This is a genomic window from Virgibacillus halotolerans, from assembly GCF_016908515.1.
Taxonomy (GTDB): domain Bacteria; phylum Bacillota; class Bacilli; order Bacillales; family Amphibacillaceae; genus Virgibacillus_M; species Virgibacillus_M halotolerans.
This window is the reverse complement of sequence record NZ_JAFBEA010000005.1, coordinates 57,672-285,601: the sequence shown is the minus strand read 5'-3', so window position 1 is coordinate 285,601 and position 227,930 is coordinate 57,672. Positions and strand designations below refer to the sequence as shown.

Sequence of the window (227,930 nt, the reverse complement as noted above, 5' to 3'; positions counted from 1 at the left end):
CATCCTGAAGGTCTGGTAACGATAGCGATGAGGTCACACCTGTTCCCATACCGAACACAGCAGTTAAGCTCTTCAGCGCCGATGGTAGTTGGGGCCTTGCCCCTGCAAGAGTAGGACGTCGCCAGGCGAAAACATTTTAACATAGCTTGAGACAGATAAGCTTTTACTTAATGAATTAGATTATGTTACATATAAATCTAATGTAATAAAAGTATTGGTGTAGGATTATTCCACAGTAGCTCAGTGGTAGAGCAATCGGCTGTTAACCGATCGGTCGTAGGTTCGAATCCTACCTGTGGAGCCATGGAGAGCTGTCCGAGTGGCCGAAGGAGCACGATTGGAAATCGTGTAGGCCGTTTGCGCGGCCTCGAGGGTTCAAATCCCTCGCTCTCCGCCACATATTTCAATATAAGATTGGCCCGTTGGTCAAGCGGTTAAGACACCGCCCTTTCACGGCGGTATCACGGGTTCGAATCCCGTACGGGTCACCAACTTTTATTATGATATAAGACATGTTGCAACACATGTACTTGTATATCCAGTGATTTGGAGGATTAGCTCAGCTGGGAGAGCACCTGCCTTACAAGCAGGGGGTCGCAGGTTCGAGCCCTGCATCCTCCACCATTTAGTTCAAACATGTACCAGTTAATACTTTCTCATATCGCGGGGTGGAGCAGTCTGGCAGCTCGTTGGGCTCATAACCCAAAGGTCGTAGGTTCGAATCCTACCCCCGCAACCAATTTTTTTCAACGATCTATGTTGAAAGATAAGTAGTACTTGAAGAGTGCAACCAAATTATTTCAACGATCTTTGTTGAAAAATAAGTAGTGCTTGAAGAGTGCAACCAATGGTCTGGTAGTTCAGTTGGTTAGAATGCCTGCCTGTCACGCAGGAGGTCGCGGGTTCGAGTCCCGTCCAGACCGCCACTTTTTTAAAAGTAGCAAATGCAATACATATCTTCAGCGGCTCGGTAGCTCAGTCGGTAGAGCAAAGGACTGAAAATCCTTGTGTCGGCGGTTCGATTCCGTCCCGAGCCACCATTTTTCATGTAAACATGATAATATATATGGAGGGGTAGCGAAGTGGCTAAACGCGGCGGACTGTAAATCCGCTCCCTCAGGGTTCGGCAGTTCGAATCTGCCCCCCTCCATTTAATCTTTTTATAGGGGTATAGTTTAAGGGCAAAACTACGGTCTCCAAAACCGTCGCTGTGGGTTCGAATCCTACTACCCCTGTCTTACTTATTACTATGGCGGTCGTGGCGAAGTGGTTAACGCACCGGATTGTGGCTCCGGCACACGTGGGTTCGATCCCCACCGGTCGCCCTTGAATTTTTAATTGGGCTGTAGCCAAGCGGTAAGGCATCGGGTTTTGATCCCGTGTATCCTAGGTTCGAATCCTAGCAGCCCAGCCACTTGCGGAAGTAGTTCAGTGGTAGAACACCACCTTGCCAAGGTGGGGGTCGCGGGTTCGAATCCCGTCTTCCGCTCCATTATTTTCATATGGCGGTATAGCCAAGTGGTAAGGCAGAGGTCTGCAAAACCTTTACCACCGGTTCAAATCCGGTTACCGCCTTTAGACAAATGCCAGTGTGGCGGAATTGGCAGACGCGCGGGACTCAAAATCGACGGTCGAGTTTCGCACAGTCAAACGTTACATTGGCGGGCTTTTCGGCGGTTTAACTTCGTTAGACGATCCGAACTTCGCGGGATCAAATTATGGCGCGTAGAAGGCGGATAATATTGCAGAATACACGAAGTAGAAGACGTACTTTTATCGCAGAATCAAACGAGTCAGACGGAATAAATATAGGGTCTCCCGGGTTTATCGATGATGATTTCGAAACCTGCTCGGAGGCTTTTTTACGTTATGTCCGTTCGAATAATCGAAGTAAGGATACGATCGCATATTACCGGAAGTCCTTGCGGATATTCGAAAAGGCGCTCGCTGATCAAGGAATGTCGACGCGTCTACAGCGAATCACAGAGGACGTTATTAGCGAGGGATTTATCCGTTACTCACTAGACGTTAAGCAGGTTAAATACGTATCAGTCGCGACAAGCCTGCGGGCAGTGAGGGCGTTCCTTAATTGGGCGGTTAGTAAGTCGATTATAACCGTGTCGCCTATGCGGGGAATTAAGATTGGCGCAGCTAAGACGAAGGATATAGAAACGTTTACTCGCGAACAGTTACGGGATATCTTCCGTCAACCTGACCTCGAAACCTTCGTAGGATTCCGTGACTATACGATGCTGACGGTATTCCTCGAGACTGGCATAAGGCTGCGAGAGATTACGGATATTCTCGTAAAGGATGTGCGGTTCGCTGATTCGCAGATACTCGTTCACGGAAAGAACGGAGACGTTCGCCTCGTCCCGTTTCAAGCGAAGACAGGGCGCATCATTAAACGCTATTTAAAGGCGCGTGGTAAGGCGGATGTAGATTACCTGTTTATCACGCATGATGATGCGCAGATGTCTCGTAAGGCCGTCCAGGATCGCGTTAGTAAGTACGGTCGAATGGCCGGCATAGATAACGTTAGATGCTCGCCTCACACATTCCGCCACACGTTCGCCAAGATGTCCGTTAAGAATGGCGCTGATATATTTGCGCTGCAAAAGATACTCGGACATCAGACGTTGGAAATGGTACGTGTATACGTGAACTTATTTAGTTCGGAAGTTACCGAGGCTCATCGGAAGTTTAGTCCGGTGGAAAATCTATTTTAATACGAGGAAATAAAAAGACCCTGCGCTTAATTGCGTGGGGTCTTTCGTTGTTTACCGTATTTTCTTACCGTGCTTATCCGTCCATACTAGCGGAATGTTTACCTTACATCGCGGACATTCCTTTGAGTCGTGATATCCGATCATCTTAATCTTCTTATCGCATTCCGGACATCGTATATCCGTCTTCTGTGCAAATACTCCTAGCGACATAAATCCGCCAGTGAAAACCATTCCGACGCCTATCGGGATTCCGATAATAGTGACGCACAATAGAGCGCCTAGTAATACGAGTGGGACTCCGAATATAAAGCCGAGTGTTTTAACGACTATCCGTTCGTACCACTTTTCTTTCGTCAATGCTACCGCTTTGTTCCCGTTAAGTACCTCGCCATTAACCGTCTCTATTGTTACGTCCATTATTATCGCTCCCTTTTCTGTCTATTTTAAATCGAGTTCGACTTCCACCGTATTCCATGCGTTATCGTAATCCTCGGCTTCTTCCAGTTCGACGTCTGTTTCCGACCATTCCAGCTTAATCCATTCGACTGACTCCGCCTCACCGCGTTCTAAGTAAAACAATACATCGCCTTCCTTAATGACTCCTTCGTGAATGTCTCCGCCTAAGTCATCGGAGATAAGCATATCAGCTTCGACTTGTTCGCCGGTACTCGTAACTAGCGTCGCCTGATCCGGGTATGTCGTAAATTTGTGATCCGACGTATTCTCTATCGTAAACTTAACGCCTATTGCCGATTCCTCGGCTTTTTCATCCTCGACAGTTGGCGCCTTTTCCGTAACGACGACCTTCTCTATTTTCGTTTTAAGTCCGTTGAAATCGCCTTCCCACGTGGCATCTTCGTAGTAAGTCCACGGATCAGCTTCCTTTTCTTTAGCAGCTTGTTTCTCTGCTTTCTTATCCGACTTCTTCGCGGCGTTATCGCCGGTCTTGGCTTCCGCCTTATCTCCTTCGATTTCCGGTGCGTCGCTACAAGCGACCAATCCTCCGAGTATTGCGAACATTAATACTGATAATAGCGTAAATATCCTTAACATTCTAACGACCCCCCTCTTCGTTTTATTCCGCCGTATGTGGCGCCTGATTAAATTATAGCACCGTCGGAAAATTATGTCAAGCGTTTATAGGACGAAGTATTGACGTTTGATTGACGAAATGGATTCGGAGGTTTATTTTATTCGGCTTTATATAGGAAGAGACCGGATTGGTACGAGGTAAGTCCGTAAGTTTTTAAAATAATTATGTAGAAAATGCCTAACTCCGGATTGGGGTTGCGTATATAGAAGTATAAGGCAACGAAATGACGAGGAGGTGATTGCGGAAATGGCGGAAGACAAGTTACTCAGCGTAGAAAGTCAAACGGAACACTCGATGACTTCCGGTAAATCGGAAACGAAGATATTCGTCAAGATGTATGTGGACGCTGTTAAGGCGGGATTGATCGCAGACTTAGGCGCGGACAACTGGCAGACACTTTGCGTTATTGCCTCGCACATGGACAAGGACAGTGAATGTTTCCCGACACATGCGCAAATAGCAAAGGGATTAGGGGTCCGCAGGGAGACGGCGACTAGACGAGTTAAGAAGTTAGCGGATTACCGATGGAACGGAAGACCGCTGATAGTCTCCGAGAAGGGGAGGACAGAAAAAGGTACGTGGGATAATACGAGATATACGATTCTTCCGATAAGTCAGCTTAGGATATTCGAGAATGAGCCAGAGGATATAACGACTACGTGACGCATAGCGCACTTGGACGCAACTCACATGGTTATACGTCACACTAACTAGAACCATCTTTTAACTAGAGCCATTAAGAACTAGATAAGTAATACCGATTTAAGGAAATGCACCTTAAATTCGGGGAAAATACCTTCTAAAAGATTATCGCAATTACCTTAGTGATATCGCCAGTAATATAAAGAAGGTACAGGCGAATGAAATAAAACATATGAAAGTAGGCGATCAATATGTCAAACGAAAAAGTAACGGTAACTAAGGAAGTGGCGGAGGCAATCTTACAACTGAGGCGTGAGTGTGTTGGTAACTACCGCATTATTAACAGGGTGCAATGCGCAGCGGAAACGGGACCGGCCTTAACCTTAAAGGCGTGGGCGTTTTATAGTTCCAGCAAAGGAACTCCGGATAAACTAATGCAAGCACTCGTAAACGGTTACGAAGTCGAACGGACGCCGCACGATCAACTACGGGAATATTACGAAAGTAATTCCGCATGGGTAGAAGACCCGGGATCATACGTACCTACCGAGAGGCAACGATTTATAGGACGAAATCAAGGCGTTTTAAAAACGTTAAAAATTCTCGGAATTACGGTCGAGGGGGTAAACGATTTATTTCCGAAGGAGGCGCCACTATGAAAACCAAGGGCATGACGGACACCCAATATGGAATATTCCACGTTGTACTCTTCGTCGCAGTCTACGCAATCCTGCTGACGGTAATTGTAAACTAAGCGGACATTAATACGAAAAGGAGGACGAACATATGACGAAGGAATGTGGAGAAGTAATCGAGGACGCATCACGTAAGTTATCGACAGTCATCGCAATTATGAAGGAAATGGAAATACGCGGAGAGCATAACGTAAGTACGGAATTAGTAAAGGCGTTACTTAAACCAGCGGAGGAGGCGTTACGGAATGACTAGAGGAAATGGTCTAACTAACGAAGAATTAGAGGAAATACGCGAACGTGCCGATAAGGCTACGGAGGGTCCGTGGGTATGTGATGACCTAGATACGACGGTTGTAGCCCTTCTGTATACGGATGTGACCGATATAGCGACCCCATATAAAGAGGTTGACGCAGACTTTATTTCTAACGCTAGGCAAGACATCCCGAAGTTGTTGGCGGAGATTGATCGATTAAAACAGGAAAACGAAAGGTCGGTAGATTCCATATTCGGGCATGCTATCCGCAATAACGCAAGGAGACTGGCGGATCAGGCTCGTGATAAGGACGGAGGCGATGCGGATTGACTAACGGAAACAGCGATCACAACTTCGGAGAAATGCGCCCAATAGCGAAAGTAGGCGACCTCGTTCGCTGCCTTGGCTACGGAAACCGCGTATTCATAATCGACGCATATACGCACGAACTATCGTACGACGCCGAGAATGCCTTCGAGGACATCTACTACGACATGACGGACGCCTTGACGAAGGAATATACGCTAGGCGGTCAGGAGGACATATTCGTCGTATGTAAGGCGGACAAGGCTGACGACTATCTGGCGCAGTATTTGCGGAACGGACATGACGTAGGACTAGGCGCAGGCAAGGAAATGCCATCGGAAATATTACGTAATATATTAGCGGACATTAATCCGCAACAGGAGGCGAGTGAAATGTCGAAGGAAAGGCGGTTAACACCGCGCGAGGAGTCGTCACAGGAAGCCACTAGACGCAAGCAGGAACGCGAAGAAATGTCGGAGAAGGCTGACGTATTACTTGATGAGATGCGCGATTATATGACGCTTAAAACGATGTTTGGCGATATGGATGGCGAGTATCAAGCGAAGATTGACGACGTTAAAGCGGAGTTGGCGGAATTGACGAAGAGTAAAACTGAGGAGGGCAATTAAATGAAAGAGGAAATTTACGGACAAGCGTCGCAGTATATAGATGCAATAGCGAGTAATCTCGGGGTCGCTGCCGAACACGTTTACGGAATGTTAGTACGTCAGCAAGTAATTTCCGGATGGGTCTGGATGGGCGTGGGCTTGATCGTAGTAATAGTCTGTTTAGCGTTAATCACCTTTACGATTGTAGCTAATGTTAAGGCAAAATGGGATAAGTCATTCTGGTCAAGGGCTCCGAAAAACGGTTACGCCAAGTATTTGACCTACGGGGATGAAGTTTTCTCCTTAGTTATGGTAGCTGTTGCAGTAGTTTTATTAGTAATATTCTCAATTATATCAGTAGAATCCGCCTTGAAGGTAGCCAACCCAGAATACTACGCGATCAAAGAGATTATGGACGTAATCAAAGGAGGGAAATAAATGGCGAAACTACCGCACGCAAAGGATTGGCGTAATCGGAATATCGACGACTGGAATACGCTAACCTTTACGGAATACCTAAAGGACGAACACAAGCGTATATTCGGAATCGACTACGCTCCTATGCGATCATGGCGCATCGAACAAGGAATGATCGGAGACTTAATCGGTACTAAAACGAAGGAGCGTACCGTCAGCAATGCGCTTGTAAAGGAGTTCATCGACGAAGCCTTTGCGACATATACCCCTAACACAAATTACCCGGGAACGTCATTCGGATTCAGTTATTCGTACAGGCGGAACATATTGCAACGACTACAGGCGGGGGAAATGAAGCAGGAACAGCGTAAGGTTAGCGAGGATAATGCGGACAGCCTCGAGGATTTGGCGGATTGGTTTTAATAATAATAATACGAAAAAGGAGCGGATAATATGAAGGAATTACACGAAATGTATTACGCGGAACTTAGCGAACGTGTCGAGGAGACTATCCAAGCGATTCGACGAAGGGCTTACGAGGAGGGGTATCAACACGGAAAGGATGACGCAAAACTACGCGAGATATCCGAGACTATATTAACCCCGGAAAAGTTGGCGAAGTTGGATCAGAAGAAGCGCGACGAGATTGTTGCGAAGGCTAAGTCGGATGTTTACGATTTATTGAAAGAACGCCAGATATCCGCGGACGAAATGGAGTTCATTACGGATCAAAAGCGTCGGGTAGTAGTCGCTAAAATAAAGCACCTATTTAGTGGGTTTACTTTGACCGAAGGTATTGCAAAATGTAATCCGGATGACTGCTTCAACGTACACATCGGAAAGGCAATCGCATTGCGACGCGCACTAGGACTAGCTATACCTTCTTATTACCTTAACGCACCGAATCCGACGGAAGTTCGTAATTACGACAGTGTCGATTATAAAGGGGTTATTTATACTATAACGCCAACGTCGGAGAAGGATATGAGGTACGGGAATAACCAGGCGCAAGTTACTTCTATTGTAGCACTCGACGGAGAAGTAATCGACGACTCACGCGAATAACTACGCCTTATAACGAAAGGAGGAACGCAATTTGACGGAATGTATTTTATCGGAATACCGGAATGACAAATGCGCCAACTGTACGCCATACTGCCCGCATCGAATCGCTATGATGGGACTGGACGGAAATGGCGGACGAGTATCCAGCGCAGGACTGCCGAAGGATTACCGCGACGTAACGCTCGCCAATTCGCCAGTCCGCGCTAGTCAGCCGGACATATACGCACTACTCGATGAATACGTGAAAACGTTTGGAAGGGAAGGACGGATAAAAAGCTTATACATGTGGTCGGATTCACCTGGAACCGGAAAAACAACGTCAGCTAGTGCGGTCTTGAACAATTGGATCGCACACGACTACTTAAGTTCGTTAAAGGCAGGCAAACATCCTCGACAACAACCGGCATATTTCCTAGATGTGAACGCTTGGCAGGAATTATATACCGGATTCACGCGGCCAAATATTCCGCAGGATATCGCAGAAAAGAATAGTCGACCATACTACGATCAAATGGAAAAGGCAAAGCGAGCGCCGTTCGCAGTTCTCGATGATATTGGCGTAAGAGGGAAGGCCAGTGACGGATTTAGAGGAGACTTGCATACGGTCATAAATCACCGCACATCCAACGGAATGCCTACTATATTCACAAGTAACTTGACGATAAAGGAAATGGCGAAAGTGTTCGACGATAGACTGTACGACAGAATCCGTGATCAAGCGGGTGTAATTCACTTCAAGGGCGGAAGCAAACGAGGGAGGAGGTAACGTATGCAATACGGAAAACTACTGCTAAATAAGGTAATCGACGATAACGACGTAATGGCATTAACGCGCCACAATATAACGGAATCGGACATGCCTTCGGATGTTGACCGGAACACACTTCGTTTCATTACGGAATATGCGGAGGATAACGGAGGCAAGGCGCCATCATATGCGACAGTGGCTGCGGAGGTCGAGGGATTCGAGTATGTGCCGGAAGTGTCCGACAGCTTTAAGTGGCTTACGGCGCAGATAAAGGATCATGCAGCGAAACTAGCAGTTGTGGAATGGTTCGAGTCGGGAGACTTTAGCCGAAAACTTAACGAAATGGGCGGGAGGGAATTCGTAGAAAACGAGTTGCCAAAAATGCTGGAATCGGTTAAACTAAGAACAAGCGTTCGTGATAAAGTAGGAACAGACGTCAAAACTGACGGAGAAAAGTTCCTCGAGGAGTATGATCGACGCAAGGAAGGCAAGTCATTCCGCCTATGGAAATCGAGATTCTCGTCAATCGGCGAGTATATATCGTCAAACCTTTACGTTGTTTACGGAAAGAGTGGGCGGGGTAAGTCCGTAATTAGTCTCGAGGAGGGCGTATACGCGGCGCAGCAGGGCGCTAATGTGTTGCTCTGGGCCATGGAAATGGGCGCATACGAGGTGATGGTGCGTATCTACGTATCGCTATCCGGAAAGACCGGTGTCACCACGGCCGAGATTCACGGGGAACATATGACGGCCGGATTCGACTCGACCGACATGAGACTCGGACGACTTTCGGAGGAATTCGAGAAGGCATTCCGAATATTTGTCGCCACTATTAACGAGCACATGGAAGGGAATATAACGGTACGGGCGGTAGATGACGAGGACTTTGCTGATCGCAGTATTCGAGCGCTAGAGGCGGACATGGACGAGGTAGACGCGGACTTCGTAATAATTGATCCGTTCTATTACATGACGTACGAAAAGAACACGTCTAAAACTGCGGGTGGTGACGCTAGTAATACGTCGATGAAGTTAAGGGCGCTGGCTGGGCGGTCATCAGCGGTAATAATAGCGATTACACAGGCGGATGAGACGAAGGAAGATAAGGACGAAGACGGAGGACGTGAGTTGGCGCTACCAAATAGGGAAGACGTCAAAAAAACGAAATCACTTCTTGAAGATGCGTACATGCTAATCGGGGTTGATACGGACTATAAGCAGGGACGCGGACTTGTTGGCGTAAATAAAGGACGGTCAGGTGGAGAAGGTAATGAGTCGGAAATCCTGTACATACCGCAAGTTGGAATCGTGAAGGAAATCGACGTCGGTAGCGCAGCGTTATCCGGATTTAACTTTTAAAGGAGGAATATTATGAGTAGGTTGAATGAAATAAAAACACTGGTGTTAGAGGGTAATTGGGCTGGAAGGGTTTTTCAAAGTGATTGGTTAGATATTATTGAGAAGGCAGAACGTGTGGAGGAATTGGAGAAGGAAAACTTCCAGTTAAATGGTGAAATGGATAGCCTGATGCAGAAATTGGAAGACAATGAGCCTTATTATTCTATGAAGTGTTTAAAGATGGAAGATGAAATCAAACGCTACAAACAGATCATGGCATCCGCATCCGAGGAACTTTATTATGTTATAAATTCCAATAAAAGCAACGGCGTTAAAAAACATTATGTTACCAATGCCAAAAGATTCCTAGATGAGACGATCGAGGAGGCGGACTAATTGGCGATAATCAAAGTACGCGGACACGACGTAGATGTCGATATCGAGGCGGAACTACGTGAATATGATTTCGGACACCGAGCGCGCTGGTCATCGGACAAGCTAGTCGCATCCAGTCCGTTCCGTGTCGACAAAGCTCCGTCATTCTGGATATCCTTGGACGGTGATTACGCCGGTGTATGGGGAGATTCCGGAGCGTTGGACGATGAATATGCCGGAGGTAACTTCGCCAAGCTGCTCGGACATCTACGAAATGAGTCGCAGGAAGCGGCGGAGGAATATCTGCTCGAAGAATACGGAGCGTTGTACGTCGTTGAGCAAGGCGAGGATATCGTATTACCTACACCAACGCTGCGGACTAAGACGCAGGATAAAGAACTTCCGTCATCAATCGTTACACAGGCGGTCAGTCCGTACCTTATAACGCGAGGCATTTCGGCGGACGTCCAGGAAGAGCACGGCATCGGATACAGCGAACAGTATCGAGGATTTACGGCGATACCGTGGAGGTTTCCGGACGGACGATTAGGTAACGTCAAGTATCGTTCGACACGGGATAAGCGTTTTTTCTACGTCAAAGGGGCCACGCAGATTAGGCGACTGGTGTTCGGAATGGACGTTGTAAACCGGGAACAGTCGGAAGAAGTCGTGCTGTGCGAAGGTGAGATCGATGCGATGTCGTGGCAGGTGGCGGGTGTTCCGGCGATTGCGATTGGTGGGGCGCACATATCCCGCCAGCAGATCGACATTATACGAAGGAGTCCGATTAAGCGACTGTTGTTAGGCGGAGATAATGACGAGATGGGGCGGAGATTAAACGAGCAGGTTGCGGATGTGCTGCGTGGATATGTCGAGTTGGTTGACGTTGATTACGAGGACGAAAAAGACGCCAATGACGTATTGCTCGTCAAGGGCGCCGATCTATTGGTAAAACTTACCAACGTAGAAAGTCGTAGGTACTATTTACCATTTAGTCATAATACTGTAATATAAACGTAATGCAGTAGAAATTATTCCGAATCTTTCACAATCTCGACCACATCCTCGATTGGTACTTCGAGGTGCGAGCATAACTTCTCGATTGTCGAAAGCGATACTGATTCGTTTTTATTTAACTTAGTCCTTGTCGCAGACGAAAGTTTTAAATCCTTACATACGTTAGTTACTTTTAAATCCTTATTTAGTAGCGTGTGGTGAAGCGGTTTATAACTTATCATAATAATATTTCCTCCTTGTTGTTAATTTAATTATAAACTATTAGTGCGTAATAATCAACTTTTAGTTTACAAATTTAAACTAAAAGGTTTACATATCTAAACCTTCGTGGTATTCTACATTTAGTAGTTTAATAGATTTTAAAAATAAATTACTAAATAATGCCTAACACACTTAATACTTTGCGTATATAGGAGTATAAGGCAAACAAATAGGAGGAAACAAATTGAATAAACAACAACTTAATAATTTAGTAGTCATGTACCAGGAAACTAAAAGTGATGAAATCTTTAGCGAGATTTTCGAAAGCTTAGGAGGGTTCATCGCGAAGACAGTCCAGAACATATCGACAAGGTATAGGATGGACAAGCTGGAAGTAGAGAGCGAGGTACACTTTAAGATTTACGACGTCGCCAAGGACTACAAAGCAGAGTTAGGAGACTTCGAGAATATCTTGAGGGTTTCGATAAGTAACTCGTGCAAGTCGATACTAAGGAAACCGAAAGTAGAAAGTGTCAACTTAGAATATGGAGACGATGAAGGAAACACGGTGAGTATCTTCGAAGAGTTAGAAGGGGAAAACTTATCAAGTGATTTAGAAGAAGAATTAATCGAACACATAACGAAAAAAAGAGACCAGCGTCAACTGATCTCCGACTTACTGGAAAAAGCAGACAATAAAAGCCGCCAAGCCTTAACTGCTTATTCCGATTCAACTTCCTACCTAGACGCCGCCAAGCGCCTCGGTACATGCAATAAAACGATTGAGAGACGTATCCGTAAGATAGCCAACCTTTTCGACGCCAATCAAAAAGGAGATAAGTCCGACTATTTTACTGTATTAACAGAATCTATAGCTTAAAACATTACATGTCTATTTCAACGTCTCTATTTCATTATATCACGTACAACACGAAATTATACGCAAATTGAGGAAATTAATCAAGTCTTAATATACGTTAATATAATCCAACTAAAATACACGGAGGTTTTTACGATGTCAAACGAACATTCAACGCTATTAAACGAAATACAAACGCAGGAAAGACGCGCTATCCTTACCAACGCAGAAGCAATCGAGGCAACGTACTATGAATACAACGGACAACCAGAGGATGTAACGGATTTCTATGGTAACACATACGAATACTTTTCTCTGAAAGGAGTGCTTGTCGGATGAGTACGTCAACTAACGAAGAATATATCATTACTACACACGCTAGACAACGGATTAAAGAACGCTTAGGCATCGAATCAATCGAAGTAGCCAGCGCATGGGTAGCTGAGCAATTACGCAAGGCTTCCCGTTCATATAAGGACGAGCATCGCACGAACTACGTTACGGAATCCTACGAAATTGTAACGGACGGCATTAAGATAGTCACCGTTAAGCCGAAGGGCATTGCCGCGGATTATATGACGAAGCTGACCGGTATGTTATCGAGGGAAATAGAGAAGGAATTGACGAAGGTTAATCGCGAGTTACGTAAGATCGAAATTACAGTCGCGGAGCATACGCTGAATCAGCTTAAGGCACGTAATCCTCGGACTAAGGACGTAATACAGACGAAACTTCTTGCGGCGCTTGAGGAAAAGGCGCGTATTGAGAACGAAGTTAAATCGGTACAGCGTGCGGCGGAGAAATTCGGATTAACGGCGATATCATAATCGCCCGCCGGTTGCGGTGCATGAACGCGGAAGTCCACGGCATCCGAACACCGTTCATGCATCGCCACGGGCGACAAGCTGCGCAGCTATACCCGACATTATATAAGAAGAAGGAGACGATTGAATGACGAAGTATCAAGCAGGTACAGACGCATTGGACGCATTAAACCAGGAGGACGGCGGAGGAGATAAGCAGGAATTTACCTCATTCAAAAGTGGAACGACGTTAACCGTCAAGGTACTAGGAACAGCCGATCTTATCCAGTTTTATAGCTACGGAATTTTTAAACAAGTCAATTCGTTCGTAGCCGCCAATCCAAGTAAGAAGTCCGCAAAAGGATACCCGGTCGAAAACTATACGCCGTGGGACGCTGCATGGAAATACCACAAGGATTTATCGCAAGACTTCAACGACGAACACGGACAAGAGGCGGGCAAGTATCGTCCGAAGCAACGTTTTGCGATGGGATTCATTGACTTGGACTCCGGAGAACCAATCGTCATCGACGTATCGAAGAATCAGGCGCAAGCAATTCACGCCTCCATTAAGAAGTACGAGAAGAAACTAGGCAAGCTGGCGTTCGAATTAGCGAAGACTGGACAGTCTACTTCAACTACCGTCAGCTTGTCGCCTGTACTAGACTTCGACGAAGACTTGACGGACAAGCAGAAGGAAAACTTCGGTAAGGCTCCGGAAGAGTTCGACATGACGCTGTTTGACGGCCTTCTTTACGAAGCTGACGAGGCGGAACAGCTCGAACTACTTACGCAGGCCGGCTTCGACATAACGCTGATTGGTTACGGTAAGGATGAAGCGAAGACTGACGTAGGACAGGCGGTCAGCGGCGTAGGAAGCGGTGAAAATGGCGACATTACAGACGACGATCTTCCGTTCTAATGCGGAAGTAGTCACGCTAATACGATGTAAACTAAACGATAAAGGGGACGGTCGAATGGCTCACATAAGCGAAACTACGGGGAAGTATTCACAAGTAATCGCCAAAGCCGCGCTAATTGCAGGCGGATATCAAGTGGCGGAAACTGAAACGGAGGAACCTTACGACTTTGTCGCAAAGGATCGCCTCACTGGCGAGTGGCAGACGTTCCAATGTAAGACGATTCGCCTTCGTGGCGATCGGAAGAACGAAATGGTCGTATATTGTAAGAGCGGAAACGGAAAGCCTTATCCGAAATCCGACGTTGATCTAATTATTGGCGTCTTGGCGGAAGATGGCGAAGTGCCACGCGTATTCTACTTCGAGAATGAGGAGAAAGGCGAAGTGTGGGCGTCTGAAATATCGGCAGCCAAGCGGTGGGTCGAACTTCCAATATCGCTGGATCGTGGGATGTTAGTCGAAGATATCACGGCATTAGATGGACCGGAGGTATCCGGGATAACTGGCGCGATTACGGAGGTGTACCAATGACGGATGCACAATACGAACGTAACTACGACGCAATGTTAGCGAACCCTCCCGAGGACACTCGCCAGGAAGTCGGACACTGCGACTACTGTATGGACGATATCCTCGAAGGTGACGAAGTATGGCGAGATGCAGGCGGACAACTCGACTTATGCGTATGTTCAATCGGATGTCTGGCGATGTTTACAGCAAAGTACGACGTCGATATTGACGAATTTGAGAAGGCGGAGGCGGTTATATAATGGCGAAACTTAACGGAGTTCATACGGTGAATATGGTTGACGGGGATATTACAAAGATTTCGTACCTCGGGGATACGTACGAGATGGTTGAGGGCGGAAGGGGCGATGTAAAGCTAGGTGATGTCGTATTAAATAATGACTACGCCGAAGACGCCCCGGCGGGAGAATATTTCGAGGTTGTATCCGGTGGATTTAGCGGATTTACGGTTATAGATAACGCCGGGGACATTCATGGAAACATTCTCCACCAATGTACAATATTCCGCAAAGTGGGGCCACCTGAGTCGCATGCGACAATCGGAGGTGATCCGCAAGTGGGCGATAAAATCCGGATTACTCGGACAGTAATGGCGGGTAGTGATTACGAGATAGGCGATGTGCTTACCGTCCAATACATCTATCCCGATAATGACGTCCGAGTAGAGGAGAACAGGCGGTTAATTCTACGTAGTGAGTTCGAAATTATCGGACGTAACTCCGACTCCCCGTCGACAGACGAACGTATTGACTCGCTAGAAACGCGTGTGACTGCGCTGGAGGAAGGCGCGGAGGATTCGGGTGAGGACGAAGTAATCGTGGACATCTCGGAAAGCAAGTACTCACCCAGAGATGTCGTCCGAGGAGATTCCGGTGCCTTGTACGTGCTATACCAACGATGCCCGGAGAATGATTATGCAGGCGAAGGAATTGCGTGGAGGGCGAACGAATCATATTTCGGATGGATTGGCGAGGATCAAATCGAAAAGGTGTCCGATGAAATTACGTCAGCCACACCGAAAATTGGCGACAAGGTTATCGTAGTTAGAGAGATTGCCTCCAGTGGAGAGTACGCAGTTGGCGACGTCCTAACGGTCGAAGAGGTAGTTGGAGACAGTGGCATTCACGTAAAGGACTTAGGCGTTGGATTACTGTCTAGCGAATTCAAAGTCGTAGAGATTGCGCCAGATGCACCGACATTCGAAGTCGGGGAGTACGCTAAGTTTACCCGCGATGAACACGAACATAGCGAAGGAGATGTCGTATTAATTATGGACGATGACGGGGCAGACAGTCTTCCGTTGCGTATTGAGAAGGTAAACGGCGAATCTTACGGATACGCGAATAGAAGTGCGCTAGTTACTGCTACGGACGCAGAAGTGGCGGAAGCTAAACAGGAATTTAGTCCGAAGTTTTCCGTAGGAGATTACGCTAAAGTTATCGGAGATACGTACCATGACGATATTGACGAAGGGACAATCGTTAAAATAGTAGCAGGAACTGACGATGACGGCGACTATGAAATCCAATTACTAGACAAATCCGACTACGATTTCGCACCAGCGTCATCACTCGAAAAGTTATCGGAAAAGGAAGCCAAGTTTGCGAAGATTGGGCGCAAGGTGGACGAGTATAAGGTCGGGGATATCGTCATCGTCGAGGTTACCGTAGACCATTACGGATCGCCTGTCGGAAGTATCATCGAATTGATCGATACACGAGATGATAGAGACGGTATATTTAAATACCGCAAAGAGTCCGGTTCGGTAAGGTTAGTTGACTATAAGTATATCGAATTAGTAACGCCAGTCGAACATCGCTTCGACAAGTAACTACGGAAACATACGTCAAACAACGGAAAGGAGGACGATACATTGACGGAAATCAAACTAACGTTAAACAACGTCAGCCAGTCGGACACCAACGATGCAGCCGAGCGGATTAACAAAGCCGCCAAGCTAAAGTCGGACGCCACCGAGACAATGGACGAAGCCTGGACGAGGATATTCGCGATGAAGAATAGTGACCGCGATAACGGGAGGCTGCACGAAGTTAGGCGGGCGATGGCTGCTGGTGAAATTGGGCGCGAGGTGCCTGCGGAAGGTGAACGTCAGGGTAAGTTTAATAAGGCGGAGGCTATGCGGTTATGGAAAGTGCTAGCGGAACGCGGCAAGGCGGATAAATTACGAAAGATGGTCGAGGATACTCCGGATAACTACGAACTGATCACGACAGAATCCCAGATGGTTGAGTTAATTGATGCGCTAATGGACGAGACGATCGTAGCGATTGATACGGAAACAACGGGAGTTGATGTGTATACCGACGTTATCGTAGGTATGTCATTTACGCTCCCTGTAGCGAACAGGCACGTATATATCCCGGTCGACCACGTTGATTGCGTTCAATTATCGAGAGACTATGTAATAGACGCTGTTGATCCGATACTTAGGAACGAAAGCATCGGAAAGGTTTTCCATAACGCGATATTTGATATAGCGATGTTTCGCCGGCATGGGTCGGACGTAAAAGGAGTAGCGTGGGACACGATGACCGCAATGCACTTGCTAAACGAAAATGAACCGTCGTTTAAGTTGAAGGACTTGGCGCCTCTATATCTAGGCGTTGAGTCTGATACTTATGCGGAATTATTCGGAAATAACGCTCAATTTAAGGAAGTTCCGCTAGATATTGCGTTGGTTTATGGGGCGAAGGACACTGAAATAACGTGGAAACTATACGAGTTTCAGCGAAGACATATGGAGAAGATGCCGACGATATTAGACTACTATGAGGCGGTTGAAGTGCCATTACTGACGGTGATCGTGGACTTGGAGGCAAACGGATACGTACTCGATTTAGATTTCGCTGAGAGGTACGGAAAGGAATTGCGGGATAAGGCGGAATCACTTCGGGGGGAATTAGTTCGGACTCTGGCGCCGTACCACACCGGAGATGGCGATATAAACTTAAATTCCTCGCAGCAAATGAAGCCGGCAGTATCTAAAGCGATAGGACGAGAATTGCCGAATATGGACGCGAAGAAGACGCTCAATCCTTTGAAAGATAAGCATGAAGTTATAGCAAATCTAATCGAATATAAGGACGTTACTAAATTGAGTGGGACGTACATCGACGCATTGCCTAAGAAACAGAACCCAACAACAAGGCGGTGGCACTCGCGTTTTAATCCGATGGGTACGGTGACGGGAAGATTCAGTTCAGGTAAGGACGAGGAGGATAAATCTGGACAGGGGTTTAATGTGCAGAATCAACCTGAGAATGCGCGGAAGATGTTCGTTGCTCCCGAGGGTAAGGTACTCATAGGAGCCGACTTTAAAGCGCAGGAAATAAGATGCGTCGCGTATATGTCAGGAGAACCTGTATTAATTAACGCATTCCTAGAAGAACGCGATCCTTATGCAAACATGGCGTCAAACTTCTTCAAGCGACCTTATGAAGAAGTATACAAGAACGATGACGGAAGTGATACGGATGAACGTAAGCAGATGAAAGTCGTATGGCTTGCGACATTGTACGGAATGAGCGACTTTTCCTTGGCAAATACGTTGGGCGTGGATAAGAAGGAAGCGACGGAATTTAAGGAAGAATTGTTCGGTAGTATGCCGAAATTGAATGCGTGGCTCGAAGCGAATAAGGCAACGGTACAAAAGCAGGGATTCGTATGGGCGGATCACGGATACCGTAAACGAAGACTTCCGGAGGCGACTTGGCGACGTAAAAATATTCCTTACGGACAATATTTCAACGATAAATACAAGAAGGAACGCATCCACAACGCTAAGATAGGGACTGCGTTTCGTCAGGCCGCAAATGCCCGGGTGCAAGGTTCGTCATCCATTCAGACGAAGGTTACGATGATTAGGGCGCATGAGTATTGCGCTAATAAGCCCGGCTGGGCGCTGTGGGGGTCCATTCACGACGAGATTCTGTTCGAAGTTCCGCGGGATTTCACGAAGGAAGATGCGGAGGATATTCGCCAACTTATGCTCGAGTCCTATCCGTGGGGAGACGTAGTACCAAATGGTACGGATATTGAGGTAATGGAACGGTGGGGCGAGGGTGTTCCGGTGGAAGAATGGTTTAATCAATAGAAAGGTGGACGATTATTTGACGAAAACTAAACGAGGTAACGCACAACTAGCGCAACAAATAGCGGACGATTTGGTCGATCAAATGGACGAGTTTCATAGTCTTCCGGAGGTTTGGGATAATGCGCTAGACACGCAGATTGCGAAATGGTATGCCAACGCACCGAACGTATTTCCGAAACGGCCTTACTTCTCTCCATCATCGGCGAACGCTTGCCCGAAGGAGTTGTATTACAAGGCGAAACGGGCGCCAAAGGATGTAATGCGGAAGCAGCCGCACCAATCACGGTGGCAGAAAATCGGAACGTCGATCGGCGATATGATTCAACGGGAGATATTGTCGATGGAGCGCAATTACGAGAAACATGTCGGACAGCCTTGCCGGTTTAAATTCGAACGGACGGACAAAGGCGAGCCACTTTTCGAGGAATTTGCGAAGCGCAACGTACTCGTCGAGCATAACGGAAAGTCGTTTTACCTTTACGGAACTGGCGACGGCGTCATGCAGTACGTAGCAGACGACGGCGAAGTATTCCGCGTAGGTCTCGAGGTAAAGTCGAAGCAGACTACGGCAGCCAGGACGTCATTGTTCTCGATGCGCAAACCGGAAGAATCACACGTCAAGCAGTGCGTCAGTTATGCCCACATGTATAATCTTGACATGTTCGTAATACTTTACGTGAATGCGTCCAAGAAGACGTGGGTATATGCGGAGGGTGATTATGAAAAGAATCCGGATATTAGGGCGTTTGGAGTCCACGTAACCGACGAAGATAAAACGGAGTTATTCGATAGATTTACCGAAATACTAGATTCGATTGATGAAGGTAAGCCGTTACCTCTAAAGGTGGACGGATGGCTTTTTAACCCTTACAAAACGCTGATTGCGAAGGAAATGCCGGAAGAGGAGTTCGGGGATTTAAAACGTATGAATAAGCAGATGTCGAGGTCAAGTCTACCGGAGTTCAAGAAGCGTAACTTTGCAGAAGTAGTCGACTTTATATCGGAAGTAAGGGAGGCGGAATAATATGCGGTTCATATTTACGTTAATTACAATCGCAGTTCTGACGGCACTGGCTTACGGACTCGCGGCACTGTTCGGAAGTACGTACGAAGAGGCTATGCTTCCGTTGCTCGTCGGGTTTGTGTCAGCAATGTTTGCGAACAGTGTAACGGAAGGAGGCGAATAGATGACGTTTTCTAACGTAACTTTTTGCTTGGACTTATCGTTATCATCGCCAGGATTCGCAATACTCGCAGTTACCGAAACCGGTGCACCGATCGTCCTCGAAACATCGCACGTCAAAACGAAGGCGTCGAAGTCTCACGGATACCGACTAGGCGAGATTAGCGAGGAGATTGACCGTTATATTACGACGTACCAACCGGAGCATATCGTCCGAGAAAAAGGATTCTCGCGGTTTGCTGCGACGACACAGGCCATCTTCAAAACGGTGGGAATATCCGACCTGTACGCCCACATGCGGATGGACAAGGTAATCGCGGAGATTCCGGTGACTACCGTTAAGAAGGCGGTCACAGGTTCGGGCAAGGCGACTAAGGACGAAGTGGCTGACGCTGTTATGGAGATATTACGGATAGATAAGCCGTACTTCTTTGCGACAGATGACGAAAGTGACGCCTGCGCGGTTGGATTGGCGTATATGTACGAGCATAAATTAATCGAAAAGGGGTGGTAATATGAAGGATGATAACCAGATATCCTACTTGATAACAGACGTTATCTTACTAACTTTCACGCTTCTAGTGGCGTTACCATTTACGTATATGGTTGCATGGAACGTGTTAGCCGTCGGATTGTTCGGTACTTTTAAAATAGGATACGGCGGCGCATATGCGCTAATGGTACTGCGATCCTTATTTTTTGGTAAGGTGGCAGGTAAAAATGATGAAACTTACAAAGAAAGTCTAGGCGATACAGTTAAAGGGATTTTAAAGTATGTTTTCGTATTAGTTTTGACGGTAATTATAGGACTTTCATTAGGATATTTATAGGAGGAGATATTATGAAACCACTTAGACGTAATCTAGACGGGTATACAACGGGTGAACTTGAGGAAGAAGTAAAACGGCGAAAAAGGTACGATTATACCCACAAGCGCGCATTAGCTATCGTCAACAATCCGGACAATCATGTAATTGTTACCGAAATAGCGGAAGCATATCACGGGGGTAAGGAGATAACATTCGTAATTAACGGAGGTGCGGAGATATGAAGAAATTCTCGGAGATAGCGGCAATGGTTCTCGTAACAGTCGGACTACTAGCGATACTCGCCGCAGCACTAGGAGGAGTCATTGCGATATGGAGCCTTATATTATGACGAAGTTATCTAAGGTACTTGACGCAATAGCCGAGGTGCTACTCGTCTTATTTATAGCCGCAATGATGGTGGTCGTCATAGTCGGAATGTGGAAGGGGCTGTGTATATGAGCGCAGTATTCTCGGAACAAATACGCAGGGTACTCGAAGATCAGCGCCAGGAATTGCGTGACATCCGCCAGAAAAGGCGGGAGCTACTCGCAAGGATGTCCGAATTAGATGACGAAGAGATAACGGCGATTGTCGGGATACGGAAGACACGGGCGATATTAGAGGAGATGCAAGCGGACGAATACTAAAACAACGAAAAGGGAGCGATTATTTGACGGAAACTAAGATTAAGAAACGTAATGGATCGTCAGTGGATTTTGATGCGAGCAAGATTACGCAAGCTATCCGCAATGCCGGTGTAGAGACGGGCGAGTTTGGCGATAAAGAGGCGAAAGTACTAACGCAAGATGTTATGACGTTGGTCCGTGGTAGAACGGAGGGAACGGACGAGCCTATTACGGTAGAGGACGTCCAGGACTTAGTTGAGACCATATTGCTTGCGTCTGAATATAAAGAAACGGCTAAAGCTTACATTATCTACCGAGAATTACGTAATCGAGATAGAAGTCCCGACATATTCAAGCGAAGGGTTAACTTGAAGCCGTATGAGTATCCGCAGATGTCGGAGTACAAGGACGCTATAAGGCATTCATACTGGATTCATACGGAATTTAATTATACATCGGATATACAGGACTTTAAGGTTAACGTAACAGACGCGGAAAGGAACGCAATTAAGAACGCTATGCTCGCGATAGCACAAGTAGAGGTAGCGGTTAAGACGTTCTGGGGCGACCTTTACCACCGTATGCCTAAGCCGGAAATAGGCTCGGTCGGATATACGTTTGCGGAGTCGGAAGTCCGCCACCATGACGCATATTCGCATCTACTAGAAATACTCGGATTAAATAACGAGTTTGAAAAGATCGAGGATATTCCCGAATTGTCGCAGAGGGTAGATTATTTAACGGATAGCGTAGCGTTAGCGCGAACAGGTAGCGATAAGGACTACGCATTGTCGATTCTACTATTCTCGCTATTCATCGAACATGTATCGCTGTTCTCGCAATTCCTTATTATTATGTCGTTCAACAAACACCGGAATCTATTTAAAGGCGTATCCAACGTAATAGAAGCGACGTCGAAAGAGGAGCAGATTCACGGTCTATTTGGAATAGAATTGATTAACATTATCCGCAAAGAAAAGCCGGAATGGTTTGACGATAAGATGGAGCGCCAAGTTATGGACGCCTGCCGCGAAGCTTATCGTTCCGAGGAAATCGTTATTGACTGGATTTACGAAGAGGGCGATTTAGACTTCCTTCCGAAAGAGACCGTTAAGGAATTCGTTAAGAATCGTTTGAATAACTCGTTGAAGAGTATCGGGTATAAGGAAGTATTCGACGTAGATGAGACGATCGTAGAACAAACGGACTGGTTTGATGATGAAATCTCAACCACCAAACATGTAGATTTTTTCGTGAAGAGGAGCGTTAATTACACGAAGCGCAGCCGAAGTATAGGAGCGGATGACTTATTTTAGGGGGCAGTTAATTATGGAGAAATATTTAATCGAACAATACGACGTAATCGAGGATAATAGATGGCTAAAGGACGTTAGAGATATCGAGGTTTATTTCGAAGATATTGCACGCGATTACATGGAGTGCGGACAAGGGTATTACCAAGACTACGCAGACTTTACTTGCAAGATCGGAGACAAGTTTTACGATGTCAACGTATTCGCTGAGATAGGTAGCGCTAAACAGGATGTAGGCGATAGGCTTTATTGGATTGATAATATCGAAAGAATCACGTATCACGAAATAGAAAAGCCAAACCCAAAGCCAATAACTTCTGTTACGTATACATTCAAAGTTACATCATCTGAATTGGCAGGGATTAACGATTACCTAGAGTCTAACAGTATTGAATATGAAAAGGAGACGGATAAATAGATGACGGAAAAACAACGAAAGCCATTCGATTGGCTAAATAAAAACAGCCGAGATTTCCTAAACGGAGGTTACTTAACGGAGGGTACCTCGCCAGAACAACGTATTAAAGAGATAGCAGAAAACGCACAGATTATCCTCGGTATCGATGGATTTTCCTCCAAGTTTTACGACTATATGTCGAAAGGATATTACTCGTTATCATCGCCAGTATGGGCGAACTTCGGTAAAGATCGAGGGTTGCCGATAAGCTGTTATTCAATCGATATACAAGATAATATGGGCGACATTATGCGAGCAACGGGCGAAATTGGGATGATGAGTAAACTAGGCGGAGGTACAGGAGGATACTTCGGAAAGCTCCGACCACGTGGCTCTAATATTACGGATAATGGCGAATCATCAGGCGCAGTACACTTTATGGAGTTGTTCGAGGCTCTTATGGACGTTGCTAGTCAAGGTAAAGTACGTAGAGGCTCGTTCTCGCCTTATCTTCCAGTAGAACACCCGGACATTGATGAATTTCTAAAGATTGGTACAGAAGGTAACGCAATACAAGGACTGACGCATGCTGTTACGGTAACAGATAAGTGGATGCAAGAGATGGTTGACGGAGATGTAGAGAAGCGTGCGACATGGGCGAAGGTAATTCAGTCTCGCGTAGAAATGGGCTATCCTTATATATTTTTTAAGGATACGGTAAATAACGAAGCTGCTGACGTATATCGCGATAAAGGACTGACGATTAATCACAGTAATTTATGCAGCGAAATAACGTTACCAACTAACGAAGATTACTCGTTCGTATGCTGTCTATCGTCAATGAACTTACTACATTATGACGAATGGAAGGATACAGACGCAGTAGAGACAATGGTGTACTTCCTTGACGCGGTAATGACGGAGTTTATCACGAAGTTAGAGGACATGCGAGATTCAGACGAACAAGAAAAGAGACAGGCGTTCTACTTCATGGAGAAGGCGTACAACTTTGCTAAGGAGCATCGAGCGGTCGGATTAGGGACGTTAGGATGGCATTCGTACTTACAGTCGAACATGATTCCGTTCGAAAGTATGGAAGCGACGAAGCGTAACGCATGGATTCACCAACGTATACACGATAAAGCATATAAGGCATCGGAAGAACTAGCGGAAATGTTTGGGGAGCCGGAGTTGCTGAAAGGTTATGGACGTAGAAACGCCACACTAATGGCGATTGCACCGACGACTAGTTCCGCATTCATTCTCGGACAGGTATCGCAATCGATTGAGCCTTTATTTTCGAACACTTACGTAAAGGATTTAGCGAAAACTAAGGCGACTATCCGTAATCCTTATCTAAAGGAGGTACTCGCCAAATACGGCAAAGATGATCGCGAAACGTGGAACGATATTCGAGATCATGACGGAAGCGTGCAACATCTCGGATATTTGACGGATAATGAGCGTGACGTATTCAAGACGTTCAGCGAAATCGACCAGTACGTAATCCTCGACCAAGCAGCGATTAGGCAGCAGTTCATCGACCAGAGCCAATCGTTAAATATTATGATTAATCCGGACGTATCAGCGAAAGAGATTAACGACTTGTACTTATTCGCATGGAAGAACGGAGTTAAGACGTTGTACTATCAGCATAGTACAAACGCAGCGCAGCAGTTTAGTAAAGATAAATTGTGTGTCGTATGTGAAGCGTAATGACGAGGATTTTATTTTCGATTAAAACGCCTAACTCCTCGGACAATCTGCGTATATAGAAGTATAAGGCGGTGATAACATGTTACGTAAATTACGGAACCTGTTCGTAAGAAAGGCGGAGTCCAAATCAGCCTCACTCGCAGATAAGATAGAGGCGGAATTAAAACGCCTAGCAGACGAAGCAGTGTACGCGGCTTATTTGGAAGAAATGTCGAAGAAACTGGCGGATAAGAAGAACATGAAACTACGTGATTTAGTCGAATTCGAGCGCGAGGTTACGAAACGTTATCGGAAGTATCACTAAAACAAACGGAGGCGGTAAAATGGGTATTTTAGAAGTATTGACGATTGTATTCGTAGTATTGAAGCTAATAGGCGTTATTGCGTGGAGTTGGTGGCTCGTATTCCTGCCGCTAATTATAAGCGCAGTGATATACGTTATCGTATTAACGCTGTATGTCATCGGAATAGTAAAGTTGAAGCGCAGTATTGACCGGGATTTCGACCACGACTTTTTCAAATAATTAAAACGGAGGCGATTCGATGGGAAACAAATACGGAGATATTCGCTGGAAATGGTTGAACGAACGAGGTTTCAACGTACTATCCGACCGACACCAGTATGCATATATGCAGTCGCTGTGGACGTCACCCGATCTCGTACAAGGCGTATTCTGCGAAAGTCCTGCGGGGACAGGTAAGACTGTCCTTGCGGTACTCGCCGGAGCCTACGCGGTACTAAACGAGGAATACGACCGCATCATCTATATCCGAAATGCCGTACCTGTCCGCGATCAAGGATTCCTACCGGGAGACAACGGAGAGAAGGATGCACCGTACATGTCACCGCTGGCTGAGGCGTTGGAATACGTCAATCCCGGAACATTCGAGGAATGGTCGTCAACAGATAACGGAAATATACCGAAAGTTGTTCCGTTAACATCGTCATATGCACGAGGTATTACGTGGGACAGGTCGTTCATCATTATCGACGAGGCGCAGAATTTCGACTTGCACGAATTAAGAACGGTATACACGCGTCCAACGGATACTTCGAAGATTGTCACGACAGGATCAAATAAGCAGGTCGATAATCAGCGGTTAAGACGGTATGCCGGAATGACTCCGTTCGATATCTATATGAAGCATTTCGAAGGTGAGCGGGCTGTCCGTCATAAGCTAGAGACGAATTACCGTGGTTGGTTCAGTAATCATGCCGATAATGTTGACGAGACTATTCGGGAGATTACCAGAAAGGAGTCGGTGTAATGGAAAACTTGCCAAAATCACTTCGAATAGGAGCGAACGATTACGCCGTAAACTCCGTAAGTGGATTGGCGTCTGGTCAAGGAAATTGGGGCGAAATTGATTACGGAAACACTGCAATAAGCCTTGAGGAATCCCTTAGCGAAAGCAAGACGCTAGATACGTTGATTCACGAAATGACACACGGAATATTGTTCGAAGCAGGTTTCGATGATCACACGGAAGAACAGGCGAACCGCATAGCGAAGGTACTGGCGTCAACATTGCGGGACAATGATTTCGGATTTATGCGGAAGGAGTCGAAGTCATGCGAATAGCAAACGGAATACTAGCGTTACTGTGGATCGGAATATTCATTGCTTTTACGGGTGGCTTCGAGATTAGCCGGTTTGGAGTCGGATGTCTAATACTAGCCGTAATATTATCCGCCGTAAAGGACATGCTGGCGGACAGCGAATCGGCTACCAAATCCTACGAAATATCCGTATACACTGCGAAGGTAGACGGTGAATCGGTATATGTCGCAGAGGTGAGGAATCCAGACGGAGGTACGGAAGTATTCGGAGGAGATACGTTAGAAGAGGCGCGGAGTAACGCGATGAAATATATCGAGAAGGAGTCGAAGTAATATGGCGAAATTTACAACGGGCAAGGAATTAATCGAGGAAACTATACGGGATAACCACGAGGTACTGAGGAGATTGGCGGACGATAAGCCTGTTGTCGGATTTAAACGACTAACAAGTGACGCGATTATCCCGACGAAAGCCCACGCAACAGACTCCGGATTTGATTTGTACGCAGCAGAGGACGTTGTTATACATCCCGGAGAGACTGCGGTTGTATCTACGGGGGTTGCCGTACAGTTGCCGGAGGGTATGGAAGCGCAGGTTAGACCGAGAAGTGGTATCACATCAAGGGGATTTGTTCAAGTTCATCTCGGTACTGTTGATAACGAGTATATTGGAAACATTGGGGTTATTGTAGAGAATAAAGCGGACTTCATTCCAATGTATGAGAAGGCTAATAGCAGGGTACTTCTTGGCCCTAAAGGTAACATCATTACCAACGAAGACGGTACCATATACAAGTCTGATGATCTTGTATTTTCCCACTCCTGCCTTATCCGCAAAAGCGACCGCATCGCCCAACTAGTCGTCCAATACTTACCGCAAGTATCCGCCGTTGAGATTGACGGGGATTTGACGGAGACTAAGCGCGGTACCGGTGGATTCGGGAGCAGTGGCGTAAGGGAGGACGATTAGATGTTCAGTGCTATCGTATCTTTCGTAGCTTATACGATTATCTTATCCGGAACAATATGCGTATTAGCGATTGCGTGCCTAGGGATAACTTGGGGAATCGGTAAGGTGCTTAAGTCGCTTGATATATACGGATTATTTATAAAATTTTTAATCGATCATTACCGGAATAAGGAGGACGAATAATTGACGAATAAAATCAACGTGTTAGACGATACAGGTTACGTAATCCTCCATGACGTAATGGGTACGGACTTATCCGTAGTAAACGCAGCGCGCGTCAGCTACGACAAAAAGTCGGAAGAATTAACGGATGGTGACCGTAGATTAATCGCCTTCTTGGCGAGAGAAGGGCATTCGAGTCCTTTCCGCCATGCATTCCTGCAATTCGAAATATACGCGCCTTTAATGATCGCCAGGCAGTGGCATAAGCACGTCATAGGTAGCGACCATTCGTTCAATGCGCACAACGAGTCAAGTAGACGGTATGTCACGGAGGAACCGACATTTCACGTCCCTTATGCTGACGAATGGCGAAGTAAGCCGGAGAACTCGAAGCAAGGCAGTGGCGTTCCCATTGACGAGTCGGAAGGAACGTATTTAACCGAGGAACTATTCGACTATATACTACGTGGCGAGCAGTTATACGGGGAGGCAATGGCTCGTGGAGTAGCTCCAGAGCAAGCGCGACTATTCTTACCGGCATATGCGATGTATATTCGATGGTATTGGTCGGCATCATTACAGGCGGTATGCCATCTGTTAAATCAGCGACTGGCATCTGATAGTCAATACGAATTTCAGCAGTATGCGAAGGCTGTACTCGAATTAGCGCGCCCACACTTCCCGGAATCAATCGACGCACTTGTCGGAAAGGACGGATAATATCGCACTAATCACAGAACTAGCGGTAGCCTGTACGTTATTTGCGCCCTGCCTCGAAGAACCTCCGGACTACCCGGCGTACATCGACGATAAAACTGGCGCAAAGGCAGAGGCGGACAGGTTGGTGGAGGATAACGAATCTTTAGAGGCGGAAGTCGAAGTTACCGAGGACTTGTACGATGCACTAGCGGACGATATAGAGAAATTACAGCGTGAAAACGACGAACTACGGACGGAATTAGACAAACGTAAGGAGGCGGAATCTGATGGCGGAGAAACTCGATATAGCGATACAAGTAATCGGAAGAATGGTCGCACTGACATCGATGTTAGCCGTAGCAGTGATCGTGATACTGGCGCTGATAGGTCTGGCGTTGTTCCTTTGGGACATACGGAAGCTATGACGATGGAGGCTACGGCTTATACGGCGCATTGTGATACCGGATGTACAGGCGTCACTGCTACGGGAATTGACGTAACTGGCGGGATATATCACGAAGGTAAGCGAGTAATTGCGGTAGATCCTACGCAGATTCCACTCGGTTCTACAGTAAGCGTTAGTACCGGAGGACAGTCGTTTGAGGCGGTGGCGGAAGATACGGGAGGAAATATCGGACATGGGCGTATAGACATTCTAGTGGAATCTACGGATGAAGCGGTAGAGTTCGGCAGGCAAGACGCGGAGGTGACGGTAATTGATTAGACACGATAGAATCGGCGACGATATAGGACTATTTGACCGTGCTATGAAAATACTTGCGGGAGCATCGACAATGGAACCTGATTATTCGAAAGGGAGCGATAATATGGGTACGAGCATTAGCGAATCAAATCGACACTACATCGCAGACGAGGAATTAGGCGGGATCGAGCGGGAATATGCGGTGATTGGCGCGAGAGGCGGGAGAGCCCGCGTTGGTGATTACGTAGTAAGCAGTACTGGACGTATCTGCAAGGTTACTAAAACACACGACGATGGGGACGTAAATGTAGATACATTGGCGGGAGAATATAACGGAGAATATACTCGATCCTTTTACAAAACGCTATCCCCAACGGGAATCATCCGGCACAATGGCGAGCGTTATCGCTTAGTCGAAGATATTGAGGTGGAGATTGGCGGGAATATTCTTATTATCGGTGCGGTAATGACGGGTGGGAAATATTCAGTCGGTGACGTACTTACAGTCGATGAGGTAGGTAATTCGGGGGTCTACGTTAATTCCGCAAAGACAGAAAACGGCCCGAATAATATCGGATATATTAGTTACGACGAGTATATCGTACTCGAGCCGGTAATCGACGAACCAACGGCGGACGCACCGACGGAATCCCAGCCGGACTTAGTAGACCTCGTAATCCGCCTAACGCGCAAGGTTGCGGAACTAGAGAAGCGCGTGAACGACGCTGACTACAAGGCGGGGCAGGCGCTGACTTCTACGTCACAATTTGCGGAAAAGCTAACGGACAGTGAAATATCGGTTAAATTAGATGGACGCACGGTCGCGCGTGTTATTACGGGTAGTGCCGATGAGTAGTCACGGCGAACACGGTCCGCAAGCATCGTTCACATTACCGCCATTCAACTACGAATACAAGGCGGACTACCTCCGGGACTTCATCGCAATTGACCCGGACGACACCGCAGGCATAGACGCGGTATTTGCGGGATTGGTCGAGAGTGGTTCGCAATGTTCCGACGTAATGGCAGCAGACGAGATGGAGTCGTTAAGGCGGTTGGTTGCGGTATATAAGGCGCATATGGGACGTAAATGACGAAAGGGGACGTTAAAATGACGAATATATATGGATTTAGCGTAGGGGATGTCATTAAGATTACGAGATATAACGGGGATGAAGTCGAGGCTACGGCGGAAGTAATAAATACTTGCGATACGGGATTATTACGCGCTAACCAGTTGACTGGAAAACGTCTAATGACGTACCTAAGCGGGTATATCGTATTAGATTTGGAGGACGCATTCGAGCGGATTTCATCGGCTGCCGTTGAAGTAACCGACGTAGTTTCACACCCTCCGCATTACAATTCCGGACGCTTCGAAACTATCGAAATTATCGAGGAGATAACGCAAGGGTACGACGATGGGTTCGTTGCACACTGCGCGGGTACAGCGATCAAATATATCTCGCGCGCACCGCATAAGCACGACACACCGACGGAGGACTTACGCAAGGCAGCGAAATACTTGGAATTTGCGATTGAGCGGCTAGAGGCGGAGGAATCCAAACGCTAACCTTCCGCCTTATCGGCGCCACGCAACCGGAACACGAACACCTTTCCGTCACTGCTCCCGCGGTCATATTCGAAGCTGTACGGAGCCTTATCGGAGTCATATCCGTACATCGCCGCAAACTTGCGCGCACTCATATAGTAGCGCTTGTCCACGTTGTAATTAGACGTAGCGGCATCGGACATATCGGCGACAGCCTCCGGTCGAGCGATCGCCAGGCAGCGGCCCCTCGGATCATATAGGATGGCTAGGCGTTGATATGGACGGATGCCGAGCAGCTTCTGGGCGGACGAGTTGACATAGAAACGGCGTTGCTTGTCGAGATTGATTGCGGGAACGCCGTCGGATGGGACGAACTCGAATCCGTCGAGTATTGACGATGTTGTGGCGTTTGTTGGCGTAATGTCTTCGGTACTATTGTCGTTATTCATAAGGAAACCTCCGTAATATTGCGATTTTAGTCAGTATATCACGAAGTATTGGCGAAAGACAAGCGTTTTATACAAGATTAGGCGAAGTTATCACGAAAGGCGGCGATTATATGGGAGAAAATACAGGCGCAAATACAAGTACAAAACAACCACGCTCACAAGCCCGAAGCATCCTCCGCCAATACTACGAAATATCCTCCCGACGATATGCCGGTGATTACGGAGCATGTGACGTGTTACTAGACTTCGATAGAGCCGTAAGTATCGCCAGGCTGACACGTCGTCAGACGGAGGCTCTAACGCTCATATACGGCGAAGGATTGACGCAGGCAGAGGCGGCTGGGCGACTTGGTGTGCGGCAGAATACGCTTTCCGAGGTATTGGCGAATGGGGAGCGTAGGATTGACGCGGTTTACGATAGATGGCAGTTACTAGACGAGGAGATGGCGAAATGACATTAACGTACAAAGAGCGACTACAAGTGGACTACGAGCGCATACGCACCGCCACCAAAGCCGGAGCGCTTCCGTTACCGCAACGGATGGACGAGATTCGTCAGGCTACGGACAGGTATGCGTTGGCTCACGCGGAGGAATATGACGAGGCGGTGGCGCAAGCGATGGCGGAGGGACGTTCGCCGGGAACCGTGCCGATTCCGTTTAAAGATACGGGGTTGCTTCACAACCTTGCGGACTTATGTATGGACGAATACCTACGGTGGAGCCATCCGGATAAAATGACGATCGTGGAGTATCCGGTTATGAGCGCAAGTCAGCAAGATAGACGGAAAGGTACGGAGGCTCCGTTTGTGTGGTCGGAGAGTTACGACGCTAATGACGTAGATCATGCGCCAAGGACACGGGATTACATGCGAAAGGTGCGCCAGAATCAGCGGAGTTTGCGGTAGTATGAGGATTGGTATAGATGTTGTATAAAAATAACGCATCTATACCTTTGTTACACTGTTTAGTATATCGAACATCTCCCGATCCCTATCAGTTATTACATTCCCCTTTGAGCATAAATCCGTAAATGCCTCCGCAAAATCTTCTTTAAAGTTAACGTGGGCATATTCCGTCTTGCCATCTAGGGGCAAAGGGAACTCCTTGCAACCTAATACTTGGTAATGAATGCAGTGCCCTATTTCGTGGATGCAGTCGTTAACTGTCGCCTTAGCGCTTATATACAAGGTATTTGTTTTATGGTCATACGCACCTGCGACGTTGTGGGTTTCTGTATCGTGTTGCTTCAAAAAGGCATAAGGTAAACCGGTTTTTATATCATAACTTATTAGCTTTAATAACTTCGGGAACATCTCCTTGATGACATCTTCTGCTTGAGTTACCAGGGAGCTTTCCTTAGTCAATGAGAACAAATCCATAAATACATCCTCCTTATATCCGTTTGTCTTATTGTATATAAATATTCGGCGTTTGTCAAACGAAATTATAACGTAAGGATTAATCTACACTAATTTACCGATATTACCGTTATTTAGACGGTTACCCTTTCGGAAAACGTGAACGATTCACATATTCTCGGGATAATACCTGCGATATTCGCGGGCAAACTCAGCGAAGTGATCGACTGAAAGGCTCGCGGATATAATATCGGACGGTCGGCTCCGATAGCCTTGCCGGTAAGGCGTATAATGTTCCGGAAACTGTGTACCATCGCCGACCATGATGCCGTAAAGGTGTAGCAACAACGGGGAGGGCGGAAAGGTTCCCGACACGCCGTGTCAACGTAAGTCTTTTGCGCGGGTGCGTAGTACAGCCGTTGATCGGTTACAAGAGATACAGGATACGCCGACCTGCCTCCGTAAATAGGCGCTTGTCACATCGAGCAATAAAACGCTCCTATACCGTGGCAGGCGTCTTTATTTTTGCGTTAAAACCGCCCGAAAGGCGTGACTCGGACGTTAAATATAAACGGCACGCACACAATACGAGGAGGATGATCGAAGATGAACGAACAGACGAATGAATTTAACGGGGAAAGATCGAGTTTACTGCTTAATTATTTACGGGAGTTGCGGACACTGAAGGAGTGCGGAATTAACTGCGCTAGAGAAATAAACGAGGTTATGTCCGAGATTAATGGCGAGTTAGATGTCGGTAGAGGTGAAGACGATGAGTAATCGAATAGCAGCAAAACCAACGTTAAATGGCGTAAGATTTCCGAATAACTTGGACTTCATCTACGACGATGGTAAGGCGAAAATGACGTTTATTCTGGAAAATGAGGACGTACTCGAGTTTTTCGATATGATACGTGAACCCGTTAAACTGGGCGTTGCATTTTCGGCTGACGACCGACCTAGAACGATATGTCCTCGCATGTTCCTCGAGATAACCGGAATAGACAGTAATATTGACGACTGGACGGCGATTGAGTTATCAGGTGAGAGTCGTGAGGGAACGGATTTGGCTGCGTTACGCAAGCTATAAACTACTTATAATTTAACGGAGGTCGATTATGTGAACGAGTTTTTCTGCTACTCTACGACATTAATGCATTTCTTAAAGGCGAACGGGCTCCGCTACAAATACGCCACTACGCACAGCCGCACAGGCAACCGTATGTGGGTGTTTGAGCGTGATGACGGATTACGTAGCCTATTGGACGAATATGACGCTAGGAAGGCGCAGGCACGCGCTGAGGGACGATTGGACGTCGGTAAAGGTCGCATACAGGCGAATAGTTAACGGGAAGTAACTTAGTGAACGGAGGAATAGTATATGATCGAAAAGGGCGGTAAATTAACGAATCATACTCCGATTGATAACGGAATAAAGCGAGTATTTTTCGATAAGGACAACGATCTAGGGTACGGAGACTTTGCGGTGTTTATCTACATCGTAATGTACATCCAGTATTCGGACGATGCCGGAAAAGGTGCGGATAACGGCAAGAAGGGTTACGCATATACGACAAAGACTCGCATGATGGCGGAGCTATCCATCGGCAAGGACGGACTTAATTCGTGCATAGATCGGCTCGTAAAGTACGGATTTATTGAGACGCGTGATGTCCCGAACAGGTACGGAGGCAAGCCGTTGCAGGAATATAAGCTATCGGACAAATGGCGTAGTGGCGCGGGCTAGCGAGGTCGAATGCGGATTCAGCCCTTTGCAATGGCGGATTCAGCCCTTCGCAAATGCGGATTCAGTCCGTATTAAGTATATAGATAGTTAAGTATATCGATAAGTAAGTATATAGAAGTAATAGCGAAAGAGAGAACAAGGTCAAGTAATACCGAGATTAACCAAAGTACGGTTAACTCGGGAGAGTGATTTCAAAAGATAGATCGCTTACGCTAAAAGATTATCGCCAATAGATAAGAGATATAGTGCGATAGGTCAAGTGCGTCAGATCTTAAAGAAAAGAGAAAGGTCAAGACCGTCTACTTGTGGCGCCCAACGTTCGCAGGTCAGGCGGTTATTGGCGTTATAACAAGCGGAGGTGTTCCGATGTTAAGACGATTACCAGGACGCACATATAGGCGTATAAAGTACGCAATATTATCCGTATACGTACGAGGAGTACTCGCATATTATGGATATAGGAAATAATACGGAACAGCAACGGAGGGGAGGGGCGATAACATGGCGAAGTTAAACGAGAAGCAGATCGCTGCTGTGACGATACTGGCGTTACCTAAACGTGGAGGACTAACGTACCAACAAGTCGCTGATAAGGTCGGAGTAAGCCGTCAGGCACTCGTAGATTGGCGTAAGAGGGACGACTTTAATAAGGCGCTAAAGGACGAGATTGTACGTAATACTCTCGACACTATGCCGGAGATTATGGAGTCGATTCCGAATCATATTATAAACGATGGAAATGCGGCCTTATTTCGTACATTGCTACAGGCACACGGAATGTTGACGGAGAAGCACGAGATAGAAACGGCATCCAAGGCGGAAGATACTGACGCAATGAAGGCGGAGATCGAGAAGTTCCGCAGTAGGTTAGAAAATGGTAGTAATGTAAAGCCGGACTAGTTGGCGGACATTATATAGAAGGAACCGGATTAAGTACGGTTTACAGTCGGCTACAGGTGACGTACTACAGGCGTTGTTTATAGCGCCGTACAGCGACGTAGTGCCGGATAGGGTAACGTACATATAGCGTACTGTATAGAGAGGCGTATACAGCGTTGTAGTGGCGTATATGTGACGTACCTGATAGCGTGGTATCTAGCGCTGTACCGAATATAGTGACGTACACACTGGCGCTGTAGTGACGTATATGGTATCGTAGGGTAATACAGGTAGCGTAGTATAGGGACGGAATGCAGGCGAGGTACTGCCGTGTGGTGGCGTATAGGGATGCCGGTAGGGTAGCGTATGTAGTGACGGATAGGCTCCGTACACCAGGCACGAGGCTCTGGCGCGTGAGGGTCGGAATGCTTTGACGTACTACCGGTTCCTGTGCGCCGTACTGTCGGGCTGGTGGCGACAGACTGCAGCGATGTAGCACCGTAATTATGTAACGCAAGGCGTCAGTTATGCACGATTTTATGCAGCGGAAGTGTTCGGTTACTTAACGTAACTGTAGTGTATGGCGTACAGTATAGCGTATGTATGTCGATGCATAACAGCGGAAGTAGTTGGCGACAACAGTGGAGGCTGACCAACCGTTGATGCGTAAGGGTTACGACCATTGACGGAATATTCGGCAGTTAACATATTAAAGATTATCGGAAGCTATAATGTATAACGATGAATACGATATACATGCGGAATAGGGAAACCGGCGAAACAGGAAATCCGAGAATTCCGGAAAGCGGGCGGAGAAACAAAGAGGGGCGGGGCGGTTTATTCCGTGGCGCCGTCGCCAGGCACACCTTAACCGCGGATATCAAATTTTCACTTCGTCTTTTTACGTACACCTTCGCCACCCGACGCACCCTATTCGGACGCACCCCGCAAACAACGTAATACATAAACGCACACAGACGCCATTGAGCGTCTTTTTGTCGATGTCGTAGGCGAATACACCAAAGAACGCACAGTCACGCTGTAACACGCCTTAAAACGATGATTAGACGTATGTCAACGTAATAGTAACGCAATACAATCGAAGGTACACGAGAAGGGAGACGATAACTATCGCATTTGTTAACGGTAAATGGATTTCCGGCGCCGAACGGCGGGAACTAATCGATGTATATGTACAGTATATCGATATGCTCGACGAAAAGTATCCGGACATGAACGATCTATTAAGTGACCCGGACGTTGCATCTGATTACATCGAGAAGGCGGAAGAACTCGAACGTCTACGGCGGATTGAACGTTGTGAGATGGATACTTTACAGTTTGCGATCGAATATTTTAGCGAAGCAGGTAACCCGGGAAACGACGGTAACTGGGACGGATTTGATGTCGCAGATAAATCGGAGTCTCCGGAATTCCATAAGGAAATTAACGAGATTATGTCGGAAGTATCCTCGGAGAAAGTAAACGCGCAGGTAGCGGTAGCTGCTCCCAGGTCCCATGCGAAGAGTTCGTATCTATCGAAGGCATTCCCGATTCATCAGATCGTATATCGCCTCCGTAAGTACGTAATGATTATCTCAGAGACTCCGACAGTTTCGAAGGGTAACATGGAATGGGTACGTAATCAGATGAAGTATAACGATAAGCTACGGAATGACTTCGGCGCCCTGTTATCGCCAAAGGATCAGGCGAACGCACAGGATAACTCGGAGTCATTTATCGCGTGGTATCAAGACGGAGATAGAAAGCGCCAAGTTGCATTAGTCGAGGCGGCATCTACTGGACAGGCATTGCGTGGACGTAACTGGAACGGATCGCGACCGGATTTAATCGTATGTGACGATTTGGAGGACGCTAGACCAGGCGGTAACGCTTCTACGCCAGAACAGCGCGCTAACTTACGTAATTGGTTCAGTCAGACGGTTGTTCCGTTAGGCGACCCTAAAGGCGAACGTACTGCGATTGTCTATATGGGAACGACGGTACACTTTGACGCGTTACTTATACAGGTATTGTATCACCGGTCGGACTTTGAGACGCGGATTTATCGCGCCATTATTGACGAACCAACTAACGCTGACTTGTGGGAACAATGTCGGCTTATTTACGTTGATCGTGATAATCCGGACAGGAAAGCGGATGCTGACGCATTCTATAAGGATCATGAGGCGGAATTACTGGCGGGATCGCGCGTCTTATGGAACGACGTACAGCCGTTGTATAAGCTGATGAAATGGAAATGGGATAACGGAAGTAAGGCGTTTAACACGGAGTACATGAACAATCCGGTCGATGAAGAGTCGATGATATTTAATCCGGAAACATTTACGTATTGGGACGACCTTCATCCGGACAAGACATTCAATCACGCGGAACACACGATATCGATGGGCGTTGACTTTGCGATGGGTAAGAAAGAACGCGGAGACTACTCGGCTATATCCGTTGTCGCTCGTAATAAGGAAAGCGGAATAGTTTACGTTGTGGATTCGTACGGCGAGAGAGTTAAGCCTGACGCATTTATCGAGAAGATAGTCGAGATGACGCTTCATTGGGAGCCGGATGTAGTAGCGGTTGAGGCGCAGGCGGCACAGGAATTCTTTGCGGATATGTTAAAGGTCGAACTAGCAAACGCCGGTTATCCGTCATACACACGACTAAAGAAGATATTCCAGCGGACAAGGAAAGAGTTGCGAATCGAGGCGATGCTTCCTTCGGTCGAAAACAAGACGATCCAATTCAGCAGAAAGCATTCGCTACTACTCGAACAATTCGAGAGGTACGGACAGGGCGGTCACGACGATTTGCCGGACTCGTTAACAATGTCGGTAGATGCTTCGGCGGAAAGTGACGCGGTAGTTCGGACAGTTAAGCGTATGAATCGATGGTAGTGCGACATGAATCGATGGTAATACGAAAGATACCAGGAAAGGAGGCGGACAGATGGCGAAAAGATACCGAGGAATTATAGGCGATTATAATTTATTGTCGCCCGACGATATGAACGATATTTTATTTTCACCGTTTCAACAGGCGTTGGGAGTCGAAACATTCGAACGTATTCAGAAGCAGCTATCCAATTACGATTATTATTCCGGAAAACAGCACATCGATCCTCGCACGGGACAACTCGTCAAGGCGAAGGAACTCGAGCGCCCACCGGGATTCGACTATAAGCCTACGCGTTACGCCACGAACTATTTTAAGGCGATCGTTGACCGTAAGGCACGGTGGCAGATGGGCGGGACACACGGAATCAGCGTTCCACGTAAGCAGATTGACGATATCGCCGATGTGATAGCGGAAGGATATACGCCAAGCGATGCACAACGCAAGGAGAACCGCCGAGCGGAGGATTACGAACAACTTCTGTACAAGCTATGGGACGAAAATAAGATGCGCGCAAGATTGACGCAAGCTGCGCGGGATCGTCTTATTGCGGATAGGGTCGTATGTAAGATCGTATTCAATCAGCAGACGGGTAAGTTGCGGTGGATATTCCGACCGGATAGCGAATTTATTCCGGTTTATTCCGATGATGACTTCGAGGATTTAATCGGAGCGCATTTCGTTAAGGCGCGCAAGTGGGAAGTTAAAGGTAACGAGGTAGACGCGATACAGCTACAGTCATTTCGTTTAATTGACGGTCAGGCATGGCTCGAGGAAACGATACTACGCGAATCCGATTTGAAGCTTCTTAAAACAGTCGTCAAGCTATCGCCGATGGGACTAGATTTCCTTCCTGTTCAAACGTTCCCTGTGGACGAACTATTGGCGGAATCACTAGGGGAATCCGAGATCAGCGACCTACGCGAGCAGAATGATCGACTTAACCAGCTTAATGAGGACGCAATTGATTCGCTTAAATTCGAAATGTTCCCAATGACTGCGGTATTAAACGCGACAGTCGGAACAGCGGAACAAATGGAAGTATCTCCGGGCGCAGTCGTAGAGGCACGCGGTCATACCGACGGACAGACTCCGGATATTAAGAAAGTCGAAAGTGGATTCCGTTGGCGCGAAGCATTTAAGGATCAGTATGCGCGAGTTAAGGCGGCAATGCACGAGATTAGCGGATTACCGCAAATAGTTCCGCAAGAACTTAACTTCGGAGGACTTAACGGTGAGGCGTTACAGATACTGTTTCACGATATTATCACGGACACCGAAGAGCATTGGTTGTCGTGGGGATATAATTTATCGGAGTTACACGAGAAGTCAATCCGATACTTACAGGCGCGTACAGATTCGGACAAGTTTGCGTATGATAAGCCAGTCATCCGAGAAATTGGCGACGAATATACGAATGAGATGCGTTTCGTATTACCGTTACCGGATAACCGTAAGGAACTAGTCGAACTACTCGACCTAGAATCTGCGGCAGGTTTCGAATCAACGAAAGGCGCAATCGAGCGTCTAGGCGTAGAGAACGTACAAGCGAAGGTACAGGAAATCGAAAGCGAACGCAGTCGACAACGATCAGACAGCGATCCATACAGAGAAGAAGCGATCGGAGGTGATGACGATGGCAGAACCGATGTACAGTAACAAAACCGGAGGAATCCCCGGAGAGAAGGGAGATCCTGGCGAACCAGGTCCGGTTGGTCCGAAAGGTGATCCGGGAAATGACGGACAAGATGGCGCAAGAGGTCCGGATGGTCCTAAAGGAGATACCGGACCGCCCGGTAAAGACGCGGAACCACAATTCACGCAGGAACAGGTTGACGCATTATTAGCGTTAATCAACGAACCAGAAGCGTAATACCTCGACCGAAAAGTCGCTAAACTATCCGGAACAAAACTTCGCCGTCGGGCGTTAAGCGAGAGGAGACGATATTTATGCCAGAGGAAACAAACGAACAACAAACGCAATTACCAGTTACGGATCCAGTTAACGGCGAACAAGCGTCTGCGGAGACGGAAACTACCGAACAACCAGCCGAGACTACTCCGGAACAAAAGATACCGTATGACCGTTTTAAGGCGAAAGTCGACGAAGCAAATGCGCTAAAAGAACGGTTAGACAATATCGAGAAGCAACAGGCGGAGGACGAGCGGAAACGTTTGGAGGAAGCGCAGGACTACAAGAAACTGGCGGAGCAATATAAGGCCGATTTAGAAGCGCAGAAAGCAGACGTGCTTAACGCGAAGAAAGATACGTTATTGACACAGGCGGGATATACAGCGGAACAGATCGGATTACTCCGTAATACGGTTGTCGGAGAAACTGACGAAGATATTGCGAAGTCTATCGAAGATTTGAAGGCGGTTATTGCTCCAAAGCCGACATACGTCGATCCTAGTGCCGGAAATGGTGCGAGGGATAAAGCGGAGTCAGCCGACCCGTCAAGTTACGGGAGAGAGTTGTACGAAAGAGTATTTAATAAGAAAAAATAAAACTAGGAGGAATTTTAATGCCATTTTACACACCGAAATTCGAGGTAACTGATTTCAGCGGAGGAAAAGGGATTTTAGCGTCAGACCATTTACAATATTTAGAAGCGGGAGCTACTTTGGATGCTACTGCGTTCCCTACGGGAGATATCGGGGCAGGGAAGTTAATTGCACGTAATACGAGTACAGGCAAGTTTGAACCTGTGGCTGACATTACTGGTGACGAAGAAGAAGGAACCACGGGCTTAGAAGGATTCGACGAGTTCAGCGTACTAGAATACGGTTTTACAAATGACGGTAAAAACGATTTAATCGCAGGTTCCGTTATTGTTAGAGGTAGTGTTTATGAAGCTAAATTAGCCGACGAAGTATCAAATGAGTTCAAAGCACTTACACCGATGATTCGTTATGTATCACACAAATAATAAAAACACAAACTATTAGGAGGAATTTAATATGGCTAACGGTATTACGCAATTAGAAGAGTTTCAACAACCTGTATTGAAAGGATTGGTAGACGCAACGGTAGAGAACGTCATCCCTTCATTTGCAGATGAGTATTTACAAGATGAACAAATTTTCTCCCCTAACTTTACTTATGACATCTTTAAGGCGAATCCGTCGATCGCAGGATTTGTAGGGTATGGGTCAGAACCACCGGTAATGGATCGCGATGAAGTTGCAAAAGGTGTTGGAGAGGTAGCGAAAATGGGTCACAAATACATTATGACTTACGAGGAATTGATGGCTCTTCACCAGGCTAAAACAAACGATGAAACTAGAGCAATAGTGGATCGATTAGTAATGAAGAACTCTAAGCTAGTGGAGAACGTTAAAAAGTTAGCGAGTGTATCTAAGTTACAAGCAATCGCGCAAGGTACGTTTAGTTATGACCGCAACAAGGTCAAAATCAACGTGGACTACAAGGTTCCAGAAGACCATAAAATTGCGCTAACATCTGGTAATGATTGGGCGGAAGCGGATCATGATGTCATTGGTGACTTGCTAGAGTGGAATGAAAAGTATATCGAATCTAATGGTAAGCAAGCGGATTTAATTCTAATGACGCGTGAAACGCAAGCGTTATTATTAAAAAATGCCGTAATCGTAGCTGAGTCAGGCCGCCCAGAAAACGCTACCAGGGTAAATGCGGATGAGTTATCCTCAGTGCTAGGGGCGTACGGACTGCCAGCAATCAAAGTAATCACTGAGAGATTTAACGTGTTCGTTGACGACCACACAGGAGAAACTGTTCGACAAGAGTTGTTCCCAGTAAACCGTGTCGTATTCGTCTCTAAGGAAGTTGGTAAATTCTACTATGGCCCTACTTTGGAAAATAATATGAAGCCAGGTATTGTTCTACTTGCGGAAGACCTTCGCCAACCGATTCGATCTGTTGTAGAGGCACACGCAGCAGGATTCCCGGTAATTACTACGCCTAGCCTACTACTACATGCTGACGTATTTACACCGTAAGGAGACGATTAAATGGCGAAAATTAAAGTCGAAGTAACCGGAGCGATCGTCGATGGACACGCTCCCGGATCGACTATAAGCGTAGAAGGGAAAAGCGCGGAATATTTGGAGGGTATTGGGTACGTACGAATATTACCTAAACCCAAGCCGGCTAATAAGGAGTCAGCGCCTAAAGCGCCAGCTAAGAAGAAACCCGCGAAGGCTAAGGAGCCTACGACTAAATCATAAGGAGGGATGCCAACGATGGCGGACGAAGGTGTACGAGTAACTAAGGCGGATTTAGAAAAGCGCCTATATAGACGTTTTAAAGGTGTCCCCGGATTTACGGAGGATGACGCTACTGATCTAATTGACGAATCACTAATCGCCCACGGAGTGTCGCCGTCATCATCGGATGACATCCCGGATAGAAAGGTAACCCTCGTTATGCTGTACGCACAATCCGAAGGGGCTTGGACGATCGCTATATCAGTCGCACATTATTTTAAATATACGGACGGAGAAGAATCGGTCGACAAGTCAATGTTAGCGGACAGCTACCGCAAACTAGCGAGAGAATTACGTAGGGACTACGAGCGCGAAGAGAAGAAGGATATCGTCTCGTACTTCAAGGTCATGCGTAGATTGGATCGAGATTAATGCGTAGTCAGACGGAACTTGACCGTATGCTTGCGAAGATGACGAAGGATTATGCCACATTAAATAAAAAACAACAGGCGGATGCAATCCGGAACATTGGACGAGTAAAGGGCGAGATGTCGTACTTACTAGCGGATTATGCGGACAATGACGGGATTATCGATCGTAGGCGAATTAGCAGGGTTATGCGGGATATGGACGGAATCGAGCGGATTATACGCGAAGACAGTTCGGAATCTTTCGATAAGATTATCGAGGATACAGCGGAATGGACGACAGCCAAGATCGTAACAGCGCTTGGTGTTGCGTGGACGGCCGGCTTCATTATGCGGACGAATGAACGAATCGCCACTAGCGTAAAGAATCGTAGAGGTTCCGACTTACTACAGCTATCCGATCGCGTGTGGGACTTATCCGGCGGAATGAGGGACGAGTTAACGCAAGTTGTTCGATCCTCCATTATTCGCGGGGAAAGTGTTTCGCAGATGATTCCGAAGATACGAAAAGTCCACGATAACGAGACGTGGAAGATTCGTAGACTAGCGGTTACCGAAGGAAACACGGCTTACCGTAAAGGGACGGCCTATAACGCGTCGCAGAGCGGTAGTGTCAAGTGGGTACAGTTTCACGATGGTACGTGCGGTCATCGAGACCACTTTCGGCATAAATGTTACGAGTTGGTTAACGAGGATTGGTACGGACAGGGAGCGGGGATATTTAAGCCGTCAGATGACGAAATATTGTCGCCACATCCGAATTGTACAAGCTACATCTCATACGTTCTTGACGAGCGTTATCTGTAAAGGAGGCGGAGGTTAATGCTTACAAACGAAGATATCGAATTTATGAAACAAACACGTAAGGAAGTCGTCAAAAATCGTCGGCACGATATTACGATTTATTGGGAAATAGACGGAGAAAAAGACCCGTGGACTGGCGAACCTCTTGAACCTACTACGGATGACAAAGTAGTCAAGAGCGTTGTTACCGAGATAACAGCGATCAATAAGGGAGCTAACCGACTTATCATTAACGGAATAGAAGTCGAAGAAGGCGATATTCAGTTTAGTATCAGCATCGAGGATATCGTAAGTATCCCGTATTTTATGCGGGTGGACTTCGCTGATGACGAATACGACATTTTTGGTGACGTAAAGAACATAACGTACGACGAACGAGAATATACGGTCTTAGCGCAATCCAAGAAAGGTATCGGCGAACGAAACCGCGTCGAGTTTTTAGGGAGGCGGACGATATAGCTTATTTAAACGTAAAAGTCACGGGGATAGACGCAGCGCTTAAGAAGTTGAGCGACCGGACGCTCCGAAAAGACGTAGACGAAATAACGGGAACATACGCTAAGAAGATGGCGAACGAAAGCGCTCAAAAGGCGCCTGTGGATACGGGAGCGTTACGTAACTCGATTACGGCAAGCGTCAAAAAGCACGGAGACGCCGAGTGGTCGTATGGATCGAATCTTCCGTATGCTCGACGACAAGAGTACGAACACTCCACGAAAAAGGCGTTCTTCCGGGAATCCGTGTGGAATAATCGTGATCCGTATAAGAACGCGCTAGTAGCCCGTATTAAGAAGACGGGGCGGTGATTAGATGCAGCACGAAATAACGTCGTCTATTATGGCGCACTTGCAGTCTGCGGGGCATTCTGTCGTGTGGATATATCAAGGCGTAAAACTTCCGGGAACATTGCCGGTGGTAACCATCGAGCAGATGCAGAATAATAACGCGTTTATATCGAAAGGACGCGAGGCTGTCGAGACGACATACCGGCATCAAGTCGGACTAAGGGCGCGGACAGAAAGCGAAAAGACACGAATACAGAGCGAATTAAATCGGATATTTTTATTCGATAAATTCGATCTACTAGATACAACGGAGACACCTGCGCCAGTCGTAGGGTCTTTTTACGTTAGACCGGTAAGTATTGTCCCGATTATGGACGACACGGTTAACGACGAATCCGGAAAGCACCGGGTTTACTTCGACATTGAAGTCGAACAAATAACAAGGAGGTTTTATTAATGGCAGTAGAGTACAGAGGAGACGAAATTATTTTCGCGGTGTCAATTCCGAAGGGTGGAAGCGATAACGTATTACGCTTTTTTAACCAGACAGGTGGATCAAGTACGAAATCAGCGGACGAGATCGAGTTAGACACGAAGGATAAAACGGGATCGGATTATGGTAAGGTAACGCAGTCAGTCAGCTTGGAGGGTATTATTACCGAAGGTGACGAGACTGTCGATTATATTGACGAGGCAATGGACGATAAGAAGTTCGTTAAAATTTACGAAATTAATACGCGTACATTGGAAGCTAAGTCCGGTCTATATATGATTACTAACTTCGAGCGTACATTCAGTAATGGCGAGTATGCGACGTACACATTAGACGGATCATTAAACGGTAAGCGTTCCGAAGAAACATTGACGGAAGTACCAGAAGGAGCTCCGGAAAGTGACATCGAAGACCCGTCGGATGGCGGAGATGAATCCGAAGGGCAAAGCATTGGCGAGGCATCTATCGGAGACACCTTTAAAGTAGACTAATAGGAGGGTTATATTTGGCGACAAAAGAAGAACTAAAACAAACGTTTGTAACGGGAGCAGTCCCGACGGAGAGCGACTTTCATGATCTTATTGACGTTGCAGGTTCGCAAGGTCCTAAAGGGGAACCCGGTTCTGACGGAGATCAGGGTCCGACGGGTGAAACCGGCGCAAGCGGTTCGAACGGCGTTAGCGTAGTTGGCGCTACTTCTGACGGAGATAATATCGTTTTTGAAATGTCCGATGACGCTACTATCGAAGTTCCTTGGCCAACGCAAGAATAACGTAATAATAATAAATAACGGAAATCAAGGCGTCCTACATGGGCGCTTTTCTAATTATCTTATAAAAAGGCGGAGATTATATTATGGCTACATTCGAAATTGACGGTAAAGAGTACGATTTAAAGTTGACGTTTCCGAGCGTTAAATATCTTAATGGACAGCTTCAAGGCGGTCAAATGGAGGTAATTGGAAAAGCGCTCATGGCGGACTTGGAGTTCTTCCCCCACGTAGTACACGCGGGATTGTTCCATACTGACGAAAAATTCACGTATAAGAAAGTGGAGAAAGCGATCGAAAAGGCGTTCGACGACGAGAAACTTGATGCGTCGGATATGATGCGTATTTCGAACGAGGTAGTTACGGACAGTTTTTTCTACAGGAAGCTGACGGAGAAACTTCTAGCGGAGAGTCCGGAAGCAGCGGAAGCGTTGAAGAAACTAGCGAATTAAGTTTCGTAGATCAGGCTGTTTTCGACGGTTGGCGTTACTTACGTATACAGCCCGGCGACATTATGCGGATGACACCGAAAGAGTTCGGTCTAATAATGAAGGCGGAGACGGAAAGTACGTACGACCGTTACCAATTCGCCGCCGATACCGCCATGATGCAAGAGAAGGCGAGTCGTGCGAAGCGACCTAAGATTACGGACCTATTTAAGCGTCCAGTTGACGAAGAATTGGCGAGAAAGAAAACGGAAAGTATGGTCGAGCAAACGGAACATACGCAAGAGTGGTTATCTCAGTTCGAAATTACGTAGAAAGGAGGTAAGCCATATATGAACGATATATTAATCAAGATAGGCGGGGATATATCCGGTCTATCGCAATCCCTTTCGCAAGCGGGAAGTCAGCTAAAAGGATTTACGCAGGACGCGCAGAAGGGGTTTAACGCTATCGGGAAAGTCGGGAAAGTAGTTACTGCCGCAGGTGTCGGACTGTCAGTCGGACTTGGTGCGGCAGTAAAGACAGCGGCTAACTTCGATAGAGAGATGTCGCGAGTTGGGGCGCTAAGTGGTGCGACGGATAAGGAATTTAAGCAACTGACGGATACTGCGAAGCATCTCGGCGAGACGACAGTTTATTCGGCTAAAATAAATTGGCCAGTTGCGGGGTAACTCGCAGCCAAAAACAGTGGGTGAATTCGGGGAAGCCTCAGCGCTTAGTGGCGGTGGTAATCCCGAGCCAAGACGGACGAGAAATCGACGTAAGGTGTAGAGACTAACGCACACGACCTTAGCGCCTTGTGGCGTAGGTTATGAAGCGACACGAGCGCCCACAACCCTTCCCTAATAGGAGGGTTATGATATAGTCCCATCCTCCGTGGAAATGCGGAGTAGTAGGATAAAGAACCTACTTATAAGATCATGACAGAGGCAGCAGACGGTAGAATCCTGCCGTCTTTAAATCGGGCAATATCGGTGGAGGCTGGAGTATCTTAATAGATATTACGTTAATACCGAGATAACTGCGACACCACGCAGTATCGTAGAGCATAGGCGGTGAGCGTTAAGGAAGCAATAACCCGCCCAAGAGTGTCCGACGTAATGAAGCCTTCTGCGGGTGGAGCGAAAATGTATGCCGAACCGTGTACGAATAGACGTACAATCATGCGGAGAAATCCCCGGAGGTAGCGGATAAAAAGCCGTTACGATAACAATTTGATGGCATTCTTAGCAATGGCAGGATATAAATCCAATGAAATTATAAAAGCGATGCCGGGCCTTCTCGATATGGCAGCGGCAGGTCAACTGGACCTCGGAACCACCGCCGACATCGCGTCAAACATTCTTCAAGGTTTCGGACTGCAAGCGGAAGACACCGGACGAGTCGCCGACGTACTGACGAAGGCGTTCACGAGTTCGAATACCACGCTAGATATGATCGGAGATACGATGAAATACGTTGCTCCACAAGCGGCGGCTGCGGGGTATTCTCTCGAAGAAATGGCGGCGGCGTCCGGACTATTGGGTAAGCAATCGCATTGCCCGGCTGTTGAGAAATTGGCAGCATAAACTATTGTGTGAAAACGGTGGAGGCTAAATTAATGGGGAAAAAGGATTGCGTATACTGTGGGGACAGATACGAAAGCAAAGTAAAGACACAAATGTATTGTTCTAGGGATTGTCGAATGGAAACTATGAAGGTAAGCAAGGACTGCGAGTATTGCGGTAATACATTCAGAACACGCCATAAATCTATCTACTGTTCCCGGTCTTGTTCCGTGAGAGGCAGCAGAGGTGCTAAATTAATAGACTTAGAGTGCCGAAATTGCGGAGATGTTTTTAGACGCAAGGAACATGAAATAAAGGGGTCTAAAGTAGGTAACTTCTGTAATAGATCCTGTTGGAATGAGTTCAATAGTAAGTCTAAGGGAAAGGATCACCACAGATATTCTAGTAAAGATGTGACTTGCTTTTATTGTGGAACCACCTTTATAAGAGAAACTAATCAGGTGAAAAGAAACGAAAACCAATTCTGCTCATCTGAATGTTACATGAGCCATATCCACAACCCGACACTAACAGATGAAGAAAGACGCGAAAATAGAGATTACCCTGAGTATCGGGCGTGGAGAAGTAGTGTGTATGAACGAGACGGATACACTTGTCGTAAATGTAACAAGGTCGGGTCGCGGATTGAGGCACATCATATATTTAATTTTCATTCACATCCTGAGTTAAGGACGGAACTTGGTAATGGAATAACATTTTGCGTTGACTGCCACAAGGAGTTTCATAAAACGTATGGTAATAGATTTAACAATAAGGATCAGATTAAAGAGTTTATTTAGAATCCCACCCATTAGTAAGTTAATACCGTGCCAAGCCGGAAGGAAACGACCGGAAGGTGTAGAGACTATGCGGAGTAAGCTAAGGCTAATCTAAGCAGAAACGCGCACGAGCGCACAACACCTTAACGAGGGATGTCGAAGGTGAAGATATAGTCCCATCCTCACTGAAAGGTGAGTAACCGTTTAAACGGCGGTTTATAAGGAGAAAGAATGCGGGCATTCAAGCGTCCATGGCGGGAACCTCGTTACGGTCGATGATCGAACGATTCGCCGGACCTGTTCCGAAAGCAGCGGATTTAATGAAGCAACTCGGAATCGAGGTAACGGATGCCGACGGTAATATGAAGTCCCTTGCGGATATAGTCGAGGAGGTTACGAAAGGTACGGAAGGTATGGGTAACGCGCAGAAGATAGCGGCAATCAAGACGCTAGTGGGCTCGAGGGCAGCGGCGTCATTTATTGCGCTAATGGAAGCCGGACCGGATACCATGCGCGAGTTTACGAAGGAACTAGAAAATAGCGGAGGTACTGCCGCGGAGATAGCTGCGAAGCAACTCGATAACTTATACGGAGCCTTAATCCTACTTAAGTCAGCGATAGAAGGCGCAGCTATCTCGATCGGACGTGCGTTAATGCCGGCAATATTGGCGATAACTAAGGTTCTGACGAAAGTAGTCGGATGGTTTAACTCGTTATCAGACGCTACTAAGTCGTATATGGCGATTACTACAGCGGTAATAGCGGTACTATTGCTATTCCTTGGACCTCTACTCATGCTAGTCGCTATTATACCGGCAGTAGTCGCAGGGTTCTCGGCAATAGCGGCAGCCCTCGGAGTAACAGCCGGAGCATTGGCGGCGACACTCGGAATAATATCGGCAGTAGCGTTAGCGGTGCTTGCGTTAGTCACGGCGGTCGTATTCGCATATAACGAATTTGACTGGTTCAACAAGGCGGTCAAGGCGGTATTTTCCGGAATAGCAACGGGAGTAACTGTAGCGGCAGTAGCCGTCAAGGACTTCGCAGTATTTATCGGAAAAGCATTAGCGGCGGCATTTGTGGCGTTATGGAACGCAATAGGTCCGGCAACAAAAGCAATCGGCGAGTTTATCAAGTATCTCGTCGTCAGCTATGTTAACGGGTATATAGCGGTAATGAAAGTACTATGGACGGTGTTTTCGACTGTCGCGGTGTTTATCGGAAAAGCAGCGGTAGCAGTCGGTAAATTCGTCGGGGCAATAGCGGTGGGCTACGTTAAAGCGTATGTTTCTGTAATAAAATCGCTAGCCACGTTTTTCACCGAATTAGCGTCGTCTATATGGGACGCTTATGTAAGTATGGCGGAATTCGTCGGTTCTCTAGCGACGTCAGCAATCGAATCGGCTGCGGAATGGCTTGGTAAGATGGCGATTAAAGCGACGGAATTAGCTTCGGCGTTAAAGACGAAAGCCATCGAGTTATTCACGACAACTATGGAAAAACTAGCGGGAATTGGCGATACTGTCGTAGGATTCTTCGACGGATTAGCCGACAAAGGATTTACGTTGGGCGAGGCGTTTAAGTGGTTGGCGGGGCCAGTTGCGTCGGTTGCGATGATAATTGCCGGACTTAGCGGTTGGGTCGGCGTACTAATTAGCGTACTTATATTCCTAACGACCAAGACGAATATTATTACGGATATGATTAAGGTATTCAAAGGCGAGTTAGAGTTCAGCGAAGCTATATCGAATATGGGCGACATGGCGTCCGCCTTTATAACAAATCTAGCGGACATGCTTACGTCTGCAATAACTACGGGAGCGGAAATAATCGTAAGCCTTATCGAGGGCATGGCGGACGCACTTCCGGGGTTAGTCGAGACAGGTACGCAAGCTATGACGGACTTTATAGAATCGTTAACGGAAAAGCTTCCCGGGATTATTGAAACGGGAACAGAAGCGGTCGAGTCGTTCGTCGAAGGTATATCTACGGCGCTACCTAAAGTAATAGAATCGGCGGTCGGAATTATCGAAAAATACGTCGAAACTATTACGAGTAATCTTCCGAAAGTTATCGAGTTAGGCATGTCGATTGTGACGACGTTGATTGAGGCGGTCACTAGCGCATTACCGATGGTCATTGATACAGCGATATTACTACTAACAACGTGGATAGATACGCTATCAACGCTGCTTCCTATGATCATAGAAGTCGGGATATCGATAGTCACTACGCTGGTAGGCGCGCTCGTTGATGCGTTACCTATGATTATCGAGATTGCGGTATTATTGCTAACTACAATAGTCGAGACAATTATTAAATTAATTCCGTTAATTATAGATACGGCGTTAACGATTGTTACCACATTATTCGATACGCTAGTCGCAGCTCTTCCTATGCTTATAGAGGCTGGGATTATGATTATCACTACGTTAATTGACGCAATGATCGAATTACTGCCGATGATTATAGATTTGGCGATAACGCTGATCTCAACGATCATAGAGACGATAGTCGACTTGCTACCGACGATAATTGACGCAGGAATAACGATAGTGACTTCATTAGTTGACGGAATTGTCGAGGCACTTCCTGCGATTATAGACGCGATCATTTTACTTGTAACATCTATCATTGAGATAATTGTCGATAATCTTCCGGTCCTTATTGACGCGGGAATCCAGATTCTCATGGCGTTAATCGAAGGAATAGTTTCTGTACTACCGGTGTTAATCGACGCTGCTATTCAAATTGTTGTCGCTTTGTTAGGCGTTCTAGTAGACGCACTTCCGGCGCTGATTGACGCAGGAATCCAGATACTATTGGCGTTGATTGACGGTTTAATCCAGGTAATCCCGACACTTCTTGATGCGGTATTACAAATTATAGTGGCGCTGGTCGGGGCGATTATAGATGCACTCCCGAAGATAATAGCGGCTGGGGGTAAAATCTTAATGGCGTTGATAGAAGGAATTATTGAGATATCCCCGCAATTATGGAAAGCCGGAATAAACTTAATCATCGAGTTAGCTGATGCAATTGTTGGCATGGGCGGAGAATTATTCGATGCCGGTGTAGACATTCTCGGAAAGCTTGTTTCCGGAATATTAGAAGTATCCGGAGACGTAATTAGCGCTGGATGGGATTCGGTTAAGTCATTCCTCTCAGGAATAACAGATAAACTAGGCGACGTTACGAAATCTGGCGGAGAGATAATTGTTAAGATGGTCGCGGGTATTACGGAGAAACGCAATAACATGATCTCATCAGCGCGGGAGTCCGTAGCTAATTTTATAAACGGTATCATCGAGAAATTCGGGGAACTTCTTCTTGTCGGCGGAAAAATTGTCGGTAAGTTAGTCGAAGGAATTAAAGAAAAAATCAGCGACATGGTTACCGCAGGTGGAGACCTTATTAACGGACTTAAAGAAGGAATAAATAGTAAGGCGAAGGACGTAGCATCGGCGGCTAAATCAGCAGCATCCAGCGCAGTAACAGGCGTTACGAAATTCCTGAAAATATTCTCGCCATCACGCGTATTTATGAAGTTGGGTGAGTATACTGGCGAAGGATTGGCGTTAGGTATCGCAGGCATGTCGAAGAGAGTCGCGGATTCATCACGCAAACTCGCGGAAGCAGCGATGATTGATCCTCCGCAAATAGATGTCGGATATGTTACGCCACAAGGTGCGATGTCAGCGGGCGGATTTAACGCGTCTGTGCGTCACGAACTAGATCGCGGAGACAATAACGACTCTGCGGTACTGTCGGAAATTCGCGACGAACTGCGCAAGCAGAAGCAGATGATCGTCGAGATGGACGGACAGCGCGTCGGTGAGGCGGTAACTCCGCACGTTAACGGAAAGAACGCGATAGACTCGACGGTACGACGGTACTTCTAACGAAGCGCCGTCCGAGAGGAGGAATAACGTCTAATGGACGTACAAATAACGAAAATGAACGGAGACTCCTTCCGACTGTCCGAATATGACGTAACGGTGCGCGACTTTATTGTCGGCAGTATTCCGGTAACGGGCTTATATGGGACGGTGGAAGGACGAGCAGGAACGGTAGATTATGGCGCTGATTTCGGTCAGCGTCCGATCACCGTTCCTTTTTATATGGAAGCGAACGACATGGCGGATTATCCGCTGTTAAGGGACGAGTTGTTTGCGTTAGTTATATCGCAAGAGCCGTTTTATATACGCGAGATTAGGCGCGCGGAATATCAGACGGGCGATAACCGACTGATTAGCGGCAAGAGGTATAAGGTGCGGATAGCTGGCGAATTTAATATCGAGCAACAATTCCGATATGGATTCGGAGAGTTGGCGTTTGAGACGGTGGATTTACCTTATGCGGAGAGCGTCGGGACTACGCAGGATATTCAACGCGATGGCATATCGTCAGAATCGGAGTTATGGGGATTCGGGATAGGTTTACAGTCCGATGACAAAACGCTGGATTACACGTTTAGTGGGACAGATTTTCCCGTATTCAATGCCGGTAATGTCGGAATACACCCGTTCATGCAGGAAATGAAGATTACAATTAAAAATACCGAGGAGTCTACCGGTTATATCGAATTGAAGAACAAGACAAACGGAACAAGTATTCGTATAAACGAAGGGATTAAAGATGATCAAATAATTTCAATAAATGGCGCGAATGTAACAATTAATAACTTAGTTATCGATCCCCGCAAAACCAATCGAGGAGTATTACAAATAAGCCCCGGATGGAACGAATTTACAATTTTAGGGGCGGCTGGTATTAATATAGATTTTGATTTTAGGTTTTATTACTTCTGAGAAAGGGGAGATTATTTGGAACGATTTATCGTTGACTCATTGTGGGACAGAGTAACAAGAAATGACATAAATAACAACTTTGAGTATCTATTCCGAGGAGTAGATGATATAGCCGGTCTAATTACAGAAAGAGTTTATAGTGAGATAGTAGACGGGGCAAAGCTAGAATGGAAAGAGCCTGTCAACTCGTTGGACGAATTACCTGACGAATCCCTTGAGGGGGAAGTTCGAATGGTACGTGATACAGGAAAAGTATATAGGTTCAATGGAAAGGGCTGGCTAGAGATACAGGAAATCAATACAGGCCCAGTTAATGAAATTGATGATCGTTTGAATGAGAAAATAGACACTAATTTTAAGGACGTTACAAGTAAGTTGGAAGATTTAACAACCAACGTAAAATCGCATGGCGCAGTAGGTGATGGAGAGGTTAATGACACTGATGCTGTATTGAGTGCGGATTCAATAGGAAGAGTTTTGTATTTCCCTCCTGGGGTCTACATTTTAGACGTTTCTCCAAGTCAGAAGTCATACGGGGATGGGGCTACGTTAATAGTGGAAGGGTATAGAATGACTTTAGATGATAAAGCCCTAGAAGTTAATAGTATGTGGCAGGATTATATAAGGTTAAATAATACGGACTTAGGGATAAACGCAGGGAAGAGATTAGACGATAGGAATTACGGTAATGTTGCTGTCGGAAATAACGCGCTAAAAGACGCCCAAGATCGCACAGTAAAGAATATCGCTATCGGACACAACGCAATGCAGAGAGCGTATTGGAGTTACCAAAATGTAGTGCTAGGTACTGATGCTGGAAGGGACTCCGCAATGCTCGAGCGAAATACTATTATAGGAAGCAACGCAGGGCTGACGATGGGTGATGACAATGTCACGGATACTCATTCCTACTTTAGCGAATGGCGCCCGACTGACGATTTAGATGATGTATGGCCAGAGTGGAGGTCGTACGCAGGTACAATTGAGGACCCTAATTTTAAGGCGGTTAATCGCGCAGACGCCAAGGGTAACACGGCATTAGGAAGAAACGCGATGGGGTGGACGATTACCCCAACATACTGTACGGCTGTCGGTTATAATGCGTTAGAGAAGGCTTTCAATGGAATTAACACCGTTGCAATAGGCGAAGGGGCCTTATATAATGGTGTTAAGTCAGAAGATTCTGTTGTGATTGGCAATAGGGCGAATGAGAATAACGCTGACAATCAAGGCGACACTTCTGTAGGTTATAACGCTATGCAAAAAGTCGTCCACAGTTCTTTTAATGTTGTGATGGGATACCAGGCCTTAAGCGGTTTCGATATGACTGATACAAGCAAGAAGTTATCGGATAACGTAGCGATTGGTAGATTTTCTATGGGTAACACAAGTGGAGCGGTAACTTCCAATGTGGCCGTAGGAGCGAGCGCTATGCGTTATGGACAAGGTAATTTTAATGTCGCTATCGGACAGCAGTCCCTCCAAGATAATTCAGGTGGATCTAATAACGTTGCAGTTGGTTATAACTCCGCAAAGTCGCTTAAGAGCGCGACTAGTATAACGGCGCTAGGCTACAACGCTCTAAATAATTCTTCTATGGATGGTCTTTCAAATATCACCGGAGTTGGCCAGAATTCATCTGTAACAGCGAGTAACCAAATTCAACTAGGTAACAGTTCCGCGACACCTACGGCATTTAATCCTCTGCAAGTTAGAAGTGATAGGAGGGATAAACTTGACATAGAGGACACCCAACTAGGTTTGAATTTCATTAATAAATTAAGACCCGTACAATATCGAACTAACTTTCGAGAGGCTTATATTGACTACGATAAGGACGGCAACCCCGTAAATCTAAAAAATGACGGAAGCCGCGCTGGAACACGTAAACATCAAGGGTTAATAGCGCAAGAGGTTAAACAAGTAATAGATGATATAGGTATCGACTTCGCGGGGTATCAAGACCATAAAATAGGTGGCGGTCAGGACGTCCACTCTTTAGGGTATGAGGAATTAATCGCACCTTTAATAAAATCAATACAAGAGTTATCTGAACAGGTCAATTTTTTAGAATACAAGATATTAAATCAGTAGATTAGTAGTATTATTTGGAGAAGAGGTGAGAAATTATCGAGAATAACTTTATAACCCCAGTATTCCAGGTAGGAGGTCAGTCGGAACCACCGATACAAGTGGACAATGTCTCGTACGTCCGTAACTTAAACGGTGAAGAGTTTCCGGTGCAAGCGACCATCACGCACGATCTCGAACTTAATGGAAACCAGTCAATATCTTTCAGCGTACTCCCGACGAAAGTCAACGCAACTTTCATAAATGACATCGCGGAGATGTGGGAGGTAATTGACGGTAATGACGTCGTACACAAAATAATCTACGCGAAGAAGAAAGGCGAGGGGTCGCTATTAAACGTCGACATCAAAGCGGTACCGTTATTCTTCGATACGATGGATAATGAACGTATCTACGAAGAATACAACGAACACATGACGGCGATTTCGGCGTTCACTAAGATATTCGAAGGCATGCCGTTCGGTTTCGTCCTATCCGACGTATTTGATGCGGTCGAGTGGGAAGGATTTGGCGCCGGGGAGTCGCGGTTAGAAACGTTTAAGCGGGCTTTAGATAGGTATAAGGCGGAGTTCCGCATCGTCGGAAACACCGTTTACATCGAGCGCCAGATTGGACGGGATACATCTTTCGTGTACCGATATAAGCTTAACGCGTCAAACATCGTCAAGGAGATCGACGCTAATGAGTATTGGACGTACGCCAAGGGATACGGTAATTACGGAAATGAGGGCGAAGGTGACGGGGAGTCTAGCGACTGGCAGGACGCCAAACTAATACGGGAATATACGTCTCCTCTAGCGAAGATACTAGGAATACGCCACGCGCCTCCGATCAAAGACGGACGTATCTCGACCGCCTCCCGTATGGACAGCGGACTAAAGGCGTTAGTTGACGAATCACTAAAGATAAGCATTACAACGGACATACACGATTTACGACGTCAGGGCTACGCATTAGCGCAGCCGGAACTCGGGGATCGTGTTTTTGTTATCGATGAAAGGATCGGACTAGACGAAGAAGTCCGCGTTATTGACGTTTCAGTGACGAAGGATTGGCGAGGTAATGTCGTCGATATGAAACTGACAATCGGTTCGGAATCGTTGACTAAACGCCATCAGTCGAATATGAGTACGGCGGTTGACCGGATTAACGAATTAGTCGAGGGGCGCCGCAAGTTACCATTTAGCGTACTTGACGATGCCGTAAGGAACGCGACTAGAGCATTACAGAACGCGCAGACGGAATTGTCATTCGGTATAAACGGCATACTTGCGGTCGATAAACGTAACCCGAATTTACTGACGTTGCTTAATTCGGCAGGAATTGGGATTAGTAACGACGGAGGAAATACGTTTAGGACTGCGATGACGGGGGATGGCATAGTTGCCGATGTTATTACGGCTGGAATATTGAACGCAGATCAAGTAGCGATACAAGGCGGGTCAGGCAGAAATTTCATCTATATGAGTGGTGACCACTTTGAGGCGCACGGTACGTATACTAGGACATGGTGGGGTCAGACGAAAGAGCACGAAGTTGGAATACAGATGCGTAACGGTTACTTATTAGCGGAAAACTATAACGAAGATAAGAGACTTTACTACTCGGATCACGGGATATCAACGTTTATTCGGGGATATGATGACGAAAGTAGTAATCAGGAGTACAGTGGTTCTGGTGTTATCGAATTCTTTTCGCACATGTACGACAGTACCGTGAGAGGTATGTCGCTGTTTTCTAACCGGGGTACTATAGGAATACGGACAAACTATCGTGATATTATATTAGATGCTGACAAAGACGTCGACATAAGGACCGGTAGAGGCGTTATCAACTTACGCCCGACTGAGACAGGGAGAGTAGGTAATAACGTATTTCAATTTTACGTAAAGGATCACACTAGTCCCAGCGATACTGACGGTGTAATCCGTTATGGATCGCCTAGTTCCGGGTTTGGTAGTGGCGTGAGATTTAAGAAATCAGCGTCCGGGAGGTCAACCGTATATGCAACGGACGGAGACGGGACACCTAACGCTGGTGACTTCTCCGCAGGGTATATGAACGCTACCTATGACATATCTGCGCGTAATCTTATAGGAGATTTACAAACCAGGTCTACTAACTTATATCTTATGACTTCCGGCGGTGAAGGCGAGGTCCGAGTAACCAATTTGAACGGTAATAATAATGGGAGTCCGTCGTTCAGAGATTTTCGAGCAAGGCATATTCGCGGAAACTCTATAAGAGTCAATGATAGCGGGGCGAACTTCTATATTGGAACCTCAACTGGTGAGGTACGCATTACCACTAACGAAATGGGCGGCGGAGATGCAGTAAGTTATCGCCCTATTAAAGCGTATAGATTCTTATTACCTAACGGAAATGAAGCGATTGCGTCCGGAACATTTTCACTGCTTTCTCTACGCCCTACTGAGAACGAAGGAACTGAGTTAGTAAGAGAAATAGACTTATTAAGAACAACGAACGAGGGTAGGCCCGCATACAGGATTAATGGGCTTGACGTTGCTGTGGACGACGTGGTAGCAAGTCTTGTGAAAAGTAACCAGGAGCTGACGAACAGAATTGAATTATTGGAGGATAAATAATGAATAATAACGAACAACCGACGTACGAACAATTAACCACGCAACTACGCCGCCAGAACACGCTAATCCAAGCGTTACAAAACGAAGTGGGCGCACTTACAGGCGAAAAACTCGCGGTATCTATCGCGTATCAAGAATCGCAGAAGGAACTCGAGAAGGTACAGGCGGACAAGGTTGCGGAACTTGACGCGCAAGCAGACGAAGAGTCCGCGAAGTAAATAGCGGAGGAGTTTACGGCTCCTCCTAGCCGAACCGCACGGGGTCGTCCTTTGCGGTCGGTTGCTACACTATACGGAAGACGGCGGAGATAGTAGGGGGTCGAACGATGCCAAACGGAAACACCGGAGGGGTGAGCGAAATGGACGAGTGGCAAAACCGCGTACAGCAGGACATCACGGAATTAAAGCAGGATATGTCGCAGGTAAAGGCGAATCAGACTACGTTTAAAGCGGACATTACGAAGCTAGAATTCAGCGATCAGATGCAGGCGCAGGAAATAAGCGCGCTCAAGGAGTCACTAGGCGAGATTAAGGAAGATACGAATTGGATTCGGCGGAAGATAACCGGAGCAATTATAACGGCGGTGATTACCGCTGTTGTCGCAGGAATAATCGGAATAGCAATCACGTCTATCTTCGGAGGTTAGGCGAATTTTTCATAGGGGGGAGGACGATAACATGGCGAACAAATTACGGAGTATGAGTAAAGGCGCAATCATCCGTACGGCAGTCCTAGTATTGGCGTTAGTTAACACGTCATTACAACTAGCGGGATTTGACGTACTGCCGTTCGCAGAGGCTGACGTAGAGATGTCGGTAACAGTCGTACTTAACGCAGGGGCAGCGCTGGTGGCGTGGTGGAAGAATAACAGCGTCACGAAGGAAGCGCAGAAGGCAGACGCACATATGCGTAATATGAAAGAGCGGAAGAAAACGGATAAATAGCGGTATGGAGGCGATAAGATGGCGGATATAAACGCAAGACTAAAGCGGGCGTTGGACGGACCGGCTCCGCAGCATAAGGTAGCAGGTCGGAGTGAGTTCGAGGTTACGGAAGGGTCGAACGGGGCGCTTCACGTTAATGTCGTAAATCAACCGGAACAAGGCGACGTGACTGTCGGTAATTTTCCGGAGGTGCAGAACGTAAAGGATGCGGATGTTAGTGCGGAATTGGCGGAGATTAAGCGGACGCAGGCGGACATATTGGAACGGTTGGATGGTACGTTTGATACTCAAGTAATTGGGAGTAATGTTGAGGATGGTATTCTTGTTAATCCAAACAAGAACTTTATTGAAGTTGAAGTTGCGGGAAACGATGTTGAACCTGGAAAAGATCAAGTCTTTGATGTTTATTCCAAACCCGGAGAAATTTGGACTTTAAAAAGGTTTGGTTACTTTGCTTACAGAAACACAGATTCAACAGGTAAACATCTTATTTGGATATATCACGGAGAAAGTCAATCAGATAGTAACTTTATAATGAGCATCGAGGGGGAAAGTAAGCAGTTTATGAGGGGAACCATACCTGGTAGAAGGCAACAGGCATATACAGGAGATGTAACCCCGTCTGACATCTATGAGATGGTAGAGACTATCAGAGACACATCGGTTTTAAGCAACAGCTTGCCGATTAAAATTAGATATCGAAATCAAGGCGACCAAACTGTCAGAACCCCTATATTCAAGTTATTTTTTATGGTGGAGAAGGTGGGTAATAATGTTGGGTGATATCGAAGTTGGAGACAAATGGGTTGATGATAACGGAAATGAATATGTGGTAAAAGATATTCAAGGGACAGTCGTAATATCTGAATCAATAGAGCCAATCATTGACGATGAAGAAGAATAACCCATACTCAACTAACTGGTTATCTAAAGTTGAATAAGAGATAAACGCAAGGCGCCCTAACCGGCGTCTTTTTTATTTGCGAAATTTTAACGAAGGGGAGACGATATTATGAGTTGGACGGCAAATAAGGTATTTAACAACGGTAAAGATTTCGTCGATTGGCTCGATAAGAATTACGGATCATACGTATCGAGCAGCATCAGTCGAGTACACGTTCACCACACGTATAAGCCTGACCATAGTAATAATCAGCCGACAGTAGACTTACACCGTAACATGCGGAATTACCACGTTAACACCAACGGATGGCAGGATGTTGCGCAGCATATAACGATTGGCAAGGACGGTAAAATCGTACTTGGACGTAATATTACGATGATGCCTGCGTCAGCTACCGGTTATAACGGAACAAGCGCAAGCCATCCGTTTATGTTCGAGACGATCGGTAACTTCGACAAAGGCAACGATATATTAGGCGGAAGTCAATTAGACTCCGTTTTAGCGGTATGTCATTACATCCACGTAACCAAAGGAAAGCCGTGCGTATTCCACCGTGAATGTTTAATTAACGGAAAAGCGCCTAAGACGTGCCCCGGAAGCGGCCTAGATAAGTCGAAGTTTATGACGCAGGTTAAGGCGTACAAGGGTAAAGCTCCATCTAGCGGAACAGTTTCCGCACCTAATACGGAGACAAAGCCGGCGACTGTATCGAAGCCTAAACGGACGTGGACGAAGGTAACCGGAAACTGGACGGGACAGACGCTAGGTATCGGAGAATACGGCGCCCCCGTAAAGCAGCTACAGACGATGTTGGCGAACAACAAACCTCCGTACTACCCGAACAAGGGCGCTAAGAATAACGGCGTAGACTCGTATTATGGTGATGATACGGAAGATGCGGTACGTCGGTTTCAGTCAATGAACGGCTTGACTGCGGACGGAATGGCGGGCAAAGCGACCTACGCCAAGCTAAATGGTAAGTCGACATCTGCGCCGGCTAAATCGACGCCTAAGAAGGCAAGCATTAAAGTCGACGGTTATTGGGGCGCGGCTACGACGAAAGCATTACAGCGCTATTTCGGCACTCCGGTCGACGGTAAGATATCGAAACCTTCCCCGATGGTTAAGGCATTGCAGGCGCTAGTTGGCGTCACGGCTGACGGCTATCTCGGTCCGGATACGTACAAAGCGATGCAACGACGATTTAAAACGCCAGTTGACGGAAAAGTATCGAATCCTTCCGTAATGGTGAAGGAATTACAGCGCAGGTTGAACGCAGGTAAATTATAATAGTACGGAATACTCCTCGCCTTCGGGCGGGGATTTTTTATTTATTTTATGTATACCGTGCGACGCAAACGGACATACTATAAGTATAGTAATAAAACATAATAAGAAGTACAGAGTTACATCCTCCACACCACTCCTCAAAAAATCCGCCCCATAGAAAATAAAAGAGTAATAAAGAACATTCCCAGCTTATATACATATAGTGTAAGAGCCAGACGGAATACCAACGTGGAATAGACGAAACATTGTCGTTCCAGCTTCAATCGCAAGTTTGGCATATTCCAACTAACTATACCCGCATGGTCGTCGACCTGGAATAGTCGTCGGAATACACGTTGGAACATCCATAAGTATAGGAGGTGGTACGTTTGTTTTCGATAATTGCATACTCGTCAGCTATATTAATAGCCTCGTCCGTTTTCCTTCCTGACCGCAAGATGACGTACAAAAAGCGCCTGTCCGTTATATTCCGACGTAACAACTTCCTTCGGGAATATCGCGACATCTACGGAAACCTAAAACCGCAGCAGCCGAAATATCACGGGTACATCGACGGAGATAATTACGTAGAACACGTCTACTCATTGCCGTTAGGTAAGACGCTATCAGAGTCGATCACCAACGCCATTACAAGCGCTTTTAGCGTGCCTGTGGCGGTCAAACTAGACGGGGGTATGTTACGTATTAAACTGTATAATGAGACGCTCACAGACCGTGTATTGTACGATGAAGTGCCGATACGTGCCGGTTATCTAGCGCCAGTAGGACGTACACTTGACGGTTGGTTATTTCACGACTTCGATAAGACTCCGCATATGACGGTGGCCGGATCGACGCGTCAAGGTAAGACGATATTCCTAAAGAATATTATGACGTACCTTTGCGAACATCAGGCGGACGATGTTTCGTTTTATATGATCGACTTAAAGGGCGGATTAGAATTCGGTAAATACGAATCGCTGCGCCAAGTTAAGGCGGTCGCGTCTGACGCCGAAGATGCAGCGGAAATATTTACGAGGTTAAAGGACGAAATGAAACGTACGATGGCGGAGTTTAAGCGTAACGGCTACACGAATATCGTTGACACTCCGATTAGGCATCGGACGTTTATCGTTATTGATGAAGCCGCGCAACTTACGCCTGAGCCATTTATGTCGAAGGAAGAAAAGAATCTTATGCGTTTCTGTCAATCGGCTATGGCGGAGATCACTCGCGTAGCAGGAGCGTTAGGGTGGCGATTAATTCACGCGACACAATATCCGACTGGCGATTCGTTGCCCCGCGCAGTTAAGCAGAATGCCGACGCGAAAGTAGCTTTCCGGTTGCCGTCAGAACTCGCCAGTCGCGTAGCTATTGACGAAAATGGAGCGGAGTATTTACCGCATCCAGGTCGAGGTATATACCGCACGATTGATCGCCAGGAAGTACAAGTACCGTACATTTCCGACGGAGAAATGGCGGAGAGGTTAAGTAAATATCGAGTAGATACGGAAAGGGTGTTCGGAAATGACGGTGTACTTTCAGCAGAAGTTCCACGTAAGGACGATGATGATATTATCACGCTTGAATCGGATGACTTACGCAACTAGGTCGCAGTTACAGGAAGCATGCGGACTTGGTGCGGTGAGGAACGCGAATCGTATATTGGCGCGGCTAGAGGACGATGGATTACTAAAGTCCGTGAGATGGCATCAGAAGATATACGGATTAACGAAGGAAGGGAGGTACCTATTAGACGACGATTACAGCCCAACCTCCGCCCGTGATTACATCGAGCATACATTGCTGACGAATGAAGCGTATCTGTCGCTAGAGATGCCGGAGGTCTGGCGTACAGAACAGAAGATGTCGTACCGAAGTAAGAAAGGAAAAGTCGTATTTACTCCGGATGCTAATTGCGTATATGAAGGAAGGAAGACGTTTATTGAAGTTGATCGTTACCAGCGGATGTCCGTTAACCGGGAAAAGGTCGCCACATATTCCGAGTTACAATCGCTATATCGGAAGAACGGAAAGCTGCCCCCAGTCGTTAAATTCTACGGAATAAATCCGACTCGTGTCGATCGAATTAGGCGGATGATGTCGGACGCAAATGTCGAAGGTACTGCGGAATTGATCTCTTAATACGATTTATTGTTGACACCGAACAGTCACCGTGATATTATACATTTACGCGCTTTTCCCGGATAAACGTCGGATCACACGAAGTTAGATCGGATAAAGCGAACTGCCTAACGGATTTAAGCCGTGTCACTATGCCAGTGTGGCGGAATTGGCAGACGCGCGGGACTCAAAATCCCGTTCCTTCACGGGAGTGCCGGTTCGATCCCGGCCACTGGTACTTATTGTAATACAGAGTACGCTATCTATTCACTTAGATAGCGTATTTTTTTTGCGTGAAAATTTGAGTTTTACATGAATGAAGTACTATGTCACAGTCTTTTAAAAAAATACTGATACGGATATTACTGTAGCTTCCTAAGATATCTATTTGTAAAATGCAACATAGCAGGCGCAAACTGAAATTTTTAGTACTGAGACAATAGAAATATCATTAAGTATAATAACGGGGGGGGGACCTTGGTTCCCTGCTTTTTTATGCAGATAGGAAAGTTTATACTTTCCTATCTGCATAAGTGCAACGAAGGCACTGTCATTAAAAGTTTGACGAACGCCAAGTTTTCTAATATAGAAAATCATAACAATAAGTTTAGAATAAAATGGATAAGAAAAGAACGTTTGATTAGGAATGTTGCAAACATGTTAGATGAATAAACAAAGTCTGTTAGTATTAAAGATACAGTGAATACGCTTTATTATAGGAAAGATGAAAGAGGGTTGATGAAACTGAGGAAGGTTTTACGGTGGTCTGTTTACACATTAGGTCTTATTCTTTTCAGCTTTGGCATTAGTCTCACCATAAGGGTACAGCATCTTGGCATACACCCATGGGATGTTTTAAATGTAGCGTTTCATAACATGATTGGTCTATCCATTGGATCATGGGCAATTATTATTTCAATCCTATTAATTGTTGTGTCATGGATACTTGATAAAAGGTATATAAAACTAGGTACATTTCTAAATGCCATATTTATTGGGGTATTTGTTGATTTGTTCCTATGGCTGGATGTTTTACCAATGGCAAATTACACATGGACAGATGTGATTGTGATAATTTCAGGTATTGTATTCATGGGATTTGGTGGGGGCATGTATAATGCGGCTGGTGTTGGTTCAGGGCCTCGCGATGGCTTTATGCTATCGATTGCACAAAAGTTGAATGCGCCAATTCGCAGGGTTAGAATAATTACAGAGACTTCAGTCTTAGTCATTGGCTTTTTTCTTGGTGGTCCTGTGTTTTTATTTACCATTATATTTACATTTATTCAAAGCCCCATATTTCAGTTTTCATATATAAAGTTAACAGAATTGATTGCCTATACAGAATCTAGATATTTAAGTGGTGACGATATGCGTGGATCGTTATAAACAGGAAACTTTGTTTTTCATAGAAATTGCATATTTAGTAATGAATTCGTATTGAAAATACTATTTTCCCCTGAAGAAAATAGTATTTTCAATAGCTCCTTTATATTTGAAATGAATTTATGGCTTCTGCAGATAATTTTATTCCGTGGTAGAATGATAAAAATGAAAAAGGAGGAAAAACGAATGGTATCACAATCAGATTTCATGCATGATCTACGTAAAGAATTATTTGCTGTGCTTGATGAGCTATTTTTCTTTTTGGTTAATGACTATAATGAGGAAATCCTGGAATTAATTGAAGTATTAATTGCTGAGATGAACATTTCAAAGGAAGAGGAAGAAGCTATTTTCCCACAACTGGTTTGGTGGGGGACATTTTGTTCACCTATAGGGATTGAACAGAAAACGATTTATCAAATTTATTTACAGAAAAATAAACACAAATTGAAAAAGAAGCGTAGACAAGTGCAAGAAGTGTTAGTAAGCTGGCTTCAGCTTAATGCTGGGTTCTACTATGTGATAGAACCTGAAGACGAAGAAGCCTGTGTTTACTATCTGTGTGATGTATTTGAGGGGAAAATAAGGAGGTTATCTATACAGCGTGAGCTATTGCAATTACCAAAGTCTGGTGAGGTGTTAACGGGTCTCTTACTGCCTATGGGGGATGACAGTTATGCAACGCTAAGTGGCTTCTATCATATACCCCAGCAATTAACACAGAAGATAGTTCAAGAGATTATTCCATACTTTGAACGACATGCTGTATCTCCGAATTATAAGTTTAACCCACATTTATATCCTTCTTTGATTAAATATACACTCCAAATGATAACTGAAAGTGCTAGGTGATCCCAACTATGAAAGTTAATCATCCGGTTCAAAGTGAATTATCCAAGGTTGAAGCGATTATCAAAGCGTTATCTGTTAAAAAGATAAGAATTGTATTTATTCATGCAATATACACGATAAGCGAACAAAGACCAGAAGAACAAAAGAATAGAAGTTATGAACCACCCCATTTTTTGCATCACTAAAAAATGTCTTCGATAGTAGTTGATATTGAACGCTCGATATCATAGTCATCAATAATATTTTGCAACCATAACCAAGAAAAAGCTAGAACAATAATTGTAAGTAGTACAATAATCCCAACAGCCAGTTTGCCTTTCATAGTGGTAACCTCCCTCATCATTAGTACAAGCGTACCAAAATGTATTTTATCTGTAAATATATTATACAATTTTTTATTGGTAAATAGATAGAAAGGAGTGAAAAGCTAAGAAAATAGCACAGACCAGACAAGATCTGTACTATTTCAGTGCATTGGCAACATCATAATCCGTAATATCGATATCAGGTTCTTCTCCAAGAGCGATCTTGGTCAATTGACTACCAATATAAGGTCCCATTGTTAATCCAGAGGCACCAAGACCATTGGCGATCAATAGGCCATCAAAACCTGGAAGTGGACCAAGTACAGGAAGGAAATTGGGAGTAAAGGGGCGGAAACCTACCCTTGTTTCTAGAACAGTACTTGAAGCGAGTCCAGGAGCTACTTGGAGCGCTTTTGTTAAAATTTCATTTATACCACCTGCAGTCACCCGGTGATCAAAGCCAGCTTCATTTTCATGTGTTGCGCCAATGACGATTCGTTGGTCTTGAAAGCTAAGCATATATTGATCATTCGGTGGCATGATCACTGGCCATTTTGCTGTATTATAATCAGTTACCTGCAAATGCATGATTTGCGCACGTTGTGGGACTACATTAAATGAAACACCCAATGGCTGCAGCAGTTCATCCATCCATGCTCCAGAAGTGGCAATAACAGTATCTGCTTCAATTAGACTGTCATGAACAACCGCACCGGTTATCTGGTTGCCATGATAGATTAACTTTGCATCACCATGAATGATTGTAGCTCCACGTTTTTTTGCACCTTGCACTAATGCATGTCGCAGTGCACGTCCATCGACTCTGGCAGCGCCACTAACATGGACAGAACCGTAACCATCCGCTAAGGGTGGAAACATTTCCTTTGTTTGTGTTGTGTTGAGTAGCGTAACTTCACCAATTTCAGGGGCCTGGTCACGTCGCTTGATTGCACGTTCCTTCATGGCGATCAGCTTTTTTTCATCCGTATGGATACTGATTGCGCCTACACGGTTATAACCTGTCTCGGTCTCTCCATCATTTGCGAGCGCCTCGATCAAATCTGGATAAATGGCGGCGCCACCTTTTGCTAAACGATACCATGCCTTATTTCGACGCTGGGACAGCCAAGGACAAACGATTCCGGCCGCTGCATCCGTTGCTTGACCTTGATCATTTCGATCGATGAGCACGACGCTAGCACCTTTTCCTGCTAGTTGATAAGCGGTGGCAGCGCCTAGAACGCCACCACCAATGACAATAATGTTTTTCATCGGCTTACTTTTCCGAAACGATTCGATGCATTGCTTTCATTTGTCCCAGATGCTCCGCTTCATGTTGCAGGATCATTGCAAAAATATCGTCATATGTTTTGAAGTTTCCAAATGGTAATGTATATGGAAGCGTTTCTGCAAAAAATGCATCTGACAGTCCATTAACCCGTTCGTGTTGTTCCTCTAAATATTTTACGAGATCCGTAAGACTTGGTGCTTCTACTTCCCAATCGGCAGGCTTTGTCCCCGTTGCAAAAAGGGAATGGTAAGCTTCCGGGATATTCTCAGATTGCTTTGGAAAACCAAATAATAGTGATTCTGTTGTGACAAGAACATGTCCCGTGTGCCAGCGCAGTGTGTTATTGAAATGATCGGGCTGAATATCAACGATTTTTTCATCCAGTTTATTTACAAAACCAAGTAACCCATTACGTGCTAAATCAAATTGTTTTGACATTTTATAACCTCCATTAAATATAAAGTACATACCAATCATAGGAATAAATCGGTCAATTGTAAAATGACATGTTCTTAAGGGGGATGAAAAATACGAATGTGGATGGATCATTGCGTAGTATTTTTATTTTTTTATATAATATGGTAATCTAATAAAAGGACTAGCTATACTTGCATGAGAGGGAGAATAACATGGGTAAAACATTAATTTTTGGACATAAGAGTCCTGATACAGATACGATTTGTTCTGCATTAGCTTATGCGGACTTAAAGAACAAACTAGGCGTTAATGCGGAAGCAGCAAGATTGGGAATGGTTAATAAAGAAACACAGTTTGCACTTGACTATTTTGGTGTCGATGCACCAGAAATGATTGCAGAGGTTGGCAGTGACATAACGGATGTTATTTTAGTTGATCATAATGAATTTCAACAAAGCGTTGATAATATAAAAGATGTTCGCATTTCAGAAGTTATTGACCATCATCGTGTTTCCAATTTCGAAACAAAGGAACCATTATATTTCCGTGCTGAACCGGTAGGCTGTACTGCAACGATATTGAACAAAATGTATAAAGAAAATGGTATAGAAGTTTCCAAAACGATCGCAGGATTATTAGTATCGGCAATTGTTTCTGATTCATTGTTGTTAAAATCACCAACATGTACGAAGGAAGATGTAGATGCTGCATATGAATTAGCTGAGATTGCTGGTGTTAATTTGGAAACATATGGAATGGAAATGCTGCAGGCTGGTGCAGATTTAAGCGATAAGTCTGTTGCTGAATTACTTTCTATGGATGCTAAAGTATTTGCTATGGGTGAAGCAAATGTACAAATTGCTCAAGTAAATACAGTGGATACAAATAAGATCTATGAAAAACAAGCTGAAATAGAAGCAGAAATGAACAAGGTAATTGAAGAAAAAGGCTTGGAGCTATTCTTGTTGGCTGCTACAGATATTCTAAACAATGATTCAGAGATTTTGGCACAGGGTAATGCAAAGGAAAATGTTGAAAAGGCCTTTGATATTAAACTGGTTAATAACAAAGCATTGCTTAAAGGTGTTGTATCAAGAAAAAAACAAATCGTTCCTGATTTGACCAATGCGTTTAATCATTAAAAAGTAGTAAAGTTCCCCGAATAATGGACAGTGAAAAAACCCGTTATTCGGGTTTTTTTATTCGCATGTCTTTACATATATTAAAAGTTCGGTTACGATTTCTATTAAGCTATTTCCTAATGCGAGCTAAACGCATATTTTAAAAGCTTAAAAATTTGAAAATTGTGTGTTTTTTGTGTAGAAGCGCTAAATAAGTGGCAGGGGGATAGGAAGTGAATCTTACATATTTTCTGTTTTTTATATGTATCGTAATATGTACATTAATTATTACGCATTGGGCAGCACAACATACGAAAACTACCTATCAATATTATACTGCCGCTGGTAGTTTGACAGGTATACAAAATGGCATGGCAATCGCGGGAGATTTCATCAGTGCCGCATCCTTTTTGGGCATTGTCGGGACGATTGCGCTTAATGGATATGATGGATTTTTTTATTCGATCGGTTTTCTAGTATCTTATTTGATTGTATTATTTTTTATTGCTGAGCCTGTGCATCATTTAGGCAAATATTCACTTGGTGATGTGATTTGTGCACGATTTCCGAGCGATAAGATACGGATGATGATGGCTGTTGGTGCATTTGTTATCTCTATCCTTTATATGATTCCACAGCTGGTTGCCTCAGGTCTGCTAATCCGTTTGTTATTAGATATTGATTATTCTACTTCGGTCGTTATTATTGGAAGCTTAATGACGATATATGTAGTCTTTGGTGGTATGTACGCTACTTCATGGGTACAAATCGTTAAAACGGTACTGCTTATGTCTGGTACATTTCTACTTGCGTTAATTGTATTATCCCGTTTTAATTGGAGCATTTCTGCGTTGGTTGGCCAAGTAAAGATTGGAACACCTTTAGCGGATCAATTTTTCCTACCTGGTAATATGCTTAGCAATCCAGTCGAAGCGATTTCACTTCATCTTGCATTATTATTTGGAACAGCAGGATTACCACATATTCTTATTCGTTTTTATACCGTTAAAAATGTTAAAGAAGTACGACGCTCGCTTGTTACAGCCAGTTGGATTATTGGTCTGTTTTATGTCATTACGTTGGTGCTTGGTATGGGAACGGTTGCATTTATTGGATGGGATCAATTGGTTGTGGCCGATCCTACAGGAAATTTAGCAGCACCACTGTTAGCTGAAGCGTTAGGGGGAGATTTTCTTCTTGCTTGTATTTCAGCGATCGCATTTACTACGATTGTAGCGGTTGTAGCAGGATTAGTCATTTCAGCTACAACTGCTTTCTCACATGATATATACCATCATATTATTAAAAAGGGACGTGCTACAGAAAAAGAACAACTACGGGCGGCACAGTGGACGGCACTTGGAGTTGGCATCACTGCAACATTGTTCGCGTTGGGCTTGAAAAATATTAATGTTACCTTCTTAGTTTCATTAACTTTTATAGTGGCGGCATCCAGTAATTTGCCAGTATTGCTCTTCACCATCTATTGGAAGCGTTTTAATCAAACGGGGGTGATAGTTGGAATGGCCAGCGGTTTGATTGCTTCTATGATGTTATTGCTGTTTGGTCCACATATGATGAACCTTGATGGAGGATGGATTCACGGAGAAGCTCTTTTTCCATTGTCCAATCCAGGGATTATTGCGATACCAATTGGATTTTTAGGTGCATTTGCAGGTACAATGCTGTCTCGTGAGAAATCCCAAAGCAATAATACGTATGCAGCATTTTTTATCAAAGCTCAAACAGGGATTGATACGAGGAGAGATGGCGCTTGATGGATTTGACGCTGATTTTATTTGAACGGTTGGGATTATTATTAGTGCTTGCATTTGTTCTTACACGTATTCCTGGATTCAGATCATTACTTTACCGTGAATATAGTATGAAAATGGCGATTATACATGCATGTATGTTTGGCATTTTTGGCATCGCAGGCACGATGACAGGAGTGGTCATGGAAGGTAATGTTGTGGTTAACCATGATCTTGTCTGGGGAGTAGAAGAGGGGCAAATGGCTGTAAGCTCAAGCCTTGTCGCGATTGTAATTGCGGGCTTATTAGGAGGACCTGTTGTTGGATTCGGAGCAGGCCTCATTGCCGGGGCACATCTTTTTGGAATCGGTGGAATTGGCTTTCTTGCAAACAGTCTTGTGAATCCAATAACTGGCTTACTTGCGGGGCTAACTGCCCGCTTCTTTTCGCACGAACGGGTTATTTCACCATTTAAAGCCTTATTTATTGGTATATTTCCACCTGTTTTACATATGCAGTTTTTGCTAATTTTTGATACACAGCCACCAGGAATGATTGCTACGATTAATACGATTGGGATACCAATCGTATTATCCAACAGTATCGCCATTGCTATTTTTACTGCAATGATCGGTATTGTATTACGTGAACAGGAAAGTGAGGCTGCGCTAGCTACGAGACAGGCACTAACGATTGCTGAAGAAGCATTGCCTTTTTTGAAAAAGGATGATGTGCGTGATATGGCTAAAGGGATTGCAGGTTTGTTATATGACCGATTAAAATTAGCCGCTGTTTCTGTCACCAATGATCAGCAAGTTCTGGCCCATATCGGGTTAGGCGATGATCACCACCATGAAGGAGATCAAATCGCGACATTTGTGGCGCAACAAGCGATTTATACGAAAAAAATGCAAATTGCCCATTCCCATTCGGAAATTCAATGTGGAAATAAAAACTGCCCATTAGAAGCTGCAATTATTATTCCGATTATAGGTGAAAATGACGTAATCCAACTGATTAAGTTTTATTTCAAGAAATCACAGCATATTCGACCAGTTGAGGTTACATTAGCGAAAGGGTTAGGACAATTGATATCCAATCAACAGCGTACAATTGCAGCCGAAAAACTGAAATTGCATATTCGGGATGCAGAATTGAGAAACCTTCAAGCGCAGATTAATCCCCATTTTTTATTTAATACGCTTCATTTAATTGCGGCATTGTTTAGAAGAGATGCCGATAAAGCGCGTCATATCACGGTACAGCTGGCACAATATATGCGGTTCAATCTAAGCTTGGTTTCGGTATCACTTGTCCCTCTGGAAAAGGAATGTGCACATGTAAAGGCATATATGGAAATTATCCAAGCTCGATTTTCCAATCGTTTACAAGTCCATTTCTCGTATTCAGAAGCGCTGTCGGACGTCTTAATCCCACCATCCACGATCCAACCACTTGTTGAAAATTGTGTTCAGCATGGCTTGGGACAAGTGGCCGAGGGAGGGCAGGTGGAAGTCATCATCCAAAAGCAGGGATCTTATGTTGAAATTATTGTCCGTGATAATGGTTGTGGTTTTTCTGAAACAATGCTAGATCGTGCAGGTCGTATGCCTCTCTCTACTTCTAATGAGGGGGGAACAGGCTTATACAATGTTAATCAGCGGCTCGTTCGGTTATTAGGAGAAGAAGCTTCACTACATATACGCAATTTACCTACTCATGGAAGTGAAGTAGTTTTTACGATTCCATTCGGGTAGGTGCACTAGAAAAGGGAGGTACTTTTAATGAAAATGCATGTAATGGTCGCAGAAGATGAGCAATTGGCAATGGAAGAGTTGATTTATTTACTGGAAAAGGAGCCGGATGTCACGCTTTGCCCTAGCGCCGAGACAGGGGATCAGTTGGTGTCGCTATATCTGAAACATGAACCGGATGTCATATTTCTTGATGTGCACATGCCAGGAATGTCAGGTATAGAGGCAGCGAAGCAGATTACGCAACTGGCCTATATCCAACCGCCGTTATTTATATTTACGACCGCATTTGATGCGTATGCGGTGGAAGCATTTGAAATAGAAGCTGTCGATTTTCTATTAAAACCATATGATGATCTACAATTTAAACGAGCAATGACACGGGTTAATAAACGAATGGAGTCTGACGAAACAAAGGTAGAGCGTCATTTAAAACAGCAAAAGTCACCTACCACAACGAAGTTACTCATTGATGATGGTGATAAAATGGTTGTATTATCACCAGATTCTATCTATTATGCAGTTCCATTTAAAAGGATGCTGGAAATTCATACCGATAATAAAGTGATCGAAAGTCGTATGACACTGCAAGAACTGGAAAAAAAGCTGCAAGGATCTACCTTTTTTAGAACACATCGGAGTTACTTGGTCAACCTTAATCATATACAGGAAATTACGCCATGGTTCAATGGAACAAGTAATGTGACCTTAAGAGATAAGAAGCAGACGACTATTCCAGTAAGTCGAGCGGCACGAAAATTGCTCTTCTCCCTATTTGAGATAAACCATTAAAGGTTAATTTTCGGCTACTCAAACATTAATTGCTACCATTTAACCAAAAAAGCCCATGCGAATGAGTAATCAACTATACTTTTAGTAAGCGCTTTCAAAAAAGCTTGTCTAAAAGGGGGAAAATGCAAGTGAATAAAATGATCGCTCCAATCAGGGAGCAGGCGAATATGCCGGATTATGACACAGCATACGCCGGTTTTTCATGGGAAGATGTGGAGAGAAATTTTTCATGGCATGAGACTGGGAAGGTAAACATGGCGCATGAAGCGATTGATCGTCACGCAAATACATGGAGGAAAAATAAAGTTGCACTTTATTATAGTGATCTGGAACGTGATGAAAAATATACGTTTCAGGATATGAAATTGTTATCTAATCAGTTCGGAAATGTATTACGTACGATTGGGATTGAAAAGGGAGAGCGGGTGTTTTTATTTATGCCAAGATCACCTGAACTTTATATAAGTATGATGGGGATATTGAAAATCGGGGCAGTATCCGGCCCACTATTTGAAGCTTTTATGGAGCAAGCAGTTAGGGATCGCCTGGAAAATAGCGATGCGTCCGCATTGATTACGACACCGGCCTTACTATCACGCGTACCTTACAACGAACTTCCCAATTTAAAGCATATCATTGTAGTTGGTGATGGAGATGTACCGAATAAGGATGGACATACGAATTTTTACAACTATGAACAAGTAATGAAAGAAGCATCCAATGATTTGGAGATAGCGTGGGTTGACCGGGAAGATGGGATGATCCTGCATTATACGTCGGGTTCTACGGGAAAGCCTAAAGGTGTCCTGCATGTCCACAATGCGATGATTCAGCAATATCAAACAGCTAAGTGGGTTTTTGATTTAAAAGAAGAGGATGTATATTGGTGTACGGCAGACCCGGGTTGGGTAACGGGGACTTCATATGGCATTTTCGGTCCGTGGCTGAATGGTACATCTAACCTAATTCGTGGTGGTCGATTTAGCCCTGAGGATTGGTATGGAACAATCGAGAAGTACGGGGTCACCGTCTGGCTAAGTGCACCAACAGCATTTCGTAGATTGATGTCAGTTGGAGAGTCGTCTGTGAATGACTTCGATCTCGGTTCATTGAGGCATGTTTTAAGTGTCGGTGAACCATTAAATGCGGAAGTGGTTCATTGGGGAACGAAGGTTTATGGGTTACGAATTCATGATCATTGGTGGATGACGGAAACTGGTGGCATTATTATTTCTAATTATCCATCCATGCCAATTAAACCAGGTTCCATGGGGAAACCCTTTCCAGGGATTGAGGCAGCCATTTTGGATGAACAAGGAAATGAACTTCCACCGGGACAAATGGGACCACTATGTATTAAAGCAGGCTGGCCATCTATGTTGCGTAAAGTATGGAAAAATGAGCAGCGATTTAAAGCATATTTTCCAATAGAAGGTTGGTTCGAATCCGGTGATCTTGCATCAAAAGATGAAGATGGTTATTTCTGGTTTCAAGGAAGAGATGATGATGTAATTACTACTTCTGGCGAACGGGTTGGCCCATTTGAGGTGGAAAGCAAACTCGTGGAACATCCTGCGGTTGCAGAAGCAGCAGTTATCGGAAAGCCGGATCCTGTTCGTGGCGAGATTATAAAAGCATTTGTCGCATTAAGGGATGGCTATTCTAAAACAGTTGCACTAGAGGAGGAGCTTCGCTTGTTTGTAAAAGAGGGGCTTGCAGCACATGCAGCACCAAGGGAAATCGAAGTACGTGACTTTTTACCAAAAACGCGAAGTGGAAAAATCATGCGTCGTGTACTAAAGGCATGGGATCTCGATTTGCCAACAGGTGATCTATCGACAATGGAAAAATAGGTTAGATGCAAATGAAATCATGCGTGATATTAACTGGGATCTATCTGCTTACGGGAGAAAACGGGATAGATCCACAGTACAGGAGGGATTACTTTGCGTAATGAAAATCAGCAGATGGAAGGCCATGATGAAAAGAAGCCTGATTATGTAAAAGTGGTAAACAGCAACCAGTTTAAAAAATTAATGCATAACAAGAAAAAATTCATTGTACCTTTGACAGTGTTTTTTATGATTTTTTACTTTTTGCTACCCATACTAACATCTTACACCACTTTTCTTAACAAACCGGCATTTGGCGACATATCTTGGGTATGGCTATTTGCCTTTGCTCAATTTATTATGACATGGGTGCTCTGTACCATTTATGTAAAAAAAGCTGCTACCTTTGATAAGCAGGCAGATCAAATCATTGAAGATCAGCTTAAGAAAGGGGGCACTACCAAATGAATGTGACTGTTGTTGTTCTTTTTCTTGCAATTGTTTTATTAACACTTGTTATTACTTACTTTGCTGCCAAACGCACGCAAACTACTGGTGACTTTTATACGGCTGGAGGCGAGTTAACAGGCTGGCAAAATGGAATAGCTATTGCAGGTGATTATTTGTCGGCTGCTTCCTTTCTTGGTATTGCTGGATCGATTGCATTATTTGGATTTGATGGCTTCTTTTATAGTATCGGATTTTTAATTGCTTACTTGGTTGTGTTATTTCTAGTTGCAGAGCCGTTAAGAAATTTAGGGAAATATACACTGGCAGATATGATTAATTCCCGCTTTGATGCGAAAAAGGTAAGAGGAGCGGCTGCACTCAGTACCATTACAATTGTTACTTTCTATATGATCGCGCAACTTGTTGGGGCAGGAGCACTTATTCAATTGTTATTCGGCATTGATTATTGGATTGCGGTACTTATCGTTGGTGTCATGATGACAGTCTATGTATTATTCGGTGGAATGATTGCGACAAGCTGGGTTCAGATTACTAAAGCAATCCTGCTTATGGCTGGAATGGTTATTATTTCTTTTCTCGTTTTGTTAAAGTTTAATTTCAATCTATCGACGATGTTTACTGAAGTTAAAACAGTTACAAGTCATGGTGCCGATTATCTGAAGCCGGGGTTACAGTATACACAGCCATTAGGTACGATTTCATTAATGCTTGCATTGGTACTCGGAACTTCAGGCTTACCACATATTCTCATGCGTTTCTTCACCGTTAATAACGCTAAGACAGCAAGGAGCTCTGTTATTACTGCTACATGGACGATTGGTATTTTCTACGTTTTAACATTGTTTCTTGGGTTTGGAGCAGCTGCATTTGTTGGCGATGAAAAAATTCTTGCAGCAAATCCTGGCGGGAATATGGCCGCACCATTATTAGCGCAGGCACTTGGCGGTGACATTTTATTTGCCTTCATATCAGCTGTTGCCTTCGCTACCATTCTGGCAGTTGTTGCAGGGCTCGTATTATCAGGCGCATCAGCATTCGCACACGATTTATATGGGCAAATCATAAAAAAAGGAAAAGCCTCTGATAAACAGCAAATGTTGGCGGCACGCTATGCATCTTTAGCGGTATCTGTATTTGCTATTTTATTGGCGCTCTTTGCACAATCATTGAATGTGGCATTTCTTGTTTCCCTTGCATTCTGTATTGCGGCAAGTGCTAATTTGCCAGTGATTCTTTATACGGTTTATTGGAAACGATTTAATACGGCTGGAGCAGTTACGGCCATGCTAACTGGTCTATTTTCAGCATTAATCCTAGTGTCCCTTAGTCCGAGCGTTTTCTCACCTATTGAGGGGGCGGCATTGTTTGTCGGGGATCCCATTTTTCCACTGGACAATCCCGCGTTGATTTCTGTGCCTTTAGGATTTCTCGGAGGGTATATAGGTACTAAGTTTTCTAAAGAAGCGGACATGGAACGTTATGCAGAAGTGAAAGTAAGAGCGAATACCGGATATTCCGAATGATTTAAAGCGACCGCCAAGCTGGGGTCGCTTTATTACTTATTGAAAGCAATAAAAAGAGGCAATCCTCACAAAGTGAGAATTGCCTCTTTTATTTACTACTTACTATTGTTTAACAACGTTAGTAGCTTGCGGTCCACGGTTGCCTTCTTCAATTTCGAAAGTTACTGCTTGACCTTCGTCTAAAGTTTTGAAACCTTCGCCTTGAATTGCTGAGAAGTGTACGAATACGTCGTCTCCACCTTCAACTTCGATGAAACCGAAACCTTTGTCTGCGTTAAACCATTTTACTGTACCATTATTCATGATATATTTGCCTCCATGTGCTTATTGCACGTTTATTACTATTTTTGTTCTCATAATTCAAGACGATAACCACTAACAGCTGTTACAACGATCTTGTATATTGCAAACGAACATCAATAATTAATCTTAGTATACCACATAGAATCAAAAATATAAACCTTTTCTTAAAAAAACTTTTTTTTATTACGCAAGGAACGTTTTTATCGCGTCAAATCAACCTTTTTTCACCTAAAAAAAATGCCTTACCAAAAAAGCAATTTTGTTTAAGTTGTAAACATCAGGGAAAATAGTAAATAGAAGAGGAAGGTGTTAAGTAATGTCTGAGAAATTTGATGTGATTGTAATTGGTACCGGTCCAAGTGGGGGAGCGATAGCAAATAAATGTCGTAATGATGGTCTGAATGTAGCAGTTATTGATTCTCGCGGATATGGCGGTACATGTCCAATACGTGGTTGTATACCTAAGAAAGTATTGACAAGTGCGACAGAATTGATTGATCAAAATATGCGAATGCGGCATAAAGGTATTGATTCAAAGAGTGGCGTAAACTGGAAAACGTTAATTGATTTTAAACGAACATTTACGGACCCGGTTCCGGATGCAACGGAAAAAGGTTTAAAAGAATCTGGTATCGCAACATTTCATGGACAGGCAGCATTTGTAGGTGCGCATGAAATACAAATTAATGATGGTCAGATTCTTAAAGCGGAGAAAATCGTGATCGCGACTGGTGCCGATCCAGTCTCATTACCAATCGAAGGGAAACAATATCTTACCTATAGTGATGAATTTCTTGAAATGGAGTCATTACCTGAACGGATTATTTTTGTTGGTGGTGGTTATGTTTCTTTTGAATTTGCCCACATTGCTGCAAGAGCGGGAAGTGAGGTTCATATTATTCAACGGGGAGAATCCCCGCTCAAGGCATTTGACCCTGATTTAGTAAAACGACTTGTGGATAAATCAGAGGAAATTGGAATTAACGTACATTTGAACACATCTGTGAAAGCAATTGAAAAAAGTACGCAGGGCTTTACGGTGAAGGCGGAAAAAAATAAGGAAACAGTAACCTTTGCTGGTGATATTGTCGTACATGGTGGGGGGCGTGCACCAAACGTAGATCGATTAAATCTAGAACAGGGAAATGTGAATTATGAGAAGGCAGGTATCACTGTAAATGAATGCTTACAAAGTGTAAGTAACCCTGATGTCTACGCGGCAGGAGATGTTGCGGACACACCGGGTGCACCATTAACACCTGTCGCACAGTTGGAAGCGGAAGCTGTAAGCAATAACATTTTAAAGGGAAACAAACACCAAGCAGATTACACGGGAGTGCCATCTGTCGTATTTACAACGCCTAAGCTTGCAATGGCAGGTATGTCAGAACAACAGGCTGAAGATGCCGGATACAATACCAGAGTGAACAACATGGATATAGCGGAGTGGTTCACGTATAAACATACGAATGACGACACCGCAGCAGTAAAAATAATCATAGATAAAGATTCGGATCATATTTTAGGTGCCCACTTACTTGGTGGGGAAGCCGGAGAACTAATCAATTATTTTGCCATGGCTATTCAACTGAATTTGACAACAGCTGATTTGAAAAAAGTGACCTATGTATTTCCGACAGCCGTTTCGGATATCCCATCTATGCTTTAATTAGAAAGGGCCAGCATCTGGTAAGTGGATGCTGGCTTTTGCAATTTTATTTATCTAATGTAGTACTTTCCTGAAAAACTTTACAAGTTGTACGCCCGGAGTGCGAACAAATCGGGCATTTTTTTACGTTAATGATTTTTAACCCATAATCAATGGCATCTGTGGAATCATTGAAAAAGTGCTCGCTGCCGATAGTTTCATACAATCCACTAGTTTGAAGCACTTTAATGACAGCTTCATTTGCTTCAGCAATTAAAACCGTTCCACCTATTTTATTAAAATCTTTCACCAAGGAACCTAAGTTTGCTTCAGCCGTTGCATCAATCATTGGGACATGCCTTATTTTTAATATGAGTACTGTCGGACGTTTGTTGATGGAGCGCGTGATGATGGTTTCAAATTTATCTGCCGCTCCAAAAAATAAAGCCCCGGTTACGGTATAAAAGGCTAGCTGCGGACACTTCGATTCAATCTCGCTTGTTTCTCTATTTTCATCCTTTGCCAATGCAGGTATGACTTTCTCTATTTCAAATACTTCACTCATTCGTTTAATAAATGAGACCATTGCCAGTAAAAGCCCAATTTGCACTGCAACAGTAAGATTGACGAAGACGGTCAAAAGAAATGTCGCTGCCAAAACAAGTGAATCACTCGATTTGAATCTTAATATATGCCAGAATGATTTATATTCACTCATGTTAAATGCAACAATCATTAAGATAGGAGCCATACTTGCCAATGGAATGTTGGATGCATATGGCGCAAATAATAATAAAGTAACTAACACGAATATCCCTTGGAAAATCCCGGAAAAAGGGCTGACTGCGCCACTTTTAATGTTGGTAGCTGTACGAGCGATCGCACCCGTAGCAGGAATGCCGCCAAACATCGGTGTGACCACATTGGCAATCCCTTGTCCAACAAGCTCACGGTTGGAGTTATGTCGTTTTCCTGTCATGCCATCCGACACAACTGCGGATAGCAGAGATTCAATTCCACCGAGCATCGCAATAACGAAAGCAGGTTGCCATAACATAAGAATTTTATCCCACGTAATGGCCGGAAATTTAAAGGAAGGCAGTGATTGCGAAATCCCACCAAATGCTGTACCAATTGTTGCTAATTTTCCCGGGTAGAAGATGACGGCAATAATGGTTGGGAGAATAAGTGCCACTAAAAGAACGGGTACCCGTGGGAAGAACTTGGGGAGGAAAACAATAATGAGTATCCCCATCACTGCTGTTAAGACGCTAAATCCATTGATCGTTGATACATTTTTAAATAGCTGTATCATATTTTCATGGAAATATTCTTTTTTTTCCAGCCCTTCCAAACCTAGGAAGTCACCAATTTGTCCACTGAAAATAATGACAGCAATTCCGGATGTGAATCCAATTGTTACGGAACGGGGAATATAGGTGATTAAGTTCCCTAATTTAAATACACCCATAATCATCAGCATAATACCTGCTAGAAATCCGGCAATTAATAAATTTTCATAGCCGTATTGTAAAACGATGGCAAGCAATATTGGTATAAATGCACCGGTTGGTCCAGCTATCTGAAATCTGGATCCACCAAGTAAAGCGACTAATATCCCCGCAATAATAGTTGTATAAAGCCCATATTCAGGATTTACTCCAGACGCGATAGCAAAGGCCATCCCAAGTGGCATTGCAACAATACCTACCGTTACACCAGCAATTAAATCACGCTTTAAATCATTAGCAGAAAGCCCTTTAAAGCGTTCATCTTTGAACAATACAAATCTCTCCTAAATTATAGTTGTAAGCATTGCTTAAAAAGCGTTCAGATCAATTATACCATATAAAGGCAGAAGATTTAGATTGATATTCGAAATGAAACTTTTTCTTGTCTCATTCGTATGGTTGTTTGTAGACGTACTAGGAAGGAGTAATGGAATGGGAACCAAATTGATTATGCTGCTCGGACTTTTTATTATGTACTTAGGTTATTTGGTTTTGACGAAAAGAGCATTATTCCTAGTGACTATTTTCTTGTGGGCAAATATGTACGGGGATGAAAAACGATTTGCAAGGATTTTTGGCGTTCTTTACATAGCTGTGGGGGTATTGGTGATTATATCACCCTTTATATTCGGTCCTGCCCATATTTAATAGGAGAAGGGTTACTAGCGGTCACAACTTTTTCTCATTATTAATCGAAAAAATAATAAAACCGGGCAGATTCAGATTTAATCTGCCCGGTTTTATCTTTTACATTAAGAAGGCATACCCATAACTGCCTTTGGTTCAAGGTATTCTTCGATTCCGAAGTCGCCCCATTCTCTGCCAATTCCGGATTGCTTGAACCCACCGAATGGCGCGGAATAATCGGTTTTCGCGTTATTCACCGTAATTTGTCCGGCTTGAATACTGGCTGCAACTTTTTGCAGTGTTTCGGGGTCTTCACCGACTACATACCCAGCTAAACCGTAAACTGTGTCATTAGCGATTTCAATCGCTTCATCAATCGTGTCATAGGTGATGATCGACATGACTGGACCAAATATTTCCTCTTGTGCAATTACCATGTCGTTTTTAACATCGGTAAAAACAGTTTGCTTGGTAAAATAACCTTTGTCGAGGCCATCGGGTTTACCTGTACCCCCGACGAGCAATGTTGCTTCATTCATGCCTTTTTCAATATATCCTTGCACGGTATCCCATTGCTTCTGGGAAACAAGTGGACCGGAAACATTTTCTTTTTGTGGATCGCCGACAGGGAAATCTGCTAAATTCTCTTTAACAGCCTCCTCAAATTGTTTTTTTATGGCGTTTGGAACAAGAATACGTGTAGCTGCTGTACAAACCTGTCCCGTGTTCATCGAGATGTGGGAGACAGCGGTTTTTGCTGCTTTGTTAATGTCCGCATCTTCTAAAACAACTAGCGGTGATTTACCACCAAGCTCAAGTGCGACTTTCTTAATTGTTTTCGCAGCATTTTCCATCACTTTCTGTCCTACTGCACCGGAACCAGTGAAGGAAACGAAATCAATGTCCGGATGTGAGCTAATGGCATTGCCTACTACCTCGCCAGAACCATTCACAAGGTTAAAGGCTCCTTTAGGAAGACCAGCCGCTTCGAAAATGTCAGCGAGCATCATTGCCGCATATGGCGTTACTTCTGCTGGTTTTAAGACAACTGGACTACCTGCTGCAAACGCACTGGCAATTTTGGTAGAAGTTTGATTGGTTGGGAAGTTCCAAGGTGTAATTAGCCCGCTAACACCAATGGTTTGTTTCATAATTGTAGATTTATCACGTTTTTCAATAAAGGAAAAGTTTTTAAGTTCTTCCGCAGCTTGTTTAAAATGATGATACCCCATGGAATAATGCACTTTCTCAGATAAAGAAAGGGGTGCACCTAGTTCTTCCGTAATCACCTTTATGAGATCATCTTTTCGTTTTGCATATTCATCTGCAATTTTTTCTAGTAATTCGATTCGATATTGTTTTGTTGTTTGTGAGAAGGAGGGAAATGCTGCGCGTGCTGCTTGTACAGCTTTATCCAAATCCGCTTCTGTACCTAAACTAATCCGACCAATAATTTCTTCAGTTGCTGGGTTGATAACTTCGGTTGTTTCAGAACCAGTTGATTCAATCCATTCTCCATTTATATAATGTTTTAAATCGCTTCGCATATGATTAAAACTCCTTTGTTTTGTTACAATTGGATGAGCAATCAACTCATCTATTAGTATGTACCCTAAAATTTAGCCGTCAAAACGAAAGTTTGCCATTAAGTCTGTTTATGATTATAATTTTAAGATCATGAAAAGTTATTAACAGTTAGATAGGAGTTGCTTGTATGTGGAAGGATTTTAAAGAATTTGCTTTTGAAGGAAATGTGATGGATCTAGCAGTTGCCGTTGTCATTGGCGCAGCTTTTGGGAAAATTGTTTCATCACTTGTCGAAAATATTATCACACCATTAGTAGGAATGCTATTTCGTGGGGTAGATTTTACCGGATTAAAATATACATTTGGCAGCGCAGAAATATTATATGGTGAATTTATCCAATCTATATTTGACTTCTTTGTCATCGCAGCTGCGATCTTCTTATTTATCCGCTTGGTCATGAAATTAAAACGGAATAAGGATGAGGAAGAAGCAGAGGAACTGGAACCACAAGAAGCATTACTAACAGAAATTCGCGATTTATTAAAAGAACAGCATGAGCGTGAAAATGAAAGCATGTAATGTAACAGGCCAATATTAATTATCAAAAAAACGTCATGGAACTCATTCTATGATGTTTTTTTGAATAGACTACACTTAAATATTGGAATATAATGAAAACTATATAAGGAAGGAGAACGTTATGCAAATCAAAGATGCTTGGTTTACTGTCGAAAAAATAGATGATATCACGTTTGCGATTAGCGAATATGGACATTGGGAGCAGGTACATTCCTATTTGCTGATCGGAGCAGAAAGCGCTGCATTAATTGATACAGGACTTGGGATTGATCATATAAAAAGAATAACAGATCAGTTGACCAAATTACCGATAATCGTTATTACCACACATGTTCATGCTGATCATATCGGAAGTCACGATGCATTCGAAACGATATATGTACATGAAGCGGATGCGGACTGGCTGAAGCATGGAATCAAAGGACTTCCGCTTGAACAAATCAGAAAGGATATGGCGCGTAATATAACGATACCTGTACCGGATACATTTAATCCGAATATATACAAACCATATCAAGGAGAGCCGACGGGATTGTTGGGAGATGGAGACATAGTTGAATTAGGGGAAAGAAGTTTAATTATCTATCATACACCAGGACATTCCCCAGGGCATATTTGTATTTTTGATACAAAAAAGAGATATTTATTTACGGGAGATTTACTGTATACTGGAACACCGATCTATGCATTTTACCCATCAACTAACCCTATCGATCTCGTAAACTCCTTGGAGAAAATAGCTGGAATGAAAGCGGTAGCTAAAATCTATGGTGGGCATAATGATTTGGAAATGGATGCTAGCTTGTTAGATGAAGTACAAGAAGCGGTTATAGAATTGCGGAAACAGGATGTTGTACGGCATGGTACTGGGATTCATAGATTTCATCGTTTTAGTGTACAGTTTTAGAATGGATGGTAACGTGGAGGTGTTTAGCTTGAATAAACTGTTATTGCATGCAGAAGGTTTTATGGTACTTGTTATAAGTATTTATTTTTATGCTGGGAATGGGTTTAGCTGGTTGTTATTTTTTCTGCTTTTGTTTATTCCAGATCTATGGATGATTGGGTATGCATTTAACCGAAAAGTGGGTGCAATTATTTACAACATGGTACACACATACGTATTTTCAATTTTGCTTATTCTAATTGGATTAACATTTTCAAATGACATGTTTTTAGCCATTGGTTTAATATCTGTTGCCCATATAGGAATGGATCGAACGTTTGGATATGGATTAAAATATCCGACAGATTTTAAGGATACCCATTTACAGCGGATATGAGTTTGAAAGGGGGGAGAACATGACTAGAAGGGTAACGTTATCGTTTAGCGGTGGAAAGGATAGTTGTTTAGCACTGTATTATTTGCAGCAGAAGGGTATAAAAGTTGTTTGTTTGCTTACAACGGTATGGCAAGAAAGCATGGAGACTGTTGCACATAACGAGGAATTAGATCGGATTGAAGTACAGGCTCAACGCCTAAATATTCCAGTGCATTTTATTGAGACGGATTTTAGTACATACCAGAGCGACTTCGTGAATGCTTTAAAAGAGATCAAAGAAAAGTTTAGTGTAGATGGCATTGCATTCGGTGATATTTATTTACAAGGGCATCGTGACTGGGGAGAACAAGTTGCTACTTTGGCAGGATTAGAGCCTTTATACCCGCTTTGGCGTCCTCAAGAAAATGTGGTTGACCTGTTACGTGAATTTGTTTCGCTTGGTTTTAAAGCAAAAGTCATTAAGGTGGATCCGTTGAAGCTACCGGAAAGCTGGTGCGGACGTCTTATAGATGCTTCGTTTATAGCGGATATATTAGAAAAAGATGTGTGTCCAATGGGAGAATCGGGAGAATACCATACCTATGTTGATGATGGACCTATATATGGGGACAGTCCCCAATTCTCCATCTGAAGGCTGAGATGAATTCGTTCTTTAGATTGTAGAAGAGGTGGTATTTTTCATGTAGCATTTAGTATAGAACTTGAGTTCACAATATTTGAACGGAAGGGAAGAAGGATATGGACACGATTATTGAAGTAGAAGGCCTTAAAAAGTCATACAAAAAAAGAAGGTCAAAGGAATTTGTGCATGCAGTAGACGACGTTTCTTTTACTGTAAATCGGGGAGAAATTCTTGGTTTACTTGGACCGAATGGGGCGGGCAAGACAACGACAATAAAAATGATTTGTGGTCTGCTGATACCGGATTCCGGATCGATCGTGATCAACGGTATCAATAGTCGGAGGAAACGGTTAGATGCGTTGCGCCACATTAGCGCAGTTCTTGAAGGGAACCGCAATCTTTATTGGCGGCTAACCGTAAAGGAAAATCTTGATTATTTCGCAGGTAATCGGGGCTTGTCGCGAAAAGAAGTTAGGGTGCAGATAGAAGATTTGCTGAAAAAGTTTAGCCTAAAGGAAAAACAACATGAACTTGTAAATCGACTATCCCGGGGCATGCAACAAAAGTTAGCAATTGCGGTAGCTATGCTAGCGGACAGTGAAGTAATTTTATTGGATGAACCGACACTTGGTTTAGATGTTGAGACAGGCTATGAAGTACGTGACCTGTTACGAAGTATTGTGAAAGATGACAATCGGACAATTATTATCAGTTCCCACGATATGGATGTGGTACAGGATTTATGCAATCGAACCGTCATTATCGACAAAGGAAAAATCGTTACGAATGATAAAGTAGAAAATTTATTGCGCTTATTTCAAGTTCGTGCATATACAATAACACTTGGCGGATTATTAAGTGATCAACAGCATCAATGCTTACTTCAGAAATTCCCTCAACTTGAATACACAACAGACACCATACAATCCACATTAGAAATTGATTTAGTGAAAAGTGAAGAAATATATGATTTATTTGATGTGCTAAAAATGGAAAATACATTTATTGAATCTATAGATCGCAGCACGATTAACTTTGAGCAAATTTTTATGAAAATCGTAAAGGAGGGGGCAGAGGGATGCACTGGCTGAATCTTCTTAAAGCAAACACAAAAAAAGAGTATATCGAATTAAAACGTTATTTGCCAAATACACTTGCAATGATTGTCACCTTTTATGCTATTTTTCTTGGGATGTTTGCTGGCATTCAGTTAATTGGGGATCCCAGTACACAGGATATTAATATACAATACGCGATTGTGAATTATATTTTTTGGTTTTTAGCAATGATGGTGATGAACAATATTGGCTGGGAGATAACCAATGAAGCAATGCGGGGTACGTTGGAACAGTTATGTATGTCCCCAATGGGGGTTTGGCGGATTATGGTAACGCGTCTTATTTCATCCACAGTACTTAACTTTATTGTTATTGTTGCTTTGTTATATGTTTCGATGCTTACAACTGGGCAATGGTTGAACATTGATGTGCTTACTATATTGCCAATCCTTATGCTGACTTTGATTAGCATGTTTGGTGTTGGTTTTATGATTGCTGGAATATCTATTGTGCTTAAGCAGGTGCAGGCTTTTCTGCAGATATTACAATTTATATTGGCAGGATTAACGTTTATACCGCTATCAGTTGCTCCAATGTTTGCTTATCTCCCTTTTGTTAAAGGGGTGGATCTTGTAAGAAACGTAATGATTGATGGGGTGACAATCAGCCATATTGGCTGGGAAAGTTTCTTGATTTTAGGATTCAATGCCATCTTTTACTTTGCACTGGGGCTCATCATATTTTTCTTTTGTGAACGAATTGCAATGAATAAAGGGTTGTTGGCCCATTATTAACCTGAAGGAAATAGATAAATATAATTAAAATAGGTACTTAGCTTATACATTCCTTACCTCTTTATCATAGGTTAGTAGTGAACCTATACAAGAAAGGGGATTTCAAATGAGACATCATCATGGATCAAATTGCGGATGTGGTTGCCAACAGTCACCGGTGATACATCCGACAAAGTACGATTGTGTGCACAAATGCACAGAAAGTGTTGTGGAGCATATTCATCCGTCCCACACTACAGTCATGAATCATCACTTAGTGAAGAATAAGCACGTCTTCCCGCACTCAACTTCTGTTAAGAATACTTGTGACAGTGTAGATGTATACGGAGGCTCACCTAATGGACCAGGTAATCAAGTGGGTGGCCAAATGGACCCTGGCATGGGACATGGAAACCATCATCACCACAATCATAACAACAACTGTAATTGCAACAATAACCAAGGTCCAAAACATTGGAACAAACCGAATAGATGGTGGTAACATGAAGAAGGCTGGCATATATTTGCCAGCCTTCATCTTTTTGCATAAGTGATAGGAGTGACGGATACATATGAAAATTTTAACTGTAACAGGCTATAAACCAATGGAATTAGGTATTTTTAAAGAAGATGATCCACGTATAGCGTTTATAAAAGCTGCGATTGAAAAGCGGTTAATTGGCTTTATTGAAGAAGGATTAGAATGGATTTTAGTGTCCGGTCAAATGGGTGTGGAGTTATGGACAGTAGAAGTGGTAATGGATTTGAAGGAAAACTATGATATCCAGATCGCTATTATGCCACCATTTGAAAACCAGCAAAGCCGCTGGCCTGAACCGTTGCAGGAAAAGTATCAGGAACTAACGATGATTGCTGACTTTTATAAGCCCATTTATCAGGGGGACTATAAAGGGGCGTTCCAGTTTAAGGCGAAAAATATGTGGCTGGTGGATAAAAGTGAGGCAAGTCTACTGCTAATGGACGATGAACATCCAGGAAGCAACCGATTTTTTCATGAAGCAGCCCAGGCCGCCAAAGACTATCCCATTTATGTGATTACACCTGATGATCTGGATGATGCAGTGGAAGAGCTCCGGATGTCAGATCCGGATTATTGGGATTGAGGAGGAAGCTAGTTTAGAAGTTTATCATTCTGTGCAGGAAGTTCTCGGAAAGGGCGCCGGAGTTCACAACTAAAGTGCTCGAAGTTCACAAAATGGCCAAAAAGTTGTCCGATATTCGGCAGGATTTTTATACAACAAAGTAGAAGAAGAAACGTTAAGGAATGGATAGATATGTCAGGTGTTAATCTGTAGTACGGTTTTATATTCCATTAAATACAGAAGGATGCGATTTCATGAAACAATTTCCAATACTTGAAACCAAACGTCTTCAGCTTGTTCAGATAGATCATCAATATGACCAGAGCTACTTTGATATTATGTCACAGGTAGGGGTGACGAAATATTATGGAATTGAAAGCCTGAAAAACAGAGAGGAAGCAGCAGAAATCATTGATTCATTCCAAACATTATTTGAGAAGAATCAAGGTTTACGTTGGGGGATTGTTTTAAAAGAAACAAAGGAATTCATTGGTACAGTTGGCTTAAATAATCTTAAATTACGAGACAAAAGGGCAGAAATCGGATTTGATCTACATCCAGCAAAATGGCGACAAGGATATACAACAGAAGCAGTGAAAGCAGTTTTAACATACGCATTTGAAACGTTGGATCTATTTCGTATGGGCGCCATAACCTATCCTGCGAACACGGCGTCAAATCAATTATTGAAAAAGGCAGGTTTCACGCTTGAAGGGAAACTGAGAGGCTATTTGTATCAAAATAATCAGTCGCACGATGCACTTGTATATTCCTTATTACAAACGGAGTGGAAACAGCCAATAAGAGAAGCTGTATTTGAGATCGAAGAAAGGTTGCAGTATAAGGACCATATGTCTGAAATTATTAAGAAAGCTGAAAGAGAGGGGCATTTTGATGATCTTCCGGGTAAAGGGAAGCCGCTTGACCTTGGACAGGATTATATGAATCCCGCTGAAAAGCAACTTTATAAAACGATGAAAGATAATCATATACTGCCAAGATGGATTGAGCTGGGAAATGAAATCGATGGATTGAAAGAAAATCTCAGTACGTTAGACACAAAAGAGAAACGTAAGGTAATCAAGGAGATTAATAAAAAGACCAAGGAATATAATTTGGCATGTCCGCCCTCATTGCAACGGAATAGGGTAAGTGAATAATGACCAAAGCACTGCAAGTTTTATTAATGTTTACTATTTGTTACGGTGTGTGATCCCTCTGTGAATATTCCAATCCAATTATTGGATTTTTCACAATTAGAGATATAAAATAAATAAAAAATGCTCCTATAAGAAATAAAAATATGTGTTGTAGAATAAGCTCGGTATAAGCGGGAAGGTGTTTCAAAATGGATTATGAGCTTTTAATTCGTATTGTATTAGCGGGAGTCTTGGGATCAGCTATTGGACTGGAAAGAGAGAAACGATTTAAAGAGGCAGGACTCAGAACCCACTTCCTAGTTGCTGTAGGCAGTGCCATCATCATGATTATTTCCAAATATGCGTTTAGTGATGTGCTCTCTGAAAACGATATTGTATTGGATCCAAGTCGTATTGCCGCACAAGTCGTAAGTGGTGTGGGTTTCCTTGGTGCAGGAATGATTTTGGTACAGCGTCAATCCATTCATGGCCTAACTACAGCTGCAGGAATCTGGGCAACAGCAGGCATTGGCCTCGCGGTAGGAAGTGGCATGTATGAGGTTGCTATCTTTGGGACATTGTTGGTTTTAATCGGTTTAGAGTTTTTAAAAAGAGTATTTAAGTTTGCGATACCAGAAATGTATAATCTAACTATCGAATCAGTATCTGAGGAGAATGTACAAATATTGATTGACCAATTATCAAAGAAAAAAATAACCGTCACACAATATGAAGTGAAAGTGAAACAATCAAAGAAAGCGCAACGATATGTTATCGCATTAAAATTGGATCGGAATAAAAATATCGATAAAAATGAAGTAACTAAACTGCTTCAAGGCGTCTCCGGTGTCATTGCGATTAAATGGCATTAACTTGATATCTAAATAAATGTAAAAGGTGATGACATGGACTTTATTATACGTAAAATGAAGAAAAAAGATATCAACCAAGTACAGGATGTTGCTTGGAGAACCTGGCATGCAACATATAAAGACATAATTCCACTACAAATACAAGATAATTTTTTAAAGGCAGCTTACAGTCATAAGATGTTGAAAAGCCGGTTGAAAAACACGCATATCTTTGTTTCGGAAGTGGGAGGAAAAGTGATAGGGTTTGCTAACTATTCTCCTGTTTCCGATGAGGGAAGGCTAGAATTAGCAGCCCTTTATTTATATCCCGAATATCAGGGAAATGGTGTTGGAAGTGCATTATTGAATGCTGGTATCGAACAGTTAACAGGCGTCAAGGAAGTCACTTTGAGTGTGGAAAAGAACAATGTAATTGGCACAACCTTTTATGAAGCAAAAGGTTTTGAAGTGACAGAAGAACTTGATGATGACTTTGAAGGACATATGTTGAAGACTGTGAGAATGGCTTTGAAGGTGGGGTGAGGGGACAGTCCCCCACTACACTAAAGTGGTAAAGCAATGGGGGACTGTCCCCATAAGCAAAGAGATGGAGGATTTACCAATGACATACGAACTGAAAACAAAAGAAAATGACAATAGTGTTATAACGTTTATTGAAGCAGTAGAAAATGTTAAAAAAAGAGAAGATGCATATCAATTATTGGACATTTTTACTGAAACAACAGGTTATCAAGCGAAAATGTGGGGGACAAGTATTATCGGATTTGGTGCCTACCATTATAAATACGCATCTGGTCATGAAGGAGATGCACCGCTCGTTGGATTTTCACCAAGGAAGGCCAAAATCAGTTTGTACTTTGCAACAGGTGAACCCACAAGGGAGGAATTATTAAAGGATTTCGGGAAACATACATCGGGAAAAGCGTGTGTGTACATCAACAAAATAGCTGATATTGATATTGAAATATTAAAAGCTTTAATAAACGAATCCATGCGCTTTCTTCAAGAAATGTATCCAAATAAATAAGCCATTTTATATAAAAGAGATATAGAATGGCTTATTGTCAATAATGCTGTCAAGCAAAAAACTTAGATTTTATTTAAAATAACGTGTTATTTCCCTCGAAATAAAGGTTTACGTTTTTCTAAAAATGCTTGAACGCCTTCTTTTACATCGTCCGTTCCAAAACAAGTCTTTATAGAAGCGTACTCTTGTTTTAAAATGGTTGGTAAATCGGCTTCCGAGCTTGTTACAAGCAATCGCTTTGCAAGTGTAAGCGCAACGGGGGGACCTTGTGCTAATCCCTCGGCAAAATCTAGAGTACTTTCACGAAATGTTTCATCAGAAAACACATTACAAACTAGCCCAATCTGTTCTGCTTCTTCCGCATTGACATCGCGACCAGTAAAGATCATTTCTGTTGCCCGTGCATGCCCCACTAACCGTGGCAAAAAGTAACTCATACCTGCATCAGGACTTAGTCCACGATGGATGTAGCCAGTCTTCACAATGGCGCTCTCCGACATGAAGCATAAATCACAAGCAAGTGCTAAAGAAAATCCAGCACCTGCTGCAACACCATTTATCGCCGCGATAACGGGTTTATCACAGTGAACGATTCCAAGTGCTTGACGTCCGACCCAGCCCAGATCATCTAATTGCTCATGGCGGGTATCAAATGAAGGTACTGCTGTCAGGTCAAGTCCGGTACAAAAAGCCCGTCCGTTCCCAGTGATAACGACAACGCGAACGGTATCATCCTGTGATGCCTGTGCTAATGCATCTTCTAACTGTTTACTAAGTGCATCATTGATAGCATTCAGACGTTCAGGACGATTTAGTGTGAGTGTGCGAATTCCGTCTTGTGTATCGATTATCAGTTCATTCATTTTTTCCATCCTCTCTTTACATAAATCGGTTATTTGCTATCCACTGACCACCATCAACGGTCATACAATCGCCGTTTACGTAGCGGGATTGATCAGATACAAGAAAAGTGGCAGCATCAGCAATATCGTCCAACTGACCTACACTTCCGAGCGGATTTATTTCTTTCACCTGTTGGACAGCTTCTTCCGATGAAAACAATATTTCAGAACCACCGGTATTTTCAATTACACCCGGTGCAATTGCATTCAAACGAATACCGTATTTACCCCACTCGATTGCAAGTGATCTTGTCATTGCTAAAATGCCACCTTTAGCGGTAGCAGAATGAACAACAGCTGCTTGTCCGGTCCAAGCATATGTTGCTACCATATTGAGCATAACGCCACCTGTTTTTTGTTCAATCATTTCCTGGCCAACAAGTTGTGTACAGTTCCATGTACCGTTTAAGCAAATATCGATCACAGACTTCCAGCCATTTGGCGATAACTCTTCTGCAGGACAAATAAAGTTTCCAGCTGCATTGTTTACTAAAATGTCAATGCTACCATAGGCTTTCTTAGTTTCCTCGATCGTTTGTTTTACATCCTCGCGGTTTCGGACATCCATTTGTACGGTTAAGATATCTGCATTGGCTTCTTTTGTAATCTCTTTTTTTGTGTCAGCAAGTCGTTCTTCATTTCGCCCAGTAATGACTACGTTTGCCCCTTCGGTAGCAAAACGAGTTGCCATGGCTTTCCCCATTCCGTTACTGCCGCCTGTTACGATTGCAGTTTTCCCCTTTAGTGACATGATCTTCTCCCCTTTGTAAAATCTAATGATACATCGAAATGTTAGCTTGTTGTGTGCTCACACTGAATGAATGCCCATTCATTATGAAGCTGCTTTCATACTAACATAGATAATTCGGAAAATCTACTGTATATTTATTTACGATCAATGAAATGGGTTTAGTCACAATGTCAGTGTGCATCAGCCGAAAGAAGTTAAACGAATTTGTAAAAGTTTATTCGAACCATTGCTAAACATATCACTGCATTTAGCATACGATAAGACAAATGACCAATTAAAAAGGCGGAATGATCATGTATTATCCAATGACGAATCAGTATAGACAAGATATGAAACGCATGATGACTGTAACAGGGGAGGCAAGTCTCTCTTTTGAACCAGATAAAGTGACTATCCAGTTAGGTACTGTGACAGAGAATGAACAACTAAGTCAGGCACAACAGGAAAATGCCCGCAAAATGAATCAGGTTATCCAATCACTATTGCAATTAGGCATACCCAAAGAAAATATCCAAACGACTGCATACAATATCAATCCCATGTACGATTACATCGATGGGAAACAACAATTTAGGGGGTATCAAGTATCGAATGCCATCACGGTACAAATGACAAACATCGATCAAGCAGGTAAGGTGATAGATATAGCTGTTCAAAACGACGTGAATCGGGTCTCGGATATCCATTTTTCTATGGAAGATAACCAAATTCCCTACCAACAAGCCTTAAGTGCAGCATTAAAGAATGCGATTGCAAAAGCGCAAACGATCGCTGAAACATTAGAAGTGAATTATGATCCCATCCCAACGAAAATCATGGAAATAATCAATGATTCCCCAACGGCTTATAAAACTTTTGCTGTGATGGAAAACAGTAATTCAACACCAATTGAACCAGGGGAAATTACGGTTAATGCTATGGTCGAGGCCCAGTTCCAGTATTAAATGGACTGTATTCTTTCCCCATACAAAATAGGCCACCCGATACGGGTTCACAATGGAACATTGTATCGGATGGCTAAGTGACAGCATTTAGGATTAGGCGATAATTTCAATTCCTACTGATTCTTCATCTAATTCTACATATTTCATATTATCTTTTTGACTAAATAAGATATCTTTCACCAATAAGTTTCTCTCTAAAATTTCTTTATGCTGATCAACTATTTCTTTCATTGAATCACTCACATCAAATATTAGGGTTACACGTTTTTCAACTGGTAAATCTAATTCTTTCCGGTGTTGTTGGACAGCACGAATGATTTCACGGGCTACTCCTTCTTTACGTAAATCTTCACTGATCGTGGTATCTAAGAAGACAGCAAAGGATGCATTGGAGGCCATTTCCATTCCTTTTTGGGTCGTCTGACTAATAAGAAGGTCTTCTTTTTCGATCCGTAAAGTTTCCCTTGATGGCGATTTTGTTTCAAAATAACCTTGCGCTACAACATCTTTTGCTGCCTCAACAGACAGCTGTTTTAGGGCTTTTTGAACAATATTTACTTGTTTGCCTAGTTTCGGCCCTGCAGTTGGGAAGTTGACTTTAATTTCATATTGAACTGCATCTCCAGCACTTTCTTGAAAGTGAACTGCTTTTACATTAATTTCTTCCTCAATAATATAGCTGTATTTAGATAAAGCGTCCGTATATCGTTTTTCACCAACAACTGTTAGCAGTGAAAGTGGCTGCTTCGTTTTAATGTTGGATGCATTACGTGTATGCCGAGCAAGTTCGACCACTTGAAGTACAGCATCCATTTCTGACTCAAGTTCTTTATTTACAAGTGTTTCGTCAGTTACAGGGAAGTTGGCTAAATGCACACTATCTCCAGTTAGGTTGGTATGAATATCTTCCGTAATAAACGGTATAAATGGTGCGAGTAATTTACTCGTTACTCTCAATACCTCGTATAGTGTGTGATAAGCAGCTAATTTATCATCATTCATTCCTTCGCTCCAGAATCGATCGCGGGAACGACGGATATACCAGTTACTCACTTGTTCTACAAAAATGGAAAGCTCTCTTGCTGCAGCGGTAAAATCATAGTTATCAAGGTGGAGATTTACCTGCTCCGTAACCGTATGAAGTCGAGATAAAACCCACTTATCCAGTAACGACTTTTCGCCCTGTGCATGTTGCTTTGGACTGAATTGATCAATGTCTGCATATAACGTGAAGAAAGCATGAATATTTACTAAGGTATCAACAAGCTTAGACTTTGCTTGGCTAACGATACCAGCTGAAAAGCGCTTATTATTCCATGGCGCACTATCAGCAAGCAATGCCCATCGGAGTGCATCCGCACCATAGTCCTCCACGAGCTCCATTGGATTAAGCACATTACCTTTACTTTTTGACATCTTACGGCCATTTTCATCAAGGATGTGACCGAGAGAAAGGACGCGTTTGTACGGCGCTTTTCCAGTAAATAAAGATGATACTGTTAACAAGCTATAAAACCAGCCACGCGTTTGGTCCACTCCTTCCGCAATCACATCTGCTGGAAATTGCTTTTCGAATAACGCTTTATTTTCAAATGGATAGTGGTACTGCGCAAATGGCATGGAGCCACTATCAAACCATACATCAATCACTTCTTTTGTCCGCTCCATATCACCTTGACAGGCAGGACAAACAAGGCTGATCTCATCCACATAGGGTTTGTGTAGCTCTAAGTCATCTGAAAGCGGCTCTTTAGCGTGATCTTTCAAATCTTGGATACTATTTGGTGCATATTGATGGTCACAGTCTTTACAAATCCATACATTTAATGGTGTTCCCCAATACCGGTTACGTCCTAAATTCCAATCCACCATGTTTTCCAAGAAATTACCAAAGCGTCCATGCTTCATATGATCGGGGTGCCAGTCTATGGATTCGTTATTTTTGATGATTGTATCCTTGATGGCAGTTGTTTTAATAAACCAACCTTCCATCGCATAGTAAATAAGTGGTGAGTCACAGCGCCAACAGTGTGGATAGCTGTGTTCATATTTTTCTTTTGAAAATAATAAATCCCGTTCTGCGAGCATTTTAATGATCTTTACATCAGAATCCTTCGCAAATTCACCAGCCAAGGGTGTAACTTCATCGATATAGCGCCCAGCTTGGTCAACTACATTTAAAAAATCCAGTTCACTCGTTTTAATCGCATTGTAGTCATCTTCCCCATGTGCAGGTGCGATATGAACGATTCCGGTACCACTTTCATCTGTAACGAAATCAGCTTCAATCACTTGATAAGCCCGATTGATGTTTGCGTAATCGAACAGCGGCTGATAGGTAAGCCCGACGAACTCACTTCCTTTGTGATTGCTAAGGATGTCGTAATGGCCATCCAATACTTTATCTACCAGGTTTTGCGCGATGATATATACATCGTCTCCTTGCTTCGCTTTCACATAATCCAGTTCCTTATGAACAGCCAAAGCAACATTGGCTGGTAAGGTCCATGGTGTTGTTGTCCATCCTAAAAAATACGTATCATTCATTTCTTGTACCTTAAATTTAGCTGTAACAGATAAATCTTTTACATCTTTGTAGCCTTGAGCAACTTCATGGGAGCTTAGGGATGTTTGGCAGCTTGGGCAGTACGGAACAACACGGTGTCCGCGATATAATAAATCTTTTTGATGAATCGTAGACAGGATATACCAGACACTTTCAATATATTCGTTACGAAGTGTTACATATGGATCATCCATATCAACCCAGTAACCGATGGCCTCTGTAAAAACACGCCATTGACGTTCGTAGTCAAAAACACTTTCCTTACATGCTTCAATAAATTTCTCCACACCATATGCTTCAATCTCTTGTTTGCCGGAGATACCAATTTTCTTTTCCACACCGAGTTCAACTGGCAACCCATGTGTATCCCAACCAGCTTTACGAATGACTTGATATCCTTGCATGGTTTTGTATCGTGCAACGAAATCTTTAATCACACGTCCCAAAACGTGACCAGTATGGGGCAGGCCATTTGCTGTGGGTGGCCCCTCATAAAACACATACGTTTCATTTCCCTCTCGATTGGAGATGGATTTGTTAAATGTATCTTCATTTTTCCAGAGAGCTTTTACTCGATTTTCACGTTGTAACGGACCCTCGCTCATATCTACTTTTTCCATCACTACACTCCTCATTTATCCTTGATAAAAAACACAAAAACTCGTCCCTATAATAGGGACGAGTTTTACCCGTGCTACCACCCTGATTCTGGAAATCCCCTGAAGGCGATTATCCAGCACTCATGCAACGTACGATCATACGCGATCCTTTTAACGGCGGATTCCCGGAAAAGCTTAAATAGAACTTCAGCTTTCCTTCTCGGAGAGGATTTTCAGACATGAACTGAACATTGGCTCTCAGCAAGGCTACCAACTCTCTGTGGGACAGAATACATGCATACTCGTTCTCGTCAACGAATTTATTCGATGTTTTAATTATAGGTTATCATACAGCTTACACATCATTTTGTCAAAGTAATCATTTGGAACATCATATTAAAAGTTAACAGACTCTTTACAATAGATTAACTCTCTCTTAATATCTATCCGTTATGCTTGTAATAGATTTAAAAATCGAGAGGAGAGATGAATGGATTGATTAAAAAAATTGGGGTTGTTGCACTTAGTGTTGGTCTTGTATTTACTGGAACGAGTATGGGGACAGCAGAAGCTGGAAAGTCAGATGGGACTGGGAAAGGAAAAACAGATTGGGTCGAAAAAGAGAATAAAAAAATTGAGAATGTGATCTATATGATCCCGGATGGCTTTAATGCCGATTATGCTACGAACTATCGTATGTACAAAGGGGAAAATGCAATATGGGATCAACATTTGAAAGGGATGTATACAACGCATTCCGCTAATTCCAATATCACGGATTCAGCGGCGGCAGGAACTGCGATGGCAACAGGAGAAAAAACGAATAATGGCATGATCAGTGTTGATACGGAAGGAAATGAACTGGAAACAATTCTGGAAGCATCGCAGCAAGAAGATATGTCTACTGGATTAGTGGCCACCTCCACTATTACCCATGCAACTCCGGCTGTATTTGCTTCTCACGTTGATAATCGAGATAATGAGACAGCAATCGCAAAACAGATGGTTGCCAACGAGGTAGATGTGCTACTTGGAGGAGGGAAAAATAACTTCTTGCCTGAATTTGAAGGTGGAAATCAAGTAGAAGTTAATTTGCTTGAACAAGCTAGAGAACAAGGTTACAAGTTTATTGAAACACGTGATGCGTTACAGAAAAATATAGACATTGATGTTGAAAGAGGGGATAAGCTGCTTGGTCTGTTTGCAGATGATGCGCTATCGCCTGAAATGCATCGTGCGGATACGGAAGAGCCAAGCCTGGCTGATATGACAGAAAGTGCAATTGATGTACTTGAAGAAGACAAAGATGGTTTTTTCCTCATGGTTGAAGGAAGCCAGATTGATTGGGCAGGACATGCTAATGATGCAGCATGGGCTATGAATGAAGTTGAGGCTTTTGAAGAAGCAGTTGAAAAGGCAATAGAATTTGCGGAAAAAGATGGTGAAACACTTGTTGTCATCGGTGGGGATCATGAAACTGGCGGCATGACAGTTGGTGCGAACGGATCATCTGATGCAAACCCCGAGGTGCTGAGAAGTGTAGCAGCAACTGGTGATCACATGGCATCGAAATTAAACAAAGACCGTTCTAACGCCAACGAAGTAATCGAAACGTATACAGATTTTGAATTAACCAAAAAAGAAGCCCGAAAGATACAAAAAGCTGACAATACTGCCAACGCCATTAACTCAATCATCAGTGACAGGGCAAGTATCGGCTGGACAAGTAGTAACCATACTGGAGTGGCAAATGTAGTTTATGCATACGGACCAAAATCGGATCAGTTTTCGGGCTTTCATGACAATACTGATTTACCAAAAATTATTACTGACGCAGCGGATATTAAATTAGGGGAATAAATGTCCACGTCTTTATAATGAAAGGAGAGGCCTACTTTGTTGATAGGCTTCTTTTTTAATTTCATTTCAATCTAACATAACTGAATTATAAAATAATAGGATTTAATATCTGACTATTATAAAGTATAATTAGGATAGGTGTTTTATAGTTTAGGAATAGCCATAAGAAAGTGAACTAAAAGACAATAAATGCACATACATTGCGAATGCAAAAATGGGGAAACAAAGCCTCACTTTATATCACAAATATAAAAAAGAGGGTGTATACACATGCTCCATTTTAAAAACATTGACATAGAAAAAGACCGAAAAACAGTTATCCTATTTCGAAAAGATTCCTTTGTAGCCAGTTTTGGTAATGCTTCTGCCTTTGGGAAAGAAGATGATTACATGAATTGGCTAGAAGAAAAGATAAAAGTATTTCCTAATGGATTTGTTTTGGTGAAAGAAAACAATGAAGCTATCGGGCAGCTGGAACTGTCTACTCGGGAATACACTGGAAAGCATATTGGATACGTTCATCTGTATTATTTAATTCCCGAGAAACGCGAAAAGGGTTTGGGGAAAGAACTGCATCAATATGCACTAAATTTTTTCAAGGAAAATCATCTGGATGAATATCATTTGCGAGTCGCACCTGGCAATAAACAGGCGATGAAGTTTTATTTGAAAAATGGAATGGTAGAGATTGGATCAGAACTCGATGGTAAAGTGATTCGAATGAAAGGAAGATTATGATGCTGATTCGCATTCAGAAGGATGAAAACAGAAAGCAATTGCACCAGTTGTTAAAACGGTTTGGCCAGATAGACTCATTTTTTTATTAGAGAAAGTTTGATACAACGGATGATTATGCCATGGAGGTGTTTAAGACATTTCCTTTCTCACCTTGTATACCTTGGATTACATATCAGAAGAAATAAATGAAGTGAAGAGATGTTTAAACAATTCAAATGAATGACTGGAGAACAGAGGGAAGGAGGGTGAAACCAATCTAAAATAATAGACCCAGTGCATGGACTGCTGTCTTAGAGCAGCAGTCCCGCAATTTGCCGACATATCAACCCGCAAAACGTTGCTGTTTCTTAAACGTATATTGGTTTAATAGGTTGTCTAGCTGTTGACTACATTTTAGTGTCCGCTTATCAGACAATCCGTAAATCATTCCGATTTTAATCATTTCCTCCTTTTTATGTAAAATGGCTATTGATAGATCGTAACTGGTTATTTCCGTCAATTGGGACATCTATTTTCTTTCCTTTCGCTATTTTTTTCAGAAAAAGCACACAACGGAAATCATTATGCGCTCTTTTAAAATATAATTCAACAGATTCTGCAAAAGTAGTTCTTTTATTACAAGGTTCGACAAATTATTCACGATGAAATAAATTAAACAACCGCTATCTGTACGCTCTTTTTTAATCACAGTTTGGTGGGAAGTAAAATAACTAAAAGGATGAATCGGAAATGGTTTTTTCTTTTATGCAGGGATTTAACTGAATATGGCGAATCTTATTAAGGAGAAAGGGAATCAGTGAATGGAGGATGCAATTGAAAAAATGGTATGGAGCGGCTGGGATTTGTATAAATGATCAAGGCAAAATTCTTATGGTAAAACAAGGGTTGCCTGAAGAAGGAAAACGATGGTCTATCCCTTCAGGTGAGAAGGAAAAAAACGAAACTTTTGAAGCATGCTGCATGCGAGAAATCAGTGAAGAAACCGGCTATGATGTGCAAATCGTTAAGGCCTTGTTTATCAAAGAATCTGTCGAACAAGGTATAGAGGTAAAAGTTCATTATTTTGAGGTAGAGGTAATTGGCGGTATGCCTGTGATTCAGGATCCGGATCATTTAATTTATGAAATTGGATGGAAATCAACCAATGAAATAAAGCAGTTGTCACTTTCATTTGAAGGGGACAGAGCATTTTTATTGAACTTTATCCATAAAAAAATGAAAGGAGTTCAACGATGATACATACAATGAAATTATATGAGCAACCTTTTCAATCCATCAAATCAGGAAAAAAAACAGTTGAAGTACGTCTGAATGATGAAAAAAGAAGAAAGATAAGCTGTGGTGATATGATTGAATTCATAAAAATGCCGGATAAAACAGAGACCCTAAGGACCAAAGTGTTAGAACTAAAAAGATATGATTCATTTCAAGATATGTATGAAACGATTCCAGCTGACGACTTAGATGCTACAGGACAGTCAATAGATAAGATGTTGAAAGATACTTATCAAATCTATTCATCGGAGCAAGAAGAGCGGTGGGGAACATTGGCCATTACAATCAGACTGTTAGTATAAATCTGTAATGATTAATCATGCCTGCTAAGGGAAGGGGGATCCAATATGACCAGTATCATAAAGCATATTTTGCGTAATATCGTGGAGAAAAAGCTAAGAACCATAATTGTTATATTGACGATCTTACTTGCCACGGCAATTATCTTTATCGGAATTAGTCTGAATAAAATCATAAATGATACATATCAAACGATGGTACAAGGAGCCTACGGGAATTCGAATATCGTGATTACCAAGGATTCAGACGATAATAGCCCTTTTTATGCGTCTTCGGATTTAGATACGAAAAGCCTTGAGATGCAGTCACAGAACGATATGGTTATGACGACGGGCAAAAGCCATATGGACGGTAAAAGTGTCAAAGTTTCTTTAATAGGTATGAATTATGAACGGGCCCTACAGATGGCATTAATCGCTCCAATAAAATCTGAAAATAATTTTACATTAGACAGAAACAGCGCAATCATTAGTCAAAAGGCAGCTACAGATTATGGGTTAGATATAGGTGATTCGGTAAAAGTTGCAGTAGATGAGCAGTCATATCATTTTAAAGTAGGCGCTATCAGTGAAACAAATGGAATCTATTACTCGGAAATAGATCAACTGCTTTTAGTTACAGCGCCGGAACAAGTGAATGAGATGTATGGAACAGAAAATCAATTTACTAGCACACTGCTAAGGGTACCGGATGAACGAGTTGACCAGACAATCGACGAGTTAGCCAGTGACAACAAGGATTTTTCCATACAAAAGTCAGATACAATGAATTCAAACGATAGAGACGAAGAAACATTTGAAATAGCAATGATGGCAGCTATCATAATTATTGTGTTGATCAGTGCTTATGTTATATTGTCGTTATCTAAAATCATTGTTTCCGAACGAATGCCGATAGTAGGTACATTCCGGAGCATTGGAACGAGTAAACGCATGATGAATGGTTTGCTTGGAATGGAATTTTTAGTATATGGCATGATTGGAACGGTCTTGGGCATTGCCATTTCTTTCGCTCTGCTCCAGCCCATTGCTGATGTTTTTAACGAATATAAGGAATTTGGATTGGAGACAGTGGTAAGCTATTCTCCTGTTTATGTAGGAATAGCGGTCGCATTCGGAATGTTTTTTCCGGTATGTGTTGGCATGATACATATCGTAAGTATGAATAGAAAACCGTTAAAAGAAATTATTTTAAATACAACGCAAACCGCACAAAAACGATCTAAGATGTCATCTTTCTTGGGGCTCGTTTTATTGATAGGTGCCTTTATTTTGTACTATATCAACACAATGGACCAATTATTATATGGTGCTTTATCTGTTTTGTTTTTTATTATATCATTGATTTTATTGGTTCCAGCTTTACTAAATCTGGTCGCGAAAGGGCTCAGTAAGTTATTTGAACGATCAACAAATGGTGAAATGTTGCTGGGGATAAAAAATATCGGTAACAACAAGATTGTTTCAAATAATTGCAGTATGATGATTATTGTTCTGATTTTATTAATGATTGTTGGAACGACAACGAAAGGGTTAAATGATTATATAAGTGACGCAATCAAAAAGGATTATGATATTGGCATCAATAACTTAAACGAGGACCCTTCCTTTTATACAGACGTTAAGCAGGTAGATGGGGTGTCTGATTATCGCCTAGATTACATCGACATTGCAAAGTTCCATCCCAAAGGTGACATGGAACAATTTAGTGTGCTAGGCATCGAGGATTTTGAAGCATTTGATAAACATACTTCGGGGATAACTTTTATTGATGATGCTAAATCAGAAATAGAAAGTTATCCTGATGGCATTCTTATTGATGCATACCAGGCAAAGCGATATACAGTAGGAATTGGGGATACAATCCAGTTACAGAAGGTTGACACAAAAGATAAAAACATAAATAAAGAAGATCTGAATGTTGTTGTTGCTGGATTCATCGACAGTTATGGAAACGGTCCAGGCAGAACAACCGCTTTACTGAACCTAAATTACTTCAAGGATCATTTTGCTGGTACTTACAATCAAATTGGTGTAAAAGTGCAGCCTGGGTACAATGTTGAAAGTGTGAAAAAAGAACTATCGGAATTATTAATGGATTCAGATGCTATAGTTACAACCTTTGACGAAAAGCTCGCGAGTCAAAAGGCAACCATTGATACATTGATTAGTGGCATCACCCTGATTATCTTAATGGGAATGATCATCGGGTTACTGGGCATTACCAATAATCTGATTGTTTCTTTTTTACAAAGGAAAAAGGAGTATGCTGTGCTTTATTCTGTTTGTATGAGTAGAGGCCAGGTCGTTAAAATGCAACTTTATGAGATGATGACAACCTTTATTGCAGTAGCTGTAATCGGATTTATTGGTGGGTTATTCATGAATATTGTCCTGGGAAAATTACTCTATGCGATTGAATTACGGGTAGAACTGAGCTTTAATTTTGCCTTATACGGTATTTTATGTGGCATTATCTTTGTCATACTGACCTTGTCTTCTTTCGCTACAGTAAGAAAAGTCCTGAAAATGAATATGCTCAAAGAACTGAGATATGAGTAACCATAAAGGGGAAGGTGTTTAGACATGCCGGATATTATTGAAACCGATAAACTATATAAAAGTTATTCCGTTGGCAACCGGGAAGTTCCGGTGCTGAAAGGTATCTCAATTACAGTGAGAAATGGTGAGTTTGTTGCGATTATGGGGCCGTCCGGCTGTGGGAAGAGTTCTTTGCTTTATTTATTGGGTGGTCTGGATGCCCCAACAGCTGGCAGTGTATTTTTTGACCAAAGTAATATTAACAAAATGAACGATAAATCAAAAAGTGTGATGAGGCGCCGGAACATGGGGTTTGTTTTCCAATTTTATAATCTCGTTCAAAATCTTACAGTGGTCGAAAATATATTATTGCCCATTACCATGGATGGAAAAAAGAAGAAGGATTATGAGCAAACTTTGGATAACATCCTGGAGATTGTTGGTTTAACAGAACGGAAAAACTTCACACCACGTGAATTATCTGGGGGACAACAACAAAGAGTTGCCATTGCGAGAGCATTGATTGCAAGCCCAAAGCTAATACTGGCGGATGAACCAATTGGAAATTTAGACAGCCAATCAGGAACTGAAATCATGGAGCTCTTTCGTAAAATCAATCAGGAAAAAGGAATCACGATTGTGCAAGTTACTCATTCACAGGAAGCTGCGGCATACAGTAATCGGATTATTCATATGAGGGATGGGATGATCGAGAAGGATTCGGCGGAGGATTTTGCAGCAATAGAAAATTTAAAGAAGTAATTCTTTAATAAATTATGGGAAAGAACAAATGAATTGAGGAGAATTTACCAAATATGAATAAGTGTAATTTATTGATAAAGCTTATTCTCACTACCTTAGGTTGATATAAATTTTTAACAATTTTAGTAATAATAGTGTTTGGATTATGATTTTTGTTGGTTTCGTTATTATCTATATATTTTCTGATCTTGTTTTCACTTTTGGAAAAAGGCGATAAAAACTATAATAACTAAATTCAACATAAATCAATCGAAAATACGAATCTACTTCTAGGTTCCAAATCATTTATTCCAATTACTTTAAGAAAGATGACAAGGGAAAAAGTCAATCACCATTAACAGGCAAGTAAGTTGGTTTAGACAGGAGAGAATAGTTTGAGCAATAATTTGATTATAAAACAATTACAATCTGATCAGGAGCTTTTTGAAGCATTTTCAGTAATGAAGCAATTGCGAACCCACTTAAATAAAAATGAATATCTAGAACTAGTGAAAGAAGCTAAAGAAGTAGATATGTATAGAATGATTGCATTATACCACGGTGAAAAGGTAGTGGCAGTTGCCGGATATAAACCGATGATAACACTCTATTATGGGCGCTTTGTCTGGGTTTGTGATTTGGTTACGGACGAATTGGAGCGTTCAAAAGGTTATGGTGAAAAACTGCTGACTTACATACATAATTGGGCTGAAGAACATGATTATAAAAGTGTTGCTTTGTCATCTGGACTTCAGCGCATAGATGCACATCGATTTTATGAAGAAAAAATGGATTACAGTAAAGTTAGTTTTGTGTTTAAAAAAGATATCCAGTAATCTTGAAATAGTAGAACACTGGAATATGCGCGTGTATAAAACCTTTTCGAAATAACATATAAGTTTTCGATATCAATACCTGGTACAATTCCTTAAAAGAATTGTACCTTTTTTAAAGGATTTTGCGGAGGTACGTCGAAATATATATTTAGAGAAACGTATTCTATCATCCCCAAAATTCCATCGTTTGATAACGATATCCCTACGCACAACTTCCTGTAAACAGGACTTTTTCCTCTTATAAATAGCTGCTGTCTCTTTTATAATTACTATATTCATAATAATCACAAATCATCTAGATCTTATTTTTACTAGGAATTTATATCTTTTTAATTATCTAAAAAATCTGGGGAGGATGCACTTTATGAACACGGCAATGTTTGGCAAATTTGCGGGGATAATGACGGTACTTGTAATGATAATTTCTTTTATCTTTGTTCCCGTTGCATTTGCTGCAGATGATGCGGACACAGAAGACTTTACACTTTCCATCATGCATATGAATGACACACATGCGCATGTAGAGCCCATGACAAGAATGGTAACTGCAATTAACGAGGTGCGTGAGGTGAAGCCGGATGCGCTCCTGTTTCATGCGGGCGATGTCTTTTCGGGAACAATGTATTTTAATGCGTTCAACGGGCAGGCTGACCTGGCAATGATGAATCTGATGAATTTTGATGCAATGGTGTTTGGTAACCATGAATTTGATCTTGGTGATCGGGAAGATGGCCACAAATCACTATCTGAATTTGTAAAGAAAGCTCATTTTCCTTTTGTTAGTTCCAATATAGATTTTTCTGGAGACGCGTTTATGAAAGATTTGGTTCGTGATGAAACATTAGTTGATGAACCAGACAACGGAGAAATTTATAGCAGCATTATAAAAGAAGTTGATGGAGAGCAAATAGGAATATTTGGGTTGACGACAGAAGATACAAAAGATATTGCCAGCCCTGTAAATGTTACATTTAGTGATTATAAAAATGCTGCAGAAGAAGCTGTACAGGAATTCGAAGATGAAGGTATTAACAAAATTATAGCACTTACACATATCGGTTATGACAGTAACCCTGTGGTGGGAAATGATTTATTACTGGCAGAGGTAGATGGTATTGATGTAATTGTTGGCGGGCATTCTCATACACAGCTGGATGAACCTGTTGTTGTGGATAGGGATGAAAAAGGCGAAGTAAAGGATCCAACAGTCATTGTGCAAGCGTTTCAATATGCCGAGTACCTTGGAACTTTGGATGTCAACTTTGATGAAGATGGTGTTGTAGTTGATCATACTGGGGAGTTACTGGAAGTAGCTGATAAAGAAGCAGATCCTGAAGCGGTTGAAGTATTACAACCGTATGCTGATGAAGTGGATGAAATTATGACAGAGGAGACAGGTGCTGAAGCGTTGAAAGACCTGCCTAATCCACGTCAAGACAACCCGGGTGAGGATAGTGTCAGGGCAACGGAAACGGCGCTTGGTAATTTGGTAACAGACGCGATGCTAGCAAAAGCAAAGGAAAAGTTTAGTGATACTGAAATTGCTTTGCAAAACGGCGGAGGTATTCGTGAAGCAATCCTTAAAGGGCCGATTACAGTTGGCGAAGTGATTAGTGTACTGCCATTTGGCAACAATCCTGTAATCGTGGATTTGACAGGTGCTGAGCTAAAACAAGCCTTGGAACACAGTGTAAGTCAAGAACCAGCGGAGAGTGGCGGATTCTTGCATGTAGCTGGGATGAGATATACGTATGATAGCACAAAAGAGGTTGGCTCCAGAATCAAATCCATGGAAATGAAACAAGGTGATGACTACCAGCCAATCGATGAGGGGAAGACCTATTTAATTACAACGAATGGTTTTACCGCTCAGGGCGGCGATGGATTTGATGTATTTGCCAAGGCCTATGCGGATGGTCGTGTAAAGGATATCGGTGAAATTGACTGGGAGCAACTGCGGGATTATATGGTTGAGGATTTGAATGGGCAAGTAGATCCTGAAATAGAAGACCGTATTACCGATCTTAAAGGTGAAACGCCTATAAAAGAAGATGGCAATCCAAATGGTTCAGAATTGCCAAAGACAGCTACGAATATGTTTTCACTCATTTTGATTGGAAGTATTCTGGTTGTTGCTGGTGGGACCGTATTGTTCTTGAGGAAAAAGAAGGTAAGATAGCCACTTAATAGAGGGGGAGAAATGAATGAAGCGACAGAAGCTAAGCAGGAATTCCAGTATTGTTTTGATCTTCTTTTTATTGTTAAGTCTGTTGACACCGATGTCAGAAAGTATTGTAAGTGCTGCAGAAGACATTATCTCAGTGGACGATGCTATTGCTAAAGATAATGATGGAGATACTGATACGGTAGAAGGGTATATTGTTGGATATGTTATCAGTCAAAAAAATGTATCTAGAACAGATTTCAATAGTGATACTAATTTTGCTATGGCGAATGATCCAGAAGAAACCGATATAGACAAAATGGTTTTTGTTCAAGTACCTGGCAGTTTTCGTGATGGCTTTGGATTAAAATCAAACCCTGATAATCTGGATAACGCGGTGCAAGTGACAGGTGATTTAGAAAAATACTTTGGTGGAAATGGATTAAAAGATACGACGGCAATTGTCTTTACCTCTGATGACAATGAAACGGAAGACCCGTTGGAACTGATGACCATTGCTGAAGCACGTGTACAGGGAACTGGTGCAGCAATGGTGAAAGGAACGGTCACCGCGAGGCTGAAAAATACGATCCATATTCAAGATAAAAGTGGGGCAATTGCTGTACGACCAACTTCTCTTGATGCGCAAGTAGGGGACGAAATAACGGTAAGTGGAAATTTACAAGATTATCATGGCTTGTTACAACTGAATGCTGCGGAATTGGAAGAAAAAGAAGCGGGAGTTGGCGTCCCGGATCCCGTTGAATTGACTGGTGAGGCAGTCAATCAGGAGGAAAATGAATCCAAGCTCGTTACTGTGAAAGATGTAACGATAGAGGGTACACAGAATGGGGAGGGTTGGACAAATTATGTAGTTACAGATGGAACTGAATTTTTAATACGGGATGAAAACAATTCTCTAGATCTCTCGGAAGGAAACTATGCATCTATCACAGGAATTATTCAACAGTTCGATGACGACTATCAAATGATTCCAAGGGATAAATCAGATGTCGTTGAAGACACATCGGTGGTACAACCGGTTTCCGCATCACCAAATGAAGGGACAATTGCCTCAGGAACGGAAGTAGAGTTGACTACAACGACTGTAGATGCCGAAATAATATATACAACCGATGGCTCGGAACCAACAGAAGAAAATGGGCAAGTATATGAAAAACCAATTGTTGTTGATGAAGACCTAACAGTGAAAGCAGTAGCGAAGCAAGAAGGGCTTAATCCAAGTAAAGTAAGTACATTTATATACAAAGTATATGATGCTGAGGCGGGAATTCAAATTCATGATATTCAGGGTGAAGGTCATGAATCACCGATGATTGATAGTGTGGTCAATGATGTCGAAGGGATTGTCACCTATCAGTATGATATTAGAGGATCGAACTATTTTCACATACAAAGCTCTGAAGATAAGTATGACGGTGATCCTAAAACATCGGAAGGAATTGTCATTTATACGGGAAAGGCTGAAGATGTGGCAATTGGGGATAGGATTAGTGTGACTGGTATGGTGGATGAATATTACATTGATGGCTACGACGAAAAGGCGGAAACAGATTTACCTGTAACGCAAATCAATGCGCGTGATGATCAAGGGGGAAGCATTGAAGTGTTAGAAAGTGATGTGGCATTGCCAGAACCGATCAAGATTACCTCTTCAGATATTCCATCAGAAGTAATTGGTGAGAATGGCTTTGATGATTTTGAACCGGAAAATTATGCGATTGACTTTTGGGAAAGTATGGAAGGCATGCGTGTTGAAGTTGCGCCATCAAAAGCGGTAGCCCCTCAAGAACATGGGGACCTGGTCGTCGCAACAGAAGAATTTGAAACAGATACGATAAATGGCGGTATTCGTTTGCGGGAGAAAGGGCCAAATGCACAGTCGATTCAATTCAAGCTATATCCAAACGATGAAGCAAGGGATTTCGCTGTGAAAACGGGCGATATGTTTACGGAATCGATGACGGGCGTTGTAAATTATGGGTTTTCAAACTACAAAGTTTACGCTGATTTGGATGAGGTCGAAGATGTATTTGTGGAAGGTGATACGGAACCGGCACCAACCGATATTGCAAAGGACGAGGATAAATTAACCGTTGCGTCCTATAATGTGGAGAACTTTTCTGCGAATACAAGTGCTGGTGAAACACCAGATGATAAGGCGAAAAATATTGCTCGGGCATTTGTTCAAGATATGGAAAGCCCCGACATTGTTGGAATCATTGAAGTTCAGGACAATAATGGCCAGGAAGAGGGACCGGAAGATGCCGATGCATCTGAAAGCTATGAAAGATTGATCGATGTAATAGAAGAGGCGAATGGTCCTCGGTATGCGTATGTTAATATTGATCCAAACTACAATGAAGACGGCGGTGCACCACACGGAAATATCCGTGTAGGTTTTCTGTATAATCCTGCACGAGTTTCCCTTGCAGAAGCGAAAGATGGTGCAGCGGATGAAGCAGTTGGCTATGAAAATGGTAGTCTGACATTGAATCCAGGTCGTATAGCTCCGTTAGATGAATGGTTTGAAGGTACACGAAAACCGCTGGCAACACAATTTGAATTTAAAGGCGATAGTGTTGTGGTTGTCGCAAATCATTTGAATTCAAAATTGGGCGATGACCCTGTGTTTGGAAAAAATCAGCCGCCAGAATTAGCCAGTGAGGCTCAACGGATGGAGTTAGCTCGGATTTTGAATGGTTTTGTTCAAGATGTTCAGGCAGATAATCCAGATGAAAACATTATCGTTCTCGGTGATATGAACGATTTTGAGTTTTCGAATCCACTTGCAGCACTAAAAGGAAATGAATTAACAGATATGATTGAAAACGTCCCTGAGGAAAAACGTTATTCGTACGTCTATCAAGGCAACTCACAAGTTATTGATCATGTGCTTGTATCGGATAATTTAGTAGAAGATGCAGACATCGATATACTTCATATCAATGCAGATTTCACTGAAATGCATGGACGCGCAAGTGATCATGAGCCTGTATTAACGCAATTGGATTTAGCGGGGGGAGAAAATGCAGATAAAGAAGTGGGAGAAAAGCCTAGCAAACCTGAAGAGCCAGGTAGTGGAAAAGATGACGTAGATAAAATAATTCCAGTTCAAAACGATGACAATGATAATACCGATAACGGCATAGTAGGTAATCAAGATGCTATTGGTGGATCTAAGTTACCGATTACTGCGACAAACATGTATTTATCGATCTTAATTGGTAGTGTTTTACTCATAGCTGGTGGAACAATTTTGATTATCCGGAAAAGGAAACTATTATAGCATGATCTCAAAAACCCGTAGCAGATACTATTTTCTGCTACGGGTTTTGTTTTTATTGGAAATGATAAACATGCCGTTTAGACAGGTCGATATTTTCTATTAGAAGCGTTCAGCGTATCATACTGAATATGCGATTTTTTTGAGCGTGAGGCAGGATATTGTTGTCTTTTCTAGAATAAGTAAGTAGGGTGAACAAAATTGTATTTAGATTATGTGCGTGTAATTGGGGGATTTGTATGAAAAAATGGTCCATCGTCATTTTATTTAGTATATTTTTCATTGGGGCCTTCCTTTGGGGTGGCTATCAATGGCTTAATAATGAAAAGGGGACAATGGATATAACATCGAAAGCGGGTAAGGCTGGGGATGAGGAAAGACAGGAGTTGGAGGAACAAAGAACTGAAATAGAAGGAACAATTACAGAAGAAGACTTAGCTGAATTTAAAGAACAAGGTCTTAATCCATTTGGGGAGCATACGAAGATGGATGGTTTAACAGATGCAATGTATCAGGAATATATCCATGGAATGTCCCATCAAAAAGTAGAAGCTAATAAAAAATGGGGGTTTTATGAAATTCATCCAGACCGGATCGAGTGGTTATTGGATGGCTTGGATCAAGTAAATGTGGAACATGAAGATGCTTATAGGTCTATTTTAGAGAAGTGGAAGGATGGTAATTTTGCTGATGCTGATGTCGATCACAATGTGATTTGGGATCTGCAAGGTGGAACGGTGGGCAAGGCAACCGGTATCTTAAGCCAGGAAGAAGAACAGGATTACGTTGAAAAAAATGCAGACTAACATATGAAAGTTGAGAGGGTGCACCTATGAAATATATGGAATTAGGTAAAAGTGGTTTAGAAGTATCGAATATTGCTTTAGGTTGTATGCGAATAAGTGATTTAGAAGAGAAAGATGCGGCTAAAGTGATTAACAATGCGATAGAAGCCGGAATTAACTTCTTTGATCATGCAGATATCTATGGCGGAGGAAAATCAGAAGAAGTATTCGCCAATGCGATTGGGATGAACCCTTCTGTTCGGGAAACAATGTATTTACAAACAAAAGCGGGAATAAGAGAAGGATTCTTTGACTTCTCCAAAGAACATATTATCGAAGCGGTTGATGGAAGTCTAAGGCGTTTAAAAACGGATTATGTCGATGTACTGTTGCTTCATCGACCAGATACACTAGTTGAACCCGAAGAAGTAGCAGAGACTTTCAACATCTTAAAGAAAAGCGGTAAAGTAAATCATTTTGGAGTAAGTAATCAAAACCCGATGCAAATAGAGCTGTTAAAAAAATATGTTGAACAGGACTTAATCGTTAACCAATTGCAATACGGTGTCATGCATACTGGAATGATTGATAAAGGATTGCAGGTGAATATGAAATGGGATGGTTCCATTGATCGGGACGGCAGCATTCTGGATTATAGTCGTTTGAACGATATGACCATTCAGGCATGGTCACCATTTCAATATGGTTTATTTGAAGGTGTATTCATCGATAATGATAAATTTCCAGAAGTTAATACGAAGTTACAGGAAATTGCAGAGACAAAAGGCGTAAACAAATCTGCAATTGCAGTTGCCTGGATTTTGCGTCATCCAGCCAAAATCCAAACCATTATAGGAACGATGAATCTAGAACGGTTAACAAATATTGCAAAGGCCTCTGATATTGAAATAAGTAGAGAAGAATGGTACGAGATTTATCGCGCGGCTGGGAATGAATTGCCATAATGCTGTATCCTGTTTAAAGCACATCCTTACTATAAACGGTAACTTAGCCGCAGATCCTGAACAAGGAGGAAATAATGATGCAGCGTATAATTAGAAGGTTAATCATCTCAGTTTTCATTTATCCTTTGATTAGAAAACTGATTAGAAAAAGAAGTCGTCCCAAGAAATACGATGATGGTCAAATATAAAGTAAGGTGAATGGTAAAAAAGCGAAACGAATGGCAAAACCCGCTTAGCTTTTATTATTAGGTTGATTCATAAATTGAATAGATGAAAATAGAGGCGAAATAATGGAGCTTTTTACTGAAAACATGACCGAAAAGTATACGAAGGAAATACTGAACTGGAAGTACGCTAAACCATATGACTTTTATAATAATGCGTTATCAAATAATGCTGTCAAGGAAATGCTTGAAAATACATACTATGTCTTAGTTGATCAGCAAGGTATCTTGATCGGTTTCTATTGTGTAGGAGTTGCAGCGCAAGTACCTGCCGGTAATCAGTGTGGTGTGTATCAAGAAGAACAGATAGATATTGGTTTTGGAATGAAGCCAGGGCTTACAGGAAAAGGCAACGGTTCAGCATTTTTATCATACATCTTATCCTCGATCCATGAAGGTTTTCCAGGTACCGATATACGCCTTTCCGTAGCAACATTCAATAAAAGAGCGATACACTTATACGGGAAGTTTGGATTTGTTAAAGCAAAGGAATTTCAAACAGAGAATACTAACTTTATCACGATGGTAAAACAGAGAATGGGTTTGCAAGAAAAAAGTGAGGTGTAAAAAACTATAGAAGAATGGAGGAGAAGGTGGGATTCGAACCCACGCGACGTTTGACCGCCCTAATGCATTTCGAGTGCATCCCCTTCAGCCGGACTTGGGTACTTCTCCATGGAATAGTTCGGGTGAGATGATTTGAACCGTCGTCCCTTATCCCATATCAGGCAAGGACCTTGGTAGTACTTATATGTTAAAAGCTGGTTATCAATCATTTTGGCTTATTGGCTATTTCCAATGAAGCATATTACTTTTTCAGTATAAAATAGTGTTAGAAAGAAGTAAAGGATAAGGTTTATTATACAGGATTCGGGCATTTGTCCCGAGTCCTGTTTTTATTTGAGTCTCATAAATAAATTCCTTTCTTCAATCTGCTAAATTGCGTCTTTTTGATGCATCAACAAGATTAATTATTTTATTTTTGAAAAACACTTAAAAATAGTACAAAAGACCCGATAAAGTAAAGGGATTCATGTAGAAGTAGGGATGGAGCAAAAGCTAAATCAACATCAATAAAAATAGCAAAGAGGTGGAATAAATGAATAAAACAAAAAATATCAAAGGCTTTAGCTGGATTCGCAATAGCATTTCAACAAAAGTATCTCTGGTATTGATGCTAACGATTGTTATTATACTTTCTATAACAGGTTCGGTGATATACTCGTATACCAAATCGTTATTGGTTCGAAGTGCAGAAATAGAGCTTTCAACAAAAAGTGACGCGATAGCAGGTCAAGTGGATAGTTTATTTGCTGAGAAGGGTGCACTTGTTAGGCAATTTGCAACAAATCAAGAGGTTGCTAATTTATTGGATACGGCCAAGTCGAGAAGTGAAGTAGAGAAAAACCCCCATTATGAAGGAATAATGAAGACACTCGATAAAATTATCGAAATGGACGATGGTATTGCTATGGCTTGGATTGCTAGCAACAAAGCGAATTTTTTGATTGGAAATGACAACTTATTATCGGACAAAAACTTTGATATTACGAGTCGACCCTGGTATCAACCAGCTTTAGATAAGGATGATATTTACTTCACAGAGCCATATATGGATGAAGTATTTGGAAAAGTTATTTTGAGTGTCATGAAACAAATTCAAGTGGATGGTCAACCAGTCGGCTTTGTAGCAATAGATTTATTTCTAGATGAATTACCACAACTGATGCAATCTTATGAACTGGGCGACGATGGCTATTCATTCTTGCTTTCTGACGATGGAACAATTCTTTATCATCCAAATGACGCGCTTATCCTTGAAACAAAACTTCAGTCCATGTCAGGTGACCTTGGTAACATTGGTGAGAAAATGATCAAAGGCGACAAAGGACTAAGTCTAAGTCAGGTTAATGATCGCGAAGAATATATCGGTTATTCGCCGGTTCCGACGACAGGTTGGTCCGTTGCAACTTCTATTCCACAGAAAGAGGCTTTAGCTAGTCTGGGTTCCTATACGAATACGATGATATTACTGTTTGGGTTAGCTGGTTTAATTCTTAGTGTTTTAGTATTCTTTCTTTTAAAATATATGTTAAAAACAATTTCTGCTATTACAATTCGAATGAAACAACTTGCTGCAGGTGACTTAAGTCAAGATGATTTACAGACAAAATCAAGTGATGAAATCGGTCAATTAGTTTTATCTACAAACCAAATGAATCAAAAAGTACGAGGGTTACTAAATAAAATTAATACTGTTTCAGAAACAGTTAACAGTCAAAGTGAAGGGTTAACGCAATCTGCCAGTGAGGTCAAAACCGGTTCGGAACAAATCGCATCAACCATGCAAGAATTGGCAATGGGATCCGAATCGCAAGCAAACCAGACGAGTGAACTATCAAATGTAATGGGGTTATTCACGAATAAGGTTCAAGAAGCAGATGAAAAAGGGGGAGACATTACACGTTCATCTAGTGCTGTTCTTGAAATGACAAATAAGGGAAGTAAGTTTATGGAATCTTCCGCGGGAGAAATGGCTAAGATTAATGGGGTTTTCCGTGAAACCGTAGAAAAAGTAGAAGGGTTAAATGAACATTCTAATAAAATATCGAATTTAGTTTCAATCATAAATGATATCGCTGAGCAAACAAATTTATTAGCATTAAATGCAGCAATTGAAGCTGCTCGTGCTGGGGAACATGGTCGGGGATTCGCTGTTGTTGCTGATGAAGTAAGAAAGTTGGCAGAACAGGTATCTGACTCAGTAACAGATATCACGGGCATTGTTAAAGATATTCAGCATGAAACAAGTCATGTAACAGAAACACTACAAGAAGGTTATAAAGAGGTTGAAGATGGAACGAATCAAATAAAAATGACTGGACTCACGTTTGGTGAAATACAACAGGCTATTGGTCAAATGGTTAATAACATACGTGGTGTCGCCGGAAATTTAGCTGATATAGCCGCTGGTACACAGGAAATGAATGGTTCAATTCAAGAAATTGCAGCTATTTCGGAAGAGGCTGCTGCAGGTATTGAACAGGTATCTGCTTCATCGCAAGAAACATCAGGCTCAATGGAAGAAGTCGCAAGTAGTTCAGACGACCTTGCCAAATTAGCCGAAGAATTGAACGAATTAATTCATCAGTTTAAACTTTAATAAAAAATATTAACTGTAAAATAAACAGAAACGCTCTATTCCTTTTATGTCAAGGCTTAGAGCGTTTCTGTTTTAATGCTAGTGAGAGGATTTGAACCCCCGGCCCTTCATTACGAGTGAATTAGTGTATTATTAATCTCAAGACAAAACGATTAATCTAGCCACATCTGACCCCATTTCAAAACCAATAATCGGGAAACGACAAAGTGATCGGCGAAAGATATTCATCTTCCAACTCTGTCTGTTATTGTAGAATCCAATTTATCAGTAGCTACTTCATCTGCCTGTAGAAGAGCATGGGCATAGGTGTTCATCGTGATTTGTATGTCAACGTATCATAATCGTTCAGAATTTTTTTGGCATGAACCATGAACCCCTTCATTTATAAGCAACGTTGCGGATGTGTGTCTATGTGCATGTATATTGATGTATTCTAGTTTATGGGATAATAAATCTTTTCCATCAGTGTTGTATGGAGGTGGGATTATAAGGTTTTCCATTTTCGTGAACTAACAGGAGGCAATGTACGCCATCCTTCCAAACCATCATTTCATATAATACTCATTTATAAATTACTTTATAGTTGTGCAAAACTTTCTTATTTAAACAATGAAAAAAATCCTTTTTTCTTCTTTTTAGAAAGTGGTTGTCCTAACGATTTTTTCTTAATGTATTTCTTAGGGTTACTTAAAGCTGTTCCTCCACCCTTACCATATCCAGGAACAACGGATTTTTTTACTTTTCTTTTTACACTAGATTTAGCTTTTGAAAGAGGGGACCTTGGTTTTTTGATTTTCAATTTTAACACCTACTTTTTTATTTTTTCTAAATCTATTTATTAGAGGGTGTACCATTAAATGCACACCAATTTTCAATTTATTATTTGTCTGATGTTTCCACGATTCTTTCAAATGTTTCCGGATTATCAGAGCCGTTAGAATCTATTAATTGAACTGGTTCACCGGCATATTTGATTTGGAACCCTACTACTGCATCTACAGTTGCCCCGCTCTTAACGTTAGTATCTCCCATTTCAACAAGATCTGCTTTATAGTCGTCCGGATATTGTCCATTCGCTCCATCAAGCAATTCTATCGTTGTGTCGGTTTCTTGATTCGCCCTTGATGCTAATGCCATCCAAAGACTCGTTGACTTATCACTATTGTTCGTAAATTCTATTTCTAAAGCAAGAACTTGTTTGTCGTCGTATTTTCTAGTAATTTTCTCTGCTTATTTTATTAAAGATTCATAATCATTCATCTCTAATTCGGTATCACTTAATTTAGGTTCTTCTTTTTCATCTTTAGTTTCACTGCTGTTATCTTTTGTAGCACCATCGACTTCCTCAATATCATCACCACATGCCGCTAAACCTACAGTAAGTAACACTAATAATAATAGATAAGATAATCTCTTAAATATAATTAAACCTCCTCAAGGTAGTTAAAAGTTCTATAATAATTCCTGTTTCTTTTTATCATATTCATCTTGTGTAATTGCTTCTGCATCGAGAAGCTTCTTATATTTCATGAGTTTATCTGCTGCATTTAGGCCCATGTCATCCTCTTCAATCTGTATGTTTGCTATTCTAAAATCATTTACGGCATGGAAATGACCCTTTAACTGTTTAACTTGTACGGTAAATTTTTGTTCAGTTTCGAAATCCATAAAATCCATAAAAAATAAAGAGTCATCCTTTTTCTTACCACCAATAGCAGCGCCGGCTATAGCTCCAAGCCCACCCGTCAATACGCCACCAACGATAGCACCTGCAGCAGCTTTACCTGCACTTCTTGTGTGTTTCTCTTCCTTATGTGATCCTAAGAAATAGTATAGTTTACCTTTAACTTTCACTACCCCTTCACCGTTTTCTTTTTCTTGAGATATCATTTTGTACATATTTGCTGACGACTTTTTGAAGAGGTTCTTTCCTCCAACAACCTCAAAAGCGGTTTGTTTCTTGATTGAATCTTTCCAAAAAACCATATTAAGATCACTTCTTAATCTAAAATCGAAGATAGTAAAATAGTACTAGATGGTACATATAATTAAAACGACATGATGATCGTTGCATTAAAGTTTTTTCAAATGACTAACTTCTTTCGGCACATCGTAAATATTCGCGATTTAATTGATTGATAGAGATAATGATCGGATGGATAAAGTTTTTTAGATGTAGCCAATTCCATTGATTCAAATCTAAGTGTTAAGTTGCTTGGAAAATTATAAAAGAGGATGAGCAATGGTTCTAAATAAGTAGGCGCCCATTTCGGTGCTTTTTTAATATTTAAAATATAAAAAACAAAAACAAAAACAAAACCAAGATTCTTTAAGAAGAACCTCGGATAATATTCGCTGGGGGGGCTCGACCCCCCGCCATTCTGTTTGCGAAACAGACGCTCTATCCAACTGAGCTATAACGTTATAAAAATAGTACCGAATAAATCCGGATAATTACATAATACATTATTTTAATACTTTGTAAACACTTATATCTATAACAATGATATCGAAGAGAAATGAAATAAGAAACGAATATGCTGTTTCAATACGAGATGATTTAACTGTTGAAGAAATCAAATAAATATTAAGTGTAAAATAATAGGCAACCATTGCGGCGTTTTTTTATTTAGAAAATGATACCCCTTTGTTGTATATTGAAATTGAGGGGGAGGATGGAATTTATGAGTAAAGATAGCAAGGATATCATTTTGGCCGTACTTAAATACTCAAACGATTCTTTGGATGATGAAATAATAGACTTTAGCAAAGTCAATGAAGACTCCTTAAACGTTTCATATTCAAGGTATTGTAGAGTGTTAATGATGATGGTAGACGAAGGATTAATATCTGGTTTAGCACCCATTACTTTTGTAGATCGTTTTTATACAGAGTATAAACCAACAGATCCGAGCATCACATTGAAAGGAATTGATTATTTAGAAAGAAATAAAATTTCTACGAAGGCATATGCAATACTGAAAGAAATAAGAGAATGGGTACCTGGTTTATAGCATCCTAAACAGGTGCTTTTTTATACCTGAAAAACAATTGGAGGTGGAGTTGAATGTAAATGGTGAACTAGGAGAATATCAGAAATGAATGGGAAACATCTAAGATTACGTTAAAAGATTTAGCTGAAAAATATGATTTGAAGCTAGGCACACTGAAAAGTGGAAAGGGATGCAACAAAAAAGGATGCAATTAATTCTGAAAAGGTTGCAACCCTAATTCCAAGAACCACTCTACCAAACGGAACAGTATAGCTAAAAAACATGGATTGAGAGCAAAGTATTTCACTGAAACACAAAGAGAAATCATGGAGGACTTCGAAGACTTCTTCATTGCTAATCACCTATGGATGCAAATTGAAATAAAATTATCTGCAATCATATAACTTCAAAAGGTGATGTGGGTTGAAAGTTTTTATGATACGTTGAGTGAAGTAGCTTCGGAATCTAGCGGTATGGAAGGTTCTTCTACAAGTTATAAGGTTGCTTATGCATACGAACAATTTGAATCGCACATAAAAGCACAATCTAGAGATGGCTGAATATAGGAATTTAGGCGAAGCAGTTCAGAGATATGGCTCATGAAGAGGATTATCGATTATTAGAACTCAAACGAATCAGAAAAACAATCGATAAAACAGAGAGAGAAACTGATTATGTCAATGAGAAATTGAAGTTAATGAAGATAAAGACATTTCATTTTATATGCAGTAAAGAATTAATTATCAATGGAAATGATATACAATCGATTATAATTATGTAACAATATAAAACAACAAAAACCATTAAACTTAAGGGTTTCGCCGTCAAAATGTCGGCATAAAGGGGTTTTTTATCATAAAAAGCGACCCTTGAAATGTTCAAGAATCGCTTTATATTAACGTTTATAATTGATGCTGGTGAGAAGATTTGAACCCCCTACCCTTCATTCCGAGAGAAGTGCACTGCCAACTGTGCTACACCAGCAAATATTATAAAAGTGTTACACTAAAAATAATAATCCTTTTTGACGATTTTCTGAAGTATTTTGGGTTGAAAAATAATATGATTTTTAGACAATATAAAGGAATTGGAGCGATAAGCGTGATAACCATTCAAAAAGCAAATGAGGAACATATTGATGGCATCGCTAAAGTGTGTATTGATGCTTACTGGGCGACATATAGCGAGCTTCTTTCCAGTGAATATATTAATAGAATGATTCGTGAGTTTTATACATATGACCGGATTTTAAAAGAAATAACGATTACCAATAGACAGTGGAATGGTTGGATCGTTGCGGTAGATGATGGCATGGTCGTTGGCGCTGGCGGGGGAGGAATGATCAGTGAAAATCATGGGGAGCTATTTGTGTTATACCTGGATCCAAACAGAAGAAAAGAAGGTCTGGGTTCCATGTTATTAGACGCTGTGACAAAGGAATTGAAAGAGTATGGTGCCAAGGAGCAATGGGTGTCTGTAACCAAGCATAATGATAAAGGCATTCCTTTTTATGAGGCAAAAGGTTTTTTTTGTGTACATGAACAACTTGAATATGGTGTTGTAGAAGGGGAGGATTACATGGCGTTGAGATATCATCGAATGATTTAAATCTTATTGGAAACAAGAAAAAGCGCACATGGATTATTATGATTTAAACTTTATGTGCGCATATGAATTTAAATTTCATGGCGTAAATAAATTTTAAAGTCGTTCCAGAAATTCAATCCGATTATCAAAGGGATCATTGGCATAAAATCGTTTGGCTCCCTCTAATGGTTCATCTTCAATAACCAGGACATTATTTTTCTGCAGTTTTTCACGAAGTGTATGGATGTTGCTTACTTCAAAAGCAGGGTGGGCCTTTTTTGCCGGGGAAAAATCAAGTTGGATGCCAATGTGTAATTGCTGTTTCCCTAATTCAAACCAAACACCGCCCCTTTTGGCTAAATTATCAGGCTTAGGGATTTCTGTTAATCCAAGTACTTTACCATAAAAATTTCTTGCTTCTGGCTCACTACCTTTAGGTGCTGCTAATTGCACATGATCGATTCCCACAAATTCACTATTCATATTACCTAATCCCCTGTCATTATTATTTTTTACGAGCTACCCAAACTGTCCAGCGGTCTTTTTCAATGATTTCACCAGTCTTTGGAAGTCGTTGATCAACAAATGCTGCAAGCTGGGAAAGCTGCTGCGTTGTTAATTCGTGAAGGATAGAGCGCCCGGTTCTCTCCTTTATGTCTGCGATTAATTCCTTTTTAGTTGTATATTTCTGTCTGATTTCCCATCGTTTTATTTCCTCAATATTCGTAAAACCTGCACTGTTTAACGCTTGAATAACTTCTATGCTGGAATGCCGTCTTTGTCGTTCTATTTCTTTCAAATGGGGAAACAGCTCAAAGAAATAGCCTCTAATATGGCTGCTGGTTCCTTCCAGCAAGCAATCTTCTGGCGTTCGATCCTGGATGTAAATGGTTCCATCTTGTTTTAGCAGTCGAGATGCTTCCGAAAAGCATGATGACAGATCGTTTAAATGATGAATGATTGCACGTTCGAATACGAAATCATACGATTGGTCAGGTAATCCAGTGTGATGAGCATTGCCCATCACGAAATCTATCTGACTATAATCCACACAGTTTGTTTTCGCTGCTTCAACCATTACTTTTGAAAAGTCCACACCAGTTACAGCAGGAATTCCGGCTTCAAATAACGCTTTGGAATAAATACCACCACCACAACCAATATCCACCGCGTGTTGAATATCATCATTCAGTAATCCTGCGAAAAATTCCTTCCAACCCCTGTCCGCTTCTCGTGTTGAATAGGTCAGTTTATTTTTCGGGTCATGAAAATTAATAGGCATTGATTTCAACTCCTTATCCAACATGTTTTCAGTTTATCTTATTATTGAATAAAAATAAAATACTGAATGATTATACAATCTAATAACGAACCATTATACTTAGGTAATCGAGGGCTGGTAGCTGTAGGTAAGGATAGTTTGTTTCCAGTCTTGAATTGTTACTTTATGTAATTGTATTACTTTACATTATTTTTCATTTTGCTTTATACTTAACAAATCGGTTGTAAAAGTATAATTGTAATGATATGGAGGGAAATAGTTAATGAAAATTGTAGCAATGGTTGGTAGTGTACGTAAGGATTCTTATAACAAAAAATTGGCTAACTTTATGCAGGACAGGTATAAAGAAACGGTGGAGATTGAGCAATTGCCAATCGATCAGCTTCCTTTTTTTAACGAGGATGAAGAGTTTAGTCCACCTGCAATTGTCAAAGAAGTAAAAGAAAAAATACTTAACAGTGACGGCGTTTTATTTGTGACACCTGAATATAACCATTCCGTTCCAGGGGTACTAAAAAATGCAATTGATTGGCTTTCAAGAGTGGATAAGGTCATGGTGAAGAAACCAATTATGATTGTTGGAGCTTCCAAGAGCTTATTAGGAACAGCACGTGCGCAAATGCATCTACGTCAGATCCTTAACTCTCCGGGATTATCAGCACTTACATTGCCTGGAAATGAAGTGTTTGTTGGTGTTTCACATGACAAAATAGATGAGAATGGTGTCTTAACGGATGAACCAACGATTCAATTTATCGATACGGTTATAGATAATTTTATTAACTGGATTGAAAATACGAAAACATTTAAATAGAACTTACAATCAAAGGGACTTTCAACTATTGGGTTGAAGGTCTTTTATTTTTGCTTTATTTTATTGCAGTTTGGCGGGCAGTAAAACCTCCAGTAATGAAGTTTCACTTTATAGTTCAAAGATGATAGCTCCATGTTCATAAAGATAGGATATAAGACACAGTTCATTTTATTTTGTATGACTATATAAGGAGTCTGGATAACAATGCGTTAAAAATATAGAGATAAAAAAGCTATTTGTTCACTGTTTTAGAGTATGAAAAATAGCGACTAGGCTTATTGATTCATTTTTTTGTTTAATAGAGAAATATAGTAAAAAAATTCATTATATCAAAAATACAGAAATGGCTTATGCGCAACCTTTAAGATCTGTCTGCTATTTTTTAGATAGACTTTTATCCTAGTAAATAGATTTTAATAAATGGTGCTTAACTATCAATTTGAAAAAACATCCATTATACCTACAAAATCTGACAACTATTTTACTTGCATTCTATTATAGTGGTAATAACAGTTTAATCTTACAGAAAACCACAGGCATTTGGCGCCAATCTATTTTTATAATAAAGGCGAAAGAATGCCATTTTTTTACAGAAAAAAAGTAAATTGAAAGGAGGATAAATGTCATTTGGTTTCATTTTCGGTATTAACATGACGAATTTATATGTATTTAGTAATTTATACAAAATGGAATCGGGGAGGAAATAAAGATGGGGATAAAGAAAAGATTAGGTTTAGGTATGGCATCAGCGGCGTTAGGTATAGCATTAATCGGTGGTGGGACTTATGCATATTTCAGTGATCAAGAAGTGACAAATAATGCATTTGCTGCTGGAACATTGGATTTATCAGCTAACCCGACTGCCCTTATTGATATCGATGGGCTTAAGCCGGGTGATACTATGCTACGTGAATTTGTTTTATCTAATGACGGAAGTTTGAAAATAGAAAATGTGAATTTGGAAACAAAGTATACTGTGACAGATTTGAATGGTGATAATAATGATGATTTTGGCAAACATATAAAAGTTAATTTCCTATGGAATTGGGATCAAGAAAGTGAGCCCATTTTTGAAACTACTTTATATGAGCTGCAAAAAATGGATCCAGATGTTGTAAAACGTGATATTTGGGATCCATTATGGGAGCAAAAGGGCGGTCTTGAGTCTGGTGAAAACCATGAGTTTTGGGTGGAATTCGAATTCACTGATAATGGAGAAGAACAAAATATGTATCAAGGAGATAGCCTTGGATTAGAATGGACATTTAATGCAACCCAATCAGCTGGTGAAAATCGTTAGGTGTCTATAAAAATAAGGAATTAAAATGGGAGGATGATATCATTGAAAGTTAATAAGGGATTGTTTTCTTCTAGTATGGCCTTGGTTGTTGCATTAGGATTGCTGACCCATGGTACTGCTGTGAACGCTGAGGAAAACAAGATTGAATATAATGAGGCGTACGATACCCCTTCCTACATGATTGGAAATTGGAAGGCGCCTAAAGGATTGAATAAAAGAGAAATCGTACTTGCTTATATGGATAACAATAGTAAGAAGTTTAAGATACAGGGAGATGATTCCAAGGTAAACTTTGAAATTATTGATGAAACAGCAGACAAGGAAACAGGAACCCATCATTTTAAACTTGTTCAAAAGTATAAAGGGATACCAATTTATGGGTCTGATCAGACAATATCATTAAGTAATGATGACCATGTTATTTCCTACTTTGGACAGGTAGTTTCAAATTTAGATCATAAAAACATAAATGTAACTGCTTCCATTTCGCAGGATGAAGCAGTAAAAGTTTTTAAAAATAATCTTGAAAAAGTAATTGGTAAGGTAGATCAGTATGATGGAGAAATTAATGCTGAACCATATATCTATGAAAATAATAATGCATTTTATTCAACCTATCTTGTAACAGCTTCTACGACAAATCCTAAAGTTGGTTACTGGCATTATTTCATTGACGCAACTAATGGAAATGTAGTTGATAAGTTTAATGCTGCAGATGAGGTAACGGCATTTGGTGAGGGTGTATTTGGGGAAAAGAGAAAATTGGAAGCGCAGCTATTTGGTGGAATGTTTAGGCTTCTTGATGAAACACGGGGGCAAAATATCGTCACCTATGATGCAACAAGCAATGTAAATGTTGATGTAACGAGCATAAATAAAATGTTCAAAGATGGATCAGCTGTTGATGCACATGTAAATGCTGCTAAGACGTATGATTATTTTAAAGATACATTTGGACGTGATTCTGTTGATGACAATGGTCAAAAATTAGTTTCTGCGGTACATGTTGGTGATAATTGGAACAATGCATCCTGGAATGGTCAACAAATGTCATACGGTGATGGGGATGGAATAAGATTTCATCCGCTTGCTGCAGGTTTAGATGTCGGGGCACATGAAATGTCTCATGGAGTAGTCCAGCATACAGCGGGTTTAATATATCGAAATGAATCTGGTGCATTAAATGAATCCTATGCAGATATATTTGGAGCAATGGTTGATAGGGATGACTGGCTAATTGGAGAAAATATCATGGCAGATGGTTCCATTGCATTACGTTCCATGGAAGATCCATCCGTTATTGTAGATGAAAGAACGGATAGCGGTTATTCTCCAGATCACTGGAGCGAAAGATATATTGGGAATTTAGATAATGGCGGCGTTCATATCAATAGTAGTATCAATAACAAGGCTGCATATCTAATGGCTGAGGGTGGAGAACATTACGGGGTAACGGTAAAAGGTGTCGGGCGTGAGGCAACAGAACAAATCTATTATCGCGCACTTTCACTTTATTTAACAAGTAGTTCCGACTTTAGCATGATGAGACAAGCAGCAATTCAAGCGGCAGTAGACTTATATGGAACTGATTCTGACCAGGTAAAAGCGGTAGAACAAGCGTATCATGCGGTTGGTGTGAATTAATTGATATAATCTAGTTATCTATTTAAATGATAGATAGCTAGATTTTCTTTTAGTGAGGAGAATAGTAAAGTTTCTAAAATATAATAAATAAATATTTTATTATTAGGAATTTAAACTCTTTTATATTTTTTGCAGGCGTTTTCATCGTGATGAAAATAGTACATAGCCATTGTTTTCTTCCATTTGATCATCCTGATATTACTTGAAACCGCTCCGATAGAATGGTAACTTATATAACCGTTGACACTTTTTCGCTAAACCAAATAGCGATTTGCGTTTGATCACCGCTAAAATGAATGATGCATCATCGTAAGATAATTATAATTTTACAACGCAATGAATTAAAAGGAGCGATCTTGTGGAAGTCGGAGTATTTATATCGCTGGCTATTTATATGGTTGGCATGCTACTAATAGGTTATTGGTCTTATCGTAAAACGTCTGATTTATCGGATTATATGTTAGGTGGAAGAGGCTTAGGTCCGGCAGTTACAGCGCTATCTGCTGGTGCGGCTGATATGAGCGGCTGGATGGTTATGGGATTGCCCGGAGCTATGTACGTTACTGGACTAGCCAGTGCATGGCTGGCTATTGGTCTTTCCGTTGGGGCTTACTTGAATTATTTAATCGTGGCACCCAGATTAAGAACGTATACAGAAGTTGCAAATGACTCGATTACAATACCAGACTACTTTGAAAACAGGTTTAAGGATTCATCCAACATGTTAAGGCTTGTGTCAGGTATTGTTATCCTTGTTTTCTTTGCATTATATGCCTCTGCAGGAATGGTATCAGGTGGCAAATTATTTGAAAGTGCATTCGGTCTTGATTATAGAATAGGTTTGTTTGTAACAGTAGGCGTAATTGTAGCCTATACTTTATTCGGCGGATTTTTAGCAGTTAGTTGGACCGACTTTGTACAAGGAATCATTATGTTTATTGCCTTGGTCTTAGTTCCGATCGTAGCTTTTACAAATGTCGGAGGACCACATATTGTGTGGGATGATATTCAAAGAATCGATCCTTCATTAATGGATTTTTTCAGAGGCACCTCGGTGTTGGGAATTATATCTTACTTGGCATGGGGACTTGGATATGTCGGGCAACCCCATATCATTGTCCGGTTTATGGCAATTACCTCTGTTAAAGAATTAAAGACTGCTCGTCGAATTGGGATTGGCTGGATGGTTATTTCCATCACTGGTGCAATGTTGACAGGGCTAATTGGGGTTTCTTACTTTGCCGATAAACCTAGTCTACTTAAAGACCCGGAGACGGTTCTGATCGTGTTTGCTGAAGTATTATTTCACCCGTTGATAACTGGTTTCATCCTAGCTGCAATTCTAGCTGCGATTATGAGTACAGTATCCTCACAGCTACTCGTTACCTCGAGTGCTGTTACTGAGGATTTTTACCGAACATTTTTCAGGAAGCAAGCGTCAGATAAAGAATTGGTTTTAATTGGACGTTTAGCAGTATTGGCGGTTGCGATTGTTAGTTTAGTATTAGCTTATTCGCCAAATAATACGATCTTGGATCTTGTTGGGAATGCATGGGCCGGTTTTGGGGCAGCATTTGGACCAGTTGTATTATTAAGTCTGTATTGGAAACGGATGACGAAATGGGGAGCACTAGCAGGCATGCTAGTTGGTGGTATAACCGTTATTATTTGGCTATCCATTCCGGGATTATCCGACTATCTATATGAAATCATACCAGGATTCCTACTTAGTTTACTCGCAGTTATCGTTGTTAGTTTACTAACAACGAATCCAGATAAACCCGTACAAGATCAATTTGAAAAAATGGAAGAAAAATTAATAGAAAGCAAATAAAAGATGGGGACAGTCCCCCACTACGCTAAAGCAATAGCATGGTGGGGGACTGTCCCCGTTTACATATAAGTCTTCTGATTTTTTATTTCACCGAAAATTTAGTATGATTACACTTAAGAGTAAAATAGTGTAGGGGAGCGAGAGCGATTGACTAAAGTAATAGATATAAAGGACGTTTCATGGAAGAGACAGGGGAAAACAATTTTATCTGATGTAAGTTGGAAGGTGGCAAAAGGGGAGCATTGGGCTGTACTTGGACTAAATGGCGCAGGCAAAACAACCATACTTAATATGATCAATGGCTATATTTGGCCAACGACAGGAAAGGTAAGCGTACTAGATCAGCCATTTGGTAAAACAGATATTAGAGAATTACGGAAATCGATTGGGTGGGTCAGTTCCTCGCTCCAAGAAAGGATCAAGGGGACAGGATATGCAGAAGATGTTGTTGTCAGCGGAAAGTATGCTTCCATCGGATTGTATGAGGACCCAACAGAGACTGATTTTCAAAAAGCTGCTCAAATAATGGAACAAGTTGGCTGCAGCTATTTGACAGGGCGAACGTATCAAACGTGTTCCCAAGGAGAAAGACAGAAAATCCTGATTGCACGAGGTTTGATGGCAGAACCGGAATTGTTAATTCTGGATGAGCCGACCAATGGTCTTGATTTCATATCACGCGAAGATCTTATGTCAGCTATTAATCAATTAGCAATGCAAAAAGACGCACCAACGATTGTCTTTGTAACGCACCATATTGAAGAAATTTTGCCAGTGTTTTCTCACACATTACTGCTTCGGAACGGAACTGTTTTTGATCATGGGGAGAGCAAAGCGGTATTAACGAGTGAAAGACTATCTAACTTCTTTGTTACACCGGTAAATGTAGAATGGCGCAGGGATCGGCCATGGATGACACTGAAAGGTTAGTTTTCTTCATTCTTGGCAGTAAAGAAAGCATATCCTCACAAATACCGATTAACGTATTTGCATCTGTGACTTTTGGAAAAGTATAAGTGATTGCTAAAGTTCACTTAATATGAAACCATTCTTGCTGCGTTTTGTCTATACATAAAATGAGAAAATAGAGTTATCTATTCTATTTATAGTGAGTATGTCTTATATTATTAGCTATCATTGGTTGGATTGTTTTTATCATTGCGAGAAATCGTAGAAGAAAATAGCAGTCATTAGGGTCATTCGCCGAAGTTCACATTTACGTCCGTTGCAAGGATGGAGATTCAGGGCACATCTTCGGTCAAAATAAAAACAGGGAAAAGCGCCCGATGCGCTTTTCCCTTGTTTATGCGTTTGCTTGCTCATATGCTTGATAAGCTTTTTCAACCTTTTTGCGTCCTGCATTAATTCCTGGATGAAATTGAATGGATGCTGTTTCTCGGATTGTTTTCACTTGCTTCATCGCTTCTGCGATTTTAATATCTAATTCGGCATTACTTTTTTCATTCTTTTTCGCGATGGACAGTCCGGCAAGCGTGCCTTGTGCACCTGCTACTTTTGAACTTTCTATACCGGTAATATTCCCAGCAACATACAGTCCTTCGACAGGTGTTTCCATTTGTTGATTATGGACAGGTACATGTCCGCCAAGTTCTTCTACATATTGAAAAGGACAGTCAATGACCGCAGCAAGTTCTGCAAGTGGGTATAGACCGCCAGCGATACAAACAAAATCAACTTCAATCGTTTCCTCGCTGCCTGCCACAGGCTCTCCATCTGCAGTTACTTTACAGACGGTAACCGATTCCACTTGCGTTGTACCATTGATGGAAACGATGGCTTTACGAATATGGATCGGCATTCCCCACATCTTCACGCCGCCTTTTGGATAAAAATTAACAGCTAAGTTGCGTATCCAAGCTGCTTTGGCAAATTTGCTGCCAAATCTTAGAAATGCTGACGGTGCTAGATGGGCAATCCGTACCAATCCATCCATCACCTTTTTAGGGTTACCAGCATCTTTTGTGACAGTATTGACCGCCGGAAGTGCCATGCTGTGAAGCTCCACGCCAGCTAATTGCAGTTCGCGTGCAATGGCAGCTGATAGTACGTTTACGCCCGCAACAATTCCTTTATTCCCAACCCGAACCCGGTGTACATTTGTCATGACTTGTGCAGCTCCGATCGACATGACGCCAGGAAGTGTCCAACCTGGCAGTGGAGCAGGAGATTCGGCGGCTCCACTTGCAACCAAAAGATTCTCTGTATCGATTACGCCTTGATTTGTATGTACAGCAAATCCGTTATCTACCTTTTCGATATGATGGACAGATACACCGCATTTGATTTCAGTATTAAATGCTTCCGCTTTGTCTACTAACTTTTGGGTTTCTTTAATCCCGTTCCACCATTCTCCATCTGGTTCCTGGTGTAACTGTCCCACCAGTCTGCCGCCGGGCTTAGGAAATTCATCAATTACTAAGGTGTCCAAATCCCATTCCCTGCATGCAATTGCGGCCGATAAGCCAGCAGGGCCAGCACCAATAATAACAATATCACGCATTTGGGTCGCCCTCCTTATTATCCGTATGCTTTTCAGTGAAATCTGCATAAGTTTGCGGCATATCTTCTGGTTGGCTAAATGGCGTTGGTTGCACTTTTCCACTTTCCACTACCATTTCTGGTGTTAGTTCTGTTAAACAAGCGCGAACGCCAGGAGTTTGATCGATGGTCATGCGGCATTCAAAGCAATGGCCAATATTACAATAGATTCCTCGTGTTGAACCGCTTTCTTCGTGAACACGCAATTGGCGAATACCATTGGCAAGCAGCGCAGAAGCGACAGTATCACCTTCATAGCCTTCATACGTCTTTCCGTCAAATGTAAAAGTGACCGGTGTTTTATTTTCTAGATGACCGAGCACAGGGTGATCGATTATTCGGTTTTGATTCATGACTGATGCTGCCCCCCTAATGTTGCTAAAGATGTAGGTCTGACAGGCGGTTGTACCTTTAAAGGTAAATTATTGCCCGGTTCCTCTCCTGTAGCTTCTTGTACAACTGCATCCACAGCTGGTCGGCATGTCCGTCCACCACAATAACCCATCCCAGCCCTTGTGCGCAATTTAAGTTCACGGGCAGAACAGCCATATTTTTCAGCTGTATTGTTAATGTCTTCTAATGTTACTTCTTCACATCTGCATATAATCGTATGATCCATAAGTATAATTCCTCCTCGTACAAAATCATTAGAAATGTAATGGCTTACATTTATTTCACTAAAAAATTGACAAGCAATTTAATACTACTATAACATATATGATAGAATAGTATTAAATATATTGCCAGCATACGATACTAGTCGTTGGAAATTGTAATGTGTGAAGGAGATGGGACATATGACAAAGGGAAATCATACGGAGGTAGCTATTATTGGTGGGGGAATTGTTGGTTGTGCGGCTGCTTATTATATAGCAAAAGCAGGAATTGATTGTACGCTAATTGAAAAGAATGATATCGCAAGTGGTACCTCGTCCAAGTGTGATGGTAATATTAGTATTGTTGACAAGGATCCGGGATTTGATAGTAAAATGTCACTGGTTAGCCAGGAACTAACGGTAGACTTAAATAAGGATCTCGAATTGCCCTTTGAATATCGTGCACTTGGCAGTATTTTAGTATGTGATAATGATGATGAAATGCAAGCTGCAAAAGATTGGGTGAAAACACAGAGTGAAGGCGGATTGAAATTTAATGTGCTTGACCCTAAAGACATACGGCAGGAGTCCCCATTTTTTGCTGAGGATATCCCTGGTGGATTGGAATGTGAGACGGACTCACTGATTAATCCTTATTTATTTTGTTACTCTCTGGTCGATAAGGCGAAGCAATACGGGCTTAAAGTACGCACTAACGCAGAAGTGACAGCGATTTCAAAAGGTGATGATTTCACCATTGAGACAAGCGATGGAACAATTACAGCTAAAAAGGTAGTTAATGCGGCAGGCGTGTGGGCACCATTTATTGGGAAAATGCTTGACCTGGATATTCCGATCGTACCAAGAAAAGGACATATTCTTGTAGGATCAAGACAGCAGCCGATAATGATGCGGAATGTGATGGAATTTGGTTATTTAATGAATAAATTTGGCCGTGAACGTATCGCGGATGAAAGAACAACAGAGCATGGTGTTGCCTTGGTCCTTGAACCGACGGAAAGCCAAAACTTCTTACTTGGCAGTAGTCGGGAATTTGTTGGCTATGATAGCAAGGTTAATATTCAGGTTGTAGAAACAATCGCAAAAAGAGCGTTGCGTTTTTATCCTAAGATGAATGACTTTAAAATGATTCGGGCGTATGCAGGGTTCAGGCCTTTTACAGAAGATCATTTACCAATTGTTTCAGCTGTTGACGAGATACCAGGATTTTATATTGCTGCAGGACATGAAGGAGATGGCATTAGTCTGGCCACAGTAACAGGAAAACTTGTAGAAGAATTGATTCAGGAAAAAGAAACTATTATACCAGTGGCTCCATTACGTTTCGACCGTTTTGAGAAAGTACCTATTTCTTAAGGGGGAATCCAAGAGAGACGGGCTGCCTGAGACAGTTCGCTCCCGATATTTTTAGGAATAAAACAAACAAGAATACACCTGGGGGATATTATGTTTAAAATTTTAAAGATCGGCAGCGCTTTTATCGGGATTATTGTCGGAGCGGGATTTGCTTCGGGACAGGAAGTCTTACAATACTTCACGAGCTTTGGACATTTAGGGACACTCGCAGCAATTATTTCAACGATATTGTTTGCATACATAGGTATGACATTGACAAAGCTTGGAAGTCGGATCCAGACAACATCGCATAAAGAAGCTGTTTATAAAATTAGTGGTCCCTATCTTGGGGTCGTGGTAGATTATATTATCATATTTACTCTATTTGGCGTCGGTGTTGTAATGATTGCGGGAGCGGGATCCACATTACATCAACAATTTGGGTTAGCGCCATTCATTGGTAGTGCAATCATGACCATTTTGGTGGTTTTAACGATCATGCTAAATGTGGATAAAGTTATTGCCATTATTGGTAGTATCACACCATTTCTTGTGCTCGCCATAATCCTTATCGGTGTATACAGTCTGTTGACGATGGATTTGTCATTCACCGAACTTAACCCGATTGCTAAACAACAGGATTCAATCGTTTCAAATTGGTTTATTTCAGCAGTTAACTATGTGTCGTTTAATACAGCGGTTGGAGCTGCCATGTCACTGGTTATGGGTGGGGCGGAGAAAAACGAAAGGACGGCAACACTAGGTGGTTTTGTTGGTGGACTTGGACTTGGTGTTTTGATCATTCTTAGCCACCTGGCTATTTTCTCGAAAATCGATGTTGTTGCAAACTTTGAGATGCCAATGTTGAAACTAATTGATGATATTTCTCCAATGCTTGGAATATTTATGGCATTGATTTTATTCGGGATGATTTTTAATACAGCGGTTAGTATGTTTTATGCATTTGTTGCACGATTTATGGAAATGCGTACGAAAAAGGCAAATATTGTCATTATCGTTACGGGCGTCATTGGCTTTATTGCCAGTTTTGTTGGTTTTACAGATCTTGTATCTAACCTCTATCGTTTTATAGGTTACCTAGGCTTGTTCCTTATTTTTGCGCTCATTTATGCACCGTTTAAACTTAAAAAGGATGAGCGAAATCAGGCTATGGAAGAGGCTGCGAGCTCAAAAGAAGCTGCAAATAAGTGAAAAAGTAAGGAATAGCATAAGGACTATCGCCAATTTCTAATTTAGATGGCGGTGGTCCTTTGTTGTTTTTAAAATATAATTACACAGTACGCCGGTACCGGCACATCCTATGCGTGAAATGCTATTTTAATCAAGTCAACGTCGTGAAGAGAATAATTATTTAAGAAAGTTATTGACTTTGAATTTTCTAAACACTATAATAACAAGGTACCAAAAAAACGAGAGGAGGTCGCTAATATGAAAAACATCATTCAACTTTCTAAATGTAACTTCATAGTTTTTGTGATCTCCATGAGAAGTGAGCGTATATTTTAAGATATAAAGTTTCATCTTAAATGTCGGAGGTCACATATGTTTGTGACCTTTTTTTACTGTGTATACGGATAGGTTTGTCTTCCGGGATAAACGTAAAAATGCATGCGTCATAGACGTATGCATTTTTTTGCGTGTTCAATTATTCAAATACAGTATGAAACTCACTCCATGGTGGTTCCATGTATTCAATGATTTATCAAACCAGTTTGACCGAATTGGTTACTAAAGTCGTTACCGAAATAGTAAGCCGTTCATATGATTGAGAATGCGAGAAAATAAGTTCGCGTCAAAAATGTTTAGAATCCCAGTCTAAAGATGTAGAAGTCTTATTTTGAAAGTAGGATTTATTACTGCCGATTTTCATACTGAATGCCGACGACGACGGGGTCTTCAACCTGTAACATGAATGTTGAAAACAAAATAAATCCTGGAGGCGGGAGATAATGAATCTGAATGAATATGTTTTTAAATATGAATATGAAAAGCGAAAAGAAGAATTAGAAGCGCTTCTATTTACAAAAAACGAGCGAATGACACCAATTAAAAAAAGATGGTGGTTTAATGTGTTTATTAGGAAGAAACAGTAGTGCTTGGATAGATTAAAAGGGCGTATTTCAAAAGTATGTATATAAAAAATAGATGTTTTTTATATAATTTCACCAATGACCTCCCTTGATCTGTTCTCAGAGAGCATAGATTATCAGGCTTTCGGCATGCAAAAACGCCATCATTGAAAGTAAGAAAAGTCGACATGGTAATTTAAATCAAGGAGGGTAATCACAATGGATTTTAACGAGTATGCTATTAAGTACGAATATGAAGAAAAAAGAAGACAGATGCAGGCATCCGTATATAGGAGTCAGCTTAAAAAGAAGCGAAAGAAGGCTAAAAAAAGAACGTGGTTCAATCTGTTTTTTTACAAAGAAATAAAGAAAATATAGATTTAGAAAGGGTTTTTAGCTCCTCGATAGAAATAAGAATAAAGGAATCGTGATAGGGAGTTGATGAAAGATGAGTGTTCAAGTAGTGTTGGATGATAGTGCTTTCATATTGAATGTTTCAGGATGGATGACGGTAGCGACTTTAAGGAAGGAAATAAAAATCCCTTACACTATGATTGAAGAAGTACAGGCTGGAAGTTTCAAGTTTCCTTGGACAGCAATAAAAAGAACAGGCATTACTACAGCTGGCTATAAAGCGGGGCACTTTGTTATGGATGGGAAGAAATGTTTTTTATCTTATCATGATGCCAACAAAGTAGTGATCCTTGATTTAAAAGGACATGAATTTGATAAAATAGTAATTGAAAGCGAAGATCCAGAACAACTTACAAACGATATATTGATGCGTTGCGCTTCACGGTAATTGTAATGAAATTTATCTCTTTGGTTGGAAGATTACTCGCTTCCCACATATATAGATTGAAATATTTGTTTGGATTTAAATAGCACTAATTCTTTCCAGGATGAAAAGGATACACGAAATGGCGTCTCTATCCGTGTATCCTGCTTGTTGAACGAAATTAACCTTTCAACATTCTATCTTCCTGGATATCGCCTTTTCTTTTGGCATAAAGATTGGTTGCTATAAAACCGGCCAAAATGAGGATGGTTGCCATTAGTCCACCTTCCAGTCCGAAAGCGCCGCCTGTCCATAATTTGTTTCCAACAGCAGTGGAAACATTATAAATGCCATGTGGTGTTGTTCCGCTTACCGCAAAGCCAAATACATTTCCTTGGAAATAGTTCCATGTCATATGGTATCCAATTGGCAACCAAAGACTGTTGGTGACGTCAAACATATAAGCGAATAAAATGCCGACCAAGGCAATATTAATAAGCCCGATCATACTCACATTGGGATTTGTGGCGTGAACAATGCTAAATAACAAAGCGGAAACGACATAGATAACCCATTTTTTGTTGCCTCTGCTTAACATGGTTGAAATGACATAACCTCTGAAAAACATCTCTTCAAAGAAACCGACAAGAATAAACATTATAGCAAATGCTAGTGTATATGCTGTAAATTCCGGACGAGAAAAGCCATTGATGAGTTCTACATTGCCTGTCATCATTAACAGGATAAAAATGATCGTTATCGAGATAGCGCCAAGCAGTAACCCGAAGCCGAAATCTTTTCCTGAACCTCTAATGCCGAGTTCTTTTAGCGACATTTTATTAACAAAGCGCCATAGCAGCAAGGTAATCAAAATGCCACCGGCTGTTCCACCACCTTGAATGAACAACGTTATCCAGGGGTGTTCATCAAGCGTAGCCATCACATCAGAAGTAGATGTATTTACCATGTTAGCTGCCTCAGTCATAACTAGTAAAATAATTCCTGGTATTGTAAAGATTGTTTGAACCAAAAACATTGCAATGCCGGCTAATAAAATGAGCCAGCCTGCTCTGACTTGACCCGATTGGTTTTTGAACATCGAATTCCTCCGTTTTGCCTCGTGAAATTGTTAATTATATATATTCTATAGTACATGGGAGTGAATAGAAAATAAAAGTATTTTGAAGTCCAGTTTAATTTTATTTTTTACTCTGCTGAAACAGTTGGCTCAAGAATGGTTAATGTATTATTCATGGTATCTAAGTTAGCGGACGCTCCGATGGGGACTGCTGCTTTATACGTGCCATGTGCAGTCGCAAGGTTTGTCATAAGTGGCTTTCCAAGCGGAACAATAAAGTCATTGATGAGATCGTCATATGTTTTGCCATAAGCCGCAGCGCAGTCTGTGCATTGTCCCATAACAATGCCAACACAATCATCAAACTTTCCAGCAAGCTTCAATCGATCAAGGTAACGATAAACGGTATTTATTGGTTCATGTGTTTCTTCGATTAGTAGAATTTTTTCTTTTGTATCTATTTCAAAGGGGGTTCCAATGGTATCAACAAAGGACGTCAGATTCCCTCCGACAATGTCACCCGTAACATTTCCAGGAACAACGCTGACAAGCGGCATTTCTGGTGGATTTTCTATTATTCTTGTCGCTGGCGTGGTAGAAACAGCAGCAAAAAATTGGTCGAAATTATATTTTGGCATCCCTAAATTAAAGTCTATCAGCATGAGGCTTTGAAAGGTGATCAAGTCCGCATATTCATATAATGTGTTTAGCAGAACGGTCACATCACTGTAGCCGGAAATGATTTTAGGGTTTTGCCGGATGAACTGAAAATCTAAAAAGGGAAGAATTCCAGCTACACCAACGCCACCTCTCGTAGGCAAGATCAATTTTACTTCCGATCGATCGAACATCTGCATCAGATCAAATGCGCGCTGCTGATCTGTCCCCGCTAAAAAACCGTCCGCAGCATAAACAAAATTGCCGACGACAACTTTAAAACCCATATTTCGTAAAACCTCAATTCTAGCATCAATTACACTTTTTGCTAGTGGACTACCTAAAGCAACTACACCGATTGTATCTCCTGGCATCAAAATAGGTGGTTTTGTGGCCACAAGAAAGACCCCTTCCTAGGGTAAACAAACTCCCTATTTCAATGATATTAATGAAGTCCATCTATCATGACAAATAAAAAAAGCCTTACATGACTTCCCGACCGAAATTCCAAATAGCAAATCGGAATAACGTCAGGAAAGCCTGTAAAGCTGATAGCGTGAATATGAATTAACACGAAAGATGATCCATCATGTGGTGGATGTAATAAATGCTTGCCGTTAGGCGGGTGTGTGCCGGGGAAATTTGAAAATCCTTATATCCGAAGAATCTTATGCGATATGATCTTCCACTGGAACATCGTCATTTTCACTTTTTACATAATAATTACCTTTTGTATAAATTGCCAGAATAACTGTTAGTATAGCAGCTAGAATTGCTGCGAAGAATGCGGCAGTGTTTTGTAAGAACGATCCCATATAACCGAGTGCGGCAATGGTACCTAACCCACTAGCGATGATTAATGAAACAACACCAACAGGATTCCATTGATACAAATGCTTTTGCCTGGCTTCATAATAGGCAGGGCCTATTTTTAATAATTTTTTTACGATTAAGGCGTCACTGACTAATATTGCTGCCCAAGCCATTAAAAATACGCCTTGGAAAGTCAATGCAGCATCTAAATGATCAACGATTCCGCCAAGCATTAACGCCATTGCAGTTAGACCTGCAACAACAACCCAAAATCGTCTACCTGGTGTAAATTTAAAGACGTTTTCAAAAAAGGTGGCTAGCGATAGTGAACTACTATAAATATTCGTTACATTAATTCTTATTTGTGTTAGCAGTGTAAATAACGCACCGCCAATTCCAAGCAATTGAACAATGTAAACACCTGGATTCGGTTCTGCTAATAGTACACCAAACCAAATACCAAGACCGCCCATTACTCCAAAACAGAAAATTTGTGGAATGAATCCGATTGCAATCGTGCCCTTTATATCCTTTGGCTTAAGGAATCTGGCATAGTCGGAAGCCAGTAACATCGTAAGCCCCATAATTCCATGTTGCATCCCGATACAAAGTAATAAAGCGGTTCCGCCGACTTGAACCCCTTCCGGCATATATGACCAAAAGTGACCCTCGAAAATCGGAGTCTTGAATAATGATACAACAATTGCAGCTGCTAAAAAAACAGCAAATAATGGCAAAGACCATTTTTGTAGTTTATCCAGTTGTTTGATACCAAACCAATTTAAAGGTATAACCATTGTTCCAAAGACAACGATCAGTAACCATGTTGGAATAGCGGGGAAAAATTCGTTAACTGCAAATACCAGTATCATACCTTCAAAGGCACAATACATGATAAAATTCGACGCATAGATGAGAGATGTTAGCGATGCACCTATGTAGCCAAACCCACCGCCCCTAGATAATAAATTCACGTTCATTCCGGATTTAGCAGATAAATAAGCGATAATTGTGCCCATGATACCTGCTACGATGATTGCGTAAGCTGCGGATATAATAGCATTAATAGCACCGAATTGAAGTGCCATGACACTTCCTAGTTGAAAATAAAAAATGGCAGTTGCAATGCCAAAAGTAATGTTTGTAATACTGAACCAGCCCATGTTCCTTTTGTCACGTGGTACTCTGTCTAAAGAATAATCATCTTCACTGCCTTGTGTGTGATCTGCTCTAATTTGCTCAGATCCCATACGTATCATCTCCCTACTTTGTGTATTGTTTCACATGATACTTCTTTTCTTTTTGTGTATAGATTCACATTTTCCACTACCACTGGTATTTAATATATCACTATTGTTCACTACTTATCAAGTGCCGTTAACATTCGTGAGTTGTTATAGTACGGTTTTTAGCCGGTTCTATCTGTATTATACTACCGCTATCTTAGAAATAAGGGGGCAAACGGAAAAATAAAAGAGTTGTTAATGAGTAGTGGTAACCTAAATATTCCTTAACCGCGTCCTCTTTTCATCTCTTTTGTTTAGGTATGTTCAAGAACCCTTCTATGGATCGGTCAAGAAATAGAGCGGGTATTGGTATGTAAATGATGATTAGTAAAAGACATAATTAGGAATAGATTTTGAACCGTATTTTCTTAAACAGCAGTATGAGTGTCAGTGTTAATACTGCTAGAACATTAGCGAAAGAGGTTTTCGGTCCAAAAAAATTTCCCATAACTTCCGTGTAGTGCCGTATTTTAAATTCTTCCGTAAAATCTTTGATCGCGATTACAAACTAATGATAATATGAATGGTAGAACTTATAAAAAGTATACGGTGGTGGGAGAGCGATAGTGATGAAAAGAACGTTAGTCATTAGTGACATACACGGGGAACTTGATAAATTTGATCAGTTGCTTGAAAGGGCAGGTTATGATGTGAAAACGGATCAATTAATTTTGCTCGGAGATTATATTGATCGTGGACCAGATCCACGCGGGGTATTAACGAGGGTGATGGAATTGAAAGAACAAGGCGCTATCGTATTAAGGGGGAACCATGACGAAATGATGGTAGCTGTAGCAGATCAGGATCCTGATGCATGGGAAAGATGGGAGAAAAACGGCGCGATTCATACGCTAAAAAGCTATGATTCATCGATTGAAAAGATGGAGATTCCTGATAGTGATACATTTAGACAGCATGTTTCCTTCATTAAAAAGATGGATTACTATTATCAAACAGATGACTATATATTTGTTCATGCAGGCGTAGATCCGGATATCCCTGTGGAGGAAACAGATCCACTCATTTTAATTTGGATTCGCGAACCGTTTCATCATGGCTATCATGGAGAGAAAACGGTCGTGTTTGGACATACCCCGACAGCTTATTTTCATGGTAAAGGCAACCATGGTGTCTATTATGGAAAGAATAATATCATTGGCATTGATGGTGGAGCTGTATATGGTGGGCAATTGAACTGCTTGGAGCTAGAAACCAATCATGTTTATTCCGTGCAGTGATAGGATGTAACTTGATTTTTCGATCGTACACGTACTCAAATCCCAACTTCTGAAATGAAAGGGCATGTCATAGAATGAAAAAAATTGAAAGTATAAGGAGCTGATCCGATGGATGAAGGATATTTTGTAGGCTGGGGTACATTATCGCTAATTAATGCGGGATTAGCTCAGGGCAAGAATCGAAGTGGAATGAACTGGTTTCTTATTTCATTATTATTAGGACCGATTGCAACATTGATTTTGTTAACGTATGGAAAATTACCTAACTCGGACGACTCATAGAGTGTATACCTGTTTGGGTGGTACTTGTTGGCGCGCCAGTAGCGCCAACAAGTACCGAAACTCGAGCGACAAGTACCGAAACTCGAGCGACAAGTACCGAAACTCGAGCGACAAGCAACCATTTTAAATGTTATGATTGAACTTCTGGTTTTGGATAGTCATATCCTTTTGTATCGACTTCCATTTTTTTGATTTTTTGATCCTTTACTGGTTTATCGGCATCGTCTGCATCAACGGATACAATGGCATCGACGACATCCATACCATCGGTTACCTTTCCAAATCCAGCATAATCCCCGTCAAGATGTGAAGAATCTGCGACCATAATAAAGAACTGTGAGCCAGCTGAATCTGGACTCTGTGAACGGGCCATGGAAAGGACGCCGCGATCATGCTTCAATTCATTGTCGAATCCATTCGAACTAAATTCGCCTTTAATAGAATAATCGGGTCCACCCGTACCATTACCGGAGGGGTCCCCACCTTGGATCATAAATTCCGGAATAACTCGGTGGAAAATTAGCCCATCATAGAACTTGTCCTCAATTAATGATATAAAATTTGCAACGGTATTTGGCGCAACATCAGGGTACAATTCAATCGTTACTTCTTCGTCATTTTCCATCGTCATCGTAACGATTGGATTCTCTTCAACGTCTTCAGGGTATGCAGTTTGTTCAGTTGAGCTTTCCGAAGCACCTTCTTCAGTTTGATCATCCTCTGAAGTTGTTCCGCAGCCCGCTACGATCATCGTCAATAGTACCATGGCAATGATGAACAGCCACCCTTTATGTAATGGTGAAAAACTTCTTCTCATCACAAACCTCCTCAAAATAAATGTTCACTTATTATACCATGTAAGCAATACGCTGGAAAATGTCTATTAGAAATTTCAGTTGATCTGAAAGGAAAACTTACTTTCTTTTAAAAAACTCCCCTTATTATAGGTTCGTTCGACAAATGTAACCTGGTTATCCTCGTCGATCAGTAAAACAGTAGACGAGCGTGTGCCATACAGGGGTGTCTTGATAAATAAAGGGGATAATTGTCGTTCCAAATTTAATCCTACACCTGTATCTGGTAGGTCTTCGTCCATAGCCCTATCTGTATTGGAAAGGATGTTAAATAGCTCATCTATCTGTAGTTTATCTGTTCCAGCTACATATGATTTTAATAAGTTTTTTCCTTTCGTTACTTTTGGCCAAGGCGTATTTAATGAATCATTGCTTAATCCATGTGTTCCAGCGATGATTTCGGTTATTTCATTTTGTACATTATTATAATGTAATAGTTGCTGCGTATTACCGGCGATAAGATTGAATCCGGTATAATCATCTTTGGTTTCCTGTAATGATTGCATAAAGGCTAATGGCGAAACATCCTGCGTTGAGTAATCCCTAACTATAGCCCCGCGAGATATCTTTCCTGGTTCCATATGTGCGGGATCCCTGTAGTTGGTTAGTGCCGCGAAACGTCCCTGTTTTGTTATCCCTAGCCAGGTCCCAAATTGTAATAAGTCACGTCCTGCAAGAATATTGGGTTCATCTTCCCAAAAAGCGGCAGGCGCTGTTGGTCGATCATAACTTTCATCTCGATTGGCTGCGACAATTAATGGATAATGTGGATGCCTATGTAATTGAAAATTAATTAAGCACATGAGTAGTGGCTCCCTTAATGATTATTTTAATGTTATATCTATTATACAGATACATGTTATTGCCTGCATTTTTCAGATGTTTATTTTGCTTTCACTTTATCGGCAGTTTGGCGGGCAGTAAAGTCTCCACTTTCAAATGAAGTTTCACTTTGAATGGAAATGATCGTAATATATTTGTAATGATTTTGAAACACTAATTTTATAAAAGTGTGCTAAGATAGATAGACTTTGAGGAAAAATAGGGGGACATCTAATTGATAAAAAAGTTAGTATCTACAGTTGCTACAGGAGTTCTTATTGCTGGTGTAACGGTATCTAGCGTTTCAGCAGCAGAAGTTGAAGTACATAAAGGTGATACTTTATGGGGGATTGCTAGATCACAGAACACGACAGTAGAAGAATTAATGAATGTCAATAATCTACAATCTACTATTATACATCCTAATCAAATACTACTTATAGATGATGAACAATACACAGTGAAAAAAGGTGACACATTATCTGGTATCGCCTATAAATTGGGTGTTACTGTTAAGGAATTAAAAGACTCGAATAATCTTACAACAGATCTTATATTAATTGGTCAAGTACTGACAATTAACGGCGGCGCCCCTGTAAAGGAAGCACCCGTTACAAATAATGAAGTTTCTGAAGAACCAGCAGTAGAACCAGTTGAAGAAGAACCAGCTGAAGAACCAGCAAGCGAGCCAGTTGAAGAAGAAACAACTGAAGAACCAGCAAGCGAGCCAGTTGAAGAAGAAATAGCTGAAGAACCGGCAACAGAGCCAGTTGAAGAAGAAACAACTGAAGAACCAGCAAGCGAGCCAGTTGAAGAAGAAACAGTTGAAAAACCGGCAACAGAGCCAGTTGAAGAAGAAACAACTGAAGAACCAGCAAGTGAGCCAGTTGAAGAAGAAACAACTGAAGAACCGGCAGTAGAGCCAGTTGAAGAAGAAGCAGCTGAAGAACCAGCAAGTGAGCCAGTTGAAGAAAAAGCATCTAAAGAATCGACTGAACAAAAAGCACCTAAACAAAATGCTCAAAAAGATAATTCGAAAACAAACGCAACTAAACAAGCAGAACCTGCTAAACAAGAATCTGGAGATAAAGCAGAAGGAAAAGTAATTAATGCAACAGCAACAGCGTACACGGCTAAATGTGATGGTTGCACAGGTGTTACATCTACTGGTGTAGACTTGAATGCAAATCCAAATGCTAAAGTAATTGCTGTAGATCCATCAGTTATTCCACTAGGTTCAAAAGTATATGTTGAAGGTTATGGCTATGCAACTGCTGCTGATGTTGGTAGCGGAATTAAAGGAAATAAAATTGACGTTCATCTTCCAACTAAAAACGAAGCACTTAACTGGGGTAATAAAGCAGTTAAAGTAACAATTGTAAAATAATATAACAACTTCAAATATATAAGAGGGGAAGCATCTACGAAGATGCTTCCCCTTCTTTATGTTCCTATGTTTTAAACCGACTTTTTTGAAAGATTTTTTAATTCATTATGGGGTTGTAATCGAGTGGCGAAGTGCTATACTAATAACATTATAATTTTATATGATCATATAATCGCAGAAATAAGGTCTGCAAGTTTCTACCGGTCTACCGTAAATGGACTGACTATGAGCGGAACAATTGGATGTATAATTGCCTTTTTGGTGATGTATATAATTCAGTTTATTCTGTATTTTTCTGGCCTGAAAAATATTGTTTCTCTCATAGTAGAGTGGAAGCAAATTTTGTGGCCTTTTTTTATTGGCAGTAAAGAAAGTATGTGCCTATTTCTTTCTGCATCAGTACAATGCGGGCATTCACCTAAAACTTGGCGAATACCGATTTTTTCTGAAATCAAAAAATAGAGAGGGAGATATAAAATGGAACAATTAAAGCAAAAGATTTTAAATGAGGGAAAAGTATTATCCGATTCCGTTTTAAAAGTGGATGCTTTTCTAAATCATCAAGTTGATCCGGTTTTAATGCAACAGATCGGTGAAGTATTTTCTGGCCTCTTTTCAGATGCGGGAATTACAAAAATTCTCACTCTCGAGTCCTCCGGTATTGCACCGTCTGTTATGACTGGCTTGCAATTGGGTGTCCCTGTCATATTTGCAAGAAAACGTAAATCACTTACGTTAACCGATCATCTATACACAACAGAAGTATATTCTTATACAAAAAAACAAACGAACGAAATCTCAATATCACAAGATTTTATTTCTAATAACGATATTGTACTTGTTATTGATGACTTCCTTGCAAATGGACAGGCAGCACTTGGATTAATGGATCTTGTTGAACAAGCAAGTGCAACTCTTGCTGGTATCGGTATCGTCATCGAAAAGGCGTTTCAGGATGGTGGCGATCAACTACGTGAGCGTGGTGTTCGTGTAGAATCGCTGGCGTCTATTGCATCATTGGTTGGAGGAAAAGTTACATTTAAGGAGAATCCAACCTTATGAAAACAGCGGCATTAGGAATTCAGCATGTACTTGCCATGTATGCTGGGGCCATATTGGTTCCGTTGATTGTTGGTGGTGCATTGGGATTAACTTCGGATCAACTCACCTATCTTGTTGCAATTGATATTTTGATGTGTGGTGTTGCGACGATTTTGCAGGTAATGCGCAATCGTTTTTTCGGAATTGGGCTTCCTGTGGTGCTCGGCTGTACGTTTACAGCAGTAGGGCCGATGATAGCAATCGGTGGCGAGTACGGAATCTCAACCATTTATGGTTCAATTCTCGTTTCCGGATTATTTGTCATTTTAATTGGACGGTTTTTTGGTAAATTGGTTCGTTTTTTTCCGCCTGTTGTTACAGGTTCGGTTGTAACCATCATTGGTATCACTTTAATCCCTGTAGCGATTAATAATATGGGTGGGGGAGAAGGGGCAAGTGATTTCGGCTCTGTTTCCAATATTTCTTTAGCATTTGGAACGTTATTATTTATTATTCTACTCTACCGGTTTTCCAAAGGGTTTACGCGTGCCATTTCTATTTTGATCGGTTTGGTAATCGGAACCATTGTAGCTGCCTTGATGGGAAAGGTGGATATTGCTGCGGTATCTGAAGCATCGTTATTTCATATGGTTGAACCTTTTTACTTTGGAATGCCCACATTCCACTGGTCAGCGATTTTAACGATGATATTGGTAGCCATGGTGTCGCTTGTAGAATCAACAGGTGTCTATTTTGCACTGAGTGATATAACGGATAAAAAGTTAAACGAAGCGGACCTTGCCCGGGGCTATCGTGCGGAGGGCATGGCCATTGTACTTGGTGGAATCTTCAATGCTTTTCCATATACAGCATTTTCTCAAAATGTGGGTCTGATGCAAATGACAGGTGTCAAATCACGAAAAGTAATTTTAGTAACAGGTATGATGTTGGTTGTACTAGGTTTTATACCTAAAATTGCCGCATTAACAACGATTATTCCGACTGCGGTATTGGGTGGGGCAATGATCGCAATGTTTGGGATGGTCGTGTCCCAAGGCATTAAAATGTTGGGTGATGTTATTTCAAATTCATCGGCTAATTCTATGATTGTCGCTTGTTCGGTTGGTATGGGCTTGGGGGTAACGGTTGTGCCGGAATTGTTCGCACAGTTTCCATCTAGCATACAGATTTTAACAAGTAATGGCATCGTTGCTGGCAGTGTGACAGCAATCGCATTAAATATTTTATTCAATATGACCCCTGAGAGAAAAGCAGAGAAACTTTCCGCGGAAAAGGCGTCATAAGGAATTCAGAATCAAATAGGATAAAAAAACGGATGATAGCAGTTGCGCATATCATCCGTTTTTTTTATTAGGCTCTTTTCTCAAAAAACGTTTTTGTGACACAAAATCTATAGACTGGGAGGTAACATACCGCTCCGGAAACACACTACGCTTTCCGCGGGCTCGCGCTGAGCCTCCTCGTTCGCAAAGAACGCTCATTGTGGGGTCTCATCGTCTTCGCTTTCCCGCAGGAGTCTACGTGTATTTCTTCCGCTAGTGTATGGATGTTATACCATTTTCAATTGCTTTATAAAAGAAGAAGTCTTTTAGTCACGTCTGAAGCTGGGCGTTTAATGCACCTGTCTGTTAGTAATAATGTCGCAAAGATAACAAGCCGGCCCCCTATTTCAGATAGTTGATTGGAGCGGAGGGCAGTCGACTCCAGCGGGAAAAGCAACAAGTCTTTATGGTGGGACGAGTTAGCGCAGTCCCAACTGAAAATCCCGCAGGAAGCATTGATGAAGGTCGACTAAAACCGCTCTTTGTGGGTAACGTCGACATACCCCTTGCCGGGGCACCCGCGGAAAGCGACTGCCCGGAGCGGAAATTAACAAGCTCTTACGTCGCAGTATCTATCAAATGATAGGATTAAAAAGCAACAAAACTTACGAAAACAGCCTTCTCTTATTAATGAAATACAATTGTTTTATTGTCTTGGACAATGATGCGATCTTCCAGGTGCCATTTAACGGCACGTGCCAGAACGCGTCGTTCTACCTTCCGACCGATCTTCTTTAAATCAGTGACATGATCACGATGATCGACGCGCTCAATGTCCTGTTCAATAATCGGACCTTCATCCAAATCATTTGTTACATAATGTGACGTTGCCCCGATTAGCTTTACACCGCGGTCATATGCCCGCTCGTATGGCCGTGCACCAATAAACGCCGGAAGAAACGAGTGATGAATATTGATAATTTGATCGGGAAAATGGTCAACAAATTCCGGCGTTAAAATTTGCATATAACGGGCAAGGACGAGTAAATCAACCTGATATTTCTTCATTAGATCGATCTGTTCCGCTTCTACTTGCTTACGAATATCCTTATTCGCTGGTATATAATGAAAAGGAATTCCCAGCGATTCAACAATACTTCTTGCAGATTCATGATTGCTGATGACAACAACAATATCTGTTTCTAAATCACCACTTTGCCATTCCCATAACAGCTCCATCAGACAATATGGTTCTTTTGAAACGAAAATAGCTGTCCGCTTTCTATCGTTAGCATAGGAAAAACGATAATCCATTGAAAACGTTGATGCAAGTGTCGCAAAGTTGTTTTCCATTTCAACACGTTTTTCCAAAAGTCCTTCACAGTGAAACTCAATCCGGATAAAGAACGTTCCGCCTTCGGGATCGCTTGTATACTGGCTTGATTCGATAATATTTGCATCGTGATCAAATAAGAATTTTGAAATTGCTGCCACAATACCAGGTCCATCAGGACATTTGATTAATAAACGACTGCGATTGTTATCATTTATATTATTAGACATTATCATTCACTACTCCTATCATTCATTATAAAGTTTCATTATATAGCAAGTCTGGCAGGTTTGAAAATATAAGCTAATGCAAGAGCTTATTTTGAGGTATAGGAAAGCATTAGGCTGAGTTTACACTGATAGGAAAGTATAACTTTCATGGGAAACCAGTATAAGTGTAACTAAGGCTGTCATCCAAAAGCTTGGTGACAATTAAGTTTTTAAAAAATATAACCTTGACAGCGTATTGAAAACGTTTTATCATTATATGTAACGGGTTACATATAGCATCATTATTTAAAAATATATATGAAACTATTGGGAAATGAAAGAGTGATTGTAAATGGCCACCATTAAAGATGTTGCCAAAGTTGCTGGTGTATCTGTTGCGACAGTATCCAGAGTACTAAATAGTAATGGTTACGTGAATGTTGACACGAAAAAGCGTGTGGACCAAGCAATTGAACAATTGAATTATCGGCCAAATGATGTAGCACGTGCCCTTTTTAAGGGGCGTTCCAAAATGATTGCATTATTTGTACCAGATATAATGAACCCATTCTTCCCTGAGCTTGCTAGGGCAGTAGAGGATATCACAAACAAGAACGATTACACATTTGTCCTCTGTAATACCGATGATAATTTGGAGAAGGTGCTTACCTATATGGATGCACTTCAACAAAAATCGGTAGACGGGATTATTATTGTTTCCAGTACGATTACTGCGGAATCACTTAAAAGAATCAATGTACCTGTTATCGCACTCGATCGGATTTTTAGTTCCGAATTATCGACTGTGACGGTGGACAATTACCAAGGTGCAAGAAAAGCAACAGAATACTTAATAGGACTGGGCTGTCAGCGAATTGCACATATAAGCGGTCCGATAAATGCAAGCAACGCAAAGAATCGCCTGCAAGGATATTTGGATATTGTTAGTGATGAAGATTGGTTTTTGCCCAGTTATGTTGCTTCAGGGTCATTTAACTTGCAAAAAGCGAAGGATGTTGCAACGGAATTACTTATGAACCATCCAGAACTAGATGGCATTTTTGCAGCAAATGATGTGATGGGTATTGGCGCGATGAAAGCGGCAGAATCATTAGGAATACATGTGCCAAATGACTTATCAGTTATCGCATTTGATGGGATCACAATGGGAGAGATGGCAACCCCATCACTGACAACAATGGAACAACCTATTTATGATATGGGGGCACGGGCAGCTGAAATGCTTATCGAGCAAATAAATGATCAAAAATTGTCAAGAAAGAATGAAGCATTCTCAGTACAATTAGTAGAAAGACAATCAACCAAACGAAAGAGGGACATGAATGAATAAAAAACCAGTTGTTTGTGTCGTTGGAAGTATCAATATGGATTTAACGATAACAACGATGAAAATGCCAATGCAGGGAGAGACAGTTCTTGGAAATGAATTTGCAACTTATCCAGGTGGAAAAGGGGCAAATCAGGCCATAGCTGCTTCACGGCTTGGGGCCGATGTAAACATGATTGGTGCCATTGGCAATGACTCATTTGGCATGACATTATTGAATCACTTAAAATCGGAAGGAATTAATGTTAAAGGTATGATGACAGATTTGAAAAAGCCAACCGGGATAGCGAATATAATCCTATCCGAGGATGATAATCGCATCATTGTTGCTCCGGGAGCAAATGAACATGTTGATTCAGATTTAGTGGATAAGCACAGGGATCTGATTAGCCAAAGTGATGTGCTTTTACTACAGTTGGAGATACCAATGGAAACAGTTATTCATACATTGAAAATCGCCAGTGAATACAATGTGCCAGTGATTGTGAATCCTGCTCCATATCAAATCTTACCTGATGTATTGTTTACAAGTGTTGCTTATCTAACACCAAATGAAATTGAAGCAGATGCAATGAAGGATGACCCATTATTTAAATCCATTCAAGAAAAGCTGATTATAACGCAAGGGGAACGCGGTGTTGCTTTTTATGATGATGGAGCAGAGCAGTTTTTGCCCAGCCACCATGTGAAAGTAAAAGATACAACCGGAGCAGGAGATACATTTAATGGTGCACTTGCGACGGAGATCGGCAGAGGAACATCAATCCGAGAGGCTGTTGATTTTGCAAATACAGCAGCTGCATTGTCCGTTACAAAGGTTGGTGCACAAGGGGGAATGCCAACAAGACAAGAGGTGGAACAATTCATTCAAGAAAGGAAGCACATAAAATGAAAAAGTCAGGGATACTGAATCGAGATATTGCCGCAGTACTCGCCAGGCTTGGTCATACAGATACAGTGATTATTGCGGATTGTGGATTGCCTATACCTGAGGATACACGATGTATTGATGTATCACTTACGATAGGTACACCCAGTTTCACCTCTGTATTGAAAGCAGTAACCACAGATATGGAATTGGAAAAAATGACGTTAGCAAATGAAATGAAGGATACCAACCAATCATTACACAATGAAACCAAGGGGCAATACAATAATATTCCAATCACGTATATCCCACATCAAGAATTGAAAAGTAAACTAAAAGAAGCAAAAGCTATCATCCGTACTGGAGAAGCAACTCCTTATGCGAACGTCATTCTGCATGCAGGTGTAATTTTTTAGCAGTTAAAAAAGAATAACTACTTTCTTACTGCATAAGTGCAACGAAGGCAATTTGCCCAAAGGCTGGTGAATGCCAATTTTTCTAAAGAAAGAGGTGAGGAAGTTGGGTAAAATAACCCCTTTTATCGAAATGACGAATATTGATAAATCTTTTTCCGGAAATCAAGTGTTAAAACAAGTTCATTTTGCAGTGGAACATGGTGAGATACACGCATTGATGGGCGAAAATGGTGCAGGTAAATCGACACTTGTAAAAGTATTAACAGGTATCCATCAGAAGGATGCCGGTGTAGTAAAGGTAAATGGCAAAGAAACTACGTTCACTAATCCGAAAGAGGCCGAGGAAAAAGGGATAATTGTTATTCATCAGGAATTGAATATTATCCCGCATTTGACTGTTTCGCAAAATATGTTTCTTGGAAAAGAACTGACCTACGGTAAAACAGGAATAATGAATATGGTTGCGATGAAAAAACAAACGATAGAGAGTTTGAAAAGGTTGGGTGTGACAAATATTCATCCTGATGAAACGGCTGGAAATCTTTCAGTCGGAAAACAACAAATGATAGAAATTGCTCGTGCATTGGCTACGAATGCGGAATTAATCGTAATGGATGAACCTACTGCAGCTTTAACGGACCGCGAAATCGAAAGTCTGTTCAAGGTGGTGGATTCACTAAAAAAACAAGGTGTTAGCATTATTTATATTTCCCATCGTATGGAAGAGATTTTCAAAATTTGCGATAGGATTACAATATTACGTGATGGTCAATATATTGGAACAGAAAATATTGCAGATACTTCCTTTGAAGCAATTGTGAAAATGATGGTTGGTCGTGAACTAGGACAGCGCTTCCCGGAAAGACAACATCAAATAGGAGAAGTTATTTTTGAGGTGGAGAACTTAGAACGTAAGGGTTTATTCAAAAATATTAGCTTTGATGTGAAGGAAGGGGAGGTCTTAGGTGTAGCTGGGTTGATGGGCGCTGGAAGGTCAGAAGTAATGGAAGTTATTTTTGGTTTCCATAGAAAAGATAGCGGCACCATTAAATTGAATGGTGAAAATGTATCAATTAAACATCCAAGAGACGCAGTGAAAATGGGAATTGGATTTATAACAGAAGATCGAAAGGCAAAGGGATTGGTTTTAGAGGCATCAATTCGCGAAAATATTGCATTAACCAATTTGAAAACGGTGTCAAATAATGGTGTGATTTCAAATTCCAAGGAAAATAAAATGGTGATGGATTTGATTGAAAGGCTTCAAGTTCGTGCAACAGGCGGTGAACAGGATGTCAAATCATTAAGTGGTGGAAACCAGCAAAAGGTGGTCATCGCAAAATGGTTAGGGATTGAACCGAAAGTACTTATCCTAGATGAGCCGACAAGAGGTGTGGATATCGGTGCTAAAAAAGAAATCTATACGATTATGAATGAACTTACAAAAAACGGCGTTGGCATCATCATGGTTTCATCCGAGCTCCCAGAAGTGCTTGGTGTAAGCGATCGAATCATGGTTATGCACGAAGGGGAAATTACAGCATTCTTAAATCGTGATGAAGCAAACCAAGAAAATGTCATGACCGCTGCGACAGGAGGAAGTAAATCATGAAGCAATTTCTAACACGTAACATGGCAAAAATCGGCCCCTTAATAGGATTAATTGTTATTATGGTTATTTTGGGTGTTTTGAGTGATAATTTCTTTACACTAAGCAACATATTTAATTTGCTCAGGCAAGTATCTGTCAATGCGCTCATCGCATTCGGTATGACTTTTGTTATACTAACCGCTGGAATTGATTTATCCGTCGGTTCCCTTCTGGCGTTGGGTAGTGCACTAACAGCTGGATTATTAACAAGTGGAATGGATCCACTCCTAGCAGTCTTCATTGGTTTGCTAATTGGACTTGCATTGGGTGCGATAAATGGGATTATCATTACAAAGGGAAAAGTTGCACCATTCATTGCAACGCTTGCTACAATGACTATTTTCCGTGGTGTAACTTTAGTTTATACGGATGGGAAACCCATAACAGGTTTATCAGATAGCTTCACATTTGAAATGATTGGTAAAGGGTATGTATTTGGCATTCCATTTCCAGTCATATTAATGTTGATTATTTTCGTTATTTTGTTTTTTATTCTAAGGAATACAGTATTTGGACGTCAGGTTTATGCAGTTGGTGGTAATGAAGAGGCATCTACACTATCTGGAATTAAAGCGGATCGTGTGAAAATCTGGGTATACTCACTTACAGGTATGCTATCCGTGTTAGCAGGGATTATTATTACAAGTCGCTTGAACTCTGCACAGCCAACAGCAGGGAGTATGTATGAACTTGATGCGATTGCAGCTGTTGTTATTGGTGGAACAAGTTTGGCTGGTGGTCGGGGAAGAATTGTAGGAACATTGATTGGTGCATTGATTATTGGCGTAATTGATAATGGACTAAATCTATTAAACGTATCCTCATTTTATCAGCAAATCGTTAAGGGTGGCGTTATTTTACTAGCAGTTATGCTTGATCGTCGTTCCAAATAAAAGAATAGTAGTTTCGTATTGATGAAATAATATAATTTTGGGAGGAATAGAAATGAATAAATGGTTAAAGGTCTGTAGTATGGTTGCAATATTATTTGTAGTTTTGACAGCGTGTTCAACTGATGCACCTGGAACATCAAAAGATGGTGAGGATGGGGATAAGAACGGAAAAGATAATAATATAAAGATCGGTCTTTCTGTTTCAACATTAAACAATCCATTTTTCGTAACATTACGTGATGGTGCAGAGGATTCGGCAAAGGAAGCAGGGTATGAGATCGTAACATCGGACGCACAGGACGATCCATCAACACAGTTAAGTGATATAGAAGATTTAATTCAACAAGGAGTTGACGTGCTTTTAGTCAATCCGGTAGATTCGGATGCGGTCTCATCTGCAATTGAATTGGCAAATGACGCAGATATACCAGTAATTACAGTTGATAGAAGTGCGGAGGGAGGAGAAGTAGTTACACACATTGCTTCTGACAATGAGTCTGGTGGTGAAATGGCTGGCGAATTTATTGCGAAGCAATTGGATAATAAAGCTAAATTAGTAGAAATCGAAGGTGTTTCTGGCGCTTCTGCAACGCGTGAACGTGGAAAAGGTTTCCATAATATTATTGATAAAATGGATGATATGGAAGTTATTGCGAATCAGTCTGCTGATTTTGATCGAACAAAGGGCTTATCTGTAATGGAGAATATTCTTCAAAGTAAGGGAGAAATTGATGCGGTATTTGCGCATAATGATGAAATGGCACTTGGTGCAATAGAAGCATTGGAAGGGAAAAGTATGCTTGATGATGTCGTCGTAGTTGGTTTTGATGCAACAGATGATGCAGTAAGTGCAGTGGAAGATGGGAGAATGGATGCAACCATTGCGCAACAACCTGAGCTTATTGGTGAAAGTGCGATAGAAGCCGCTGGGAAAGTTGCGAACGGGGAAGAGGTTGATGATTTTATCCCTGTTGATTTACAAATGGTAACAAAATAAAATTTATAAAAAAGCGAACAGAGCCTGGTGCTGTTCGCTTTTTTAGCAGTTAAGAAACCATCATGGCTTGCCTAGAGCGCGAGCCACCATCTATCATGAAAAATTAACAAGTGTTTTCATACAAAAGTATATAAATAATGAGCGTATTTAATAACAGGCGCTCCAGAAATACACTACGCTTTCCGCAGGCTTGCACTGAGTCTCCTCAGAAAAGGAACCCACTTTTCTTGCGGGGTCTCAGCGACTACGCTTTTCCTGCAGGAGTCTCCGTATATTTCTTCCGCTCTGGTGATGGGTGTTTCTTGACATTTGCCTATTCTTATATGATTTAAAAGATAAACTAATAAAAAATGCTCGCTTTTTACTTCTGAGAGAAGGAGGGCTACCTTAGATTACCACGTGATGGGAGCGGAGGGAAGTCGACTCCTGCGGGAAAAGCAACAACTGAAGATCCACAGAAAGTGTTCTTTGCTTTCGAGGAAGCTGAAGTGTTGCCCGCGGAAAGCGACTACCTGAAGCGGACATCTTACTTGATAGAGATCCATAAGGACCAAGTGGTCTTCTTGGTTTTTCTAATATAATAGTTCCTAAACATGTGATTCCTAACAAGTTTATATTTGGCTAACAATCGTTTTTACGAAATCACAGCTGCTTCCTTTGCTTGTTTTACTGCAACATCCAAAGCCTGGTCAAAGTCTTTGATTAAATCATCAACATGCTCGAGGCCGACAGATAAACGTAGTAAACCATCTGTAATTCCCCTTTTTTCTCTCTCATCTTTAGGCATTGCAGCATGTGACATGGTGTTTGGATAAGAAAGAATCGATTCAACAGCCCCAAGGCTTACAGCAAAAACAGGAATCCGAACATGTTCTACGAATGCTTTAGCTGCTGCTTTATTTGGTAAGCGGAAAGAAAGCACAGCACCAGCATTACTAGATTGTCTCGCGTGAATTTCGTGTCCGGGATGTGCGGTTAACCCTGGATAATAGACTGCTTCAATTAATGGATGTGCCTGGAAATATTCAGCTAGTTTCTGAGCCCCTTGTGAAGACTGACTCAGACGTGCATTTAATGTTTTAATGCCTTGGATTAATTGAAAAGCATCCTGTGCCCCCAAAATGGATCCAAAGGAATTTTGAATAAATGCCAATTTGTCCCCAAGTGCTGCAGTTCTTGTTACTGCTAAACCAGCGATAATATCACTATGTCCAGATAAAAACTTGGTTGCACTATGTAGTACAACATCAGCACCAAGCTTGATCGGATTTTGATAAAGTGGCGTCATAAAGGTATTATCAACAAATGTTAAGCAATCATTGGCTTTTGCTATTTTGATAACTCCTTCTATATCCGTAATGTTCATGCAAGGATTGGATGGTGTTTCGATATAAATGACTTTTGTGTTTGGTTGAACTGCATTAGCTACTTCATTCAAATCTGTCATGTTAACAAACGTATGTGTGATTTGGAATTTATCTAATACTTCAGTCACAAAGCGATAGGTTCCGCCATACACATCTTGGGAAATGAGCACATGGTCTCCAGAAGATAAAAGCATAAAAGCAGAAGAAATGGCAGCCATTCCTGAAGCAAATGCCAATCCTCTTTCACCGCCTTCTAGGTCAGCGATACTTTGTTCCAATGCTTCTCTTGTTGGGTTACCGGATCTACTATAATCAAATGGACCAAAGCTATCGAAACTTTCCTGATGAAATGTAGATGATAGATAAATAGGGACATTCACTGCACCTGTTTCTGTTTCAAGGGCCGCATTTTTTGCGGCGTGGATTACTTTCGTTTCGATTTTATCATGATAATCAGACATGACTTTGTTCCACCTTTCCTAATTTATTTAAAGTTTGCTTCAAATCTGCGATAATATCTTCTGCCTTTTCTACACCTACTGAGAAACGAAGCAGTCGATCACTCACTCCCCGTCTGATTCGTTCTTCTTTTGGAATATCTGCATGGGTTTGTGTTGCTGGGTATGTTATAAAACTTTCAACTCCACCAAGGCTTTCCGCGAAAGTAACTAACTGTAAGTTTTGTAAAAATGTATCAACCCATTCACTTTCATTCAGTCGGAAGGAGAGCATCCCACCTTTGCCGGGGTATAAGACATCTTCAACAGTCGGTTCATCTCTTAAAAACGCTACAACCTTTTTCGCATTTTCTTCATGTTTGTCCATCCGTAATGATAAAGTCTTCAATCCTCTTATCAAAAGCCATGAGTCAAAGGGAGAAAGTACCGCACCAGCAGCATTATGGAAGGTAGCTAGTTTCTCACAAAGTGATTCTCCGTTAGCGACAACAAGTCCGGCCAAAACGTCATTATGTCCGCCAATATATTTTGTTGCGCTGTGGATGACAATGTCAGCGCCGGTCTCGATTGGACGCTGTAAGTAAGGCGTCAAAAATGTATTATCAACAATGAGTAACAAATCATATTTTTTAGCAAGTGCCGCAACTTCCTTTAAATCGATTTCCTGCATCAGAGGATTTGTGGGTGTTTCAATAAATATCGCCTTTGTCTTATCCGTAATACATCGTTCCGTTTCCTGATGATCCTTAAATTCGGTGTATGTCGTTTGAATATCATAAGCTTTCGCATAATGTTCAAGTAAGCGATATGTACCGCCATATATATCTTCTGGCAGAATCAGTTCATCACCGGAACGGAATAGGGAAAATACCAGTTGAATGGCTGCCATGCCGGAACTGCAGGCATAACCAGCATCACCGGATTCCAGGTTTGCGATGCCTTCTTCTAATAAGGTGCGGGTAGGATTTTTAGTACGTGTATAATCATATCCGGTTGATTGACCAAGTCCATGATGCTGATAGGCCGTTGATAAATAAATGGGTGGATTAATCGCTCCTGTTTTCGCATCACTTTTATTTCCCAACTGTACCAATCTTGTTTCTATGTCTCTCTTTGTCATGTTTATCATCCTTTTATGTCTATATTTAGCTCTTAAAAATAAAAAAACCACTTCCTAGAATAAGAAGAGGTTTAGCATTTTTTGCTTATTTCTCTTCTTATCTTCAAGCACGAAGCTTCTGGAATTGGCACAGTACATTAAAGTCTGCTGCCGAGGTATCTAAGGGCCAGTCCCTCCACCTCTCTGGATAAGAAAAAATGTAATTTATTTAGTTATTAGAATATACTCTACAGGTGTTTAAACTGAATGTCAAGATAAATAAGAAAATTTATAGGTATGTCAGGATGTTCGAACACTAGCAATAATTTCTGCTTTTTAACCATCTCACACAAAACTAAAGTTATCAGGTAGGGATAATGTAAATAATGTCTTGACAGGTCGATTGCTACCTTGTATTGTATTGATAATAAATGAATAAATTTCTTATCAAGAATGGTGGAGGGACCGGCCCAATGAAACCAGGCAACAGACTACCAAGTACTGTGCTAATTCCTGTGAGCAAGCAAGTCATGTTCAAGAGATAAGAGGAGAATAAATCAATGGACTTTCCCTCTTCTTATTTGTTAAGGAGGGAATTTTTAGTATTCAAACAATATTTAAAAATAAATTCATGAAAGGGGAGATAGGAACAATGTCAGTGAATCAGACAAACAGCACTTTGGATGTAATAACAACTGAATTAAATAATAACCTTGATGAAATCATTAGTTGGAGAAGATATTTACACCAACACCCCGAGCTTTCCTTTCAAGAAAAGGAAACTGCGAAATTTATTGAAGAAAAATTAGTGAGTTTTGGGCTTGAAGTTAAGACAAATATTGGTGGGAATGGTCTTCTCGGGATATTAAAAGGTAGTAAACCGGGAAAAACGATCGCATTAAGAGCAGACTTCGATGCATTACCGATTGATGATGAAAAGGAAGTGGCATATAAATCACTAAATCCCGGGGTGATGCATGCTTGTGGACATGACGGGCATACCTCCGCTTTACTAGGGACAGCACAAACACTGAGTAAATTTAAGGAACATATAAAAGGCACGGTCTATTTTATATTTCAACCTGCAGAGGAGACACCACCTGGTGGAGCAAAATTTATGATAGAAGAAGGTGTTTTGGACAGCGTAGATTATGTTTTTGGTGCCCACCTCGCTTCAGAAATACCGCTAGGAAAAGTTGCTGTTGGTGAAGGGTATAAGATGGCAGCTGTAGATAAGTTTGAAATTATTATAGAAGGAAAGGGTGGGCACGGGGCAAGACCACATGAATCCAATGATCCGATTGTGATCGGGAGTGACATTGTCAGTGCACTGCAAAAAATAGTAAGTCGAAAAATTGACCCGCTAAAATCAGCTGTCGTTACTTTAGGCGTTTTTCAGTCGGGTAATGCGTTTAATGTGATACCAGATACAGCAAGACTGGAAGGAACTGTCCGTACATTTGATTCGGAAATACGAAAAGATGTAAAGGATCATATCCATTCGATTTTAAAAGGCATTACAGAAGGGTTTCAGGCTACATATAAAATTGATTATTTACTTGGATACCCCGCATTGTTTAATCATAAGAAAGAGACAGATATTGTTAGAAAACTATTTCAGGAAACATTTAATGAAGGGGCTGCTGTTGATCTGGAAACATCGATGGGAGCAGAGGACTTCTCTTACTATTTACAAGAAAAGCCTGGGACATATTTCAGAGTTGGGGCGCAAAACGAAAGTGAATCTACGCATTATCCCCACCATCATCCTAAATTCGATTTTGATGAACGGGCACTACTTAACATTGAAAAGGCATTTGTGAAAATTGTTTCTCATTATTTGTTTTAAAAAGTAATAAATAGATAAATAATCTGGTTAGATTTTGAATCGTTTTATTAAGGGGAAAGGGGAGGAAAATGAAATTGAAAATTAGAGTTACATTTACTTTAATTGCTTTCATCTTGGTCATCAGTTTAATTGGGTGTAATAAAGAAAGTGCTAATAAAAATGAAGCTATGGATGGAGAGGAATCTGCGGGGGAACCAACAAACGGAGGTACATTTAAAGTTGCTATTGGATCCGAACCAGATTCACTTGATTGGATGTACATATCCGCAACAGCTACGAGAGACATTGCATGGCATATATTCGAAAACTTATTTGCGTTAGACAAAGATTTTAAAGCAAAGCCAATGATTGCAGAGGATTATAACATTAGTGATGATGAAACTACTTATACAATTAAATTACGTGAAGATGTTATATTCCATGATGGTTCCAAGGTAACGGCTGAAGATGTAGTTGCTTCGACCGAACGCTGGAGAAAAGTTTCTTCAGTAGGATTGATTGCTAACGAATACATTGAACAGGTTAAAGCTATTGATGAATATACTGTAGAGATTAAATTGAATGAAGTTTATAACGCATTCATTTCTGATATGGCCGCGCCAAAATCAGCACTTATAATCATACCTGCGGAGATTGCTGAAGATGCTGATGACCAGCCACTAACACAGGAGCAACTTATAGGAACAGGTCCCTATAAGTTTGACAAATGGGATAAAGGGAGTGAAATAGTTTTATCCCGTTTTGACGATTACGTAGCTCGTGAAGAAGGGGATTGGGGAGGTTTAACCGGAAAAAAAGAAGCATATGTTGATGAAATTGAATTCAAGATTGTTAAAGATCCACAAGTAATGGTGAATGGCCTTAAAACAGGATTATATGATTATGTGCAAAATATCCCACCGGATTTGTATGACACAATTGAAGTTGATCCGACTATGGATCCAGTCACATATATGAATGGTTACGAAATTATCTCAGCTGATAAGTCTGAGGCACCGTTCGATGATTTAAAAGTACGTCAAGCGCTCAATTATTCATTAGATAAGGAGGCTATTGCAAAAGGGGCGTATGGTAATGAACAATTTTATGATCTTGATGGAGCGCTTTTCACGCCAGAACAAGGAGAGCTATATTCAGAAAAGGGTTCTGATAATTATTTAGTTTATGACAAAGAAAAGGCGAAAAGCCTCCTCGAAGCTTCGAGTTATAATGGTGAAACGGTAAGAATGATGTATTCAAACGATAACGTAGCATATGAAAAAGTCGCCCAAATTGCCAAACAACAAATGGAAGATGTAGGTTTTAAAGTGGAGCTGGTTACTTATGAATGGGCCACCTACTTAGAAAAATGGATGGATCCAGAAAATTGGGATTTAGTAGTCATTGGTTGGTCAACCCGCTTCTCGCCTAGCGAGCTCGGTATGTTAGAGGTGAATGCAGCAAGAAGTGGCTGGTATGAAAGTGAACGGTGGGAGGACCACATAGAAAGTTGGGGAATTGCTAAAACAAGCGAGCAGAAAAAAAAGATTTTAACAGAGATGAATCAAACGATTGATGATGAACTACCATTTATTAAAGTAGCAAATGTTAACAGGTTTGATGTAAAGAATAATAAAGTGAAGGATCTCACAAACTGGGTCGGCCCTCATTTCTGGAACACATGGAAAAGCGAATAATCATGAACACTTTATGGCCCTCTTATAACTATAAAAATAAACCGTAGTTAGTTGGTAGTAATACTTTTATTTTTTCTTGACATGGTATAACTAAACTTGTAATGTATGAATTGTCAGTAACTAAATACTATCTCTTATCAAGAAAGGTGGAGGGACTGGCCCGATGAAACCTAGCAACGACTATAAAGTGCCGTGCTAATTCCAGTGAGCATTAATTCATGTTCAATAGATAAGGAGAGCACCAAAAAGGCTCTCTTCTTGTATTTAGAAGGAAGTCTTTTTTGGTTTTAAAGCGCATTAAAGGAAAGGGTTTCTAAAGAAATTAATAGATACATAGATTTTCGTAAACAAATTAAGGGGGATTAAAGTGAACTTTAAAAAACATAATAAAATTTCATTAGCGATATTTGGTATTTTCCTGATGATAGGTTTAATCGGTTGCAGCAGTGAGGACGTGAGCAAAAAAGATAACACAGCTAATGAACAATCCCCAGGTGAATCGACAAAAGGGGGGACACTTCATATAGCTTATGCCTCTGAACCAGACACAATAGATTGGATGTATACGAGTGCTACACCTACAAGAGATATTGGCTGGCATATTTTTGAAAGCTTATTCGCTTTGGATAATGATTATAAAACAAGGCCAATGCTTGCCGATAGTTATGAAATTAGTGATGATAGAACAGTTTACACCATCAACTTACGTGAGGGTGTGAAATTTCATGATGGATCAGAGATGCTATCTGATGATGTACTAGCTTCCATTGAACGTTGGAGAAAGGCATCCTCTGTGGGAACAATTGCTAATAGGTATATAGATAGTGTTACTGCAAATGACGACTATACAGTTGAAATCAAATTGAAGGAAGTGTATGAAGCACTTCTATCTGATATGTCTGCCCCCAAATCAGCACTCATGATCATTCCATCTGAAATTGCTGAAGATGCTGGAGAACAACCACTCAAACCGGAGCAACTAATCGGAACAGGTCCCTATAAATTTGAAAAATGGGATAGGGGAAAAGAAATTAATTTAACACGTTTTGAAGAATATAGCGCCCGCGAAGAAACAGACTGGGGTGGGTTATCGGGTAAGAAAGTAGCTTATTTGGATGAAATTAAGTTCCAGATTGTAAAAGATCCTCAAGTCATGATTAACGGTCTGAAGACAGGAATCTATGATTATGCACAAGCGATCCCACCAGATCTTTATGATGTAATCGAAAGTACCCCGAATATTGATCCGATAACGTATATAAATGGCTATTCAACGATTACCCCAGATAAATCTAAGGCGCCGTTTGATGACTTAAAAGCACGTCAAGCATTGAATCATGCACTGGATAAAGAAGCAATTGCTGAAGCAACGTATGGTAATAAGGAATTTTATAAATTAGATGGTGCATTATTTGACCCTGACCAGAAGGAGCTTTATTCAGAGGATGGGTTAGACCAATATTTAGCATATGATAAAGAAGAAGCAAAACGCCTGCTTTCAGAATCAGACTATGACGGTAAACCAATAAAAATTATGTACTCCAACAACAACGAAAATTATAAAAAAATATCTCAAATTGCTAAACAACAATTAGAAGAAGTAGGATTTGCTGTAGAACTCGTATCATATGAATGGGCAACTTATCTTGAGAAGTGGAATGACCCTGCAAACTGGGATTTGGTTGTGATCGGTTGGTCAACCCGTTTTTCTCCTAGTGAACTAGGCATGCTTGTTCAGGATACCGCGAGTAGCGGTTGGTATAACAGTGAACGCTGGGGGGATTTACTTGATGACTGGGGTATCGCGGAAACTGGGGAACAGAAACAGGAAGTTTTAGCTGAAATGAATCAAACTGTTAATGATGAGCTTCCATTCATTAAAGTGGCTAACGAAACATCGTTTGATATAAAAAGCGATAAAATAAAAGATTACGATAGTTGGGTTGGTCAACGATTCTGGAATACTTGGATGGATGAGTGACTTAATTTTAGTAACCTTTTTAGCATACATGTTGGATGATAGATATTAATCCATTCAGTTAGGAGGAAAAAGCGTGCTGCAATACACAATCCGTAGATTGCTATCATTAATACCTGTAATGCTTATTGTCAGTATTATCGTTTTTTTGATCGTTCATCTAACGCCTGGAAATCCTGCTTATCTTATCCTGGGTGAAGATAGCTCCCAGGAAAGTATTGAACAATTAGAAGTACAACTTGGTCTTGATAAACCAATGGTCGTTCAATTTTTCAGTTGGATAGGGAATGTGTTAACTGGTGACCTTGGGCAGTCGGTATACTCATCTGAACCGGTTACCCAAATTATTATAGACCATTTAGGACCAACTTTCAGTTTGATGGTTATTTCGCTGGTCTTAACATTACTTGTCGCAATTCCAACGGCAATCTTTGTGGTCTGGAAACGAAATACAGCTTTGGATCCAATTTTTATTTCAATTTCACTGCTTGGTGTATCTATTCCGGAATTTTGGTTTGCAATGTTAATGGTGCTTTGTTTTGGTGTTGCCATTCCTATTTTTCCAGTTGCCGGCTATATACCGGTCGCGGAAGGAGCAATTAATTGGTTTTACCATCTGTTTTTGCCTGCATTTGTCTTAGCAGCAGTTGAAATAGGACTGGTCGCCAGAATGTTACGGGATGGGATGCTAGAATCCGTAAACCAAGATTACACACGGACTGCAAAAGCAAAGGGTGTAAAGGAAAGCATTGTATTAATGAAACATGTGTTTTTTAATGCACTCATCCCTACTACTACTGTAATTGGTACAACAATTGCGGGTTTGTTAGGCGGGACAGTTATTATTGAGACGATGTTTACGATTCCCGGTATTGGTCAACTATTAATTGATTCTATCTACCGTCGAGATTATCCGGTGATACAAGGTGTTATTCTATTCATCGCTGCAATTTATGTGTTGGTGAATTTGTTGGTTGACCTTTTATATGCCGTTTTAGATCCGAGAATACGCTATGATTAAGCAAACGAATAAATAATAAAAGGAGATTTCATTATGTTTAAGAACAAACGAAATCTACTGGCAGCAGGTGTATTATTACTCATAATAGTTGCAACGATTACAGCTTCATTGTGGCTTAAATTTCCGCCTACCCATATTGATCCAGAAGCGCGTTTGTTAAGTCCATCCGGAAAAAATTGGTTCGGTACAGATCATTTTGGAAGGGATATCTTTGGGCTAACAATCGTAGCGGCGCGTGTCACCTTGTTTGTTGGGGTTGTTGTTGCACTGTTATCAACTGTACTAGGGACTATTACTGGGTTAATAGCCGGTTACTATAAAAAGGCAGAATTTATTATTATGCGTATTATTGATGGCATGTTAGCATTTCCGGCATTACTACTGGCATTAGCATTGGTTGCCGCTCTTGGTGGTAATGTTACGAATATCATCATTGCCCTCACATTTGCCTTCTGGCCAGTAATGACACGTATCGTTCGCTCAGCAGTATTACAGGTGAATAATATTCAGTATATAGAAGCTGCTAAAACAACCGGGACTGGTGATCTGGTTATTTTATTCCGTTATATTTTACCGAATGTATTATCACCAATTATTGTGCAGGGAACATTTATTTTTGCTAAGGCAATTCTAGCCGAAGCTGCCCTTAGCTTTTTGGGAGTTGGTATAGATCCATCGACGCCGACATGGGGGACGATGCTACAGGAGTCGCAAGTGTATATTACGATTGCACCATGGTTTTCCATTTTTCCGGGAGTGGCAATTGTCATTACTGTACTTGCCCTGAATATGCTAGGTGATGGATTACGGGACGCGTTTGATCCGCATAAGAAAAACCAGAAAAAATCAACAAAAAAACTGTTTAGAAATAGAAAACAAAAGTACGCATAAGGCAGATAGATTGGGAGTGATTGTTGTGCTTGAAGTGAAGAATTTAAAAGTACATTTAGACACTGCCAGCGGTATCGTTAAGGCTGTTGATGGGGTGTCATTTCATGTGAAAGCAGGAGAAACCGTTGGTATTGTGGGGGAATCTGGAAGCGGAAAAAGTGTTCTCGCACATTCCTTAATGCAATTGAACCCAGTACCACCAGCCACTTACCCACAAGGCGAAATTATTTTTGAAAATCGTAATTTGCTTGATCTGAAAGAGAAGGAACTGCGTAAAATTCGTGGGAATGAGATAGCGATGATTTTCCAAGATCCGATGTCCAGTTTGAATCCTGTGTTTAAAATTGGCAATCAATTAATGGAAGCAATTCGTACCCATCAATCCATGTCACGACAAAATGCAGAGGAAAAGGCATTGGAGTTGTTGAAGGATGTTGGAATTCCAGATCCAAAAAGTCGTCTGAATGATTATCCCCACCAATTCTCAGGAGGAATGAGACAACGGGTTCTTATCGCAATTGCATTAGCTTGTCAGCCTAAATTATTAATTGCTGATGAGCCAACGACTGCTTTGGATGTTACGATTCAAGCACAAATACTTGAACTCATGAAAGACATCCAAAAAAAATATGGAACTGCAATTATTATTATTACACATGACTTAGGGGTTGTTGCGCAGCTGGCGGATAGAGTACTGGTTATGTACTCAGGCAGAATTGTAGAGGAAGGAATTACGGGAGATATATTTTATCATACTTCTATGCCTTATACATGGTCGCTCTTACGTTCATTGCCACGTCTTGATTCCGACATTCATCAACGTCTTAAAAGCATTCAGGGACAGCCGCCCAATTTAGTAGATCCACCCAAAGGGTGCAATTTCAGTCCACGTTGCCCATTTGTGACAGAACAATGCTTAGAAGTGGATCCTTCATTAGTTGACAGAGGAAATGGACATCGCGCTGCGTGTATTTTATCTGAATCAGAATATGAGGAAAGAAAACATGAAATTCAGGATATTGAACGGGAAGGAGTCGAGCAGTAATGTCTGAGGCATTGTTAGAAGTACGAGACTTGGAAGTCTATTTCCCGATCAAAAAAGGCGTACTCAAAAAAACAACAGGAAATGTAAAAGCTGTTAATGGTTTGAATTTATCGGTTAATAAAGGTGAAACACTTGGTATTGTCGGTGAATCCGGATGCGGGAAAAGTACGCTTGCTAGAACAATATTAGGATTGGAAAAGCCAACATCGGGAGATATTTTAATTGAAGGGGAAAGTATTTTAAATTATAGCGCGAAGCAAATGCACCGATTGCGTAGAGATGTACAAATGGTTTTTCAGGATCCATTTACGAGCCTTAATCCACGAATGAAAGTAAGTGAGATTATTGCAGCGCCATTAAAAGCATATAAAATGACCGATAATATAGAACAACGGGTAAAGGAATTAATGGATCTTGTTGGACTGAAACCAGAATATCACGATCGGCTTCCACATGAATTCTCCGGAGGGCAACGCCAACGGATTGGTATCGCACGCGCGATAGCGTTAAAACCCAAATTGATTGTTTGTGATGAACCGGTAAGTGCACTGGATGTTTCCGTTCAAGCCCAGGTTATTAACCTATTTGAAGACTTACAAAAAGAACTTGATTTGACGTATGTTTTTATTGCCCATGACTTGTCAGTTATTAAACATATTGCCGATAAGGTTTCTGTTATGTACTTAGGGAAAATGATGGAGCGGTCTGATAGTGAATCGTTTTATAATCATGCACAGCATCCATATACAAATGCGTTATTATCTGCAATTCCGTTACCTGATCCCGGAAAGGAAAAAACACGTGAAAGAATTGTTTTAAAGGGAGAGTTGCCATCACCAGCAAATCCGCCTACAGGTTGTGTTTTTCATACAAGGTGTCCAATAGCGCGAGATTACTGTAAGGAAAATACTCCCCAGTTGGAAAGAAAGGGAAACGAGGAACACGAGGTAGCGTGCTTCTTTCCTATTGAGAAAGGAATGGTCGAAGCCGGGTCCGAAAACTTGCTTCGTTAAAATAAGATTTTGAATGGGGGCGCATGAATGGCGATAAAAAAAATTTCATTAATGGAAGCTTATATGCTTGAAACAATTCGAAGTAATGGTGTGTCAAATAAAGAAATACTTACTCAAATTGAGCAGAGAAACGTTAGTCAGTGGAAGGCGTTGAATGCTAATTTTGATTTTAATGACCTTGTTAAACTTGCTAACCAGAACAAGGATGCATTTAAATCGATTGTTTTAAATGGATATGAAGTGAAATTTGTTACTTTCAAAGGGGTACAGCGGTTGTTACAATTGAAATTTAATAAAGTCGAAGAACAAGATTATCGACTGATAGATAAAGGTATTGCAGGCTTACGGCTTGACGCATCACAATTATTTAAACTTAAACAAATGTTGTCACAAAATTGGGTTGTCCATGAAAAACCATCGAAGGATAGCGATTATTTAAGTAAGGAAATTAGAATTGAATTGGTATATTAAATAGCAACACGATTTGCTGTAATTGAACGAAAAAGAATCTATTGGAGACGACAATATGGATGTATTTCAAGCGATAAAGAACCGTAGATAACGAAGTATTTAGATAAGCCAATTCCAGATGATGTCTTCAGTTGCCTCTCCCATCCGTAAACAAAGATTTTACGGATGGGGGAGGCATTTTTATGTTAATCTTACTGGTTTTACATTTCAACTAAAGAAAAAGGGAGGTCATTTAATATGACAGTTCCAATCAAACGAATAAAATTACGTATACTAAAGATGCGATAAAAAAATTCATTTACAACTAGTTTTGGCTCTATGCAGGATAAGGGTGATTCCCCTAAAACAACAGAGGATAGTGGTTAATAAATTTACGCTTCATAGCAGTTTATCATTATTCAACATTGCCAAATAAAAACAAATATGATAGGATAAATGGAAATTATAAAGCTTTTGCTTTTTAAATACATAACTTGTGAAGCAAATGCTTTAATTTATTGTGAGGGATCGGTATGAAGCATATTTATGAACGGATAAACGATATGCAATCAACTTTTACGAATAATTTACAGAAGATTTCCTCATATGTATATGAGGAGCCGAAAATATTTGCTGTTCATTCCGCTGCTGAAGCTGGGAAAATAATGGGTGTCAGCGAAACGACCGTGATTCGTTTTTGTCAAAAACTTGGTTACAAGGGATATAGCGCACTACAGGAAGAGGTACAGCAATATCTGTTTCAGAAAAGCAGCTTATCCGATTATGCGGAAACGAAATCAGTTGATCAGAAAACAACAGAGCCAATTAAAGGCTTGATGGGAAACGATTTACAAGCAATACAAAAAGTAATGCAGCAAATACCGGAAGCGCACCTGGAAACTGCCGTTACAAAAATAGCTGCCGCAGATCACGTGCTAATCTCAGGGGTTAGATCCTCCCATGCGTTAGCAAGCTGGTTCGCCTTTTCATTGGACATTGTATTAGGAAATACACGTCTATATCAGCCGAATGTCGATGATGTATTATTACGGATCAGTGAATTGACAGAGAAAAGCGTGTTTATTGCTTTTTCATTTCACCGATATGCGGTGGATCCGATTCATGTTGCAAAGCTTGCTAAACAGCAGGGAGCTTTCGTAATTGCTTTTACTGATTCCCCAATTTCTCCGATCACTGCCAATGCGAGCCTTGTTTTACCGGTACAATTACAGGTGAAATCGACACTCGATATAGCACCTGCTGTATTGTCGCTGGCAAACAGTATTGTCTCTGCTATCACATTGAAAAAGCCAGATCAATTTCAAAAGCGGGCGGCGTTGTTTGATTCCATTAAAGGGCAGGATTTTTTTGCATAGGAGGGGTTTATTATGAAAACTACTATTGAAAAACTAACACCTTACCTTAAAACGGTTTTTAATCATTTACATAGTCATCCCAAAATAAGCTGGGAAGGACAGAAGACAACAGCATATATTCAATCATTATTCGAACAGCATAAAGCAATTGAAATAGTGACGAGTGCATTACAAAGAACCGCTGCATTTTACGAAAGAGAGGGGAAAGCCTGATGACAGAGCATGTAATGATTCGTTCGCTTACCACAATGGAAGAATTGTTGCGGATGCAGGAAGTTGAAACGAAAGTCTGGCAAATGCCGGCTACACCAGTACATCAAACATTCACAGCTTTAAATAATGGTGGTATTATTTTGGGTGCGTTTGTGGATGATGAAATGATTGGTTTTTTATATAGCTTTCCCGGTTTTGATGGACGATCTGCCTATCTGTGCTCCCATATGCTCGGAATCTTACCAGCTTATCGAACGAGTGGACTTGGTGTAAAGATGAAGTTAAAACAAGCGGAAATTGCACGTGATAAGGGCTATCAAATGATTACCTGGACGTTTGATCCGTTGGAGAGCAGAAATGCCTATCTGAATTTGCACAAATTAGGAGCTTCTGGAGCCATTTATAAAGAGAATTATTATGGGGTCATGAAGGATGAATTGAATCAAGGATTACCAACAGATCGAATTCATATTAAATGGAATCTAAGTAAAAATAATAAAGAAAGCAACTTCCCTTTTGATAAAGCAAAATTACTACTGGATATAACACCGGAAGGCTATCCGTTGATTACAGATGTCTTTCATTCCAAGATGAAACAAACAATGGATTATTTGTTCATGGCAATACCAGTTAATTTCCAGGAAATAAAACAAATGGATTTTAAATTAGCTAAAAAGTGGCGAATGGAAACGCAAAAGGTATTTCACACCCTTTTTGATAATGGTTATCAGGCAAGCGATCTTATCCGGGGTCATACCGGGAAAGTAAATTACTATGTGTTTACGAAATGAAAATTGTAAAAAGTGGAGGTTTTGAGTTTGGGGATTCCAATCAAACAAATTAAATTACGAAAATTAATGATGCGGTTAAAAGATCCATTTACAACCAGTTTTGGTACGATGCAAGATAAGGAATTTTATATAATAGAAGCGATTGATACCGATGGAAACAGCGGATTTGGAGAGTCGGTTGCCTTCACAAGTCCATGGTATAGTGAAGAAACAGTGAAAACAAACTTACATGTCATGGAAGACTTTTTAATAAAAATTTTACAAGAAAATGAAGTGAATCATCCGGACGATGTGTCAAAACTTTTTGAACCAATTAAGCGAAACAATATGGCTAAATCAGCTTTAGAGGGTGCAATTTGGGATCTTTATGCAAAAAGAAAGAATATCTCCCTGGCAGCGGCACTTGGCGGGAAAAAGAAAGAAATTGATGTTGGCATTAGTATTGGCATTCAGCCGACAGTAAAAGACTTGTTAAATACGGTTGAACACTATATCAAGGAAGGATATAAGCGTATTAAAATAAAGGTTAAACCTGGCTGGGATGTGGATGTTTTACGTGCAGTTCGTGAACAGTTTCCAGACACACCAATCATGGCTGATGCAAACTCAGCGTATACGTTAGCAGATATCGAGCACTTGAAACAATTGGACGATCTGAACCTGACGATGATTGAGCAGCCATTGGGACATGATGATATTGTTGATCATGCTAAACTTCAAGCTGTGATGAAAACACCGATCTGTTTGGATGAAAGCATTCATTCCCTTGAAGATACACGAAAAGCGATCCAATTGGGCAGCTGTAAAATCATTAACATAAAAATCGGCCGAGTTGGTGGGCTTACGGAGGCGAAACGCATTCATGATTACTGCCTGGAGCGGGGGATAGAGGTTTGGTGTGGCGGCATGCTTGAAGCAGGTGTTGGGCGCTCGCATAATATTGCCTTAACAACATTGTCCGGGTTTACATTACCTGGTGATACGGCAGGTTCTTCAAGGTATTGGGAAAAAGATATCATTACACCTGAGGTCACAGTCGATAATGGGATCATTAAAGTTCCTAATAAACCGGGGATCGGTTATGACATTGATAGGGACGCACTAAAAGCATTCACCGTGTCAGAGAAAGTGTTTGAATTTTAAAAGACGTGAGGGATAAATGAGGCCACTGAAAAAGTTAAATATAGCACTATAATATGTGGATCTACCATCGCATCTTCGAATATACTGCGCTTTCCGCGGGCGAGTGTCGAGCCTTCTCGGACTAACGTCCTGTGGGGTCTCGTCGATCTCTTACTTCCCGCAGGAGTCTCCGTATATTCGAGATGCTAGATTAAGGCGAAAAGACAAGATTTTTGAAAATCTACCACTTTTTCAGTGGCCTCGGATAAATATTCCCTCTTTTTTACATAAATAATCTTAATATTTGATTTAATTGAAATGGGGAGCAAGTATGAAGAAAGTTTTGCAAATTGCAGGTGCATATATTGGGCTAATTGTTGGAGCAGGTTTTGCATCTGGACAGGAAGTGCTCCAATTCTTCACGAGCTTTGGTTGGTACAGTATCATCGGAACAGGTATAGCAACATTTTTATTTGCCTTCTTAGGTATGCAAATCATGCAACTGGGCTCCCGTTTAAAAACAACCTCACATAAAGAAGTTATCTATAAGATATGTGGCAAGTATATCGGTTTAGTAGTAGACATTTTAGTGACCTTTTTCCTGTTTGGTGTATCTGTAGTGATGATCGCAGGAAGTGGCTCCATTTTTCAGCAGCAATTTAACATATCGCCAATGATTGGAGCTCTCTTTCTTAGCCTATTGGTGATTGCAACACTGTGTTTAAATGTGAAAAATGTCATTTCAATTATTAGTATGATTACACCATTGCTGCTTGTATTGATTTTTATCATTACCGGTTATTCTATATTTACAAGTAGTGCGAACCTGGGAGAACTGGAAACGATCGCTATGACACAACCATCAGGTGCTCCCAATTGGCTTGTGGGTGGGCTGTTATATGTATCTTATAACATTGTAGCAGGTATTTCTATGTTAGCAGTTATTGGCGGTACGGTAAAAAATGAGAAAATTGCCAGTCGCGGTGGTTTATTAGGTGGTATTGGGCTTGGTCTGTTGCTTTTCCTCATTAATTTAGGATTATTTATGAATGCAGATAAGATCCAGGGCGCGGAGATGCCAACATTGCTTTTGGCTACTGAAGTATCACCAGTGATGGGGTTCCTCATGTCGATAGCGCTGCTTGGGATGATTTTCAATACGGCGGTAGGCATGTTATATGCCTTCACGGTTCGTTTTGTTCAGCCGGAGACACCAAGGTTTAAAATCAGTGTGGTGATCATTGGCTTGCTCGCCTTTGGAGCTAGTTTTGTAGGGTTCATTACATTGGTAGGATCTGTTTATCCAATTACAGGTTATTTAGGCTTTGTTCTGATCCTAGCCGTATTGGTTTTCTGGATAAAGACTAGGAAAAAGGTACTTGATTGACGAGGAATTTATCGTGAATTATTGATAGATAAAATTGCTGAAATGGTGATAAGCATCTATACTAATGATAGCCGTTACCTATAATGGGACGGCTATTGACAGTGATGAAAAAGGATGGGACGAAATTTGACGAATGATCTACAGGCACCTGCGTTTATATATACGTACGCATATACAGAAGAGGAGCAGGATTTATGCTTTCTTGAGATGCGCGCATTTTTTGGATTTGATTCAAAAAAGAAATTTATTGAGAGCGACATAGGGATCGATCCAAGCAGAAGCCCTTTTATGAAGGAACGAATTGAAGTAATGTATGATGGTGCAAATTTGGATGAAATTTTAGCACAGGTAAAACAAATTCAGCTTGGTACATCCACATTCAAGGTGACATATGTTAATTTTAAAGGTTTAGAAGACGAAAAAAAATTAAACTATGGGGCCCGCATGAAAATGGAGCGGGATATTGGCTGGGAAATCCCCGGAGAATTTGATTTACATCAACCGGATTATGATTTTGGTATGATTCGCTTACACGATCACTTGTATTTTGGCAGGCTTGTTAAAAATGAAGCAATTTGGCTTCTTCACCAAAAAAAACCACACAGCTATTCCACAGCACTCAGCACACGGGTGGCAAGGGCTATATCGAATATTGCAGTACCAAATCCTGTTGGAATTTCAGCAATTGATCCATGCTGCGGGATTGGAAATGTGCTTGTGGAGGCATTGTCCATGAATATTGATATTGTTGGGCGTGATATCAATCCATTAGTGACAAGCGGATCAAGGAAAAACATCGCTCACTTTGGCTATGAAGGGGATGTAAGTCAAGGTGCAATCGCTGATATTACAACCCATTATAATGTAGCAATTATTGATTTGCCATATAATGTTTATACACATACTTCGCCGGAAGCGCAGCTGTCTATTTTAAAACATGCGCGCCGAATCGCAGATAAAGTAGTTGTGGTAACCATTGATACCATCGATGAAATGATACAGGACGCAGGGTTTCAAATAAAAGATCGTTGTGAAACAAGAAAAGGGACATTTTCCAGGCAAATACTTGTATGTGAATAACAAGGATAAGTGACTAACGCACCTCGAATTCATTTTAGATAAGATACGGGGTGTTTAGTAATGCCGCAGTGATAAAATTAATAATTCAGTTGACATTTCGGAATATTTTATGCATAATGAATGAAATACATACAAATGTTAGAAAACTTGGTTTATCGCCAAGTACTCATGGCGAAAGCCTTCGTTGTACTTATACTGATATCCTATAAATGTTATACATCCCTATCAGTGAAATTAAGAATGCAAATACACGGTATGAGCAAATCTTTCATAAGGTAGTTAGATGAGAATAATAAGAATAAATATACATTTTTATGTATAATAATAAACTTTAATGCATATAAATTCATAAAAGGAGCATGTCAGAATGGGGAAAAAGCGCATCGTTGTTAAAATTGGTAGTAGTTCTCTAACGAATGCGAAAGGTGAAATTGATCATGAGCGTTTAGATGATCATATTCATGCACTTGCTACGCTTCGATATGCAGATTATGAAGTGATACTGGTTTCTTCCGGTGCAGTTGCGGCGGGATTCACCAGTTTAGGCTACACTTCTATACCAAATACAGTAAAGAGGAAGCAGGCAGCAGCTGCTGTCGGGCAAAGTCTATTAATTCAGTGCTATCTTGAGAAATTACGAGAATTAAATATTACGCCGGCACAATTGTTATTAACAAGGGATGACTTTTCTAATCGGGAGCGTTTTCGAAATGCCTTTTCAACGATTACAGAGCTATTGGATTGCGGAATTTTGCCGATTATTAATGAAAATGACACGGTTGCGATCAATGAACTGACCTTTGGTGATAATGACATGCTGTCCGCATTAGTTAGTGGGTTTGTTCATGCGGATCAACTGATTATTTTAACAGATATTAATGGACTTTATGATAAAAATCCAAAAACGAATGATTTTGCAAAAAGGTATGATTATTTGGAGGAAATTACCGATGAATTGATGGAGGCTGCAGATGGATCAGGCTCCAAATTCGGAACAGGCGGTATGAAATCAAAATTACAAGCTGCTAAAACTGCAACGTCACTTGGTGTACCTATTTTTATCGGTATTGGTAGCGGTAAAGGAAAATTAGTGAAGATTTTACAAGGTGAGGGTGATGGAACCTACATTTCTAACCGATCGATTGAATATATTCATGCATGTGAATAAAAAGGGAGGACAGATCATGGATAAAGTGATGATGAGTGAAGTAAAGGCAAAAGGACAGGCGGCAAAAACGGCCAGTTATTTACTAGCTGGGGTAACAACAGGGCAGAAAAACAAAGCATTGGGCTTGATTGCAGAACAATTGCTGAAAGATCAGGCTGTTATTTTAGAGGAAAACGCAAAGGATATTCAAGCTGGAAAAGAAAATGGGCTTACGGATGCTATGCTTGATCGAATTTTGTTAACGGAAACTAGGATAAACGATATGGCACAAGCAATTGGTTTGCTTGTTGACATGAAAGATCCAATTGGCGAAGTACTTGAGAAAATTGAAAAAGACAACGGTTTACTCATTCAAAAGAAACGTGTTGCCATCGGTGTAATCGGTATGATTTATGAAGCAAGACCAAATGTAACGATTGACGCGGCGACACTTAATTTGAAAACCGGAAATGCGGTTATTTTAAGAGGAAGTTCTTCTGCTAAGTGTTCTAATATGGCACTTGTCCAATCGATTCATCATGCACTGGGCAAAAGTGCGTTACCAGTTGATACTGTTCAATTAATTGAAGATACAAGCAGAGAGACTGCAAAAGAACTATTTAAACTGAATGATTATCTGGATGTACTTATACCTAGAGGTGGAAAGAAATTAATTGATACGGTTATTTGTGAATCCACGGTACCTGTAATTGAAACAGGGGCAGGGAATTGTCATGTTTATATTGATGAAACAGCGGAACAAACAATGGCTGAGGAGATTGTGCTAAATGCGAAAATGCAGCGTCCATCTGTTTGTAATGCAATTGAAGCGGTGCTCATTCATGAAAAATGGTTTAACCAATATGGCGCGCAGTTACTCGAAAAGTTAAAGGAAAACAGTGTGGCGATTTATGGTGATGAAAAAGTTTGTGCATCTTTTCCCGAAGTAAATGCAACGACAGAAGAAGATTGGTATAATGAGTTTCTCGGATTGTCTATCAGGATAAAAGTAGTTGGAAACGTGGAAGAAGCCATTGGGCACATCAATCAATATGGTACGAAGCATTCTGAAGCTATTATTACGAGGGATGATGCACACGCAGCAGCATTCTTGCAAAAAGTTGATGCAGCAGCGGTTTATCATAATGCTTCCACGAGGTTCACGGACGGGTTTGAATTCGGTTATGGTGCTGAAATTGGCATTAGCACACAGAAGCTTCATGCAAGAGGTCCAATGGGATTACAAGCACTAACCTCCAGTAAAATTATCATTCAAGGTGATGGACAAACACGAGATTAGCAAGGGGACAGTCCCCGTTAAGGAGGTATATGATGGCAGAGCTGAAGTATGAGATCATTGAAACAGTTGCAGTCTTGTCAGAATCGCCAAAGGGTTGGACAAAGGAGCTTAACCTCGTGAGCTGGAATGGTAGGGACCCAAAATATGATCTAAGGGACTGGGCGCCAGATAAAGCTAAAATGGGTAAAGGTGTCACCTTAACGAAAGAGGAACTGCAAGAATTAAAGACAAAGCTACAGGAAATATAGGAAAACAAGGAAACTTTAGATCGAAGCGTTGCATCTAAAGTTTCCTTGTTTTTATTATGCCTCGCCAAAGCTGCGATAAAACAGTCCTTGATTAAGCCTTCGTCCGGTAGTCCAAATTGTGCGCTTTTAGTGTTTCATCTTTTCCGAATAAGAAATGTTTCTCCATATCAGGGGAATATTTCGAATTAATTGCTTCGACTCCCACTGCTTCCGCTACAGCGCGAAGCATAGCAGGTGAAGCACCACAGCATAGTCCGATATAATTTACGCCGATTGCGCTTGCTTCTTTTGCCCATTCTGCTAACTCATAGCGGTTATGATACAGTGGATCCAGCGCAGTTGGGAAAGTAGTTTCTGTTGGTAAATGACAGCTGCATCCACCATCAGGTAAGTTGAAAAATGTTGGATTCTCCTCTGATGTACGGTAAGGAATAGGTAACGCACCTACATAGCCATCCACATTTTTCCGAATGTCCTCGATATAGGGCTGCATTGTTGCGGGTCCGCGGAAACAGTTCATGCCAACAACAAGCGCACCTTTTTCAGATAGTATTTTACAAGATTCATCAACGGTATAACCATCTCTTAAAATGTTTTCTCCCATCAGACCTAATGTAATAACTGCAGGTAAATCCTGTTTGAGAATTTCTTCCAATGCGATGACAGCCTCTTCATGGTAATAAAATGTCTCACCGTTTATATAATCGACTTCTTCTTCTTTACACCATTTCACCATTTCAGCAAACATGGTCCTTACTTTCTCCTTTGATGCAGCATCTTCCGGGTCAAAAAGATTTGTATTGGAAATATTACCAGCTACCAATGCCTCCTCTGTTGGATGCTCTTTGGCTACTTCTTTTGCCAAGCGAATGGCATTTCTATTCAGTGGCTCTAACAATGCTTCCTTACCGATAATACGCATTTTCTCTCTATGGGCATTATATGTAAAGGCAAGCACCACATCCGAACCTGCTTTCATATAATCCCTGTATGTTTCCTTCAATGCTTCGGGATTATCAAGTGCCACTTCCGGTACAAATGAACCTGCTTGTAAATAACCTCTTCGTTCTAATTCAAACAAATACCCTTCTCCCGCGATTACTGGTCCATCCTGTAAACGTTCTGCTAAAGTCCGCTTCATTTCTATATTCCTCCTCTTGAAATATGTTGTGCTGGGGTTTAATAATATCCCCTATAATAATAAAAACCCCTTCTTTTAATAAGAAGAGGTTTTGGCACCAAGGCTAATGCTCTTCTTATCTGCAAGCTTTACGCTTCTGGAATTGGCACAGTACTGTGATCAGTCTGTTGCCGAGGTATCTAAGGGCCAGTCCCTCCACCTCTCTGGATAAGAAATTACATATTTAATTTTTATTTCTGAACTTTATATTGTTCATAGCATATATGTGTTGTTGAATAATGTCAAGTAATAATTGAATACTTTCCAAAAGTAAAGCGAATGCGACTATTAAGATTTTATGATAAAATAAAAAGTAGGATATTACTCAAGATATGAAGCTGTTTCCTAAAAGATTGGGACTACACCCTGGGTTCGTCCTATCGAAAAATTGTTGCTTTTTTTTAGTAATAAATATTTAAAACAGGTATAACTTGCGACCAAATTGGGTTTCTTGTCTTACCGCTTCGGAAATCCACTTCGCTTTCCGCGGGCTCGCGCTGAGCCTTCGACGCACAGGAAGTGCTAGTGCAGACGTTGCCATAGGACGTGGCGTACTTAGTCTGCCTCGCAAAGAACGTTGTGGGGTCTCATCGTCTTCGCTGTTCCCACAGGAGTCTTCGTGTATTTCCTACGCTGTTACTATAGCAATGTGTTATCAATTGCTTTATTGCAGTTTAGGAATGCTTACCGTAGCGGCGGGCAGTCGACTCCAGCGGGATAAGCAACAAGTCTTTATGGTGGGACGAGTTAGCGCAGTCCCAGCTGAAAATCCCGCAGGAAGTGGGTTTTGCTTCCGAGGAAGTTGAAGCGTTGCCCGCGGAAAGCGACTGACCGGAGCGGAAATCAACTATTACAGTGCAGTTTATATCAATAGTAATAAAGTATACGAAAACAGCTTTTTATGGGATTCAGCAGAGGTGTATGTAAGGGTATTCATGGTGAAATAATAAAAAAGGAGATGTTTTACATATGGAACTTTTTGAAGAACTACAACAGGTACTTACACCAGAACGTGTAACGAAGAACGAAACGGTGCTCGCGCAACACAGTAGAGATGAATCCTATCATACGCCCCATTTACCGGATGTTGTTGTGTTTCCGGAAAATGCGGAAGAGGTCAGTGAAGTGATTAAACTGGCGAACACGTATCAAACGCCTGTCGTTCCATTTGGATTAGGCTCCAGTCTGGAAGGGAATATGATTCCTTATGAGCAAGGTATTATGATAGATTTCTCCCTGATGAATAAGGTTTTAGAAGTGAAGGCAGAAGATTTCCTTGTTACGGTTCAGCCTGGGGTGACCCGGACACAACTTGATAAAGAGTTGAAAAAACATGGTTTGTTTTTCTCCGTTGATCCCGGTGCAGACGCTACGCTTGGGGGAATGGCAGCAACAAATGCAAGTGGAACAACTTCTGTAAAATACGGTATCATGCGCGATAATGTCCGCGACTTAGAAGTTGTGTTAGCGGATGGGACGATTATTCATACAGGAAATTTAGCTGCAAAATCTTCCTCCGGTTATCATTTGAATGGTATTTTTGTTGGTTCTGAAGGAACACTTGGATGTTTTACAGAGTTGACCCTCAAGGTGTATGGTATTCCGGAACATACGGCTGCAGGAAGAGCGGCATTTAATACGGTACATGACGCGGTGGATGCAGTCATAGGTATTTTGCAGGCTGGTATTCCAGTTGCAAGAGTAGAACTGGTTGATGAACATTCGATGAAGCAAATTAATTTGTATAGTGAAACAGATTACAAAGAAGTCCCCACATTGTTTCTCGAGTTTCATGGAAATGAAGCAGGTTTACAGCAGGATGTTGATTTTACTCGTGAAATTGTAAACGATTATCATTGCCAGGAACTGTCTTTCGAAACAGATACTGCAGCAAGAAATCGTTTATGGGAAGCGCGTCATAATGCAGCCTATGCGTATATCCATGGAAACCCGGGTAAAAAGCAAATGGTTACAGATGTTTGTCTACCTATATCTGAAATGGCAGGTGCGATTAAAGATGCAAGAGAAGCGATTGAAGCATCTGGACTTGTGGGCGGCATTGTCGGTCATGTTGGGGATGGTAATTATCATATTTTATTAATGATTAATGTCAACGATCCAACAGATATTGAAAAGGCTAATGAAGTCAATGAGCGAATCGTGGATTATGCACTTATCAGGGGTGGTACATGTACTGGTGAGCATGGGGTAGGTGTAGGAAAACAAAAATATCAGGAAAGAGAACACGGAGCGGCACTAAATGTGATGCGTAAGATTAAAACGGCGCTGGATCCAAAGGATTTGTTAAATCCTGGGAAAGTAATCGATTTAGATTAAAGATAGTGGGCATGATATGTGAAAACAACAGGGGGAAGTGGTACAGACCGCTTCCCCCTGTTGTTCTATGTTTTTGATTTTATTTACCCTTTTCCACCAATCCGCCTCCATTATCGAGGTATTTTATCATTCCATCTGCTGCACGATAGGCAAATGCTCCAATGGTTCCAGTTGGATTGTAATTACTGTTGTGCGGAAAAGAGGAGCCTCCTACGACAAATAAGTTTTCCATATCCCACATTTGGGAATAAGTATTCACAGCAGAAGTTTCTGGATCGCTTCCCATGATCACGCCACCTAGGAAGTGATCGGTATAATAGGCATGATTGAATTCCACATCATCAGATATTTCATCCGTATCAACAATATCCGCACCCATTTTTTCCATAATCTCCTTGCAGATTGAAATCCCTTTACGACTTAAATTACGGTCCTGATCGGTATATTTACAAGTGACGCGTAGGAGCGGATTGCCTAAGAAGTCTTTGTAAGTTGGGTCAAGATCCATATAGTTATGTTTCTTTGGCGTGTATCCTGACTGCGGTGTTATAAATAGATTCCGGTATGTGTAGTGCAGGGATTTTTCCTTAAATTCTTTTCCCCAGGTAGGTGTCCCTTCTGGAACCTGATTGTTAGCGATCGGTCTGGCTCCCAATTGACTGTAGTGCACCTCAAAACCATGAAGGAAATCCAAATCCGTGTGATCCATATTATCCCCGCTGAAATCATCAATCGTTGCTCCCAGTGCTCCTGTACCCATGAAGGTATTGAATTTCTTGTCTTCAAAGTAACCGCGAGCGCCTACGTAAGTAGAGAGGTTGCTGAAATGGCCGGTAAAATTTTTGCCGATTACACCTTTTCCAGTCGTAGGATCATAGGGACGGCCAATTTTGGAAAGAAGCAATAATCTTGTATTTGTGAAGACGAATCCAGCGAGCACAACAAGATCTGCAGGCTGCTCATATTCCTCTCCGGTATTCGTGTCTACATAAACGACACCGGTGGCTCGATTACCATCATGCAGCACGCGGACAACTGTAGCTTCATTTCGAATCTCATAGTTGCCTGTTTTTTCCGCAGTAGCTAAAACAGTAATAATTGGGTCGGCCTTGGCACCAAAGTCACATCCGTATTCTTCGCAAAAGGCGCAATACATACATGCATTTATCGTTTCCCCGTCGGGATTTTCATATGTTTCTGTAACGTTGGCAGACGGCATATGGTAAGGGTGGTAACCAAGTTCTTTTGTTGCCTTCTTAAATAAACGAATCGCTGTTGTATCTTTCATCGGAGGAGTTGGATATTTATCTGAACGCTTGGGACCTATTGGATTTTCCTCACCGGATATACCAGCAGTTTTTTCAAAACGATCATAGTAAGGTTCCAATTCGTCGTATGTAATGCCCCAATCTTGAATGGTTACTTCATCTGGAATTTTCTCCTTCCCATAGCGTTCAACAGTTTTACTGTAAATTTCAAAATCATAGGGCAACCACCGAAAGCTGATGCCATTCCAGTGAACGCCGGCGCCACCAGTATTGGAGCCAAGTCTTGCTTGGTCATTGTTGCGCACGGGCAAGGCCTTTTCATCCATATAATTTCTAGATGTAATGGTATCCTTGCTTAAGTCTTGCATCAAATCATAACGCAAGGAAAAGCGGAGTTCATCCTTGGTACCTACAAAATCCTCCTGTTTTTTATATTGACCTCTTTCTAGTACAAGGACTTGGTATCCCTTTTTGCTTAGTTCCGCTGCTACAATGCCACCAGACCAACCAGATCCAACAGTGACGACATCTACTTTATCAAGTTTCTTTACCATTTATTTACCTCCTGTCATCGGATTAATGTTGTTGATAATCATTCAAGCTCATTGGCTCCATTTTAACGAAGTCATCCTCTTCAACTACATTCGCATAAGAAGCCTGAGCCCCGGGGAAGTTTTTCATCTTCCAACCTTCCATGTTTTTATTGCCACCATATAAAGGATCTGCATAGGCGCCTTCCAATGTTGATTGACGAAGCAGGATGAAGAAGCTTTTAGAAGGTACACCGTTCATTTTTACTTTACCGTCATCAAAGTCTTTCAATATTTCTATTTGCTGATCCTCATCAGCTTTATCGAATGTAGTTTTGAATCGATTCTCACTGAGTTGATTCATTTTCCGTAACCCTTGGATAAAAATTTCTCCTCTATTGAGAATTAATTGTTCGACTTGCGCATTCGAATTATCGACTTTCTTTGAACTCTGTTGCATAAAAGGAGCGTGGCGATAATCTCTGCCGTTTATCCCCCAACGACCAGCAAGCTGCTTATCAATAAAGTAAGGAACGCCAAGTTCAATTGCACCGGGCCCATTATCATCTTTAGGAAATATACGTTCAGTAGCGGCCGCTAAAACAAGGAAATCCTCGTAACGCGAAAAAAACTGTCTTGCTTCCTGAAATCTTTCGTTATGCTCCTGGTTGGATGGGTTTTCGTTCGATTTAGATTTGAATTCATTCGTTAATAATCCACCAAGTAATGAACCGCCGACAACACCTCCAGCGATCATCCCAGTATTTTTGACAAATTTGCGTCGGCTAGGGTCTTGGAGAGGTTTTGAATCCTCCGTCGAAGTATTCTTTTTGTGTCCATCATCATCCGAATGTTTCTTAGTCACTTGCCATAACCTCCTTAGGTATTCATGTATTTATTCATATATGTTGTAAGCAATATGTAGCTATCTGCACACGCCAAATTGATTTTCAATAGGGTAAAATAAAATGCCCACTAAATGGTTTCACTTTATAGTAATAGCCAATTAATCCTTGATTATTCATAAAAGGTAAAAGGTGGATGAAGAAGGTTATATCAGTAACAATTCTGGTGGAACATATGGAGGGAGATGAAAGACAGGAGCATCTTTTAATAGTTGATAAAAGAAAATGTGCAAACAAAAAAGTAAGAAAAGGTTTACTCCTTGGAGGCCTTTTCTTACTTTTTATTTGCCGCTCTTATACCCGCTTCTTACAAGCTCCTGCACATTATGGACCGTTACATACGCATTGGAATCGACTTCTTCAAGAATTTTTTTCAGCTTAACGATTTCCTGATTGTTAATGACAATGTATAATACTTCTTTGCTTTCCCCGGTATAGCCGCCCCGTCCATCTAAAACGGTTAGTCCACGCGACATACTATTGGTTACCTGGTCTAATACTTCTTGGGGTTTACTGGATATAATCATCACAGCTATGCGTTCACTTACCCCTTCAACAACAAAGTCGATCAGTTTGGCACCGATATAAACGGAAACTAACGTGTACATTGCTTTTTCCTGTCCAATAATGAATACGGATCCGAGGATAACGACAATATCAATGATTAGCATGGCTTTGCCAATACCTAAGCCCCAGTATTGATTTGCCAACCGGGCAATAATTGCGGAGCCACCGGATGTCCCGCCAGCACGAAAGATAATGCCGAGCCCAACGCCAACAAACAAGCCTGCAAATAGTGCTGCGAGTAGTGTATCACCATTTAATTCATCGTATAATCCGGCAGTAAAATGCAAGAATAGCGATGAAAAGACAATAGCAATGACCGTATACCAAGTCACCCGCTTATCAAATAGTTTATAACCGACGGCAAGTAGCGCCATGTTGAGGACAAGGTTAACGAGCCCCGGGGACCAGCCGAATAAATAATACGCTACAACGGTGATCCCGATGACGCCACCTTCAGATAAGCGGTTTGGTATTGCAAAATAATTAATCCCGATTGCAAATATAAGTGATCCAATAATAATAAGTAAGATTTCTTTTGTTGTTTTATTCATTGATCGTGGCTCCTCTCTCCCTAGTGTACTTTTTACAGTATATCAAATCCCACGAAGGCATGTACAAAGCTGTCTATACTTTGTTGGAAAAAATATTACCCGCGGCAATCCTATAATTATAGTAAAATAGGGAATGTGATACATATAAGGGGGGATATGATGAAGGAAGCTATTATTCTTTTAGCGGAGATTGTAAATAATATTCATGATAGGATAAATGATGTGTTTGGCATGCACCTGAATGATAAGCAACTTCACTTTTGGGTGATCGGAATCATTGGCATTATTACCTTTTTCATTGTTTATTTTTGTTTTAAGCTGGTTGCAAAATTAAAATGGAGTATTGCGGTAATATCATTTATTTATACGTTTACAGTTATGGTGGTATTGGTATTTGCTATTGAATTACAACAGGCTATTACCAATCGTGGAAATATGGAATTTGCCGACGCAGTGGCCGGATTATGGGGATTTCTGGTGTTCTTCATGGCATATGCCGTTGTGGCAATTATTGTGTATATCCTCATGAACGTGCGGAAGAAGTGACACTTGTTGATAAGAAAATGGGCAGGCCAATAGGGCTGCCCATTTTCAGAAATATAACGACAAAAATGACAGTTGTGTTAACTGCGAAGCTATTCGTTTACTGTATAACCTCCATCATGTATATTTAAGTGAAGAGCTTCACATAAGTTAGATATTTTACGGGAGGCATACAGCATTGGCTCAATTAAAGGAAATGGCGTTTGCGCAGAAAAATAGAATGATCCAACTAGTTATTTATGCGCTTTTTTCAGGATTAGCTATTATCGGGCAGGCTTACTTTATTGTTACAATTGTTGATCGAGTCTTTTTGCAGAAACAATCTTTTCAGGAGGTTGTACCAGCCTTGATTGGATTGTTGGTAGTCCTTATTGCAAGAGCTACTTTCAATTATTTAAGTGGACGGACCGGTGTCAAAATGGCTTCAAAAGTAAAGGGTGATTTACGTCAATCCCTTTTAAATAAATTTTCAAGTAATCCTGTCCAGGCATCTATTAAGGGACAGTCCGGGCAGAAGGTAAGTGTGATGATGGATGCGGTAGATGAAATTGATAGTTATTTCAGCAGTTATATCCCGCAATTAATCCAAACGTCGATCATTCCGATTATTATTTTGATTACTGCATTTACGCAGCATATGTATACAGGATTGATTATTCTAGTAACAGCACCATTTATTCCTATATTTATGATTATTGTTGGCGGGAAAACAAAAGAGAAGTCGGAAGAACAACTAGATAAAATGGCCGCTTTTTCCGGACGTTTCCTCGATACATTACAAGGGCTGACAACCTTGAAGCTATTTGGTAAAGCAAATCGTCAAAAAGAAGCAATTCGTAAAAGTAGTTTGGATTTCCGTGATGCAACGATGGAAGTTTTAAAAGTTGCGTTTGTCTCCACATTGATGATGGAGCTTATATCGATGCTCAGTATTGGATTGATCGCGCTTGAATTATCACTTAGATTAATTGTCTTTCAAAATATTTCATTTTTCACCGCTTTTTTCATGCTCATATTGGCGCCTGAATTTTATGTGGCGCTGAAAGAATTAGGTAATGCATTTCATACAGGGAGAGGCAGTATGGGAGCAGCGCAGAAAATTCAAGATGAATTAGCTGAAAGTGAACAGGATGTTTCGTGGGGAGAAGCCAGTTTAAATACACAGGGAAATCCGCCACAGCTTGAACTGAAAGCAGCAGGGTTTTCATATGGGGAGGATGCCTTTGCATTAACCAATATCAGTGCGGAAATCCGTCCCTATGAACAAATTGCGATTGTGGGAAAAAGCGGTGCTGGCAAAACAACTTTGCTGCATGTCATTGCTGGGCTTGTCCCCCTTTCTGATGGTGAAATTTTAATTAATGGTAAATCTCGTTCGTCATTTAGTGAGAGAGATTGGTTTGATCAATTAAGTTATATTTCTCAGGATCCGTATTTGTTTTCGGGAACGATAGCGGACAATATTGCAATTGGGGCGACACAGGCGGCATCGAGAGAAGAAATCGAGCAAGCAGCAGAGAAAGCGGGGATCGCTAAACTGATTCGTTCTCTTGAAAATGGCTATGATACAGCTATTGGTGAAGCGGGCAGGGGCCTTTCCGGTGGAGAAAAACAGCGTGTAGCGATTGCAAGGGCCTTTTTGAAAAAGCCCTCCATTATTGTGTTTGATGAACCGACAACTGGTCTTGATCTACAGACGGAACGTATTTTACAACGTTCGATTAAGGAACTTGGTGAAGCATCAACCGTCATTACAGTTGCACATCGTCTCCATACCATTGCCAATGCGGACAACATTTATTTCCTGCAGGCTGGGAAATTGCATGCGGTGGGAACCCATGAGGCGTTAATGAATGATGTAGCCGCATATCGAGATATGGTAACTGTACAGCAAGGAGGACATACGCAATGAAGGATTTAGCACTTGTTGTTAAACTCACTGTGATGGAGAAAAAGGACATTTTACTGTCGATTATTTTCGGGTTTGTGACCGGAATAGCAGCTGTTGGTCTATTTGCGGCCAGTGGCTATTTAATTTCAAAAGCTGCCTTGGCTCCGCCACTATATGCTTTGATCATACTTACAGCGTCTGTGAAAATGTTGGGATTCATCCGGGCATTTAGTAGGTACGGGGAACGATATTTTTCCCATCGGGCAACCTTTACGATGTTAAGTAATTTACGCGTTTCCTTTTTTGAAAAACTGGAACCATTAGCTCCAGGGATTTTTCAAAAGTTCCGGAGTGGAGATCTACTAGCCCGGATTGTTGGTGATGTAGAGACACTACAAAATTTCTTCTTACGTGTTTTCTATCCGCCAATCGTGTTGATCATGGTATTCTTAAGTACGATATTATTTACATCGGTTTACTCTGTTCACGTTGCGTTCATTTTATTGGCAGGTCTTTTGTTAACGACCTTTATCGTGCCAGCTTTCTTCGCGTTAAAGCAGGGGAAAGTGGATCGAAAAGTACGGGAAAGACGTGGGAATTTATCTACAGAAGTGACAGAGTTTCTGTACGGATATCGTGATTTGAAAATATACCAGCAGCTAGAAGACAAAGAGGCACAGCTGAAACAGGTTTCCCAAGCTTATATCGAGGAACAGCAACAGGAGGGAGTCCATCATATTTTTAGCCAATCCGCTAACTTAATGGTTTCCTTGATTGTTTCATGGTCGGTGCTCGGTGTTGGTGCTTATTTAGTTGCAGATGGCCAAATGGATGGGATTTTCTTGGCCATGTTTCTAATGATTTCATTGACTGTGTTTGAAAATGCCACGCCAATGGCTGCATTTCCGATCCATTTGCAGGATAGTCGGCAGGCAGCAAATCGACTCTTTTCCGTTGTCGGTAAAGATGAAGATGCAGTAGACGAGACGGTTGATGACATGCAGGAATGGGTAGCAGTTGGTCAGGCGCCTGCAATAAAAATGACGGATGTTTCCTTTTCTTTTCCGGAAGAAATAAGGCAAACGATTAAAAATGTTTCTTTATCCCTTCCGGCAGGCTCAAAAACAGCAATTGTCGGTCCGAGCGGTTCCGGAAAATCAACGCTTCTACAGCTGTTATTAAAGATTAGTGTTGTTGATCAGGGAGAAATACGAATGGGTGACATTGCAATGAATCACATCCCACAGGAAAGCATTTGGGAAAAAGCGAACGTTGTTTTACAGAAAAACCACTTTTTCTATGGCAGCTTACGTGAAAATTTGCAGCTTGCGAAAGACACAGCAAGTGATGATGAACTGGAAGCGGTACTTAATAAGGTACAACTGGAATACCTATCATTATCTGATCAGGTGTTGGAAAAAGGTGAGAATTTGTCTGGCGGTGAAAAACAGCGCTTAGCAATTGCACGAGTCATGTTAAAAGATGCGCCACTATGGATTTTGGATGAACCAACCTCATCTGTTGACGCATTAACGGAAGACCATATTTACCGTCATCTATTCGACCAAGCGGAAGACGATACACTCGTACTTGTGAGCCACCGTCTGACAGGTATGGAGAAGATGGATCAAATCATCGTGATGGAAGAAGGAAGTATTGTTGAAGCAGGAACCTACAGCGTACTGATGGATAAACAAGGATACTTCTACGAATTGAAACAAATCGAACAAAGTGTATTTATGTCTTAAAAGAAGGCTGTTTTCACATAGATTGTGTCATTCAGCCCACTGCACGAATACACGCAGGAGACCCATGAGCCTCTGACGTACAGGACGTACTAGTGGAAAATATCCGAAGTTCTTTACGGTGAAATATTGAGTCAACTTCGTCACTTGAAATCTGTGTGTAAATCCGAACTATTTGGATGTGTGCTAATACCGTTGATTTCCACTGCAGGCGGACGCTTTCCGCGGGCATGGCTTGAGCCTCCTCGTTCGCTTCGCTCACTGTGGGGTCTCAAGGCTCATGCTATTCCCGCCGGAGTCGCCGCCTTCCGTTCCAATCAACGATGTAGTGCTCCGAATTAATGAATGATAACTGTTTGTGTATACTTCGGACTTAGAATAAGTTGAGATGTCGACATCAAAAGTAAAGCAAACCACTGAAAATAAAAAAACATCTTAGCAAATGGAATACGCGAGACTCCAGCGGGATAAAAGGCCTTGATGAGACCCCGCAGAGCGTAGCTCAAGGAGGCTCATCAGCCGCCCGCGGAAAGCGAGTGTATTCCATTTGCGGTAATCGGAGAGTTATGTCATGCTCCACACCTATCTTCAAATATACAATTGTTCATTTCAATGTTGTGGAAAAGACTTTTGAAACAAAAAGATGGACCCAGGATTCCTGGGTCCATCTTTATTTATCTCTTTCTCGGGCAGCCCCATCTTTAGGAGCGATCCAAAATGTAATAACGAGACCTGCGATCAGTACAATAAAAGGAGCGACAAATAACATAAAACTATCCATTTTCAAGTCACCTCTTAGGCTTTATTTTTCTTATTACCTTTCACATAATCCTTATTGAATAAAAACAGTCGCATCAACAAGTACAAGGAAGGTATCAGCAACGCCAGTCCAGCTATAAATGCTACAATGAGCGCAATGGCCATGGCATCGTTTGTGAAACTGTCATAAATCGTCAAATAAGGATACAACAGGTATGGGTAATGCGAGACACCATATCCGTAAAATGCGAGCGCGAATTGACCTATCAATAAACCAAAGGCGAGTCCGTATTTTTTTCGTTTCCAAATGAGTACTACCGTTGCAATAAACAACAAGAATGATAATCCGAATACCCACCATAGATCCACCATCCGTGTAAAATGTTCGGGATTATGAAAGCTCAATTCATAAATGATACCTAATGCAGTGACGATGGTAGGTAATGCCCAAATTAAAGCATATTTCCGCATTAAGTTTGTTGCCTCAACGTCCTTGGCCTTATTTGCATACCAAGTGAGAAAAACAGCAGATATATATAATACGGCAATAATACTCAGTACTACGATACTCCATGTTAATGGGCTACTAAATAATTCCCAATAATCGAGAACCGGGTTGCCGTCGACCATGGATACAAACCCGCCTTCCGATATCGTGAGCACGATGGAAAACGAGGCAGGAAGCAATATTCCGGCCATCCCGTACATAAATGCGTACCCTTTGTGCCCCTGAGAGCCGTATGATTCAAAAGCATAATAAGATCCGCGGATTGCAAGCAGGATAAGCGCGAAGCTTACCGGGACAAGCAGTGTTGTACCATAATAAAATGCTGTACTCGGAAAGAATCCAACGATCCCAACGAAAAAGAATACGAGAAACACATTGGTAACTTCCCAAACAGGTGAAAGGTACCGTTGAATGATCTTAGAAAGTATATGTTGTTTCCCCCGGAACTCACTGTACGCATTAAAGAATCCGGCGCCAAAATCAATTGAAGCGACGATGACATAACCAAATAGAAATGTCCAGAGTACCATAATTCCCAGAATTTCTAAGTTCATGTCTCTTCACCACCTTTATTAGGATATCTTTCCAGAAGTTCCTTCTCAACTGGATTACTTCTAAACATCCGTTTCAGTACAACGACTGTACCGACGCCTAAAATCAGATACAATAATGCAAACAATATAAACATCCATCCGACATGATCACTGGTGGTTGCTGCCTCAGAAGTGGTCATAATGCCACGGAGTATCCATGGCTGCCTGCCAACTTCAGCCATCCACCAACCAGCCTCGATACCAAGGACAGATAAGAATCCACCTAAAACGATGATCCAGTAAAAAGGCCTGGAATGAACAAATGTCCATTTTCGCAAATTACCTACCCAGAAGACAAGTGAGATTGCAATCATGATCATCCCAACAGCTACCATCGTGTCAAAGAAGTAGTGGATGATAAGTGGTGGTGTTTCATCTTCTGGAAATTGATCCAGCCCAATTACTTCCGCGAGAGGATCATTATGTGCCAGTATACTGAGTCCGAATGGAACTTTTAAGGCATACTTTATCTCTGTGCCATCTAAATAACCAAACATGACAAGTGGTGCAGCTTCTTCCGTTTCAAAGTGCCATTCGGCAGCAGCTAGTTTTTCCGGTTGATATTCAGCTAAATATTTACCGGAGAAATCCCCAATCAAAGCCGCAGCGATAGAGAAGACAAGTCCCACTTTCATCGTGAGATAAAGTGCCTTTCTGTGATAAACATGATCGGATCCTTTTAACAAACGAAACGCCGCAATTGCTGCAAGTATGAATGCGGATGTCATGAATGCCGTCACAACAACATGTGATACTTTTGTTGGCATAGCGGCTGTAAACATGGCGAGAAGCGGGTTTACATTGATAAGTTCTCCATTGACCAGTTCAAATCCACCTGGCGCATTCATGAATGAATTGACCATCGTGATGAATACTGCAGAAAAAGCCCCGCCAACTGCAACAGGAATTAATAGTAATAAATGTTTGCGCTGATCTTTAAAACGATCCCACGTATATAAATAAATCCCTAGGAAGATTGCTTCAAAGAAAAAGGCAAAAACTTCCATAAATAGTGGCAGTGCGATCACATTACCTGCAAGCTCCATGAAATTCGGCCATAGTAATGATAGTTGTAGACCGATTGCGGTTCCTGTTACAACACCAACCGCAACGGTGATAACAAAACCTCGTGCCCAGCGCCTTGCGAGTACAATGTAATGTTCATCATTTTTTTTAATTCCAACCCATTGCGCAAGCATGATCATGAGCGGTACACCGACCCCGATCGTTGCGTAAATAATGTGAAATGATAGCGTAAGCTCGGTTAATAACCGACTATTAAGTACTGAATCCCCACTTAGCAAGGGTGACCCTCCTTTTAAAATAAAATTTCTTACGTGCACACTTGAGCATAAGCATTTTCAAGTTATGTTTTATGGAATTAACCCTACTATCTATCTTACCCTTAAATAAGAATTTTGAACGCCTCTTTTATGACGAATTTATAACTTACCATTGAACAATAGGTGAATGTTTCCTTTTTCATCAATAAAAAGAGATTAAAAAAAGCAGAGGTGTCTTCTATAGTTACATCCCTGCTTAATTAGTATAATATAAATCGACTTTATATAAAAATTATACGTTTCTGCGTACACTTAATGACCCATCGTAGTCGCTATCAAACAGCGGATCATGTCCCATTCGTACCTTATCATCTGCAACTACCAATATTTTACCAGCTTCAATAGCTGTCATATAGACTGTTGCATGCTTGTCGGAAACGCCTAAATGAACTAACTTGTCATGCATATTCAATGTTGAATCTTCCGTATGAACGAATATATTCTTTACCTTATCCATCAATGTATCCTGTTTTACCTCATCAGAATCGGATTTATCTGTTTCCACCTTTACTGCCGTCCGCTTCTTTAGTTCCTCCATATGATCTTTATTTGTGAAGATAGAAATATCATCAGCTGTTGTCCCTTTTAATTGTAATCCGTCCACCAAGGCAACTGCTTCGTCTACAGAAGGAAAAGGACCATATACTTCGTTAGACATTTTTTTCATCTCCTTTTTATAGAAGGCTGTTCTCTAAAAGATGGGGACTGCACCTTGAGTTTGTCCCATCAGTATATGAAAACAGCCAGTTAGAATATCCTATATTGTGTCTACCCGTTCATATAAATTTAAAACTACAAATATTGGATTTTTGCCTATTTTCCAGAAGGAAGGGCACCTATCATAGGCAAACGAATAGAATGATGAATGAGTTTACTAACCTAAAAGGAGAATGATATATGCATCGCAATTGGAATCATCAAAATCCATATCAACAACAGCGAAACCCATATCAACAACAGCCAAATCCGTATCAAGAACAACCGAATCCATATCAAGAACAACCAAATCCGTATCACCAACAACCGGAATGGCAACAGGACCAAGGATGGAATAATCCTATGAATTATGATAACGGGCAGCATTTTCATCGCCAGATTACAATTGAAGAGGCAATGAATATTGCGCTTGAACAGGTGCCTGGGCAAGTCGTAAAAGTGGAAATGGATACGGAAAAAGGTGTGCGAGTATATGAAGTGGATATTGTAACAGCACAGGGTGTAAAGTATGAAGTTGCTGTTAATATGAACACAGGTGAAATAGTAGAAATAGAATTGGATTAAATGAAAAAGCGGGGGACAGTGATTGATCCAGTTCCCCGCTTTTTTTCGTTATGTTACCGATCCTGCAACAAGCTGGAAGCAGCTTCCAATGCGCTTTTATCATTTTTAATATCCCCGGGTCTGCTTGCTTTTCCGATTATATATCCCTCGAATGACATACTGTAATACTGGCAAATATATTGGAACTGTTGAATAAGCGGTAATCCTTTTATACGCGGTTGGTCGCCACCAACAGCGATAACATAAACTTTCTTTCCCTTCATCCCTTGCTTAAAATGAGCATAATCGGGATCCCGCATAATTTGTGATGAGCGATCAATGAAGATTTTCATTGGGCCTGACATGCTATACCAATAAATCGGTGTTGAAAAAACAATGACATCGTGCGTGAGGATTTGACCAATCAGTTTCTTATGATCGTCCTCGACCTCTTGGAACCCTTCGTCTGCATGTCGTTCATCGACAATCGGATGTATCGTATGATCCCGTAAATAGATATGTGTTCCCCGTTCTTTTGAAATAGCCTGGTAGGTTAAATATTCCGTATTCCCATTTTCCCGACTGGACCCATGTATGATTGCTATTGTCATGCCCATTCCTCCTTGTGATTCTTACTAAATACGTGTACAGATCATTCAGATCGTAAGTAGCACGCCCTATATTCTTTTATTGTTGTTCATAAAGGTAAATTGGTATAATGAAGAAAGTAAATCATTAGTATCCTATTAACCATGCAAATAATATGTGATTTTGTATGTAGTTCAGCTAATGGAAAGGAGCGTATCAGCAATGAACTTTATCTCCATCGATTTTGAAACCGCCAATGAACAGCGGCATAGTCCATGTGCGATTGGTGTTGTTGTTGCCAATGAACACGAAATTATTGATGAGTTTTATAGTTTAATAAACCCGCTAATGGCGTTCAAATCAATGAACACCTATATTCATGGCATTACTGAAAAAGATGTGCAGGAAGCCCCAACGTTTAAGGAGTTATGGCCGACACTACATAAATATTTGGCGCATCATGTAGTCGTTGCTCACAACGCCAGTTTTGACATGAGTGTGTTGCGAAAAACGTTGGATTATTTTCACCTGCCATATCCTGAAATGGAATATCTTTGTACCGTGAATATAGCTAAAAAGGTTTGGCCTGATTTGCACAATCATAAACTAAATACACTGGCAGCAAGTCATGGTATTACATTTGAACACCACCACGCATTGGAAGATGCTAGGGTGGCGGCAAAGGTTTTAATGAAAGCAATGGAAACTTATCAAACCGGATTCCTTGACCAATTTTTGGAGAAATGTCAAATGACAAAAGGAAAAATTTACGATCACGGTTATTTCCCGCCAAAATTAAAACGGTCCAAACGAAGCAACAAGCTTTACATTTAGTCTAAATCTGTATCAATTAAATCAGATTAGGAAACCATACGATAAAAGTATATGCTTATAAGTGACGATACATGAAATGGAGGAACATATATGGATAAAAAACGTTGGATTGCGTTGGTTATTGCTGCGGTTTTATTTGTTATTTCAATTGGCTTTCAACTGACAACGTCGATTGCAACTACTGACTTCTCGAAACTATTTAACCAGGGTGAAAAGAATTTTAATGAAAAAATCATTGATAACGGAAAGGGTACGGAGAAAATCGCTGTATTAAATCTGGAAGGAGTCATTCAGGGTGGTTCCGACAGTAGTTTGTTGACTTCAAATGGATATAATCATAAACGATTTTTGGAAATGCTTGAAGAAGCAGGGGAAGATAGTGGAATAAACGGCATTATCTTACAAGTGAATACGCCTGGTGGCGGTGTTGTTGAGAGTGCGGAAATCCATGATAAAATCAAAGTAATTCAGGAAAAATATGAAAAGCCTGTGTATGTTTCCATGGGTAATACAGCAGCATCAGGTGGTTATTACGTCGCTGCTCCTGCTGATAAAATTGTAGCCCATCCAGCCACATTGACCGGCTCCATTGGTGTCATTATGGAAAGCATGAATTACGCGGAATTGGCGGACAAACTTGGCATTGATTTTAATACAATAAAAAGCGGGGAATTCAAGGATATTATGTCATCAAATCGTGAAATGACGAATGATGAACGTGACATTTTGCAAACAATGATTGATGAGCTTTACGATGAGTTCGTACAAGTAATTGTTGATGGACGGGGATTATCAGACAAGGAAGTAAGGCAGTTAGGTGATGGACGTGTCTATACTGGAACCCAAGCAAAAGAAAATGGTTTAGTTGATGATTTAGGTTCTATGGATGATACGATTGCCATGATGAAGGACGATTATGATTTGAAAAATGCCACTGTCATCGAATATGAGAATAATTCCCCTATTAGTGAACTAATCGGTGGAAAAGTGCAAAATATTTTTGGTTCGGAATCTGATTTAGTCGGTATGAAAGAACTATTAAGGGACTCAGGTGCACCACGTGCCATGTATTTATATTCCAAGTAGGGAGGAACCGTTATGAGTGAAGAACAAACTGTATATACAACATCGGAAAACACGCCTCCGATTGGCGAAACAAGGTATGCAGGTTTTTGGATGCGGTTCTGGGCATACCTGGCCGATTTAATTGTTATCTTTAGTATAAGCGGTATTTTGCTCATCCCGTTTCAATTTATAAATGACGGTAAAGCAATTGATATCGGCTTTTGGACGGTAACAGGGATCATAGGAGCAGTTGTTTATTATGTCTATTTTTTATTAATGACCAAGTATTTTAGTCAGACGCTAGGAAAGATGATATTTGGAATAAAAGTAATTCGTGGGGATCATCAACCATTGAAGTGGGGGGATCTGCTATTTAGAGAAGTGATAGGCAGGTTTATCCAACGTGTGTTTTTTATTACCATGTTTCTTTACCTCGTTGTTGCTTTTAATACGGATAAACAAGGGATTCACGATATGATTGGAAATACAAAAGTAGTTTTTACAGATTAGGATAAGGCCTGGGGGAATGGTACTCCAGGCTTTATTACATGTAAAAGTATAAATGAATGGCGGCCAATATACCTACCGCTCCAGAAACACACTACGCTTTCCGCAGGCTTGCACTGAGCCTCCTCAGAAAAGAATCCCACTTTTCTTGCGGGGTCTCAGCGACTGCGCTTTTCCTGCAGGAGTCTACGTGTATTTCCTCCGCTATGGTGATGGGAGCGGAGGGAAGTCGACTCCTGCGGGAAAAGCAACAACTGAAGATCCCGCAGAAAGTGTTCTTTGCTTTCGAGGAAGCATTGATGAAGGTCGACTAAAACCGCCCTTTGCGGGCAACGTCGACATACCCCTTGCCGAGGCACCCGCGGAAAGCGACTTCCCATAGCGGACATCTTACTTGATAGAGGATCTATAAGGACCAAGTGGTCTTCTTGGATTTTCTTATTATATAAGCTTGCCACATTTAATTATCTGAATTAAAATAAGAAATAGAATATTTAGTGTGGAAACCATTATAAAATCTATTGGAGGAGTGGTAAAAATGCAAACGGAATCACATGTAAATGATGAACTGGATCAAACGTTGTCACGCGCCCGGCGTAATACACTAGGTGATCTATTGGCAAGGACACGCGATCGAATGCCGGAAAAATTTGCGTTTGCCTATCAAAAGGAGCGCGTTAACTACGCAGAATTAGATGATATGGTCAATCAGACATCACGGGCATTTTTAGCGGATGGCATGAAGAAAGGGGATATGATAACCGTCATGTCCAAAAACAGTCTGGATTTTGTTGTCGTTAATTTCGCTTTGGCTCGGATTGGTGCTGTGATGATCCCTATCAACTATATGTTGTCGATGGAAGATGTGCAGTATATTTTGGAACACGCTGAAGTAAGCGGATTCATTGCTTCTGAAGAATATGCGCCAATCCTCGATCAGTCTGTTGGAAGATTGGAAATTAAACAACGATATTTGATAAATACTTCGGAATCAAGCGATCCTTCCTGGATAACATTAGCCGGGGCTCGTGCGGACCAATCGACTGCTTTTGTTGAAGCGGAAATTGCTGATGATGACTTGGCACAGGTGCTGTATACAAGTGGTACTGAATCACGTCCGAAAGGCGTCATGCTCTCTCATAAGAGTATTGTTAGTGAATACGTCAGCAGCATTGTGGATGGAAAGATGGGGGCAGAGGATGTGGCCGTTCATGCACTGCCACTTTATCATAGTGCACAGTTACATGTGTTCCTGGGACCAAGTGTTTATTTAGGCTCCAGCGGGGTTATTTTGGGAGAAGCAAGCCCAGAATTGATTTTAAAAACTATTGAAACAGAGGCAGCAACGCAATTATTTTGTCCTCCAACAGTTTGGATCGCATTATTACGTCATCCAGATTTCGATAAGCGGGATTTGTCGACACTGGAAAAATGTTATTATGGTGCAGCGATTATGCCACGGGAAGTTTTAAAAGAATTGGCCGAACGATTGCCAAATGCACGTATATGGAACTTTTATGGACAAACGGAGGTTGCCCCACTTGCAACGGCACTCCAACCGGAAGATCAATTGCGGAAACTAGGGTCTGCCGGCGTACCTACATTAAATGTCCAAACAAAAATTGTGGATGAACATGATCAGGAAGTGGCAAGGGGAGAAACCGGAGAGATTGTTCATCGAACGCCACATGCAATGAAAGGATATTTGCATGATCCGGATAAAACGGCTGAAGCATTCAAAAATGGTTGGTTTCACAGTGGCGACCTTGGTGTCATGGATGATGAGGGATATGTCACGATTGTTGATCGTAAAAAGGATATGATCAATACAGGTGGTGAAAATGTTTCGAGCAGAGAAGTGGAAGAAATCATTTACCAAATAGATGGTGTATCAGAAGTAGCGGTAATTCGTATTCCTGATGCTTATTGGATCGAAGCGGTGACTGCAATTATCGTTTTAAAAGAGGGGAAAAGTTTAACGACGGATGATGTCATTGATTTCTGTAAAGCGAAATTAGCAAAATATAAAGTACCGAAACATGTGGAGTTCATAAAGGATATGCCAAAGAATCCGAGCGGAAAAGTTTTGAAACGTGCTTTGAGGGATCAATACGAGCAGCTTGGAAAATCATAATCCGAGCTAAACAGGAAACGCTATGTACTGGAGGTGATTCTAATGCCAAAAAAGAATGATAATTGGAATGAGACGCGGGTCCGTACGAGTGTGAATCCACAAGGATACGCTGAGGATGAAGCAGATCAGGAGCCAAAGTCCCAGCTTGAGCAGCGGGCGAAAAAGAAGCAAACAAAGGGTTAATAGGTGAGCAAATAGCACAATTATAAAAATAGGAAGTATTTTTCGTTGCAGTTTTTATGCGGAAGGGTTATAATGAATTTACAAGCTACGATGTTCGTATGAATTTAAGTTTTAACCTCTAACAGATGAATAGGGAGTTTTACATTGAAAGCGAAATGTCGCGCCGTCATTATGCAGCGGAAGACAAGAAGCTTTCTGCAAACACCCACTTGGAGAAGTGGTGGTTTAAAACTTTTTATTAAAAATACGGCAATTGTGGCCTGTATCTTTTACAAATAACCGGGACCAGTTTCTTCAATAGAAACTGGTCCCTTTTGTATAAGTAAATGTTTTATCGTTTATTTGTGTAAAGTATTATACATATTGCGGGAAAAAGAATAGAATGATAGTAACTTTGAGGAGGGTTTGGATGACATTTCAGTATGAAGGGCTTGATCATGTACATCTGGCAATTCCAGTTGGTGGGGAAGAACGCGCGCGAAAGTTTTATTGTGGGATTCTTGGCTTTGAGGAAATCGAGAAGCCTGCTTTATTACGGAAACAGGGTGGTGCATGGTTCCAGCTGGGATCAGTAAATATCCATGTTGGACTCGAGGATCCTTTTATTGCAGCCAAAAGAGCTCATCCAGCAATCCGTGTAAAAAACATTATAGCGATGAAAGACTACTTACATGGGAAACATGTGGATTTTGTTGTGGATGAACGCCTTCCAGGAGCGAATCGTTTTTATGTAAGAGATCCATTTGGAAACCGGATTGAATTTTTGGAATGGGAATGAGGAGACTGCATTCGCGAATCCGATGGAGGCGCTCGATTTAGTTTGGACCTCTTTCACCAGCATATTGGATCAAATCCCAGTGCTTCTCCCAGTTTTTTTGATTGATTCGTGTTTGATAAATGTTCATTAATTGTGCTGATTTTCTAAAGCACGGGGTAGGATGAATGCGCATTGCTAGTACCTCCTTTACCCCGTGTGGTGCAGTTAGTCTGAGTTGATTATTTTTATCAAGCTGGATTCCCAGAGCCGTTACGGTTTCTGGGAATTTCCCAATTGCGTCTTCTGCACTATAGTAGGGATCTACGTTATTTCGCAAATGCATTCTTGCCTGGTTTTTTATGGACCATGGAATGTCAGGCATGATTTCACACAATATTTTTTCCAGCTGTTTTTCTTCTGCCTCGCTCATATTCTTTTCATCAAAGTAAATGACATCAATATCAGGTAGCGGAGTTCTCTCCTCAAATTGATGTAACGTATCCCAAATTTTAGATCGTACAAAACCTGCACAAATCCACCAATCAGGCAAATCTAATGTTTTCGCTGCCTGCAGGATATCCATCATCCATTGATCCTTAGCTATTAAAGCAATCACATCTTGTTCATCTTTTAAATCCACGGTGACAACCTCCATGTCGATGCAAATCGTTTTTCTAATCTTCATTTGCAACCTTTTGATAGATCTGCATTTTTTTCCGGTTAGCCAGCGCCGAAATAATACTATGCAAGATCATTCCAATGATAACGAGTCCCATTCCAATAAAAGAAACAGTGCTTGGCAGTGGGGCACTCAATAGTAATAATTCGCCACATAAAGCAAAAACGACTTCCCCAGATTGGGTGGCTTCCACGCCAGCTAATTTTTGGTTATCATGTTGCACCATTTCTGTTGCATAGAAAAATAGCACTGTCGCAATGATTCCAGAAGATATCGCAACAATAAAAGTTTGTAACATCTGACCCGAATTTGGTAGGCCGTCTACAATGATCCCAAAGATAGAAAGGATAATCCAAAAGGGCATCGAAGCGATTGTCATACCAAGTATACGTTGGAAAGTGTTCAATTCACCTGAAACAACTTGCATCATCTTCCGATTACCGAGTGGATAAGCAAATGCTGATATAATAAGTGGTACAATACAAAGCACAACACTCCTCATTGGAACGGACGCAGCATGTTCAAATTGCATAATAAATACGCCAGCCAGAATAATCAAGGATACGAGCACACTTTGAATGGGGATACGTTGTTTCACTTTTTTATCCATAAACGGAACGAGCAGTGATCCAGCAATGATTGTCAGTTGAAAAGTTGCGGCAACAAGCCAACCTGGACCATAGATAGTTGCAAATGTGAGCGGTGCATAGAATAGTCCAAACCCTACCGTACTCCACGCAATCCAGGCAAGTGGCGCTTTTTTCATATGTACGATAACCGGTTTTACATTACGTTTATATCCTACGATGATGAATAATATTGGCAACATAAATATAAACCGAAGCGATGCACTCCAAATCCAACTCCCACCGTCTAATTCCATGGAACGGTTCAATACGAATGTAACAGAGAAAAATAATGCCGATAATATACCGATTAGAATTGCTTTCACTAAATCACCCCGGGCATCCTGTTTGATATTTCAAACTTATTGCTATCATATCAAAATTTTCTCTTTTAGAATACCTTCCATTGTTGAAATCAACCCATTGTTCGAAATTCATTGTCAAGCGCTCGAAGTTTACGATTTTAGCTCTCCGGTCAAAGGGAAATCAATGAAACTAACATAAGAGAACTGCTCCCTTTCATATAATAAGTAACGGCATATAAGAAGGGAGGCATAAAAATGGGCGTAAAATTAATTAAGATCGCAGTTGTTTATTTTATGATTGGTATTACGTTTGGATTGTACATGTCCGCATTTCATGTGTTTGATTTAGCCACAGTACATGTTCATGTTAATTTATTGGGCTGGATGTCCCTTTCGATAGCTGGTATTATTTATATATTAGTCCCTGCACTAGGAAAAACAACGGCTGCAAAAATCCATTTCTGGCTCCATAATATTGGACTTCCAGTAATGATGATATCGATTGCAGGTGGGATATTAGGATGGGGAGAAGTATTCTTTCCCATTGCGACGATTGGTGGAGCATTAACAGTAATTGGTATCTTTTTCTTCGGTTATAATATATTAAAGAATTTAAGCAGTGGAACAAATTAACAGAAAAGGACTGAACAAAGCGCTCCATTAATTCTTTTATAATGGAGTGCTTCTTTATTTACATAAAATAAAGGAAGCAAGGGAATTTTGCCGAATTACTATATAGACTGACAACTTTTAGTATTGGAAGGATATATGGATACAAGCAGCATGATAAAACACAACTTAATCGATACATATGTGGCGGTTCCGCAATATCTCTGCAGAGAATTAACAAAAGCATCCAAATATATTGTAAAATAGATGAGAGGCTATAGATCAAGACAGGCCAACTTAAAATATATAACAGGAGTGAGGAGCGTTGCTAACGTTGCCAAAATGGTTTTGGATTATTTATTATATTATATTGTTTTCAACATTAATTAGTGGCGTTATTAACTGGGTTAGACAAAGATATAGTGTTCTGTCAGCGATAACGATTATACTTTCATTGCTCGTGCCAATGGTCAGTTTTGTTTATACTGTAGGAAGGACAGAGGGGCTAAATGAATTTCAATACTTGTTTGCCCAACTTGGTTCAAAGGATCCATGGGCTTTATTTATCGTTTTAGGTTACTTGTATTTATTGGTTTGGTGGTACTTCTTTATAAGTAGTCTCAGGTCCATTCAGTTATCACCCAGATTGAATAAAGTATTAGAGCCAATTGAAGCTTGGTATAGACAGACCTTAGCTAGGAAGAAAAAAGAAAGAGACGGAAACCGTGATTAGGAGTGAGGAAGAACGATGAAGATTTCACAGTTGCAGCCCGAGCAGCTTTCTGATCGACAAAGAACAGAATTACTTTTTAATAACTTAGATGATAATTATAAATCGGGAGACTGTATCTTTGTTCCCGGAAGCAGTAGGGCAGTGGAATATCGATTACCAAAAGCAATTCAATTATATAAGGAGGGCAGAGCCAATAAAATCTTGTTCTCTGGTGGCGTCATTTGGAAAGGAACTAATTTGACAGAAGCTGAGTTGCTAGCAAATGAAGCAATGAGACTTGGTATACCTAAAAATGATATTCTGGTTGAAAAAGTATCGCGACATACAAAAGAAAATGTACTTGCTTCCATGCTGATTCTGGATAGGGCATACGATCTGCATCATATCAATCGACTTATTATTGTAACAGCAGCGATTCACATGCGGCGCATGCATTTAGTGCTGAAAACGTACATGCCAAGCTGGATTACTTATTCATTATGTACCGTTGATGATCGAACAACCCAGAAGAGCAATTGGTTTAATTATCCATTTGGTCGTGAGCGTGTAGAAAGAGAAGCAAGTAAACTTATTGACTATGTGAAGCGAGGGATTATTATCGATGAGGAAGTAGAGATATCTGGTGATTAGTTGCCCAAGTTATAAAATATTACTGGATTCGGAGTGAGGAGAAAGGTTGGGGTTGAATAAAAGCTATACGACCTCGCTGTGAAGCTTATTAAAAAAAGATATTCTATAGATTGGAGAGGCGCAGCAGCAATATATACAATGAAAAAAACAAAATTTCGAGAGGGGCATCCATTTATGAAGGAAAATCATCCAATAATTGAATATGCAGAGGAATTCTATTACCAAGGAAATGATGTAGGCGTTTTGGTCATTCATGGTTTTACCGGTTCGACGCAAAGTATGCGATATCTAGGTGAACGTATTGCTGAAACGGGATATACGGTTTATGGACCGAGATTAACTGGCCACGGGACACATCAAGAAGATATGGAAAGAGCTTCATTCAACGATTGGATAGGGGACGTGAAATCGGGGGTGGAAAAGCTTAAAGAAACGTGTACAACTATTTTTGTCGCAGGGCTGTCAATGGGTGGAACGTTAACACTTTATCTCGCAGAACAGTATCCGGAAATTGCAGGAATCATGCCGATTAACGCAGCAATAGATTTACCTGGGATGAGAGATTACTACGAAGAAATCGCTGATGGAAGCGAGCGATTTGTAGCTGGGATTGGATCAGATATCCTGAAGCCCGGTGTCGAAGAGCTTGCATATCCATTAACACCAGTGAAATCGATGAAAGAACTATTGAAGTTAACAGATGAAGTCAGAACAAATCTTCATAAAGTAACAGCACCAGCACTGATATTTTCTTCCATTGCTGATCATGTTGTACCACCTCAAAACTCGAGGGAAATTTACAATACAATTTCATCAGAGAATAAAAATACCGTTCATTTAGAAAACAGTTATCATGTGGCAACGCTTGATAATGATAAAGAATTAATTGCGGATCAGTGTATGGCGTTTATCAAGCACATTATGCGGAAAGATAAAACGTGTTAGGAGGTTTTTCTGCATGGATATAGTTGGAGGAATTAACATGGGAGACATGCATGATATTTCAAATTATTTTCCTTCTCATGATCATTGCAATTATCGTCGCGGTTATAAGTGCGGTTGTAGTAATGTTTAAAAGGAATGAGCGATTATCGCGTATCGAAGAAAAGAAAGATGAGGATTCATAAAGGAACATATATTTTTTTGCTGATAGTGTTTTTATCCATTTTAGAAAACTTGGCATTCGCCATGTCTTCAGGCGAAATGCTTTAGTTGCACTTATGCAGAAATAAAATATGGATATATTTTATTTATAGCAAAATAGACCTCTCTTAGGTTTACCAGCCGAGTGAGGTCTATTCCTTACTAGCGCTGACCCCTCTTGAAGGGTGAGCGGCTCATTGCTGACCGAGGATATTCGCGTATCTTCGGTTTTTATTATTTTACGCTTGCTTAATCTTTTTATGTATAATATACCACGAAAATCCAATTTACAAACAAAAAGTGCACGGAAGCTAATTCTGAAAAGGTGGGTTTAACATGATGCAAGCAGCACTGCCAATATGACACTAGATGAACGCAGTTCTTTTTATGTTATAATGAAAATCGTTAAATAATACATAGGTTACTCGGGTGTATGTAGTGTATATAAAAGACAAATTTAAGTAAATAGATAAATGAGGAGAACTGTCAAGTGAAAACAGAAAAAGAGAAAATGCTAAGCGGAGAGTTATTTTATCCGGCTGATCAGGAATTAGAAGCGGAACGTAATCTTGCAAGAAGTATTACGCGATTGTTTAACCAAACGAAGGAGACGGAATTAGAAAAAAGAACGACACTTTTAAAAGAATTATTTGGTTCAACTGGAAAAGAATTATACATAGAACCAAGTTTTCGTTGTGATTATGGTTATACAATTCATGTTGGTGAGAATTTTTATGCAAACTATAATTGCGTCATATTGGATGAAGGTGGCGTAACGATTGGTGATAATTGCTTTATTGCGCCTGGCGTTCACATTTATACGGCTACACATCCGCTAAATCCATATGAGCGTAATACAGGCGCAGAATATGGGAAGGCAGTTACGATCGGTAACAATGTATGGATCGGTGGGGGAGCGATCATTAACCCTGGCGTAAATATTGGAGATAATGTTGTTATTGCATCTGGTGCCGTTGTAACAAAAGATGTATTGGATAATATGCTTGTAGGTGGAAATCCTGCCAGAGTGATAAAGCAAATTGAAGTTTAATTTATAGGAGGCAAGCCATTGCTTACGAATCTATATCTTGTAAGACATGCACATTCCATATACACCCCTGATGAGTGGAAACGTCCGTTATCTACACGTGGATTTCGCGATGCAAGACATGTTACAAAACTGCTTCAATATCAAAAAATGGATCATATCATTTCAAGTCCTTATCAGCGAGCAATCCAAACGGTACAGGGTGTCGCTGATTATTATGATAAAAGGATCGAGATCATAAATGAATTTAAGGAACGTAGATTGGCAGAAAACGCTGTTACTGATTTTCAAGCGGCGATCACTAAATTGTGGAATGATTGGCAATTTTCCTGGGAGGGTGGAGAATCGAATGCTTTTGCCCAACAGAGAAGCATTCGGGCCACATATGATATACTAGAAAAATATAGCGGGAAAAACATTGTAATTGAAACGCATGGTAATATCATGGTGTTGATCATGAATTATTTTGACCCGAGGTATGACTATTTCTTCTGGGAATCGCTTAAGATGCCGGATGTTTACCGCCTTACATTTAATGGTATTCATTTCATGGGGGCTAATCATATCGTAGAGAGTGAGGATAAGAAGTGACTAAGAAATTGATTTCATTTGAACCTGTATTACCCGTAAATCCAAAAGTGTTAATCCTTGGTTCCATGCCAGGCGGTATTTCACTAGAAAAACAAGAATATTACGGGAATCCACGTAATCATTTTTGGGACATTTTATTTACACTTTTTGATCAGGAAAAAATCATAAATTATGATGAGAAGCTTTCTTTTGTAAAAAAGCATCATATCGCATTATGGGATTCCATCGGTGCTTGTTATCGTGAAGGAAGTTTAGATATGAATATCACAGCGGACGAGCCAAATGATATCATTGGTTTGCTTAATGATTACCCCAGCATTCAAATGATCGCTTGCAATGGCACCAAATCCTATCAAACGTTTATGAAAAGTTTTCCAAAAAGTGAACTGGGAAATGTCCATGTCGTGAAAATGCCATCCACAAGCCCAATACCGGGTCGTTACACCAAAACCTTCGATGGAAAAGTACAGGCATGGAAACAGATTTTGGACTTTATTTAGTTGTTTTTTAAAATGAATAGCATAGAATAAAAATGGAGTCATAAGCGGCAACTTACGACTCCGGCAGATAGGAACAAGGCGCGGAAGCTTTGTTTCAGGGAATGAAAAAAAGTAATTATCCCGTATGTCTTACAATTCTAGGATGAATTACTTTTTTTCTTTGCTGTTCACAATTAACAAGACGAGTGTGGCGAACAAAAATATCAACTCAAGTGTGCTGTCAATTGGTATCACGAGCTTTCAACCCCTTTCATGAAGGGCTTAAGCGACCAAGTAAAAGACATTTAAATTTCCATTTGCTCTTACTGCTTTAACAAGCTTACCTCGTCCAATCTGTTCTTCTTATTATACTACATAAAAAATGGTAAATGTTGTAATTTTTGAGAAATGGTACAATGTTCTTAGGTACTTTATAGTATGAATGGTTTGAATAATAGGAAGATTGTATATTTAAAGTAATGTTGTAAAGGTATGTACTTGAACTAGAGACTAAGAAAAGCATCGCAATTACAAGGAATCGTAAATTAACGAACTTAAAGTAACAGATGCAAATATTGAACATGGCGATTATCAAAATGATCGTCTTTTTATAATGTGAAAATAGCGTATAAGGATTCGTAATATTATGCTAACATATATTATATGTAGTTATAATACGAGTGCAATAGATCAGAAAGTTTTATTGCAGTTTGGCGGGTTTGGAAAGGGGATTTTAAAAATGAAAGCTGTAGTCCAAAGTGAATTTGGCGATGCGAGTGTACTTACCTATTCAGATATTGAGATACCAAAAATAGAAGATAAAGCATGCTTAATCAAAGTAGCTTTTACGAGTGTGAACTATGCGGATATAAAAACACGTATTGGAAATAAAGGAAAAGAAAGTTTTCCTTTCATATTGGGCTTGGATGCTGCGGGAACCATTGTAGAATCTAATGCAAATTCGCCTTTTTCAATAGGGGATCGTGTGATTGCTTTTCCTAAAAGCGGCTCATATGCAGAATATGTTATTGCAAATGAACCATTAGTTTTTAAGATTCCAGATAGTCTATCATTTGAACAAGCTGCAGCAATGCCAACTGTATCCATGTTATCGTATATTCTTTTACATGAAATTGGGCAAATAAAAGCATCTGATTCTATTGTTATACATAGTGCAGCTGGCGGAGTTGGTTCGATGCTTGTTCAACTAGCTAAATTAGCTGGCGTTCAAAAAGTTATTGCTACTGTTGGGAATATAGATAAAGTAAATTATGTGAAAAAATTAGGCGCTGATGTTGTATGCACTTATGAATCATTTACACAGGAAGCCTTAAAGCAAACAAATAATCAAGGAGCAAATATTATCTTTGATTCAGTTGCTGGTGATGTTACAAGTATGAGTTTGGACTGCTTAGCATTATATGGCACACTTGTACAATTCGGTAATAGTAGTGGTAAAGCAGGTACCTTTAAAACAAGCGATGTTCATAGTAGTTGTAGAAATGTTAAGGGGTTTAGCTTAGGCACAACGAGAAAACATCATCCAGCAAGATTAACACCTGTTGCGGAAAAAGTGATAGAACTATTTGACTCAAAACAGATTAAGCTTCGGATAGCACAAATATTTCATTTAAGTGATGCAGCAGAAGCACATCAACTAATTGAAAGTCGTAATTATGAAGGAAAGGTTTTGCTTAAAGTTTAGATATCAGAATAGATCCTCTTTTACGATCAGTACTTTAATGAATTTAGAATTTTCATTCTTAAGATTTTGGAGGTGTTTTATGTTTACATATACGATTAACAAAGATAGCGAATTGAGTTTATTAGAGCATGCTGAAAAACTTTTCTGAGTGGTTATACGATAAGTATGTAGACCATGATGTATTTGGCTTAATGTGGGATGACTATAAGTGACACCATGGAAAACACAAGGGTTTCAGTTAAATGATTTGCCAGTATTATATGATATTTGCTAGTAGCTTCATAGAGATAAAAGCCCTGTATGACGAACTTTATAATAAGTTGGTAATAGCGGCAGATGAAAAATTTTTAATGGAAACAGAAGAAGATTTAAGGGTATAAAGCCTAGGGGTTAACTGTCTAACATTGGTAGTATTTGATATTGGAATCCATATGAAGAAGTTTAGGGGGACAAATGGAATACTGTGATTTAGTTGAAAATACTATAGATGAAACGTATTACCATTTAATTAGGAAAGCTCTTATACATATAAAAACCACCCAACTCTCATTAGAGATTGGGTGATAGCTTTTTGGTATTTTATTTCTTTACAGCATGTATATAATGCGTCGTTTCAAAGGCCGATAGGTAATCATTTCGATTAGCAAAGTATGTTTTATCAATATCACTTGGTGATAGATGTTCATAAATAAATAACCCGCACGCATCTAACATTTTCTCAACTTCATTATAAGAAAAACATGACTTCATCGGCTCGCCACTTGCTGCCGCCATTTTTACCGTATTGGCAACTCTGTTTGATTTTCCGTTCACGTCAAATAATCTCTCATCTGCATAATCAAAAACGATGGAGCTACCTGTTGGAACATCAGCGAACAAATTCTCCATCAATCTTGTATTTTCTTCTTTCGTTAAATAATAAGAAACGCCTAAAAGACTAAAGAATGTTCTCTTGTTCTCAAATCCCTTATTCATTAGTTTTTGATAAGAAAATGCTTTGGTAAAATCCATTGGAACAAAATGGAGATTATCTGGGATTTCTAATTGGGCGTTTGTTAACCGTTCCTTTTTAAATGTTTGTGTCGTAGGATGATCAACTTCAAATATTTCTATTTTATTTTTCAACTCTGGGTAGCGAAAACAAAAAGTATCCAATCCGGATCCGAGTATTACATATTGTTCAGATCCTAAGGTAACTTCATGAAGTAATACTTTTTCGCAATATGCGGCACGTGCCAATGGTGTTGGAGAAAGCTGGACTTGTGTAATCCATTTTAAAATTTCGTCAGGGTTATCTTGAAACCTTTGAGCAATATCGTTGTTGAAAAATTGTATTCCCTGAATCATATTCTCACTAATGTCTGAGAATTCATTTTTATTAATTAGATCTTTTGCGATAAAATCATCAAAAATTTTAGGTGTGTCATATTTACTATGATAAGCTCTACCGAAAGCTGATATTAAAGCAGTTAAACTAAAATTATTTTGTTTCATCAAAGTGTCCTCCTTCAATAAAAAATGAGATTCCCCCGGCCAGGAGAATCTCATTATACACGTAAATAGTTTAACTGTAAATTATAGCATAAAAAATATTTTTTGTCAATTATTTTCAATTGAACATTTAATCCATTTAGGTAAAATAGCAATCGGAACAGAAGTTGATTTTATGTGACTTGAAGGATGGAAATGAACCCTTCCGAGCTAAATTATCAAGATACAAAAGCAGTTATATGATTGCATTTTGAACTAAAGCATTACTTCCTAGTTTCCAAAAGAGATTTATATTATATTATTTTCTTATTATTATAATTTATTCGGAATACTTATGTTAAAATAAATACAGTATTTGTGAAGGAGATTTCTTCAATTAACGCTGCAGTTTAGTTGAAGCATAATGTTACACTATCTTTAAATTGTTTCAAGGCGGTGTTTTATAGTGGGGTTATTTTTTCAAGAAAGAAGCAATAAGAAAAGTGCAAAACCAATTATTGTGATAAGGATTTTAATGTTGACAACAATGGTGATCTTGTTGGTAATGGGAACAATCAAAGGTGTTGATTTTTCTTTTTTTAGGTTAATCTTCATCTTGGCAGGGATAGGTTCAATTATAGATGGGGTTGAAAGTTATTTTCAAGGAGAAAATAAAAAGGTTTATTTTGTTAATTTTGGATTTGCAATACTATGGTTGATGCTAACGCTTCAGTTTTGGGATTAACTTTTTGTTGTTTCACTAGAGCTAACCGGTGCAATGCTTCAATAAAAAAGTCGCTTCTCTTCTTGTGCTAAATGTACAGTCTAGTTGAATGAATAAAGTGAAGAATGAGTGAATGGATGGATGCCCTTTAATTTGGCTAATGAACGTGCTTGCTTTTCTGTGAGATTTTCTTGGTTTTTAGTCGTAGAAAGCACGTTTTGTTAGTTCAGGCTGTGTAGACTGTTCTTCCTTACATCTTGAAATCAAATATTGAATGTAGTTTAAAAGTATATAAGGTAAACAGCAATGTAAAGGAAGGTAACGTATGCGTATTTACTATCGAATTTTATTAAAATTTGTATTGACAACCATTGGCATTGTCCTTATAGCAGCAATTCCTGCTTTGTTCCAAGGAATAAAAGTAGACATTCCTGCTTACATATCTACAGTAGGAACGATCGTGTCAAGCTTTGTTCATCCGAATGCATTAACTTATAGTATTGGTCAGGAAACGTATGCATTGTTTCCCGATTTTTGGGCACGATGGGGATATTCCATCACCTTAATTTTCACAGCCTTTTTTATTTCTTTCTTACTGGCTATGGTATTAACCTTCTTCACAATGCTTTTATCAGAAAAAGTACGTGAAAAAATTAAATTTCTTCTTTTTCTTGGAGAATCTATGCCAGACATTCTCGTAGTCGGACTTTTTATGGTTATTGTGATTCTTATTTATAAGCATACGAACATTTTAATTTTTAATATCGCGGCTTTTGGTGATGAAAAAATCCTTCTCCTGCCAATTATTGTACTTACCATCATGCCGACATTGCTTTTTTATCGAATCATGATTTATGACTTTGAGGAAGAAGCCTCTCAATTATATATAGATGTTGCGCGATCAAAAGGTTTAAAAAAACAAAAGGTTTTATTTTCCCATGTATTACGAAATGCCATTATAAATATCTTTCTACATGCAAAGTCTGTAATAGGCTTTATGCTGTCTAATCTGCTTATTGTTGAATATGTATTTAAAGTAGATGGGATCATGCGCTTCATGTTCGATCATTTTGTGCCAGAAGTATTGATGGTGGGCATGTTGTTTATGTTTGTCCCAATTTATGTTATGCAGGCCATTGGACAGGTTATTATTGAAAAAACGACCGGCAGGCAGGTGGAGGTTTAACTTATGTATGCGAAAAGCCGGTTAAAAAAATTATGCAAACATCCATTATTTTTAGTTGGATTTATCTTTTTGATTTTACTCGTATCATCTAGTTTGATTCATGCGATATTTTTTCACAGCAAGATTCCGGTGACAACCTTCTTGTACAATGGTGAGGGGAAGATTATTGCAAGTGGACCATTTAACCCACTTGAAGTGCCTCCTCTTGGGACGGATCCGACTGGACAACAGATGTTCTTCGTGTTAATACAAGGAGCAAAATATACAATCGGTATTGCTGTCATTGTAGCTGGTTTACGAGTTATTATTTCATCCTTTGTTGGACTGATTTTAGGAAACTACCTTCCCAAACTGAACAAGTATTTTAGTGGGTTGGTGAATGGGTTTTATTATATTCCGACAGCACTGGTCTGTTATGTGCTCCTTTTTGATGTGATGATGATACCATTCGGTTTTGAAGATGAATTTAGTTTTGTGCAAAAAGTTGTGTTTGAATTGTTTGTATTAACGGTTGTAGCTATTCCAACCACTTCTTTATTGATTGGTAATCAAATCAACCAAGTATATAAGGAAGAATTTATTACAACCGCGAAAACACTTGGAGGCAGCCCTATTCATATATTGAGAAAACATGTGCTACCTCATATGAGACCACGTCTACTGATCCAATTCATGCAAGAAGTTGTCCAGGTACTGATTTTGTTAATTCATCTTGGCTTTTTTCATGTCTTGTTTGGTGGAACATTGGAGAAGAAACTTGATACTGATACGACAGAAAAAGTATACATTTCTCTTTCAAGTGAATGGTCCGGAATCGTTGGTGAGGGATTTGAACATTTGCACGGCTGGTCTTGGACTTTTTTTGGCCCTGCCATGGCCTTTGCACTTGTGATTCTCTCATTTAACTTTGTGATTAAAGGGATGGAAGATGTTTTTCTTGAAGATAGACATGGGACTAAAAAAAGGAAGAAGAAGCATTTAAAGAAGAAAACTACACCACGGGAACCACAGTATTTAGATTTTGAGTTTATACGTGATCATGAAAAGTAACGAACCGTCCCTAGACAACTATCATAATACTAATTCCAATAAATCAAATCGGTGTAACACTATAAGGAAAATATAGAAAAACTATCATCATCTTTATAAAATACTTCTTTTTCTCATTCTTAATAGGAATAAATTTTACAGTCTCTTTCCAATTCGATCTAAAGTTAAACTTGATTTATTTGTATTTATTCTGTATACTAGCAATAATTTAAAGAAAACATTATTGAACAACGTTGAAGGGAAAAGTAAGATTTAGTTATTTTTCACAGAAAGCTCTGATTGCTGAGAAGGAGCAAAGATATAAATCTGAACAATGGCCCCTGAGTTTCGTGCTGAACGTATCATTTGATATCAGTAGGTTCCGACGAGATTTGGTACTCGTTATCCATACCACAGTATAAAGTGTCTATAGACACTCGGTACTTGATGAGGCTGTATGTGTGAACATATAGCGAAGTAAGGTGGCACCACGTCAATCCAACCACGTCCTTATCGTTTATTCGATAATGGCGTGGTTTTTTTAATTACAAACAATGGAGGTCTTTTCATGGGTAAAAATTTAGTTATTCAAACTGATTTTGGTGTTAGTGATGGTGCAGTCAGTGCAATGTACGGTGTTGCTATTTCTGTTGATCCATCCGTTCGTATCTTTGATTTAACACATGACATTCCACAATTTAATATCTGGGAAGCTTCTTATCGATTGTATCAAACGATTACCTACTGGCCAGAAGATACTGTGTTTGTATCCGTTGTTGATCCAGGAGTTGGAACGGAGCGCTTAAGTATTGTAGTGAAAACATCAGACAATCAATATATCGCAACACCAGATAATGGAACATTAACACATATAAAAGATCATATCGGGATTGTTGAAGCTCGTATTATCGATGAAAAAGTCAATCGCCTTCCAAACTCCGGTGAATCCTATACGTTTCATGGTCGGGATGTCTATGCATACACTGCTGCTCGGTTGGCAGCAAATGTAATCTCATTTGAGGAAGTGGGACCATCCATTAAGGTGGAAGATATTGTCCAGTTAGAGAATCCTGAAGCATTTATCACAGAAGAAACGATTCATGGCAATATCGACATCCTTGACGTACGATTTGGAAACCTCTGGACCAATATTAACCGGGAGTTATTTCTTGATGCGAAGATTGAATATGGAGATAGACTAGAGGTTACGATCATCCATAATGCAAAGGAAGTATATAAGAATAACGTAAGATATGGACGTTCATTTGCAGAGAGCCGTTTGGGAGAACCACTTCTCTATGTCAATTCACTTGATAAATTAGGAATCGCATTAAACCAAGGATCATTTGCTAAAGCATATAGTATCGGAACGGGTGCTAGCTGGAAAATACGTATACGTAAAATATAGATTGCCCAAATTGCTGAGGTGTTAGAAAAGAAAGGTAAATACAGTCATGCTGCTATTTGCCTTTCTTTATCGTAGTTTTACGGGCAGTAAAACCCCCACTAAATGAGGTTCCACTTTATATTTCAAAAGTATTTTATCCCTAGTATGGTGTGATAAGGTATGCTAGTGAAAGAAAGAAGGCGTAAACATGCGTATTTTCTGGACCCGTTTTACTATCTTTAGTATTTTGTGGGTACTATTAATTATTTTTCAAAGTGAACAAAAATCATTAAGTATCCTATGTTTTGCTGTTACAATGGGGTTCTTTTTCCTTTCATCTATAAAAAAAGGACGATTTGTTTTTTATGTGATGATATCTATACTTATTTTCTTGCATGGATTTGTCCTTGCTAACGAATCCTTCATTACGATATTGCTATTATTATATATGACGACAGAAGCAGCTTTTCGTTTGCGGGAAAAACAACTGCTGCTGTATGGTATGTTAAATCTGATTCTCTCGATTTGGATGACATATATGAAAAGTGATCCGTTTCTTGAGATGACGTTGATTAGTCTGTTTTTATATTTCCTGGTGCTGATTATCAACCGTATGATCAACGAACGGAATGAACAAAAGGAAATCCATGATCAGCTTTTGGGAGAGTATCGGCGTTTGAAACGAATGAACAACGTAGCAGAACGTGAAGCCCGTTTGGAAGAACGAACCAAAATCGCCCGAGATATTCATGATTCTGTCGGTCACCGCTTAACCGCATTAATGATGAAGCTTGAGATGCTGGCAATTCAAAATAAAAATATCGATTATGATGAACTGAAGAAAATGGCAAGGGAAAGTCTAGGGGAAACAAGGCAAGCGGTCAAAGCACTTCAGACAGAGGAAACAGAGGGATTGGCGACGGTTGTTCATTTGATCCGCAAACTGGAGTCGGAAAGCCATATGTTTGTTCAATTTACGATGAAGCAGGGTATTCTATCTGTCCCGCTTTCCAATGACAAAAGTGTTATATTGTATCGGGTTATCCAGGAATCATTAACGAATGCCATGCGCCATGCCCAGTCAAGAGAAGTACATATTACGCTTGGAAAGTCTGCAACGGGAGATATTTCATTTGAAATAACGAATGCGATTTTTTATTCCAAGGCGTTTACATTTGGATTTGGTCTGACAAATATGAAAAGTCGTTTGGAAGAGATGAAAGGAACATTGAATGTTTATCAAACGGAAAAGCACTTTGTTGTAAATGGAACCATACCAATTGATTAAAGGGGGGGATACCATGTGGCGGATATTACTCGTTGAAGATCAAACGATTGTTAGACAAGGATTAAAAGTAATCCTGGAACAAGATGAAAGTATCAAGGTTACGCATGAAGCGGAAAATGGAAAACAGGCAGTCGAAATACTGGAAAGATATATGGTTGATTTTATTATGATGGATGTTCGGATGCCGGTAATGAACGGAATTGAAGCAACACGGATAATTAAACAAAGATGGCCGGATATTAAGATATTAATTTTAACGACATTTAATGATGATGAATATGCACTGCAGGCTTTACGGGAAGGGGCGAATGGATTTTTATTGAAAACTGCTGAACCGGATAAGTTAATTGAAGCTGTACACAGTTGTATGAAAGGTGGCCTAACGCTTCATGATGAGGTTGCAGCAAAAGTAATGCCACGATTATTGCAGCATGCAGAGAAACCTGCAGTGGAAGTTAATCTTTCCTCCCGGGAATTAAAGATTACCAAACTTGTTGGGGAAGGGCTGACAAATAAGGAAATAGCCAATGCACTATTCTTATCGATTGGCACGGTCAAAAATCATCTGACACAAGTCCTGCAAAAAACAGGGCTACGTGACCGAACGCAACTGGCGATTTTTGCAGTGAAGCACGGGATTGGTGACAACTAAAAAAATAATTACCTATTTCATCACAACTACTTCCTGCTCATGCAGGGAGCTTTTTTTGATTATTCTTCGCATAGCTTTATTGTTATTTCCACCGCAGTTGATATAAACTGCGACGTAACATAACGCTTGGAAATACACTACGCTTTCCGCGGACTCGCGCTGAGTCTCCTCGCTCGCAAAGAACACTCACTGTGGGGTCTCATCGTCTTCGCTTTCCCGCTGGAGTCTTCGCGTATTTCCTTCGCTGGTATTGCGCTTTGCAATTTCATAACATTTATTTGTTAATTCAATCACATATCAGCTATCCACTTTTATGATGGTTGATTGGAGCGGAGGGCAGTCGACTCTTGGCGGGGCAAGGAAGCTGAAGCGTTGCCCGCGGAAAGCGACTACCAGCAGCGGAAATCAACATGCTCTTATGTCGTAGTTTCTATCGCTAATAAAGATTTATCCATATTTTTGTAAAAACAACAATATGTTAGAAAACTGTCTTTTTTATTGACAGTATATTTATTAATAAGTGACGGAGGTCATTTATATTTTTATCAATTAGTGACTCCAGACAGTATGCAAAGGGTCCCAATCATCGTAAGCTAAGAACACAGGAGGCGATACAAATGCTTGAATTAGTAGATCTATCCAAGAAATATAAACAATTTTATGCGGTGAAAAATCTGAATATGTTTATTGAAAAAGGCGAAATTGTCGGATTGCTCGGTCCGAATGGTGCAGGCAAATCCACTGCAATCTCCATGCTCTCATCGTTGGTTGAACCAACGGAAGGAGATGTGCGGTTTAATAACAAAAGTGTTATAAAAAAGCCTGCCCCGCTTAGAAAAGTCATCGGCATGGTTCCACAGGAAGTTGCGTTGTATGATGATTTAACAGCGGAAGAGAATTTACACTTCTTTGGAAGAATATACCGTTTAACCGGCGCCCAGCTTAAACAAAGAGTAAATGAAGTATTGGAAATAATCGGGCTGACAGATAGACGTAAAGATATCGTGAAAAAGTTTTCCGGCGGGATGAAACGACGCCTCAATATTGGTGCTGCTTTATTACATGAACCAGAAGTTATCATCATGGATGAACCAACTGTCGGTATTGACCCGCAATCACGGAATTATATTTTAGAAACGGTGAAACGGCTAAACAAGGAAAAGGGGATGACGGTATTATATACGAGTCATTACATGGAAGAGGTTGAGTTTCTTTGTGACCGGATTTATATCATGGATAAAGGCGATTTAATTGCGTCAGGAACGAAGGATGAAATCAAGCGAATTCTTTCTGCAGAGAAGACCATTTCTATCCAGGCAGACCGATTGAATGATTCCTTTATCTCAAAGTTAAAACAGCATCCAACCATCAATCGTGTAATTGCTGAAGAAAAAGAAATTACAATTATGGTGGCAAAAGAAATAAATATGTTCTCTACTTTAATCAAAATAGCCGAAGATGCTGGGATTGAGCTGAATTCCGTTGATATAAAAACGCCAACGCTGGAAGATGTTTTTCTTCATCTGACTGGCAGAGCTTTGAGGGATTAGAGGTGAGGAAGAAATGATTTGGCAAATTATAAAAAAACAGGGATTGATATTATTGCGCAATCCACGGCAATTGCTTTTATTGGTTGGCTTACCAATAATATTAATCGCCATATTAGGTACTGCACTTGCGGGGATGATGGATGATGATACCACACCAGCTATCCATGTGAAGGTTGGCATACTGGAGCATGAGGACGAGGAAGCGCAAACGGACCGCTTTTTAGAAAAATTAGAAGATAAAGGTTTGCCTGAGGAAGCTATGGAAGAAATTCAAGCAAATCGGGAACAAATGACACCCATACAGATGCTAAAGAAATCGGTTTTTGGCAGCGGGGAATTAAAAGAAATGGTTGAATTGCGTGAAGTGAAATCTGCGGAGAAGGAAGCTGTAATGAGTGATGATAGCTACGATGCACTCCTTGAAGTACCAGAAAATTTTACGTATGATGCACTGGCATTTATGTTTCTCGATGAACCGTCACAGCCCATGTTACATTTGTTCCAGAATGAAGGATCAGATATTGGCTTTTCTGTTGTTAAGGATGTAGTACAACAATTTCAAGAACAGCTCACATTAAATACATTTATCGGGAAAGAAGGGATAGATTCCAGTGTTATAAAAATAGATAAGGATGCATTTGCAGGCGAAACAATTCCATTTAATCAACAGGAACCAGTTTCTGCACAAGGCTATTATGCGATTGGGATGGTAGTAATGAATGTCTTGTTTATTGCTTCAACAATTGGTAGCATGGCATTTCTTGAGAAAAAAATGTATGTATTTGATAGGATCATCCTGGCAAATGTATCACGATGGATCTATTTTGCAGGCATATTGATTTCTACATCGCTCTTTGCCTTTTTACAATTGATGCTCATTTATGGTTTTTCCTGGCTGGTTTACGGCGTGCAGTGGCCGCATCTGCTGCCTTTTATAGCAGTATCGCTTGCATATGCAATTGCTGTTGGTAGTATAGGCGTATTACTTACAGCACTTAGTTTTCGCATCAACACAGAAGCAATTCTGTCACTCTTTTCGATTATCATTGTCAGTTTACTCGCCTTTATCGGCGGAAGTTTTTACCCAGTGGGTGATTCCTCCGCATTCCTTCAAAGGTTAGGTGATTTAACACCAAATGGTGCGGCTATGTCAGCATATTTGGCTGTTTTACGTGGTGATGGCATTTCTGCGATTAGTCATCATCTCTACTTTCTCGTTATCTTTGCTTTTGTTGCCATCTTGATTGCAGCAATGAGCTTCCCAAAAAGGGGGTTGACCACATGAAAGGAATTTTATTTGCAAAACTTAAAACGTTTATACGCACCCCATGGTTGTTTATTTTGATGACCTTGATGTCACTTGGGTTTGCATGGATTGTGGGAGGAGCAGATGATGAAAACCAAATGCAGGTGCCTGTTTATGCTGCGAATGAAACCATTCAGGATGGTCTGATCGGAAAAGCGCTTACTATATCAGATACAATTGATTTCAACTGGATGTCAGAAAAGGAAATGACAGATCAGATCGCTGATGATAAGGCTGAAATGGGCGTAAAATTGGAGGAGAATGATTTTCAGCTACTGACAGGTGTAGAATCCCTTAACGCAGATCTGATTAAACGAATAGTCCAGCAGGCTTATGAGAACAGGGAGCAACAGGAGCAAATTGTTGCAGCCACAAGTCTAGTTACAGAGAAAGAAAAAGCAGACGTACAAAAGGAATTACAAGCTGCAATGGAAGCACCGGTGTTTTCAATGGATACCGGAAGTTTCAGAGGGACAGATACTTGGGTTTATGATGATACGTTTCAAAGATTGTTTGGATTTGCATTATTTTTTATGATCTACACGGTTTCTTATAGTGTGCTGCCTATTTTAACGGAGAAAGAGGATGGTATTTGGGATCGTCTCATATTATCTCCGGTAAGGAAATGGGAAATGTATGTCAGCAACTTAATATATAGTTTTCTGACCGGTTATTTACAAGTACTACTCGTTTTTCTTATCTTTCGTTTTTGGATAGGTGTAGATTTCAATGGCAGGTTTGCAGAAACATTGCTATTACTGATCCCGTATGTCTTTGCGGTAGTAGCGCTGGCTGTTTTCCTTACAGCCATTGTCAAAAATCAGCCGCAATTCAGTGCGATTTTACCCTTAATGGCTGTCAGTATGGCGATGATCGGTGGGGCCTTTTGGCCGATTGAAATTGTGGATTCAAAGATTTTAATAGCCCTGTCCAAGATTAATCCGCTAACCTATGGAATGGAAGTATTGAACGGTGTCGCGGTATACGGTTATTCGCTGGAGGAATTGCTCTATCCGATCAGTATATTGTTATTAATGGGAGTGGTACTGATGGGAGTTGGCATGCATTTGATGGAAAAACGCCATATTTAATGAAAGTGGATTGACTGCTCATCGTGGTCAGTCCTTTTTCATATATGTTAGATTAAGTGTAGCGTAGCAAAATGAACATACAGGGAAAGGGTTGGAAACCGATGAAAGAAAAGCTCGGAAACATAGCGAATTTATTAAACCAATATAGAAGCAGTCACAACATACCGGGACTCACTATGAGTATTGTTTCTAATGGGGAAATTATTTATAAGCAAGGATTTGGGACAGTAAGTGTAGATAATCCATTTGCAAGAGCGACAGCAGATACGCTTTTTCCCATTGCAGACATTACAAAAAACTTTACAGCGACTGCGCTTGTTCATTTGGAAGAAACGACTTCATTTAGTTTGGACGTTCCCGTTATTAAATATCTTCCTTATTTTCGTACCAAAAATGGAGCTTATGATAAAATCACAACGAAACATATTTTAAGTCATACGGCAGGGTTTCCCAATGATATATGGATTGTGACGCTGTTGGATAAGGGATTATATACATTTTCCAAAGATATGCCGGAATACCAACATATCTTTGAACGGTTTCCTGATATGGACGGTCAACTTGCAGATCTGGAAACGAGGGAGGATATAACAAGATATTTTGCAAATACTAGTCTGGAAGATGAACCTGGTGAAAGTTGGAACTATTGTACAGATGCCTATGTTATTGCAGCGGATGTTTTAGAAAAATTGAGCGGATTGTCATGGGAGACGTATGTTAGTAAATATATTTTACGACCGATGCAATTGGAACACACCTATATCAATCCAACATTTGATGTTCCTGATGAAGAAAAAGGCAACTACTATATGAAAGGTATTGGTGAGCCAACGCAAGTACCAGCATTGAATAACAGGTTAGGCGCTCCAACCTGCGCTATATACACAACTGTGAATGACATGGCTACCTATTTGTTGAACCATATGCATGGCAAGGGGAATGTTTTATCTGCGCCAGGATTGGCAAAGATGCAAGCTCCAATCGCCAGACGGGAAGCAGGGTTTAGTCATGGATTGGGCTGGGAGATTAAACAACTGGATGGAATGAAAATGGTCGCACATGCTGGCGAATATCTAGGCGTAAGCAGTTTTGTGTCGATGATACCTGAAAGAAAGTTTGGTTTGACCTTATTTTGTAATATGGATACGATAAAGCTTGGAAAGTTATCGGAGCGGATCGTAAAGCGTTTACTTTAGTTAGAGTGGGCAACAACCATGCTGTTCTAAATAGACTTGACTAACAAATGTTGCTATAATCTATACTTACACTATATTTTTTGCGAATAAATGAATGGATATTCATTTTTGTTATTAGTGAATCAAGTATAAAAAATCAGGCTCTATTTTGTTCGCTTGCACTTTTACTTATCAATAATCAGGATTGGAATGTTTAAAAAAAGATGAAGAACATCTGGCGTATTTTTACAAATGATTGGAAAAACATTGGAACGAATTGGGTGGCTGCAATATTAATTGGTGGGCTTATTCTATTGCCATCTTTATATGCCTGGTTTAACATTGCGGCATCATGGGATCCGTATGGACAAACAGATCAAATCCCGATCGGTGTTGTTAATGAAGATGAAGGGGCAACGGTTCGTGATGAAGACATAGATGTTGGGGGAGAGTTGGTTGATTCTCTCAAAGATGATGATTCTATGGACTGGCAGTTTGTTGATCGGAAAAAAGCGATGGACAAAGTAGAATATGGGGATTACTTTGCTGTTATCGTTATTCCGAAAGACTTTTCGGAGAAACTGGGAACAGTTATTTCAGATAATCCGGAAAAGGCAAATGTTGAATACTATGTGAATGAAAAAATAAACGCGATTGCACCGAAGATAACGCAAAAAGGCGCCACTGTCATCGTGGATGAAATTAGCAGTAATTTTATATCGACTGTTAATGGTGTTATTTTTGACATGTTTAATGAGATCGGTGTTGAAATCGAGGCAGAACTTCCGGATATCGAGCGATTTGAAAATTACGTATTTGAAATGGAAAAAAGGTTACCAGAAATTCATAAAACACTGGAAACATCATTATCTGATGCAAGTAGTGCACAGGATATTGTTAAAAGTGCCCAAGGAGAAATACCGAAAGCGGAAGAAATAATTAACAACGGTCTGGACACGATCGATAACACGACTGGATATCTAAAAGAAGCGGAAGATCAAATCAATGAAATGGGGCCAAAGATTAAAGCGGATTTAGAGAAAGCACAAAATACCGCTTCAGAAATTAATGATTTTCTGGATGATGTAAATAACGTTGATATTGACTTTGAAAAAGGGAAAGAAATAAAAGAAGCGTTAGGAATTAAGGTAGATGATTCCATTGAAAGAATTAATGCGGTCGAAGACGCACTAAATGGCGTGTTAGAACAAATAAAGTCTGCGGATACGCCTGAACCGGAACCTGACGAAAATCAGGAAAACGGTGATGAAGAAGAAAATAAAGAAGAGAGTAAAGAAAACAATAATATTGTAAATAAAGAAGAACAAATAGCGAAGATTGAAGACGCAATTGAAAAACTGGAACAGATCAAGGAAGGATTACAAGAAGGTAAGGATAATACTGAGGAACTGGATAGCTTTATTGATAATAAAAAACAAGAAGTGGATGATATATTAGGCAATATAAAAGAACTTTCTACAAACACGAGCAACCGAATTGATGCGTTTGTGAAAGAATATAATGAAAATATCGAGCCTACTGTCCTAAATGAAATTGGAAGTGCAAAAAAGACATTGTCAGACGCAAGGGGAATTCTAACAGATGTACAATCAACCATCCCTGAGGTGGAAGATATCTTGGCTCGGACAGGCGGAAGTCTTGATAAAGGAAAAGGTACGCTGGAGGATATACTCGGTGAATATCCTTATGTCAATGATAAGGTAAAAGAGTTGGCAGATAAAATAAGAAAAATACAGGGTGAAACAGACATCAATGAAATCATTGATCTCCTGCAAAATGATCCCGATGCAGAGCGGGGTTTCTTTGCTGAACCTGTGGAGCTGCATGAAAATAAACTTTTCCCGATTGAAAACTATGGAACAGGGATGACACCTTTCTATACGGTGCTATCGTTATGGGTAGGTGGTTTACTGCTAATTTCTCTATTGGCAACAGATGTCGTAGGTGAAGAGAAGTTTACGTCTAAACAGGTATACTTTGGACGCTTACTCACCTTCCTGACAATTGGTTTATTGCAAACACTGGTTGTGACCCTAGGGGATATGTTTTTAATTCATGTGGATGTTGCCCATCCCGTCTGGTTTGTGGTGTTTGGACTGTTGATCAGCATGGTATTCATGACGATTGTGTATACAGTGGTTTCTGTATTTGGAGATGTCGGCAAGGCGATGGCAATTGTATTGCTTGTACTGCAATTGGCGGGATCGGGTGGAACTTATCCGGTTGTCCTATTGCCGAAGTTTTTCCAAATCATTAATCCATATTTACCATTTACCTATGCGATTGATCTAATGCGGGAAACTGTTGGCGGTATCGTCTGGGAAAGGGTATTTCACGACATGATATTCTTAGGTGCCGTTGGTCTGGCCGTCGTACTTTTCGGAGCATTTTTCAAGAAAATATTAAATAAACAAAGCAATAAATTAATGAAAAAATCTCGGGAGTCTGGTCTATTTCATTAGGAAATGAGGTTTTCCCACTGTGATTATGTGGAAAACATAACGTAGGAGTGATAATAATGGAAATCAATGAACAAGCACGTACAGAGTTATTAAATCACGTAGAAGGACTGTCTGATGAGGATTTAAATAAAAAGCCTTCTGCTGATAGATGGTCAGTGAAACAGATAATGGAACATTTATATCTGATGGAAGGCGCCATTACTAAAACAATAAAAGATCAATTGATATCTGGAGAAATAGAGCATGTGGAAAATAAACCAATCGAGCATTCGATAAACCGAGACGTGAAAGTAGAGGCACCGGGCTTCGCGGTTCCAGGTGATGATTTTTTGAAATCAGATGATTTAAAGCAAAGATTAGCTGGTACACATGAAGGATTGAAAGAATTGGAGAAGGAAGCAGATGAGGAACAACTCAAAGCGAAAGCATATCCACATCCTGCCTTTGGCAAGGTAAGCTTGAAGCAATGGATCCCTTTTGTTGGATACCATGAATTGCGTCACATTGAGCAAATCAAGGAAGTAAAACAGGAGTTAGGTTTATAAGGTAAAAGGCGGACAATGCTGTGCGGAAAACGCACTACAGCGTTGCCCGCCTTTTTGCTTGAGATTTTTTTACTGACTGCCAGAATGAAGGTCTGGGTGTAAAACCGAATGATTTGTATATGTGTAAAAACCGTTGATTTCCACTGCAGGCGGACGCTTTTCGTGCCAATCAACGATATAATGCTTCGAATTAATGGATGATTTAATGATGGTGTATCTTATATTTGGCACTTTGGATAAGTGTGCGTTATGAGCAAAGAAGTAAGCTATTTGTTCATAACTTACCATGATTTGGTGCCGTCACAAATGGTTTTTTCCTGTATAATAGAAAGAAGTTGTTTTTTTAGCAGTAAGAAAGTGCAACTAGGGGATACGCCTAAAGGCTTGGTGTATGCCAAGTTTTCTAAGGAAGGTGACGGCTTTGAAAAAGAAATTATGGATAAAAATTGGTGTAGGGCTCATTATTGTCCTATTTATTATAGATATTGTTGCTGGCTTTTATTTTTATAATCTAGCAATTAAACGTAATGTGAAAGATTTCTTAGTAGGAAATGCAGATTTGGAAGTTTCCGCAGAGGCGATGGATGTTTTTCTTGATGGAGATTGGCGCGATTGGACGGATAGGCAGGATTTCGAACAATGGGAAATGACTTCCTATGATGGGCTAAAACTTCAAGGCTATTATTTGGAAGCAAAAGAGCCGACAGAAAAAACGGTAGTCTTAGCGCATGGCTATCTTGGACACGCACAGGATATGGGATTGTATGGCGAGTACTATTATGAAGAGTTAGGCTATAATATACTGACTGTAGATATGCGTGGCCATGGTGAGAGTGAAGGGGATTATATTGGCTTTGGTTGGGATGATCGATTGGACTTAATTGATTGGGTGAATATGCTGATAGAGAAACAAGGAGATTCCGCTGAAGTTGTGCTTCATGGTGTATCAATGGGGGCTGCATCAGTGTTAATGGCCAGTGGCGAAACATTGCCGGAAAATGTGAAAGCAGTTGTCGCAGATAGCCCTTACTCCAGTGTATATGATTTATTTGCCTATCAGATGGATCGCATGTTTCACTTACCCGCAATTCCGATCCTACCAACGACTAGCCTTGTGACCAAAATGCAGGCAGGGTATTCGTTAACGGAAGCATCGTCATTGAATCAAGTGAAAAAAGCGGAAGTACCGATTTTATACATTCATGGGAATGAGGATACATTTGTACCCACGCAAATGGCAAAGGAATTATATGAAAATACGAAAAGCGAAGCAGAAATAATCACCTTTGATCATGCAGGGCATGGAGAAGCATTTGTTATTGATCAAGATGCATACGTGAAAAAAATGAACGCATTCCTAGCGAAATATATAGATTAGTGATACAGGATGATCAACAGTATTGCAGATGATAGACTTTACAGGCGAACGGAATAAAAGCTGACGCGGCCAAGCGTCAGCTTTTTCTATACATTTATTGCAGGCTAATGGTCAGTGGAAATCTTACCTCCAAAAATGCGATTTCACTTTATAGATACTTTTCAAACCAGCGGCAAATATGGTTTAAGCGCTCGATCCGCATTTCTGGTTTCCCGCTCCGACTCAATTCGTGGCTAGATTCAGGGAAACGGACAAATTCAACGTCTTTGCGCATTTCTTTCAATGCGACATAAAATTGTTCACCTTGCTCAATTGGACAACGGAAATCTAATTCACCATGCAAAATAAGCAGTGGGGTTTCAATGTTTTTGGCATACTTTAATGGGGAGAATTCCCATAGTTTGGCAGGATCTTGCAGTAAACTTTTTCCAAGTTCCCATTCGGTAAAGAAATAACCGATATCACTAACACCATAAAAGCTCAGCCAGTTACTAATACTACGTTGTGTCACTGCGGCTTTGAAACGGTTTGTATGTCCGACGACCCAATTCGTCATAAAACCGCCATAGCTTCCACCGGTAATCCCAAGCCGATCCGGATCGATGAAATGATAGTTTTCCAGTGCGTAATCGACGGCCGTCATTAAATCGGTATAATCTTTTCCACCATAATCGGTACGTACGGCATCAACAAATTTTTGACCATAGCCATGACTCCCGCGTGGGTTGGTATATAAAACAACATAACCTTTTGCGGCTATTAATTGCAATTCATGGAAAAAGGTTTGTCCATACATCGCATGTGGACCGCCATGCACCTCCAGGACAAATGGATATTTCTTACCTTCTTCAAATCCGTAGGGTTTTAGCAGCCAGCCTTGTATTTCCCAGCCATCGTCAGCGGTAACGGTCAATGTTTCTGGCTCAGCAATGGAAACTTCCGCGAGTAATGTTGCATTCGCATTGGTTAGACGAGTCAATGCCGTATTCTTTTTCAATAAATAAAAGTTACATGGATTTGTCGGTGTGCTGATGCCAAGAACAAAGGATTCTGATGCTGCATGATAAGAAAAACCAAACACATGATTATCGTCTTTATACTGGACGTCCAGCTCACCAGAAAGGCCTACTTGATATAAACCAGTGGCACCGAAATCTGTCGCAATAAAAAACAATCGATCCGAATCATTTGACCAAACAGGGCCTGTGGTCGATTGCCCTAACCGTGTATCACCAATCATTGCGTCGCCAAGTTCGATATCCCACGTTTCACTGAGTGTGATTCGTTCGCCTGAAGCAACATCGAATACGTATAATTCGTTTAGACTTGCATTACTGTATGCATATTCGTGACCGAAGCAAGCAATTTTCTCTCCGCTTGGAGAAATGGATGCACTAAAATAAACACCTTTTCCATTGGTGAATTTCTTTATTTCTTTTGTTGTCCTATTAAGTGTATATAGATCATTGGTGTGCTCATAGTCTGCGTCATCATTTAGATTCGCGGCGAAAAGTACAATATTCCCATCAACCGAAATATCCTGATAGCCATGATCGGCGTCGGCTGTAGTTAATTGTGTGAACTGTGCATTTTCGACATCAAATAATATTAGTTGTGTACGCTTGCTGTCATGAAATCCGCTGGAATCCGATTTATAGTTTAATCGATTAACAATCAGGGGCTGTTTCTTCTTTTCCTCCGCTTCCTTCTGCCGTTCTTCTTTGGTTTGTTCTGTTTGATTTTTTACATCATCATCAGCTTCAAGGGAGGCACTGAATATGATGAACTTCCCATCTTTTGACCAGTTAGGATTCCTTGCACCGTTTTTAAAAGCGGTAAGCTGTTTAGCCTCACCGCCATCTGTGTTGAGTAACCATAGTTGCGGTAATCCGCTTCGGAAAGACTGAAAGACAACCTGTTTTCTGTCCGGTGAAAAGCGCACGTTATCATTTTTATCTTCACCAAAGGTCCACTGTCTTGCTGTATCATCGTTTAAATTTTGAAAAAATAAATGCGATACATACTCGTTTTTATCATTAATCGATGTGGAAACATACGTAAATGCCTTTCCATCAGGTGTAAATTGCGGATCACTAAAAACATCAATTTTAGTGAGATCCTCCGCCGTTATTGCGCGTTTTGAATCGTTCATGATAAAGCCTCCTTATGTTAGTTCAATTTTCTAAACTTTGTTTCATTCTAAACTATTTCGGGTTGCGAATCAATTAGATTGGTAAACTATTTGCAGTTCACTTGGTTGCTTGAAAATAAGGATGCTTGATTCCGATGATTGGATTTAAGAACTGCTAATAAGTGCGCAGGTACATTATTCATATAGCAATATAGTTGCTACAAAGTATATCAGTAGATATGATTTTTTGTATTCGGAAGGAGGTGAAATTAGACAAAACATTACAAGGGAGGTGAATATAAATGGATAATTTATCGAATGAAATTTTGGCAGATTCATACAAGGAAGCATTGAAGCTAAAGTTCAGTGAAGATTTCATTGCACTTTTTGAAGCAGAATTAGAAAAAAGAAATCTATTGATTGAAGTTCAAAAACAGATAAATATGTTTGATATGTAAACCTGTTATTGATAAAAGCATGATCATGAAAAGGCTGGTGAAGGATTTGACCAGCCTTTTCTTTTTAAGTGATTATATGGTTAATCGTTGGCTTAATTAGTAGCGTTCAAAGCGTTTATCGTAGTTTTAAGGGCAGTAAAACCCCTACTAAATGAAGTTTCACTTTATGAAAATGGCGTATGATATTTCTTTCGATACCACTGTTCGAGATTGATAACTTTATTGGATGCATCTTTAAAGTCTTTCATGTTAAACTGATCTTTATTTACCATCCAATTAACAAAATTCAATTCTTTAACAGTCAACTTTCTATATAATTTATGTTCGATTTCCCGAACAATCGTTATATATTGATCATTGGCTTTCATTTTAATCTCCCCATCTTATCTTGATAATTAAAATGATTCTATGAATGTTCGGTGAATAAAGCAAACGAAGTGAATTGTGAGATATTTTTAAATGAATGTTCATATAAAACGATCGCTTAAAAAATGAAAAGCGATTTATTTCGTAAATTGTATTTGTCTTTGTTTCACATCTGCTTCATATGCCTCTTGTAATTTCCTTGTAATTGCACCTGGTTTACCAGTCGCTATTTGCTGATTATCTACTTTAATAACAGGTAATACTTCGGATGTACTGCTGGATAAAAATAATTCATCTGCCATTTCGATATCCTCTACAGCAAAGCCTTCTTCAATGAATGGGATATCTAGATCATGAGCAAACTTTTCTACCCGCATTCGAACACAACCATGCAGAATTCCCTTTGTAGCAGGGTGGGTATATATATTACCGTTCTTCACCAGATAAACATTGGATGAACTGCATTCTGTTACCACACCGTCTTTGTGCAAAATTGCTTCATAACAGCCTTGTTCTTTTGCTGCTTGTTTAGCTAGTACGTTTGGTAAAAGATTCAAGCTTTTAATATAACAATTTTCCCAGCGAATATCACGTTGGGTGATCGTGCTTACACCCTTTTCTAATTTTTCAGAATGACGTGGTTGATCCTGAACATAGGCATAGAAATTTGCTGGAATGTTTGCAGGGAAAACATGATCACGTGGAGCCGATCCTCGGGTTGCTTGTAAATAGACCTTTCCATCGGTTTTCATTTCATTTCTTTTCAATAAATCCAGTAGTAATGCTTTCAATTCTTCATTCGTAAATAAAAGTTTAATTTTAACGGCTTCAGCGGAACGGAATAGGCGATCGACGTGTTCCTCAAGCAAATAATAGGCTCCATCATATATTCGAATGACTTCATAGACACCATCACCAAACTGTAAACCACGCTCTTCAAATGGATAATTTAAATTATCTTTATGCGTAAAACTTTTTTGTGCCATGATGATTGGATAAACAGACATATTTACTCTCCTCCTTAATCTAATCCCAGTTTATCTGCAATTCATGGTAATGTAAATAATCTAATTCGTATTTATCTATTGATTAATGAAAATGTAATCAGGTGATAACTTGTTATTGCGTGTAAATGGGGGCTATCTGTCATTCAATGCGTTCCAAACGTCCTTAACAGGCATGTCACTTATCTCATCGAGTAATTTGTCTAATCTGCTTTTTCGCTTCAGCGAACCAATCAGGCTGACTTCGACCAATTGATCTTTATCAATCAATACGGCATTTACTTCCAATACGTTAAATAAAATTGCGGTAATTACGGCAATCTGCTGAGGAGAAAGTTTATATTTTTTGAAAAATTCATCAAAAGTTTCGCCACCTGATTGATCCTGATAACTTTTATCGTTGCGACTCATAGGACCCACTCCTGTTACAGAAAGATTTGTGGAACTTCAAGCTCATTATCTTCACCGATTACCTCATCATCACGGGTCGCTCCCAGAACAAAACTTATAAAAATAAGTGTTGTCGTAATTAAGAGAATGTCGTGCCCTAAACCGTCGCTCATCCTAATCACCTCCACATGTTTTTGGGGAAAAAGCATATATATCATTGCACGTACTGCCTGTTTTATTTTAGCTTTCTAACACTTTTATAAATTATAAAACAATCCCTATTGATATCTTATTCATTTGTGGATGATCGGGTTACTTTCCAGTATATAAATTCAATCTTATTTTATAAAAATCTACTTCAGTTAGGACATGTAAGTTCGTCCGAAAAAGAAAAATGTCGAAAAAAGTAAAAATATCTATTGATTTAATTGAAAGAACTTGCTATAATTAAAAATACGTTAAAAAAACAACGTCAAATGAAAATGCGGGTGTAGTTTAGTGGTAAAACCTCAGCCTTCCAAGCTGATGATGTGGGTTCGATTCCCATCACCCGCTCCATACATATGTCTTAACGCAGTGTTTCGAAACTTAGCATTCGAAGCATTGCGTTTTTCTATGGCAAATAGTAAAGTATAAACATTCCTACTGTATAAGTACAACTAAGGCTTTCGCCATTAAAGGATTGGTGAAAAACCAAGTTTTCTAACAAAGTTTTAATTTAAAGGTAATGCTTATTATTAATTGATATATAACAACAGAATTCTAAAGAAGGTGTGTTCATGCAGATCGAACAGTTGAAGCAGGACATTATTGCATATAGTAAAGAAATTGGTATAGATAAAATTGGCTTTGCCTCAGCAGATGTATTTGGCGAATTAAAAGAACGGCTTAAACGCCAACAGGAGCTGCAATATCAATCCGGTTTTGAAAAAGGTTCAATCGAGGAACGGACGCAACCACAGCGTTTGCTGCCTGAAGCACAATCGATCATTTCGATTGCTGTTGCTTATCCGTCAAGAATGGAGGATCCGCCAAGAAGTACAAAAGAAGCAAGGCGGGGGATTTTTGCCCGTGCTTCCTGGGGAATAGACTATCATGTGGTCTTAAAAGAACGTTTAAAGAAACTGGAAGCTTTTATTAAGGATAAGTTTCCGGATGCAGAAAATAAATTGATGGTCGATACAGGAGAATTGTCTGACCGGGCGGTTGCTGAACGCGCTGGGATTGGTTTCAGTGGTAAGAATACCTCTATTATTACACCGGAATTTGGTTCCTATGTGTATTTGGGGGAGATGATTACGAATATCCCATTTATACCTGATGAACCGCTGGAGGATAGTTGTGGTGAATGTACAAAATGCCTGGATGCTTGTCCGACAGGAGCGCTTGTGCAGGGCGGACAATTGAATGCCCAGCGTTGTATCGCATTTTTGACACAAACAAAGGACTTTTTGCCGGATGAATTTCGTACGAAGATTGGAAACCGTGTCTATGGCTGTGATACATGTCAGGTTGTTTGTCCAAGAAATAAGCAGATCGATTTTCATAACCATCCGGAGCTCGAACCGGATCCGGAGGTTGTAAAGCCTAAGCTGAAACCCATGTTACGGCTCTCCAATCGACAATTCAAAGAAACATTTGGGCATTTATCCGGCTCATGGCGCGGGAAAAAGCCACTGCAGCGTAATGCACTCCTCGCACTTGGCCATTACAAGGATAAAACGGCACTAGATGAAATGATTGCTGTCATGGAAGAAGATCCAAGACCGGTAATTCGCGGAACGGCTGCCTGGGCAATTGGTAAAATAGGTACGGAGGAAGCATTTGCAGCAATTAAACAAGCATTGGAAAAAGAAGCAGATGAACAAGTTATTTTTGAAATGAAAAAAGGACTTGATTTTCAGGAAAAGCAATCGGCTAATTAGGTTTCAAAGGGGGACATGCTGATGGGAGA

Annotated in this window: 236 protein-coding genes, 18 tRNA genes, 1 rRNA gene, 1 other RNA gene, 5 pseudogenes, 5 riboswitches and 2 other annotated features (1 of these 268 only partly in view); of the genes and pseudogenes, 209 read left to right on the top strand and 52 right to left on the bottom strand. The window is 41.0% G+C overall.

Annotated elements, in window-relative coordinates:
- The first annotated feature begins 11 nt into the window (after positions 1-11).
- The 15 genes from rrf (at position 12) to JOC34_RS13995 (ending at position 2,729) form a co-directional block, all read left to right on the top strand.
- Positions 12-127: ribosomal RNA gene (gene rrf / locus JOC34_RS14065) — 5S ribosomal RNA — on the top strand.
- A 102-nt stretch (positions 128-229) separates the two neighbouring features.
- Positions 230-304, top strand: a tRNA-Asn gene (locus JOC34_RS14060).
- Between the two features lies 1 nt (position 305).
- Positions 306-397 (top strand) — tRNA-Ser (locus JOC34_RS14055).
- 19 nt (positions 398-416) lie between these two features.
- Positions 417-491, top strand: a tRNA-Glu gene (locus JOC34_RS14050).
- A gap of 57 nt (positions 492-548) precedes the next feature.
- Positions 549-624: transfer RNA gene (locus tag JOC34_RS14045), tRNA-Val, on the top strand.
- A 38-nt stretch (positions 625-662) separates the two neighbouring features.
- Positions 663-739, top strand: a tRNA-Met gene (locus JOC34_RS14040).
- Between the two features lie 110 nt (positions 740-849).
- Positions 850-926, top strand: a tRNA-Asp gene (locus JOC34_RS14035).
- Positions 927-964: 38 nt separating this feature from the next.
- Positions 965-1,040, top strand: a tRNA-Phe gene (locus JOC34_RS14030).
- Positions 1,041-1,068: 28 nt separating this feature from the next.
- Positions 1,069-1,150 (top strand) — tRNA-Tyr (locus tag JOC34_RS14025).
- Between the two features lie 14 nt (positions 1,151-1,164).
- Positions 1,165-1,235 (top strand) — tRNA-Trp (locus JOC34_RS14020).
- A 17-nt stretch (positions 1,236-1,252) separates the two neighbouring features.
- Positions 1,253-1,325 (top strand) — tRNA-His (locus JOC34_RS14015).
- 14 nt (positions 1,326-1,339) lie between these two features.
- Positions 1,340-1,414 (top strand) — tRNA-Gln (locus JOC34_RS14010).
- Positions 1,415-1,417: 3 nt separating this feature from the next.
- Positions 1,418-1,492: transfer RNA gene (locus tag JOC34_RS14005), tRNA-Gly, on the top strand.
- Between the two features lie 12 nt (positions 1,493-1,504).
- A tRNA-Cys gene (locus JOC34_RS14000) sits at positions 1,505-1,575 on the top strand.
- 167 nt (positions 1,576-1,742) lie between these two features.
- Entirely contained in the window at positions 1,743-2,729 is a 987-nt protein-coding gene (locus tag JOC34_RS13995; RefSeq protein ID WP_205137393.1) for a tyrosine-type recombinase/integrase, read from the top strand.
- Positions 2,730-2,780: 51 nt separating this feature from the next.
- On the opposite strand, the gene JOC34_RS13990 is transcribed toward JOC34_RS13995, so the two are convergent.
- Positions 2,781-3,146 carry a DUF2614 family zinc ribbon-containing protein gene (locus tag JOC34_RS13990; protein WP_205137392.1) on the bottom strand — a complete coding sequence of 122 codons (366 nt, stop codon included), beginning with the start codon at positions 3,144-3,146 and terminating at the stop codon, positions 2,781-2,783.
- Between the two features lie 21 nt (positions 3,147-3,167).
- Complete coding sequence (locus JOC34_RS13985) at positions 3,168-3,782, bottom strand: DUF4352 domain-containing protein (RefSeq protein WP_205137391.1); 615 nt, start codon at positions 3,780-3,782, stop codon at positions 3,168-3,170.
- Positions 3,783-4,068: 286 nt separating this feature from the next.
- Between JOC34_RS13985 and JOC34_RS13980 the strand changes: the two genes are divergently transcribed.
- From JOC34_RS13980 to JOC34_RS13925, 12 genes are all read left to right on the top strand, one after another.
- A complete protein-coding gene (locus JOC34_RS13980; protein WP_205137390.1) occupies positions 4,069-4,485 on the top strand; it encodes a helix-turn-helix domain-containing protein in 417 nt (138 codons plus the stop codon).
- Positions 4,486-4,715: 230 nt separating this feature from the next.
- Positions 4,716-5,123: a hypothetical protein gene (locus JOC34_RS13975; protein ID WP_205137389.1), complete on the top strand. Its 408-nt coding sequence runs from the start codon at positions 4,716-4,718 to the stop codon at positions 5,121-5,123.
- A 127-nt stretch (positions 5,124-5,250) separates the two neighbouring features.
- On the top strand, positions 5,251-5,412 hold the full coding sequence (locus JOC34_RS13970) for a hypothetical protein (protein WP_205137388.1): 162 nt from the start codon (positions 5,251-5,253) through the stop codon (positions 5,410-5,412).
- Positions 5,405-5,743, top strand: a complete 339-nt coding sequence (locus JOC34_RS13965) for a hypothetical protein (RefSeq protein ID WP_205137387.1) — start codon at positions 5,405-5,407, stop codon at positions 5,741-5,743. The genes JOC34_RS13970 and JOC34_RS13965 overlap by 8 nt, the downstream gene beginning before the upstream one ends.
- Positions 5,744-5,907: 164 nt before the next feature.
- Complete coding sequence (locus JOC34_RS13960; protein WP_205137386.1) at positions 5,908-6,348, top strand: hypothetical protein; 441 nt, start codon at positions 5,908-5,910, stop codon at positions 6,346-6,348.
- Positions 6,349-6,765, top strand: coding sequence for a hypothetical protein (locus JOC34_RS13955; protein WP_205137385.1), 417 nt, complete (start codon positions 6,349-6,351; stop codon positions 6,763-6,765).
- Positions 6,766-7,167 (top strand): hypothetical protein, encoded by a 402-nt coding sequence (locus JOC34_RS13950; RefSeq protein WP_205137384.1) that lies wholly within the window; start codon positions 6,766-6,768, stop codon positions 7,165-7,167.
- Positions 7,168-7,197: 30 nt separating this feature from the next.
- Positions 7,198-7,809 carry a hypothetical protein gene (locus JOC34_RS13945; protein ID WP_205137383.1) on the top strand — a complete coding sequence of 204 codons (612 nt, stop codon included), beginning with the start codon at positions 7,198-7,200 and terminating at the stop codon, positions 7,807-7,809.
- Positions 7,810-8,050: 241 nt separating this feature from the next.
- Positions 8,051-8,575 carry a P-loop NTPase family protein gene (locus JOC34_RS13940; RefSeq protein WP_338062677.1) on the top strand — a complete coding sequence of 175 codons (525 nt, stop codon included), beginning with the start codon at positions 8,051-8,053 and terminating at the stop codon, positions 8,573-8,575.
- Positions 8,576-8,578: 3 nt separating this feature from the next.
- On the top strand, positions 8,579-9,916 hold the full coding sequence (locus tag JOC34_RS13935; protein ID WP_205137381.1) for a DnaB-like helicase C-terminal domain-containing protein: 1,338 nt from the start codon (positions 8,579-8,581) through the stop codon (positions 9,914-9,916).
- Positions 9,917-9,928: 12 nt separating this feature from the next.
- Positions 9,929-10,291 carry a hypothetical protein gene (locus JOC34_RS13930; protein ID WP_205137380.1) on the top strand — a complete coding sequence of 121 codons (363 nt, stop codon included), beginning with the start codon at positions 9,929-9,931 and terminating at the stop codon, positions 10,289-10,291.
- A complete protein-coding gene (locus JOC34_RS13925) occupies positions 10,292-11,284 on the top strand; it encodes a toprim domain-containing protein (protein ID WP_205137379.1) in 993 nt (330 codons plus the stop codon).
- Positions 11,285-11,301: 17 nt separating this feature from the next.
- Here JOC34_RS13925 and JOC34_RS13920 read toward each other — a convergent pair whose 3' ends face one another.
- The gene (locus JOC34_RS13920; RefSeq protein WP_205137378.1) at positions 11,302-11,508 is read right to left on the bottom strand and encodes a helix-turn-helix domain-containing protein; all 207 of its coding nucleotides are present in this window, start codon (positions 11,506-11,508) and stop codon (positions 11,302-11,304) included.
- A 224-nt stretch (positions 11,509-11,732) separates the two neighbouring features.
- Between JOC34_RS13920 and JOC34_RS13915 the strand changes: the two genes are divergently transcribed.
- From JOC34_RS13915 to JOC34_RS13780, 28 genes are all read left to right on the top strand, one after another.
- On the top strand, positions 11,733-12,368 hold the full coding sequence (locus JOC34_RS13915) for a sigma-70 family RNA polymerase sigma factor (RefSeq protein ID WP_205137377.1): 636 nt from the start codon (positions 11,733-11,735) through the stop codon (positions 12,366-12,368).
- 135 nt (positions 12,369-12,503) lie between these two features.
- Entirely contained in the window at positions 12,504-12,686 is a 183-nt protein-coding gene (locus tag JOC34_RS13910; RefSeq protein ID WP_205137376.1) for a hypothetical protein, read from the top strand.
- On the top strand, positions 12,683-13,174 hold the full coding sequence (locus JOC34_RS13905) for a hypothetical protein (protein WP_205137375.1): 492 nt from the start codon (positions 12,683-12,685) through the stop codon (positions 13,172-13,174). The genes JOC34_RS13910 and JOC34_RS13905 overlap by 4 nt, the downstream gene beginning before the upstream one ends.
- A 124-nt stretch (positions 13,175-13,298) precedes the next feature.
- Positions 13,299-14,072 carry a hypothetical protein gene (locus JOC34_RS13900; protein ID WP_205137374.1) on the top strand — a complete coding sequence of 258 codons (774 nt, stop codon included), beginning with the start codon at positions 13,299-13,301 and terminating at the stop codon, positions 14,070-14,072.
- Entirely contained in the window at positions 14,038-14,601 is a 564-nt protein-coding gene (locus JOC34_RS13895) for a hypothetical protein (protein ID WP_205137373.1), read from the top strand. Before JOC34_RS13900 ends, JOC34_RS13895 begins: the two co-directional genes overlap by 35 nt.
- Positions 14,598-14,840, top strand: a complete 243-nt coding sequence (locus tag JOC34_RS13890; RefSeq protein ID WP_205137372.1) for a hypothetical protein — start codon at positions 14,598-14,600, stop codon at positions 14,838-14,840. Before JOC34_RS13895 ends, JOC34_RS13890 begins: the two co-directional genes overlap by 4 nt.
- 635 nt (positions 14,841-15,475) lie before the next feature.
- Positions 15,476-16,429 carry a hypothetical protein gene (locus JOC34_RS13885; RefSeq protein WP_205137371.1) on the top strand — a complete coding sequence of 318 codons (954 nt, stop codon included), beginning with the start codon at positions 15,476-15,478 and terminating at the stop codon, positions 16,427-16,429.
- A 306-nt stretch (positions 16,430-16,735) separates the two neighbouring features.
- A complete protein-coding gene (locus JOC34_RS13880) occupies positions 16,736-18,712 on the top strand; it encodes a DNA polymerase (RefSeq protein ID WP_239544388.1) in 1,977 nt (658 codons plus the stop codon).
- Positions 18,713-18,728: 16 nt separating this feature from the next.
- Entirely contained in the window at positions 18,729-19,736 is a 1,008-nt protein-coding gene (locus tag JOC34_RS13875; RefSeq protein WP_239544385.1) for a hypothetical protein, read from the top strand.
- A 1-nt stretch (position 19,737) separates the two neighbouring features.
- Positions 19,738-19,899, top strand: coding sequence for a hypothetical protein (locus JOC34_RS13870; RefSeq protein ID WP_205137370.1), 162 nt, complete (start codon positions 19,738-19,740; stop codon positions 19,897-19,899).
- Positions 19,900-20,409 (top strand): crossover junction endodeoxyribonuclease RuvC, encoded by a 510-nt coding sequence (locus JOC34_RS13865; protein ID WP_205137369.1) that lies wholly within the window; start codon positions 19,900-19,902, stop codon positions 20,407-20,409.
- A gap of 1 nt (position 20,410) precedes the next feature.
- Positions 20,411-20,725, top strand: coding sequence for a hypothetical protein (locus JOC34_RS13860; RefSeq protein ID WP_205137368.1), 315 nt, complete (start codon positions 20,411-20,413; stop codon positions 20,723-20,725).
- A gap of 11 nt (positions 20,726-20,736) precedes the next feature.
- Positions 20,737-20,946, top strand: coding sequence for a hypothetical protein (locus JOC34_RS13855; RefSeq protein WP_205137367.1), 210 nt, complete (start codon positions 20,737-20,739; stop codon positions 20,944-20,946).
- Positions 20,947-21,159: 213 nt separating this feature from the next.
- On the top strand, positions 21,160-21,351 hold the full coding sequence (locus tag JOC34_RS13850; protein ID WP_205137366.1) for a hypothetical protein: 192 nt from the start codon (positions 21,160-21,162) through the stop codon (positions 21,349-21,351).
- Positions 21,352-21,374: 23 nt separating this feature from the next.
- Positions 21,375-22,646, top strand: coding sequence for a ribonucleotide-diphosphate reductase subunit beta (locus JOC34_RS13845; RefSeq protein ID WP_205137365.1), 1,272 nt, complete (start codon positions 21,375-21,377; stop codon positions 22,644-22,646).
- Between the two features lie 13 nt (positions 22,647-22,659).
- Complete coding sequence (locus JOC34_RS13840; protein WP_205137364.1) at positions 22,660-23,061, top strand: hypothetical protein; 402 nt, start codon at positions 22,660-22,662, stop codon at positions 23,059-23,061.
- A complete protein-coding gene (locus JOC34_RS13835) occupies positions 23,062-24,756 on the top strand; it encodes a ribonucleoside-diphosphate reductase subunit alpha (protein WP_205137363.1) in 1,695 nt (564 codons plus the stop codon). It abuts the gene before it with no gap.
- Between the two features lie 79 nt (positions 24,757-24,835).
- Positions 24,836-25,060 (top strand): hypothetical protein, encoded by a 225-nt coding sequence (locus tag JOC34_RS13830; RefSeq protein WP_205137362.1) that lies wholly within the window; start codon positions 24,836-24,838, stop codon positions 25,058-25,060.
- A gap of 19 nt (positions 25,061-25,079) precedes the next feature.
- The gene (locus JOC34_RS13825) at positions 25,080-25,280 is read left to right on the top strand and encodes a transmembrane Fragile-X-F protein (RefSeq protein ID WP_205137361.1); all 201 of its coding nucleotides are present in this window, start codon (positions 25,080-25,082) and stop codon (positions 25,278-25,280) included.
- 19 nt (positions 25,281-25,299) lie between these two features.
- On the top strand, positions 25,300-26,025 hold the full coding sequence (locus JOC34_RS13820) for a PhoH family protein (protein ID WP_205137360.1): 726 nt from the start codon (positions 25,300-25,302) through the stop codon (positions 26,023-26,025).
- Entirely contained in the window at positions 26,025-26,339 is a 315-nt protein-coding gene (locus JOC34_RS13815; RefSeq protein WP_205137359.1) for a hypothetical protein, read from the top strand. Before JOC34_RS13820 ends, JOC34_RS13815 begins: the two co-directional genes overlap by 1 nt.
- Positions 26,330-26,650: a hypothetical protein gene (locus tag JOC34_RS13810; protein ID WP_205137358.1), complete on the top strand. Its 321-nt coding sequence runs from the start codon at positions 26,330-26,332 to the stop codon at positions 26,648-26,650. Before JOC34_RS13815 ends, JOC34_RS13810 begins: the two co-directional genes overlap by 10 nt.
- 1 nt (position 26,651) lies before the next feature.
- Entirely contained in the window at positions 26,652-27,287 is a 636-nt protein-coding gene (locus JOC34_RS13805; RefSeq protein ID WP_205137357.1) for a dUTP diphosphatase, read from the top strand.
- Positions 27,288-27,470, top strand: a complete 183-nt coding sequence (locus tag JOC34_RS13800) for a hypothetical protein (protein ID WP_205137356.1) — start codon at positions 27,288-27,290, stop codon at positions 27,468-27,470.
- The gene (gene thyX / locus JOC34_RS13795) at positions 27,471-28,169 is read left to right on the top strand and encodes an FAD-dependent thymidylate synthase (protein ID WP_205137355.1); all 699 of its coding nucleotides are present in this window, start codon (positions 27,471-27,473) and stop codon (positions 28,167-28,169) included.
- The gene (locus JOC34_RS21825; protein WP_239544384.1) at positions 28,150-28,872 is read left to right on the top strand and encodes a 3D domain-containing protein; all 723 of its coding nucleotides are present in this window, start codon (positions 28,150-28,152) and stop codon (positions 28,870-28,872) included. Before thyX ends, JOC34_RS21825 begins: the two co-directional genes overlap by 20 nt.
- Positions 28,865-29,707, top strand: a complete 843-nt coding sequence (locus JOC34_RS13785; protein ID WP_205137354.1) for a hypothetical protein — start codon at positions 28,865-28,867, stop codon at positions 29,705-29,707. Before JOC34_RS21825 ends, JOC34_RS13785 begins: the two co-directional genes overlap by 8 nt.
- A 255-nt stretch (positions 29,708-29,962) precedes the next feature.
- On the top strand, positions 29,963-30,424 hold the full coding sequence (locus tag JOC34_RS13780; RefSeq protein WP_205137353.1) for a DUF3310 domain-containing protein: 462 nt from the start codon (positions 29,963-29,965) through the stop codon (positions 30,422-30,424).
- Here JOC34_RS13780 and JOC34_RS13775 read toward each other — a convergent pair.
- Positions 30,421-30,852, bottom strand: a complete 432-nt coding sequence (locus JOC34_RS13775; protein WP_205137352.1) for a hypothetical protein — start codon at positions 30,850-30,852, stop codon at positions 30,421-30,423. The genes JOC34_RS13780 and JOC34_RS13775 overlap by 4 nt on opposite strands.
- A 110-nt stretch (positions 30,853-30,962) precedes the next feature.
- On the opposite strand from JOC34_RS13775, the gene JOC34_RS22265 reads away from it, so the two are divergent.
- Together JOC34_RS22265 and JOC34_RS13765 are read left to right on the top strand one after the other, a co-directional pair.
- A complete protein-coding gene (locus JOC34_RS22265; protein WP_205137351.1) occupies positions 30,963-31,307 on the top strand; it encodes a sigma factor-like helix-turn-helix DNA-binding protein in 345 nt (114 codons plus the stop codon).
- Entirely contained in the window at positions 31,304-31,759 is a 456-nt protein-coding gene (locus JOC34_RS13765; RefSeq protein WP_205137350.1) for a hypothetical protein, read from the top strand. Before JOC34_RS22265 ends, JOC34_RS13765 begins: the two co-directional genes overlap by 4 nt.
- Before the next feature lie 39 nt (positions 31,760-31,798).
- Here the strand turns inward: JOC34_RS13765 and JOC34_RS13760 are convergent, their stop codons facing one another.
- Complete coding sequence (locus tag JOC34_RS13760; RefSeq protein ID WP_205137349.1) at positions 31,799-32,233, bottom strand: hypothetical protein; 435 nt, start codon at positions 32,231-32,233, stop codon at positions 31,799-31,801.
- Between the two features lie 585 nt (positions 32,234-32,818).
- Between JOC34_RS13760 and JOC34_RS13755 the strand changes: the two genes are divergently transcribed.
- The 37 genes and pseudogenes from JOC34_RS13755 to JOC34_RS13585 all read left to right on the top strand — a co-directional run bounded on the left by JOC34_RS13755 (position 32,819) and on the right by JOC34_RS13585 (position 65,159).
- Entirely contained in the window at positions 32,819-32,992 is a 174-nt protein-coding gene (locus JOC34_RS13755; protein ID WP_205137348.1) for a hypothetical protein, read from the top strand.
- The gene (locus JOC34_RS13750) at positions 32,985-33,302 is read left to right on the top strand and encodes a hypothetical protein (RefSeq protein WP_205137347.1); all 318 of its coding nucleotides are present in this window, start codon (positions 32,985-32,987) and stop codon (positions 33,300-33,302) included. Before JOC34_RS13755 ends, JOC34_RS13750 begins: the two co-directional genes overlap by 8 nt.
- A 291-nt stretch (positions 33,303-33,593) precedes the next feature.
- A complete protein-coding gene (locus JOC34_RS13745; protein WP_205137346.1) occupies positions 33,594-33,959 on the top strand; it encodes a hypothetical protein in 366 nt (121 codons plus the stop codon).
- 501 nt (positions 33,960-34,460) lie between these two features.
- Positions 34,461-34,859 (top strand): phBC6A51 family helix-turn-helix protein, encoded by a 399-nt coding sequence (locus JOC34_RS13740; protein WP_205137345.1) that lies wholly within the window; start codon positions 34,461-34,463, stop codon positions 34,857-34,859.
- A gap of 1,211 nt (positions 34,860-36,070) precedes the next feature.
- Positions 36,071-37,750 carry a phage terminase large subunit gene (terL, locus tag JOC34_RS13735; protein WP_239544383.1) on the top strand — a complete coding sequence of 560 codons (1,680 nt, stop codon included), beginning with the start codon at positions 36,071-36,073 and terminating at the stop codon, positions 37,748-37,750.
- Between the two features lie 52 nt (positions 37,751-37,802).
- Positions 37,803-39,407, top strand: coding sequence for a phage portal protein (locus JOC34_RS13730; protein WP_205137344.1), 1,605 nt, complete (start codon positions 37,803-37,805; stop codon positions 39,405-39,407).
- A complete protein-coding gene (locus JOC34_RS13725) occupies positions 39,385-39,621 on the top strand; it encodes a collagen-like protein (RefSeq protein ID WP_239544382.1) in 237 nt (78 codons plus the stop codon). The genes JOC34_RS13730 and JOC34_RS13725 overlap by 23 nt, the downstream gene beginning before the upstream one ends.
- 77 nt (positions 39,622-39,698) lie before the next feature.
- Positions 39,699-40,256 carry a hypothetical protein gene (locus tag JOC34_RS13720; RefSeq protein WP_205137342.1) on the top strand — a complete coding sequence of 186 codons (558 nt, stop codon included), beginning with the start codon at positions 39,699-39,701 and terminating at the stop codon, positions 40,254-40,256.
- A gap of 17 nt (positions 40,257-40,273) precedes the next feature.
- Positions 40,274-40,678, top strand: coding sequence for a hypothetical protein (locus JOC34_RS13715; RefSeq protein WP_205137341.1), 405 nt, complete (start codon positions 40,274-40,276; stop codon positions 40,676-40,678).
- Positions 40,679-40,709: 31 nt separating this feature from the next.
- On the top strand, positions 40,710-41,729 hold the full coding sequence (locus tag JOC34_RS13710; protein WP_205137340.1) for a major capsid protein: 1,020 nt from the start codon (positions 40,710-40,712) through the stop codon (positions 41,727-41,729).
- A 234-nt stretch (positions 41,730-41,963) separates the two neighbouring features.
- A complete protein-coding gene (locus tag JOC34_RS13705; protein WP_205137339.1) occupies positions 41,964-42,368 on the top strand; it encodes a hypothetical protein in 405 nt (134 codons plus the stop codon).
- Positions 42,368-43,171 (top strand): structural protein, encoded by an 804-nt coding sequence (locus tag JOC34_RS13700; RefSeq protein WP_205137338.1) that lies wholly within the window; start codon positions 42,368-42,370, stop codon positions 43,169-43,171. The genes JOC34_RS13705 and JOC34_RS13700 overlap by 1 nt, the downstream gene beginning before the upstream one ends.
- A 15-nt stretch (positions 43,172-43,186) precedes the next feature.
- Positions 43,187-43,627: a hypothetical protein gene (locus tag JOC34_RS13695; protein WP_205137337.1), complete on the top strand. Its 441-nt coding sequence runs from the start codon at positions 43,187-43,189 to the stop codon at positions 43,625-43,627.
- Positions 43,549-43,974, top strand: coding sequence for an HK97 gp10 family phage protein (locus JOC34_RS22260; protein WP_420856150.1), 426 nt, complete (start codon positions 43,549-43,551; stop codon positions 43,972-43,974). Before JOC34_RS13695 ends, JOC34_RS22260 begins: the two co-directional genes overlap by 79 nt.
- Before the next feature lie 4 nt (positions 43,975-43,978).
- The gene (locus JOC34_RS13685) at positions 43,979-44,410 is read left to right on the top strand and encodes a hypothetical protein (protein ID WP_205137335.1); all 432 of its coding nucleotides are present in this window, start codon (positions 43,979-43,981) and stop codon (positions 44,408-44,410) included.
- A complete protein-coding gene (locus JOC34_RS13680) occupies positions 44,410-44,937 on the top strand; it encodes a phage major tail protein, TP901-1 family (RefSeq protein WP_205137334.1) in 528 nt (175 codons plus the stop codon). The genes JOC34_RS13685 and JOC34_RS13680 overlap by 1 nt, the downstream gene beginning before the upstream one ends.
- 14 nt (positions 44,938-44,951) lie before the next feature.
- Positions 44,952-45,218, top strand: coding sequence for a collagen-like triple helix repeat-containing protein (locus JOC34_RS13675; protein WP_205137333.1), 267 nt, complete (start codon positions 44,952-44,954; stop codon positions 45,216-45,218).
- Positions 45,219-45,301: 83 nt separating this feature from the next.
- Positions 45,302-45,667, top strand: coding sequence for a tail assembly chaperone (locus JOC34_RS13670; RefSeq protein WP_205137332.1), 366 nt, complete (start codon positions 45,302-45,304; stop codon positions 45,665-45,667).
- Between the two features lie 326 nt (positions 45,668-45,993).
- Positions 45,994-46,332 carry a phage tail tape measure protein gene (locus JOC34_RS13665; protein WP_205137331.1) on the top strand — a complete coding sequence of 113 codons (339 nt, stop codon included), beginning with the start codon at positions 45,994-45,996 and terminating at the stop codon, positions 46,330-46,332.
- Between the two features lie 546 nt (positions 46,333-46,878).
- A pseudogene (locus JOC34_RS13660) lies at positions 46,879-47,184 on the top strand (phage tail tape measure protein); the annotation flags it as partial.
- Between the two features lie 1,021 nt (positions 47,185-48,205).
- Positions 48,206-48,748: pseudogene (locus tag JOC34_RS22255) on the top strand (phage tail tape measure protein); the annotation flags it as partial.
- A gap of 318 nt (positions 48,749-49,066) precedes the next feature.
- Positions 49,067-51,889, top strand: coding sequence for a phage tail protein (locus JOC34_RS13655; RefSeq protein WP_239544380.1), 2,823 nt, complete (start codon positions 49,067-49,069; stop codon positions 51,887-51,889).
- 33 nt (positions 51,890-51,922) lie between these two features.
- Positions 51,923-52,798 carry a phage tail domain-containing protein gene (locus JOC34_RS13650; protein ID WP_205137328.1) on the top strand — a complete coding sequence of 292 codons (876 nt, stop codon included), beginning with the start codon at positions 51,923-51,925 and terminating at the stop codon, positions 52,796-52,798.
- Between the two features lie 15 nt (positions 52,799-52,813).
- Positions 52,814-54,892: a tail fiber domain-containing protein gene (locus JOC34_RS13645; RefSeq protein WP_205137327.1), complete on the top strand. Its 2,079-nt coding sequence runs from the start codon at positions 52,814-52,816 to the stop codon at positions 54,890-54,892.
- Between the two features lie 98 nt (positions 54,893-54,990).
- On the top strand, positions 54,991-57,495 hold the full coding sequence (locus JOC34_RS13640; RefSeq protein ID WP_420856146.1) for a phage tail protein: 2,505 nt from the start codon (positions 54,991-54,993) through the stop codon (positions 57,493-57,495).
- A complete protein-coding gene (locus JOC34_RS13635) occupies positions 57,495-57,713 on the top strand; it encodes a hypothetical protein (RefSeq protein WP_205137325.1) in 219 nt (72 codons plus the stop codon). The genes JOC34_RS13640 and JOC34_RS13635 overlap by 1 nt, the downstream gene beginning before the upstream one ends.
- 107 nt (positions 57,714-57,820) lie before the next feature.
- A complete protein-coding gene (locus JOC34_RS13630; protein WP_205137324.1) occupies positions 57,821-58,141 on the top strand; it encodes a hemolysin XhlA family protein in 321 nt (106 codons plus the stop codon).
- A gap of 31 nt (positions 58,142-58,172) precedes the next feature.
- Positions 58,173-58,439: a phage holin gene (locus JOC34_RS13625; protein ID WP_205137323.1), complete on the top strand. Its 267-nt coding sequence runs from the start codon at positions 58,173-58,175 to the stop codon at positions 58,437-58,439.
- An 18-nt stretch (positions 58,440-58,457) separates the two neighbouring features.
- Positions 58,458-59,222 (top strand): hypothetical protein, encoded by a 765-nt coding sequence (locus tag JOC34_RS13620; protein ID WP_205137322.1) that lies wholly within the window; start codon positions 58,458-58,460, stop codon positions 59,220-59,222.
- Positions 59,215-59,343, top strand: coding sequence for a hypothetical protein (locus tag JOC34_RS22010; RefSeq protein ID WP_275577702.1), 129 nt, complete (start codon positions 59,215-59,217; stop codon positions 59,341-59,343). The genes JOC34_RS13620 and JOC34_RS22010 overlap by 8 nt, the downstream gene beginning before the upstream one ends.
- A 108-nt stretch (positions 59,344-59,451) precedes the next feature.
- On the top strand, positions 59,452-60,633 hold the full coding sequence (locus JOC34_RS22005) for a peptidoglycan recognition protein family protein (RefSeq protein ID WP_205137321.1): 1,182 nt from the start codon (positions 59,452-59,454) through the stop codon (positions 60,631-60,633).
- Positions 60,634-61,001: 368 nt separating this feature from the next.
- Positions 61,002-62,222, top strand: coding sequence for an FtsK/SpoIIIE domain-containing protein (locus JOC34_RS13610; protein ID WP_205137320.1), 1,221 nt, complete (start codon positions 61,002-61,004; stop codon positions 62,220-62,222).
- Positions 62,179-62,757, top strand: a complete 579-nt coding sequence (locus JOC34_RS13605) for a replication-relaxation family protein (protein ID WP_205137319.1) — start codon at positions 62,179-62,181, stop codon at positions 62,755-62,757. The genes JOC34_RS13610 and JOC34_RS13605 overlap by 44 nt, the downstream gene beginning before the upstream one ends.
- 133 nt (positions 62,758-62,890) lie before the next feature.
- A tRNA-Leu gene (locus JOC34_RS13600) sits at positions 62,891-62,974 on the top strand.
- Between the two features lie 500 nt (positions 62,975-63,474).
- Positions 63,475-64,125 (top strand): YczE/YyaS/YitT family protein, encoded by a 651-nt coding sequence (locus JOC34_RS13595; RefSeq protein WP_239544379.1) that lies wholly within the window; start codon positions 63,475-63,477, stop codon positions 64,123-64,125.
- Between the two features lie 183 nt (positions 64,126-64,308).
- Positions 64,309-64,974, top strand: a complete 666-nt coding sequence (locus tag JOC34_RS13590) for a hypothetical protein (protein ID WP_205137318.1) — start codon at positions 64,309-64,311, stop codon at positions 64,972-64,974.
- A gap of 8 nt (positions 64,975-64,982) precedes the next feature.
- On the top strand, positions 64,983-65,159 hold the full coding sequence (locus JOC34_RS13585; RefSeq protein WP_205137317.1) for a hypothetical protein: 177 nt from the start codon (positions 64,983-64,985) through the stop codon (positions 65,157-65,159).
- Here the strand turns inward: JOC34_RS13585 and JOC34_RS13580 are convergent.
- The 3 genes from JOC34_RS13580 to JOC34_RS13570 form a co-directional block, all read right to left on the bottom strand.
- Positions 65,156-65,296, bottom strand: a complete 141-nt coding sequence (locus tag JOC34_RS13580; RefSeq protein ID WP_205137316.1) for a hypothetical protein — start codon at positions 65,294-65,296, stop codon at positions 65,156-65,158. The genes JOC34_RS13585 and JOC34_RS13580 overlap by 4 nt on opposite strands.
- A gap of 139 nt (positions 65,297-65,435) precedes the next feature.
- Positions 65,436-66,551: an NAD(P)/FAD-dependent oxidoreductase gene (locus JOC34_RS13575; protein WP_205137315.1), complete on the bottom strand. Its 1,116-nt coding sequence runs from the start codon at positions 66,549-66,551 to the stop codon at positions 65,436-65,438.
- A gap of 4 nt (positions 66,552-66,555) precedes the next feature.
- Positions 66,556-67,008: a DinB family protein gene (locus JOC34_RS13570; RefSeq protein WP_205137314.1), complete on the bottom strand. Its 453-nt coding sequence runs from the start codon at positions 67,006-67,008 to the stop codon at positions 66,556-66,558.
- A gap of 191 nt (positions 67,009-67,199) precedes the next feature.
- Between JOC34_RS13570 and JOC34_RS13565 the strand changes: the two genes are divergently transcribed.
- The 7 genes from JOC34_RS13565 to JOC34_RS13535 all read left to right on the top strand — a co-directional run bounded on the left by JOC34_RS13565 (position 67,200) and on the right by JOC34_RS13535 (position 76,234).
- Positions 67,200-68,129 (top strand): manganese-dependent inorganic pyrophosphatase, encoded by a 930-nt coding sequence (locus JOC34_RS13565; RefSeq protein ID WP_205137313.1) that lies wholly within the window; start codon positions 67,200-67,202, stop codon positions 68,127-68,129.
- Positions 68,130-68,341: 212 nt separating this feature from the next.
- Positions 68,342-69,886 (top strand): sodium:solute symporter family transporter, encoded by a 1,545-nt coding sequence (locus JOC34_RS13560; RefSeq protein WP_205137312.1) that lies wholly within the window; start codon positions 68,342-68,344, stop codon positions 69,884-69,886.
- Positions 69,886-71,619: a LytS/YhcK type 5TM receptor domain-containing protein gene (locus JOC34_RS13555; protein ID WP_338062679.1), complete on the top strand. Its 1,734-nt coding sequence runs from the start codon at positions 69,886-69,888 to the stop codon at positions 71,617-71,619. Before JOC34_RS13560 ends, JOC34_RS13555 begins: the two co-directional genes overlap by 1 nt.
- A 27-nt stretch (positions 71,620-71,646) precedes the next feature.
- Positions 71,647-72,408, top strand: coding sequence for a LytR/AlgR family response regulator transcription factor (locus JOC34_RS13550; RefSeq protein WP_205137310.1), 762 nt, complete (start codon positions 71,647-71,649; stop codon positions 72,406-72,408).
- Positions 72,409-72,530: 122 nt separating this feature from the next.
- A complete protein-coding gene (acsA, locus tag JOC34_RS13545; RefSeq protein WP_205137309.1) occupies positions 72,531-74,261 on the top strand; it encodes an acetate--CoA ligase in 1,731 nt (576 codons plus the stop codon).
- Positions 74,262-74,375: 114 nt separating this feature from the next.
- Entirely contained in the window at positions 74,376-74,708 is a 333-nt protein-coding gene (locus JOC34_RS13540) for a DUF485 domain-containing protein (protein ID WP_205137408.1), read from the top strand.
- Positions 74,705-76,234 (top strand): solute symporter family protein, encoded by a 1,530-nt coding sequence (locus tag JOC34_RS13535; RefSeq protein WP_205137308.1) that lies wholly within the window; start codon positions 74,705-74,707, stop codon positions 76,232-76,234. Before JOC34_RS13540 ends, JOC34_RS13535 begins: the two co-directional genes overlap by 4 nt.
- A gap of 102 nt (positions 76,235-76,336) precedes the next feature.
- On the opposite strand, the gene JOC34_RS13530 is transcribed toward JOC34_RS13535, so the two are convergent.
- Entirely contained in the window at positions 76,337-76,537 is a 201-nt protein-coding gene (locus JOC34_RS13530) for a cold-shock protein (protein WP_205137307.1), read from the bottom strand.
- Positions 76,538-76,853: 316 nt separating this feature from the next.
- On the opposite strand from JOC34_RS13530, the gene JOC34_RS13525 reads away from it, so the two are divergent.
- Entirely contained in the window at positions 76,854-78,206 is a 1,353-nt protein-coding gene (locus JOC34_RS13525) for a dihydrolipoyl dehydrogenase family protein (protein WP_205137306.1), read from the top strand.
- Positions 78,207-78,252: 46 nt separating this feature from the next.
- Here JOC34_RS13525 and JOC34_RS13520 read toward each other — a convergent pair whose 3' ends face one another.
- The gene (locus JOC34_RS13520) at positions 78,253-79,968 is read right to left on the bottom strand and encodes a SulP family inorganic anion transporter (RefSeq protein ID WP_205137305.1); all 1,716 of its coding nucleotides are present in this window, start codon (positions 79,966-79,968) and stop codon (positions 78,253-78,255) included.
- Between the two features lie 160 nt (positions 79,969-80,128).
- On the opposite strand from JOC34_RS13520, the gene JOC34_RS13515 reads away from it, so the two are divergent.
- Entirely contained in the window at positions 80,129-80,344 is a 216-nt protein-coding gene (locus JOC34_RS13515; protein ID WP_205137304.1) for a hypothetical protein, read from the top strand.
- Positions 80,345-80,448: 104 nt separating this feature from the next.
- On the opposite strand, the gene JOC34_RS13510 is transcribed toward JOC34_RS13515, so the two are convergent.
- Positions 80,449-81,870, bottom strand: a complete 1,422-nt coding sequence (locus JOC34_RS13510) for an aldehyde dehydrogenase family protein (protein WP_205137303.1) — start codon at positions 81,868-81,870, stop codon at positions 80,449-80,451.
- Positions 81,871-82,037: 167 nt separating this feature from the next.
- Between JOC34_RS13510 and mscL the strand changes: the two genes are divergently transcribed.
- The 13 genes and pseudogenes from mscL to JOC34_RS13450 all read left to right on the top strand — a co-directional run bounded on the left by mscL (position 82,038) and on the right by JOC34_RS13450 (position 90,307).
- On the top strand, positions 82,038-82,430 hold the full coding sequence (gene mscL, locus JOC34_RS13505) for a large conductance mechanosensitive channel protein MscL (RefSeq protein ID WP_205137302.1): 393 nt from the start codon (positions 82,038-82,040) through the stop codon (positions 82,428-82,430).
- A gap of 121 nt (positions 82,431-82,551) precedes the next feature.
- Positions 82,552-83,337: an MBL fold metallo-hydrolase gene (locus JOC34_RS13500; RefSeq protein ID WP_205137301.1), complete on the top strand. Its 786-nt coding sequence runs from the start codon at positions 82,552-82,554 to the stop codon at positions 83,335-83,337.
- 28 nt (positions 83,338-83,365) lie between these two features.
- Positions 83,366-83,713: a DUF4260 domain-containing protein gene (locus JOC34_RS13495; RefSeq protein ID WP_205137300.1), complete on the top strand. Its 348-nt coding sequence runs from the start codon at positions 83,366-83,368 to the stop codon at positions 83,711-83,713.
- A gap of 19 nt (positions 83,714-83,732) precedes the next feature.
- Positions 83,733-84,344: a Dph6-related ATP pyrophosphatase gene (locus JOC34_RS13490; protein WP_205137299.1), complete on the top strand. Its 612-nt coding sequence runs from the start codon at positions 83,733-83,735 to the stop codon at positions 84,342-84,344.
- Positions 84,345-84,451: 107 nt separating this feature from the next.
- Positions 84,452-85,426 (top strand): ABC transporter ATP-binding protein, encoded by a 975-nt coding sequence (locus JOC34_RS13485; RefSeq protein WP_205137298.1) that lies wholly within the window; start codon positions 84,452-84,454, stop codon positions 85,424-85,426.
- Positions 85,414-86,187, top strand: coding sequence for an ABC transporter permease (locus tag JOC34_RS13480; RefSeq protein WP_205137297.1), 774 nt, complete (start codon positions 85,414-85,416; stop codon positions 86,185-86,187). The genes JOC34_RS13485 and JOC34_RS13480 overlap by 13 nt, the downstream gene beginning before the upstream one ends.
- A 106-nt stretch (positions 86,188-86,293) precedes the next feature.
- Positions 86,294-86,521 (top strand): annotated as a pseudogene (locus JOC34_RS22125) (CotD family spore coat protein); the annotation flags it as partial.
- Between the two features lie 4 nt (positions 86,522-86,525).
- Positions 86,526-86,720, top strand: coding sequence for a hypothetical protein (locus JOC34_RS22120; protein WP_338062681.1), 195 nt, complete (start codon positions 86,526-86,528; stop codon positions 86,718-86,720).
- An 18-nt stretch (positions 86,721-86,738) separates the two neighbouring features.
- Entirely contained in the window at positions 86,739-87,290 is a 552-nt protein-coding gene (locus tag JOC34_RS13470; RefSeq protein WP_205137295.1) for an SLOG family protein, read from the top strand.
- 233 nt (positions 87,291-87,523) lie between these two features.
- Positions 87,524-88,429: a GNAT family N-acetyltransferase gene (locus JOC34_RS22115; RefSeq protein ID WP_205137294.1), complete on the top strand. Its 906-nt coding sequence runs from the start codon at positions 87,524-87,526 to the stop codon at positions 88,427-88,429.
- A 188-nt stretch (positions 88,430-88,617) separates the two neighbouring features.
- A complete protein-coding gene (locus tag JOC34_RS13460) occupies positions 88,618-89,280 on the top strand; it encodes an MgtC/SapB family protein (RefSeq protein ID WP_205137293.1) in 663 nt (220 codons plus the stop codon).
- A gap of 33 nt (positions 89,281-89,313) precedes the next feature.
- Positions 89,314-89,802, top strand: a complete 489-nt coding sequence (locus JOC34_RS13455; protein ID WP_205137292.1) for a GNAT family N-acetyltransferase — start codon at positions 89,314-89,316, stop codon at positions 89,800-89,802.
- Positions 89,803-89,881: 79 nt separating this feature from the next.
- Positions 89,882-90,307, top strand: a complete 426-nt coding sequence (locus tag JOC34_RS13450) for a DUF1801 domain-containing protein (protein WP_205137291.1) — start codon at positions 89,882-89,884, stop codon at positions 90,305-90,307.
- A gap of 86 nt (positions 90,308-90,393) precedes the next feature.
- Here JOC34_RS13450 and JOC34_RS13445 read toward each other — a convergent pair whose 3' ends face one another.
- A complete protein-coding gene (locus JOC34_RS13445) occupies positions 90,394-91,170 on the bottom strand; it encodes an enoyl-CoA hydratase/isomerase family protein (protein WP_205137290.1) in 777 nt (258 codons plus the stop codon).
- A gap of 16 nt (positions 91,171-91,186) precedes the next feature.
- A complete protein-coding gene (gene fadH, locus JOC34_RS13440) occupies positions 91,187-91,960 on the bottom strand; it encodes a 2,4-dienoyl-CoA reductase (RefSeq protein WP_205137289.1) in 774 nt (257 codons plus the stop codon).
- A gap of 293 nt (positions 91,961-92,253) precedes the next feature.
- Here fadH and JOC34_RS13435 point away from each other — a divergent pair, with 293 nt between their 5' ends.
- Entirely contained in the window at positions 92,254-92,904 is a 651-nt protein-coding gene (locus JOC34_RS13435; protein ID WP_205137288.1) for an SIMPL domain-containing protein, read from the top strand.
- 93 nt (positions 92,905-92,997) lie between these two features.
- On the opposite strand, the gene ileS is transcribed toward JOC34_RS13435, so the two are convergent.
- A complete protein-coding gene (gene ileS / locus JOC34_RS13430; protein ID WP_420856149.1) occupies positions 92,998-96,075 on the bottom strand; it encodes an isoleucine--tRNA ligase in 3,078 nt (1,025 codons plus the stop codon).
- Positions 96,076-96,141: 66 nt separating this feature from the next.
- Positions 96,142-96,393: a binding site (T-box leader), on the bottom strand.
- Positions 96,394-96,564: 171 nt separating this feature from the next.
- Between ileS and JOC34_RS13425 the strand changes: the two genes are divergently transcribed.
- Together JOC34_RS13425 and JOC34_RS13420 are read left to right on the top strand one after the other, a co-directional pair.
- On the top strand, positions 96,565-97,929 hold the full coding sequence (locus JOC34_RS13425; RefSeq protein WP_205137286.1) for an alkaline phosphatase: 1,365 nt from the start codon (positions 96,565-96,567) through the stop codon (positions 97,927-97,929).
- Between the two features lie 270 nt (positions 97,930-98,199).
- Positions 98,200-98,667 carry a GNAT family N-acetyltransferase gene (locus tag JOC34_RS13420; protein WP_205137285.1) on the top strand — a complete coding sequence of 156 codons (468 nt, stop codon included), beginning with the start codon at positions 98,200-98,202 and terminating at the stop codon, positions 98,665-98,667.
- Between the two features lie 322 nt (positions 98,668-98,989).
- Here JOC34_RS13420 and JOC34_RS13415 read toward each other — a convergent pair whose 3' ends face one another.
- Positions 98,990-99,175 (bottom strand): aspartyl-phosphate phosphatase Spo0E family protein, encoded by a 186-nt coding sequence (locus JOC34_RS13415; protein WP_205137284.1) that lies wholly within the window; start codon positions 99,173-99,175, stop codon positions 98,990-98,992.
- A 305-nt stretch (positions 99,176-99,480) separates the two neighbouring features.
- Between JOC34_RS13415 and JOC34_RS13410 the strand changes: the two genes are divergently transcribed.
- The 10 genes from JOC34_RS13410 (at position 99,481) to JOC34_RS13365 (ending at position 112,371) form a co-directional block, all read left to right on the top strand.
- Complete coding sequence (locus JOC34_RS13410) at positions 99,481-99,903, top strand: NUDIX hydrolase (protein ID WP_205137283.1); 423 nt, start codon at positions 99,481-99,483, stop codon at positions 99,901-99,903.
- Entirely contained in the window at positions 99,900-100,244 is a 345-nt protein-coding gene (locus JOC34_RS13405) for an ASCH domain-containing protein (protein WP_205137282.1), read from the top strand. Before JOC34_RS13410 ends, JOC34_RS13405 begins: the two co-directional genes overlap by 4 nt.
- Before the next feature lie 45 nt (positions 100,245-100,289).
- Complete coding sequence (locus JOC34_RS13400; RefSeq protein ID WP_205137281.1) at positions 100,290-102,803, top strand: FtsX-like permease family protein; 2,514 nt, start codon at positions 100,290-100,292, stop codon at positions 102,801-102,803.
- A 24-nt stretch (positions 102,804-102,827) separates the two neighbouring features.
- Positions 102,828-103,544, top strand: a complete 717-nt coding sequence (locus JOC34_RS13395; RefSeq protein ID WP_205137280.1) for an ABC transporter ATP-binding protein — start codon at positions 102,828-102,830, stop codon at positions 103,542-103,544.
- 440 nt (positions 103,545-103,984) lie between these two features.
- Positions 103,985-104,359 carry a GNAT family N-acetyltransferase gene (locus JOC34_RS13390; RefSeq protein WP_205137407.1) on the top strand — a complete coding sequence of 125 codons (375 nt, stop codon included), beginning with the start codon at positions 103,985-103,987 and terminating at the stop codon, positions 104,357-104,359.
- Between the two features lie 364 nt (positions 104,360-104,723).
- Entirely contained in the window at positions 104,724-106,538 is a 1,815-nt protein-coding gene (locus JOC34_RS13385; protein WP_205137279.1) for a 5'-nucleotidase C-terminal domain-containing protein, read from the top strand.
- A gap of 25 nt (positions 106,539-106,563) precedes the next feature.
- On the top strand, positions 106,564-109,833 hold the full coding sequence (locus JOC34_RS13380) for a DUF6359 domain-containing protein (RefSeq protein WP_205137278.1): 3,270 nt from the start codon (positions 106,564-106,566) through the stop codon (positions 109,831-109,833).
- 236 nt (positions 109,834-110,069) lie between these two features.
- A complete protein-coding gene (locus JOC34_RS13375) occupies positions 110,070-110,636 on the top strand; it encodes a DUF6241 domain-containing protein (RefSeq protein ID WP_205137277.1) in 567 nt (188 codons plus the stop codon).
- A 26-nt stretch (positions 110,637-110,662) separates the two neighbouring features.
- Positions 110,663-111,580 (top strand): aldo/keto reductase, encoded by a 918-nt coding sequence (locus tag JOC34_RS13370; protein ID WP_205137276.1) that lies wholly within the window; start codon positions 110,663-110,665, stop codon positions 111,578-111,580.
- A 290-nt stretch (positions 111,581-111,870) separates the two neighbouring features.
- A complete protein-coding gene (locus JOC34_RS13365) occupies positions 111,871-112,371 on the top strand; it encodes a GNAT family N-acetyltransferase (protein ID WP_205137275.1) in 501 nt (166 codons plus the stop codon).
- A 15-nt stretch (positions 112,372-112,386) separates the two neighbouring features.
- Here JOC34_RS13365 and JOC34_RS13360 read toward each other — a convergent pair.
- A tRNA-Ser gene (locus JOC34_RS13360) sits at positions 112,387-112,479 on the bottom strand.
- A gap of 424 nt (positions 112,480-112,903) precedes the next feature.
- Between JOC34_RS13360 and JOC34_RS21805 the strand changes: the two genes are divergently transcribed.
- Positions 112,904-114,967 carry a methyl-accepting chemotaxis protein gene (locus tag JOC34_RS21805; RefSeq protein WP_239544377.1) on the top strand — a complete coding sequence of 688 codons (2,064 nt, stop codon included), beginning with the start codon at positions 112,904-112,906 and terminating at the stop codon, positions 114,965-114,967.
- Between the two features lie 598 nt (positions 114,968-115,565).
- Here the strand turns inward: JOC34_RS21805 and JOC34_RS13350 are convergent.
- The 5 genes from JOC34_RS13350 to JOC34_RS13330 form a co-directional block, all read right to left on the bottom strand.
- The gene (locus tag JOC34_RS13350) at positions 115,566-115,766 is read right to left on the bottom strand and encodes a hypothetical protein (RefSeq protein WP_205137274.1); all 201 of its coding nucleotides are present in this window, start codon (positions 115,764-115,766) and stop codon (positions 115,566-115,568) included.
- 80 nt (positions 115,767-115,846) lie between these two features.
- Complete coding sequence (locus tag JOC34_RS13345; RefSeq protein ID WP_205137405.1) at positions 115,847-116,188, bottom strand: DUF5067 domain-containing protein; 342 nt, start codon at positions 116,186-116,188, stop codon at positions 115,847-115,849.
- Positions 116,189-116,197: 9 nt separating this feature from the next.
- The gene (locus JOC34_RS13340; protein WP_205137273.1) at positions 116,198-116,356 is read right to left on the bottom strand and encodes a hypothetical protein; all 159 of its coding nucleotides are present in this window, start codon (positions 116,354-116,356) and stop codon (positions 116,198-116,200) included.
- Between the two features lie 63 nt (positions 116,357-116,419).
- A complete protein-coding gene (locus tag JOC34_RS22250; RefSeq protein WP_239544375.1) occupies positions 116,420-116,953 on the bottom strand; it encodes an SHOCT domain-containing protein in 534 nt (177 codons plus the stop codon).
- A gap of 367 nt (positions 116,954-117,320) precedes the next feature.
- Positions 117,321-117,391: transfer RNA gene (locus tag JOC34_RS13330), tRNA-Ala, on the bottom strand.
- A gap of 260 nt (positions 117,392-117,651) precedes the next feature.
- Between JOC34_RS13330 and JOC34_RS13325 the strand changes: the two genes are divergently transcribed.
- The gene (locus tag JOC34_RS13325) at positions 117,652-117,981 is read left to right on the top strand and encodes a YjcQ family protein (RefSeq protein ID WP_205137272.1); all 330 of its coding nucleotides are present in this window, start codon (positions 117,652-117,654) and stop codon (positions 117,979-117,981) included.
- 571 nt (positions 117,982-118,552) lie between these two features.
- Positions 118,553-118,741 carry a hypothetical protein gene (locus tag JOC34_RS13320; protein ID WP_205137271.1) on the top strand — a complete coding sequence of 63 codons (189 nt, stop codon included), beginning with the start codon at positions 118,553-118,555 and terminating at the stop codon, positions 118,739-118,741.
- A gap of 131 nt (positions 118,742-118,872) precedes the next feature.
- On the opposite strand, the gene JOC34_RS13315 is transcribed toward JOC34_RS13320, so the two are convergent.
- A tRNA-Pro gene (locus tag JOC34_RS13315) sits at positions 118,873-118,944 on the bottom strand.
- Positions 118,945-119,022: 78 nt separating this feature from the next.
- Here JOC34_RS13315 and JOC34_RS13310 point away from each other — a divergent pair.
- The gene (locus JOC34_RS13310; RefSeq protein WP_239544373.1) at positions 119,023-119,568 is read left to right on the top strand and encodes a GNAT family N-acetyltransferase; all 546 of its coding nucleotides are present in this window, start codon (positions 119,023-119,025) and stop codon (positions 119,566-119,568) included.
- 93 nt (positions 119,569-119,661) lie between these two features.
- Here JOC34_RS13310 and JOC34_RS13305 read toward each other — a convergent pair whose 3' ends face one another.
- Positions 119,662-120,030 carry a VOC family protein gene (locus JOC34_RS13305; protein ID WP_205137270.1) on the bottom strand — a complete coding sequence of 123 codons (369 nt, stop codon included), beginning with the start codon at positions 120,028-120,030 and terminating at the stop codon, positions 119,662-119,664.
- Between the two features lie 22 nt (positions 120,031-120,052).
- Positions 120,053-120,829 carry a class I SAM-dependent methyltransferase gene (locus tag JOC34_RS13300; RefSeq protein ID WP_205137269.1) on the bottom strand — a complete coding sequence of 259 codons (777 nt, stop codon included), beginning with the start codon at positions 120,827-120,829 and terminating at the stop codon, positions 120,053-120,055.
- Between the two features lie 262 nt (positions 120,830-121,091).
- On the opposite strand from JOC34_RS13300, the gene JOC34_RS13295 reads away from it, so the two are divergent.
- From JOC34_RS13295 to JOC34_RS13275, 5 genes are all read left to right on the top strand, one after another.
- The gene (locus tag JOC34_RS13295) at positions 121,092-121,643 is read left to right on the top strand and encodes an NADPH-dependent FMN reductase (protein ID WP_205137268.1); all 552 of its coding nucleotides are present in this window, start codon (positions 121,092-121,094) and stop codon (positions 121,641-121,643) included.
- Between the two features lie 709 nt (positions 121,644-122,352).
- Complete coding sequence (locus JOC34_RS13290) at positions 122,353-122,943, top strand: CalY family protein (protein WP_205137267.1); 591 nt, start codon at positions 122,353-122,355, stop codon at positions 122,941-122,943.
- Positions 122,944-123,018: 75 nt separating this feature from the next.
- Positions 123,019-124,587, top strand: a complete 1,569-nt coding sequence (locus JOC34_RS13285; RefSeq protein ID WP_338062678.1) for a M4 family metallopeptidase — start codon at positions 123,019-123,021, stop codon at positions 124,585-124,587.
- A gap of 358 nt (positions 124,588-124,945) precedes the next feature.
- Positions 124,946-126,421, top strand: a complete 1,476-nt coding sequence (gene putP, locus JOC34_RS13280; protein ID WP_205137265.1) for a sodium/proline symporter PutP — start codon at positions 124,946-124,948, stop codon at positions 126,419-126,421.
- A 147-nt stretch (positions 126,422-126,568) separates the two neighbouring features.
- Positions 126,569-127,351, top strand: coding sequence for an ABC transporter ATP-binding protein (locus tag JOC34_RS13275; protein ID WP_205137264.1), 783 nt, complete (start codon positions 126,569-126,571; stop codon positions 127,349-127,351).
- A gap of 373 nt (positions 127,352-127,724) precedes the next feature.
- Here JOC34_RS13275 and JOC34_RS13270 read toward each other — a convergent pair whose 3' ends face one another.
- The 3 genes and pseudogenes from JOC34_RS13270 to JOC34_RS13260 all read right to left on the bottom strand — a co-directional run bounded on the left by JOC34_RS13270 (position 127,725) and on the right by JOC34_RS13260 (position 129,599).
- On the bottom strand, positions 127,725-128,942 hold the full coding sequence (locus JOC34_RS13270) for an NAD(P)/FAD-dependent oxidoreductase (RefSeq protein WP_205137263.1): 1,218 nt from the start codon (positions 128,940-128,942) through the stop codon (positions 127,725-127,727).
- A gap of 85 nt (positions 128,943-129,027) precedes the next feature.
- Positions 129,028-129,333, bottom strand: a pseudogene (locus JOC34_RS13265) ((2Fe-2S)-binding protein); the annotation flags it as partial.
- Positions 129,330-129,599 carry a (2Fe-2S)-binding protein gene (locus JOC34_RS13260; protein WP_205137261.1) on the bottom strand — a complete coding sequence of 90 codons (270 nt, stop codon included), beginning with the start codon at positions 129,597-129,599 and terminating at the stop codon, positions 129,330-129,332. The gene JOC34_RS13260 and the pseudogene JOC34_RS13265, both read right to left, overlap by 4 nt.
- A 178-nt stretch (positions 129,600-129,777) precedes the next feature.
- Here JOC34_RS13260 and JOC34_RS13255 point away from each other — a divergent pair, with 178 nt between their 5' ends.
- From JOC34_RS13255 to JOC34_RS13235, 5 genes are all read left to right on the top strand, one after another.
- Positions 129,778-130,953: an NAD(P)/FAD-dependent oxidoreductase gene (locus JOC34_RS13255; protein WP_205137260.1), complete on the top strand. Its 1,176-nt coding sequence runs from the start codon at positions 129,778-129,780 to the stop codon at positions 130,951-130,953.
- A gap of 90 nt (positions 130,954-131,043) precedes the next feature.
- Complete coding sequence (locus JOC34_RS13250) at positions 131,044-132,144, top strand: YkvI family membrane protein (RefSeq protein WP_205137259.1); 1,101 nt, start codon at positions 131,044-131,046, stop codon at positions 132,142-132,144.
- A 758-nt stretch (positions 132,145-132,902) separates the two neighbouring features.
- Positions 132,903-133,046 carry a hypothetical protein gene (locus tag JOC34_RS13245; protein WP_205137258.1) on the top strand — a complete coding sequence of 48 codons (144 nt, stop codon included), beginning with the start codon at positions 132,903-132,905 and terminating at the stop codon, positions 133,044-133,046.
- Between the two features lie 195 nt (positions 133,047-133,241).
- A complete protein-coding gene (locus JOC34_RS13240) occupies positions 133,242-133,400 on the top strand; it encodes a hypothetical protein (RefSeq protein ID WP_205137257.1) in 159 nt (52 codons plus the stop codon).
- Positions 133,401-133,470: 70 nt separating this feature from the next.
- Positions 133,471-133,824 (top strand): PH domain-containing protein, encoded by a 354-nt coding sequence (locus tag JOC34_RS13235; RefSeq protein WP_205137256.1) that lies wholly within the window; start codon positions 133,471-133,473, stop codon positions 133,822-133,824.
- 157 nt (positions 133,825-133,981) lie between these two features.
- Here the strand turns inward: JOC34_RS13235 and JOC34_RS13230 are convergent, their stop codons facing one another.
- The 3 genes from JOC34_RS13230 to JOC34_RS13220 all read right to left on the bottom strand — a co-directional run bounded on the left by JOC34_RS13230 (position 133,982) and on the right by JOC34_RS13220 (position 137,598).
- The gene (locus tag JOC34_RS13230) at positions 133,982-134,899 is read right to left on the bottom strand and encodes a CPBP family intramembrane glutamic endopeptidase (protein ID WP_205137255.1); all 918 of its coding nucleotides are present in this window, start codon (positions 134,897-134,899) and stop codon (positions 133,982-133,984) included.
- Positions 134,900-135,006: 107 nt separating this feature from the next.
- Entirely contained in the window at positions 135,007-135,933 is a 927-nt protein-coding gene (locus tag JOC34_RS13225; RefSeq protein WP_205137254.1) for an LD-carboxypeptidase, read from the bottom strand.
- Between the two features lie 270 nt (positions 135,934-136,203).
- On the bottom strand, positions 136,204-137,598 hold the full coding sequence (locus JOC34_RS13220) for a purine-cytosine permease family protein (protein WP_205137253.1): 1,395 nt from the start codon (positions 137,596-137,598) through the stop codon (positions 136,204-136,206).
- A gap of 605 nt (positions 137,599-138,203) precedes the next feature.
- Between JOC34_RS13220 and JOC34_RS13215 the strand changes: the two genes are divergently transcribed.
- Together JOC34_RS13215 and JOC34_RS13210 are read left to right on the top strand one after the other, a co-directional pair.
- The gene (locus tag JOC34_RS13215) at positions 138,204-138,872 is read left to right on the top strand and encodes a metallophosphoesterase family protein (RefSeq protein WP_205137252.1); all 669 of its coding nucleotides are present in this window, start codon (positions 138,204-138,206) and stop codon (positions 138,870-138,872) included.
- 108 nt (positions 138,873-138,980) lie between these two features.
- Positions 138,981-139,154, top strand: coding sequence for a hypothetical protein (locus JOC34_RS13210; protein WP_205137251.1), 174 nt, complete (start codon positions 138,981-138,983; stop codon positions 139,152-139,154).
- A 130-nt stretch (positions 139,155-139,284) separates the two neighbouring features.
- On the opposite strand, the gene JOC34_RS13205 is transcribed toward JOC34_RS13210, so the two are convergent.
- Positions 139,285-139,971, bottom strand: a complete 687-nt coding sequence (locus JOC34_RS13205; protein ID WP_239544371.1) for a peptidylprolyl isomerase — start codon at positions 139,969-139,971, stop codon at positions 139,285-139,287.
- A 75-nt stretch (positions 139,972-140,046) separates the two neighbouring features.
- Positions 140,047-140,811 (bottom strand): NRDE family protein, encoded by a 765-nt coding sequence (locus JOC34_RS13200; protein WP_205137250.1) that lies wholly within the window; start codon positions 140,809-140,811, stop codon positions 140,047-140,049.
- A gap of 254 nt (positions 140,812-141,065) precedes the next feature.
- On the opposite strand from JOC34_RS13200, the gene JOC34_RS13195 reads away from it, so the two are divergent.
- From JOC34_RS13195 to JOC34_RS13185, 3 genes are all read left to right on the top strand, one after another.
- Positions 141,066-142,217 (top strand): LysM peptidoglycan-binding domain-containing protein, encoded by a 1,152-nt coding sequence (locus tag JOC34_RS13195; RefSeq protein ID WP_205137249.1) that lies wholly within the window; start codon positions 141,066-141,068, stop codon positions 142,215-142,217.
- A 144-nt stretch (positions 142,218-142,361) separates the two neighbouring features.
- Positions 142,362-142,463: riboswitch (purine riboswitch) on the top strand.
- A 231-nt stretch (positions 142,464-142,694) separates the two neighbouring features.
- The gene (locus JOC34_RS13190) at positions 142,695-143,279 is read left to right on the top strand and encodes a xanthine phosphoribosyltransferase (RefSeq protein ID WP_205137248.1); all 585 of its coding nucleotides are present in this window, start codon (positions 142,695-142,697) and stop codon (positions 143,277-143,279) included.
- Positions 143,276-144,562 carry a nucleobase:cation symporter-2 family protein gene (locus JOC34_RS13185; protein WP_205137247.1) on the top strand — a complete coding sequence of 429 codons (1,287 nt, stop codon included), beginning with the start codon at positions 143,276-143,278 and terminating at the stop codon, positions 144,560-144,562. The genes JOC34_RS13190 and JOC34_RS13185 overlap by 4 nt, the downstream gene beginning before the upstream one ends.
- A 666-nt stretch (positions 144,563-145,228) precedes the next feature.
- Here JOC34_RS13185 and purU read toward each other — a convergent pair.
- Positions 145,229-146,104 (bottom strand): formyltetrahydrofolate deformylase, encoded by an 876-nt coding sequence (purU, locus tag JOC34_RS13180; protein ID WP_205137246.1) that lies wholly within the window; start codon positions 146,102-146,104, stop codon positions 145,229-145,231.
- Between the two features lie 331 nt (positions 146,105-146,435).
- On the opposite strand from purU, the gene JOC34_RS13175 reads away from it, so the two are divergent.
- From JOC34_RS13175 to rbsB, 6 genes are all read left to right on the top strand, one after another.
- Positions 146,436-147,434: a LacI family DNA-binding transcriptional regulator gene (locus JOC34_RS13175; protein WP_205137245.1), complete on the top strand. Its 999-nt coding sequence runs from the start codon at positions 146,436-146,438 to the stop codon at positions 147,432-147,434.
- The gene (rbsK, locus tag JOC34_RS13170; protein ID WP_205137244.1) at positions 147,427-148,323 is read left to right on the top strand and encodes a ribokinase; all 897 of its coding nucleotides are present in this window, start codon (positions 147,427-147,429) and stop codon (positions 148,321-148,323) included. Before JOC34_RS13175 ends, rbsK begins: the two co-directional genes overlap by 8 nt.
- The gene (gene rbsD, locus JOC34_RS13165; protein WP_205137243.1) at positions 148,320-148,715 is read left to right on the top strand and encodes a D-ribose pyranase; all 396 of its coding nucleotides are present in this window, start codon (positions 148,320-148,322) and stop codon (positions 148,713-148,715) included. The genes rbsK and rbsD overlap by 4 nt, the downstream gene beginning before the upstream one ends.
- Before the next feature lie 130 nt (positions 148,716-148,845).
- Entirely contained in the window at positions 148,846-150,327 is a 1,482-nt protein-coding gene (locus JOC34_RS13160) for a sugar ABC transporter ATP-binding protein (RefSeq protein ID WP_239544415.1), read from the top strand.
- Positions 150,324-151,259, top strand: coding sequence for a ribose ABC transporter permease (gene rbsC, locus JOC34_RS13155; protein ID WP_205137241.1), 936 nt, complete (start codon positions 150,324-150,326; stop codon positions 151,257-151,259). Before JOC34_RS13160 ends, rbsC begins: the two co-directional genes overlap by 4 nt.
- A gap of 52 nt (positions 151,260-151,311) precedes the next feature.
- On the top strand, positions 151,312-152,256 hold the full coding sequence (gene rbsB, locus JOC34_RS13150) for a ribose ABC transporter substrate-binding protein RbsB (protein ID WP_205137240.1): 945 nt from the start codon (positions 151,312-151,314) through the stop codon (positions 152,254-152,256).
- A 634-nt stretch (positions 152,257-152,890) separates the two neighbouring features.
- Here the strand turns inward: rbsB and metC are convergent.
- Both metC and JOC34_RS13140 read right to left on the bottom strand, forming a co-directional pair.
- Positions 152,891-154,084 (bottom strand): cystathionine beta-lyase, encoded by a 1,194-nt coding sequence (gene metC, locus JOC34_RS13145; RefSeq protein ID WP_205137239.1) that lies wholly within the window; start codon positions 154,082-154,084, stop codon positions 152,891-152,893.
- Positions 154,077-155,201: a methionine biosynthesis PLP-dependent protein gene (locus JOC34_RS13140; RefSeq protein ID WP_205137238.1), complete on the bottom strand. Its 1,125-nt coding sequence runs from the start codon at positions 155,199-155,201 to the stop codon at positions 154,077-154,079. The genes metC and JOC34_RS13140 overlap by 8 nt, the downstream gene beginning before the upstream one ends.
- A 94-nt stretch (positions 155,202-155,295) precedes the next feature.
- A riboswitch (SAM riboswitch) is annotated at positions 155,296-155,395 on the bottom strand.
- A gap of 226 nt (positions 155,396-155,621) precedes the next feature.
- Positions 155,622-155,728, top strand: a riboswitch (SAM riboswitch).
- Positions 155,729-155,832: 104 nt separating this feature from the next.
- Here JOC34_RS13140 and JOC34_RS13135 point away from each other — a divergent pair.
- From JOC34_RS13135 to JOC34_RS13055, 17 genes and pseudogenes are all read left to right on the top strand, one after another.
- Entirely contained in the window at positions 155,833-157,029 is a 1,197-nt protein-coding gene (locus JOC34_RS13135) for a M20 metallopeptidase family protein (RefSeq protein WP_205137237.1), read from the top strand.
- 74 nt (positions 157,030-157,103) lie between these two features.
- Complete coding sequence (locus tag JOC34_RS13130) at positions 157,104-158,705, top strand: ABC transporter substrate-binding protein (RefSeq protein ID WP_205137236.1); 1,602 nt, start codon at positions 157,104-157,106, stop codon at positions 158,703-158,705.
- A 131-nt stretch (positions 158,706-158,836) separates the two neighbouring features.
- Positions 158,837-158,941: riboswitch (SAM riboswitch) on the top strand.
- 131 nt (positions 158,942-159,072) lie between these two features.
- Positions 159,073-160,686, top strand: a complete 1,614-nt coding sequence (locus JOC34_RS13125; protein WP_205137235.1) for an ABC transporter substrate-binding protein — start codon at positions 159,073-159,075, stop codon at positions 160,684-160,686.
- Between the two features lie 73 nt (positions 160,687-160,759).
- On the top strand, positions 160,760-161,704 hold the full coding sequence (locus JOC34_RS13120; RefSeq protein WP_205137234.1) for an ABC transporter permease subunit: 945 nt from the start codon (positions 160,760-160,762) through the stop codon (positions 161,702-161,704).
- A gap of 33 nt (positions 161,705-161,737) precedes the next feature.
- Positions 161,738-162,595 (top strand): ABC transporter permease, encoded by an 858-nt coding sequence (locus JOC34_RS13115; protein ID WP_205137233.1) that lies wholly within the window; start codon positions 161,738-161,740, stop codon positions 162,593-162,595.
- A gap of 25 nt (positions 162,596-162,620) precedes the next feature.
- Entirely contained in the window at positions 162,621-163,640 is a 1,020-nt protein-coding gene (locus JOC34_RS13110) for an ABC transporter ATP-binding protein (RefSeq protein ID WP_420856144.1), read from the top strand.
- A complete protein-coding gene (locus tag JOC34_RS13105) occupies positions 163,640-164,653 on the top strand; it encodes an ABC transporter ATP-binding protein (protein ID WP_205137232.1) in 1,014 nt (337 codons plus the stop codon). The genes JOC34_RS13110 and JOC34_RS13105 overlap by 1 nt, the downstream gene beginning before the upstream one ends.
- Positions 164,654-164,680: 27 nt before the next feature.
- Positions 164,681-165,124: a hypothetical protein gene (locus JOC34_RS13100; protein WP_205137231.1), complete on the top strand. Its 444-nt coding sequence runs from the start codon at positions 164,681-164,683 to the stop codon at positions 165,122-165,124.
- A 512-nt stretch (positions 165,125-165,636) separates the two neighbouring features.
- Positions 165,637-166,479 carry a MurR/RpiR family transcriptional regulator gene (locus tag JOC34_RS13095; protein ID WP_205137230.1) on the top strand — a complete coding sequence of 281 codons (843 nt, stop codon included), beginning with the start codon at positions 165,637-165,639 and terminating at the stop codon, positions 166,477-166,479.
- A 12-nt stretch (positions 166,480-166,491) separates the two neighbouring features.
- On the top strand, positions 166,492-166,692 hold the full coding sequence (locus tag JOC34_RS13090) for a hypothetical protein (RefSeq protein WP_205137229.1): 201 nt from the start codon (positions 166,492-166,494) through the stop codon (positions 166,690-166,692).
- A complete protein-coding gene (locus JOC34_RS13085; protein WP_205137228.1) occupies positions 166,692-167,483 on the top strand; it encodes a GNAT family N-acetyltransferase in 792 nt (263 codons plus the stop codon). The genes JOC34_RS13090 and JOC34_RS13085 overlap by 1 nt, the downstream gene beginning before the upstream one ends.
- A gap of 66 nt (positions 167,484-167,549) precedes the next feature.
- On the top strand, positions 167,550-168,626 hold the full coding sequence (menC, locus tag JOC34_RS13080) for an o-succinylbenzoate synthase (RefSeq protein ID WP_239544408.1): 1,077 nt from the start codon (positions 167,550-167,552) through the stop codon (positions 168,624-168,626).
- A gap of 310 nt (positions 168,627-168,936) precedes the next feature.
- The gene (locus JOC34_RS13075; RefSeq protein WP_205137227.1) at positions 168,937-169,992 is read left to right on the top strand and encodes a YkvI family membrane protein; all 1,056 of its coding nucleotides are present in this window, start codon (positions 168,937-168,939) and stop codon (positions 169,990-169,992) included.
- Positions 169,993-170,118: 126 nt separating this feature from the next.
- The gene (locus JOC34_RS13070) at positions 170,119-171,072 is read left to right on the top strand and encodes a TRM11 family SAM-dependent methyltransferase (protein WP_205137226.1); all 954 of its coding nucleotides are present in this window, start codon (positions 170,119-170,121) and stop codon (positions 171,070-171,072) included.
- A 367-nt stretch (positions 171,073-171,439) separates the two neighbouring features.
- A pseudogene (gene proB, locus JOC34_RS13065) lies at positions 171,440-172,228 on the top strand (glutamate 5-kinase); the annotation flags it as partial.
- Between the two features lie 43 nt (positions 172,229-172,271).
- Positions 172,272-173,519: a glutamate-5-semialdehyde dehydrogenase gene (locus tag JOC34_RS13060; protein WP_205137399.1), complete on the top strand. Its 1,248-nt coding sequence runs from the start codon at positions 172,272-172,274 to the stop codon at positions 173,517-173,519.
- Between the two features lie 32 nt (positions 173,520-173,551).
- Entirely contained in the window at positions 173,552-173,767 is a 216-nt protein-coding gene (locus JOC34_RS13055) for a YdbC family protein (RefSeq protein ID WP_205137224.1), read from the top strand.
- 91 nt (positions 173,768-173,858) lie between these two features.
- On the opposite strand, the gene JOC34_RS13050 is transcribed toward JOC34_RS13055, so the two are convergent.
- On the bottom strand, positions 173,859-174,908 hold the full coding sequence (locus JOC34_RS13050) for a homocysteine S-methyltransferase family protein (RefSeq protein ID WP_205137223.1): 1,050 nt from the start codon (positions 174,906-174,908) through the stop codon (positions 173,859-173,861).
- Positions 174,909-175,020: 112 nt separating this feature from the next.
- A riboswitch (SAM riboswitch) is annotated at positions 175,021-175,122 on the bottom strand.
- Positions 175,123-175,916: 794 nt separating this feature from the next.
- Between JOC34_RS13050 and JOC34_RS13045 the strand changes: the two genes are divergently transcribed.
- The gene (locus tag JOC34_RS13045; protein WP_205137222.1) at positions 175,917-177,284 is read left to right on the top strand and encodes an FAD-binding oxidoreductase; all 1,368 of its coding nucleotides are present in this window, start codon (positions 175,917-175,919) and stop codon (positions 177,282-177,284) included.
- Between the two features lie 79 nt (positions 177,285-177,363).
- Here JOC34_RS13045 and JOC34_RS13040 read toward each other — a convergent pair whose 3' ends face one another.
- The 3 genes from JOC34_RS13040 to JOC34_RS13030 form a co-directional block, all read right to left on the bottom strand.
- A complete protein-coding gene (locus JOC34_RS13040) occupies positions 177,364-179,106 on the bottom strand; it encodes a GMC family oxidoreductase (protein WP_205137221.1) in 1,743 nt (580 codons plus the stop codon).
- Between the two features lie 22 nt (positions 179,107-179,128).
- Positions 179,129-179,947, bottom strand: coding sequence for a gluconate 2-dehydrogenase subunit 3 family protein (locus JOC34_RS13035; protein WP_338062676.1), 819 nt, complete (start codon positions 179,945-179,947; stop codon positions 179,129-179,131).
- 321 nt (positions 179,948-180,268) lie between these two features.
- Complete coding sequence (locus JOC34_RS13030) at positions 180,269-181,105, bottom strand: YitT family protein (RefSeq protein ID WP_205137220.1); 837 nt, start codon at positions 181,103-181,105, stop codon at positions 180,269-180,271.
- 159 nt (positions 181,106-181,264) lie between these two features.
- Here JOC34_RS13030 and JOC34_RS13025 point away from each other — a divergent pair, with 159 nt between their 5' ends.
- The 3 genes from JOC34_RS13025 (at position 181,265) to cydC (ending at position 185,287) form a co-directional block, all read left to right on the top strand.
- On the top strand, positions 181,265-181,651 hold the full coding sequence (locus JOC34_RS13025; protein ID WP_205137219.1) for a hypothetical protein: 387 nt from the start codon (positions 181,265-181,267) through the stop codon (positions 181,649-181,651).
- Positions 181,652-181,826: 175 nt separating this feature from the next.
- Positions 181,827-183,560 (top strand): thiol reductant ABC exporter subunit CydD, encoded by a 1,734-nt coding sequence (gene cydD, locus JOC34_RS13020; protein WP_205137218.1) that lies wholly within the window; start codon positions 181,827-181,829, stop codon positions 183,558-183,560.
- Complete coding sequence (gene cydC, locus JOC34_RS13015; RefSeq protein ID WP_205137217.1) at positions 183,557-185,287, top strand: thiol reductant ABC exporter subunit CydC; 1,731 nt, start codon at positions 183,557-183,559, stop codon at positions 185,285-185,287. The genes cydD and cydC overlap by 4 nt, the downstream gene beginning before the upstream one ends.
- 667 nt (positions 185,288-185,954) lie before the next feature.
- Here the strand turns inward: cydC and cydS are convergent.
- The 4 genes from cydS to JOC34_RS13000 all read right to left on the bottom strand — a co-directional run bounded on the left by cydS (position 185,955) and on the right by JOC34_RS13000 (position 189,145).
- Complete coding sequence (gene cydS, locus JOC34_RS22245; protein WP_420856143.1) at positions 185,955-186,065, bottom strand: cytochrome bd oxidase small subunit CydS family protein; 111 nt, start codon at positions 186,063-186,065, stop codon at positions 185,955-185,957.
- A gap of 14 nt (positions 186,066-186,079) precedes the next feature.
- On the bottom strand, positions 186,080-187,105 hold the full coding sequence (locus JOC34_RS13010; protein WP_205137216.1) for a cytochrome d ubiquinol oxidase subunit II: 1,026 nt from the start codon (positions 187,103-187,105) through the stop codon (positions 186,080-186,082).
- Positions 187,102-188,448, bottom strand: a complete 1,347-nt coding sequence (locus tag JOC34_RS13005) for a cytochrome ubiquinol oxidase subunit I (RefSeq protein WP_205137215.1) — start codon at positions 188,446-188,448, stop codon at positions 187,102-187,104. Before JOC34_RS13005 ends, JOC34_RS13010 begins: the two co-directional genes overlap by 4 nt.
- Before the next feature lie 271 nt (positions 188,449-188,719).
- Positions 188,720-189,145, bottom strand: a complete 426-nt coding sequence (locus JOC34_RS13000) for a general stress protein (protein ID WP_205137214.1) — start codon at positions 189,143-189,145, stop codon at positions 188,720-188,722.
- Between the two features lie 239 nt (positions 189,146-189,384).
- Between JOC34_RS13000 and JOC34_RS21795 the strand changes: the two genes are divergently transcribed.
- Positions 189,385-189,768, top strand: a complete 384-nt coding sequence (locus JOC34_RS21795; RefSeq protein ID WP_239544365.1) for a PepSY domain-containing protein — start codon at positions 189,385-189,387, stop codon at positions 189,766-189,768.
- Between the two features lie 53 nt (positions 189,769-189,821).
- Here JOC34_RS21795 and JOC34_RS12990 read toward each other — a convergent pair whose 3' ends face one another.
- Positions 189,822-190,358 (bottom strand): flavodoxin family protein, encoded by a 537-nt coding sequence (locus JOC34_RS12990; protein WP_205137213.1) that lies wholly within the window; start codon positions 190,356-190,358, stop codon positions 189,822-189,824.
- Between the two features lie 178 nt (positions 190,359-190,536).
- On the opposite strand from JOC34_RS12990, the gene JOC34_RS12985 reads away from it, so the two are divergent.
- The 7 genes from JOC34_RS12985 (at position 190,537) to JOC34_RS12955 (ending at position 195,836) form a co-directional block, all read left to right on the top strand.
- Positions 190,537-191,169, top strand: a complete 633-nt coding sequence (locus JOC34_RS12985; protein ID WP_275577701.1) for a 3'-5' exonuclease — start codon at positions 190,537-190,539, stop codon at positions 191,167-191,169.
- A gap of 90 nt (positions 191,170-191,259) precedes the next feature.
- On the top strand, positions 191,260-192,255 hold the full coding sequence (gene sppA / locus JOC34_RS12980) for a signal peptide peptidase SppA (RefSeq protein ID WP_205137211.1): 996 nt from the start codon (positions 191,260-191,262) through the stop codon (positions 192,253-192,255).
- Positions 192,256-192,267: 12 nt separating this feature from the next.
- On the top strand, positions 192,268-192,744 hold the full coding sequence (locus tag JOC34_RS12975) for an RDD family protein (RefSeq protein ID WP_205137210.1): 477 nt from the start codon (positions 192,268-192,270) through the stop codon (positions 192,742-192,744).
- A gap of 535 nt (positions 192,745-193,279) precedes the next feature.
- Positions 193,280-194,875 (top strand): fatty acyl-CoA synthetase, encoded by a 1,596-nt coding sequence (locus JOC34_RS12970; protein ID WP_205137209.1) that lies wholly within the window; start codon positions 193,280-193,282, stop codon positions 194,873-194,875.
- A 42-nt stretch (positions 194,876-194,917) separates the two neighbouring features.
- Positions 194,918-195,058 carry a small, acid-soluble spore protein L gene (gene sspL / locus JOC34_RS12965; RefSeq protein ID WP_205137208.1) on the top strand — a complete coding sequence of 47 codons (141 nt, stop codon included), beginning with the start codon at positions 194,918-194,920 and terminating at the stop codon, positions 195,056-195,058.
- Between the two features lie 79 nt (positions 195,059-195,137).
- A non-coding RNA gene (gene ssrS / locus JOC34_RS12960) (6S RNA) lies at positions 195,138-195,324 on the top strand.
- A gap of 143 nt (positions 195,325-195,467) precedes the next feature.
- Positions 195,468-195,836, top strand: coding sequence for a VOC family protein (locus JOC34_RS12955; protein WP_205137207.1), 369 nt, complete (start codon positions 195,468-195,470; stop codon positions 195,834-195,836).
- 37 nt (positions 195,837-195,873) lie between these two features.
- Here JOC34_RS12955 and JOC34_RS12950 read toward each other — a convergent pair whose 3' ends face one another.
- Entirely contained in the window at positions 195,874-196,455 is a 582-nt protein-coding gene (locus JOC34_RS12950; RefSeq protein ID WP_205137206.1) for a nucleotidyltransferase family protein, read from the bottom strand.
- A gap of 34 nt (positions 196,456-196,489) precedes the next feature.
- Complete coding sequence (locus tag JOC34_RS12945) at positions 196,490-197,446, bottom strand: multidrug resistance efflux transporter family protein (RefSeq protein ID WP_205137205.1); 957 nt, start codon at positions 197,444-197,446, stop codon at positions 196,490-196,492.
- Positions 197,447-197,680: 234 nt separating this feature from the next.
- Here JOC34_RS12945 and JOC34_RS12940 point away from each other — a divergent pair, with 234 nt between their 5' ends.
- The 9 genes from JOC34_RS12940 (at position 197,681) to JOC34_RS12905 (ending at position 204,363) form a co-directional block, all read left to right on the top strand.
- Positions 197,681-198,058, top strand: a complete 378-nt coding sequence (locus tag JOC34_RS12940) for a cytochrome-c oxidase (RefSeq protein WP_205137204.1) — start codon at positions 197,681-197,683, stop codon at positions 198,056-198,058.
- 301 nt (positions 198,059-198,359) lie between these two features.
- The gene (locus JOC34_RS12935; protein WP_205137203.1) at positions 198,360-198,767 is read left to right on the top strand and encodes a hypothetical protein; all 408 of its coding nucleotides are present in this window, start codon (positions 198,360-198,362) and stop codon (positions 198,765-198,767) included.
- A 15-nt stretch (positions 198,768-198,782) separates the two neighbouring features.
- Positions 198,783-199,397: a YdcF family protein gene (locus JOC34_RS12930; protein WP_205137202.1), complete on the top strand. Its 615-nt coding sequence runs from the start codon at positions 198,783-198,785 to the stop codon at positions 199,395-199,397.
- A 174-nt stretch (positions 199,398-199,571) separates the two neighbouring features.
- The gene (locus JOC34_RS12925) at positions 199,572-200,342 is read left to right on the top strand and encodes an alpha/beta hydrolase (RefSeq protein ID WP_205137201.1); all 771 of its coding nucleotides are present in this window, start codon (positions 199,572-199,574) and stop codon (positions 200,340-200,342) included.
- Between the two features lie 50 nt (positions 200,343-200,392).
- The gene (locus JOC34_RS22000) at positions 200,393-200,524 is read left to right on the top strand and encodes a hypothetical protein (RefSeq protein ID WP_275577700.1); all 132 of its coding nucleotides are present in this window, start codon (positions 200,393-200,395) and stop codon (positions 200,522-200,524) included.
- A gap of 506 nt (positions 200,525-201,030) precedes the next feature.
- Entirely contained in the window at positions 201,031-201,591 is a 561-nt protein-coding gene (locus JOC34_RS12920) for a maltose acetyltransferase domain-containing protein (RefSeq protein ID WP_205137200.1), read from the top strand.
- An 18-nt stretch (positions 201,592-201,609) separates the two neighbouring features.
- The gene (locus JOC34_RS12915; RefSeq protein ID WP_205137199.1) at positions 201,610-202,179 is read left to right on the top strand and encodes a histidine phosphatase family protein; all 570 of its coding nucleotides are present in this window, start codon (positions 201,610-201,612) and stop codon (positions 202,177-202,179) included.
- Complete coding sequence (locus JOC34_RS12910; protein WP_205137198.1) at positions 202,176-202,679, top strand: DNA-deoxyinosine glycosylase; 504 nt, start codon at positions 202,176-202,178, stop codon at positions 202,677-202,679. The genes JOC34_RS12915 and JOC34_RS12910 overlap by 4 nt, the downstream gene beginning before the upstream one ends.
- A gap of 718 nt (positions 202,680-203,397) precedes the next feature.
- Positions 203,398-204,363 (top strand): quinone oxidoreductase family protein, encoded by a 966-nt coding sequence (locus JOC34_RS12905; protein ID WP_205137197.1) that lies wholly within the window; start codon positions 203,398-203,400, stop codon positions 204,361-204,363.
- Between the two features lie 579 nt (positions 204,364-204,942).
- On the opposite strand, the gene JOC34_RS12900 is transcribed toward JOC34_RS12905, so the two are convergent.
- Positions 204,943-205,857: a class I SAM-dependent methyltransferase gene (locus JOC34_RS12900; RefSeq protein ID WP_205137196.1), complete on the bottom strand. Its 915-nt coding sequence runs from the start codon at positions 205,855-205,857 to the stop codon at positions 204,943-204,945.
- A 442-nt stretch (positions 205,858-206,299) separates the two neighbouring features.
- Between JOC34_RS12900 and JOC34_RS12895 the strand changes: the two genes are divergently transcribed.
- The 13 genes from JOC34_RS12895 (at position 206,300) to JOC34_RS12835 (ending at position 221,627) form a co-directional block, all read left to right on the top strand.
- A complete protein-coding gene (locus JOC34_RS12895) occupies positions 206,300-206,578 on the top strand; it encodes a hypothetical protein (protein WP_205137195.1) in 279 nt (92 codons plus the stop codon).
- A 304-nt stretch (positions 206,579-206,882) separates the two neighbouring features.
- On the top strand, positions 206,883-207,743 hold the full coding sequence (locus JOC34_RS12890) for an ABC transporter permease subunit (RefSeq protein ID WP_205137194.1): 861 nt from the start codon (positions 206,883-206,885) through the stop codon (positions 207,741-207,743).
- 3 nt (positions 207,744-207,746) lie between these two features.
- Positions 207,747-208,793 carry an ABC transporter permease gene (locus JOC34_RS12885; RefSeq protein ID WP_205137193.1) on the top strand — a complete coding sequence of 349 codons (1,047 nt, stop codon included), beginning with the start codon at positions 207,747-207,749 and terminating at the stop codon, positions 208,791-208,793.
- Positions 208,794-209,017: 224 nt separating this feature from the next.
- Positions 209,018-209,287, top strand: a binding site (T-box leader).
- Between the two features lie 53 nt (positions 209,288-209,340).
- A complete protein-coding gene (locus JOC34_RS12880) occupies positions 209,341-210,180 on the top strand; it encodes an SAM hydrolase/SAM-dependent halogenase family protein (protein ID WP_205137192.1) in 840 nt (279 codons plus the stop codon).
- A 187-nt stretch (positions 210,181-210,367) separates the two neighbouring features.
- On the top strand, positions 210,368-211,447 hold the full coding sequence (locus JOC34_RS12875) for a sensor histidine kinase (RefSeq protein WP_205137191.1): 1,080 nt from the start codon (positions 210,368-210,370) through the stop codon (positions 211,445-211,447).
- A gap of 13 nt (positions 211,448-211,460) precedes the next feature.
- Complete coding sequence (locus tag JOC34_RS12870) at positions 211,461-212,099, top strand: response regulator transcription factor (protein WP_205137190.1); 639 nt, start codon at positions 211,461-211,463, stop codon at positions 212,097-212,099.
- A gap of 617 nt (positions 212,100-212,716) precedes the next feature.
- Positions 212,717-213,649, top strand: coding sequence for an ABC transporter ATP-binding protein (locus JOC34_RS12865; protein ID WP_205137189.1), 933 nt, complete (start codon positions 212,717-212,719; stop codon positions 213,647-213,649).
- A gap of 13 nt (positions 213,650-213,662) precedes the next feature.
- Positions 213,663-214,934: an ABC transporter permease gene (locus tag JOC34_RS12860; RefSeq protein ID WP_205137188.1), complete on the top strand. Its 1,272-nt coding sequence runs from the start codon at positions 213,663-213,665 to the stop codon at positions 214,932-214,934.
- Complete coding sequence (locus JOC34_RS12855; RefSeq protein WP_205137187.1) at positions 214,931-216,046, top strand: ABC transporter permease; 1,116 nt, start codon at positions 214,931-214,933, stop codon at positions 216,044-216,046. The genes JOC34_RS12860 and JOC34_RS12855 overlap by 4 nt, the downstream gene beginning before the upstream one ends.
- Before the next feature lie 101 nt (positions 216,047-216,147).
- Complete coding sequence (locus JOC34_RS12850; protein ID WP_205137186.1) at positions 216,148-217,242, top strand: serine hydrolase domain-containing protein; 1,095 nt, start codon at positions 216,148-216,150, stop codon at positions 217,240-217,242.
- A 203-nt stretch (positions 217,243-217,445) separates the two neighbouring features.
- Positions 217,446-219,704: a YhgE/Pip domain-containing protein gene (locus JOC34_RS12845; protein WP_205137185.1), complete on the top strand. Its 2,259-nt coding sequence runs from the start codon at positions 217,446-217,448 to the stop codon at positions 219,702-219,704.
- Positions 219,705-219,760: 56 nt separating this feature from the next.
- Entirely contained in the window at positions 219,761-220,249 is a 489-nt protein-coding gene (locus tag JOC34_RS12840; RefSeq protein ID WP_205137184.1) for a DinB family protein, read from the top strand.
- A gap of 421 nt (positions 220,250-220,670) precedes the next feature.
- Positions 220,671-221,627, top strand: coding sequence for an alpha/beta hydrolase (locus tag JOC34_RS12835; protein WP_239544364.1), 957 nt, complete (start codon positions 220,671-220,673; stop codon positions 221,625-221,627).
- 148 nt (positions 221,628-221,775) lie between these two features.
- Here the strand turns inward: JOC34_RS12835 and JOC34_RS12830 are convergent, their stop codons facing one another.
- Positions 221,776-223,779 carry a S9 family peptidase gene (locus tag JOC34_RS12830; RefSeq protein WP_205137182.1) on the bottom strand — a complete coding sequence of 668 codons (2,004 nt, stop codon included), beginning with the start codon at positions 223,777-223,779 and terminating at the stop codon, positions 221,776-221,778.
- A gap of 281 nt (positions 223,780-224,060) precedes the next feature.
- On the opposite strand from JOC34_RS12830, the gene sda reads away from it, so the two are divergent.
- Positions 224,061-224,216 (top strand): sporulation histidine kinase inhibitor Sda, encoded by a 156-nt coding sequence (sda, locus tag JOC34_RS12825; RefSeq protein WP_205137181.1) that lies wholly within the window; start codon positions 224,061-224,063, stop codon positions 224,214-224,216.
- A gap of 164 nt (positions 224,217-224,380) precedes the next feature.
- Here the strand turns inward: sda and JOC34_RS12820 are convergent, their stop codons facing one another.
- From JOC34_RS12820 to JOC34_RS12805, 4 genes are all read right to left on the bottom strand, one after another.
- A complete protein-coding gene (locus tag JOC34_RS12820) occupies positions 224,381-224,584 on the bottom strand; it encodes a hypothetical protein (RefSeq protein WP_205137180.1) in 204 nt (67 codons plus the stop codon).
- A gap of 135 nt (positions 224,585-224,719) precedes the next feature.
- The gene (gene dat, locus JOC34_RS12815) at positions 224,720-225,589 is read right to left on the bottom strand and encodes a D-amino-acid transaminase (protein WP_205137179.1); all 870 of its coding nucleotides are present in this window, start codon (positions 225,587-225,589) and stop codon (positions 224,720-224,722) included.
- A gap of 132 nt (positions 225,590-225,721) precedes the next feature.
- Positions 225,722-225,997, bottom strand: a complete 276-nt coding sequence (locus JOC34_RS12810) for a hypothetical protein (protein ID WP_205137178.1) — start codon at positions 225,995-225,997, stop codon at positions 225,722-225,724.
- A gap of 14 nt (positions 225,998-226,011) precedes the next feature.
- Complete coding sequence (locus JOC34_RS12805) at positions 226,012-226,149, bottom strand: hypothetical protein (RefSeq protein WP_205137177.1); 138 nt, start codon at positions 226,147-226,149, stop codon at positions 226,012-226,014.
- A gap of 311 nt (positions 226,150-226,460) precedes the next feature.
- On the opposite strand from JOC34_RS12805, the gene JOC34_RS12800 reads away from it, so the two are divergent.
- The 3 genes from JOC34_RS12800 to JOC34_RS21995 all read left to right on the top strand — a co-directional run.
- Positions 226,461-226,534: transfer RNA gene (locus JOC34_RS12800), tRNA-Gly, on the top strand.
- A gap of 221 nt (positions 226,535-226,755) precedes the next feature.
- A complete protein-coding gene (gene queG, locus JOC34_RS12795) occupies positions 226,756-227,901 on the top strand; it encodes a tRNA epoxyqueuosine(34) reductase QueG (RefSeq protein ID WP_205137176.1) in 1,146 nt (381 codons plus the stop codon).
- 21 nt (positions 227,902-227,922) lie between these two features.
- A protein-coding gene (locus tag JOC34_RS21995) for a methylated-DNA--[protein]-cysteine S-methyltransferase (RefSeq protein ID WP_205137175.1) crosses the window boundary here: on the top strand, positions 227,923-227,930 show its beginning. 508 nt of this gene lie beyond the right edge of the window; only the first 8 of its 516 coding nucleotides appear in the window; it begins with the start codon at positions 227,923-227,925; its stop codon lies beyond the right edge, outside the window.

Excerpts from the sequence above, each read along its gene's own strand:
- JOC34_RS13990 (WP_205137392.1), bottom strand. The coding sequence starts at position 3,146 with ATGGACGTAACAATAGAGACGGTTAATGGCGAGGTACTTAACGGGAAC.
- JOC34_RS13985 (WP_205137391.1), bottom strand. The coding sequence starts at position 3,782 with ATGTTAAGGATATTTACGCTATTATCAGTATTAATGTTCGCAATACTC.
- JOC34_RS13980 (WP_205137390.1), top strand. The coding sequence starts at position 4,069 with ATGGCGGAAGACAAGTTACTCAGCGTAGAAAGTCAAACGGAACACTCG.
- JOC34_RS13975 (WP_205137389.1), top strand. The coding sequence starts at position 4,716 with ATGTCAAACGAAAAAGTAACGGTAACTAAGGAAGTGGCGGAGGCAATC.
- JOC34_RS13970 (WP_205137388.1), top strand. The coding sequence starts at position 5,251 with ATGACGAAGGAATGTGGAGAAGTAATCGAGGACGCATCACGTAAGTTA.
- JOC34_RS13965 (WP_205137387.1), top strand. The coding sequence starts at position 5,405 with ATGACTAGAGGAAATGGTCTAACTAACGAAGAATTAGAGGAAATACGC.
- JOC34_RS13960 (WP_205137386.1), top strand. The coding sequence starts at position 5,908 with ATGACGGACGCCTTGACGAAGGAATATACGCTAGGCGGTCAGGAGGAC.
- JOC34_RS13955 (WP_205137385.1), top strand. The coding sequence starts at position 6,349 with ATGAAAGAGGAAATTTACGGACAAGCGTCGCAGTATATAGATGCAATA.
- JOC34_RS13950 (WP_205137384.1), top strand. The coding sequence starts at position 6,766 with ATGGCGAAACTACCGCACGCAAAGGATTGGCGTAATCGGAATATCGAC.
- JOC34_RS13945 (WP_205137383.1), top strand. The coding sequence starts at position 7,198 with ATGAAGGAATTACACGAAATGTATTACGCGGAACTTAGCGAACGTGTC.
- JOC34_RS13935 (WP_205137381.1), top strand. The coding sequence starts at position 8,579 with ATGCAATACGGAAAACTACTGCTAAATAAGGTAATCGACGATAACGAC.
- JOC34_RS13930 (WP_205137380.1), top strand. The coding sequence starts at position 9,929 with ATGAGTAGGTTGAATGAAATAAAAACACTGGTGTTAGAGGGTAATTGG.
- JOC34_RS13920 (WP_205137378.1), bottom strand. The coding sequence starts at position 11,508 with ATGATAAGTTATAAACCGCTTCACCACACGCTACTAAATAAGGATTTA.
- JOC34_RS13910 (WP_205137376.1), top strand. The coding sequence starts at position 12,504 with ATGTCAAACGAACATTCAACGCTATTAAACGAAATACAAACGCAGGAA.
- JOC34_RS13905 (WP_205137375.1), top strand. The coding sequence starts at position 12,683 with ATGAGTACGTCAACTAACGAAGAATATATCATTACTACACACGCTAGA.
- JOC34_RS13900 (WP_205137374.1), top strand. The coding sequence starts at position 13,299 with ATGACGAAGTATCAAGCAGGTACAGACGCATTGGACGCATTAAACCAG.
- JOC34_RS13895 (WP_205137373.1), top strand. The coding sequence starts at position 14,038 with ATGGCGACATTACAGACGACGATCTTCCGTTCTAATGCGGAAGTAGTC.
- JOC34_RS13890 (WP_205137372.1), top strand. The coding sequence starts at position 14,598 with ATGACGGATGCACAATACGAACGTAACTACGACGCAATGTTAGCGAAC.
- JOC34_RS13880 (WP_239544388.1), top strand. The coding sequence starts at position 16,736 with ATGCGGTTATGGAAAGTGCTAGCGGAACGCGGCAAGGCGGATAAATTA.
- JOC34_RS13870 (WP_205137370.1), top strand. The coding sequence starts at position 19,738 with ATGCGGTTCATATTTACGTTAATTACAATCGCAGTTCTGACGGCACTG.
- JOC34_RS13865 (WP_205137369.1), top strand. The coding sequence starts at position 19,900 with ATGACGTTTTCTAACGTAACTTTTTGCTTGGACTTATCGTTATCATCG.
- JOC34_RS13860 (WP_205137368.1), top strand. The coding sequence starts at position 20,411 with ATGAAGGATGATAACCAGATATCCTACTTGATAACAGACGTTATCTTA.
- JOC34_RS13855 (WP_205137367.1), top strand. The coding sequence starts at position 20,737 with ATGAAACCACTTAGACGTAATCTAGACGGGTATACAACGGGTGAACTT.
- JOC34_RS13850 (WP_205137366.1), top strand. The coding sequence starts at position 21,160 with ATGAGCGCAGTATTCTCGGAACAAATACGCAGGGTACTCGAAGATCAG.
- JOC34_RS13840 (WP_205137364.1), top strand. The coding sequence starts at position 22,660 with ATGGAGAAATATTTAATCGAACAATACGACGTAATCGAGGATAATAGA.
- JOC34_RS13835 (WP_205137363.1), top strand. The coding sequence starts at position 23,062 with ATGACGGAAAAACAACGAAAGCCATTCGATTGGCTAAATAAAAACAGC.
- JOC34_RS13830 (WP_205137362.1), top strand. The coding sequence starts at position 24,836 with ATGTTACGTAAATTACGGAACCTGTTCGTAAGAAAGGCGGAGTCCAAA.
- JOC34_RS13825 (WP_205137361.1), top strand. The coding sequence starts at position 25,080 with ATGGGTATTTTAGAAGTATTGACGATTGTATTCGTAGTATTGAAGCTA.
- JOC34_RS13820 (WP_205137360.1), top strand. The coding sequence starts at position 25,300 with ATGGGAAACAAATACGGAGATATTCGCTGGAAATGGTTGAACGAACGA.
- JOC34_RS13815 (WP_205137359.1), top strand. The coding sequence starts at position 26,025 with ATGGAAAACTTGCCAAAATCACTTCGAATAGGAGCGAACGATTACGCC.
- JOC34_RS13810 (WP_205137358.1), top strand. The coding sequence starts at position 26,330 with ATGCGAATAGCAAACGGAATACTAGCGTTACTGTGGATCGGAATATTC.
- JOC34_RS13805 (WP_205137357.1), top strand. The coding sequence starts at position 26,652 with ATGGCGAAATTTACAACGGGCAAGGAATTAATCGAGGAAACTATACGG.
- JOC34_RS13800 (WP_205137356.1), top strand. The coding sequence starts at position 27,288 with ATGTTCAGTGCTATCGTATCTTTCGTAGCTTATACGATTATCTTATCC.
- JOC34_RS13780 (WP_205137353.1), top strand. The coding sequence starts at position 29,963 with ATGACGAATATATATGGATTTAGCGTAGGGGATGTCATTAAGATTACG.
- JOC34_RS13775 (WP_205137352.1), bottom strand. The coding sequence starts at position 30,852 with ATGAATAACGACAATAGTACCGAAGACATTACGCCAACAAACGCCACA.
- JOC34_RS22265 (WP_205137351.1), top strand. The coding sequence starts at position 30,963 with ATGGGAGAAAATACAGGCGCAAATACAAGTACAAAACAACCACGCTCA.
- JOC34_RS13765 (WP_205137350.1), top strand. The coding sequence starts at position 31,304 with ATGACATTAACGTACAAAGAGCGACTACAAGTGGACTACGAGCGCATA.
- JOC34_RS13760 (WP_205137349.1), bottom strand. The coding sequence starts at position 32,233 with ATGGATTTGTTCTCATTGACTAAGGAAAGCTCCCTGGTAACTCAAGCA.
- JOC34_RS13755 (WP_205137348.1), top strand. The coding sequence starts at position 32,819 with ATGAACGAACAGACGAATGAATTTAACGGGGAAAGATCGAGTTTACTG.
- JOC34_RS13750 (WP_205137347.1), top strand. The coding sequence starts at position 32,985 with ATGAGTAATCGAATAGCAGCAAAACCAACGTTAAATGGCGTAAGATTT.
- JOC34_RS13745 (WP_205137346.1), top strand. The coding sequence starts at position 33,594 with ATGATCGAAAAGGGCGGTAAATTAACGAATCATACTCCGATTGATAAC.
- JOC34_RS13740 (WP_205137345.1), top strand. The coding sequence starts at position 34,461 with ATGGCGAAGTTAAACGAGAAGCAGATCGCTGCTGTGACGATACTGGCG.
- terL (WP_239544383.1), top strand. The coding sequence starts at position 36,071 with ATGAACGATCTATTAAGTGACCCGGACGTTGCATCTGATTACATCGAG.
- JOC34_RS13730 (WP_205137344.1), top strand. The coding sequence starts at position 37,803 with ATGGCGAAAAGATACCGAGGAATTATAGGCGATTATAATTTATTGTCG.
- JOC34_RS13725 (WP_239544382.1), top strand. The coding sequence starts at position 39,385 with ATGGCAGAACCGATGTACAGTAACAAAACCGGAGGAATCCCCGGAGAG.
- JOC34_RS13720 (WP_205137342.1), top strand. The coding sequence starts at position 39,699 with ATGCCAGAGGAAACAAACGAACAACAAACGCAATTACCAGTTACGGAT.
- JOC34_RS13715 (WP_205137341.1), top strand. The coding sequence starts at position 40,274 with ATGCCATTTTACACACCGAAATTCGAGGTAACTGATTTCAGCGGAGGA.
- JOC34_RS13710 (WP_205137340.1), top strand. The coding sequence starts at position 40,710 with ATGGCTAACGGTATTACGCAATTAGAAGAGTTTCAACAACCTGTATTG.
- JOC34_RS13705 (WP_205137339.1), top strand. The coding sequence starts at position 41,964 with ATGCCAACGATGGCGGACGAAGGTGTACGAGTAACTAAGGCGGATTTA.
- JOC34_RS13700 (WP_205137338.1), top strand. The coding sequence starts at position 42,368 with ATGCGTAGTCAGACGGAACTTGACCGTATGCTTGCGAAGATGACGAAG.
- JOC34_RS13695 (WP_205137337.1), top strand. The coding sequence starts at position 43,187 with ATGCTTACAAACGAAGATATCGAATTTATGAAACAAACACGTAAGGAA.
- JOC34_RS13685 (WP_205137335.1), top strand. The coding sequence starts at position 43,979 with ATGCAGCACGAAATAACGTCGTCTATTATGGCGCACTTGCAGTCTGCG.
- JOC34_RS13680 (WP_205137334.1), top strand. The coding sequence starts at position 44,410 with ATGGCAGTAGAGTACAGAGGAGACGAAATTATTTTCGCGGTGTCAATT.
- JOC34_RS13670 (WP_205137332.1), top strand. The coding sequence starts at position 45,302 with ATGGCTACATTCGAAATTGACGGTAAAGAGTACGATTTAAAGTTGACG.
- JOC34_RS13665 (WP_205137331.1), top strand. The coding sequence starts at position 45,994 with ATGAACGATATATTAATCAAGATAGGCGGGGATATATCCGGTCTATCG.
- JOC34_RS13650 (WP_205137328.1), top strand. The coding sequence starts at position 51,923 with ATGGACGTACAAATAACGAAAATGAACGGAGACTCCTTCCGACTGTCC.
- JOC34_RS13635 (WP_205137325.1), top strand. The coding sequence starts at position 57,495 with ATGAATAATAACGAACAACCGACGTACGAACAATTAACCACGCAACTA.
- JOC34_RS13630 (WP_205137324.1), top strand. The coding sequence starts at position 57,821 with ATGCCAAACGGAAACACCGGAGGGGTGAGCGAAATGGACGAGTGGCAA.
- JOC34_RS13625 (WP_205137323.1), top strand. The coding sequence starts at position 58,173 with ATGGCGAACAAATTACGGAGTATGAGTAAAGGCGCAATCATCCGTACG.
- JOC34_RS13620 (WP_205137322.1), top strand. The coding sequence starts at position 58,458 with ATGGCGGATATAAACGCAAGACTAAAGCGGGCGTTGGACGGACCGGCT.
- JOC34_RS22005 (WP_205137321.1), top strand. The coding sequence starts at position 59,452 with ATGAGTTGGACGGCAAATAAGGTATTTAACAACGGTAAAGATTTCGTC.
- JOC34_RS13605 (WP_205137319.1), top strand. The coding sequence starts at position 62,179 with ATGATGATATTATCACGCTTGAATCGGATGACTTACGCAACTAGGTCG.
- JOC34_RS13595 (WP_239544379.1), top strand. The coding sequence starts at position 63,475 with ATGAAACTGAGGAAGGTTTTACGGTGGTCTGTTTACACATTAGGTCTT.
- JOC34_RS13590 (WP_205137318.1), top strand. The coding sequence starts at position 64,309 with ATGGTATCACAATCAGATTTCATGCATGATCTACGTAAAGAATTATTT.
- JOC34_RS13585 (WP_205137317.1), top strand. The coding sequence starts at position 64,983 with ATGAAAGTTAATCATCCGGTTCAAAGTGAATTATCCAAGGTTGAAGCG.
- JOC34_RS13580 (WP_205137316.1), bottom strand. The coding sequence starts at position 65,296 with ATGAAAGGCAAACTGGCTGTTGGGATTATTGTACTACTTACAATTATT.
- JOC34_RS13575 (WP_205137315.1), bottom strand. The coding sequence starts at position 66,551 with ATGAAAAACATTATTGTCATTGGTGGTGGCGTTCTAGGCGCTGCCACC.
- JOC34_RS13570 (WP_205137314.1), bottom strand. The coding sequence starts at position 67,008 with ATGTCAAAACAATTTGATTTAGCACGTAATGGGTTACTTGGTTTTGTA.
- JOC34_RS13565 (WP_205137313.1), top strand. The coding sequence starts at position 67,200 with ATGGGTAAAACATTAATTTTTGGACATAAGAGTCCTGATACAGATACG.
- JOC34_RS13555 (WP_338062679.1), top strand. The coding sequence starts at position 69,886 with ATGGATTTGACGCTGATTTTATTTGAACGGTTGGGATTATTATTAGTG.
- JOC34_RS13550 (WP_205137310.1), top strand. The coding sequence starts at position 71,647 with ATGAAAATGCATGTAATGGTCGCAGAAGATGAGCAATTGGCAATGGAA.
- acsA (WP_205137309.1), top strand. The coding sequence starts at position 72,531 with ATGCAAGTGAATAAAATGATCGCTCCAATCAGGGAGCAGGCGAATATG.
- JOC34_RS13540 (WP_205137408.1), top strand. The coding sequence starts at position 74,376 with ATGGAAGGCCATGATGAAAAGAAGCCTGATTATGTAAAAGTGGTAAAC.
- JOC34_RS13535 (WP_205137308.1), top strand. The coding sequence starts at position 74,705 with ATGAATGTGACTGTTGTTGTTCTTTTTCTTGCAATTGTTTTATTAACA.
- JOC34_RS13530 (WP_205137307.1), bottom strand. The coding sequence starts at position 76,537 with ATGAATAATGGTACAGTAAAATGGTTTAACGCAGACAAAGGTTTCGGT.
- JOC34_RS13525 (WP_205137306.1), top strand. The coding sequence starts at position 76,854 with ATGTCTGAGAAATTTGATGTGATTGTAATTGGTACCGGTCCAAGTGGG.
- JOC34_RS13515 (WP_205137304.1), top strand. The coding sequence starts at position 80,129 with ATGGGAACCAAATTGATTATGCTGCTCGGACTTTTTATTATGTACTTA.
- JOC34_RS13510 (WP_205137303.1), bottom strand. The coding sequence starts at position 81,870 with ATGCGAAGCGATTTAAAACATTATATAAATGGAGAATGGATTGAATCA.
- mscL (WP_205137302.1), top strand. The coding sequence starts at position 82,038 with ATGTGGAAGGATTTTAAAGAATTTGCTTTTGAAGGAAATGTGATGGAT.
- JOC34_RS13500 (WP_205137301.1), top strand. The coding sequence starts at position 82,552 with ATGCAAATCAAAGATGCTTGGTTTACTGTCGAAAAAATAGATGATATC.
- JOC34_RS13490 (WP_205137299.1), top strand. The coding sequence starts at position 83,733 with ATGACTAGAAGGGTAACGTTATCGTTTAGCGGTGGAAAGGATAGTTGT.
- JOC34_RS13485 (WP_205137298.1), top strand. The coding sequence starts at position 84,452 with ATGGACACGATTATTGAAGTAGAAGGCCTTAAAAAGTCATACAAAAAA.
- JOC34_RS13480 (WP_205137297.1), top strand. The coding sequence starts at position 85,414 with ATGCACTGGCTGAATCTTCTTAAAGCAAACACAAAAAAAGAGTATATC.
- JOC34_RS22120 (WP_338062681.1), top strand. The coding sequence starts at position 86,526 with ATGGACCAGGTAATCAAGTGGGTGGCCAAATGGACCCTGGCATGGGAC.
- JOC34_RS13470 (WP_205137295.1), top strand. The coding sequence starts at position 86,739 with ATGAAAATTTTAACTGTAACAGGCTATAAACCAATGGAATTAGGTATT.
- JOC34_RS22115 (WP_205137294.1), top strand. The coding sequence starts at position 87,524 with ATGAAACAATTTCCAATACTTGAAACCAAACGTCTTCAGCTTGTTCAG.
- JOC34_RS13460 (WP_205137293.1), top strand. The coding sequence starts at position 88,618 with ATGGATTATGAGCTTTTAATTCGTATTGTATTAGCGGGAGTCTTGGGA.
- JOC34_RS13455 (WP_205137292.1), top strand. The coding sequence starts at position 89,314 with ATGGACTTTATTATACGTAAAATGAAGAAAAAAGATATCAACCAAGTA.
- JOC34_RS13450 (WP_205137291.1), top strand. The coding sequence starts at position 89,882 with ATGACATACGAACTGAAAACAAAAGAAAATGACAATAGTGTTATAACG.
- JOC34_RS13445 (WP_205137290.1), bottom strand. The coding sequence starts at position 91,170 with ATGAATGAACTGATAATCGATACACAAGACGGAATTCGCACACTCACA.
- fadH (WP_205137289.1), bottom strand. The coding sequence starts at position 91,960 with ATGTCACTAAAGGGGAAAACTGCAATCGTAACAGGCGGCAGTAACGGA.
- JOC34_RS13435 (WP_205137288.1), top strand. The coding sequence starts at position 92,254 with ATGTATTATCCAATGACGAATCAGTATAGACAAGATATGAAACGCATG.
- ileS (WP_420856149.1), bottom strand. The coding sequence starts at position 96,075 with ATGAGCGAGGGTCCGTTACAACGTGAAAATCGAGTAAAAGCTCTCTGG.
- JOC34_RS13420 (WP_205137285.1), top strand. The coding sequence starts at position 98,200 with ATGCTCCATTTTAAAAACATTGACATAGAAAAAGACCGAAAAACAGTT.
- JOC34_RS13415 (WP_205137284.1), bottom strand. The coding sequence starts at position 99,175 with ATGTCCCAATTGACGGAAATAACCAGTTACGATCTATCAATAGCCATT.
- JOC34_RS13405 (WP_205137282.1), top strand. The coding sequence starts at position 99,900 with ATGATACATACAATGAAATTATATGAGCAACCTTTTCAATCCATCAAA.
- JOC34_RS13400 (WP_205137281.1), top strand. The coding sequence starts at position 100,290 with ATGACCAGTATCATAAAGCATATTTTGCGTAATATCGTGGAGAAAAAG.
- JOC34_RS13395 (WP_205137280.1), top strand. The coding sequence starts at position 102,828 with ATGCCGGATATTATTGAAACCGATAAACTATATAAAAGTTATTCCGTT.
- JOC34_RS13390 (WP_205137407.1), top strand. The coding sequence starts at position 103,985 with ATGAAGCAATTGCGAACCCACTTAAATAAAAATGAATATCTAGAACTA.
- JOC34_RS13385 (WP_205137279.1), top strand. The coding sequence starts at position 104,724 with ATGAACACGGCAATGTTTGGCAAATTTGCGGGGATAATGACGGTACTT.
- JOC34_RS13380 (WP_205137278.1), top strand. The coding sequence starts at position 106,564 with ATGAAGCGACAGAAGCTAAGCAGGAATTCCAGTATTGTTTTGATCTTC.
- JOC34_RS13375 (WP_205137277.1), top strand. The coding sequence starts at position 110,070 with ATGAAAAAATGGTCCATCGTCATTTTATTTAGTATATTTTTCATTGGG.
- JOC34_RS13370 (WP_205137276.1), top strand. The coding sequence starts at position 110,663 with ATGAAATATATGGAATTAGGTAAAAGTGGTTTAGAAGTATCGAATATT.
- JOC34_RS13365 (WP_205137275.1), top strand. The coding sequence starts at position 111,871 with ATGGAGCTTTTTACTGAAAACATGACCGAAAAGTATACGAAGGAAATA.
- JOC34_RS21805 (WP_239544377.1), top strand. The coding sequence starts at position 112,904 with ATGAATAAAACAAAAAATATCAAAGGCTTTAGCTGGATTCGCAATAGC.
- JOC34_RS22250 (WP_239544375.1), bottom strand. The coding sequence starts at position 116,953 with ATGGTTTTTTGGAAAGATTCAATCAAGAAACAAACCGCTTTTGAGGTT.
- JOC34_RS13325 (WP_205137272.1), top strand. The coding sequence starts at position 117,652 with ATGAGTAAAGATAGCAAGGATATCATTTTGGCCGTACTTAAATACTCA.
- JOC34_RS13320 (WP_205137271.1), top strand. The coding sequence starts at position 118,553 with ATGGCTCATGAAGAGGATTATCGATTATTAGAACTCAAACGAATCAGA.
- JOC34_RS13310 (WP_239544373.1), top strand. The coding sequence starts at position 119,023 with ATGATTTTTAGACAATATAAAGGAATTGGAGCGATAAGCGTGATAACC.
- JOC34_RS13305 (WP_205137270.1), bottom strand. The coding sequence starts at position 120,030 with ATGAATAGTGAATTTGTGGGAATCGATCATGTGCAATTAGCAGCACCT.
- JOC34_RS13300 (WP_205137269.1), bottom strand. The coding sequence starts at position 120,829 with ATGCCTATTAATTTTCATGACCCGAAAAATAAACTGACCTATTCAACA.
- JOC34_RS13295 (WP_205137268.1), top strand. The coding sequence starts at position 121,092 with ATGAAAATTGTAGCAATGGTTGGTAGTGTACGTAAGGATTCTTATAAC.
- JOC34_RS13290 (WP_205137267.1), top strand. The coding sequence starts at position 122,353 with ATGGGGATAAAGAAAAGATTAGGTTTAGGTATGGCATCAGCGGCGTTA.
- JOC34_RS13285 (WP_338062678.1), top strand. The coding sequence starts at position 123,019 with ATGGCCTTGGTTGTTGCATTAGGATTGCTGACCCATGGTACTGCTGTG.
- JOC34_RS13270 (WP_205137263.1), bottom strand. The coding sequence starts at position 128,942 with ATGCGTGATATTGTTATTATTGGTGCTGGCCCTGCTGGCTTATCGGCC.
- JOC34_RS13260 (WP_205137261.1), bottom strand. The coding sequence starts at position 129,599 with ATGGATCATACGATTATATGCAGATGTGAAGAAGTAACATTAGAAGAC.
- JOC34_RS13255 (WP_205137260.1), top strand. The coding sequence starts at position 129,778 with ATGACAAAGGGAAATCATACGGAGGTAGCTATTATTGGTGGGGGAATT.
- JOC34_RS13250 (WP_205137259.1), top strand. The coding sequence starts at position 131,044 with ATGTTTAAAATTTTAAAGATCGGCAGCGCTTTTATCGGGATTATTGTC.
- JOC34_RS13245 (WP_205137258.1), top strand. The coding sequence starts at position 132,903 with ATGAATCTGAATGAATATGTTTTTAAATATGAATATGAAAAGCGAAAA.
- JOC34_RS13240 (WP_205137257.1), top strand. The coding sequence starts at position 133,242 with ATGGATTTTAACGAGTATGCTATTAAGTACGAATATGAAGAAAAAAGA.
- JOC34_RS13235 (WP_205137256.1), top strand. The coding sequence starts at position 133,471 with ATGAGTGTTCAAGTAGTGTTGGATGATAGTGCTTTCATATTGAATGTT.
- JOC34_RS13230 (WP_205137255.1), bottom strand. The coding sequence starts at position 134,899 with ATGTTCAAAAACCAATCGGGTCAAGTCAGAGCAGGCTGGCTCATTTTA.
- JOC34_RS13220 (WP_205137253.1), bottom strand. The coding sequence starts at position 137,598 with ATGGGATCTGAGCAAATTAGAGCAGATCACACACAAGGCAGTGAAGAT.
- JOC34_RS13215 (WP_205137252.1), top strand. The coding sequence starts at position 138,204 with ATGAAAAGAACGTTAGTCATTAGTGACATACACGGGGAACTTGATAAA.
- JOC34_RS13210 (WP_205137251.1), top strand. The coding sequence starts at position 138,981 with ATGGATGAAGGATATTTTGTAGGCTGGGGTACATTATCGCTAATTAAT.
- JOC34_RS13205 (WP_239544371.1), bottom strand. The coding sequence starts at position 139,971 with ATGAGAAGAAGTTTTTCACCATTACATAAAGGGTGGCTGTTCATCATT.
- JOC34_RS13200 (WP_205137250.1), bottom strand. The coding sequence starts at position 140,811 with ATGTGCTTAATTAATTTTCAATTACATAGGCATCCACATTATCCATTA.
- JOC34_RS13190 (WP_205137248.1), top strand. The coding sequence starts at position 142,695 with ATGGAACAATTAAAGCAAAAGATTTTAAATGAGGGAAAAGTATTATCC.
- JOC34_RS13185 (WP_205137247.1), top strand. The coding sequence starts at position 143,276 with ATGAAAACAGCGGCATTAGGAATTCAGCATGTACTTGCCATGTATGCT.
- purU (WP_205137246.1), bottom strand. The coding sequence starts at position 146,104 with ATGTCTAATAATATAAATGATAACAATCGCAGTCGTTTATTAATCAAA.
- JOC34_RS13175 (WP_205137245.1), top strand. The coding sequence starts at position 146,436 with ATGGCCACCATTAAAGATGTTGCCAAAGTTGCTGGTGTATCTGTTGCG.
- rbsK (WP_205137244.1), top strand. The coding sequence starts at position 147,427 with ATGAATAAAAAACCAGTTGTTTGTGTCGTTGGAAGTATCAATATGGAT.
- rbsD (WP_205137243.1), top strand. The coding sequence starts at position 148,320 with ATGAAAAAGTCAGGGATACTGAATCGAGATATTGCCGCAGTACTCGCC.
- JOC34_RS13160 (WP_239544415.1), top strand. The coding sequence starts at position 148,846 with ATGACGAATATTGATAAATCTTTTTCCGGAAATCAAGTGTTAAAACAA.
- rbsC (WP_205137241.1), top strand. The coding sequence starts at position 150,324 with ATGAAGCAATTTCTAACACGTAACATGGCAAAAATCGGCCCCTTAATA.
- rbsB (WP_205137240.1), top strand. The coding sequence starts at position 151,312 with ATGAATAAATGGTTAAAGGTCTGTAGTATGGTTGCAATATTATTTGTA.
- metC (WP_205137239.1), bottom strand. The coding sequence starts at position 154,084 with ATGTCTGATTATCATGATAAAATCGAAACGAAAGTAATCCACGCCGCA.
- JOC34_RS13140 (WP_205137238.1), bottom strand. The coding sequence starts at position 155,201 with ATGACAAAGAGAGACATAGAAACAAGATTGGTACAGTTGGGAAATAAA.
- JOC34_RS13135 (WP_205137237.1), top strand. The coding sequence starts at position 155,833 with ATGTCAGTGAATCAGACAAACAGCACTTTGGATGTAATAACAACTGAA.
- JOC34_RS13115 (WP_205137233.1), top strand. The coding sequence starts at position 161,738 with ATGTTTAAGAACAAACGAAATCTACTGGCAGCAGGTGTATTATTACTC.
- JOC34_RS13105 (WP_205137232.1), top strand. The coding sequence starts at position 163,640 with ATGTCTGAGGCATTGTTAGAAGTACGAGACTTGGAAGTCTATTTCCCG.
- JOC34_RS13100 (WP_205137231.1), top strand. The coding sequence starts at position 164,681 with ATGGCGATAAAAAAAATTTCATTAATGGAAGCTTATATGCTTGAAACA.
- JOC34_RS13095 (WP_205137230.1), top strand. The coding sequence starts at position 165,637 with ATGAAGCATATTTATGAACGGATAAACGATATGCAATCAACTTTTACG.
- JOC34_RS13090 (WP_205137229.1), top strand. The coding sequence starts at position 166,492 with ATGAAAACTACTATTGAAAAACTAACACCTTACCTTAAAACGGTTTTT.
- JOC34_RS13085 (WP_205137228.1), top strand. The coding sequence starts at position 166,692 with ATGACAGAGCATGTAATGATTCGTTCGCTTACCACAATGGAAGAATTG.
- menC (WP_239544408.1), top strand. The coding sequence starts at position 167,550 with ATGATGCGGTTAAAAGATCCATTTACAACCAGTTTTGGTACGATGCAA.
- JOC34_RS13075 (WP_205137227.1), top strand. The coding sequence starts at position 168,937 with ATGAAGAAAGTTTTGCAAATTGCAGGTGCATATATTGGGCTAATTGTT.
- JOC34_RS13060 (WP_205137399.1), top strand. The coding sequence starts at position 172,272 with ATGAGTGAAGTAAAGGCAAAAGGACAGGCGGCAAAAACGGCCAGTTAT.
- JOC34_RS13055 (WP_205137224.1), top strand. The coding sequence starts at position 173,552 with ATGGCAGAGCTGAAGTATGAGATCATTGAAACAGTTGCAGTCTTGTCA.
- JOC34_RS13050 (WP_205137223.1), bottom strand. The coding sequence starts at position 174,908 with ATGAAGCGGACTTTAGCAGAACGTTTACAGGATGGACCAGTAATCGCG.
- JOC34_RS13045 (WP_205137222.1), top strand. The coding sequence starts at position 175,917 with ATGGAACTTTTTGAAGAACTACAACAGGTACTTACACCAGAACGTGTA.
- JOC34_RS13040 (WP_205137221.1), bottom strand. The coding sequence starts at position 179,106 with ATGGTAAAGAAACTTGATAAAGTAGATGTCGTCACTGTTGGATCTGGT.
- JOC34_RS13030 (WP_205137220.1), bottom strand. The coding sequence starts at position 181,105 with ATGAATAAAACAACAAAAGAAATCTTACTTATTATTATTGGATCACTT.
- JOC34_RS13025 (WP_205137219.1), top strand. The coding sequence starts at position 181,265 with ATGAAGGAAGCTATTATTCTTTTAGCGGAGATTGTAAATAATATTCAT.
- cydC (WP_205137217.1), top strand. The coding sequence starts at position 183,557 with ATGAAGGATTTAGCACTTGTTGTTAAACTCACTGTGATGGAGAAAAAG.
- cydS (WP_420856143.1), bottom strand. The coding sequence starts at position 186,065 with ATGGATAGTTTTATGTTATTTGTCGCTCCTTTTATTGTACTGATCGCA.
- JOC34_RS13010 (WP_205137216.1), bottom strand. The coding sequence starts at position 187,105 with ATGAACTTAGAAATTCTGGGAATTATGGTACTCTGGACATTTCTATTT.
- JOC34_RS13000 (WP_205137214.1), bottom strand. The coding sequence starts at position 189,145 with ATGTCTAACGAAGTATATGGTCCTTTTCCTTCTGTAGACGAAGCAGTT.
- JOC34_RS21795 (WP_239544365.1), top strand. The coding sequence starts at position 189,385 with ATGCATCGCAATTGGAATCATCAAAATCCATATCAACAACAGCGAAAC.
- JOC34_RS12990 (WP_205137213.1), bottom strand. The coding sequence starts at position 190,358 with ATGACAATAGCAATCATACATGGGTCCAGTCGGGAAAATGGGAATACG.
- JOC34_RS12985 (WP_275577701.1), top strand. The coding sequence starts at position 190,537 with ATGGAAAGGAGCGTATCAGCAATGAACTTTATCTCCATCGATTTTGAA.
- sppA (WP_205137211.1), top strand. The coding sequence starts at position 191,260 with ATGGATAAAAAACGTTGGATTGCGTTGGTTATTGCTGCGGTTTTATTT.
- JOC34_RS12975 (WP_205137210.1), top strand. The coding sequence starts at position 192,268 with ATGAGTGAAGAACAAACTGTATATACAACATCGGAAAACACGCCTCCG.
- JOC34_RS12970 (WP_205137209.1), top strand. The coding sequence starts at position 193,280 with ATGCAAACGGAATCACATGTAAATGATGAACTGGATCAAACGTTGTCA.
- sspL (WP_205137208.1), top strand. The coding sequence starts at position 194,918 with ATGCCAAAAAAGAATGATAATTGGAATGAGACGCGGGTCCGTACGAGT.
- JOC34_RS12955 (WP_205137207.1), top strand. The coding sequence starts at position 195,468 with ATGACATTTCAGTATGAAGGGCTTGATCATGTACATCTGGCAATTCCA.
- JOC34_RS12940 (WP_205137204.1), top strand. The coding sequence starts at position 197,681 with ATGGGCGTAAAATTAATTAAGATCGCAGTTGTTTATTTTATGATTGGT.
- JOC34_RS12930 (WP_205137202.1), top strand. The coding sequence starts at position 198,783 with ATGAAGATTTCACAGTTGCAGCCCGAGCAGCTTTCTGATCGACAAAGA.
- JOC34_RS12925 (WP_205137201.1), top strand. The coding sequence starts at position 199,572 with ATGAAGGAAAATCATCCAATAATTGAATATGCAGAGGAATTCTATTAC.
- JOC34_RS22000 (WP_275577700.1), top strand. The coding sequence starts at position 200,393 with ATGATATTTCAAATTATTTTCCTTCTCATGATCATTGCAATTATCGTC.
- JOC34_RS12905 (WP_205137197.1), top strand. The coding sequence starts at position 203,398 with ATGAAAGCTGTAGTCCAAAGTGAATTTGGCGATGCGAGTGTACTTACC.
- JOC34_RS12900 (WP_205137196.1), bottom strand. The coding sequence starts at position 205,857 with ATGAAACAAAATAATTTTAGTTTAACTGCTTTAATATCAGCTTTCGGT.
- JOC34_RS12890 (WP_205137194.1), top strand. The coding sequence starts at position 206,883 with ATGCGTATTTACTATCGAATTTTATTAAAATTTGTATTGACAACCATT.
- JOC34_RS12885 (WP_205137193.1), top strand. The coding sequence starts at position 207,747 with ATGTATGCGAAAAGCCGGTTAAAAAAATTATGCAAACATCCATTATTT.
- JOC34_RS12880 (WP_205137192.1), top strand. The coding sequence starts at position 209,341 with ATGGGTAAAAATTTAGTTATTCAAACTGATTTTGGTGTTAGTGATGGT.
- JOC34_RS12875 (WP_205137191.1), top strand. The coding sequence starts at position 210,368 with ATGCGTATTTTCTGGACCCGTTTTACTATCTTTAGTATTTTGTGGGTA.
- JOC34_RS12870 (WP_205137190.1), top strand. The coding sequence starts at position 211,461 with ATGTGGCGGATATTACTCGTTGAAGATCAAACGATTGTTAGACAAGGA.
- JOC34_RS12865 (WP_205137189.1), top strand. The coding sequence starts at position 212,717 with ATGCTTGAATTAGTAGATCTATCCAAGAAATATAAACAATTTTATGCG.
- JOC34_RS12860 (WP_205137188.1), top strand. The coding sequence starts at position 213,663 with ATGATTTGGCAAATTATAAAAAAACAGGGATTGATATTATTGCGCAAT.
- JOC34_RS12855 (WP_205137187.1), top strand. The coding sequence starts at position 214,931 with ATGAAAGGAATTTTATTTGCAAAACTTAAAACGTTTATACGCACCCCA.
- JOC34_RS12850 (WP_205137186.1), top strand. The coding sequence starts at position 216,148 with ATGAAAGAAAAGCTCGGAAACATAGCGAATTTATTAAACCAATATAGA.
- JOC34_RS12845 (WP_205137185.1), top strand. The coding sequence starts at position 217,446 with ATGAAGAACATCTGGCGTATTTTTACAAATGATTGGAAAAACATTGGA.
- JOC34_RS12840 (WP_205137184.1), top strand. The coding sequence starts at position 219,761 with ATGGAAATCAATGAACAAGCACGTACAGAGTTATTAAATCACGTAGAA.
- JOC34_RS12830 (WP_205137182.1), bottom strand. The coding sequence starts at position 223,779 with ATGAACGATTCAAAACGCGCAATAACGGCGGAGGATCTCACTAAAATT.
- sda (WP_205137181.1), top strand. The coding sequence starts at position 224,061 with ATGGATAATTTATCGAATGAAATTTTGGCAGATTCATACAAGGAAGCA.
- JOC34_RS12820 (WP_205137180.1), bottom strand. The coding sequence starts at position 224,584 with ATGAAAGCCAATGATCAATATATAACGATTGTTCGGGAAATCGAACAT.
- dat (WP_205137179.1), bottom strand. The coding sequence starts at position 225,589 with ATGTCTGTTTATCCAATCATCATGGCACAAAAAAGTTTTACGCATAAA.
- JOC34_RS12810 (WP_205137178.1), bottom strand. The coding sequence starts at position 225,997 with ATGAGTCGCAACGATAAAAGTTATCAGGATCAATCAGGTGGCGAAACT.
- JOC34_RS12805 (WP_205137177.1), bottom strand. The coding sequence starts at position 226,149 with ATGAGCGACGGTTTAGGGCACGACATTCTCTTAATTACGACAACACTT.
- queG (WP_205137176.1), top strand. The coding sequence starts at position 226,756 with ATGCAGATCGAACAGTTGAAGCAGGACATTATTGCATATAGTAAAGAA.